The following is a 218,017-nucleotide window of genomic DNA, read 5'->3' on the forward strand; positions in this document are numbered from 1 at the left end:
CTCGCCGAGCGGCGTGCCAGTCGTCTGCTGGTGCTCGACGGCCCAACGGGCGCGCTCGCTCACCGGCAATTCGCCGACCTGCTGGAATACCTGCGCCCCGGCGACCTGATGGTGTTCAACGATACCCGGGTGATTCCGGCGCGCCTGTTCGGCCAGAAGGCCTCTGGCGGCAAGCTGGAAGTGCTGGTCGAGCGAGTGCTCGACGAGTACCGGGTATTGGCGCATGTGCGTTCGAGCAAGTCGCCCAAGCCGGGTTCGCTGATTCTTATAGAAGGTGGCGGCGAGGCCGAGATGCTGTCTCGTCAGGAGGCGCTGTTCGAACTGCGCTTCAGTGAGCCGGTGCTACCGTTGCTGGACCGCGTCGGCCACATGCCGTTGCCGCCCTACATCGATCGCCCCGACGAAGCCGCCGACCGCGAGCGCTACCAGACCGTTTATTCGGACAAGTCCAAGGCGGGTGCCGTGGCTGCGCCGACGGCCGGCCTGCATTTTGACGAGGCGCTGCTGGCGGCCATTCGCGAAAAGGGTATCGACACCGTCTTCGTCACCCTGCACGTTGGTGCCGGTACCTTCCAGCCGGTGCGCGTGGAGCGTATCGAGGACCATCACATGCACCGCGAGTGGCTGCAGGTCGGTCAGGATGTGGTCGATGCCGTGGCCGCCTGCCGTGCCCGCGGCGGTCGGGTGATCGCCGTCGGCACCACCAGCGTGCGCTCGCTGGAGAGCGCGGCCCGCGATGGTGAGCTGAAGGCCTTCAGTGGCGACACCGATATCTTTCTCTACCCGGGCAAGCGCTTCCATGTGGTCGATGCCCTGGTCACCAACTTCCACCTGCCGGAGTCGACCCTGCTGATGCTGGTCTCGGCCTTTGCCGGGTATCCCGAGACCATGGCCGCCTATGCAGCGGCCGTGGAGCAGCAGTACCGCTTCTTCAGCTACGGTGATGCCATGTTCATCACCCGCAATCCCGCCCCGCGCGGTCCCGAGGAGACCCCATGAGCCATATGTCCTTCGAGCTGCTGGCCACCGATGGCCGTGCCCGCCGTGGCCGCCTGACGTTTCCGCGTGGCGTGGTGGAGACTCCGGCCTTCATGCCGGTCGGCACCTATGGCACGGTCAAGGGCATGTTGCCGCGCGACATCGAGGGCATCGGTGCGCAGATCATCCTGGGGAACACGTTCCACCTCTGGCTGCGCCCGGGTACCGAAGTGATCAAGCGCCATGGCGACCTGCACGACTTCATGCAGTGGCAGGGGCCGATCCTCACCGACTCCGGCGGTTTCCAGGTGTTCAGCCTGGGCGCCATGCGCAAGATCAAGGAGGAGGGCGTGTATTTCTCCTCGCCGGTGGACGGCGCCAAGGTGTTCATGGGGCCCGAGGAGTCGATGCAGGTGCAGCGTGACCTCGGTTCGGACATCGTGATGATCTTCGACGAGTGCACCCCCTATCCGGCTGACTTCGATACCGCCAAGCGTTCCATGGAGCTGTCGCTGCGCTGGGCCAAGCGTTCGAAGAATGCCCACGAGGGTAATCCGTCGGCACTGTTCGGCATCGTCCAGGGCGGCATGCACGAAGAGCTGCGCCTGCGCTCGCTGGAGGGGCTGATGGAAATCGGCTTCGACGGCCTGGCCATCGGCGGCCTGTCGGTCGGCGAGCCCAAGGAAGAGATGATCCGTGTGCTGGACTTCCTGCCGCCGCACCTGCCGACGGACAAGCCGCGCTACCTGATGGGGGTGGGCAAGCCGGAAGACCTGGTCGAGGGCGTGCGCCGTGGCGTGGACATGTTTGACTGCGTGATGCCGACCCGCAACGCGCGCAATGGCCACCTGTTCATCGACACCGGGGTCATCAAGATTCGCAATGCCGTGCACAAGCATGACGACTCGCCGCTGGATCCGGCCTGCGACTGCTACACCTGCAAGCACTTCTCCCGCGCCTACCTGCATCACCTGGACAAGTGCGGCGAAATGCTGGGCAGCATGCTCAATACCATCCACAACTTGCGCCATTATCAGCGCCTGATGGCTGGTTTGCGCGAGGCAATTCAACAGGGTACATTGGCCGCCTTTGTCGATGCCTTCTACGCCCGGCGCGGCCTGCCGACGCCGCCGCTGGAACCCTGACGGGATTGAAATCGACCGGGAAGCGCCCCACTAAGAGGTGTTCCCGCTCCCGCCGCCGTTCGCGGTCGGCCTCATCCAGCTTCAAGACCTTGCAATAGGAGTTTTCCATGAGCTTTCTGATTCCCGCCGCCTATGCCGACGCCGCTGCACCGGCCGCTGCCGCCGGTCCCGCCGGCAGTGGTTTCGAGTGGGTGTTCCTGATCGGCTTCCTGGTCATCTTCTATCTGATGATCTGGCGCCCCCAGGCCAAGCGCGCCAAAGAGCACAAGAACCTGCTCGGCAGCCTGCAGAAGGGCGACGAGGTGGTGACCAGCGGTGGCATCATCGGCAAGGTCACCAAGGTCACCGATGACTTCGTGGTGGTCGAAATCTCCGACAATGTCGAGCTGAAGTTCCAGAAGCAGGCCATTGCGGCGACTCTGCCGAAAGGCACGCTCAAATCCATCTAACGATTCTTCGTTCACCACTACGGGGCGCCTAAGGCGCCCCGTGTCATAACGGGCGGCGTCATGCTCAATAAATACCCCCTGTGGAAGTACCTGCTGATCCTGGCTGTGCTGGCGGTTGGCTTCATCTATTCCGCACCCAACCTGTACCCGGACGATCCGGCCATCCAGATCACCGGTGCCAGTTCCGCACTGGAGATCGGCCAGGCCGATCTGGATCGTGTCAGCCAGGCGCTGAAGGACGGCGGCATTGCCGTGAAGTCCGCCAACCTGGGGCAGAAGCAGGGCCAGGGCGCGCTGCTGCGCCTGACCAAGCAGGAAGACCAACTGCCGGCCAAGGAGCTGGTGCGCAAACTGCTGGGCGACGATTATGTGGTGGCCCTCAACCTGGCGCCGACCACGCCGCAGTGGCTGCGCAACCTGGGTGCCGGCCCGATGAAACTGGGTCTGGACCTTTCCGGTGGTGTGCACTTCCTGCTGGAAGTGGACATGGACAAGGCCATGGATGCCCGCCTCAAGGTCTACGAGAGCGAGGTCAAGAGCTTGCTGCGCAAGGAGCGTCTGCGCTACCGCAGCCTGCCGCAGCAGGATGGCGCCATTCAGCTGGGCTTCGCCGATGCCCAGGCCCTGGAGCAAGCCCAGGCGATCATTCGCAAGAATTTCAACGATTTCGAGCTGACCTCCTCTTCGCGTAACGAGCTGCAGGTGCTGCGTGTCGCGCTGACCGAGGCCAAGCGCGCGGAGATCCGCGAGTACTCGATCAAGCAGAACCTGACCACCGTGCGTAACCGGGTCAACGAGCTGGGCGTGGCCGAGCCGCTGGTGCAGCGTCAGGGCGCCAACCGCATCGTGGTCGAGCTGCCGGGCGTGCAGGACACTGCCGAGGCCAAGCGTATCCTCGGCAAGACCGCCAACCTGGAGTTCCGCCTGCAGGCCGAGCCGGATGCGGCGCGTGCCTCCACCGAGTCCTTCGAGTTCCGTGAGGCCGGTCGTCCGGCCGTGGCGCTGGAGCGCAGTCTGATCATTACCGGTGACCAAGTCACCGATGCCCAGGCCAGCTACGACGAGAACGGTCGTCCGCAGGTGAATATCCGCCTCGACGGCCACGGTGGCGAGCTTATGAACCGCGCCACCCGCAACAACGTCGGGCGCAGCATGGCGGTGATCTTCATCGAGCAGAAGCCGCTGACCCGCTACGTCAAGCAGGTGGTCGACGGCGTCGAGAAGGAAGTGGCAGTGCCCTCCTTCAAGGAAGAGAAGAAGATCATCAGCCTGGCCACCATCCAGTCCGCACTGGGCAGCCAGTTCCGCATCACTGGCCTCGACGGCCAGGGCGAGTCCTCCGAACTGGCGCTGTTGCTGCGTGCTGGTGGCCTGGCCGCGCCGATGTACTTCGCTGAGGAGCGCACCATCGGCCCGAGCCTGGGGGCCGACAACATCGCCAAGGGTGTCGACGCCTCCATCTGGGGCATGATCTTCGTATCGATCTTCATCATCGCCATCTACCGCTTCTTCGGTGTGCTGGCGACCGTGGCCCTGGGCTTCAACATGGTCCTGCTGCTGGCGCTGATGTCGGCGTTGAGCGCGACCCTGACCCTGCCGGGTATCGCCGGTATCGTCCTGACCATGGGTATGGCGGTGGACGCCAACGTGCTGATCTTCTCGCGGATACGCGAGGAGATCGCCAACGGCATGTCAGTGCAGCGCGCGATTCACGAAGGCTTCGATCGTGCCTATTCGGCGATCCTCGACGCCAACCTGACCACCCTGTTGGTCGGTGGCATTCTCTTCGCCATGGGTAGCGGCCCGGTCAAGGGCTTCGCCGTGACCATGTCGCTGGGTATCGTCACGTCGATGTTCACTGCCATCATGGTGACCCGTGCAATGGTCAACCTGATCTTCGGCGGTCGTGACTTCAAGAAGCTGTGGATCTAAGGGGCAGCCATGAAACTCGGAACTATCAATTTCATGGGTGTACGCAACTTCGCGTTCGCCCTGACCATGATCCTGACTCTGGTTGCCCTGGGTAGCTGGTTCTTCAAGGGCCTGAATTTTGGCCTCGATTTTACTGGCGGCAGCCAGATCGAGCTGAGTTACGAGCGTCCGGCCGACCTCGGCGAGGTGCGTGAGCAATTGGCTGCAGCTGGCTACGGCGATGCCGTGGTGCAGAACTTCGGCGCTACCACCGATGTGGTGGTGCGTCTGCAGGGCGATGATCCGCAGCTGGGCAGCAAGGTGGCTGCAGTGCTGCAGGCGGCCAACGGCGGCAACCCGCTGCAGGTGAAGAAGGTCGAGTACGTCGGTCCTGCGGTGGGCGAGGAATTGCGTGACCAGGGTGGCCTGGGCATGCTGCTGGCTCTCGGTGGCATCCTGATCTACGTGGCTTTCCGTTTCCAATGGAAGTTCGCGGTCGGTGCCATCGCATCGCTGGTGCATGATGTGGTGGTGACGCTGGGTATCCTCTCGTTCTTTCAGGTCACCTTCGATCTGACGGTGCTGGCGGCAGTCCTGGCGATCATCGGTTACTCGCTAAATGACACCATCGTGGTGTTCGACCGGGTGCGCGAGAACTTCCGCGTACTGCGCAAAGCCAGCCTGATTGAGAACATCAACATCTCGACCACGCAGACGCTGTTGCGCACCATGGCTACCTCGATCTCCACGCTGCTGGCGATCATCGCTTTGCTGGTGTTCGCAGGTGACAACCTGTGGGGCTTCTCCATCGCCCTGTTCGTCGGGGTGTTGGCGGGTACCTATTCGTCGATCTACATCGCCAATGTGGTGTTGATCTGGCTGAACCTGACAACCGAGGACCTTATTCCGCCGGTGGTCAGTGAAGAGGTGGATGAGCGTCCCTGATTGCTCTGGTGACGAACAAGGCCCGGCTTGCGCCGGGCCTTGTCGTTTCCGGGCTGTGACCTTGCTCCCATTTGTCGTGCTTGTTCGGGCGGGCCAGGAACTCGGCTGTTGTCGCTTTATCCAACGCTGGGTGAAGGGGCGAAAATACGCCTGCAGAGATGCCTTGAGGAGGGCCAGATGAACAAGTCAATGTTGGTGGGTGCGGTGCTGGGCGCTGTCGGCGTGACGGCCGGTGGTGCTGTGGCCACCTACAGCCTGGTCAGTGGTCCGCAGTATGCCGAAGTGCTGGCCGTGCAGCCGATCAAGGAGACCATCAAGACGCCGCGTGAGGTCTGCAAGGACGTGGCGGTAACCCGTCAGGCGCCGGTCAAGGACCAGCACCAGATCGCCGGGACCGCCATCGGTGCGGTGGTGGGTGGTCTGCTGGGTAACCAGGTCGGTGGTGGCAACGGCAAGAAGATCGCCACCGTGGCCGGTGCGGTGGGTGGTGGTTATGCGGGCAACAAGGTGCAGGAGGGCATGCAGGAGCGTGACACTTACACCACGACCGAAACCCGTTGCCACACCGTGACCGATACCAGTGAGAAGCTGGTCGGGTATGACGTGAAGTATCAGTTGGACGGCAAGATTGGTCAGGTGCGCATGGATCGCGATCCCGGCATGCAGATCCCGGTCAACGACCAGGGGCAGCTGGTGCTGGTGCAGCAGCCGGTTGCCCAGTAAGTTCGGCGCAATAAAAAACCGCCCCTCGGGGCGGTTTTTTACTGGAGCCGACTATCAGCGTTTCATCGACGGTGCGAGGTGCGGCTGGATGGCGGTCAGCACGGCTTTGAAGCACTTGGTGTTGCCGGCGACGATCTGGCCCTTTTCGAGGAAGTCATGGCCGCCGCTGAAGTCGCTGACCAGGCCGCCTGCTTCCTGGATCAGCAGGGCGCCTGCGGCCATGTCCCACTCGGACAGGCCGAACTCCCAGAAGGCGTCGTAGCGGCCGGAGGCAACATAGGCCAGGTCCAGGCTGGCGGCGCCGGCGCGGCGGATGCCGGCGGTCTGGCCGACCAGGCTGCGGAACATGCCCAGGTAGTTGTCCAGGTTGTCCACCTGCTCGGCGCGGAACGGAAAGCCGGTGCCCAGCAGGGCGCCGTCCAGGCTCTTGCGGTTGCTCACGCGGATGCGGCGGCCGTTGACGGCGGCACCGCGGCCACGGCTGGCGGTGAACTCTTCCTGGCGCACCGGGTCGAGCACCACGGCGTGCTCAAGGCGGCCGCGGTATTTGCAGGCGATGCTGACGGCGAAGTGCGGTACGCCGCGCAGGAAGTTGGTGGTGCCGTCCAGCGGGTCGATGATCCACTGGTAATCAGCGCCTTCGCCGCTGCCGGCGATGCTGCCACCTTCCTCGCCGAGGAAGCCATGGGTCGGATAGGCCTTCTGCAGCGCCTGGATGATGGTCTGCTCGGCGGCGCGATCGACTTCGCTCACGTAGTCGTGGGCATCTTTCTCGTTGACCGAGATGACGTCCAGGCGTTCGATGGAGCGGATGATCAGTTCGCCGGCACTGCGCGCAGCGCGCAGCGCGATATTCAGCATGGGCTGCATGGAAGGTTCACCTGGATCGTTAAAGAAGAAAGCCGGCCATTGTAGCAGACTAGCTTTTTATGTGCAGCCGGCTCGTCGCTGTGCATGGTATTGAGCTGGGGGCTTCTGTAACATTCATGGCCCTTTCGCATTTTTGAGCGGAGCTGGCGTTGCTGCAGAACATTCGCGTGGTGCTGGTCAATACCAGCCATCCCGGCAATATCGGTGGTGCCGCACGGGCCATGAAGAACATGGGCCTGTCGCGTCTGGTGCTGGTCGATCCGGAAGACTTTCCCAGTAGTGAGGCGGTGGCGCGTGCCTCCGGTGCTACCGACATCCTCGACAATGCCGTGGTCGTGGCCACCCTCGAAGAGGCGCTGGTCGGTTGCAGCGTGGCGCTGGGTACCAGTGCGCGCGACAGACGCATCCCCTGGCCGTTGCTCGATCCGCGCGAGTGTGCAACCACCGCGCTGCAGCACGTCGAGCAAGGTGGCGAGGTGGCGCTGGTGTTTGGTCGCGAGTACGCCGGCCTGACCAATGACGAGCTGCAGCGCTGCCAGTTCCACGTGCACATCCCGTCCAATCCCGAATTCAGCTCGTTGAATCTGGCTGCGGCAGTTCAGGTGCTGGCCTACGAGGTGCGCATGACCTGGCTGGCCGCCCAGGGGCAGCCGACCAAGATGAGCAAGCTGGAAACCACGGCGATGCTCAATACCCAGCCTGTGACCACGGATGAGCTGGAGCTGTTCTACGGTCATCTGGAGAGTACGCTGGTGGAAATCGGTTTCCTCGATCCGGCCAAGCCGCGCCACCTGATGTCCCGTCTGCGTCGTCTATATGGGCGTTCGGCCATCAGCAAGCTGGAAATGAATATCCTGCGCGGCATCCTGACCGAGACTCAGAAGGCGGTGCGCGGTGAGTCCCACAAGCGGAGCAAAGACGATGTTTGAGCGTGTGCGCGAGGATATTCAGAGCGTGTTTCATCGCGACCCGGCGGCGCGCAATGCCTTTGAGGTGGTGACCTGCTACCCCGGGCTGCACGCCGTGTGGCTGCATCGGGTGGCGCATGCGCTGTGGGTGCGTGGCTGGAAGTGGCTGGCGCGCCTGGTGTCCAACTTCGGGCGCTGGATGACCGGTATCGAGATCCATCCGGGGGCTAAGATCGGGCGGCGCTTCTTCATTGATCATGGCATGGGCATTGTCATTGGCGAGACCGCCGAGATCGGTGACGACGTCACTCTCTACCAGGGTGTGACGCTGGGTGGCACCAGCTGGAACAAGGGCAAGCGCCATCCGACGCTGGAAGATGGTGTGGTGGTCGGCGCCGGTGCCAAGGTGCTCGGTCCCTTCACGGTGGGGGCGGGTGCCAAGGTCGGCTCCAATGCTGTGGTCACCAAGGCGGTGCCGGCTGGCGCTACCGTGGTCGGTATTCCGGGGCGAATCATCGTCAAGAGTGACGATGAACAGGAGGCCAAGCGCCAGGCCATGGCCGAGAAGCTGGGGTTCGATGCCTACGGCGTCGGTCAGGACATGCCGGACCCGGTGGCGCGCGCCATCGGTCAATTGCTCGACCACCTGCATGCGGTGGATGGTCGTCTGGAGGGTATGTGCTCGGCGCTCAAGGCGCTGGGCAGCGACTACTGTGCCAAGGATCTGCCGGTCCTGCGCGACGAAGACTTCGCTGACGTCTGCAAGGAGTCGGGCGACAAGCCGGCTGCCTGAAGACGCATAGTCTGCTATCATTCGCACCCCGAGTTGCCGCTATACCTGACTAATTTTATCGGTCTTATAGTTGACCTAAATAGTCGGAAAAGGGGATACTAGTGGCAACTCAAGTTCATTCGCGGTGCAAACGCCATGCGTCTGACCACCAAAGGTCGCTACGCCGTCACAGCCATGCTCGATCTGGCGCTGCATGCCCAGAACGGCCCTGTGTCGCTGGCTGATATCTCCGAGCGGCAGGGTATTTCCCTGTCCTATCTGGAGCAGCTGTTCGCCAAGTTGCGCCGTGGCAACCTGGTCAGCAGTGTGCGCGGCCCCGGTGGCGGCTATCAGTTGTCGCGCGACATGCGGGTTATTCAAGTCGCTCAGGTGATCGACGCGGTCAACGAGTCGGTCGATGCTACTCGCTGCCAGGGTATGGGCGATTGTCACTCCGGCGATACCTGTCTGACCCACCACCTGTGGTGCGACCTCAGTCAGCAGATTCACGAATTCCTCAGCGGCATCAGCCTGGCTGATCTGGTGACCCGGCGCGAGGTGCAGGAAGTCGCCCTGCGTCAGGATCAGCGCCGTTGCAACGGCAGGATGCCGCAGCTGGACAAGATCGAAGCGTCCGCCATCGAGTGAGCAGGGCGCCTGCCTGAATAGGAGATACCTGATGAGATTGCCGATTTACCTCGACTATTCCGCCACCACCCCGGTTGACCCGCGCGTGGCGCAAAAGATGAGCGAGTGCCTGCTGGTGGATGGCAACTTTGGCAACCCGGCTTCGCGCTCCCATGTCTTCGGCTGGAAGGCCGAGGAAGCGGTCGAGAACGCCCGTCGCCAGGTCGCTGAGCTGGTCAATGCCGATCCGCGCGAGATTGTCTGGACCTCCGGTGCCACCGAGTCCAACAACTTGGCGATCAAGGGTGTTGCGCACTTCTACAGCACCAAGGGCAAGCACATCATCACCTCGAAGATCGAGCACAAGGCGGTGCTGGATACCTGTCGCCAGCTCGAGCGCGAAGGCTTCGAAGTGACCTACATCGAGCCGGGCGAAGACGGCCTGATCACGCCGGCCATGGTCGAGGCGGCGTTGCGCGAGGACACCGTGCTGGTGTCGGTCATGCACGTCAACAACGAGATTGGCACCATCAATGATATCGCCGCCATCGGTGAGCTGACCCGCTCCCGCGGTGTGCTGTTGCATGTCGATGCGGCGCAGTCCACCGGCAAGGTCGAGATCGATCTGGAGAAGCTCAAGGTCGATCTGATGTCCTTCTCCGCGCACAAGACTTACGGGCCGAAAGGCGTTGGTGCCCTTTACGTACGTCGCAAGCCGCGCGTGCGCCTGGAAGCGCAGACCCATGGTGGCGGCCACGAGCGTGGCATGCGCTCCGGTACCCTGGCCACGCACCAGTGCGTCGGCATGGGCGAAGCCTTCCGCATCGCCAAAGAGGAGATGGCGCAGGAGAACCAGCGCGTGCTGGCGCTGCGTGATCGCTTCTACAAGCAACTCGAGGGCATGGAGGAGCTGTACGTCAACGGCAGCCTGACCCAGCGCGTACCGCACAACCTCAACCTGAGCTTCAACTACGTCGAAGGCGAGTCGCTGATCATGGCGCTCAAGGACCTGGCGGTTTCCTCCGGTTCGGCCTGTACCTCTGCCTCGCTGGAGCCTTCCTATGTGCTGCGTGCTCTGGGTCGCAACGACGAACTGGCGCACAGCTCGATCCGTTTCACCTTCGGTCGCTTCACTACCGAGGAAGAAGTGGATTACGCGGCCGCCAAGGTGCAGGAGGCGGTGAGCAAGCTGCGTGAGCTGTCGCCGCTGTGGGACATGTTCAAAGAAGGCGTCGACATCTCCAAGGTCGAGTGGCAGGCACACTGATTTTCGAGTCGCCTGTAGAGCGGCACCTGATGAGAGAGGATTGGCAACATGGCATACAGTGAGAAGGTCATCGACCACTACGAAAATCCGCGTAACGTCGGCAAGCTCGACGCCGAGGATCCCAATGTCGGTACCGGCATGGTCGGTGCGCCGGCCTGCGGCGACGTCATGCGCCTGCAGATCAAGGTCAATGAGCAGGGCGTGATCGAAGATGCCAAGTTCAAGACCTATGGTTGCGGTTCGGCCATCGCCTCCAGCTCCCTCGCCACCGAGTGGATGAAGGGCAAGACCCTGGATGAGGCCGAGACCATCAAGAACACCCAGCTGGCCGAGGAGCTGGCCCTGCCGCCGGTGAAGATCCACTGCTCGGTGCTCGCCGAGGACGCCATCAAGGCGGCCGTGCGCGACTACAAGCAGAAGAAAGGTCTGCTCTGATCTCGAGGAGTCGCTATGGCCATCACCATGACTGAAGCCGCCGCCCGCCACGTGCAGCGTTCCCTGGATGGGCGCGGCAAGGGCGAGGGTATCCGCCTCGGCGTGCGTACCACCGGTTGCTCGGGCCTGGCCTACGTGCTGGAGTTCGTCGACGAAGTGGCGGGTGAGGATCAGGTGTTCGAGAGCTTTGGGGTCAAGGTGATCATCGACCCGAAGAGCCTGACCTACCTCGACGGCACCGAGCTGGACTTCGTGCGCGAAGGTCTCAACGAGGGCTTCAAGTTCAACAACCCCAACGTGCGCGGCGAGTGCGGTTGCGGCGAGAGCTTCAACGTCTAAGGCGGTTGTTGTGGGTAGTCCCTGTCATTTTGCGCTGTTCGAGCTGCAGCCCGCTTTTCTGGTGGATCAGGCGCAGCTGTCGGCGCGCTATCGAGAGCTGGCCAAGGCCGTGCACCCCGACCGGTTTGCCGACGCCAGCGATCGCGAGCAGCGCCTGGCGCTGGAGCAGTCGGCGCGCCTCAATGAGGCCTATCAGACCCTCAAGAGCGCACCGCGCCGTGCCCTCTATCTGCTGGCTCTTCGTGGTCGCGAGTTGCCGCTCGAGGTGACGGTGCAGGATCCCGAGTTCCTGCTGCAGCAGATGCGCTGGCGCGAGGAGCTGGAGGACCTGCAGGACAGTGCCGATCTGGCCGGCGTGGCGACCTTCAAGAAGCGCCTGAAAGTAGCTCAGGAGGAGCTGGATCAAGATTTTGCCGGCTGCTGGGATGACGCCGCGCGACGCGAAGAGGCCGAACGCCTGGTGCGTCGCATGCAGTTCCTCGACAAGCTGGCTCACGAAGTGCGCGACCTCGAAGAGCGCCTCGACGACTAACCGCGGCGCAGCTAACGCTGCGCGCCTGATGATCGGAATACCATGGCCCTACTGCAGATCGCCGAGCCCGGGCAAAGCCCGCAACCCCATCAGCGCCGCCTGGCCGTGGGCATCGACCTGGGTACCACCAATTCGCTGGTTGCTGCCGTGCGCAGCGGCCTGTCCGCGCCGCTGGCCGATGCGGCCGGGCGGGTGATCCTGCCGTCCGCCGTCCGCTACCACGCCGATCATGTCGAGGTGGGGCATGAGGCCAAGGCGGCCGCCGCGGTCGACCCGCTGAATACCGTGCTGTCGGTCAAGCGTCTGATGGGGCGCGGCGTCGAGGACATCAAGCAGCTTGGCGATCAGCTGCCCTATCGCTTCGCCGAGGGCGAGTCGCACATGCCGTTCATCGAGACGGTGCAGGGTGCCAAGAGCCCGGTCGAGGTTTCGGCCGAGATTCTCAAGACGCTGCGTCAGCGTGCCGAGGCCAGCCTGGGTGGCGAGTTGGTCGGTGCGGTGATCACCGTGCCCGCCTATTTCGACGATGCTCAGCGCCAGGCCACCAAGGATGCCGCGCGTCTCGCCGGGCTTAATGTTCTGCGGCTGCTCAACGAGCCTACCGCCGCTGCCGTGGCCTATGGCCTGGATAAAGGCACCGAGGGCGTGGTTGCCATCTATGACCTGGGCGGCGGAACCTTCGATATTTCCGTATTACGCCTGACCCGCGGTGTGTTCGAGGTGCTGGCCACCGGTGGTGACAGCGCCCTGGGTGGTGACGACTTCGATCACGCCATCGCCGGCTGGATCATCAAGCAGGCCGGGCTGTCCCAGGACCTCGATCCGGCGGCCCAGCGCCGCCTGCTGCAGGCTGCCTGCGCGGCCAAGGAAGCACTGACCGTCAGCGCGAGTGTCGTGGTCGAGTACGGCGCCTGGTCGGGCTCGCTCAGCCGTGAGCAGTTCGAGGCGCTGATCGAGCCGATGATTGCGCGCAGTCTCAAGGCTTGCCGCCGCGCCGTGCGCGATGCCGGCATCGAGGTCGAGGAAGTCGAGGCGGTAGTCATGGTGGGGGGATCGACCCGTGTGCCGCGCGTGCGCGAGGCAGTGGGTGAGCTGTTCGGTCGCGCGCCGCTGACCGATATCGATCCGGATCAGGTGGTGGCCATCGGTGCAGCGATCCAGGCCGACACGCTGGCCGGCAACCAGCGCGGCAATGGAGAAGAACTGCTGCTGCTCGATGTGATTCCGCTGTCCCTCGGGCTGGAAACCATGGGTGGCCTGATGGAGAAGGTGATTCCGCGCAACACCACGATTCCGGTGGCGCGGGCCCAGGACTTCACCACCTACAAGGACGGCCAGACGGCCATGGCCATCCAGGTGCTGCAGGGCGAGCGCGAGCTGGTCAAGGACTGTCGCTCGTTGGCGCGCTTTGAGCTGCGCGGCATTCCGCCGATGGTGGCTGGCGCGGCCAAGATCCGCGTGACTTTCCAGGTTGATGCCGATGGCCTGCTCAGTGTCGCTGCCCGCGAGTTGGGTTCCGGCGTGGAGGCGAGCATCCAGGTCAAGCCATCTTATGGCCTGACCGATGGCGAGATCGCGCGCATGCTGCAGGATTCTTTCAAAAATGCCGGCGACGACAAGGCTGCCCGAGTGCTGCGCGAGCAGCAGGTCGAGGCCGAGCGCCTGCTCGAGGCTGTGCAGGCGGCGCTGGATGTCGATGGTCAGCGCCTGCTCGACGAGGACGAGCGCCTGGCCATTGTTTCGACCATGGACGAACTGCGTGCCCTGGCTGCCGGCAATGACGCGTATGCCATCGAGCAGCAGATCAAGCGTCTGTCGCAGATCACCGATGCCTTCGCCGCGCGCCGAATGGACGCTACCGTCAAGGCGGCCCTGTCCGGGCGCCGACTCAACGAAATCGAGGACAACTGATGCCACAGGTCATTTTTCTGCCGCACGAGAAGTTCTGCCCTGAAGGCATGGTCGTAGAGGCCGAGCCCGGCACCTCCATCCTCGAGCTGGCGCATGCGCACCATATCGAGATGGAAAGTGCCTGTGGCGGGGTCTGTGCCTGCACCACCTGCCATTGCATCATTCGTGAAGGCTTCGATTCGCTGGAAGAGGCGGACGAACTGGAGGAAGACTTCCTCGATCGCGCCTGGGGGCTGGAGGCGCAGTCGCGCCTGGCCTGCCAGGCCAAGGTCGGTAACGAAGACCTGACGGTCGAGATTCCCAAGTACTCGCTCAACCACGCCGCCGAAGCGCCGCACTGATTCAAGGAGCCGTCATGAGCCTGAAATGGACCGATGTGCTGGATATCGCCATCGAACTGGCCGAGAGCAAGCCTGAAGTCGATCCGCGTTACGTCAACTTCGTCGATCTGCACCGCTGGGTGCTGGAATTGCCGGATTTTGCCGATGATCCGCAGCGTGGTGGCGAGAAGGTGCTGGAGGCCATTCAGGCCGCCTGGATCGAAGAGCTCGACTGATCGGTCCCGCCTCCTGGCGCTGCCCTACGCATTTCCCCCTAACCCGCGTATAATTCGCGGGTTTAATTTTTCGCTTTAACCCTCTGGAGCTTCACATGTCTGTTCAACGTACTTTCTCCATCATCAAGCCGGATGCCGTTGCCAAGAACGTCATCGGTGAAATCACCAGCCGTTTCGAGAAGGCCGGCCTGCGCGTCGTTGCCTCCAAGATGGTTCAGCTGTCCGAGCGCGAAGCCGCCGGTTTCTACGCCGAGCACAGCGAGCGCGGTTTCTTCAAGGATCTGGTGGCCTTCATGACTTCCGGTCCGGTCATCGTTCAGGTTCTGGAAGGCGAGAACGCCGTTCTGAAGAACCGTGAACTGATGGGCGCCACCAACCCTAAAGAAGCTGCTGCCGGCACCATCCGCGCTGACTTCGCCGTTTCCATCGACGAGAACGCCGTACACGGTTCCGACTCCGAGGCTTCTGCCGCTCGCGAGATCGCGTACTTCTTCTCCGCCACCGAGGTGTGCGCTCGCATTCGCTGATAGCGAACCGGCGAGGGTGAATCCATGACAGATGTAGCCAAGACCAACCTGCTGGGGCTGACCCAGCCCGAAATGGAAAGCTTCTTCGAGAGCATCGGGGAAAAGCGCTTCCGTGCCGGTCAGGTCATGAAGTGGATTCACCATTTTGGCGTCGAGGACTTCGACGCCATGAGCAATCTCGGCAAGGCCCTGCGCGAAAAGCTCAGTGCCTGCGCCGAGATTCGCGGCCCCGAAGTGGTCAGCCAGGACATCTCCGCCGACGGTACCCGCAAATGGGTGGTGCGCGTGGCGTCCGGCAGCTGCGTCGAGACCGTGTATATCCCGCAAGGCGGCCGTGGCACCCTCTGTGTGTCCTCGCAGGCCGGCTGTGCGCTGGATTGCAGTTTCTGTTCCACTGGCAAGCAGGGCTTCAACAGCGACCTGACTGCCGCGGAAATCATCGGCCAGGTGTGGATCGCCAATAAATCCTTCGGCACCGTACCGGCCAAGATCGACCGTGCCATCACCAACGTGGTGATGATGGGCATGGGCGAGCCCCTGCTGAATTTCGATAATGTCGTGCCGGCCATGCAGATCATGATGGACGATCTCGGCTACGGCATTTCCAAGCGCAAGGTGACCCTGTCTACCTCCGGCGTGGTGCCGATGATCGACAAGCTGGCGACTGTTACCGACGTGTCCCTGGCCCTGTCGTTGCACGCACCGAACGATGAGCTGCGCAACCAGCTGGTGCCGCTCAACAAGAAGTACCCGCTGGACGTGCTGCTGGCTTCCTGCCGCCGCTACATCGAGGGGCTGGGCGAGAAGCGCTTCCTGACCGTCGAGTACACGCTGCTCAAGGACGTCAACGACCAGCCCGAACACGCTGCGCAGATGATCGCACTTCTCAAGGATTTTCCTTGCAAGATCAATCTGATTCCGTTTAATCCCTTCCCCTTCTCCGGTTACGAACGGCCGAGCAACAACGCTATCCGTCGCTTCCAGGACCTGTTGCACAAGGCCGGCTTCAACGTCACCGTGCGTACCACGCGCGGTGATGACATCGACGCCGCTTGTGGGCAGTTGGTCGGTCAGGTACAGGACCGCACCCGTCGCAGCGAACGCTATATCGCCGTACGTCAGCTGGGTAGCGAGGCCGAAGAGCCGCGCACCGCCAACCGAAATTGAAGGGGAGGAACTCCATGATCTTGCGCCCTGCGCTCTATCTGTCTTTTGCCATTTTGCTGGTGGGGTGCGTCAGGACCGGCGGCTCGGTGGACCCTCTGAGCACCGAGGAAGGGCGTAACCAGGCGCGCGATGCCTATATCCAGCTCGGTATCGGTCATCTGCAGCAGGGTTCGACCGAGAAGGCCAAGGAGCCTCTGCGCAAGGCGCTGGAGCTCGATTCATCGAGTGCGGAGGCTTACTCCGCGCTGGCCGTTGTCTACCAGTACGAACTGGAGCCCAAGCTTGCTGATGAAAGCTATCGCAAGGCCATTTCGCTGAGCGATGGTGAGACACGCATACTGAACAACTATGGTGGCTTCCTCTTCGAGCAAAAACGCTACAAGGAAGCCTACGCCCAGTATCTGAAGGCATCCGAGGACACACTCTACTCCGAGCGCTCCCGGGTCTTCGAGAACCTTGGCCTGACGGCGCTGCAATTGGGCAAGCGCGAAGAAGCCAAGCAGCATTTCGAAAAGGCGCTGCGCCTCAATAGCCAGCGGCCCACCTCGCTGCTGCAGATGGCGCAACTCTCCTTCGAAGACAAGAATTATGTGGCTGCACGCAGCTACTATGCCGGCTTCAGCCAGCAGGCGCGGCAGACGCCGCAGAGCCTGCTGCTTGGCATCCGCCTGGCGCGTGTCTTCGAGGACAGAGACCAGGCAGCTAGCCTGGGTCTGCAGCTCAAGCGTCTCTACCCGGGTACGCCCGAATATCAGCAATACCTGTCGGAGCAGTGATGAAAGCCTCGCATCCTGAAGTTGCCGCCGCGCACCGGGTCAATCCCGGGGAGACGCTGCGCAAGGTACGCGAAAGCAAGAACCTGGCCCTGAACGATGTCGCCGTGCAGCTCAATCTGACGGCCATGGCGCTGCGTAATCTGGAGGCAGGGGCCTTCGAGCAACTGCCGGGGCATACCTTTGCCCGCGGTTACGTGCGTGCCTATGCCAAGTTGATGGGCATGGACGGCGATCGGCTGGTCCTGGAGTTCGACCAGTTCACCGGGACCGATGCCAGCGGCAGCAGCGTGGCGAGCCTGGCGCGCATCGAAGAGCCGGCCCGGGTATCGCAGAGCCTGCTCAAGGTGTTCAGCGTCGTGGCGCTGGTCGCCCTGGGCGGCGCCGGCTTCTTCTGGTGGCAGGATCAGAGCCAGCGCCTGACCGACTCGGGAGCTGACGCCGGGATGGAGCACATTGAAGTGGAGACCGCCGACGGCACCACCGAGATTCATCCCTTGGACGAGCCGGAAGACCAGGCCGTCGTCGAGGCGCAGGTCGAAGCTCCGCTGGAGCCGGCGCCCGTTACCGCTGATCCGGCGCCGACCGAAGTGGCGCCATCCACTGCAATTACGCAGAGCGCACCGTCTGACCCGCAAGTTCCTGCGGCTCCGGGTGCTGTCGTGCCAGCTGAAGCCGGTGCGGTAGCGCCTGCCGCGCAAACCGCTGCACCTGTGGTCAACCCGCCGGCTCAGTCTCCGGCTCCGGTCGTCGCTGAAACCCCGGCCCCCGCGGCTCCGGTCGCTCCGGCTGCCGGTGAGGCGCTGGTCAATCTGCAATTTACCGCCGACTGCTGGACCCAGCTCACCGATGCCGATGGCAAGGTGCTGCTCAGTGCCCTGAAGCGCCGTGGCGACAGTGTCGAACTGGTCGGCAAGGCTCCGCTGGAGCTGCGCCTCGGTTACGCCCGCGGCGCCGTGGTACTGGTCAACGGCCAGTCGGTCGATGTCGCTTCCTCCACCCACGGTGAGACCGCCCGCCTCAAACTGGGGCAGTGAGCCAGAACATGCATTGCGAATCCCCCATCAAGCGTCGCCCGTCCCGCAAGATCTGGGTCGGCTCGGTACCGGTCGGCGGTGATGCGCCGATCGCCGTGCAGAGCATGACCAATACCGAAACCTGCGACGTCGAGGCCACCGTTGGCCAGATTCGTCGTCTGGAAGACGCCGGCGCCGATATCGTGCGCGTCTCGGTACCGTCCATGGAGGCGGCCGAGGCCTTTGGCCGGATCAAGCAGCAGGTGCGCGTACCGCTGGTTGCCGACATCCATTTCGACTACCAGATCGCCCTGCGTGTGGCCGAGCTGGGTGTCGACTGCCTGCGTATCAATCCGGGCAATATCGGCCGGGAAGACCGCGTCAAGGCGGTGGTCGAGGCTGCGCGTGACAAGGGCATTCCGATCCGCATCGGCGTCAATGCCGGTTCGCTGGAGAAGGACCTGCAGAAGAAATACGGCGAGCCGACGCCTGAGGCGTTGGTCGAGTCGGCGCTGCGCCATGTCGAGCACCTCGATCGCCTGAACTTCCCCGACTTCAAGGTCAGTGTGAAGGCATCCGACGTGTTCATGGCTGTCGCCGCGTACCGCCTGCTGGCCAAGCAGATCGAGCAGCCGCTGCACCTGGGCATTACCGAGGCTGGTGGCCTGCGCTCCGGTACCGTGAAGTCGGCAGTGGGCTTGGGCATGCTGTTGGCCGAGGGTATCGGCGACACCATCCGCATTTCCCTGGCCGCCGATCCGGTGGAGGAGATCAAGGTCGGTTACGACATCCTCAAGTCCCTGCGCTTGCGCTCGCGTGGCATCAACTTCATCGCCTGTCCGAGCTGCTCGCGGCAGAACTTCGATGTGGTCAAGACCATGAACGAACTGGAGCAGCGGGTCGAGGATCTGCTGGTGCCGCTCGACGTTGCCGTGATCGGCTGCGTGGTCAATGGCCCCGGCGAGGCCAAGGAGGCGCACATCGGCCTTACCGGTGGCACGCCGAACAACCTGGTCTATATCGACGGCGCTCCGGCTTCGAAGCTGACCAACGACAACCTGGTGGATGAGCTGGAAAAGCTGATCCGCCGCAAGGCGGCCGAGAAGGCCGAGGCCGACGCGGCTGTGATCGCCCGCGGCTGATAAGGAAGATTCGTGAGCAAGTCCCTACAAGCCATCCGTGGCATGAACGACATCCTGCCGGAGCAGACGCCTGCCTGGCGCTACCTGGAGCGCACGGTCGCCGAGCTGCTGGACGGCTATGGCTACAGTGAAATCCGCCTGCCCATCCTCGAGTTCACCGAGTTGTTCGCCCGCGGCATCGGTGAAGGCACCGATGTGGTCGACAAGGAGATGTACACCTTCCTCGACCGCAACGAGGAGTCGCTGACCCTGCGTCCGGAAGGTACTGCCGGTTGCGTGCGCGCCGTGCTCGAGCACGGCCTGTCCGGTGGCGGCCAGGTGCAGAAGCTCTGGTACACCGGGCCGATGTTCCGCTACGAGAAGCCGCAGAAGGGCCGCTATCGCCAGTTCCACCAGATCGGTGTGGAAGCCTTCAACCTGGCGGGGCCGGATGTCGACGCCGAACTCATCGTGCTCACCTGGCGCCTGTGGCAGAAGCTCGGTCTGGCCGATGCGGTGACCCTGCAGCTCAACAGCCTGGGTTCCAGCGAGGCGCGCGCCGCTTATCGCGACGCCCTGGTGGCCTATCTCAACGAGCGCTTCGAGCAGCTCGACGAGGACAGCCAGCGCCGCCTGACCACCAATCCGCTGCGCATCCTCGACAGCAAGAATGCCCAGACCCAGGCTCTGCTGGTCGGTGCGCCGACCCTGGCCGACTACCTCGATGAGGAGTCGCGTCTGCACTTCGAGGGCGTCAAGGCGCGCCTGGACGCGGTGGGTATCCGCTACGAGATCAACCACAAGCTGGTGCGTGGCCTCGATTACTACAACCGCAGCGTGTTCGAGTGGGTCACCGACAAGCTCGGCGCCCAGGGCACCGTGTGCGCCGGTGGCCGCTACGACGGCCTGGTGACCCAGCTCGGCGGCAAGCCGACGCCGGGTGTGGGCTTTGCCATGGGTGTCGAGCGCCTGATCCTGCTGCTGGAAACCCTGCAGCTGCTGCCGGAAGAGCTGAATGCCCCTGCGGACCTCTATCTCTGCGCCTTCGGCGAGGCAGCCGAGCTCGCTGGCCTGGCCCTGGCCGAACGTCTGCGCGACGCCATCCCGGGCCTGCGCCTGTTGGTCAACAGCGGCGGCGGCAGCTTCAAGAGCCAGTTCAAGAAGGCCGACAAGAGCGGCGCGCGCTTTGCCCTGATCCTGGGTGAGGACGAACTGGCTGCCCGCGTGGTAGGTTGCAAGCCCCTGCGCGACGACGCACAGCAACAGAACATTGGCTGGGATGCGCTGCCGGCGCACCTGGCCGCCTGCCTGCAGGCCTGAGAACGAGACGAATAAGGAGTTATTGGGGTGAGCATGACCGAAGAAGAACAGATTGCGCAGATGAAGGACTGGTGGCAGCGCAACGGCAAACCCCTGCTGACCGGCGGCGCCCTGGCCCTGGCCCTGGTGTTCGGCTGGCAGGCCTGGCAGCAGTATCAGACCAATCAGTCGCAGGGCGCTGGCGCCCTGTATCAGCAGCTGCTGGAAACCACCCTGACGCCCAGTGGTCAGCCGGATATCGGCAAGGTCACCGAGCTGGCGGGCAAGCTCAAGAGCGACTTCGCCGGCACCCACTATGCCCAGTACGCGAGTCTGTTCGTCGCCAAGGTAGCTGTGGAGAACGGCAAGCTGGATGATGCCGCGGCCGAGCTCAAGCCGCTGCTGGACAAGCCCCGCGATGCCACTATCGGTGAGCTGGCGCGCCAGCGCCTGGCGCGTGTGCTCGCCGCCCAGGGCAAGGCCGAAGAAGGTCTCAAACTGCTCGACGGCGAGGCCGAGAAGGCCTGGCTGGCCGCGCGCGAAGAACTGCGTGGCGACCTGCTGGTGCAGCTGGGTCGTGGCGACGAAGCACACAAGGCCTATCAGAAGGCCAAGGAAGCTCTGCACGAAGATGCTGCCGTCGGTGGCCTGCAGATGAAACTCGATGACCTGGCGAAAGGGGATGCCTGACGTGATGCGTTGGAAGAATGCCGCCGTGCTGGCCCTGGCCGTGATGGCCGTGGGGTGCAGCAGCAACAGCAAGAAGGAACTGCCGCCGAACGAGTTGCCCGATATCCAGGAGGAAGTGCGCCTGGATGCCCAGTGGAGCCGTTCCATCGGCGATGGTCAGGGCGAGCTGTACAACCTGCTGACCCCGGCCGTGGATGGCGAGCGGCTGTATGCCGCAGCCGTCAGCGGTGAAGTGGTCGCCCTCGATCGCCTGACCGGTGACAAGTTCTGGGAAGTCGAGCTGGACCTGCCGGTTTCCGGTGGCGTCGGCGCCGGCTACGGCCTGGTGCTGGTCGGCACGCTCAAGGGCGAAGTGATCGCCCTGGATGCCAGCAACGGTGAAGAGAAGTGGCGCGCCCGTGTCACCAGCGAAGTACTCTCCGCGCCGGCCACCAACGGCGATGTCGTCGTGGTGCAGACCCAGGATGACCGTCTGATCGCTTTCGATGCCAGCACTGGCGAACAGCGCTGGATCTACGAGAACAGCCCGGCCGTACTGACCCTGCGCGGCACCAGCAGCCCGGTAATGACCAACCGCATGGTGATCGCCGGCCTGTCTACCGGCAAGCTGCTGGCGCTGGACGCCAGCCGTGGCATCCCGGTCTGGGAGCAGCGCGTAGCCATCCCGCAGGGCCGCTCCGAACTGGAGCGTGTGGTCGACATCGACGGCAATCTGCTGCTCTCCGGCGGCAACCTGTATGTCGTGACCTACCAGGGCAAAGTCGCTGCCTTTGATGCTGAGAGCGGTCGCCAGCTGTGGAATCGCGATGCTTCCAGCTACGTCGGCCTGGCCCAGGGCTTCGGCAACGTCTACGTCAGCCTGGCCAACGGTGCCATCGAGAGCGTCGATGAGCGTTCCACCACCTCGCTGTGGAGCAACGATGCGCTGCTGCGTCGCCAGCTGTCCGCGCCGGAAGTGTTCTCCAGCTACGTGGCCGTGGGCGATTTCGAAGGTTACCTGCACCTGCTGAGCCAGGTGGATGGCCACTTCGTCGGCCGCGAGAAGATCGATGGCGACGGCCTGCGTGCCCGCCCGCTGGTGGTTGGTGACTGGATCTACGCCTACGGCAACAGCGGCAAGCTGGTTGGCCTGACCATCCGCTAAGCTGTTCTGCAATGTCCGGCCGCTGCCGTTTTCCGGCAGCGGCCTTTGTGTTTTTGAGGAGGAGCCAATGGTTCCGGTAATCGCCCTGGTGGGCCGCCCCAACGTCGGCAAGTCGACGCTGTTCAACCGCTTGACCAAGACCCGCGACGCTATCGTCGCCGAATACGCGGGCCTGACCCGTGATCGCCAGTACGGCGAGGCCAAGTGGCAGGGGCGCACCTACATCGTCATCGATACCGGCGGCATCTCCGGCGACGAGGAAGGCATCGATGCGAAGATGGCCGAGCAGTCGTTGCAGGCCATCGAAGAAGCCGATGCCGTGCTGTTCATGGTCGACTCGCGGGCGGGCATGACCGCCGCCGACCAGATGATTGCCGAGCACCTGCGCAAGCGGAACAAGCGCAGCTTCCTGATCGCCAACAAGGTCGACACCGTCGATCCGGACATTGCTCGTGCCGAGTTCAGCCCGCTGGGTCTGGGCGATGCGCTGCCGATCGCCGCCGCTCACGGCCGCGGCATCAGCCAGATGCTGGAGGCCGCGCTGGGCATCTTCCCTAGGGACAACGCTGGTGATGAGTTGCTCGAGGGCGTGGAAGGCGATGCCGAGGAAGTGGTTGCCGAAGGCCAGGAGGCCAAGCGCATTCCGGGGCCAAGCGAGAAGGATGGCATCAAGATCGCCATCATCGGTCGTCCCAACGTCGGCAAGTCGACCCTGGTCAACCGCATGCTTGGAGAAGAGCGGGTGATCGTCTATGACCAGGCCGGCACCACCCGCGACAGCATCTACATCCCCTTCGAGCGCGATGAAGAGAAGTACACCCTGATCGACACGGCCGGCGTGCGCCGCCGCGGCAAGATTTTCGAGGCCGTCGAGAAGTTCTCGGTGGTCAAGACCCTGCAGGCCATCCAGGACGCCAACGTGGTGATCTTCGTGATGGATGCCCGCGAGGGCGTGGTCGAGCACGACCTCAACCTGCTCGGCTTCGTGCTGGAAACCGGCCGCGCGCTGGTCATCGCCCTGAACAAATGGGACGGCATGGAGCAGGGCGAGAAGGACTACGTGAAGACCGAGCTGGAGCGCCGGCTGATGTTCGTCGACTGGGCGGACATCCACTTCATCTCCGCCAAGCACGGCACCGGTGTGGGTCACCTGTACAAGTCGGTACAGACCGCCTTCAAGGCCGCTGTCACCCGCTGGCCGACCAACCGCCTGACGCAGATCCTCGAAGACTGCGTGCAGGAGCACCAGCCGCCGACCGTAAACGGCCGCCGCATCAAGCTGCGTTACGCCCACCTGGGTGGTGCCAACCCGCCGCTGATCGTGATCCACGGCAACCAGGTGGACGCGGTCCCCAAGACCTACACCCGTTACCTGGAGAACACCTACCGCCGTGTGCTCAAGCTGGTCGGCACGCCGATCCGCATCGAATACAAGGGCGGTGACAACCCCTACGAGGGCAAGAAGAACAAGCTCACCGAGCGCCAGGTCAACCGCAAGAAGCGCCTGATGAGCCACCACAAGAAGGCCGAGAAGAAGCGCAAGGACAAGAAGCGCTGATTCCCCTGGCAGGCCATCCGAAAGGCGCAGGAGCATAAGCTTCTGCGCCTTTTTCATTTCTGCCGCTGTCGGCCATCGGCTATCCTCGCTGCTCGCCTCACGCCAGCAGGAAGTCCCGATGCTCGCCAGCAAGCTGCCCAATGTCGGCACCACCATCTTCACCCGCATGTCCCAGCTCGCCGCTGAAGTCGGCGCCATCAACCTGTCCCAGGGCTTTCCCGATTTCGACGGCCCGCAGGCGCTGCGCGAGGCCGTGGCCCGCCATGTGCTGGAGGGGCGCAACCAGTACTGCCCGATGACCGGCCTGCCGGCCCTGCGCCAGCAGGTGGCGGCCAAGATCGCGCGTAGCTACGGTGTGCAGCGCGATGCCGACAGCGAGATCACCATCACCCCTGGCGCCACCGAGGCGATCTTCTGTGCCGTGCAGGCGCTGATCCATCCGGGCGACGAGGCCATCGTCCTCGACCCCTGCTACGACAGCTACGAGCCCTCGGTGGAACTGGCCGGCGGCCGCTGCGTGCACGTACCGCTGGCGTTACCGGACTTCGCCGTGGACTGGCAGCGCCTGAGTGACGCCATCACTCCGCGTACCCGGCTGATCTTCCTCAACTCGCCGCACAACCCCAGTGGCGCGCTGCTCAGCGGTGCCGACCTGGACCGGCTGGCGGCGCTGATTCGCGGTCGCGACATCCATGTGATCAGCGACGAGGTTTACGAGCACCTGATCTTCGACGGCGCCCGCCATGCCAGCGTGCTGGCCCACGAGGAGCTGTACGCCCGTGCCTTCGTGGTCAGCTCGTTCGGCAAGACCTACCACGTCACCGGCTGGAAGACCGGCTACGTGGTGGCACCGCCTCAACTGACCGCCGAGCTGCGCAAGATCCACCAGTACGTGAACTTCTGCGGCGTGACGCCGCTGCAGCACGGCCTGGCCGACTTCATGGCTGTCCACCCCGAGCATGTGGAAGAGCTGCCAGCCTTCTACCAGGCCAAGCGCGATCTGTTCTGCGACCTGCTGGCCGGCTCGCGTTTCCGCTTCACCTGTGCGCCGGGTACCTATTTCCAGCTGGCCGACTACTCGGCGATCCGCCCGGACCTGGACGATGTGGCCATGGCCGAATGGCTGGCTCGCGAGCACGGCGTGGCGGCCATCCCCGTATCGGTGTTCTACCAGCAGGCCCCGGCCGACATGCGCCTGGTGCGCTTCTGTTTCGCCAAACGCGAGGAAACCTTGCGCCAGGCCGCCGCCAAGCTCTGCGCGGTGTAGGGTGGATAACCGCGAAGCGTTATCCACCAAGGCGTGGTGGATGTGAAAAGCGACATCCACCCTACGACGAGAGATGAGATGAGCGATAAACCCGACCTCGAACTGGCGCTGATCCAGAGCGAACTGGACTGGCACGACCCCGTCGCCAACCGCGCGCGCTTCGCGCCGTTGCTGGAACAGGCGCGCGGTGCCGACCTGGTGATACTGCCGGAGATGTTCAGCACCGGCTTTTCCATGCACTCGGCCGAACTGGCCGAGCCAGAAGAGGGCCCGACTACGGCCTGGCTACGCGAGCAGGCCATGGCCCTCGGCGCGGTGGTGACCGGCAGCCTGATCATCCAGGCCGCCGACGGCAGCTATCGCAACCGCCTGCTGTGGGCGCGCCCGGACGGCACCCTGGCGCACTACGACAAGCGCCACCTGTTCCGCATGGCCGGCGAGCACAAGCATTACGCCGCCGGTGACGAGCAGGTGCTGCTGGACGTGAAGGGTTGGCAGGTACGCCCGCTGATCTGCTACGACCTGCGTTTCCCGGTATGGAGCCGCGACCCGCACAACACCGACCTGCTGCTGTACACCGCCAACTGGCCGGGCGCGCGCCGCCACCACTGGAACCGCCTGCTGCCGGCGCGGGCCATCGAGAACCTGTGCTACGTGGCGGCGGTCAATCGCATCGGTACGGATGGCAAGGGTCATGCCTACACGGGTGACTCCCAGGTGCTGGATTTCCAGGGCGAGCTCCTGCTGGCTCCGGGCGCTGCATCCGGGGTGTTCCGTGTGCGTCTGTCGGCCCGGGAGTTGGCGGCTTACCGCGAGCGCTTCCCGGCTCACCTGGATGCGGATGCCTTTGCGCTGGCCTGATTCAGGGCTACTGCAGGTAGCTGTCGTAGATGGCCTGGTAGCGCCCGCTGGCCTTGAGGTGGCGCAGGCCGGCGTTGAAATCGTCGCGGATCTGCTGCGAGCGAAACAGCGGCCGGTAGTTCTGCGGGTCTTCCTCGACGAAGGAGTGGAACACCACTGCCTTGGCCTTGAACAGGCTGGTGCGCTCGAGCAGTTGCTCGAAGTACTGGTAGATGCGCTGGTCGCTCAGCACCAGGTCGTAGCGGCCCTTGTTCAGGCCCAGCACCTGCAGTTCCTGGTTGTTCTGCTCGAAGTACAGTCCGGCGGCCTCGCTGGCGGCCAGCCATTCCGGGTAGCGCTTGGCGGCGCCCTGGAAGGCGACGATGCTCAGCCCCTGCAGGTCCTCGGGCTTCTCGATCTGCAGGCGACGCCCCTGCAGGCTGATCAGCACGTTGCGATAGAGCACGGCCGGCTCGCCATAGTGGGCACCCTGGGTGCTGAGATCCTGGCCGAGGTCGGTCATCGCCGCCTGTACTTCGCCCTGGCGAAAGGCCAGGGGCACGCGGGCCAGAGGGAAGTAGCGCGGAACCAGGCGGTGGCCGCGATAGGCCAGGGCCTCACCGATCACGTCCAGCTCGATGCCGCTGTCGCTTTCCGGAAAGCAGTAGGGGGGAATCTTTTCGCCGAAGGCCATGACCACGTCGTCGGCCTGCGCAGCGCCCGTCCAGGCCAGGGTCAGGATCAGCAGCAGGCTGCGCAGTGGCGAGGTCATGGCATCGCTCCTTGACGGGTTATTTTCCAGTCTAGAGCGTCTCGCCGCGGCCGCACGACCGCCCGGCAGGGCGGTCGTGCGTTCACTCAGAGCGATGCCATATCGATGACGAAGCGGTACTTCACATCGCTTTTCAGCATGCGCTCGTAGGCGTCGTTGATCGCCTGCATGGGGATCATCTCGATGTCCGAGACGATGCCGTGTTCGGCGCAGAAGTCGAGCATCTCCTGGGTCTCGGCGATGCCGCCGATCAGCGAGCCGGCGATGCGGCGGCGCTTGAAGATCAGGCCGAACACGTCCGCCGGCGGGTGCGGCGAATCCGGCGCGCCGACCAGGCACAGGGTGGCGTCGCGCTTGAGCAGGTTGAGGAAAGGGTTGAGGTCGTGCGGCGCGGCCACGGTGTTGAGGATGAAATCGAAGCTGCCGGCATGCGCGGCCATCTCCTCGGCGTTCTTCGACACCACCACGTCGCTGGCGCCCAGGCGCAGGGCGTCTTCACGCTTGTTCGGCGAGGTGGTGAACAGCACGACATGGGCGCCCATGGCCGCGGCGATCTTCACGCCCATATGGCCAAGCCCACCGAGGCCGACGATGCCGACCTTCTGTCCCGGGCCGACCTTCCACTGGCGCAGCGGCGAGTAAGTGGTGATACCGGCGCACAGCAGCGGGGCAACGGCGGCCAGGTTGCCGGTATGGCTGATGCGCAGGACGAAGCGCTGGTCGACCACGATGTGCTGGGAGTAGCCGCCGAAGGTGTTCTCGCCGCCGAACACCGGGCCGTTGTAGGTGCCGGTGAAGCCGCTCTCGCAATACTGCTCCAGGCTCTCGTTGCAGGAGGCGCAGTGACGGCAGCTGTCGACCATGCAGCCGACGCCGGCGACGTCGCCGACCTTGAACGTCGACACGTTGCTGCCGACGGCCGTGACCCTGCCGACGATCTCGTGGCCTGGCACTGATGGGTACAGGGTGTTGTGCCATTCGTTGCGCGCGGTGTGCAGGTCCGAGTGGCAGACGCCGCAGTAGAGGATGTCGATGGCGACGTCATCCGGGCCTACGGCGCGGCGCTCGATCTCGACGGGCGCCAGCGGGGTGTGCGGAGCCTGGGCGGCATAGGCGAGGGTCTTGCTCATGGAAATCTCCTGGGGCGATCGTGGACCTGGGAGAGGCTAGTGCAAGGGCGCCATGCGGGCTTGCCTGATCCTGCCGAATCCATGCCCAGAGATGCGCGCATGAAAAAGGGGGCCGCAGCCCCCTCGATCACTCGCTGTACACTCAGGCGGCCTGCGCTTCGGCCTGCTCCAGGGCGCGGTTGAGGGCGCTGAACAGGGCGCGGAAGGTCGCGGTGGTGAGGTTCTCGTCGATGCCGATGCCGTGCAGCGGGCGGCCACCGTTCAGGCGTACCTCGATATAGGCCACGGCTTGGGCGTTGGTGCCGGCGCTGATGGCGTGCTCGTGGTAGTCCATGATCTCGATGTTCTGCGGCAGCGCGGCGACCAGCGCCTCCAGCGGGCCTTTGCCGGTGCCGTGCTTGCGGCGGGTTTCGCCGTCGTAGGCGACTTCCACGTCGACGGTGCAGATGCCGTTCTCTTCCTGCAGGCGGTGGCCCTTGAGCACGTAGGGGCTGTCGGCTTGCAGGTACTCGCTTTCCAGCAGGCCGTAGATCTGCGCGGCAGTCATCTCCAGGCCGAGGCGGTCGGTCTCGCGCTGGACCACCTGGCTGAACTCGATCTGCATGCGGCGCGGCAGGCTGATGCCGTACTCCTGCTCGAGCAGGAAGGTGATGCCACCTTTGCCGGACTGGCTGTTGACGCGGATCACGGCTTCATAGTCGCGGCCGATGTCAGCCGGGTCGATCGGCAGGTACGGCACTTCCCAGATGCCTTCCGGGTCCTGCTGGGCAAAGCCCTTGCGGATGGCATCCTGGTGCGAGCCGGAGAACGCGGTATGGACCAGGTCGCCAACGTACGGATGGCGTGGGTGCACCGGCAGCTGGTTACACTCTTCCACCACCTTGCGCACGGCATCGATGTCGGAGAAGTCCAGCTCGGGGTCGACGCCCTGGGTGTAGAGGTTCAGCGCCAGGGTCACCAGGCAGACGTTGCCGGTGCGCTCGCCGTTGCCGAACAGGCAGCCTTCCACGCGGTCGGCGCCCGCCATCACGGCCAGCTCCGAGGCCGCTACGCCGGTGCCACGGTCATTGTGGGTGTGCACGCTGATCAGCACGCTGTCGCGGCGGTCGATGCGGCGGCCGAACCACTCGATCTGGTCGGCGTAGTTGTTCGGCGTGGCGCACTCGATGGTCGCCGGCAGGTTGAGGATCAGCTTCTGCGCCGGTGTGGGCTCGAACACGCCGATCACCGCGTTGCACACTTCGACGGCGAAGTCGGTCTCGGTGGAGCTGAATACTTCCGGCGAGTACTCGAAGCCCCACTGGGTTTCCGGCTGCGCGGCGGCCAGGCGCTTGATGATGCGCGCGGCATTGGTGGCGATCTCGATCACGCCAGCCTTGTCCTGGTTGAAGACGATGCGGCGGAAGCTCGGCGCGGTGGCGTTGTAGTAATGGACGATGGCCTTCTTGGCGCCCTTGAGCGACTCGAAGGTGCGCGTGATCAGGTCTTCGCGGGCCTGGGTCAGCACCTGGATGGTCACGTCGTCAGGGATGTGGCCGCCGTCGATCAGCTCGCGGACGAAGTCGAAGTCGGTCTGCGAGGCGGACGGAAAGCCCACTTCGATTTCCTTCAGGCCCACGGCGACCAGGCACTTGAAGAAGCGCATCTTCTTCTCGGCGTCCATCGGCTCGATCAGCGACTGGTTGCCGTCGCGCAGGTCGGTGGACAGCCAGATCGGCGCCTTGTCGATGATCTGGTCCGGCCAGGTGCGATCCGGCAGCTGGATCGGGGTAAAGGGACGGTATTTCTTCGACGGGTCTTTGAGCATGGTCATGGCGAAAATCCTTGGGCGGCAGCAGGCCGGGGCAATCGAAAGAGGCGAATGGCGGGGAGGCGGTTCAGCCACGCAGTCGCGGACTGACCAGGCGCTGGCAGGCGTGTTGACGCAGAAGAATGAGGGTATGGGCCGTTTTCATGCTGACAACCCTACTTTTAGTAGGTAAAGATGGCAATACCTGTCGTAAAGACGCTCTAAAATTGCGGCCTTGATGATTTTTTAGCTATCAATTGCGGGGGGGTGGCGCTTTCTTTGGCTTTATTGCGCTGATTCAGTTCAGTAGGCTGAGTACTGCCTGAGGCTGCTGGTTGGCCTGGGCCAGCACGCTCTGGGCGGCTTGCTGGATGATCTGTCTGGACACCAGCTCCGCGGTTTCCTTGGCATAGTCGGTGTCGAGAATGCGCGAGCGGCTGGCGGCCGCGTTTTCGGCAATGCTCTGCAGGTTCTCGAGGGTGGATTGCAGACGATTCTGCACCGCACCCATGTAGGCGCGTTGGCGGTCTATGTAGCCGAGCGCGTCGTCCACATCCATCACGGCCAGCCCGGGCAGGTCGACCAGATCCAGGCGCGTGAGGGCAAGCGTATCTGCGTTGAACGAGCTGATGCCGATCTGGATGGTTTCGTAAGCTTCGGCGCCTACCTGGAATTGGGTAAGAGCATTGCCTCCCACGCCATTGATGCTGAATAGCTCTGGCTCATCCAGGCTGAAGCCCTGTGCTCCCGGCACGCCGGTACCCTGGTTGGGGAGCACGCTCTCTGCGGTCAGCTCGCGGCCATTGTCGGCATCCAGTCCGCCGATGGCACCGGTATCGGCGTTGCTCAGGTTCATTCCGGCGACATAGCTGGCTGCGTCGGCATTGAACTGGGTATTGAAGTCGGCCAGGCTGGCAAAGGCACCTTTGCTGGCATTGGTCAGTGCCTGGGTGAGCGTGGAGCCGGCATTGGTATTCAGATACCCCATGATGTCCTTGATGCCTTTGCCACCCGCTGCCTTGATGCTGTCGTGCATATAGCGGATAGCGGCATAGCCGGCGGAGTAGCCCGCGCTGCCGCTGACATCGTCCGCGTTGAAGGCTGTCAGGATGCCTGCCACGCTGGTGCCGCCGGCTGTGTCTGCGGCCAGGCGTTCATCTGCGCCATGAACGGCCTCGGCGGTTCCCTCGATGAACCAGTTGGTCAGGCCCGAAGCGAAGTTCATGGTACGTCCCATCACAGCGTGGGCCATTTCGTGGGCAATGACCCTGTCGGTGTACTGCGCTGGATTGGTGCCCCCATTGGGCAGCGTACTGGCGTCGAAGTAGGCCAGATTGACATCCAGTACCTGGTTCAAAACCCGGCCGCTGGCATCGGCCCCGGAATAGGACACCGAGGCCAGCGCTGTGCTGCTGGCATTGTCGCTGAAGGTGATGTCCAGTTCGGTGCCGCCGGCCCGCAGGCCGTAAGCATCGAAGACGCGCTGTTCGCCCTCGTTGATCCAGAAACCCTTGAGTGAGTTGAGCACTGCGCGCTGGTCCAGGTCGCCCAGCACCGAGAAGCTGCCCTGGTCAAAGACCTTGCGGCCGGCGAAGGTTGTGGTCTCGTTGACTCGGTTGATTTCCTGCAGCAGCTGCTGTGCTTCCTGATTCAGGGCCTCGCGCTCGCTGATGCCGTTGGAGCCATTCATTGCCTGGAGGCCGAGCGCGCGTATGCGCTGCAGGGCATCGGTCACGCTTTGTAGCGCACCCTCTGCCACCTGCAGCAGCGATATGCCGTCGTTGGCATTTCGCGTCGCCACATTCAGGCCTCGCACTTGCGAGGTCAGGCGGTTGGAAATCTGCAGTCCGGCGGCATCATCTTTGGCGCTGTTGATCCGCTGTCCGGTGGACAGGCGTTGCAGCGCGGTGTTGAGTCCGGTGCTGTTGCTTTCCAGTTGGCGACGCGTGAATGACGAGGCGATGTTGGTATTGACCGTCAGCATCCAGTCGGCTCACACGCGAATCTGCCGAACGGCGGTTCGGCTTCACTGGATACATCGGCTTAGCGACACGGGGCTTGAGTCACGCTTTGCAGCGGACGACGGACGGTACCTGCTTACGGCTTGAATGCGCCGATAAAGATCGCCGGATCGACCCGCGCATCGTTAAGGCTGACGTTCCAGTGCATGTGCGGCCCGGTTGCGCGGCCGGTAGCGCCGACGCGGCCGAGCACGCCGCCGCGCGGCAGTTCCTGGCCTAGCTGCACATCGACCTTGGACAGGTGGCAGAACATGCTGATCAGGCCCTGGCCGTGGTCGACGAACACCGTCTTGCCATTGAAGAAATAGTCGCCGATCAGGATCACCTTGCCGGCCGCCGGTGCCTTGATCGGCGTGCCGGCGCCCACGGCGAAGTCCAGGCCGGAATGCGGGTTGCGTTCCTCGCCATTGAAGAAGCGGCGCAGGCCAAAGGGGGAGGACAGCGGTCCGTTGACCGGCTTGTCGAACAGCAGGTTACTCGGCTGGCGGGCGCTGAAATGCTGGTAGGCGCGCGTCTGCTCGGCCAGCTCGCGCTCGATGCGCTTGAGGTTGGCCGGGCTCGGGTTGACCTGCTCCTGGTTCTTCAGGGTGATGCGCTGCTCGCGGTAGTACTTGGTGCCGACTGTGAAACTCAGCGCCTGGCCGTTCGCCTCGATCTGCTGCGTGCCCGGCTTGACCGTCAACGGGATGCCGACGATGGCGATCCAGCGCCTGCCTTCTTCCTTGACCACTAAAACCGGCTTGCCCTGGTAGCGCGCCTGGGGTGCGCTTGAGCCTTCGCCCAGGTCGACCACTGCCACGCCGCCGGGCACCGGCTTGTTCAGCAGGCGGGTGATAAAGCCTTCCGCATGTGCAGGCAGGGCAAGGCAGAGCAGCAGGGCGATAAGCGGGCGCACGTATCAATCCAGAAGTGAGAGGGTGACCGGAGTCAGGTGGTTGTCTTCGACGCGCACGTCCAGCTCGCCCTCGCCCAGGCGCGCCTTGAGGCGCTGGCCGGGGCGTGTCTGGGCGGCGCTGCGCACGGCCTGGCCACGTTCGTCGAGGAGGATGCTGTAACCGCGGCCAAGGGTGGCCAGCGGGCTGACGATATGCAGTGTTTGCGCGAGATTTTCCAGCTGCCGGCGCTGTTGGCGCAGCTGCAGTTCGATGGCGCGTGGCAGGCGTTCGCCCAGGCTGTCCAGGCGCTGGCGCAGCAGGGCCAGGGCGCGCCCTGGGTGCTGGGCGTGCAGGCGGCCGTCCAGGCGCGCCAGACGCTCTTGGCGACTGGTGGACTGCTGGGCGAAGGCGCGGCGCAGGCGCATGTCCAGGTCGTCCAGGCGCTGGGCCTGCTGGCGCAGGCGCTCGCCGGGGTGGCGCAGGCGTCGGGCCAGGCCGTCCAGGCGCAGTTGCTCACGGCTCAGGCGGGTGCGTAGGCTCAGCGCCAGACGACGGTTGAGGCTGTCCAGGCGGCGCTGCAGGTCGGAGCTGTCCGGGGCCAGCAGCTCGGCGGCGGCCGATGGCGTCGGCGCGCGCACATCGGCGACGAAGTCGCTGATCGACACATCGGTCTCATGGCCGACGGCGCTGACGATGGGCGTGATGCAGTCCGCCACGGCGCGGGCCACGGCTTCTTCGTTGAAGCACCAGAGGTCCTCCAGCGAGCCACCGCCGCGCGCCAGGATGATCGCGTCGAAGCCGGCGCGGTCGGCCAGTTGCAGGGCACGGACAATCTGCGCGGTGGCCTCGCGGCCTTGCACGGCAGTGGGGATCAGGGTCAGCGCCACCTGCGGCGCGCGGCGGCGGAACACGCTGATGATGTCGCGGATCACCGCGCCGGTGGGCGAGCTGACGATGCCGATGCGCTGCGGGTGGGCGGGCAGGGCGCGCTTGCGTTCGCTGGCAAACAGCCCCTCGGCGGAGAGCTTTTCCTTGAGCGCCTCGAAGGCCAGGCGCAGGGCGCCGTCGCCGGCCGGCTCGACTGTGTCGAGGATCAGCTGGTAGTCGCCGCGCCCCTCGAACAGCGAGACCTTGCCGCGTACCCTGACCGCCAGACCGTCGCGCAGGGCCTGGCGCACGCGAGCGGCGTTCTGCCGGAACAGCGCGCAGCGCACCTGGGCCTGGCTGTCCTTGAGGGTGAAGTACAGGTGGCCTGAAGCCGGCTTGGCCAGGTTGGAGATTTCACCTTCGACCCAGACCTGGGCGAACACGTCCTCCAGCAGCAGGCGGGCGCGGTTGTTCAGTTGGCTGACGCTGAGCGCTTCGCGGTCGAGACCGAGGCGCTGGAAGGGATCATTGAGCATGGCGGCATGATAAAGGCTTTGTCCGGTCGGCCATAGGCGCACTTGACCGTTGCGTCGGTGCGATTAAGCTGCGCGGCCTTTCCATGTCAGGCTTGGCTCATGAGCGAGCAGATCATTCTCGTCCCCCGTATCTCCAGCCTGCCCGAGCACGAGGCGCGGGCGCGTCTGCTGCTGCGCTGGCTGGTCAAGCGCGAGATCGTGGCGGAACTGCCGAGCACCTGCGGCGCCCTCGGTAACGGCATGGCCCATGCCATCGGCGCGGGCGCGCGGCGGATAGTCGAGCGGCCGGACCTGCTGCCGTTCGGCCAGCCGCTCAACGGCCTGCAGATCGTCAGCAAGCGCTGCATCTATACGCCGACCGAGGGCTTCCTCGAAGAGGCCGGCTGCCCCGAATGCCGCCAGGAGATCGGCGAGGCGCTGTTCGACAGCCTGGATGAGTGGATGCCCGGCGACACCGATAACTTCAGCTGTCCGCAGTGCGGCCATGAAGATGACATCAACGGCTTCCTGTTCCTGCAGCCCTGCGCCTTTTCCAACCTGGGATTCGTCTTCAACGGCTGGGGACAGGCCGGCTTTCGTCAGGCTTTCCTCGATGAGTTTGCCGAGCGCCTGGGCTACCCATTGGCACAAGTGCAGGTAAAGCGCTGAGCGCGCATTGAGCGAAGGCACTCGCCTGGGTATAATGCCGCGCTTCTTATTTTTCCCTCCCGGGAGCCCTGCCATGCTGCGCATCAGCCAAGAAGCACTGACCTTCGACGACGTTCTGCTCATCCCCGGTTATTCCGAAGTCCTGCCCAAGGACGTCAGCCTGAAGACCCGCCTGACCCGTGGCATCGAGCTGAATATCCCGCTGCTGTCCGCAGCCATGGATACCGTCACCGAAGCGCGCCTGGCCATCGCCATGGCCCAGGAAGGCGGCATCGGCATCATCCACAAAAACATGACCATCGAGCAGCAGGCTGCCGAGGTACGCAAGGTCAAGAAATTCGAGGCCGGCGTGGTCAAGGACCCGATTACCATCGAGGCCGACGCCACCGTGCGTGACCTGTTCGAGCTGACCCGCCAGCACAACATCTCCGGCGTGCCGGTGCTGAGCAATGGCGACCTGGTCGGCATCGTCACCTCCCGCGACGTGCGCTTCGAAAACCGCCTGGACGCCCTGGTGCGTGACGTGATGACGCCGAAAGAGCGCCTGGTCACCGTCAAGGAAGGCGCGACCAAGGAAGCCGTGCGCGAGCTGCTGCACAAGAACCGCATCGAGAAAGTCCTGATCGTCGACGACGCCTTCACCCTCAAGGGCATGATGACCGTCACCGACATCGAGAAGGCCAAGGCCTACCCGCTGGCCAGCAAGGACGACCAGGGTCGCCTGCGCGTTGGCGCCGCGGTCGGCACCGGCGCCGATACCGGTGACCGCGTCGCCGCGCTGGTGGCTGCCGGCGTTGACGTGATCATCGTCGACACCGCCCACGGTCACTCCAAGGGTGTGATCGACCGCGTGCGCTGGGTCAAGGAGAACTTCCCGGAAGTCCAGGTAATCGGCGGCAACATCGCCACCGGCGAAGCCGCCAAGGCCCTCGCCGAGGCCGGCGCTGACGGCGTCAAGGTCGGCATCGGCCCGGGTTCCATCTGCACCACCCGTATCGTCGCCGGCGTCGGCGTACCGCAGATCAGTGCCGTGGCCAACGTCGCCGCCGCCCTGGCCGGTACCGGCGTACCGCTGATCGCCGATGGTGGTATCCGCTTCTCCGGCGACCTGGCCAAGGCCATCGCCGCCGGGGCCTCCGCCGTGATGATCGGTTCCATGCTGGCCGGTACCGAAGAGGCGCCGGGCGAAGTCGAGCTGTTCCAGGGCCGCTCCTACAAAGCCTACCGTGGCATGGGCTCGCTCGGCGCCATGGCCCAGGCCCAGGGCTCCTCGGATCGCTACTTCCAGGACTCCGCGGCCGGTGCCGAGAAGCTGGTGCCGGAAGGTATCGAAGGCCGCGTGCCGTACAAGGGCGCGATGGGCGCCATCGTGCATCAGCTGATGGGCGGCCTGCGTGCCTCCATGGGCTACACCGGCAGCGCCTCCATCGAGGAGATGCGCACCAAGCCGCAGTTCGTGCGTATCACCGGCGCCGGCATGGCCGAGTCGCACGTGCACGATGTGCAGATCACCAAAGAAGCCCCGAACTACCGCGTGGGCTAAGGTCCATTGCATTGACTCGACACGGGGCTGACTGATCAGCCCCGTGTCATTTGTGAATTCCGCTACGAGAGACGGCCATGGCCCACGACATTCACGCCCACCGCATCCTCATTCTGGACTTCGGTTCCCAGTACACCCAGCTGATCGCCCGCCGTGTGCGCGAAATCGGCGTGTACTGCGAGATCCACCCGTTCGACATGGAAGACGCGGCCATTCGCGCCTTCGCCCCGCGCGGCATCATCCTCGCCGGTGGTCCGGAGTCGGTGCACGAGGCGGGCAGCCCGCGCGCGCCGCAGGCGGTGTTCGATCTGGGTGTGCCGCTGTTCGGCATCTGCTACGGCATGCAGACCATGGCCGAGCAGCTGGGCGGCAAGGTGGAAGGTTCCGACCTGCGCGAGTTCGGCTATGCCCGCGTCGATATCGTCGGCAAGGCGCGCCTGCTCGACGGCATTGAAGACCATGTGGATACCGACGGCGTGCTCGGTCTGGACGTGTGGATGAGCCACGGCGATAAGGTCACCGCCATGCCCGCCGGCTTCCATATCCTGGCCAGCACTCCGAGCTGCCCGATCGCCGCCATGGCCGACGACAGCCGCGCCTACTATGGCGTGCAGTTCCACCCGGAAGTGACACACACCAAGCAGGGCGGGCGCATCCTTTCGCGCTTCATCCTCGACATCTGCGGCTGCGCGGCCCTGTGGACTCCGGCCAATATTGTCGAGGACGCCATTGCCACCGTGCGTGCCCAGGTGGGCTCCTCCAAGGTGCTGCTCGGCCTGTCCGGCGGCGTCGACTCCTCGGTGGTTGCAGCCCTGCTGCACAAGGCCATCGGCGACCAGCTGACCTGCGTGTTCGTCGACAACGGTCTGCTGCGCCACAAGGAAGGCGACCAGGTGATGGCCATGTTCGCCGAGAACATGGGCGTCAAGGTGATCCGCGCCAACGCCGAGGACCTGTTCCTCGGCCGCCTGGCCGGCGTGTCCGACCCGGAAGAGAAGCGCAAGATCATCGGTCGCACCTTTATCGAGGTGTTCGACCAGGAAGCCACCAAGCTCCAAGACGTGAAGTTCCTCGCCCAGGGCACCATCTACCCGGACGTGATCGAGTCGGCCGGCGCCAAGACCGGCAAGGCCCACGTGATCAAGTCCCACCACAACGTCGGCGGCCTGCCGGAGGACATGCAGTTCTCCCTGGTCGAGCCGCTGCGCGAGCTGTTCAAGGACGAGGTGCGCAAGATCGGCCTGGAACTGGGCCTGCCCTACGACATGGTCTATCGCCACCCGTTCCCGGGCCCGGGCCTGGGTGTGCGCATCCTCGGCGAGGTGAAGAAGGAGTACGCCGACCTGCTGCGTCTGGCCGACCACATCTTCATCGAAGAGCTGCGCAACTTCGACTGGTACCACAAGACCAGCCAGGCCTTCGTGGTGTTCCAGCCGGTGAAGTCGGTCGGTGTGGTCGGCGACGGCCGTCGCTACGCCTGGGTCGTCGCCCTGCGTGCCGTGGAAACCATCGACTTCATGACTGCACGCTGGGCGCACCTGCCCTACGAGCTGCTGGAGAAGGTCTCCAACCGCATCATCAACGAGATCTCCGGCATCTCCCGCGTCACCTACGACGTGTCGAGCAAGCCGCCGGCGACCATCGAGTGGGAATAAGCACCTGAGGGTGTGAGCAGGGGCAGCGTGAGCTGCCCTTGTCGTTTCTGCCTGCGGCAATCTGCGACTCGCTGCATTGCGCTGGTGATGAGAAAATGTCGCAAATACCTGGTCGATGGGGATGACGATGGCCTTTACCCGCAGACAGATACTCGCCGGCATGGCCGGGCTGGGTGTGGCCGGCCTCGGTGCCGGTGGCGTGCGCTACTGGTTGGGTCGTCCCGAGAACGTGGCAACCCACGACTACGAACTGATCGCCGCGCCGCTGGACCTGGAACTGGTGCCGGGTCGGGTCACCCCGGCCTGGGCCTACGGTGGCCAGGCGCCGGGCCTGGAGCTGCGCTGCCGGCAGGGCGAGCGCCTGCGCGTGCGTTTCATCAATCGGCTCGAGGTGGAGACCACCATCCACTGGCACGGCATCCGCCTGCCGCTGGAGATGGACGGCGTGCCCTATGTGTCGCAGCTGCCGGTCAAGCCTGGCGAGTTCTTCGATTACGACTTCGTCTGCCCGGACGCCGGCAGCTACTGGTATCACCCGCACACCGCCAGCCATGAGCAACTGGGGCGTGGTCTGGTCGGTCCGCTGATCGTCGAGGAGCGTGAGCCGAGCGGCTTCGTCCATGAGCGCACGTTGTGCCTGAAGACCTGGCATGTGGACGAGCAGGGCGCCTTCACCGAGTTTCTGGTGCCGCGCCAGGCTGCTCGCGAAGGCACGCGCGGACGTCTGTCGAGCATCAACGGCGTGCCCAACCCGACCCTGGAGCTGCCAGCCGGCCAGGTGGTGCGTCTGCGCCTGATCAACGTCGATAACACCATTACCTATCGCCTCAACCTGCCGGGTGGCGAGGCGCGCATCTACGCGCTGGACGGCAACCCCGTGGCGCCGCGGTCGTTGGGCAAGGAATACTGGCTGGGCCCGGGCATGCGCCTGGATTTGGCGCTGAAGGTGCCGGCTGCCGGTGCCGAGCTGCCGCTGCGCAACGGCCCGCTGCGCCTCGCCACGATCCGGAGCGTGGCCAGTGCCGAGGGCGCTGGCGACTGGCCGCCGGCGCTGCCGGCCAACCCGCTGGCCGAGCCGGATCTGGCGCGCGCCGAGACCTTGCGTTTCAACTTCGAGTGGGCCGCCGCGCTGTCCGGCGACGTGAGTCAGGGCGGCAGCTACAAGTACTGGCAGATCAACGGCCAGGCCTGGGACATCAACGACAAACGCTGTGCCGAGCGGCCCATTGCCAGCCTCAGGCAGGGTGGGCATTACATCTTCGTGCTGCGCAACATGGCGCAGTACCAGCACCCGATTCATTTGCACGGCATGAGCTTCAAGGTGCTGGATTCGGACCGCAAGGACATCGTGCCGTACTTCACCGACACCTACCTGGTGGGCAAGAACGAGACGGCGCGCATCGCCTTTGTCGCCGATAATCCGGGGGTGTGGATGTTCCACTGCCACGTGATCGACCATATGGAAACCGGCCTGATGGCCGCCATCGAGGTGGTCTGATGCGCCAACCGAAGATCATCGACCGCAGCCAGGACGAGCGTTTCATGCGCGAGGCACTGGCGCTGGCCGCCGAGGGAGCGCAAAGAGGCGAAGTGCCGGTGGGCGCCGTGCTGGTGCAGGACGGCGAGGTGATCGGGCGCGGCTTCAATTGCCCGATTTCCACCAGTGACCCCAGTGCCCATGCCGAGATGGTGGCGATCCGCGCCGCCGCTGCCGCCGTGCACAACTACCGACTACCCGGCAGCACCCTGTACGTGACCCTCGAGCCTTGCAGTATGTGCGCCGGGCTGATCGTGCATTCCCGAGTCAGTCGGGTGGTCTACGGCACCACCGAGCCTAAGGCCGGGGTAGCGGTCAGTCGTGGGCAGTTCTTCAGTCAGCACTTCCTCAATCACCGGGTGTTGATCGAGGGCGGGGTGCTGGCGCAGGAGTGCAGCGAAATGCTCAGCGCCTTCTTCAAGGCCCGGCGTAGCTAGCCTGCTGGGCATCCTAGAGCGCCGCTGCTAGTCTGCGCGCTCTTTGCAAATCGGAGCTGTACGTTTGAAAGAAGTATTGGGTTTGCTGCTGATGCTGGCCGGTCTGTCCGCGCAGGCCGCCGAGGAGAAGGTATATCTACTCGCTTCGGCGGGCGTGAACGACACCACCCTGGCGCACAGCATCTTCCTGCATGAGCCGGATATCACCGATCTGGAGAGCTGCCGTGAGGCGGTCCGGCAGGCGCAGCGCGACGGCGACTGGATGAAGTACCACCACATTCTGCGCAAGGACAAGGTGAGGGGCTTCAGCGTGCAGATGCAGTACCTCTGCGTCACCAGTGCGCAGGATATCGAGCCCTGGTTTGATCGTGCGCACTACAACCACGCCTACCTGATCCGGGTTGATGAGCAGGCCCGTTTGAGTGTGCAGGCCATGGAGAGCATGGCGGTTTGCATGGGCCGCTACCGAGCGCTGCCCGCCGACGTGCAGGCGCGTAGTCATTGTGCAAAGGGGAGTCAGCAGGTTCGCTGATTACAGCTGGGTGGGCTCATCCTTGGGGATGGTCTTGTTCACCCCTGGCACATGCAGGCCGCTCTCGGCGACGCGGCTGCCTTCCAGTTGTGGCTGGGTCACCCAGTTGAGGATGTCGTAGTAGCGCCGCACGTTGCGCACGAAGTGCACGGTTTCGCCGCCGCGCGCATAACCATAGCGCGTCTTGCTGTACCAGCGCTTCTGCGAAAGCCGTGGCAGCATCTTCTGCACGTCCAGCCATTTGTTCGGGTTCAGGCCTTCGGCCTGGGCCAGCTTGCGCGCGTCGGCCAGGTGGGCGATGCCGATGTTGTAGGCGGCCAGGGCGAACCAGGTGCGGTCCGGTTCGCTCATGTCCTCGGTCAGGCCGCTGTGCACCAGGGCAAAATACTTGGCGCCGCCGGCAATGCTCTGGCGTGGGTCCAGGCGGTTGACCACGCCCATGGCCTGGGCCGTGTCCTGGGTCAGCATCATCAGGCCGCGCACGCCGGTCTTGGAGGTGGCGTCCGCAGTCCACAGCGATTCCTGGTAGCCGATGGCGGCGAGCAGGCGCCAGTCGACCCGGTGCTTCTCGGCAGCCTGGCGGAAACTCTGCTCGTAGCGCGGCAGGCGCTGCTGCAGGTGCTTGGCAAAGGTGTAGGCGCCGACGTAGCCGAGTACGTCGACATGCCCGTAGTAGCGCTCCTTGAGGCGCTGCAGGGTGCCGTTCTCCTCGACCTCGGCGAGAAAATGATCGACCTCCTGCAGCAGGCTCTGATCGCTGCCGGCGGCCACGGCCCAGCCCAGGCTGCGCGCGCCGCCCAGATCGAAGGCCACGCGCACATTGGGGAAGTACACCTGGTTCATGGCCAGCTCGTTGGAGTCGACCAGGGTCAGGTCGACCTGGCCCTCGTCGACCATGCGCAGCAGGTCGACCACCTCGACATCGGTGGATTCCTCGTACTGCAGCTCCGGCAGGGTCTGCTTCAGCTCGGCCAGCTGCTCGGCATGGCTGCTGCCCTTGAGCACCAGAATGCGCCGGCCGATGAGGTCCTCGGGGCGGCTGGGGCGGCGCTGGCCATCGCGGTAGACCACCTGGGGGGTGACCTCCAGGTAGGCGTGGGAAAAGTTGGCCTGGCCCTTGCGCCCTTCACTGGCGACCAGGCCGGCCGCAGCCAGCACCGGGCCGCCCGGCTGGTTGAGGCGGGTGAACAGGTCGTCGAGGTTGTCCGCGGTTTCCACTTTCAGCTCGACGCCGAGCTGCTCGGCGAAGCGCTTGGTCAGTTCGTACTCGAACCCGGTCTCGCCGGCGCGGTCCTGAAAGTAGGTGGTGGGGCTGTTGCGGGTGACCACGCGCAGCACGCCTTCCTCCTGCACGCGCTCGGGAGTGCTGGGCTGGCGTGCCTCCGGGGAGTCATCGCAGCCCGCGAGCAGCAGGAAGAAAGCAGTCGCCAGCAGGCCGGCGGCCGAACGGATGCGCAACGCGGTGTGTGCAAACATCGGCGCAGTATACGCAAAGCCCGATAGGCGCCATATCTCGACAGTATTACGGCGCTCTGCTAGCACTGCCGAGGGTGCCGCGGCGCGGTGCTTTAGGCTAGAATGCACGGCCTCTAAGCACCCCCTGAGGCTGTTCACGATGTTGATCCTGCGCGGCACGCCCGCTCTTTCCGCCTTCCGCCACGGCAAACTGCTTTCGCAACTGACCGCCAAGGTCCCTGCCGTGACCGGGCTGTATGCCGAGTTTGCGCACTTCGCCGAAGTGACCGGCGTGCTTGACGCCCCCGAAGAGCAGGTACTGGCCCGGTTGCTGAAGTACGGCCCGAGCGTGCCGGTGCAGGAGCCCAGTGGTCAGCTGTTCCTGGTGATTCCCCGTTTCGGCACCATCTCGCCGTGGTCGAGCAAGGCCAGTGACATCGCCCGCAACTGCGGTCTGGCCAAGATCGAGCGCCTGGAGCGCGGTATCGCCTACTACGTCTCCGGTGAACTCAGCGCCGCTGACCAGCAGGCCGTCGCCGCCGTACTGCACGACCGCATGACCCAGCTGGTGCTGGGCGCGCTGGAAGAGGCCGCCGGCCTGTTCAGCCATGCCGAGCCCAAGCCGCTGACCGCCGTGGATGTGCTCGGTGGCGGTCGCGCCGCACTGGAGAAGGCCAACGCCGAGCTGGGCCTGGCCCTGGCCGAGGACGAGATCGATTACCTGGTGAAAAGCTTCGTCGAGCTGGGCCGCAACCCGCATGACGTCGAGCTGATGATGTTCGCCCAGGCCAACTCCGAGCACTGCCGCCACAAGATCTTCAATGCCAGCTGGGACATCGACGGCGAGAGCCAGGACAAGTCGCTGTTCGGCATGATCAAGAACACCTACGAGATGCACCGCGACGGCGTACTGTCCGCCTACAAGGACAACGCTTCGGTGATCGTCGGCCACCAGGCCGGGCGTTTCTTCCCCAACCCGGCCACCCGCGAGTACGGCGCGACCCAGGAGCCGGTGCACATCCTGATGAAGGTGGAAACCCACAATCACCCGACCGCCATCGCCCCGTTCCCCGGCGCCTCCACCGGCTCCGGCGGCGAGATTCGCGACGAAGGCGCCACCGGCCGCGGCGCCAAGCCGAAGGCTGGCCTGACCGGCTTCACCGTGTCCAACCTGAACATCCCCGGTTTCGAGCAGCCCTGGGAGAAACCCTACGGCAAGCCCGAGCGCATCGTTACCGCGCTGGACATCATGATCGAAGGCCCGCTGGGCGGCGCCGCGTTCAACAATGAATTCGGCCGCCCGGCGCTGAACGGCTACTTCCGCACCTTCGAGCAGGCCGTGCAGAGCCCGCGCGGTGAGGAAGTACGCGGCTACCACAAGCCGATCATGCTGGCCGGCGGCCTCGGCAACATTCGTGAAGAGCATGTGCAGAAGGGCGAGATCTCGGTCGGCGCCAAGCTGATCGTACTCGGCGGCCCGGCCATGCTGATCGGCCTGGGCGGCGGTGCTGCCTCCTCCATGGCCACCGGCGCCAGCTCCGCCGACCTGGACTTCGCCTCGGTGCAGCGCGACAACCCGGAAATGGAGCGTCGTTGCCAGGAAGTGATCGACCGCTGCTGGCAGCTGGGCGCTGACAACCCGATCAAGTTCATCCACGACGTCGGTGCCGGCGGTATCTCCAACGCCCTGCCGGAACTGATCAACGACGGTGGCCGTGGCGGTCGCTTCGAGCTGCGCGCTGTGCCGAACGACGAGCCGGGCATGGCCCCGCTGGAGATCTGGTGCAACGAGTCGCAGGAGCGCTACGTGATGAGCGTGGACGCCGCCGACTTCGAGCGCTTCAAGGCCATCTGCGAGCGCGAGCGCTGCCCGTTCGCCGTGGTCGGCGAGGCCATTGCCGAGCCGCACCTGACCGTCTCCGACAGCCACTTCGGCAACAAGCCGGTGGACATGCCGCTCAATGTGCTGCTGGGCAAGCCGCCGCGCATGCACCGCAGCGTGACCCGCGAAGCGGAGCAGGGCGATGACTTCGATGCCGCCCAAGTCGATATCGGAGAAGCCGTCGAGCGCGTGCTGCGCCACCCGGCCGTGGCCAGCAAGAGTTTCCTGATCACCATCGGCGACCGCACCATCACCGGCCTGGTGGCTCGTGACCAGATGGTTGGCCCGTGGCAGGTGCCGGTGGCCGACTGTGCCGTCACCGCCACCAGCTTCGACGTCTACACCGGCGAAGCCATGGCCATGGGCGAGCGTACGCCGCTGGCCCTGCTGGATGCGCCGGCTTCCGGCCGGATGGCCGTGGGCGAGACCATCACCAACCTGGCGGCGGCGCGCATCGAGAAGTTGTCCGACATCAAGCTGTCCGCCAACTGGATGGCCGCTGCCGGCCACCCGGGTGAGGACGCGCGCCTGTACGACACCGTCAAGGCGGTGGGCATGGAGCTGTGCCCGGCGCTGGGTATCACCATTCCGGTGGGCAAGGACTCCATGTCCATGAAGACCCGCTGGCAGGATAACGGCGCGGAGAAGAGCGTGACTTCGCCGCTGTCGCTGGTGATCTCGGGCTTCGCCCCGGTGCAGGACGTGCGTCAGACCCTGACCCCGCAGCTGCGTCTGGACAAGGGCGAGACCGACCTGATCCTGATCGACCTGGGCCGCGGGCAGAACCGCATGGGCGGCTCGATCCTGGCGCAGACCCACGCCCAGCTCGGCCAGGCCGTGCCGGACGTGGACGACGCCGAAGACCTCAAGGCGTTCTTCGCCGTGATCCAGGGGCTGAATGCCGACGGCCATATCCTGGCCTACCACGACCGCTCTGACGGCGGCCTGCTGACCACCGTGCTGGAAATGGCCTTCGCCGGCCACTGCGGCCTCAACCTGTTCCTCGACGGCCTGGCCGACGAGGCCTCCGAACTGGCTGCCGTGCTGTTCAACGAGGAGCTGGGTGCGGTGATTCAGGTGCGTCAGGACGCCACCCCGGAAGTCCTCGCCCAGTTCAGCGCCGCCGGCCTCGACGACTGCGTGGCGGTGATCGGCCAGCCGGTCAACGGCAGCGACGTGGCTATCAGCTTCAATGGCGAGCCGGTGTTCGGCGGCCAGCGCCGTCTGCTGCAGCGCCAGTGGGCCGAGACCAGCTACCAGATCCAGCGCCTGCGCGACAACGCCGACTGCGCCGACCAGGAATTCGACCTGATCCTCGACGAGGACAATCCGGGTCTGTCCACCAAGCTGAGCTTCGACGTCAACCAGGACATCGCTGCACCCTACATCAAGAAGGGCGTGCGTCCGCAGGTGGCGATCCTCCGCGAGCAGGGCGTCAACGGCCAGGTGGAGATGGCTGCGGCCTTCGACCGCGCTGGCTTCAGCGCCATCGACGTGCACATGAGCGATATTCTCGCCGGTCGCGTCAGCCTGGACGAGTTCAAGGGCCTGGTGGCCTGCGGTGGCTTCTCCTACGGTGACGTGCTCGGCGCCGGCGAGGGCTGGGCCAAGTCGATCCTGTTCAACGCCCGTGCCCGTGATGGCTTCCAGGCGTTCTTCGAGCGCAAGGACAGCTTCGCCCTCGGCGTGTGCAACGGCTGCCAGATGATGAGCAACCTGCACGAGTTGATCCCCGGTACCGAGTTCTGGCCGCACTTCGTGCGCAACCGCTCGGAGCAGTTCGAGGCCCGTGTGGCCATGGTCCAGGTGCAGGAGTCGGCGTCGATCTTCCTGCGCGGCATGGCCGGTTCGCGCATGCCGATCGCCATCGCCCACGGCGAAGGCCATGCCGAGTTCGAGAGCGAGGAGGCGCTGCTGGAAGCCGATCTGTCCGGCACCGTGGCGATGCGCTTTATCGACAACCACGGCAAGGTCACCGAGAGCTACCCGGCCAACCCGAACGGCTCGCCGCGCGGCATCACCGGTCTGTGCAGCCGCGATGGCCGCGTGACCATCATGATGCCGCACCCGGAGCGGGTGTTCCGCGCCGTGCAGAACTCCTGGCGCCCGGACGAGTGGCAGGAAGACGCCGGCTGGATGCGCATGTTCCGCAATGCGCGCGTCTGGGTCGACTAACACCGGCCGTTGCCCCTCTCCCAGCGATGGGAGAGGGTGCCCGAAGGGCGGGAGAGGGCTGTCGTGTCAGACCCGCAAGATCCCAAGCTTCCCGAAGTCCGCCAGGTCAACCCCGGCGAGACCCATCTGCTGTGCCGCTGCGGGCGCTCGCCCGTGCTTCCCGACTGTTCTCCCGGCTGCGCCGAAGGGCTGCCTCTCGAACCCGTGCGCCAGCAGTTCGTGCTGCTCTGTCGTTGTGGCCTGTCGCAGCGCCTGCCCTATTGCGACGGCAGCCACAGTCCGCCTGCCGAGGGTCTGAGAGCACGCTGGCGCCGTTTCGCAAAGGGTGATTAAGGCCCTCTGTCTTATGGCCAAAGGCTCTATCCGGTAAATGGACGATTAGCCCTCCTGGGGCTCCAATGCAGAGTTGCGAACTAGGCCGCGCCAGGTTGATAAGGCAGAATGCCATTATCGCACTTGGCAGTGCGGCTCAGGCCGCTGTATTCGTCGGAGCTCGGAGGGGCTGGATGTACAAATTCTGTTTCTATGTGCCGGAGAGCCACCTGGACGAAGTGAAGGCCGCCATCTTCGCGGCGGGGGCTGGGCGCGTCGGGCATTACGACAGCTGTTGCTGGCAGACCCTGGGCCAGGGCCAGTTCCGCCCACTGGCCGGCAGTGAGCCGTTCATCGGCCAGCCAGGCCAGGTCGAGGAAGTCGCCGAGTGGAAGGTGGAACTGGTGGTGGCCGACGAACTGATTCACGACACCGTCAAGGCCATGAAGAAGGCTCATCCGTACGAGACGCCGGCGTTCGATGTGTGGCGGCTGTCCGACCTGCAATTCTGATCGTTCCCGATAAAAGAAGCCCCGGCATGCCGGGGCTTTTTCGTTTCCGCCTGCCGCTTTACTGCAGGTGCTGCTTCAGCTCGGCGCCGGCCTGGCGCAGGGAGGCCTGCACGGCCGGGATATGCGCCAGCGGGTTGAGCAGGCCGTAGTCGTGGATCATGCCGTTGTAGCGCACGGCGGTGACGGTGACGCCGGCGGCATCCAGCTTGCGTGCATAGGCCTCGCCCTCGTCACGCAGTACGTCGAACTCGGCGGTCTGCACCAGGGCCGGTGGTAGGCCCTTGAGCTGCTCGGTGGTGGCCTGCAGTGGCGAGGCGAAGCGCTCGGCGCGCTGCTTCGGGTCGGTGGTGTAGTTGTCCCAGAACCATTTCATCAGCGGCTTGGTCAGGAAGTGGCCCTGGGCGAACTGGTTGTAGGAAGCGGTTTCCAGGTTGGCATCGGTCACCGGCCACAGCAGCAGCTGGAAACTCAGCTTGGGTGTACCTGCTTCCTTGGCTTTCAGTGCCACGACGGCGGCCATATTGCCGCCGACGCTGTTGCCGGCCACGGCCAGGCGCGAGCTGTCGACCTGGATTTCCTTGCCGTGTTCGCCGACCCAGCGGGTAGCCGCATAAGCCTGGTCGATGGCAGTCGGATATTGTGCTTCCGGCGACGGCGTGTAGCCGACATAGACGGCCACGGCGCCGGAGTGCACCACCAGGTCGCGTATCAGGCGCGCGTGGGTCGGGTAGTCGCCGAGCACCCAGCCACCGCCGTGGAAGAACATGAATACCGGCAGGTCGCCCTGTACGCCCTCGGGGCGGACGATGGTCAGCGGAATCGACTGGCCAGAGGCTTCGATGGTCTTCTCCGATACCGTCACACCGGACAGATCGACCTTGACCGAGGCCTGCGCGCCGACCAGCACGGCGCGGGCGTCCTGCGGGCTGAGGGTTTCCAGCGGCTTACCGCCGCCGGCTTCCAGGGCCTGGAGGAAGGCCTGGGTATGGTGTTCCACGCCGGGGCTGCCGGCGGCGAAGGCGTTACCGATGGCGACTGCGAGAACAGCGCCGGAAAGCAGCGTGCTGACGTTCTTCATGATTCGGGTCCTCATGGCTCGGGCGGTGGCGGCGGGCGCTGCGGGGCAGGCCCGCCCGGTGGGGGTCAGACGTTGACGTTCAGGCGCACGTCGATGTTGCCGCGGGTGGCGTTGGAGTAGGGGCAGACCTGGTGGGCGGCGTCGACCAGTGCTTGTGCGCTGTTCTGGTCCAGACCCGGCAGGCTGATGTTCAGCTCCACTTCCAGGCCGAAGCCCCCGGGAATCTGACCGATGCCGACCTTGCCGGTGATCGAGGTATTGGCCGGGAGGGCCTGCTTCTTCTGGCTGGCAACGAACTTCAGAGCGCCGATGAAGCAGGCCGAGTAACCGGCGGCGAACAGTTGCTCGGGGTTGGTGGCTTCGCCGCCGGCACCGCCCAGTTCGCGCGGGGTGGTGAGCTTGACGTCGAGTAAGCCGTCGGAGGAAACGGCACGGCCGTCGCGGCCTCCGGTGGCAGTGGCGGTAGCGGTGTAGAGGGCTTTGATGCTGTGCATGGCGGTGTCTCCGATTTATTTTGCTGTCTAAAGGTTTGCGCGCTAAGTAAGCGCTTGGTGTGAAATCTAGTGCGATTTAATTTTGCGCGCAAACTAATTATTAGATGAATCGAAGCGAAGGATTCGATGCGTCGGCAAGATGGGCGGCGGTCGAGTGCGCCGATGCCGCCCTGGAGCGGGCGGCGGCCAGGTCAGAGAGACCTCTGCAGCTGGTCGCGCAGGGCGATGATCTGGTCACGCAGAGCGTTGATTTGCTCCAGCGGTTGGCCGCTGGCTTCGAGGATGCAGGCGGGAAAGCGCTCGGCTTGCTGTTGCAGGCTGCGGCCTTTCTCGGTCAGGCGCAGTTCCACCACGCGCTCGTCGGCGCTGCTGCGGGTGCGGGTGAGCAGGGCCTCGGCTTCCAGGCGCTTGAGTAGCGGGGTGAGCGAGCCGGGATCGGTGAGCAGGCGGGTGCTGATCTCGCCGACCGTGATGCCATCGCCTTCCCACAGCACCAGCATGGCCAGGTATTGCGGGTAGGTCAGGCCGATGCTCTGCAGCAGGGGCTTGTAGGCCTTGGTCATCAGCAGGGAGGTGGAGTGCAGCGCGAAGCACAGCTGGTTGTCCAGCTGCAGGGCGGCACAGGATTGCGCTTGTTTCATGGTGGAATGCCTGCTCGATACCTGCGCAACAATTTATCGCGCCAATTAAAGCGGGGCAAATGGTGTTCGGGCGCATGCACAAGGCGCCCGACTGTGCCGGGTTCGGAGCAGGGGCAGGTGGAGATTCAGGAGCCTGCGAGCTGGGGCCTGGCTTTCTTCCTGCGACGCAAGGTCGGCGCGCAGCAAATCCTCAGGGGCGGATTTCGATCAGCGTACCGTCCTGCACCAGGTTCCATACTTCGCGCATGTCGGCGTTGCGCATGGCAATGCAGCCTTCGGTCCAGTCCAGGGTGCTGAAGAACCACTCGGGATATTCGTCATCCAGCGGGGTGCCGTGGATCATGATCATGCCGCCGGCGGAAACGCCTTTCTTGCGCGCATTGGCGGCATCACGGGCGTTGGGGTAGGAGATGTGCATGGACAGGTTGTACTTGTCGCTGGTCTTGCGCCAGTCGATCCAGTAGAAGCCTTCCGGGGTGCGCAGGTCGCCCTCGCGCACCTTGGCGCCGGTGGGCTCCTTGCCCAGCGAAATGCGATAGGACTTGAGCACTTCGCCGCGCCCCATCAGGTGCAGCTTGCGCTCCGATTTGACCACCAGCACCTTGTCCACCGGCTTGCCGCGCAGGGTGGGGGCCGTGGAAGCGTGGCTCAGGCTGACGACAGAAAGACAGAGTAGGGCGATCAACCAGCGCATTGCGATGTTCCGGGCAGAGTATCGAGTTTGTTATAGCGCGAGAGTCTGCCTATGCCGAGAACGATGTTCAATGCTCGCCAGTCGGACGGAGGCCTGGTTAGCATCGGGCGCCGACCCAGGAGATGACGATGTCTCAGCCCGAACTGTTACGTGAGCTGCAATTGCCGCAGGCGCACCTGAGTGCGGCCAGCGCCCTGGTGCGGGTGGCCGAGCGCCTGTTCGTGGTGGCTGACGACGAGCTGCATCTTGGCGTGTTCGACCTTGGCGACCCCGCGCCGGGACGCCTGGTGCGGTTGTTCGAGGGCAGCCTGCCGGCCGAGAAGAAGGCCCGCAAGGCGGCCAAACCCGATCTGGAGGCGCTGGCGCTGTTGCCGGCCATGGCCGATTTTGCCCAGGGTGCGCTGCTGGCGCTGGGTTCTGGTTCGACCCCAGACCGTCAGCGCGGGGTGCTGCTGGGCTTGGTTGAGCAGGCCGCGCCGAGGCTGATCGACCTGGCTCCGCTGTACCGGCCGCTGCACGCGCAGTTTGCCGACCTGAATATCGAGGGCGGCTTCCTGCTCGGCGATGAGTTTCTCCTGCTGCAGCGCGGCAACCAGGGACAGGCGGGGAATGCCGCCGTGCGTTATGCCTGGCACGCGCTACGTGATTGGCTGCTTGGCCTGAGCGAGGCGCCGGCACCGCGTGCCATCCAGCGGCTGGAGCTGGGCGAGCTGCAGGGCGTGGCCCTGGGCTTTACCGATGGTGCCGCACTGGCCGATGGCGGCTGGTTGTTCAGCGCGGTGGCCGAGAACACCGCGGATAGCTACAACGACGGGGCCTGCCTGGGGGCGGTGATCGGTTTGGTGGAGGCCGACGGGCAGGTGCGTCGTCTGGCGCAGCTGGCGGGGCGCTGGAAGGTCGAAGGTATTGCCCTGGCCGCAGACGGCAGCCTGCTGCTGGTGACCGACGCCGACGACCCGCTGGTGGCGGCCAGCCTGTTGCGGCTGCCGCTGGTGCTCTGATTCAGGGCGACAACAGCACGGCCAGTTCGTCGGCCAGCTCGGCCCAGTCCGAGTCGTCGGCCAGCGCCTCGCTGAGGAACTGCGCCTGGGCCTTGTTCCAGAATGGCGCCTTGGGCAGGGCCTGGCCCTCGGCCAGGCGGTGCTCGCGCAGGAAGGCTTCGATCTCGGTCTTGCCGTTGGCCAGGCCGAGCTGCTTGAACAGGCCGCTCAGGTTGTGTTCGCTGGTGTCCATGGTGCCTCCTTGTGCGGCCGGTCACGGGGCCAGCAAGGACTATAGACGGCCTCAGTCGCGCGGGCGCAGCGGCGCCATGCCCTCGTTGCGGATCGGGTAGTGCTGCTCGCGGCGGTCGGCGAAGAAGCACTTGAGGGTGCGACCAACGGTAGGGAAGGCCAGTTCCTGCCACGGCACCTCGTGCTCGTGGAACAGCTGCACCTCCAGGCTCTCCTCGCCGGCGCGGAATTCCAGGTCGATCAGTTCTGCGCGGAAGAACACGTACAGCTGGCTGATATGCGGCAGGTCGAACAGGGTGTAGAGGTGCAGGTCGCGTACCCGTGCGCAGGCTTCTTCGTCGGTCTCGCGCATGGCCGCTTCGGCCATGGTCTCGCCGTTCTCCATGAAGCCGGCCGGCAGGGTCCAGAAGCCGCGGCGCGGTTCGATGGCGCGACGGCACAGCAGCACCTGCTCGCCCCATACCGGAAGGCATCCGGCGACGATGCGCGGGTTCTGGTAATGGATGGTCTGGCACTGCGGGCAGACGTAGCGCAGGCGATTGTCGCCCTGGGGAATGCGCTGCTCCACCGGACCACCGCACTGGCTGCAGAATTTCATGCCGCGTTCTCCTGATTCGTTGCCCATGTTGGCGCCGCCGGGCGCGCTCGGCAAGCCGCTCCGCGCGTCTGGGGTCTTGGGCGGGCCGCGCCTTCGTGCCATGATGCCGGACAGAAGATAAGAACCCAGAAGAACCGAGAATCATCATGCTCGACGAGCTCCTGCAGCGCGTGCGCGGCCACAGTCCGCGCATCCTGGAGACCGACCGGCAGCACCCGCAGGCGGCCGTGCTGGTGCCGCTGACCCGCAGTGACGACCCGGAGCTGGTGCTGACCCTGCGTGCCAGCGGCCTGTCCACCCACGGTGGCGAAGTGGCCTTCCCTGGCGGCCGCCGCGATGCCACCGACCCCGACCTGGCCTTTACCGCCCTGCGCGAGGCGGAGGAGGAGGTGGGCCTGCCGCCCGGCCTGGTGGAGATCGTCGGCCCGCTCAGCCCGCTGGTGTCGCGTTTCGGCATCCATGTCACGCCCTATGTCGGCGTGGTGCCGGACTACGTCGAGTACCGCGCCAACGACGACGAGATCGCCTCGGTGTTCTCGGTGCCGCTGCGCTTTTTCCTGGAGACCCCGCGCGAGGTCACCCACCGCATCGACTACGAGGGGCGCAGCTGGTACGTGCCCTGTTATCACTACGACAACTACAAGATCTGGGGCCTGACGGCGGTGATGATCGTCGAACTGGTCAATGTCGCCTTCGGCGCCGGCATCGACCTGGCGCAGCCGCCGCAACCGTCGGTCCGGGTCATCAAGGTCTGAGAGGATTCGCCATGAAGTACCGTTTGGGTGACGCGCGCGTCGAGGCCCATCCCGAGAGCTGGATTGCCCCGACTGCGGCGGTGATCGGCAAGGTGCGCCTGGACAAGGGCGCCAGCGTCTGGTTCGGCGCCGTACTGCGCGGCGACAACGAGCTGATCCATATCGGCGAGAACAGCAACGTGCAGGACGGTACGGTGATGCACACCGACATGGGCTTCCCGCTGACCCTCGGCAAGGGCGTCACCGTCGGCCACAACGTGATGATGCACGGCTGCACGGTGGACGATTACAGCCTGATCGGCATCAACGCGGTGATCCTCAACGGCGCCAAGATCGGCAAGTACTGCATCATCGGCGCCAACAGCCTGATCCCCGAGGGCAAGGTGATTCCCGATGGCAGCCTGGTGATGGGCAGCCCGGGCAAGGTGGTGCGCGAGCTCACCGAGCAGCAGCGCAAGATGCTCGAAGGCAGCGCCGCCCACTACGTGCACAACGCCCAGCGCTATGCGCGCGACCTGGCCGAGGACGAAGCATGAGCGACGAACGCCCGGTCAAGTCGCCCTGCGTCAGCGTCTGCGCGCTGGACGAGCAGGATATCTGCATCGGCTGCCAGCGCACGGCGGCCGAGATCACCCTGTGGGGGCGCATGAGCAACGACGAGCGCCGTGACGTGCTGCAACGCTGCGCCGAGCGTACCCGCGCCGCCGGGCAGTTCCTGCAGCAGCCTGCACGCCCCTGAATTCCCTTTCTCCCTTTTCCGAGGACATCCGCATGCCCCGTATCGGCACCCCCTTGTCGCCCACCGCGACCCGCGTCCTGCTCTGTGGCTCCGGCGAGCTGGGCAAGGAAGTGGTGATCGAGCTGCAGCGCCTGGGCTGCGAAGTGATCGCCGTCGACCGCTACGCCAATGCTCCGGCCATGCAGGTGGCGCACCGCAGCCATGTGCTCAGCATGCTCGACGGTGCGGCCCTGCGCGCGGTGATCGAGATGGAGCAGCCGCACTACATCGTCCCGGAAATCGAGGCGATTGCCACCGATACCCTGGTCGAGCTGGAGGCCGAGGGCTTCACCGTGGTGCCCACCGCCCGCGCCGCCAAGCTGACCATGAACCGCGAGGGCATCCGCCGCCTGGCCGCCGAGGAGCTGGGCCTGCCGACTTCGCCCTATCACTTCGCCGACACCTTCGAGGCCTATGCCGAGGCGGTGAAAGCGGTCGGCTACCCTTGCGTGGTCAAGCCGATCATGAGCTCCTCCGGCAAGGGCCAGAGCGTACTGAAGAGCGACGCCGACCTGCAGGCTTCCTGGGATTACGCCCAGGAGGGTGGCCGCGCCGGCAAGGGTAGAGTGATAGTGGAAGGCTTTATCGACTTCGACTACGAGATCACCCTGCTCACCGTGCGTCACGTTGGCGGTACCTCGTTCTGCGCGCCGGTCGGCCATCGCCAGGTCAAGGGCGACTACCACGAGTCCTGGCAGCCGCAGGCGATGAGCGCCAAGGCTCTGGCCGAATCCGAGCGGGTGGCCTTGGCCGTCACCGAGGCGCTCGGTGGCCGTGGCCTGTTCGGCGTGGAGCTGTTCATCAAGGGCGACCAGGTATGGTTCAGCGAAGTCTCGCCGCGCCCGCACGACACCGGGCTGGTGACGCTGATTTCCCAGGATCTGTCCGAGTTCGCCCTGCACGCGCGGGCCATTCTCGGTCTGCCGATTCCGGCCATCCGCCAATTCGGTCCCTCGGCTTCCTCGGTGATCCTGGTCGAAGGCTCCTCGCAGCAGGTGGCCTTCGCCAACCTCGGCGCCGCCCTGGCCGAGGCGGATACCGCGCTGCGCCTGTTCGGCAAGCCGGAGGTGGACGGCCAGCGGCGCATGGGCGTGGCCCTGGCTCGCGACGAAAGCATCGAGGCGGCACGGGCCAAGGCCGTACGGGCGTCCGAGGCGGTCAAGGTCGAGCTGTGAGTCGCCTGCGCGCCGGGCTGTGGTGGGGCCTGGCACTCGCCGCATTGCCGCTGGCCTTGCCGCTGGCGCTGCATACCCGCCGCACCGCGCTGCGCCTGCCACCCGCCGCCGGGGCGCAAAGCGGCCTGGCGGGCGCGGGGCTGGGCGGCGCGCCGCTGCGCCTGGTGCTGATCGGCGAGTCCACGGTCGCCGGCGTCGGCGTCGAGGCTCAGGAAGCGGCGCTGGCCGGCCAGCTGGCCCAGGCTCTGGCGGCGCGCCTGCAGCGCCCGGTGGCCTGGCGCGCCTGCGGCGAGAACGGCATCACGGCGGGCGAGGCCTGCGAGCGCCTGCTGCCCCTGGCGCTCAGCGAGCCGGCGGACCTGGTGCTGCTGGTGTTCGGCGTCAATGACACCACGCACCTGAGTTCGCTGGCGCGCTGGGAGGACTCGCTGCGTGCGCTCAGTCGGGCGTTGAGCGCACGGGGGGAGCGGGTTGTGTTCACCGGCGTGCCGCCGATCCAGCACTTCAGCGCCTTACCCTGGCTGCTGCGGCGTCTGCTGGGGCTGCGTGCGGCCCTGCTGGATGCCGAGTTGCGTCGCCTCAGTGCGCAGGAGTGCGCGCAGTATGCGCGGCTAGAGCTGGAGTTCGCCGAGGAGTATCTGGCGCGCGATGGCTATCACCCGTCGGCGCTGGGTTACCGGGTATGGGGTGAGGGGCTGGCCGAGCAGCTTATTCCGCTGAGCGATTGACCCGGCCCTGCCTGATGCGCACGCTCTTTACCCGGTTGTCGCCGGAGTCGAGGATTTCCAGGCGGTAGGGGCCGATCTTCAGGCACACCGGGCTGTCCGGAATGGTCTCCAGGGCTTCGGTGACCAGGCCGTTTAGCGTCTTCGGGCCTTCGCTGGGCAGGTGCCAGCCGAGGGTCTTGTTGATCTCGCGGATGCTGGCCGAGCCATCGATGATCCGTGTGCCGTCGGCCTGGGGGTGGATGTCCGGGTTTTCCTCGCCTTCGGCGTGGCTGAAGTCACCGATGATCTCGTCCAGCAGGTCTTCCAGGGTGACGATGCCCTGTACGTCGCCATACTCGTCAACCACCAGCCCCAGGCGGCGCTTCTCGGCCTGAAAGTTCACCAGTTGCGTCGCCAGTGGTGTGCCCTCGGGCACGAAGTAGGCGGGCACGCAGCTTTCCAGCAGGGTTGCATGGCTCAGGCGGTTCTGCGTCAGCAGGGCCGCCAGGCGGCGCATGTGCACGATGCCCTCGATCTGGTTGATATCGCCGCGATATACCGGCAGGCGGGTATGGCCGACGCTACGCAGTTGCTCGACCAGTTGCGGCAGCTCGTCGTTCAGGTCGATGCCGACGATCTCGCTGCGCGGGATCATGATGTCGTCGACCGTGACCTTCTCCAGCTGCAGCAGTTGCAGCAGGGCGTGCTGGCGCTGCTGGCGTTCCTCCTGCAGCGTGCCGCTGCGTGGAGTGCGGCGCCGTTCATGGCGCGGCGCGCCATGGGTGCGGTCCTGGCGGCTGGGGCGGCGCAGGGAGAAGGGCAGCAGGTTGCGCTCGCGCAGTAGGAGCAGTCCGCCGAACAGCAGGATTGCCGCGCCGAGCCACCACTCATAGGGGGCGAGGTTCATGGCGCGTCAGATATGCAGGATGAATTCGCGGACCAGCTTGCTGCCGAAGTAGGCCAGCATCAGCAGGCAGAAGCCGGCCAGGGTCCAGCGAATCGCCTTGTGCCCACGCCAGCCCAGCTGGTGGCGGCCCCACAGCAGCACGGCGAACACGACCCAGGCGATGCACGACAGTACGGTCTTGTGCACCAGGTGCTGGGCGAACAGGTCCTCGAAGAACAGCCAGCCGGACAGCAGCGACAGCGACAGTGCCACCCAGCCGGCCCAGAGGAAGCCGAACAGCAGGCTCTCCATGGTCTGCAGTGGCGGGAAGTTGCGGATCAGCCCGGATGGGTGCTTGTGCTTGAGCTGGTGATCCTGCAGCGACAGCAGCAGGGCCTGGAACATGGCTATGGTCAGCAGGCCGTAGGCCAGGATCGACAGCAGGATGTGCGCGAGGATGCCCGGCGCTTCGTTGATCGGCTGGCTGGTGCCGGCCGGGGCAAACTGGGCCAGCAGCACGGTCAGCGCACCGAGCGGGAACAGCGGCAGCAGCAGGTTCTCCACCGGGATGCGGGTCGTGCCGATCAGGATCAGGGCGATGACGGCGCAGGCGATCAGGCTGGAGGCGTTGAAGAAATCCAGATTGAGGCCGCTGCCCGGCAGCAGCTGCAGGCTCAGGCTGAGTGCATGGGCGAGCAGGGCGAGCGCGCCGAGCAGGCCGAGCAGGCGCTTGTCCGACGCCTGGCGGCGGGCGAAACGCGATCCCTGGTAGAGGGTGGCGCCGGCATACAGGCCGGCGGCGGCGAGACTGGGCAGCAGAGGGTGCATAAATCCGTGTATGGCTAGGCCCGAAAGGCCGTGAGTGTGGCATACAAGGCGCATTTCACGAAAGACCATCGGCGGTGTCGGCAGCCCGGCCAGTTCGATATACTCCGCGGCCTGCTGCAAGCACCCGCTCAAAGGATCGCGCATGTTCGAGAACCTAACCGACCGCCTGTCACAGACGCTGCGCCATGTCACCGGCAAGGCCAAGCTGACCGAGGACAATATCAAGGACACCCTGCGCGAGGTGCGCATGGCCCTGCTCGAGGCCGACGTCGCCCTGCCGGTGGTCAAGGACTTCGTGGGCAAGGTCAAGGAGCGGGCGGTCGGCACCGAGGTGTCGAAGAGCCTGACGCCGGGTCAGGCTTTCGTGAAGATCGTCCGCGCCGAGCTGGAAGAACTGATGGGCGCGGCCAATGAAGACCTCGCCCTGAACGTCGCGCCGCCTGCCGTGGTGCTGATGGCCGGCCTGCAGGGTGCCGGTAAGACCACCACTGCTGGCAAGCTGGCGCGCTTCCTCAAGGAGCGCAAGAAGAAGTCGGTGATGGTGGTGTCCGCCGACGTCTACCGCCCGGCGGCGATCAAGCAGCTGGAGACCCTGGCCAGCGACATCGGCGTGACTTTCTTCCCTTCCGACATCAGCCAGAAGCCGGTGGCCATCGCCCAGGCGGCGATCGCCGAAGCCAAGCTGAAGTTCATCGACGTGGTAATCGTCGACACCGCCGGTCGCCTGGCCATCGACGAAGAGATGATGGCCGAGATCCAGGCCGTGCACGCGGCGATCAAGCCGGCCGAGACCCTGTTCGTGGTCGATGCCATGACCGGTCAGGATGCTGCCAACACCGCCAAGGCCTTCGGCGAGGCGCTGCCGTTGACCGGCGTGGTGCTGACCAAGGTCGACGGTGACGCCCGTGGTGGTGCCGCGCTGTCGGTGCGTCAGATCACCGGCAAGCCGATCAAGTTCATCGGTATGGGCGAGAAGAGCGAGGCGCTGGAGCCTTTCCACCCGGACCGCATCGCCTCGCGCATCCTCGGCATGGGCGACGTGCTCAGCCTGATCGAGCAGGCCGAGCAGACCCTCGACCGCGAGAAGGCCGAGAAGCTCACCAAGAAGCTGAAGAAGGGCAAGGGCTTCGACCTCGAAGACTTCCGTGACCAGCTGCAGCAGATGAAGAACATGGGCGGCCTCGGCGGCCTGATGGACAAGCTGCCGTCCATCGGTGGCGTCAACCTGTCCCAGGTGGCGGGTGCGCAGAGCACGGCGGAGAAGCAGTTCAAGCAGATGGAGGCGATCATCAACTCCATGACACCGGCCGAACGTCGCGATCCGGAACTGATTAGCGGCTCGCGCAAGCGCCGTATTGCGCTGGGTTCCGGCACCCAGGTGCAGGACGTCGGTCGGCTGATCAAGCAGCACAAGCAGATGCAGAAGATGATGAAGAAGTTCACCAGCAAGGGCGGCATGATGAAGATGATGCGCGGCCTGGGCGGCATGATGCCGGGTGGCCTGCCGAAGCTGTGATCCGGCGCTGCCGATGGGTGGCGGAAAAAGAGATTTGCAAACGGCCGGATAATCCTTAGAATATGCGGCCTTTCGGGCCTAGGCCCATTAAAAGTGTGTGCCTTTAAGTTAGCACCGATTACAGGAACGAAGTTCAATGGTAACCATCCGTCTTGCTCGTGGCGGCTCCAAGAAGCGCCCCTTCTACCACCTGACCGTGACCAACAGCCGCAATGCGCGCGATGGTCGCTTCGTTGAGCGCATCGGTTTCTTCAACCCGGTCGCCACTGGTGCCGAAGTGAAGCTGTCCGTGAATCAAGAGCGCGCTACCTACTGGCTGAGCCAGGGCGCCCAGCCGTCTGAGCGCGTTGCTCAGCTGCTGAAGGAAGCGGCCAAGGCTGCAGCCTAAGCACTATGAGCGCGACGCCGTCCGTCGAGGACCTGATCGTCCTCGGCAAGATCACTTCGGTGCACGGCGTGCGTGGGGAAGTGAAGATCTATTCCTTCACCGACCCGATTGACAACCTGCTCGACTACACCGCCTGGACGCTCAAGCGTGACGGCGAGGTCAAGCAGGTGGAGCTGGTCAGTGGCCGCCTCCAGGGCAAAGTCCTGGTGGCCAAGCTCAAGGGGCTCGATGACCGCGAAGTGGCACGCACTTTCGCGGGTTTCGACATTTGTGTGCCCCGTGCGCTGCTACCTGATCTGGATGACGGCGAGTACTACTGGCATCAGCTGGAAGGACTGAAGGTGATCGACCTGCAAGGGCAGTTGCTCGGGCGCATCGACCACCTGCTGGAAACCGGCTCCAACGATGTGATGGTGGTCAAGCCCTGTCCGGGCAGCCTGGATGACCGTGAGCGCCTGCTGCCCTACACCGAGCAGTGCGTGCAACAGGTTGACCTGGCCGCCGGCGAGATGCGGGTGGACTGGGACGCGGACTTCTGAAGCCCGCCCCATGCGTGTCGAAGTCATCAGCATCTTTCCGGAGATGTTCGCCGCCATCAGTCAGTACGGCATTACCAGTCGTGCGGTGAAGCAGGGCTTGCTGCAGTTGAACTGCCGGCAGCTGCGTGATTACACCCACGACCGTCACCAGACGGTGGACGATCGCCCCTTCGGCGGCGGACCCGGCATGGTGATGAAGATTCAACCCCTGGAAGATGCTCTGGCTGCGGCCAAGGCGGATGTCGGGGGCGCGGCGAAGGTCATTTACCTGTCGCCGCAGGGCCGCCAGCTGACTCAGCAGGGGGTTCGTGAACTGGCTAGCGAGCAGGCGCTGATTCTTATCGCCGGCCGCTACGAAGGCATCGACGAGCGCTTCATCGAGGCGCATGTCGATGAGGAATGGTCGATTGGCGATTACGTCCTCTCCGGCGGTGAGCTTCCGGCGATGGTGCTGATCGATGCTGTTACGCGGCTGCTCCCGGGTGCGCTTGGGCATGCAGATTCCGCCGAGGAGGACTCGTTCAGCGATGGCCTCCTCGATTGCCCGCACTACACCCGTCCTGAGGTGTACGAAGGCAAACGTGTTCCTGATGTGTTGCTCAGTGGCAACCACGAACACATCCGGCGTTGGCGCCTCCAGCAAGCCCTTGGGCGAACCTGGGAACGTCGTGCCGATCTTCTGGATAGCCGCTCGCTTTCTGGAGAAGAGAAGAAGCTGCTGGAGGAATACATCCGCCAGCGGGACGATAGTTAAGGTATCGATGGCAGACCGCGTCTGTCTTAGGAGCACAGCATGACCAACAAGATTATCCAGATGCTCGAAGCCGAGCAGATGAACAAAGAAATCCCGGCTTTCGCCCCGGGCGACACCATCATCGTTCAGGTGAAGGTGAAGGAAGGCGACCGTTCCCGTCTGCAGGCCTTCGAAGGCGTGGTGATCGGCAAGCGTAACCGCGGCCTGAACAGCGCCTTCACCGTGCGCAAGATCTCCAACGGCGTGGGCGTGGAGCGTACCTTCCAGACCTACTCCCCGCTGATCGACAGCGTCACCCTGAAGCGTCGCGGCGACGTGCGCAAGGCCAAGCTGTACTACCTCCGCGACCTGTCCGGCAAGGCAGCTCGCATCAAGGAAAAACTGTCCTGATCGGACGGTCTTCCGACCTGAAAGAAGCAGCCCTCGGGCTGCTTTTTTCGTTTATGGGGCCTGCTGGCCGTCGGGCCGCAGGCGAACAGGCCATTTTCCATCGAGAGCAGTAGTGGCATGACTCCCAGAGAGCAAGAGATCCAGCGGCGTATCGAGTTGTCGGAGACCCGCGTCGTCAAGGCGGTGTTCCCGCCCACCACCAATCACCACAACACCCTGTTCGGCGGCACTGCGCTGGCCTGGATGGACGAGGTGTCGTTCATCGCCGCCACGCGCTTCTGCCGCCTGCCGCTGGTGACGGTGTCCAGCGACCGTATCGACTTCAAACACGCGATTCCCGCCGGCTCGCTGGTCGAGCTGATCGGCCGGGTGATCAAGGTCGGCAACACCAGCCTCAAGGTCGAGGTGGAGGTGTATGTCGAGGGCATGTACTGCGGTGGTCGCGAGAAGGCCATCACCGGGGTGTTCAGCTTCGTCGCCATCGGCGAGGACCAGAAACCGGTGCCGGTGCTGCCGGATCTGACCTGAATTCAAGGCGCCCGCGGGCGCCTTGTTCATTGGGCTGCCGGTTCGATCAGGGCCAGCAGCGTCCAGCCGGCAGCCGGGCTGAACGACAGCGGTTCACTGGCCACGTGCACCCAGCCGCGTGGCTCGATTGCCAGCAGCAGCACCGCGCGCTCGCCGTGCAGGGCCTGGTAGTCCGCCCAGCCAAAGGCCTCCGTCAGGGTGGTGCTGCGTACCTCGGCGCCACGGGCAAGCATCCCCGCCAGTTGCCCATAGCTCTGCGCCGGCAGGCCGAGGCTGCGGCCGCGGTGCTCTGCGCTGCCGCGGTGCTTTTCGCTCAGGCGCAGCTCGCGGGCGTTGGCCAGGCTGTACAGGTTGGCCTTGCCGAAATCCGGTCGGAAGCGGGCGCAGGCCAGGCTGTTCTGCTCGCCAGAGGGTGACAGGGCCAGCAACTGGCCGATGCCGGTCAGGTCCAGATGGGCATCGGCGTGCTGCGAGGCGGGATTGCCGAAGTAGGTGGGCAGGCCGTCCATGCGTGCAGCGGCAATGTTGTCCCAGTGGGAGTCGGTCAGCAGCACGCGGCTGCCCTGGAGGTGCAGCGCCTTGCCGATAGCGCGGGCGACCGGGTTGGCACCGATGATCAGGAAACCGCGTGCGGCGGGCTCGGCGATACCGAGCAGGCGTGCCAGCGGCCTGGCGGTAGCGCTTTGCAGCACCACGGTGCCGATAATTACCAGGAAGGTCAGTGGCACCAGGAGCTGGGCCTGGGCATAGCCCTGTTGCTGCAGGCGCTCCGCGAAGATCGCCGAGACGGCGGCAGCGACGATGCCACGCGGGGCGATCCAGGCCAGCAGGCCGCGCTCGCGCCAGTTCAGGCTGGAGCCGAAGGTGCTGAGCGCGACGTTGAGCGGACGTGCCACCAACTGGATCACCGCCAGCAGCACCAGGGTGGCCGGTCCCAGGGCCAGCAGCGCCTGCAGATCCAGGCGCGCAGCGAGCAGGATGAACAGGCCTGAGATCAGCAATACGCTGAGGTTCTCCTTGAAGTGCAGGATGTGCTTCACCTCCACCCCGCGCATGTTTGCCAGCCACATGCCCATCACGGTGACCGCCAGCAGGCCGGATTCGTGTACCAGCTGGTTGCTGCCGATGAAGATCCCCAGCACGCAGGCCAGGGCGCCGAGGTTGTGCAGGTATTCCGGCAGCCAGTGGCGGCGCAGTGCCAGGCCGAAGAGGAAGCCGCCTGCGGCGCCGAACGAGGCGCCGCAAGCGATGACGGCGGCGAAGGTGCCCAGTGGCGCACTGCCGCTGCGGCTGACGATGAAGCTGAACACCACCACGGCGAGCAGGGCACCGATGGGGTCGATGACGATGCCCTCCCAGCGCAGGATGTTGCCTACCGAGGCGCGTGGCCGCATCACCCGCAGCATGGGCGCTATCACCGTGGGGCCGGTGACCAGGGTCAGGGTGCCGAAAAGCAGTGCCAGGTCCCAGGGGAAATCCAGCAGGTAGTGGGTGGCCACTGTGATCACCGCCCAGGTCGCCAGTGCGCCGATGGTCACCATGCGCCGCACCACCTGGCCGATCTCGCGCCATTCCGAGAGATGCAGGGTCAGGCTGCCCTCGAACAGGATCAGGGCGACGGCCAGTGACACCAGCGGGAACAGCAAGGGGCCGAACAGCGCGTCGGGGTGCAGCCAGCCGAGCAGGGGCCCGGCCAGAATGCCGCAGAGCAGCAGGAGGAGAATCGCCGGCAGGCGCAGGCGCCAGGCCAGCCATTGGCTGGCCAGTGCGGCGGCGCCGATGCCACCGAGGCTGAGCAGGATATGCGACTCGCTCATCAGGACTCCTTGTCGCTGGTGGGGCGGGAGGGGCTGTGGAAGACTAACGCGCCTGAGCCCAGGAAAAACAGCCGCACGATGCCCGTTCTCGACCATCCCCTAATCGACCGCTTTCTCGATGCCCTGTGGCTGGAAAAAGGTCTCTCGCCGCACACGCGGGCGGCCTATCGCAGCGATCTCGGGCATTTCCATGCCTGGTTGCAGGCGCGCGGCGTCGCCCTGGAGCAGGCTGGACGCGACAGCATTCTCGATCACCTCGGCTGGCGCCTGGAGCAGGGCTACAAGGCCCGCTCGACGGCGCGCCTGCTCTCCGGGTTGCGCGGCTTCTACCGCTACCTGCTGCGCGACGGCCTGATCAGTGAGGACCCGACCCTGCAGGTCGAGCTGCCGCAGCTTGGCCGGCCGCTGCCCAAGTCGCTGTCCGAGGCGGATGTCGAGGCACTGCTGGCGGCGCCGGAGCTGGACGATCCGATCGGCCTGCGCGACCGTGCCATGCTCGAAGTGCTGTATGCCTGCGGCCTGCGCGTCACCGAACTGGTGTCGCTGACCCTGGAGCAGGTCAACCTGCGCCAGGGCGTGCTGCGGGTGTTCGGCAAGGGCAGCAAGGAGCGCCTGGTGCCGCTGGGTGAGGAGGCCATCGCCTGGGTCGAGCGCTATACCCGCGAGGCGCGGCCTTTTCTGCTCGACGGCAAGCCCAGCGACGTGCTGTTTCCCAGCCTGCGCGGCGAGCAGATGACCCGGCAGACGTTCTGGCACCGGATCAAGCACCAGGCGAAGGTGGCGGGCATTCTCAAGCCGCTGTCGCCGCACACCCTGCGCCACGCCTTCGCCACCCACCTGCTCAATCATGGCGCCGACCTGCGCGTGGTGCAGATGCTGCTGGGCCACAGCGATCTGTCGACCACGCAGATCTATACCCATATCGCCCGCGCGCGGCTGCAGGAGCTGCACGCCCAGCACCATCCCCGGGGGTGAGCCCGCTGGCGACCCATTGCGTTGCAAAGGGCGAGCGACCGATCCATCTCATCACCCACGCCGCAGCACATCGCAATTCATCCGCCCGACGCGCCCGCCTGGCGTCTGCGGTCGGCGCTGCAGCCTGGCTGTGGTAGTCTGGCGCCACTGTCACAGGAGTCTTCCATGCCCGTAATTCGCGTTCTCGGTGGCGTCGTTCTCGGCCTCGCCGCTTCCGTTGCCCTGGCCGCTGATCCCGACCAGGCCATTCGTGCCACGCTGACCAAGCTGCAACCCGACATGCCCATCGAGGCCATCGCCGAGAGCCCGATGACCGGCCTGTACCAGGTGCACCTGAAGGGTGGTCGCCTGCTCTACGCCAGTGCCGACGGCCAGTTCCTGATGCAGGGCAACCTGTACCAGATGAAGGGCAATGACGCGGTCAATCTGACCCGCCAGGCCGAGAGCAAGGGCGTGGCCAAGGAAATCAACGCCATTCCGTTGAATGAGATGGTGGTGTTCTCGCCCAAGGAACCGGCCAAGGCGCATATCACCGTGTTCACCGATACCGACTGCGGCTACTGCCAGAAGCTGCACAGCGAGGTGCCGGAGCTCAACCGCCGTGGTATCGAGGTGCGCTATGTCGCCTTCCCGCGCCAGGGTGTCGGCAGCCACGGCTACAACACCCTGGTCAGCGTCTGGTGCGCCAAAGATCGTCAGGCCGCGATGAACAAGGCCAAAGCCCGCGATGACGTGCCGGCAGCCACCTGCGACAACCCGGTGACCAAGCAGTACGAGCTGGGTCAGATGATCGGCGTCAATGGCACTCCGGCCATCGTGCTCGGCAACGGCGAGCTGATTCCGGGCTACCAGCCGGCGCCGCAGCTGGCCGAGATTGCCCTGCAGGCCAAGTGATCCGGCCGTCGCGCCGATTGACCTGGGGGGCTGGCGCTTCGTAAAGTGCGGCTCTTTTGTGCGGCCGGGGTTCGCCCCGGCCGTTTCGTGTAGCAGATGGGGAAAACAACGTGAAACCGGTGAAAGTGGGCATCTGTGGGCTGGGCACCGTCGGTGGCGGTACCTTCAACGTACTCAAACGCAACGCCGAGGAGATTGCCCGCCGTGCCGGGCGTGGAATCGAAGTCGCGCAGATTGCCGCCCGTCGCCCCAACCCGAAGTGTGAAACCGGCGCTACCCCCATCACCGCCGATATCTTCGACGTGGCGAACAACCCGGAAATCGACGTGGTCATCGAGCTGATCGGCGGCTACACCCTGGCTCACGAGCTGGTGCTCAAGGCCATCGAGAACGGCAAGCATGTGGTCACCGCCAACAAGGCGCTGATCGCCGTGCATGGCAACGAGATCTTCGCCAAGGCGCGCGAAAAGGGCGTCATCGTCGCCTTCGAAGCCGCCGTGGCCGGCGGCATCCCGGTGATCAAGGCGATCCGCGAGGGCCTGGCCGGTAACCGCATCAACTGGCTGGCCGGTATCATCAACGGCACCGGCAACTTCATCCTCACCGAGATGCGCGAGAAAGGCCGTGCCTTTGCCGACGTACTCAAGGAAGCCCAGGCCCTGGGCTATGCCGAGGCCGACCCGACCTTCGACGTCGAGGGCATCGACGCCGCGCACAAGCTGACCATCCTCGCCTCCATCGCCTTCGGCATCCCGCTGCAGTTCGACAAGGCTTACACCGAGGGCATCAGCCAGCTGACCAGCGCCGACGTCAACTACGCCGAGGCCCTGGGCTACCGCATCAAGCACCTCGGCGTGGCCCGCCGCACCGAGGCCGGCATCGAGCTGCGCGTGCACCCGACGCTGATCCCGGCCGACCGCCTGATCGCCAACGTCAACGGCGTGATGAACGCGGTGATGGTCAATGGCGACGCTGCCGGCAGCACCCTGTTCTACGGCGCTGGCGCCGGCATGGAGCCGACCGCTTCCTCCGTGGTGGCCGACCTGGTCGACGTGGTCCGCGCCATGACTGCCGACCCGACCAACCGCGTACCGCACCTGGCCTTCCAGCCGGATTCGCTGTCCGACCACCCGATCCTGCCGATCGGCGAGTGCGAGAGCGCCTATTACCTGCGCATCCAGGCCAAGGATCACCCGGGCGTGCTGGCCCAGGTGGCGAGCATCCTGTCCGAGCGCGGCATCAACATCGAATCGATCATGCAGAAAGAGGCCGAAGAACACGACGGCCTGGTGCCGATGATCCTGGTCACCCACCGGGTCGTCGAAGCCCGCATCGACGACGCCATCGCTGCCCTCGAAGGGCTGGCCGATGTGGTCGGCAAAGTGGTGCGCATCCGCGTCGAGCAATTGGTCTGAGGTAGAAGAGTCATGCGTTATATCAGTACCCGCGGCCAGGCCCCGGCCCTCAACTTCGAAGACGTCCTGCTCGCCGGCCTGGCCAGCGACGGCGGCCTCTACGTGCCGGAAAACCTGCCGCGCTTCACCCAGGAGGAGATCGCCTCCTGGGCCGGCCTGCCTTACCACGAGCTGGCTTTCCGCGTGATGCGCCCATTCGTCGCCGGCAGCATCGCCGACGCCGACTTCAAGAAGATCCTTGAGGAAACCTACGGCGTGTTCGCCCACAACGCCGTGGCGCCGCTGCGCCAGCTGAACGGCAACGAGTGGGTGCTGGAACTGTTCCACGGCCCGACCCTGGCTTTCAAGGACTTCGCCCTGCAGCTGCTCGGTCGCCTGCTCGACCACGTGCTGGCCAAGCGCAACGAGCGCGTGGTGATCATGGGCGCCACCAGTGGCGACACCGGCTCGGCCGCCATCGAAGGCTGCAAGGCCTGCGACAACGTCGACATCTTCATCATGCACCCGCACAACCGCGTGTCCGAGGTGCAGCGCCGGCAGATGACCACCATCCTCGGCGACAACATCCACAACATCGCCATCGAAGGCAACTTCGACGACTGCCAGGAGATGGTCAAGGCCAGCTTCGCCGACCAGGGCTTCCTCAAGGGCACCCGTCTGGTGGCGGTCAACTCGATCAACTGGGCGCGGATCATGGCCCAGATCGTCTACTACTTCCACGCGGCCCTGCAGCTCGGCGGCCCGGCGCGCTCGGTGGCGTTCTCGGTACCGACCGGCAACTTCGGCGACATCTTCGCCGGTTACCTGGCGCGCAACATGGGCCTGCCGATCAGTCAGCTGATCGTCGCCACCAACCGTAACGATATCCTGCACCGCTTCATGAGCGGCAATCAGTACGTCAAGGAAACCCTGCATCCCACCCTGTCGCCGTCCATGGACATCATGGTGTCCTCGAACTTCGAGCGTCTGCTGTTCGACCTGCACGGCCGCAATGGCGCTGCCATCGCCAGCCTGATGGATACCTTCAAGCAGGGCGGCGGCTTCAGCGTCGAGGAAGACCGCTGGACCGAGGCGCGCAAGCTGTTCGACTCGCTGGCCGTCAATGACGAGCAGACCTGCGAGACCATCGCCGAGGTGTATGCCGAGTGCGGCGAGCTGCTCGACCCGCACACCGCCATCGGCGTGCGCGCCGCGCGCGAATGCCGCCGCAGCCTGGCCATCCCCATGGTCACCCTGGGCACGGCGCATCCGGTCAAGTTCCCGGAAGCGGTGGAGAAGGCCGGTATCGACGCGGTGCCGGCGCTGCCGCCACACCTGGCCGACCTGTTCCAGCGCGACGAGCGCTGCACCGTGCTGGCCAACGACCTGCAGACCGTGCAGCAGTTCGTCGCCGCCCACGGCAATCGCGGCAAGCCGCTGTAAAGCGGCCCTGCGACGAAAAGCCCCGCCCGCTGCGGGGCTTTTTTATGGGCGGTGCCTGGCCCTGTAGTAGCCAGCTGTTACCCTGAAGCAGGTGCAGTGGAGCAGACTGGTCCCACATTCACTCCGAGGAGGCCACCGCCATGACGGCGAAGAAGATCCTGATGCTGGTCGGCGACTACGCCGAAGACTACGAGACCATGGTGCCGTTCCAGGCCCTGCAGATGGTCGGCCACAGCGTGCATGCGGTGTGCCCCGGCAAGAGCGCCGGGCAGACCGTGCGCACCGCGATCCACGATTTCGAGGGTGACCAGACCTACAGCGAGAAGCCGGGGCACAACTTCGCGCTGAACTTCGACTTCGCCAAGGTACGCGCCGAGGCCTACGATGGCCTGCTGATCCCCGGCGGCCGCGCGCCCGAGTACCTGCGTCTGAACGCCGAGGTGATTGCCCTGGTGCAAGCCTTCGCCAAGGCCGCCAAGCCGATCGCTGCGGTGTGCCACGGTGCCCAGCTGCTGGCTGCCGCCGACGTGCTCAAGGGCCGTGGCTGCAGCGCCTACCCGGCCTGCGCGCCGGAAGTGCGCCTGGCCGGTGGCGAGTACGTGGAAGTACCGATGGATGGCGTGCATGTCGACGGCAACCTGGTCACTGCCCCGGCCTGGCCGGCGCATCCGGCCTGGCTGGCGGCGTTCCTGAAAGTGCTGGGCTGAGAGAGGAGAGCAGGGACATGTGCGAGCTGTATGTAAAGGCTGATCCAATCCTCTACGAGTCACGCTCGCGCTCCCTGCGCATCCGCGGGGTGGTTACCACCCTGCGCCTGGAGAACCAGTTCTGGGACATCCTGCGCGAGATCGCCGAGGTCGACGGCATGACCACCAATCAGCTGATCACCAAGCTGTATGAGGAAGTCATGGATTACCGTGGCGAAGTGGTCAATTTCGCCTCCTTCCTGCGTGTCAGCTGTACCCGTTATCTCAGTCAGCGAGCGACCAGGCCCGCCAGCCTGAGCCTGATGCGTGGCGCGCGCGGAGGCTGACGATTCAAGGCGTCGGTTGACTACTCGGAGCCTGTCTATACTCCTCTTATCCAGAGGGGCCAGAGCAACCATGAACTTCTTTTCGGACCGCAGTAGTGCTGTACCGCAGTCTTCCCTGACATCCGATAGCAAACCTCGCTGGTGCGTACTGCTGGTCGACGATGATGTCGAGATTCACGGCATCACCCGCTTGGCCCTGCGTGGCTTCGAGTTCCACGGGCGCAGCCTGGAGTTGCTCTCGGCGCATTCCGCCGCCGAAGCACGCGAACTGTTCGCCCAGCGCGATGACATCGCCCTGGCGCTGGTCGATGTGGTGATGGAGACCGAACACGCCGGCCTGGACCTGGTTCGCTACCTGCGTGAGGAGTGCGGTAATCGTCTTACCCGCCTGGTGCTGCGTACCGGTCAGGCTGGCCAGGCACCCGAGGACCGGGTGATCCGTGAGTACGACATAGACGACTACAAGGAGAAAACCGAACTCACGACCCAGAAACTGCGCACCCTGCTGTATTCCATGCTGCGCTCCTATCGCGACCTGTGCGTCATAGAAGAACAGCGCCGTGGCCTGAGCAAAGTGCTGGATGCCTCGGCCAAGGTGCAGAACGCCGCCACGCTCAAGCTGTTTTCCTCCACGGTGCTGGAGCAGCTGACGTCCTTGTTGCACCTGAACCGCTCGGCGCTGTATTGCATGGTGCTGCCTGGCGCCGGCAACGGCGAGCGCGAGACCCGGACTCTGGCGGCCACTGGCGAGTTCGTCCGCTATCAGCCGGGTGGTTCTTTCGAGGAGCTGCCGGATGAGGTGGCGCAGCGCTTTCGTCAGGCGCTCACGCAGCAGGAGTCCCTTCACTTCGACGACGCCTACGTGATGTACATGCCCGGCGAGCGCGGTGGTGCCAACCTGCTTTACGTGACCCATGTCGAGCCACTCAGTGATCTGGATCGCCAGCTGCTGGAAATCTATATCCACAACGTGGCACTGACCTTCGAGAACATCAACCTGATGGAGGACCTGCAGGAAACCTCGAAGGAGTTGGTGTGCATCCTGGCTGACGCAGTGGAGGCGCGCAGCAAGGAGACGGGGGCCCATGTGCAGCGGGTAGCGCTGATCTGCGAGCGCCTGGCGCAGCTCATGGAGCTTGAGGAACGCGAGGTCCTGATGATCAAGCACGCTTCGCCCCTGCACGACATCGGCAAGGTGGCTATTCCCGACGCCATCCTGCACAAGCCGGGCAAGCTCGATGCTCAGGAGTGGGCGATCATGCAGAAGCATGTCGACTACGGCGTCAGCATCCTGCAACGCTCACGCCGTGACCTCATGCGTATGGGCGCGCTGATTGCGGGCCATCACCATGAACGTTGGGACGGTACCGGGTACCCGCAGAAACTGGCGGGTGAGGCCATTCCGTTGGCCGGGCGCATCGTTGCGCTGGCGGATGTGTTCGATGCGCTCGGCTCGAAGCGCAGCTACAAGGAGCCCTGGGATGACGAGGCCATCCGCGAAACGCTGTTGCGCGAGCGTGGCAAGCATTTCGACCCGAGCCTGGTGGACCTGCTGATGGATCACTACGAGGAGTTCAGTAGCATCCGAAGGCGTCTGCCGGATCTGCCGATGGAGCACTGAGGGGTGTCCGTGCACTCGCCTCAGGCGTTGCGCAGCCTGTCCGGCAGATTGATTCGCAGCACCCTGTTGCTGGTTGGCATCCTGGGGCTGTTGCTGAGTGCGCTGCAGATCGGCTTCGACTTGCGGCGCACCGCCAAATTGCCTGACGAAGATATGGAGGCCCTGATCGGTCTGACGCGCGAGCCCGCCACGGCCATCCTTTTTTCCCTCGACCGCGATCTGGCCGCCGAACTGCTCAGCGGAACCCTTAAACAGCCCGCCATCAGTCGCAGTCGTCTGATGATCAGTGACAGTGAACCGCTGGCCGTGCGTGAGCGCGCGCTGAGCACGGGCGCGCTGCGTGGCTTCAGCGACTGGTTGTTCGGTGCGGTACGTCACTACAGCTGGCCGCTGCGCTCGGAGACGGCAACCGGAGTCGAGGCGCTGGGAACTCTGGAAGTGGACGTGGACACCTACTACTACGGGCGAGTCTTCCTTGAGCGCGCCCTGATTACCCTGCTGCTGACGCTGCTTTACGCCCTGCTGCTATCGGCCTGTCTGCTGGCGGTGTTCCACCTGCAGGTCAGTCGTCCACTGATCAGTGTGATTCGCTCCATCGCCGGGGTTGATGTCGAGCAGGCGGAGAAGGCCCGCCTGCACGAGCCTCGTGGTCATGCCGACAGTGAGATCGGCCTGCTGGTGAGACTGACCAACGAACACCTGCAGACCATTGGTAATACGCTAGAACAGCTGCGTTTGGCGGAGGTCGGCCTGAAGCGCTATTCGGATGAGCTGGAGTCGCGCGTCGCCGAGCGCACTCGCGAGTTGTCCGAGAGTGTTGCCCAGTTGCAGGCGGCGCAGAGCCAACTGATCGAGTCGGAGAAGCTGGCTGCTCTGGGCGGGTTGGTGGCCGGCGTGGCGCATGAGGTCAATACGCCCTTGGGGATCGCCGTTACCGCTTCCTCGGTACTGAGCGAGGCGCTGGATGAGCTGGGGCGTCAGTTTGCCGAGCAAACGCTCTCCAGCGAAAGCTTTCAGCAGCTGCTGGGGCAGGCCGTCGATGGCAATGTCATGCTGTTCAACAACATCAAGCGCGCCGCCAAGCTGATCAGTGATTTCAAGCAGACTGCGGTGGATCAGGTCTCCGAGGCGCGCAGCGACTTCCTGGTTCAGCAGGTCCTTGCCGCGCTGATCGCCAGCCTCCATCCGGAGACCCGCAGGGTTCCCGTCGAACCTCTGCTCGCGTGCCCGCCCGATCTGCAGATGAATAGCCTGCCGGGCGTCCTGACGCAGGTCGTTGCCAACCTGATCATCAACAGTGTGCGTCATGCGTTCAGCCCGGAGATTTCCGCGCAAATCCGGATCGAGGTGCGCGAGCAGGCTGATCAGGTGGTACTCGAGTACCGCGACAATGGTGTCGGGGTGCCCGCCAATCTGCAGGAGCGGATTTTCGAGCCGTTCTTCACCACCAAGCGCGGCAGCGGTGGCTCGGGGCTGGGGCTCAACATCGTCTACAACCTGGTCACGCGCAAACTCGGCGGGCGTCTGGAATTCAGGTCCGCGCCGGGCGAGGGGGTGCACTTCGTGTTGTACCTGCCGCGAGACCTGCCCGTGCTGGCGGAGCGCAAGGACTGAGAGGGGCGGCAAGGCAAGCCTGCGGGCCTGCCTCGTTTTGTGTCAGATGCTCAGTGCTTGCGCGGCACTGGCCTGAGCAGCTCTTCCGGCGGCATTTCGCAGTTGATCTTGCGCCCGAGCAGCGCTTCGATCGGCGGCAGGGCGAAGGCGTCATCTTCGCCGGCGAAGCTGATTGAGGTGCCGCTGCTGCCGGCACGGCCGGTACGGCCGATGCGGTGGACGTAGTCGTCCGGCACTTCCGGCAGGGTGAAGTTGATCACGTGGCTGATGCCGTCGACGTGGATGCCGCGGCCGGCGACGTCGGTGGCAACCAGGACGCGGATCTTGCCTTCGCGGAAGCCTTCCAGGGTCTTGATCCGCTTGTGCTGCGGCACGTCACCAGACATCTGCGCGGCGCTGACGCCGTCACGCACCAGCTTCTCCTCGATGCGGCGAACCTCGTCGCGGCGGTTGGCGAATACCATGACCCGCTGCCAGTCGTTCTGCGTCACCAGGTTGTACAGCAGCTTGTACTTGTCCTGGCTGGACACGGCATAGACGTGCTGCTCGACGGTGTCGCTGGCGACGTTCTCCGGCTCGATCTCGACGATGGCCGGGTTGACCGTCCACTGCCGTGCCAGGTGCATCACGTCCTCGGTGAAGGTGGCGGAGAACAGCAGGGTCTGGCGGTCGCCCTTCATCGGCGTCTGGCGGATGATCTGGCGGACCTGCGGGATAAAGCCCATGTCGAGCATGCGGTCGGCTTCGTCCAGCACCATCACCTCGACCATGTCCAGGTGCACTTCGCCGCGCTGGTTGAAGTCCAGCAGGCGACCGGGCGTGGCCACCAGGATGTCGCAGTAGCGCGATTCCAGCTGCTTGAGCTGCTTGTCGAAGTCCATGCCGCCGACGAACTGCATGACATTCAGGCCGGTGTACTTGGTCAGGGCCTCGGCATCCTTGGCGATCTGTACCACCAGCTCGCGGGTCGGGGCGATGATCAGGGCGCGCGGTTCCCCCATGTAGCGCTCTTTCGGCGGCTGGGTCTGCAGCAGTTGGGTGATGGTCGAGATCAGGAAGGCGGCAGTCTTGCCGGTACCGGTCTGGGCGCGGCCGATGGCGTCCTTGCCCTTGAGGGTGTGGCCGAGAACCTGGGCCTGAATCGGCGTGCAATAGGGGAAGCCGAGGTCATGAATGGCGTGCATCAGTTCCGGGGCCAGTCGGAAGTCATGGAAGCGGGTCTTGCCTTCCTGCGGTTCGACCACGAAGTCTTCCAGCTTCCAGGTATCCACCGGCTTGGCCGGGCGTTCGCGGCGCGGCTTGTCGGTGCGCGGTTTCTTGGTTTCGCGCGGCGTTTCCGCCTGCGGCTGCGACTGACGCGGGGCGCTCGACTGGCTGGGAGCGCTGGAGGTGCTGGCGGGAGTGATGCTGGCGGGCTGTTCGGCTTCGCCCTTGCTGAAAATTTTCTTGAGTGCTTTGAGCACGGCCGTCTCGTATTGGTCAAGGAATGAACGGAGGCCAGTGTAAAGCAAGATGCCCGCGCGGCGAAGTGCCGCGCGGGTTGCACCCGCTCAGTCGGGGAGGCTGGCGAGGAGCAGGTCGCGCACGTTGCCGCCCATGATCGCGGCGATGTCGGCGTCACTGAAGCCGGCGCCCTGCAGGCCTTCGGTGATCTGCGCCAGGCCGGTGGTATCGAAGGGCGTCTGCACGGTGCCGTTGAAGTCCGAGCCCAGGGCTACGTGCGGCACTCCGACCTTGTCCGCGGCATAGCGGATGGCGCGGACGATGGCGCCGACCGAGGTTTCGCAGACGGCCGCGTCCCAGTAGCCGATGCCGATCACTCCGCCGGTGGCGGCGATGCGCTTCAGGTGATCGTCGGTGAGGTTGCGCGGTCCCGGGCAGGTGCCGGCGACGCCGGTGTGAGAGACCAGGACGGGGCGTTTGGCGATGGCCAGCACGTCATCGATCAGCGGCTTGGAGGCATGGGCCAGGTCGACCAGCATGCGCTTCTCTTCCAAACGGGCGATTACCTGGCGGCCCAGTGGTGTCAGCCCGCCCTTGACCAGGCCATGGGCCGAGCCACCGACCTCGTTATCGAAGAAATGGGTCAGGCCGGCGATGCGAAAACCGGCGTCATACAGGCGGTCGAGGTTCTCCAGCTTACCCTCGATGGGCTGCAGCCCTTCGGTGGCCAGCACGGTGGCCAGGCGCTGCGGGTCGCGCTGCCAGTCTTCCAGGTAGCGGGCCAGCTCGGCACGGTTGTGGATCAGCACCAGTTTGCCGTCGCTGGCGGCTGCGGCCTGCTTCAGCTTGTCGGCCTGGTACAGGGCGCGGGCCAGCAGGCTGCTCCAGGTTTCCCGCGGCCAGCGCTGGGCCATGGCCAGCAGGGTGATGTTGTCGCTGTCGGCGCCGTTGCTCTCGTAGTTGATGCCGCGCGGGGTCTTGGTGACGGTGGAAAATACCTGCAGGCCGACACGGCCCTCGAGCAGGCGCGGCAGATCGGAGTGACCGTAGTCGTGGCGCTCGAGCAGGTCGCGCTGCCAGAGCAGAGCATCGTCGTGCAGGTCGGCGACGAACAGGCGCTGGTGCAGCTGCTTGGCCTGGTCGCTGGCCGGGTAGGGCGGCGGAGCCGCCACGCTGTTCATCTGACGGTCGAGCAGGTTGGGCAGAGTGAAGAAGGTGCCCGCGCCCACGGGCACGAGGATCAGCAGGGCGAGCAGCAGCTTGGGCATGGTGCATGTCCGATCATTGTTGTTGTGCGCCGGACTCTAGCAAGGCGCGTCAGCGGCTGGCGATGATGTGGCGGATTCGCCGGGGAGTTTGGCGAGGCGGCCTCAGCCGTACAGGCAGTTACGGCCCTGTTGCTTGGCCTTGTAAAGGGCGCAGTCGGCACGTGCGATCAGGCTTTCCAGGCCGTCCTTGTCCTGCAGCTGCGCCATACCGATGGACACGGTGACGCCCGGCAGTATGCCCACCGGCGAATAGAACGATTCGATCTGCGCCAGGCTCTGGCGCAGGCGCTCGCCGATGGTGCGGGCTTCCGCCGCGTCCAGCTCCGGAAGGAGGATGACGAACTCCTCGCCGCCATAGCGCACCATGCTGTCCTTGGGCCGCAGCTGGTTGCGCAGGGTGTGCGCCACCAGGCACAGGGCATAGTCACCGGCCAGGTGGCCGTGCTGGTCGTTGTAGGCCTTGAAGTGGTCGACATCGAGCATCAGCATGCTCAGCGGCTGGCCATTGAAGGCGCAGCGGGTGCTCTCGCGCTCGTAGACGTGCTCCAGCCAGCGCCGGTTGAAGCAACCGGTGAGGATGTCGACATTGGCGTTCTGTTCGCTGTCGAGGATGATCCGGTTGCCCTGGCGAACGCGCTCGCACAGCAACTCCAGCAGGTTCTGCATCAGCTCCGGCGACTGGTTGAACAGCTTGACCAGCGATTCGCGGTGCAGGCGCAGCACCAGCGAGGGCTGCGTGGCCACGACATAGGCAGAGGGGCGGTCATTGTCGATGAAGCTGATTTCCCCGGCGCAGTCGCCCGGGCGCAGGGTGCTGACCGGCTGATTGTCGAGCGAGCCGAGGTAGACCTTCAGCTCGCCCTCCAGCAGGAGGTACAGATGCTGGTTGCGGTTGAAGGGCGAGAGCAGAATCTCGCTGGCCTCCAGCTCGCAGGCACGGAACTCGCGCAGTAGCTGTTGCAGGCTGTTGGCCGTGACATTCTGGAATAGTCGCAGTTGGCGGATCTGCTGGAGATCCTCCTGCCAGTGGGCATTTTTCATCGCAAGAATGAATAACCTGTCTGGCTGCATAGAGCGGCGGGCATCGCGAAACACTCCCTGTTTAGGGCGAAAACCTGACTACCCCGGACCTTATTCCCTGCAATATTACCTAGGCAATCCCCGCGCTAGAGCCGCCCGACCAGCGGTCGAGCGGGCTGGACGGGGGCCTGGAAGGTGACATTCACTTGACTGGATTTCGTTCAGTTAGCGAGCCCTGGCGGGGTATCGACGTAAGCTTGACGTGCTTAGCGTGACAGGCGTTGCTGCAGCCAGGCGGCGATGTCCTGGATCTCCTCCAGCACCACCTCGTGGCCCATTGGGTACTCACGCCATTGCGCCGCGATGCCCTGAGCGATGAGTGCGTCGTAGGCGGCGCGGCCCATGAAGGGCGGTACCACTTCGTCCTGGCTGCCGTGCAGGCAGAGCACCGGCAGGTTGCGCCGCGGCGCATCCAGTTGCAGGTCTTCGCTGAAGGTCGGGGCATAGGTGGACAGCGCCAGCAGTCCGCCCAGCGGCCCCTGCCAGCGCAGGAAGGCGCTGTGATAGACAACTGCACCGCCCTGGGAGAAGCCGGCGAGGATGATGCGTGCCGGATCGATGCCGCCGTCGCGCTGTCCTTCGATCAGGCCGATCACTGTCTGGGTCGAGGCTTCCATCTGTTCCTTGTCGATGGCCCGTGCCGGGCTCATGGCCAGGATGTCGTACCAGCTGGGCATGGACCAGCCACCATTGATGGTCACCGGCCGCGTGGGTGCCTGGGGCAACACGAAGCGCGTGTTCGGCAGTTGCTGCTGCAGCATCTTGGCCACCGGCTCGAAGTCGTAACGGTCGGCGCCCAGGCCGTGTAACCAGATGACGCAGGAATCAGCCTCGTGGGAGGGCTCCAGTATCAGGGCTTCTTGCATGTTTGCTCCACTTTGGTGCGCATGATTGGTTTTGGTACGGGGGCGTGCGCAGCGCGTTGTCGATTTCGTTAAGAAGATGTCGCACCGCTAGAACTTTACCTATTGACCTTCCTTCAATACCGCTCGGTCACGAAGCTGGTACGCGCCTTGCTGTAGCGAACGGGTCCGGTGGGGGCCGCATGCTGCGGAGTAGCCGGACACTCTGCTGCGTCTCTTTCCCGTAAGACCTACGGGGAGTGAGCGGGTCATTCGCCGGTCTGCGGATCGGCATCTAGACTCCCTTCAGGTTCGCACCCCGGTTGATCCTGCCATGGTGGCGGGATCGAACGTGCCTCACAAGGGTACGGCGGCAGGACCGAGACTCGACCAAACAAGAACACTTGGAGGTTTTGATGAAGATGGTGAAATCCACCCTGGCAGTACTGACCACGGCTGCGGTGCTCGGTGTGAGCGGTTTTGCTCATGCGGGAGCCACCCTGGATGCGGTGAAGAAGAAAGGCTTCGTGCAGTGCGGTATCAGCGACGGCTTGCCCGGTTTCTCCTACGCCGACGCCAAGGGCAACTACCTGGGCATCGACGTGGATGTCTGCCGTGCCGTGGCCGCTGCCGTATTCGGCGACGCCTCCAAGGTCAAGTACAGCCCGCTGACCGCCAAGGAGCGCTTCACCGCGCTGCAATCCGGCGAGGTCGACATGCTGTCGCGCAACACCACCTGGACCAGCTCGCGTGATGCGGCCATGGGCCTGAACTTCACCGGCGTGACCTACTACGACGGTCAGGGCTTCCTGGTGAACAAGAAGCTTGGCGTATCCAGCGCCAAGGAACTGGATGGCGCCACTGTGTGCATCCAGGCCGGTACCACCACCGAGCTGAACCTCGCCGACTACTTCCGCGCCAACGGCCTGAAGTACACCCCCATCACCTACGACACCTCCGACGAGAGCGCCAAGTCGCTGGAGTCCGGCCGTTGCGACGTGCTGACCTCCGACCAGTCGCAGCTGTACGCCCAGCGCATCAAACTGGCCGCGCCGGATGACTACGTGGTGCTGCCGGAAGTGATCTCCAAGGAACCGCTCGGCCCGTCCGTGCGTCAGGGTGACGAGGAGTGGTTCGATATCGTGCGCTGGACCCTCTATGCGCAGCTCAATGCCGAAGAGCTGGGCGTGACTTCCGCTAACGTGGAAGAACTGTCCAAGTCCACCAAGAACCCGGATATCGCCCGTCTGCTGGGTGCCGAGGGTGACTTCGGCAAGGATCTGAAGCTGCCGAAGGACTGGGCTGTGCAGATCGTCAAGCAAGTCGGTAACTACGGTGAAATCTTCGATCGCAACGTCGGTGCCGGCAGCGAGCTGAAGATCGAACGTGGCCTCAATGCCCTGTGGAACAAGGGTGGTCTGCAGTACGCACCGCCGGTGCGCTGACCGCCATGCCAACGCCCCTCGTGCGAGGGGCGTTGGTGTTCCTGATTTCGTGAACTCCGCGCCGCAAGCCACGGGCGCGGAGTTTCCATGAGGGCCGTTATGCAGAATCCCCCCATTTCCCCGCGCCCACGCACGTCGGTCTGGACCGATCCGCAGGTGCGTGGCTGGCTATTCCAGATCATCGCCGTCATTGCCGTCGTGGCGATCGGTTGGTACCTGTTCCACAACACCCAGCACAACCTGGCCCAGCGCGGCATCCTCTCCGGGTTCGGTTTCCTGGAGCAAAGCGCCGGCTTCGGCATTCCGCAGCATCTGATCGATTACACCGAGAGCGACACCTACGGCCGCGTCTTCGTCATCGGTCTGCTCAATACCCTGCTGGTCGCGGGTATCGGCATCGTGCTGGCCACCGTGCTCGGTTTCATCCTCGGCGTGGCGCGACTGTCGCCCAACTGGCTGATCAGCAAGCTGGCCACCGTCTACATCGAGATCTTCCGCAACATCCCGCCGTTGCTGCAGATCTTCTTCTGGTACTTCGCGGTGTTCCTGCCGTTGCCCGGCCCGCGGCAGAGCCTGAACATCAGCGACACCTTCTTCCTCAGCAACCGCGGCCTGAACATGCCGGCGCCGACGGCGGCCGAGGGTTTCTGGGCCTGCTTCATCGCGCTGCTGCTGGCGCTGGTGGCGGTGTGGTTTCTGGCGCGCTGGGCGCGGCAGCGCTTCGAGGCGACTGGCCGCGGTTTCCCGACCCTGATTGTCAGCCTGGTGCTGATCGTCGGCCTGCCGAGCCTGGCCGCGCTGGTGTTCGGCGACCCCTTCCACTGGACGGTGCCGGAGCTCAAGGGCTTCAACTTCCGTGGTGGCTGGGTGCTGATTCCCGAACTGATGGCGCTGACCCTGGCGCTGACCGTGTACACCGCGGCGTTCATTGCCGAGATCGTGCGTTCCGGGATCAAGGCGGTCAGCCACGGCCAGACCGAGGCGGCCCGCTCCCTCGGCCTGCCGGCCGGCAAGACCCTGCGCCTGGTCATCGTGCCGCAGGCCCTGCGGGTGATCATTCCGCCGCTGACCAGCCAGTACCTGAACATCGTGAAGAACTCGTCGCTGGCGGCCGGTATCGGCTACCCCGACATGGTCTCGCTGTTCGCCGGTACCACCCTGAACCAGACCGGCCAGGCCATCGAGGTCATCGCCATCACCATGAGCGTGTACCTGGCCATCAGCATCAGCATCTCGATCCTGATGAACTGGTACAACAAGCGCATCGCGCTGATCGAGCGGTAAGGAGAAGCGCATGGAAGTCCATCAATTCCGTCCCAGTCTGCCGCCGCCGCGCCTGAGTGTCGGCGTCATCGGCTGGCTGCGGTCCAACCTGTTCTCCAACTGGTTCAACACCCTGTTGACCCTGCTGGCCATCTACCTGGTCTGGCTGATCGTGCCGCCGCTGCTGCAGTGGGCGGTGTTCCAGGCCGACTGGACCGGCACCACCCGCGCCGACTGCACCAGCGAGGGCGCCTGCTGGGTGTTCATCAAGGAACGCATTGACCAGTTCATGTACGGCTTCTACCCGGAGGAGCTGCGCTGGCGCGTGGACCTGACCGTGTGGCTGGCGGTGATCGGTGCGGCGCCGCTGTTCGTGCCGATGATGCCGCGCAAGGCTCTATACGGCCTGGTGTTTTTGCTGACCTACCCGCTGCTGGCCTTCTGGCTGCTGCACGGTGGTTTCCTCGGCCTGTCCGAGGTGGAAACCAGTCAGTGGGGCGGCCTGATGCTGACCCTGGTGATCGCCGCGGTCGGTATCGCCGGTGCGCTGCCGCTGGGCATCCTGTTGGCTCTCGGCCGGCGCTCGAAGATGCCGGCGATCCGCGTGATCTGCGTGACCTTCATCGAGTTCTGGCGCGGCGTACCGCTGATCACCGTGCTGTTCATGTCCTCGGTGATGTTGCCGCTATTCCTGCCCGAGGGCCTGAGCTTCGACAAGCTGCTGCGCGCGCTGATCGGGGTGATCCTGTTCCAGTCCGCCTACATCGCCGAGGTGGTGCGCGGCGGCCTGCAGGCCATTCCCAAGGGGCAGTACGAAGCAGCCGCGGCCATGGGCCTGGGCTACTGGCGGATGATGGGCCTGGTGATCCTGCCGCAGGCGCTCAAGCTGGTGATCCCGGGCATCGTCAACACCTTCATCGCCCTGTTCAAGGACACCAGCCTGGTCATCATCATCGGTCTGTTCGACCTGCTCAACAGCATCAAGCAGGCCACGACCGACCCGGCCTGGCTGGGCATGGCCACCGAGGGCTACGTGTTCGCCGCCCTGGTGTTCTGGATTTTCTGTTTCGGCATGTCCCGCTATTCCATGCGCCTGGAGCGCAAGCTGGACACCGGCCATAAGCGTTAGGAGCCATTCATGACTGAAGCAAACAAGCAGACCAGCGCCGAGCCGATCATTCAGCTGCAGGGCGTGAACAAGTGGTACGGCCAGTTCCACGTGCTCAAGGACATCAACCTCGATGTGCAGCAGGGCGAGCGCATCGTCCTCTGCGGCCCGTCGGGCTCGGGCAAGTCCACCACCATCCGCTGCATCAACCGCCTGGAGGAGCACCAACAGGGGCGCATCGTGGTCGATGGCACCGAGCTGACCAGCGACCTCAAGCACATCGAGGCGATCCGCAGCGAAGTCGGCATGGTGTTCCAGCACTTCAACCTGTTCCCGCACCTCACCGTGCTGCAGAACTGCACCCTGGCGCCGATGTGGGTGCGCAAGCTGCCCAAGCGCAAGGCTGAGGAGATCGCCATGCATTTTCTCGAGCGCGTGCGCATCCCCGAGCAGGCGCACAAGTACCCGGGCCAGCTCTCCGGTGGTCAGCAGCAGCGCGTGGCCATCGCCCGTGCGCTGTGCATGAAGCCGAAGATCATGCTGTTCGACGAGCCGACCTCGGCCCTCGACCCGGAAATGGTCAAGGAGGTGCTGGACACCATGATCGGCCTGGCCGAGGACGGCATGACCATGCTCTGCGTGACCCACGAGATGGGCTTCGCCCGTACCGTGGCGAACCGGGTGATCTTCATGGACCGCGGCGAGATCGTCGAACAGAACGAACCCAATACCTTCTTCGACAACCCGCAGAACGAGCGGACCAAGCTGTTCCTCGGGCAGATCCTCCATTGAGGTTGGACGTGGCATGAGAAAGGAGCCCTCGGGCTCCTTTTTCTTTGTCCGTTATTCGCTGAGCGGCTGGCGCAGGCGCTTGCGGAAGGCGCCCGGTGTCTCGCCGCAGAGCTGCTTGAACAGCTTGGCGAAAGTGGCGCGGTCGGCATAGCCAACCTGGGCGGCGATCTGTTCCAGCGAGCGCGCCGGGTTGCGCAGGGCGCTCTGCGCGGCGCTGATGCGCAGGCGCTGCAGGTAGTCGTTGGGGGTCAACCCGGTGGCCGCCTTGAACCGGCGCAGCAGGGTGCGGGTGGAGCAGTGGGCGCGCTCGGCCAGCAGCGTCAGATCGATGGCCTGGGCATGGTTGAGCTGCAGCCAGCGCAGCAGCGGGCCGATCAGCGGGTCGTCGTGGCCGGCCAGTGGCAGCAGCGGGGCGAAGCGACTCTGGCCGCCGCGCTCGCGTTCCACCACCAGGGCGCCGGCCACGCGCTGCGCCAGCCAGTCACCGGCGTGCCGGGCAATCAGCTGCAGGCACAGGTCCAGGCCGGCCTGGGCGCCGCCCGAGCAGAAGCGATTGGCGTCTTCGGTGAACAGTTCATCGATCTGCAGGCTCACCCCAGGGAAGCGCTGGCGGAACTGCTCCGCCAGGGCCCAGTGGGTGGTCGCGCGGCGCCCCTCCAGTTGGCCGGCGGCGGCCAGCAGGCAGGCGCTGCTGCACAGGCTGGCCAGTTGCTGCTGCAGGGGCCGCTGTGCCAGCCAGGCGAGCAGGGCGGCGTTGTGCTGCAAGGTGCGGTCGAGTGCGCTGCCGGTGGCGGGAATCAGCAGCAGATCGGTGCTCTCCGCCAGCTGCAGGTCGCCGTCCACCTGCAACCGTGCATAGCCGAGTTGCACTGGCTGGCCGTCGACGCTGACCCGCTGCAGCGCGAACAGTGTTTCGCCGGCCAGCTGGTTGGCCAGGCGGAAGGCGTCGTCGGCCATGCTCAGGCTGGACAGCACGGTCTGCGGGCAGACGTAGAGGGCGATACGGATCATTGGCGATTATTGCCACAAAGTTGTCTTTATCGCCAATCGCCGCCCATCGGCTGCGCAGCCATACTCTGCCCATCCTCACCCGGAGCAGCATCCATGGCCCATCCCAATGCCGAACTGATCGACCGTTTCTACCAGGCCTTCCAGAAGCTCGATGCCGAGGCCATGGCGGCCTGCTACGCCGAGCAGGTGCAGTTTTCCGATCCGGCCTTCCGCGATCTGCGCGGCCGTGATGCCGGCGACATGTGGCGCATGCTCTGCGCGCGGGCCAAGGATTTCTCGCTGACCTACCAAGTGCTGGAAGCGGACGACCAGCAGGGCCGCGCGCGCTGGGTGGCGACCTACCTGTTCAGCGCCACCGGGCGCATGGTGGAGAACCATATCGAGGCGCACTTCCGCTTCGCCGACGGCAAGATCGTCGAGCACCGCGACCATTTCGACCTGTGGCGCTGGATGCGTCAGGCGCTGGGGGCCAAGGGCCTGCTGCTGGGCTGGCTGGCGCCGGTGCAGGCGGCGGTGGGCAAGCAGGCCATGGCCGGGCTGCGTGCCTGGCAGGCCGGGCGCTGACTGGCGTAAGCTCGGCAGCCTTTCGCTGCGCTGCCGAGCCATGACCGACACCCCACCCGCCAAACCCTGGTTCGTCTACCTGGTCCGTGCCGAGAGCGGCGCGCTTTACTGCGGCATCAGCGACGACCCGCAGCGACGCTTCGAACAGCACCGCAGCGGCAAGGGCGCACGCTTCTTTCATGCCAGCCCGGCGCGGGCGCTGGTGTATGTCGAGGCCTGCGCCGACAAGGGCGCCGCGCTGCGCCGCGAGATCGCCATCAAGCGCCTGAAGAAGGCGGCCAAGGAGGCCTTGATAGGCGCGCTGGATGGGCCGTCATCAGGTTGAAGGGGTAGGCCGTGGCGCCGCCTGCGGCTAAGCTGCGGCCTCACCTTTGCAACTGCCGCGGAGCCCCGCCATGTCCGAATTGATCCTGCACCACTACGACGCCTCGCCCTTCGCCGAGAAGGCCCGCCTGATGCTGGGCTTCAAGCAGCTGTCGTGGCGCTCGGTGGAAATCCCGCGGATCATGCCCAAGCCGGATCTGACCGCGCTCACCGGCGGCTACCGCAAGACCCCGGTGCTGCAGGTCGGCGCCGACATCTACTGCGACACCGCACTGATCGCCCGCCGCCTGGAGGCCGAGAAGGCCACGCCGAGCCTGTTCCCCGAGGGCCAGGAGTTCGTCGCCGCCAGCTTCGCCCAGTGGGCCGATGCCGTGGTGTTCCAGCACGCGGTGACCCTGGTGTTCCAGCCGGAATCCATTGCCGTGCGCATGGGCAAGCTGCCGCCGGCGGCGCAGCAGGCCTTCGTTGCCGACCGCGCGGCACTGTTCGCCGGTGGCAGCGCCAGCCGCCTGCCGGCCGCGCAGGCCAAGCTGCAGTGGCCGGTGCTGATGGCGCGCCTGCAACAGCAGCTGGCGCGCGAGGAGGGTGACTTCCTGTGCGGCGAGCCGTCGATCGCCGACTTCGCCATGGCCCATCCGCTGTGGTTCCTCAAGGGCACCCACGTCACTGCGCCGCTGGTCGACGACTACCCGGAAGTGGCGGCCTGGCTCGGTCGCGTGCTCGGTTTCGGGCATGGCGCGCACAGCCCGCTGAGCAGCGATGAGGCCATCGCCATTGCCCGTGAGGCGCAACCGGCGCCGCTGCCGGACGAGGACTTTAGCCAGGCGCTGGGCTTCCAGGTTGGCCAGCAGGTCAGCGTGGCGGCCACCGACTATGGTGTCGATCCGGTGCAGGGCGAGCTGCTCCGCGTCTCCGCCGAGGCCATCATTCTGCGGCGTCAGGATGAGCGCGCCGGTACCCTGCATGTGCACTTCCCGCGCCTGGGCTTCGCCCTCAGCGCGGTGTGACGGCGCGGCGGCGCTGCAGATCGGGCAGGCTTCTGGCCAGTTCGTGGAAGTGCCCCAGCAGCTCGTAGCACAGCGTCAGCTCACCGCTGACGCTGTTGAACCAGGCGTCCGGCGTGCCGCAGGCGCTGACCCGCAGGGTCAGGTTGCGCGGTAGCTCGAAGCTGCTGCTGGCCCTGGAGGCGACCCGCTCCAGCTCGCCCGAGGCGCGGATGGCTGCCTGCATCGCGCGACCGTTGGCCAGGTTGGCCGGCGGCTCGTCATACACCACCTCGATATGCCCGCGCGCCGGGCGATCGGCCGGGCGGTGGAAACGCTCCAGCAGCCAGTTCACCGCATGGTGGACCTGGGCATACTCCTGATCGCAGTACAGCGCGCGCTCCTCTGGCAGCCCGGTGCTGGCGACTATCCATTCCAGTCGCTGCGGATCGCTGCCATAGGCCAGGCAGGCGATGTTGAAGAAGCGCTGCTCGTCCAGCGAATGGCTGTCCCACAGTGGAATCTGCTCGGCCGAGCCGCGGGTGCGCTCCGCTTCCAGGCGCCAGTAGTCGGCCACGTCCAGCAGCCTGGCGTAGAAGTCGGCATCGGCCTGCTGGCCATACAGCAGGAACAGGCCCATGAAGCCGAGCTGGTCGGCGGCGTCTTCCTCGCGGCCGAGTACCGGCAGCTGCAGCTCGCTGATCAGCAGGTGTCCCATTTCGTGCAGCAGGGTGAATTCGGCGTTGGCGGTGATGAAACGCAGTTCGTTGGGCGAGGGCTCGGGCGTCGCGGCCCAGGCCGGCGCGACCAGCAGCAGGAGCAGCGCCAGGCAGCGCCTCATGGCTGCTCCAGATCGGCGGCGCAGAAGGGCGCCGGGGTGTCCGGCCAGTCCAGGTCGAGGCGTTCCAGTTCACGGGCCAGCAGGCTGGCCACCAGCCAGTCGCGCAGCCAGCGCTGATCGGACGGGATCACGTACCAGGGTGCATCCTGCATATGGCTGGCCGCCAGCAGAGCGCTCCAGCGCGCCTGGCGCAGATCGAACTCGCGGTAGGCCTGCAGATCGCTGGCGTGCAGTTTCCAGCGCTTCTCCGGGCGCTGCAGGCGGCTCAGCAGACGTTCCTTCTGCTCCGCGCGGGAGATGTGCAGGTAGCACTTGAGTGCGTGCAGATGGCGCGGCGGCCACTGTACCTCGAAGGCCTGCACCTCGGCCAGGCGCCGGGGGAAGTCCGCTTCGGCGCACAGCCCGTCCAGCGGATCGCTGATCAGCGCCTCGTAGTGGCTGCGGTTGAACACGCCGATCAGGCCGGGTGCCGGCAGGCGCCGGCGGTAGCGTTGCAGGAAGTGCTCGCCGCGCTCCTCGGCGTTGGGCATCTGGAAGCTGTGGATGCTCAGGCCCTGTGGGTCGAAGGCATTGATCACCTTGCGGATCACGCCGTCCTTGCCGGAGCAGTCCGGCCCCTGCAGCATCAGCAGCAGGGCGTCGCGGCGCTGCGCCCAGAGCATGCGCTGGCGCTCGTTGAGCCAGGGCCGCAGCGCCGCCATGGCCTGCCTGGCCTGCTCTTTGCTCAGACCGAAGTCGTGCGCGGGGTCGCCGGCCAGCGGCGCGCGCACGTCGCAGCGGCAGGCGTCGAGCACGGCGTCGGCCAGGCGCATGGCTCAGTCCTTGCGGCGCTTGAGCTGGTCCTTCAGCTGGGTCGGCAGCTGACGGATGATCAGCATGTCGCGCGCCTCGTCATACTCGATGGCCGAGCCCAGCAGGTGCGACTCGAAGCTGATCGACAGGCCCTCGGCACGGCCGGTGAAGCGGCGGAACTGGTTGAGGGTGCGCTTGTCCGCCGGAAATTCCGGGGCCATGCCGTAGTCCTTGTTGCGGATGTGCTCGAAGAAGGCGCGCGGCCGCTCCTCGTCGATCAGCCCGGACAGCTCTTCCAGGGTGATCGGCTCGCCCAGCTTGGCCTGGCTGGTGGCGTAGTCGACCAGCGCCTCGGTCTTCTCGCGGGCCTTTTCCTCGGCCAGGTCCTCGCTCTCGACGAAGTCGCTGAAGGCCTTGAGCAGGGTGCGCGTCTCGCTCGGCGCATCGACACCCTCCTGGCAACCAATGAAGTCGCGGAAGTAGTCCGAGACCTTCTTGCCGTTCTTGCCCCTGATGAACGAGATGTACTGCTTGGAGTGGGCGTTGTTGCGCCACTCGGAGATGTTGATGCGCGCCGCCAGGTGCAACTGGCCGAGGTCCAGATGCTTGGCCGGGGCCACGTCCAGCGCGTCGGTCACCGCCACGCCTTCGCTGTGGTGCAGCAGGGCGATGGCCAGGTAGTCGGTCATGCCTTGCTGGTAGTGGGCGAACAGCACGTGGCCGCCGGTGGACAGGTTGGACTCCTCCATCAGCTTCTGCAGCTGCGCCACGGCCTGGCGGCTGAAGGCAGTGAAATCCTGCTCGCCGTCCAGGTAGGCCTTCAGCCAGCCGCTGAAGGGGTAGGCGCCGGACTCCTCGTGGAACAGGCCCCAGGCCTTGCCCTGCTTGGCGTTGTAGCTCTCGTTGAGGTCGGCCAGCAGGTTCTCCATGGCTTGCGAGGCGGCCAGCTCCGAGTCACGGGCGTGCAGCACGGCGGGCGAACCGTCGGGCTTCTTGTCGATCAGGTGGACGATGCAGTGGCGGATCGGCATGGGTGTCGGTCTTCGGTCATTCGCGGGAAACAGGCTGAGAAGTCTACCCGACAACGGCGTCGGGCGTGGCGGCCGCCCAGTTAGGTGATGGCTTAAGGCCGCTATCTTCGGTGAACTGCTGCAATTAATCAGACAAAAAAGCACCTTCGTTTCGCTTGCTGGGAAATCTGCGTCTAGTGTTTTTGGCGTCCACACGACGCAGTAAAGGGACGGCCCGCGGCGGTGCCACAAGTGCTGCCGCATCCATTTGCTCCAAATACGGATTGGAGAAGACCCATGCATGACAAGAAGAAGCTGTTGTTCGCCGCGCTCCTGGCCAGCGCTGCCGCGCCGGCACTGGCCAGCGCAAGCCAAGACCTCTCGCAACTGTTCGACAAGCTCTGGAGTCCGACCCGCCTGGGTCCGCTGGAGTGTCGCGCCGGCCTGCTGAACAGCTCGCCGCTGCTGTTGCCACGCTGCATGCAGGCACAGAACACCCAGCAGCACCTGCAGATGCTCCACGACATCGCCCTGGCCAACGACGGCAACCGTGCCGCCGGACTGCCCGGATATGACGGTTCGCTGAACTACGTGAAGGAGACCCTGGAGCGTGCCGGTTACCGGGTTACGCTGCAGGCCTTCCCGTTCAGCGCCTTCTACCCGCAGGGGCCTGGTGTGCTGCAGGCCGTGGCGCCGACGCCGGCCGACTACCAGTGGGAGGTCGACTTCACCTACCTGTCGCAGACCGACGCTGGCGACGTGACGGCTGCCGTGGCCCCGGTGGACATCGCGCTGGGCCTGGGCAATACCTCCAGCAGCGGCTGTGAGGAGGCCGACTTTGCCGGATTCCCGGCGGGCTCCATTGCCCTGCTGCAACGCGGTGCCTGCAGTTTCCAGATCAAGGCAGAGCATGCCGCCGCCGCCGGTGCCGCCGGGGTGGTGATCTTCAACCAGGGCGATACCGAGGAGCGCAAGGGCCTGCTCAACGCGACCCTGGGCGATGCCTATGCTGGCGGCATTCCGGTGCTGTTCGCCACCTACGACCTTGGTGTGGGCCTGGCGCAGACCGCCGAGCTGCAGCTGCGCATGTTCACCGACGTGGTGCGCGAGCGCACCCAGACCCACAACCTGGTGGCCGAGTCGAAGTACGGCAACCCGAACAACGTGGTGATGGCCGGTGCGCACCTGGACTCGGTGTTCGAGGGCGCGGGCATCAACGACAACGGTTCGGGCAGCGCCGCGTTGCTGGAACTGGCCGTGCAGCTGCGCAAGGTCAGGCCCAACAACAAGCTGCGCTTTGCCTGGTGGGGCGCCGAGGAGTCGGGGCTGGTGGGTTCGACCTACTACGTCGAGCAGCTGCCGCCGGAAGAGAAGGCGAAGATCAAGGCGTACCTGAACTTCGACATGATCGCCTCGCCGAACTTCGCCTACTTCGTGTATGACGGCGACGGCTCGGACTTCGGCCTGGAAGGCCCGCCCGGCTCGGCGGCGATCGAGAAGCTGTTCGAGGAGTACTTCGCGCTGCGCGGCCTGCCGTCCGAAGGTGACGAGATCACCTTCCGCTCTGACTACGCGCAGTTCTTCACCGACGGCATTGCCTTCGGCGGGCTGTTCACCGGCGCCGAGGAGCTGAAGACCGAGGAGCAGGCGGCGCGCTACGGCGGCACTGCCGGCATCGCCCTCGATCCCTGCTACCACGCCGCCTGTGACAACCTGGGCAACATCGATGCGCGCGCGCTGGAGATCAATGGCGATGCCATGGCCTTCGTCACCAGCTGGCTGTCGCACTCGACCAAGGTGATCGACGACCAGATCGAAGCCGGCAAGGCGGCAGGCCCGAGCCTGCAGCGCGCCGCCAAGGCCTACGACATCACCCACTGGGGCAAGCACTGGATCAAGTGATCCCGGCCTGACCGCGAGCCCCGCCAGGGTTGCCCTGGCGGGGCTTTTTCATGCCGCCGTTTGGCGCCGCTGCACAGCGTGTAGCCGCTCGATCATGTAGCGCAGGTGCATGTGCAACTCGTACAGCTCGCTGGAATAGGACAGCGGCACCTCGACCCGCGCCAGCTCGTCCTCGAGCTTCTCCAGGCGCTCGATCTCGGCACCGATATCGCCGCCGAGCTTGCCCTTGTACAGCTGCTGGTCGATCTCGCGCAGGTGCTTGTACCAGCGGTAGATGCGTGCGCGGATGCGCCACTGGTAGATCGGCCCGATGGCCTTGAACAGCGGGAACAGCAGTATCACCAGCGGGATGGCGAGGATGATGTAGCGGTCGGCCAGCGAGGCGATGCGGAACGGCAGGTATCGCTGCAGGATCGGCAGGCCCTTGTCGTAGTAGTACTCGGCCTCGCTCAGGGTGGCGAGCGAGCGTGGCGGGCGCTGCGGATAGCTGCCGGCGGCATCGAGCAGGCTGCCGTCCTTGAGCACCTCGCGCGCGGCTTCCAGGATCAGCGGGGTCAGCGAGGGGTGGAAGTTCTCGCCGGCCACCAGGGTCGCCACCGGACCGAGGGTGACGATGTCGCGGTCGGGCGTGTTGCGCGCCATGTCGAGCATGCCTTCGCCCACTTCCAGGCGGCTCAGGTGCGGCAGGCGGGCCAGGTAGGCCTGGGTGCGGCGCAGGCCGACCAGGCGCAGTTTCGGTTCGGCGGCCAGGCGCTGGATCAGCGGATTCTCCGCCGGGCCGACGAAGAACGCGGCGTCCAGCTCGCCGGCCACCAGCGCGTCGGCGGCGCGGCTGCCACCCAGCGGTTGCCACTGCTTGGGATAGTCGGCCGGGCTGATGCGGTTGGCCGTGAACAGCGCGGCGGTCACCGCCTGGGTGCCGCTGTCTGCCGAGCCGATGGCCAGGCGCAGTTGCTTCAGGTCGGCCAGGCGCTCGAATTTCACCTTGGGTCCGGTGAACAGCCACAGCGGCTCGCGGTACATCACGCCGAGGCCGGTCAGCTTATCGCGTGCCTCCGGCGCCAGATTCAGCTCCTGGCCGCTCTGCACCAGGGCCAGCTCGACGGAGCCGTCCAGCAGCTTGGCCAGGTTGGCCTGCGAGCCCAGGCTCGGCACCAGTTCCAGCTCGAAGCCCTGCTTGGCCAGTTCGGCGCGCAGGCGCTCGGCGAAGGCATGGTAGCCGCCGCCCTCGGCACCGGTGGCCAGGCGTGCATGCATCGGCGGCGGCGGGGCGACGAAGTAGAACAGCGCGCCCACCAGGCCGGCCAGTACCGGCACCAGCCACAGGTTGGCGAGAATGAGGATTTTCAGGTCACGCAGAATGCGGCGCATGGTCGGTCCTTGAGGCTATCCCTGCCTGAGGATAGCCGGAACCGCTTCAGCTCTGCAGGCTTGCCGGTGTGCGCTGGCGCTCGCGCCAGCGATCGAGCAGGGCGAAGCCGCCGAGCAGGGCCAGGGCATACAGCGCATCCACGCCCAGGGCCAGCAGCACCAGGGCGCAGAGCGCGCAGCTGAGGCCGGCGACCCAGCGCCAGACGCCGCGCAGCAGCACCACACCGGCGGCCATGCTGAGCAGGTAGACGACGATGAAGTTGCCGTTGGCGTAGCGGATCAGGTCGTCCACCGACAGCTGCAGCACGGCGGCCAGGGCCGCGCACAGGGCGCAGATCAGCACCACCAGCAGCAGGGCGCGGGCCGGTACGCCGTGGCGGTTGCGCACGGCCAGGGCGGAAGGCAGCTTGCCCTCGTCGGCCAGGCTCCAGATCAGCCGGGCAAAGCCCTGCACATAGACGTTCATCGAGGCGAAGCAGGCCAGGTAGCCGACGGCCGCGACCAGCCAGCGCGCCTCATCGCCGAGCAGCCTGTGCATCAGGTGCGGCAGCGACGCCGCGTCGCTGTGCTCGTTGCCGTACACGCCGAAGCTCAGTACCGCGACGGAGAATGCCCAGTACACCAGGCCGGCCAGCAGTACGCCGAGCAGCAGGGCGAGGGGGAAGTCGCGCCGCGGGTGCTTGAACTCCTCGCCCAGGTGGGTGAAGGCCTCGATACCGACGAAGCACCAGAACATCACCCCCAGCGCGGCGGGAATCAGGTGCCAGGAGCCGTCGATCTGCGGCAGCAGTGGCTGGCTGGCCAGCGGCAGGTCGCCGACCCACCAGGCCAGGCCGACGGTGCCGAGGATGGCCAGGGCGATCAGCCCCTGCACCAGGCCGCTGGCCCGCGCCGGGCGCTGGCCGAGCAGGAGCATCAGGCCTAGGGTGGCAAACTGGATCAGCAGCGCTTCGCCACGGCCGATCGGCAGTACGGCCTGCCAGAAGCCAGTGGCGATGTTCAGTGCCGCCGGCAGGCCCACCGGCAGCACGGCGAGGAACAGCAGGGCGATGAGTCGCTCGCTGCGCGCGCCGAAGGCACGGCCGATCAGGTGCGGCGCGCCGCCGGCATGGGGGAAGTGGCGGCCCAGCTGGGCGAAGGTGAAGGCCACCGGCAGCACCAGGGCGATCAGGATCAGCCAGGCCCATAGCGAGGCCGAACCGGCGGCGGTGGCGGCCAGGGCCGGCACCACGAAGATACCGGTGCCCAGCAGCGAGGTGCTGAGCAGGGCGATGCCCTGCAGCAGGCCCAGTTCCTTGTTCAGCCGGCTCATGATGTATGCTCGCTCCTTCCTTTCGATCCCGCCATGTTACGGGCGCCGCCGCGCGCAGGTCGCCGCCGATGGCCGGCAATGTGGCGGAATCCCCCGTCAAACTGCCGGCCGCCGAGAACCACCGTGGACAAGTTCGATCGCCAGATCATCACCCTGCTGCGCCAGGATGCGCGCACCTCCGTCAGCCAGATCGCCCGCGAGGTCAACCTGTCGCGCTCCGCGGTGGGCGAGCGCATCCGCCAGCTGGAGCAATCCGGGGTGATTCGCGGCTACCATGCGCAGGTGGCCGACCCGGCCGGCAGCGGGGTCAAGGCGTTCCTCGAACTGTTCTACAAGGACGGTCGTTGTCAGGACTATGTCGAGCGCATGCGCGCCTATCCGGAAATCCGCCAGTGCTGCGGCATCAGCGGCGAGACCGACATGCTGGTGCAGGTGGAGGCGGCGAGCATGGCGCGCCTGGCGGAGATTCGCGGGGTGATCGAGGGTTTTCCGGGCATGCAGCGGGTGAAGACACACATGGTCGTCACCGAGTGGACGATGTGAGGCCTGGCGGCCTCAGATATCCCGCTTAGGCGCCAGACTCGCCGTCGCTCTGCTTCGACACCCTGGCTCTCGCACTTGAATGCCCGAGTTAACCGCACAGGCCATTAGCGGCTCAGAGTCGAGGCCTGGGTCGCTTCCTCGTCGGTGAGCATGTACTTGCCGGCCTGCAGGTCCTGGAAGTAGCGGTCGTAGCGGCCGCTGTCGCGGAACGCCTGCAGGCGCTGGTTGAAGCGCTGCATCAGGGCCTCGCTGTCGGCCAGACGCTTGGGCAGCATCAGGAAGCTCTGGTTGACCAGCAGCGGTTTGGGGTGGTGGGTAATGCGCGCCCGCTCGGCCGGGGTGAACTGGCTGCGTAGCGCCGCATAACCGACGTTGACTTCCTGTGGGTAGAGCACGACGCGCTCCTTGAGCAGCTTCTCGAAGTTCTGCTGGTCGCTGGAGACCCGTTCCATGCGCACCTTGCCCTGGGCGAGGAACGCGTCGAACCCGGGGCCGTAGCTGTATTCCAGACCGCCGCCGAGGGTCATGCCGGTCAGGTCGTCGAACTGCTGCCAGTCGAAGGGCACGGACTTGAGGTGGAAGAACACGAACTGTTCGTCCAGCAACGGCTCGCTGAACAGGAAGTCGGCCTCGCGCTCGCGCTTGTGCATCCACACGCCGGTGGCGTCGAACTTGCCGGCGGCGGCATCGGAATAGGCGCGTGGCCAGGGCAGGAAGCGGAAGTTGACCTTGTAGCCCTCCTCGGCGAAGAGGTCGCTGATGATGTGGGCGATCACGCCATTGTGGCGCTGGTCGGTGGAGAGGTAGGGCGGCCAGTCGCCGACGCTGATCTGCAGTTCGCGCGGCTGCGCCTGGGTACTGATGCACCAGGACAGACAGCAGATGGTCAACAGGCTTTTCCAGCGCATGGGGACTCCCGAGCTCCCTGAGGCCGCTACCTCGTCAGCATAGTCAGTTCGGGGGGCTGTCGGCGATACCTTTCAGCCAGGCGCGACGTGCGGCCACCTCGTGGAAGGTCCAGGCGAGGAAGCGACTCTGCTTGTTGCCCTGGGCCATGTCCACCTGGCGTATCTCCAGGGCACCGGCCTGCTGCAGGGCGGCGTTGAACGCCGCCAGGTTGCCGGCCTTGGACACCAGGCTGCTGAACCACAGCACCTGCCCGGCCACCGCCGCGCTCTCGCGGGCCATGCGCCGCAGGAAGGCCACTTCGCCGCCCGCGCACCACAGCTCGTTACTCTGCCCGCCGAAGTTCAGCACCGGCAGCTTGCGCTTGGGGTCGAGCTTGCCGAGGTTCTTCCATTTGCGCGTGCTGCCGCTGGCCGCCTCGGCGGCGGAGGCATGGAAGGGCGGGTTGCACAGGGTCAGGGTGAAACGCTCGTCGCTGGCCAGCAGGCCCTGGAAAATGTGCTGCGGTGTGTGCTGCTGACGCAGTTCGATGGCATCGTCCAGGCCGTTGGCCTGGACGATGCTGCGTGCCGCCGCCAGGGCGACCGGGTCGATGTCCGAGCCGAGGAAGCGCCAGCCGTAGTCGCTGTGGCCGAGCAGCGGGTAGATGCAGTTGGCCCCGGTGCCGATGTCCAGCACGCGCACCCCTTTACCGCGTGCGATGGCGCCATCGCTGCTTTCGGCCAGCAGATCGGCCAGGCCATGCAGGTAGTCGGCCCGGCCGGGGATCGGCGGGCACAGGTAGCCCGGCGGAATGTCCCAGTGGGCGATGCCGTACAGCTGGCGCATCAACGCGCGGTTGAACACGCGCACCGCCTCGGGGTCGGCGAAGTCGATGCTCTGCTTGCCATAGGGGTTGAGGATGACGAAGCGGCCCAGCTCCGGGCTGGCCTCGATCAGCCTGGGGAAGTCGTAGCGGCCCTGGTGGCGGTTGCGCGGGTGCAGTTGCCCCTTGGCAACGGCCTTGGGCTGGCGGGGCGGATGGCTTTTCTGACGCATGGCGGGCGGTTCGGCGGGCGGGGGTGGCATTGTCCCACAGACGCTACTTCCAGCCCATCTGCCAGCGCTCGGTGTCTTCCAGCTGGTGCCAGTCCAGGCGCTCGCTGCGCCCGGTGAGCACGGCCTGCAGGTCGATCGCCAGCACCTCGCCGGCGTCGTCGCGATGCAGCTCGGTGACCAGGAAGTGGCGCTCGCGATTGCGCGGCACGCGTGCCGTCCATTTCGACAGCAGCAGCTTGCGCGGGTTGATCCGGCCGGGCCTCACTGGCGGTGCTCCAGCAGGCGCCGCGCGACTTCCTGGCCACTTAGCCAGGCGCCCTCGACGCGGCCGGACAGGCACCAGTCGCCGCAGGCATACAGGCCCAGGTCGGCGTCGGCCAGGGCGCCCCACTCGTGAGCGCTGGCCGGGCGTGCGTAGAGCCAGCGATGCGCCAGGCTGAAGGCCGGTGCCGGCACGGCGCAGCCAATCAGCTCGGCGAAGGCGCCGTGCAGCTGTTCGATCACCGCCTCCTTGGGCAGGTCCAGGTGCTGCCGGCTCCAGCTGCTGCTGGCGTGCAGTACCCAGGTGTCCAGTGCGCCATCGCGGCCCGGCTTGCTGCGGTTGCGCGCCAGCCAGTCGATCGCGCTGTCCTGCACGAAGCAGCCCTGTACCGGGGTCTGCAATGCAGTCTCGAAGCCCAGGGCCACGGCCCAGGTCGGCTCCATGATCACGCTGGCGGCGGCGCTGGCCAGCTTGGGCGCTGCGGCCAGCAGGGCGGTGGCCTGCGGCGCCGGCGTGGCGACGATCACGCTGCTGTAGGGACCGTGGCTGTTGCCCTCGGCGTCCTGCAGGCCCCAGTGCTGTTCGCCACGGAACACCTCGGTGATGCGGCAGCCGAAGTGCACCGGCAGGGCGCCGAGCAGCGCGCGGCTGATGGAGCTCATGCGCGGTGCGCCGACCCAGCGCACCTGTTCGTCCGGTGAGGGTTGCAGGCCGTTCTGGTGGTACTGGTAGAGCTGCGGGTTCCATTCGGCGACCCAGCCGCGCGCCTGCCACTGCTGCACCACTTCGACGAAGCGGCGATCACGCGCGGTGAAGTACTGCGCGCCCAGGTCCACGGAGCCGGCATCGCTGCGCTTGCTGGCCATGCGTCCGCCACTGCCGCGGCTCTTGTCGAACAGCTCGACTTGCAGGCCGGCAGCATGCAGGGCCTGGGCGGCGGATAATCCGGCCAGGCCGGTACCGATGATGGCAATGGGGGCGTTCATGTTTGACCTCGTTGTCTTTATCTCAGGCTACGCGTTCGGGAAAATCTGTACAATCGCAAAATCTGTACAGAATTTTCTTTCGTGGCCGCGTGATCCTCGTCGATAATCAAGACACATGACCTGGGCTCAATGTTCAGACTAGGGCGCAACCACGGGGTCGCGCCATATGAGGAGGACGCCATGCACATATTGCTGACCGGCGGCACGGGGCTGATCGGGCGTGCCCTGTGCCAGTTCTGGTTGCGCCAGGGGCACCAGCTGACGGTCTGGAGCCGGCGTCCCGAGCGAGTCGCGGCGCTCTGCGGCGACGGGGTGCGCGGCATCGCGCGGCTCGAGGAACTGGCCGACACACCGCTCGATGCGGTGATCAACCTGGCCGGCGCCCCGATTGCCGACCGGCCCTGGACGCACAAGCGCAAGGCGCTGCTGTGGGACAGCCGGGTCGCGCTGACCGAGCGGCTGCTGGCCTGGCTGGAATCCCGTGCTCAGCGCCCGCGGGTGCTGATCTCCGGGTCCGCGGTGGGTTGGTATGGCGACGGCGGGGAGCGCGAACTGCACGAAAGCGATGCGCCGGTGGTCGAGGACTTCGCCGCCCAGCTGTGCGGTGCCTGGGAAGAGACGGCGCAGCGCGCCGAGACGCTCGGCATGCGCGTGGTGTTGCTGCGCACCGGGCTGGTGCTGGCGCCAGCCGGCGGCTTCCTCAAGCGTCTGTTGCTGCCGTTTCGCCTGGGCCTGGGTGGGCCGATCGGCAACGGCCGGCAGTGGATGCCGTGGATTCACCTGCAGGATGAAATCGGCCTGATCGATTTTCTCTTGCAGCGGGACGACGCGCGCGGTCCCTATAATGCTTGCGCGCCGCAGCCGGCCAGGAACAGGGATTTCACCCGTGCCCTGGGCCGGGCACTGCACCGTCCGGCATTGCTGCCGGTGCCCGGGCCACTGCTCAAGCTGGGCCTGGGCGAACTGTCCGGCCTGCTGCTCGGCGGGCAGAAGGCGCTGCCTCAGCGCGCGCTGGCCGATGGCTACGTATTTCGCTTCACCGACCTCGACTCGGCACTGGCCGACCTGCTCAAGGACTCCGCATGACCGATCACGCCCTGCTGTTGCTCAATCTGGGTTCGCCGGCTTCCACGGAGGTGGCCGACGTGCGTCGCTACCTCAACCAGTTCCTCATGGACCCCTATGTGATCGACCTGCCCTGGCCGGTGCGGCGCCTGCTGGTGTCGCTGATCCTGCTCAAGCGCCCGGCGCAGTCGGCGCATGCCTATGCCTCGATCTGGTGGGAGGAGGGCTCGCCGCTGGTGGTGCTCAGCCGCCGCCTGCAGCAGGCCATGGTGCCGCACTGGCCGCATGGCCCGGTGGAGCTGGCCATGCGTTACGGCGAGCCGTCGATCGATAGCGTGCTGCAGCGCCTGGCCGCGCAGGGCGTGCGCAAGGTGACCCTGGCGCCGCTGTACCCGCAGTTTGCCGACAGCACCACCACCACCGCGCTGCAGGAAGTGCGGCGGGTGGTGCGCGAACGCGGCCTGGCCCTGCAATTCGCCGAGCTGGCGCCGTTCTACGCCCAGCCTGAGTACGTCGACGCACTGGCGGAGAGCGCCAAGCCCTATCTCGAGCAGGACTTCGACCACCTGCTGTTGAGCTTCCACGGCCTGCCGGAGCGCCATCTGCACAAGCTGGACCCCACCGGCCACTGCCTGAAAGGCGCCGACTGCTGCAAGAACGCCTCGCCGCAGGTGCTCGCCAACTGCTACCGGGCCCAGTGCCTGCGCAGTGCCGAGCTGTTCGCCGAGCGCGCCGGGCTGCCGGCCGGCAAGTGGTCGGTGGCCTTCCAGTCGCGCCTGGGCCGCGCCAAGTGGATCGAGCCCTATACCGAGGCGCGCCTCGACGAACTGGCCAAGGCCGGCGTGAAGAAGCTGCTGGTGATGTGCCCGGCCTTTGTCGCCGACTGCATCGAGACCCTGGAGGAGATTGGCGATCGTGGCCGCGAGCAGTTCCGCGAAGCGGGCGGTGAGGACCTGGTGCTGGTGCCCTGCCTGAACGACCACCCGCAATGGGTGCAGGCGCTCAAGGTGTTGTGCGAGCGCGCGCCGCAGCAGCTGTGACGGCGAGGGCGCGGGCCGGGCTGGAGGCAGGTCGCATCCGCCCGGCCCGTAGAGGCTTGCCCAGGCTGAGGGGATGGCCGTGTTGCCATTGAGGCACGGCTGTCACCGCCCTGGCCGCGTGTCAGTCCTGTCCTTTCCTTCAGGTCGCCGCATGCCGGGGCAGGGCGATAGAGATGAGTGCCGCAGCCAGTACGAAGGCGCTGGAGATCCACAGGCAGGCCGCCAGTCCGTAGGCCTGGAAAATCCAGCCCGAAAGCAGGGTGCCGACCAGTCGGCCCAGTGCGTTGGACATGTAGTAGAAGCCCACGTCCAGAGACACGCCATCCTCTTTGGCATAGCTGACGATCAGGTAGCTGTGCAGGGACGAGTTCACCGCGAACAGCACCCCGAACAGCATCAGCCCGCCGAGCAACACCGCTTGTGCTGACACGTCCGTTCCCAGGCCCAGGGCGATCAGGGCCGGCAGGCCGGCCAGTGCCAGCGCCCAGGCGCACGCAGCGCGGCCATCCGGCACATGGCCGCGGCGCTTGCCGGTGATGTTGGGGGCAAGAGACTGCACCAGGCCATAGCCGATGATCCAGGCGGCGAGGAAGCCCCCCACCAGCCAGAAGTCCCAGCCGAACGTCGTGCTCAGATAGACCGGCAGCGCCACCACGAACCACACGTCGCGCGCGCCGAATAAAAACAGGCGGGCGGCCGACAGGATGTTGATCGCCCGGCTCTTGGACAGCAGGTCGCGGAACTTAGGCTTGGCCTTGGCCTTGCCCAGGTCCTTCTTCAGCAGTACCAGGCTGCCTAGCCAGATCAGCGCCAGCACGGCGGCCATCGCCAGCACTGCGCCGGTGAAGCCGAGCAGAGCCAGCAGGGCGCCGCCGAGGAAGAAACCAACGCCCTTGAGCGCGTTCTTCGAGCCGGTGAGGATGGCCACCCACTGGTATAGGGTGCCCTGCTGGTTGTCCGGCACCAGGAGCTTGATCGAGCTCTTGGCGCTCATCTTGTTGAGGTCCTTGGCGATACCCGACAGCGCCTGCGCGCCCATCACCCAGGGCACGGTCAGCCAGGCGGTGGGCACCGTGAGCATCAGCAGGGCCAGTACCTGCAGGCCCAGGCCGAGGTTCATGGTGCGGTTCAGGCCCAGGCGCGCGCCGAGGTAGCCACCGACCAGGTTGGTGACCACGCCGAATATCTCGTAGAACAGGAACAGCGCGGCGATCTGCAGCGGCGTGTAGCCCAGGCTGTGGAAGTGCAGCACCACCAGCATGCGCAGGGCACCGTCGGTGAGGGTGAAGGCCCAGTAGTTGCCGGTGACCAGCAGGTACTGGCGGACTTCCGCAGACAGGGCTGACAACGCCTTCATGATCGCCGATTACCCCGCCGCGCCGACCAGCCGCGCCAGCTCTGCTGCGCGGTTGGCATAGCCCCACTCGTTGTCGTACCAGGCATAGACCTTCACCTGGGTGCCATTGACCACCAGGGTCGACAGCGCATCGATGATCGAGGAGCGCGGGTCGGTGCGGTAGTCGATGGACACCAGCGGGCGCTCCTCGTAGCCCAGGATGTTCTTCAGCGGGCCCTCGGCGGCCGCCTTGAGCAGTGCATTGACCACCTCGGCGGTGGTCGCGCGCTCCACCTCGAACACGCAGTCGGTCAGCGAGGCGTTGGCCAGCGGCACGCGCACGGCATGGCCATTCAGCTTGCCGCGCAGCTCGGGGAAAATCTCGGCAATCGCGGTGGCCGACCCGGTGGTGGTCGGGATCAGGCTCATGCCAGAGGCACGGGCGCGGCGCAGGTCCTTGTGCGGCGTGTCGAGAATGCTCTGGGTGTTGGTCAGGTCGTGGATGGTGGTGATCGAGCCGTGGCGGATGCCCAGCGCTTCATGGATCACCTTGACCACCGGTGCCAGGCAGTTGGTGGTGCAGGAGGCGGCCGTGACGATACGGTGCTGCGCCGGGTCGAACAGCTGCTGGTTGACGCCCATCACCACGTTCAGCGCGCCCGGCTCCTTGACCGGCGCGCAGACCACCACGCGCTTCACGCCCTGCTCCAGATACCCCTGCAGCACAGCGACCGTCTTCATCTTGCCGCTGGCTTCGAGCACCAGGTCGCAGCCGCTCCAGTCGGTGTCGGCGATGGCCTTGTTGGCGGTCACGCGGATGCGCTTGCCATCAATGACCACGGCGTCGCCGTCACTGCCCGCTTCATGTTGCCAGCGGCCGTGCACCGAGTCGAAATTCAGCAGGTGGGCGTGGGTGGCGGCGTCGCCGGCCGGGTCGTTGATCTGCACGAACTGCAGTTCGGGCCAGTTCCAGGCAGCGCGCAGGGCCAGGCGGCCAATACGGCCGAAGCCGTTGATGCCTACTTTGATGGTCATGCTGAGTCCTCGTGGGTGCTTGAGATGAATGAGCGAACAGCCACTGTTGTCGTGGTTGCCCTGGGCTTGCGTTCAGTCGCACAGTGGCTTGCGGCCTGGCCTGTTGCGCATCTGCCAGAGACGCTGCACGTCCTGGCGCAACCATTCGGCCTGGCTGTCCAGGGTGGTCTTGAGCAGTTCGGTGACCCAGGTGGGCAGTTGCGGGTGCAGGCGGTAGTAGACCCACTGGCCGTTGCGCCGATCCTCCAGCAGTCCGCAGCTGCGCAGCAGCGCCAGGTGGCGCGAGATCTTTGGCTGGCTCTCGTCGAGCGCGGCGGTCAGTTCGCAGACGCACAGCTCCTGTTCAAGGGTGACGAGCAGCGCGATGCGCGTGCGGGTTTCGTCTGCCAGGCACTTGAAAACCTCGACGGGCGAGAGCTGCTCGCTCGTCGGCTGTGGCGCAGGTTTGCCCTTGATCAGTACGAACATCTTCAGGCGTTCAAGGATTTCATGCAGCGTCCGGCGATGAGCATCGCTGCGGGGGCTGCTGACCGGGTCCTCGAAACTCCAGGTGATGTATTCGCCCGCACCGGGCAGGGCCAGGCATTCGAGGGCGGATTTGTCACACAGGGTGATGACGTAGTCGAAGGGCTGGTCGGCGACCTGTTCGATGGACTTGCTGAACAGGCCTTCGGTGGAAATGCCGCTGTGCTGCAGTGCGGCAAGCGTGCGTGGGTCTACCTGGGTCGGAGCCGTGCCCGCGCTGAAGGCCTCGAAGTGCTCCGCGTCGAGGTGGCGCAGCAGGGCTTCGGCCATCTGCGAGCGTGACGAGTTGGCCACGCAGAGAAACAGGACGCGCTTTTTCTGGCTCATCTTGATATCTGTCAAAGCGAGGAAGAACTGAATATATTATTTATCATATATTCGGTAAAGCATATGTGAGTGCGGAGGTCAGCCATGCAACCTGCTGTAGAGAGGACCCGTGCACCGCTCGGGGTGTTCGAGCGTTACCTGAGTCTCTGGGTTCTGCTGTGTATCGGGGCCGGCACCCTGCTTGGCCTGGCCGCGCCAGAGGCAGCCCACCTCGTGGGCGCGCTGGAGGTTGCCCAGGTCAACATTCCCGTCGGTCTGCTCATCTGGGTCATGATCATTCCCATGCTGATGAAGATCGACTTCACCGCGCTGCATGAGGTGCGCCAGCAAAAGGCCGGCATGGCGGTCACCCTGCTGGTCAACTGGGCGATCAAGCCTTTCTCCATGGCCCTGATCGGCTGGCTGTTCATCAAGGTGCTGTTTGCCGACTGGCTGCCGTCCGCTGAGTTGGACAGCTACATGGCGGGGCTGATCCTGCTGGGCGCGGCGCCCTGTACGGCGATGGTGTTCGTGTGGAGCAACCTGTGCAGTGGCAACGCCAACTTCACGCTCACGCAGGTGGCGCTCAACGACCTGGTGATGGTATTCGCCTTTGCCCCCATCGTGGCGTTGCTGCTTGGCGTCTCGTCGATTCCCGTACCCTGGGACACATTGCTGCTGTCGGTGGTCATGTACATCGTCATTCCGCTGGCCATCGCCCAGTTCCTGCGCAAGCAGCTGCTGAGCAGAGGGGCGGCAGTTTTTCAGGCGGCCCTGGACAGGGTCTCGCCCTTTTCCATCCTCGCCCTGCTGGCCACGCTGGTGCTGCTGTTTTCCTTCCAGGGCGAGGCGATTGTCGAGCAGCCGCTGGTGATTGGTTTGTTGGCCGTGCCCATTCTGCTGCAGACCCTGTTCATCGCAGCCCTTGGCTACTGGCTGTGCCGCCGCTTGCGGGTGCGGCATGACGTGGCTGGCCCGGCCACCATGATCGGCGCTTCCAACTTCTTCGAACTGGCGGTGGCGGTGGCGATTGTCCTGTATGGCTTCGACTCCGGCGCCGCGTTGGCCACGGTCGTCGGCGTGCTCATCGAGGTGCCGGTGATGCTGGCCCTGGTGCGCATGGTCAACCGCAGCCGGGTTTGGTATGAGCGCGGGCTGGCAGGTGGTGCGTCAGTGGTCTGAAGTCGTCGTGGCCGGAATGGCCCGCCGTCATGGATAATCGGGGCTGTTACCCGCTATCGTCGCTGGCGTTTGCCCGGACTTCTTGCAGAACCCGATATGCCTTACATCAGTCACAGTGTCCATGAATGTGCCGCTCGCCTGCGTTCCGGCGCCCTGGTAGCCATGCCAACCGAGACCGTTTACGGCCTGGCTGCCGATGCTTGCCAGCCAGCGGCGGTCGAGCAGGTCTTTGCCCTCAAGGGGCGGCCGAGCAGCAATCCGCTGATCGTGCACCTGGCGAGCGCCGAGCAGGTCGGGCAATGGGCTGCCGACGTGCCGCCGGCTGCGCAGCGGCTGATGGATGTCTGCTGGCCGGGGCCACTCACCCTGGTACTGCCGGCCCGCGACGAGGTTTCGCGCGCCGTTACCGCCGGGCAGGACAGCGTGGCCCTGCGTGTGCCGGCGCACCCGACCGCGCAGGCGCTGCTGGCGGCTTTCGGTGGTGGCCTGGTGGCACCCTCGGCCAACCGCTACATGTCGATCAGCCCGACCAGCGCCGAGCACGTGGCGCAGCAGTTCGCCGAGAGCGACCTGTGGATTCTCGATGGCGGCCCCTGCCAGGTAGGCCTGGAGTCGAGCATCGTCAGCCTGTTGCCGGGCGACAGCCCACGCCTGCTGCGCCGTGGCATGCTCGGCCAGGCCCGACTGGAGGCGCTGCTGGGCGTGCCGCTGGAAGGCAAGGCCGGCGCCGTGCGCGCGCCCGGCCAGCACCACCGTCACTACGCTCCCGGCACCACCACCCTGGCCTTCGTGCAGGCGCCCGCCGAGGCCTTGGCCTCGCCACGCTGCGGCTGGCTCTGGTGTGGTGCGGCCCAGCCCAGCCAGGGGCCGGCCCTGGACCTCGGTGCCGATCCGCAGGCCTATGCCGCGCGCCTCTACGCCGCCCTCTACCAGCTCGATGCGATGGGCCTGGAGCGCCTGTACATCCAGCTGCCGCCGCTGCAGGACGCCTGGGCTGCGGTGCATGACCGCCTGAGCCGTGCCAGCCAGCGGCTGGACTGAGGGCCTGTTCAACTGGCCAGGCAGAGTGGGCGAGGGTATGACGCTGTGCTTTTGGAGGCTCCTGGCCGAAGCGCCGCGTGGGCGCTTCAGTCCGGCAGCGTCGGGGTATCCAGCGGCATCTCGGCGAAACGGCTGAAGGCCTGCGCGGCCGGCGATGGGTTCTTGGTGCGCCAGCGCACCAGGTACCAGCGGTTGGGAATGGGGAAACCTTCCACGTCCAGTTCCACCAGGTTGCCCGGCGCGGTGTGGATCAGCGTGTGCCGCGACAGGATGGCGATGCCGAGCCCGGCGGCGACCGACTCCTTGATCGCCTCGTTGCTCTCGATGGTCATCTGTGGCCTGAGCGTCCAGCCGTGCTGCGCGAAGTGCTCCTCGATGGCCTGCCGTGTTCCGGAGCCGGGTTCGCGGCTGAGAAAGGCTTCGCCCGCCAGTTGTTCCCAACCGATACGCTGGCCAGCGAAGCGGTGCCCGGCCGGGGCGATCACCACCAGCGGGTTGTCCGCCAGCGGCACGGCCTCCAGGTCAAGGTGCCGTGGCGGCTGGCTGAAGACATACAGATCGTCGCGGTTGTCCTCCAGACGACGGATCACCTCCGAGCGGTTGGCGATGTTGAGCTGAACCTCGACCTGCGGGTATTGCCGGCAGAAGGGGCCGAGCAGGCGCGGTACCAGATACTTGGCGGTGGTCACCGCGCCGAGGCGCAACTGCCCGGCGGTCAGGCCGTTGAGCTGGGCCAGGCGCATCTCCAGGTGGTCGAGCGCATCGAAGATTTCCCGGGCGCCCGCCTGGACCTCGCGCCCGGCATCGGTCAGGTGCAGGCGCTTGCCCAGCTGTTCGAACAGGCGCATGCCCAGGGCCTGCTCCAGTTTGGTGATCTGCGTCGAGACCGACGGTTGTGCCAGGTGCAGGGCACGGGCGGCCTCGGTGACGCTCAGGCGTTCGGCCACGGCCAGGAAGGTTTCCAATTGGCGAAAGGTTGTCTGGCGGGTATGGAAACGGGATCTTTGCATTGCTTAACGTCGATGATCTTGTTGTTGATAATCTATTTTTGACTATATCAACTGCTGGCGAGAATGAGGTGTCGCGCCACGCAGAGATCATCATCATGTCGGCAGCCCTCGCCTCAATCGCTTCTCCCAGTGCCCAGTCCCAGGCGCAACGCATCGCCTTCCTGACCTGTCATGACAAGGCCCGTCTGGTTGACGAGGCCCTGGCATCACAGGGGTTCCGCGTCGAGCCCATCAGCAGCTATGACACCGACCACTTCGGCACCTTCAGCCGCGAGGTGCCGCGCAGTGCCAGCGCCCATGACACGGCGCTGGCCAAGGCCAAGCTGGCCTGCTCGCTGGGTGGGGTGCGTTTTGGTCTCGGCAGCGAGGGCAGCTTCGGGCGTGACCCGCACCTGGGCTGGACGCCCTGGGACTACGAAATCCTCTGCCTGTGGGATGCGCAGTTGCAGTACCCGGTGTTTGCCCTGGCCGGTTCCGGTGCCACCAATTACGCCCAGACCGAGGTCGATAGCCTGGAGGCCGCCGTGGCCTTCATGCAGCGTGCGCGTTTTCCCGAGCACGCGCTGATCCTCGGGCGTCCCGGCGAGTCCTGGTTCCGCAAGGGCATTCGCGAGCGCGACTGGCTGCTTGGCCAGTTGGAATGGTTGCTGGCGCGCGAGCCAGGCATCTGGCTGGAGACGGATATGCGAGCGCACGTCAATCCCCTGCGCCAGGCCGTGATTCGCGATGCCGCCGTGCAGCTGGCGCAACGCCTCTCCAGTCGCTGCCCGGCCTGTGACGCGCGCGGTTACGCGGTGGCGCGCAGCGAGCCCGGCCTGCTGTGTGCCGACTGTGGCCTGGGCACGCCGCTGGCTGCGGCGCACATCTGGGCCTGCCCGGCCTGCCAGCACGAAGAACGTCGTCCCGTCACCCAACTGGCCAGTGCCGGCCACTGCGAGCAATGCAACCCATGAATGCCTTCGCCCCCAGCGTTCCCCGCCTGACCCACCTGCGCGCCCTCGAGGCCGAGGCCATCCATATCCTGCGCGAGGTGGTGGCGGTGATGCGCAATCCCTGCCTGTTCTACTCGATCGGCAAGGACTCCACCGTGTTGCTGCATCTGGCGCGCAAGGCGTTCTTTCCCGGGCCGCTGCCGTTTCCGCTGCTGCATGTCGACACTGGCTGGGAATTCCATGAGATGGGCCAGTTTCGCGACCGCCTGGCCGCGCGCCTGGGCCTGGACATGCGCGTACACATCAACCCCGACGGCGAGCGGCTGAATATCACGCCGTTCTCCGTGGGCTCGGCCAAGTACACCGACATCATGAAAACCGAGGCGCTCAAGCAGGCGCTGGCGCAGTACGGTTTCGACGCCTGCTTCGGTGGCGCCCGGCGCGACGAGGAAAAGTCGCGGGCCAAGGAGCGCGTGTGTTCCTTCCGCGACCCGCACCAGCGCTGGGACCCCAAGCAGCAGCGCCCCGAGCTGTGGCAGCTGTACAACACCCGGATCAATGCCGGCGAAAGCCTGCGGGTGTTTCCGCTGTCGAACTGGACCGAGCTGGATATCTGGCAGTACATCCACCTGGAGAACATCGAGATCGTCGACCTCTACCGCGCCGCGCCTCGTCCGGTGGTGGAGCTGCACGGCACCTTGATCTGCGTGGACGACGAGCGTCTGCTGGAGCACCTCACGCCTGAGCAGCGCGCCGGCATCCAGACCCGCTGGGTACGTTTCCGCACCCTCGGCTGCTACCCGCTGACCGGTGCGGTGGAATCGCAGGCGCAATCGCTGCCGCAGATCATCCAGGAGATGCTGCTGACCCGCACGTCCGAACGCCAGGGGCGGGTCATCGACCATGACCAGGAAGGCTCGATGGAGAAGAAGAAAATCGAGGGCTACTTCTAAACCGCTCAACGCCGCTGCCAGAAGCGCCGAGGCCGCGTCATCCGGACGCGGCCTCGGCGTTTTCAGGCCTCCGGCAAGGCTTGCCAGCCGCTGGCGGTGCGCCGTTCCAGGCGCGCCGGCTGGCCGTCCAGGCGCAGCAGGTGCAGCCAGCCGTGCTGCACCAGATCGCGGACCACGGCGTGAGCCTCGATCACCCGGTCGATCATCGCCTGCGGCGCTTCGATGACCACGTGCAGGCGCAGCGGGCGGTGCATCCACTGCTGGCCGTCGTGCAGCGACTGGCGGGCCAGGCCGATGCGCAAATCGCCGCCGTTGCCCTCGAAGACGCCGATATGGCCGCCCACCACGTTGTGCAGCAGCTTGTTGCCGCTGCCGAAACGCAGGTTGTCGGTGGTGGAGGTGAAGTACTGCAGGTTGATCCAGTGCGCCACCACCATGGGCGCGGTCATGATCAGCTCCAGCACGCTGCCCTCGCTGTCCTGGCGCCAGTCGTAGTCGTGCAGGAAGGCGCGGCCCTGCAGGTCGACGTCACGGGTGCGCGCACGCGGCGCGGCGATGAACGCGGCGTTGCCAGCCAGGCCCCATTCGGGGCGGGTCTGCGCCCAGTCGCGGGCCCGCCGGCGCAGCAGATCGAGCAGCTTGCCCGGCTGCTCGCGCGCCGCCGCCAGGCCCAGCGCATCGGCACGCTCCTGGCGCACCCGCACGGCGGCCTGGTCGAGGGCCTGGCGCAGGCGCTGCCAGGCGGGCTGCAGGGCGGCCGGCAGATGCTGCTGGCCGAAGATCCGCACCTCGTCGGTGCTGGTGTTGTGCAGGCCGGCCAGCACCTGGCAGTGTGCCGGCAGCTCATGCCCGCGGCTGCGCAGCTCGGCTCGCACCTCGGTGTCGTTGAGCAGGCTGGCCAGCAGGCGTGCATTGACCTCGCCGCTCTGCCCGCAGCAGGCGCCACAATCCAGGCCGGCCGCCTGGGGATTGTTGGCACTCTGGCTGCCATGGCCGAGCAGTACCAGCAGTTCGGGCACCGGGCCGTTGAGGCCCATGGCCTGGAGGATGCGCGCGGCCAGTTCGGTCTTCTGCGCCAGGCTCATGGCCGGCAATTGCGGGCTCAGGCGTTGCCACTCACCGTCGCGCCAGGCACTGCGGTGGGCCTCCGGCGTGCCGCCGAGCAAACCGCTGGTGCGCCCGAGCAGGGAGCCGGCATAGCCCAGGCCGATGCTTTCGACCAGGCTGAAGGTGGAGGCCGGCAGACGCTCGAACAGGCGCCAGCGGCCCTGGCGCGTCAGACGCTGCTGGCGTACCTGTGCCAGGCGCCGGTCCTGCGCCGCGTCGCCGCTGCTGTCGCTGACCTGCAGCTGCGGCGCCAGCAGGCCCGGCAGCTGCGGGCGGGTCGCCGTGGTGCCCAGCGGCGTGTAGGCGATGGGTAGGCCGAAGAAGCCGGCAAAACCGCCGGTCTCGAGTTCCGGACAGACCTGTTCCAGGGCTCGGCGTAGCGGCTCGGAACGCACATCGATGCAGAAGAACAGCTTGGCCAGCGGCACCTGCGCCGGGGTGGCCGCAGGCGCCTGGCCGAGCCGGCGCTGCAGCTGTTCCTGCCAGGCCAACTCATCGGCCCGCTGCCACAGCTGCAGGGCCTGCCAGGCGGCCGAGGGGGATTGTTGCAGGCCGGCCTGCCAGGCCTTGCGCCAACGCTGCCAGCGGCCCTGCGCGTCGCGCTGGCGGTCATCCACCAGCCATTCCCAGGCCGCGCGAATGGACAGCAGCTCCAGCAGGGTGTGGTCTTCGCTACCCTGCAGGCGTGCCTGCCAGCGCCGGTAGGCGCACCAGGAGGCCCAGCCCAGGCTGCGCAGCAGCAGGCAGTCGAACCAGGGTTCCCAGTCCTTGCTGGTCAGTCCCAGGTCGCGCACGGCGGCTTCCAGTGCCGCCTCGGGTTGCTCCGGCAGCTCGGCGATACGCGCGCGCAGGTCGCGCCGTGGGCTGAGTACGCTGAGCCCACGATCCGCCAGCATGCTGGTACGCCAGGCCTGGTACAGCCCGACGCCGGCATCCGGGCGCCAGTCGGCCTGCTCGTGGTCGAACCAGGCGGCGCAGCACTGGCCGATCTGCTGGGTGATCAGTGTCGGCCAGCCGGGCAGGGCGATGCCCGGTTCGGCCAGGTCTTCCAGCAGCGGCAGACCGCTGGTGTGTTCCGGGGCGGCATCCAGGGCGCTGAGCAACTGCTCGACTGTCCAGGCCTGATCCTGCTCGGACACTGCCCGTTGCAGGTGGCGTGCACCAATCCGACCGGCCTGCCAGGCTTGCCGGTAGTCTTCGGCGGCCAGGCTCAGGCGGCTGCCGGCACGCTGCCAGAGTTGCGCGGCGACGGTCTGCCAGGGCTGGTCGCGACGCTCCCACAGGGGGCTGACGGCGATCATGCGGTCCAGCGGCCAGGTCGGCGCGATACGTTCGCAGGCCTGCCGGGCGGCGCCGTGCAGGGCGTCCCGGTCGAGGCCGGGAAAGTGTTCGAGCGCAGTCATGGACGATCTCCTGTGGCAAGGGGCGAGGCCTGTGGCGCGCGGACCGGCCACAGGCGGAAGGTGAGGCGGGTGAAGTGCTCATCCAGGTAGAACCCGGCGAACGCCAGCGGATACAGACGTCGGGCGAGGGCGCCCTGGGGGCGGGCGAGGATCAGCGCCTGCAGCAGGTAGAGGCCGAGGAACAGCAGCAGCGCCAGGACGCTCAGCGGCCAGGGCGCGGCGCTGCCAGGCTGCTGCAGGATCCAGGCCGCTGCCTGGTGCCACAGCAGGTAGGCACCGAGCAGCAGGGCGAACATCGCCAGCCCGTAGAGCACCTGGCCGCGGCGCAGGCACCAGGGCGCCAGGCCGACGGCGAGGATCGCCAGGGCCGCCAGCGGCAACGCCTGGGTCGGCAGCAGCCAGGCCCACAGACCCTGCAGCAGAGCGAGGCTCAGGCTGGCCAGCAACAGGGCCAGGAGCAGAGCGGTGAGACCGGGTACGGCCGCCTGGGGCTGTAGCGCGTGCTGCCGCGCCTGGGCCACGGTCTCGCCGGCGGCGAGGAAGGCGTGGGCCTTGTACAGCGAGTGGGCGAGCAGGTGTACCAGCGCCAGTTCATACAGTCCCAGGCCGCATTCCAGCAGCATCAGGCCCATCTGCGCGCAGGTAGACCAGGCCAGGCGCACCTTGATACTGATGCGCGTCATCATCACCAGCGCGGCGATCACCGCGGTCAGCCCGCCGACCACTACCAGCAGGCTTTGTGCCGGCACGGCGGCGGAGAACAGTGGGGCGAAGCGCAGTACCAGGAAGCCGCCGAGGTTGACCAGCCCGGCATGCAGCAGCGCCGACACGGGCGTCGGCGCCTCCATCACCTGGATCAGCCAACCGTGCACCGGCAGCTGCGCCGACTTGAGGATCACCGCCAGAGCCAGCAGCAGGGCGGCCAGTTGCAGGTCCCAGCCCAGCTGGCCGCTGGCCTGCAGGCGGGCATTAACTGCCTCGACGATCAGCGTCATGTTGCTGTCGCCGCTGGCACGGATCAGCAGCAGCGCGGCGACGATCAGGCAGGCGTCGGCCAGGCGGCTGGCGAGGAATTTCTTGTGCGCCACCACCAGCGCCTGGGGGCGGTCGCGGTAGAAGGTCAGCAACTGGTGCAGGCTCAGGCTGGAGAGAATCCAGGCGCCCACCAGCAGGACCAGGTCGTTGCTGGTCACCACGGTGGCCACGGCGGCCAGGGTGACGAGCAGGGCCAGTACATAGCGGCGCTGGCCGGGCTCGCCTTCCAGGTAGCGCCGCGAGTACTCGATGATCACCCAGGCCAGCAGGCCGACCAGGCCGAGCATGGCCAGCCCCAGGCGGTCGTTGTCCTGGCCGTCCAGCGCCGCCTGCAGCCAGGCGCCCAGTACCAGGACCAGACCCAGGCCGCCGGCGATGCGCGCCGGCCACCAGAACCCGCGCAGCAGCGCCGCCGGCAACAGCGCCAGGGCGAAGAGCCAGGGCATCCCCTGAACCAGTGGGAAGGACAGGCTGAACATGCGGCGATCTCCATGGGGGCGCGATGGCACTAGTCTCATGGAGTGCTTGAACTATTAAAAATAGATAGATAAGAATTGTTCGTTCACTTTAGAAGAACGAAATATGCGCCGGCTGAATTTCCATCACCTGCATTACTTCTGGGCCGTGGCCAAGGAAGGCAACCTGACCCGTGCTGCCGAGGCGCTGCATGTGTCGCAATCGGCCCTGTCCACGCAGATCCGCGTGCTCGAAGAACAGCTCGGGCACCCACTGTTCATTCGCGCTGGCCGCAGCCTGCAGCTCACCGAGGCAGGGCGCCTGGTGCTGGACTACGCCGAGACCATCTTCGCCCTCGGCAGCGAACTGCAGACCACCCTGCAGAGCGCCCGCCAGGCCAGCCAGACGCTGCGCATCGGCGCCGTGGCCACGCTGTCGCGTAACTTCCAGGAGAACCTGCTGCGGCCCTTCCTCGGCCGTGATGACCTGCGCATCACCCTGGAATCCGGCAGCCTGGACGAACTGCTGGAACGCCTGGCCCTGCACAAGCTGGACGTGGTGCTGACCAACCGTGCGGTCAGCGCCGACAGCCAGCATCCCTGGCAATGCCGCCTGCTGGATCGCCAGGCGGTGTGCCTGATCGGCCCGCCGCGTGCGGACGCACGGCCCTTCGACCTGCGCCGCGACCTGCAGCAGGTACGCCTGATCGTGCCCGGGCGCAGCAGCGATGTGCGCAGTCAGTTCGAGGTCTACTGCCACAGCCATGGCCTGAGCCCGATCATCTGTGCCGAGGTGGACGACATGGCCATGCTGCGTCTGCTGGCGCGCGACTCTGGCGACCTGGCCCTGTTGCCGGCCGTGGTGGTGCAGGATGAGCTGCGCAGCGGCGCCCTGCAGCTGTATGCCGAGGTACCGGATATCGCCGAGCAGTTCTACGCCATCACGCTGCAGCGCCAGTTCAGGCTGGGCATCCTGGATGAGCTGCTGGACCCTCCGTTAGCGGCGCAGACGTTCGGTCAGGGGGCGTGAGCGACGCGGTGTGGTCGGTTCGACACCGGGCGTCATGGCAAGCGGGGGAGAAAGGGCTTCCGCCCCCGCGTTCAGCGCCATCTAGAGCACTTCGAACAGCCCCGCCGCACCCATGCCGCCGCCGACGCACATGGTGATCACCACGTACTTCACGCCACGGCGCTTACCTTCCAGCAGGGCATGACCGACCATGCGCGCGCCGCTCATGCCGTAGGGGTGGCCGATGGCGATGGCGCCGCCGTTGACGTTGAGCTTGGCCGGGTCGATGCCGAGCTTCTGCGCGCTGTACAGCACCTGGCAGGCGAAGGCCTCGTTGAGCTCCCACAGGCCGATGTCGTCGACGGTGAGGCCGTGCTGCTTGAGCAGCTTGGGTACGGCGAACACCGGGCCGATGCCCATCTCTTCCGGGGCCAGGCCGGCCACGGCGATGCCGCGATACAGGCCCAGCGGCTGGATACCGCGCTGGGCGGCCAGGGCGCCGCTCATCAGTACGCAGGCGCTGGCGCCGTCGGACAGCTGGCTGGCGTTGCCGGCGGTGATGCAGCCGCCCTCGATCACCGGCTTGAGCTTGGTCAGGTCGTCCAGCACGGTTTGCGGGCGGTTGCCTTCGTCCAGGCTCAAGGTGACTTCCTCGAAGCTGACCGCGCCGGTCTCTTTATCCACCAGTTTCTTGCGCGCGGTGACCGGGACGATTTCATTGGCGAATAGGCCGGCGGCCTGGGCGGCGGCGGTGCGCTGCTGCGACTGCAGGGAGTAGGCGTCCTGCGCTTCGCGGCTGATGTTGTAGCGCTTGGCCACCAGCTCGGCGGTCTGCAGCATCGGCATATAGGCGTGCTCGGCCATCTTGATGACGTTGGCGTCGGCTTCGGCAGCGGTCCACTTCATATGGGTGTTCTGCACCAGGCTGATCTGCTCCTGGCCGGCGCCGACCGTGACGGCCATGCCGTCGACCATGATCTGCTTGGCGGCGATGGAGATGGCCATCAGGCCGGAGGCGCACTGGCGGTCGATGGTCTGGCCGCTGACCGACAGCGGCAGGCCGGCGGCCAGCAGCGCCAGGCGACCGAGGTTGGTGGAGGCGGTGCCGCCCTGCATGGCAGTGCCCATCACCACGTCCTCGATCTCGCCCGGCTCGATGCCGGCACGCTCGACGGCGGCGCGCAGGGCGATGGCCGACATCGATGGCGACTTGAGGTCGTTGAAGGCACCACGGAAGGCCTTGGCTATCGGCGTGCGGGCAGTGGAAACGATGACGGCGTCTTGCATGGCGGGTTCCTCTTCAGGGTTAGTGGCGCAGCAGGCGGCTGAGCGCCGCACGCAGTTGATCGGGGATGGTCGCCGGTTGATTACCGGCGCGCTGGAGGAAGATCTGCACCAGGCGTCCTGCGGCGCAGGCTTCGTCCTCACCCGCTTTGAACAGGGCTAGCTCGAATTGCACCGAGTGGGTGCCCAGCTTGCCGACCTTCAGCCCGACCTCGAGGCGTTCGGGAAAGGTGATGGCGGCGAAGTAGTCGCAGGATGCGCTGACCACGAAGCCGATCAGGTCGCCCGCGTGGATATCCAGGCCACCCTCTTCGATCAGGTAGGTGTTCACTGCCGTGTCGAAATGGCTCTGGCAGGCAACGTGGTGGATGTGCCCGTACAGATCGTTGTCCTGCCAGCGCGGCGTGATCGCCTGGAAATGGGCGTAGTCGCTGCGCCGGTGCTGCGGCTTACTCATGCGTGGTCCTCGTGCTCGTGCGGTTCACCCTAAAAGGTAGCGCGGGTGGCGGATACCTTGATTAGCCGCCTGTATTGCAGGTTATTGGCCTGCGCACGGGGTCGCTGTCCGAGGTGGATGAACGTGCGGCGCGCCGGTCACCCGGCGCTCGGGCACGGGCCTAGGCGTGTCCCTCGGGCCTTGTCTCGGGTGAGGAAAACTCCAGGCAGCCATCCTCGAGGCGGCCGTGGCGCAGCAGGATCAGGTCCAGCAGGTAGTTCTGGTAGACCTTCCACGGCATGCGGTCGCCCTGGCTGGGCAGCAGGTGGGCGGCGCGCTGGATATAGCCGGACTTGAGGTCGAGGAACGGCGCCTTACCCACCGTACCGTGCTGGCGCGGCGTTACCTGGCGCTGACCGTGGGCATCCATGTGGCGGATCAGGCGGCACAGGTACTGGCTGGAGAGGTCGGCTTTGAGCGTCCAGCTGGCGTTGGTGTAGCCGAGGATCATCACCGCGTTGGGCAGGTCGCGCAGCATCAGGCCGCGATAGCCCATGCTCTCGGCGGCGACGAAGGGGCGGCCGTCGACCACCAGTTGCAGGCCGCCGAACAGCTGCAGCTCCAGCCCGGTGGCGCTGACGATGGTGTCGGCCGCCAGTTCGCGTCCCGAGCGCAGCCGTACGCCGCTCTCGGTAAAGGTCTCGATCTCGTCGGTGACCACCTCGGCGTGTCCCTGGCGCAGGGCGGCGAACAGGTCGCCATCGGGAACCGCGCAGACGCGCTGGTCCCAGGGGTTGTAGCGCGGGCTGAAGTGGCGCATGTCGTAGCCCTCGCCAAGCTGGCGGCGCATCAGGCCGAGCAGCAGGCGCCGCACCAGGCCCGGGTAGGCCCGCGCCAGGTTGTAGAAGAACATCTGCAGCGCCACGTTGCGCGTGCGCGCCAGACGGTACACCCAGGTCGCCGGCAGCAACCGACGCAGCGCTGCCAGCAGGCGGTCGTGCTGTGGCAGGTTGATCACGTAGCTCGGCGAGCGTTGCAGCAGTGTCACCTGGGCCCCCTGGTCGACCAGCGCCGGCACCAGGGTCACGGCGGTGGCGCCACTGCCGATCACCAGGATGCGCCGGCCGTCGGGGGCGAAGTCCTGCGGCCAGTGCTGCGGGTGAATGAAGGTGCCGGTAAAGCGTTCGCGGCCTGGGAAGTCCGGCGTGTAACCGGCCTCGTAGCGGTAGTAGCCGGTGCACAGCACCAGCATGCGGCAGCGCAGCTGCACCGTTTCGGCCTCATCGCCGCGTTGCACCTGCAGGGTCCACAGGGCCTGGGCGCTGTCCCATTCGGCGCGCAGCGCCCGGTGGCGGTAGCGGATCAGGCTGTCGACGCCATGCTCGCGGGCGGTGTCCTCGATGTAGCGGCGGATCGACGGGCCGTCGGCGATGGCCTGCGGATCGGTCCAGGGGCGGAAGCTGTAGCCGAGGGTGTACATGTCCGAGTCGGAGCGGATGCCGGGGTAGCGGAACAGGTCCCAGGTGCCACCCAAGGCGGCACGGCTTTCGAGAATGGCCAGGCGCTTGTTCGGGCACTCGCGCCTGAGGTGGCAGGCGGCGCCGATGCCGGACAGGCCGGCGCCAACGATCAGGACATCCAGGTCTTCGATGGACATGCGGGCTCCTCGGGGCATGGCGGCAGCAGGTCTGCCAGCATGGCACCGGATGCCTTACCTGTGGGAGCCATGGCGAGGGCGAATGCGCCAAACTGGCGACCACCGTGCCATGAAAAAGGCCCCGCGAGCGGGGCCTTGGGCGATCAGATCTCGGGATCGATCGGTGGGTGTCTGCGCCACGCGTTGCCGCCCGGCAACAGCAGGTTCAGCGCCAGGGCGCTGATGGCGCACAGGGAGATGCCGGAGAGGGCAAAGGCCTTGCCGCCAATCACCATGCCGCCGATGCCGAACACCAGGGTTACCGAGACGATCACCAGGTTGCGCGCCTCGGACAAGTCCACCTGGTGGCGGATCAGGGTATTCAGGCCGACCACCGCAATGGAGCCGAACAGCAGGCAGAGGATGCCGCCCATCACCGGCACCGGAATGGCCTGCAGCGCCGCGCCGAACTTGCCGATGAAGGCCAGGGCAATAGCGAAGATTGCCGCCCAGGTCATCACCTTGGGGTTGAAGCTCTTGGTCAGCATCACCGCGCCGGTCACTTCGGCGTAGGTGGTGTTGGGCGGGCCGCCGAACAGGCCGGCGGCCGAGGTGGCCAGGCCGTCGCCCAGCAGGGTGCGATGCAGACCGGGCTTGCGCACGAAGTCCTTGCCGGTGACGGTGCCGACGGCTATTACCCCGCCGATGTGCTCGATGGCCGGTGCCAGCGCTACCGGCAGCATGTACAGGATGGCGCCGAGGTGGAACTCGGGGGCCATGAAGTTCGGCACCGCCAGCCAGGGCGCGGCGGCAATGGCGCTGGTATCGATCACCCCGAAGGCCACCGAGAGGAGGCAGCCCACGGCGATACCGGCGAGGATCGGCACCAGGCGGAACAGGCCGCGGCCCAGCACGGCCACCAGCACGGTGGTTACCAGGGCAGACATGGAGATGATCATGGCGGTCTGGTAGGGCACCAGCTCGGCGGCGCCGTCACCGGTCTTGCCCATGGCCATGTTCACCGCCACCGGCGACAGCGCCAGGCCGATGGAGATCACCACCGGGCCGATCACCACTGGCGGCAGCACGCGGTCGATGAAACCTGGGCCTTTCAGCTTTACGGCCAGGCCGAGGAAGGTGTAGACGAAGCCGGCGGCAACCACGCCGCCGAGCACCGCCGGCATGCCGAACTCACCTTTGGCGGCGATGATCGGCGCGATAAAGGCGAAGGAGGACGCGAGGAACACCGGGACCTGGCGGCCCGTAGCCAGCTGGAACAGCAGGGTACCGATGCCGGCGGTGAACAGCGCCACGTTGGGGTCCATGCCGGTGATCAGCGGCATCAGCACCAGGGCGCCGAAGGCGACGAACAGCATCTGCGCGCCGGAGAGGATCTGCCGCGGCAGCGGGTCGTTGTACTCGCTCATGCTCAGGCGTCCTTCTGCTTGGTGCCGAAAATCTTGTCGCCGGCATCACCGAGGCCGGGAATGATGTAGCCGTGCTCGTTCAGGCACTGGTCGATGGAGGCGGTGTAGATGATCACGTCCGGGTGCGCGTCCTCGACCTTCTGGATGCCCTCTGGCGCGGCGACCAGCACCATGGCGCGGATTTCCTTGCAGCCAGCCTTTTTCAGCAGGTCGATGGTCGCGACCAGCGAGCCGCCGGTGGCCAGCATCGGGTCGACGATCAGCGCCAGGCGCTCGTCGATTTCCGGCGCCAGTTTTTCCAGGTAGGTGTGCGCCTGCAGGGTCTCTTCGTTGCGCGCGATGCCCACCGCGCTGACCTTGGCGCCCGGCACCAGGCTGAGCACGCCGTCGAGCATGCCGATGCCGGCACGCAGGATGGGCACCACGGTGATCTTTTTGCCGGCGATCTTCTCCACCTGCACCGGTCCGGCCCAGCCCTGGATCTCGTAGCTCTCCAGCGGCAGGTCGTTGGTGGCCTCGTAGGTCAGCAGGGCGCCCACCTCCTGGGCCAGTTCGCGAAAGTTCTTGGTGCTGATGTCGGCGCGACGCATCAGACCGATCTTGTGGCGGATCAGCGGGTGGCGGATCTCACGGATGGGCATGCGGGGGTCTCCGGAGGGGGAAGAAAATTCTGGCTAGAGTAAAGCACTGGTAATGCCGGCCATAAACCGCGCAGTTTAACGGTTTAGCTGTTTGATTGGTCAGAAAATCTGCCGCCGGACTTGCCCTGACGCGTCCATCTGAGTACCTTTGCCGGCCATTTTTTGACCAGACCATCGATCCCCTTTTCCGGAGCACGCCATGTCCGCCGATCTCGCCCACATCCGCCAAGTCATGGCCGAAGCCGATTGCCTGTTCACCGAGGCCCAGGTCGAGGCCGCCATCGAGCAGGTCGGCGCCGCCATCTGCGCCGAGATGGCCGAACGCAACCCGGTGGTGTTCTGCGTGATGAACGGCGGCCTGATCTTCGCCGGCAAACTGCTGCCCAAGCTGAATTTCCCGCTGGAGCTTTCTTACCTGCACGCCACCCGCTACCGCAGCGAAACCACCGGCGGTGAACTGTTCTGGAAGGCCAAGCCGGAAATTTCCTTCATCGACCGCGAAGTGCTGATCATCGATGACATCCTCGACGAGGGTCACACCCTGTCGGCCATCATCGAGTTCTGCAAGCACGCCGGCGCCAGCGCCGTGCACACCGCCGTGCTGATCGACAAGGACCACGACCGCAAAGCCCGTCCGGACCTCAAGGCCGATTACGTCGGCCTGTCCTGCGAAGATCGCTTCATCTTCGGTTACGGCATGGACTACAAGGGCTACTGGCGCAACGCCGCCGGTATCTACGCGGTAAAAGGCCTGTAAGTGCGCGCGCCGGCCTTTCTCGACCGCGCTTTGTTCGCCGAGCTGGCGGGCAAGGCGGGGCAGAGCCCGCGCCGGCGTGCCCACCACAACCTGCACGAGATGAGCGAGCCCTGCCACCGCCTGGCGGTGGGGCTGCAGCCCGATACCTACATTCCTCCCCATCGCCACCTGTGCGCCGGCAAGGCCGAAACCCTGCTGGTGCTGCAGGGCCGCATTGGCCTGTTGCTGTTCGGCGAGGACGGCGCCCTTGAGCAGGTCCGCCTGCTCGAGGCCGGCGGCGACTGCCTCGGTGTCGATCTGTCGCCCGGCCAGTTCCATGCCCTGGTGGTACTGCAGCCGGACAGCATCCTCTTCGAATGCAAGGCCGGGCCCTACCGGCCGCTGGTCGAGGCCGAACAGGCCGCCTGGGCGCCGCGCGAGGGCGAAGCCGGCGCGGCTGACTACCTGGTCTGGATGAAGTCGCACTTCGCCGCCTGAACAGGCACCTTTAGTCGCGTTGAGCGTCGCACTGGGCGCAGGTAAACTGCCGGCCCCGTGTAAGTCCGCTACGAGCTGGAGTGCGTGATGCGTAAAGACAAGAAACAGGTGATTGGCGAAGAGATCAGCGACGATTCGATCCGTCTCTTCCTGGGCGTTGAGCCCGCCGACGATACGCCGCCGTCTCTGCACAAGCTGGTCAAGGCCTACCGCAGCCTGCGCATCGACGATTTCGAGAAGTTCCTGACCTTCTTCAAGGACGCCGGCTACGACCTGGACGCCAAGGACGCCAAGGGCAACGATTTCATCGCTCTGATTCAGGACCAGCGCCTGGCCGAACCCTATATTGAAGCGGTAAAAGCGGCGAAAGCCTGACACGTCGTAGAAAAAGTGACCGTCCGACGGGGTTGGTGCATTTTTTGCGACTGAATCAGCGGCATTAGTGGTATTGTGCGCGCCGAAAACTTCCCGCCCGAGTGCCCTGCAGGCCTCGGCGCGCAGGGCTTGAGGCCTGTGCAGGGTGGCTTCGCCGCCGCGACGAATTGAAGAATTGAACGCACGGATTGCCCACAGGCGAAACGTGCCGGACGAGGTAGCTCGGTGTCTGTCAGGCCAAATCATCGGCCACGGCGCCAGCCCTCCGAAGCTCCAGACACCCGTCTGGCTGTCAGTGATTAGACGCCGATGCGCGGCTCAAAAGGCCGATGTCAGCGGTTTGGTACTGCAGATCTTGGAGAAGCGTTAATGACGCAAGTCAATCACGAAACTGTGGATGTGCTGCTGGTCGGCGCCGGCATCATGAGCGCCACCCTGGCGGTGCTGCTCAAGGAACTGGACCCGAGCCTCAAGCTGGAGATCGCCGAGCTGCGTTCTTCGGGCGCCATCGAGAGCTCCAACCCGTGGAACAACGCGGGTACCGGCCACGCCGGCCTCTGCGAGTTGAACTACACGCCGCAGGCGGCGGACGGCTCGATCGACATCAAGAAGGCCGTGCAGATCAACGCCCAGTTCGAGGTCTCCAAGCAGTTCTGGTCGCACCTGGCCGGCAAGGAAGGCTTTGGCTCGCCGCGCAACTTCATCAATCCGGTGCCGCACCTGAGCTTTGTCCGTGGTGAGAAGGATGTCGGCTTCCTCAAGAAGCGTCATGAGCTGCTCAAGCAGCACCATGCCTTCGAAGGCATGGAGTACACCGAAGACAGGGCTGTGATGGCCGAGTGGATTCCGCTGATGATGGCTGGCCGCGATGCCAGCGAGCGCATCGCCGCCACCCGTTCCCGCAACGGTACCGACGTCAACTTCGGCGCCCTGACCAACCAGTTGCTGCAGTTCCTGTCCACCCAGGGCGGCATCACCATCAGTTACAGCCAGAAGGTCACCGACCTGTCGCGCAGCGCCCAGGGCTGGACCGCGCAGGTGAAGAACACCAAGAGCGGCGAGCAGCGCGAGATCCACGCGCGCTTCGTCTTCCTCGGCGCCGGTGGCGGTGCGCTGCCGCTGCTGCAGATGTCCGGCATTCCGGAAGGCAAGGGTTTCGGCGGCTTCCCGGTCAGCGGCCAGTGGCTGCGTTGCGACAACCCGGAAGTGGTCAAGCAGCACCAGGCCAAGGTCTACAGCCAGGCCGAAGTGGGCGCGCCGCCCATGTCCGTGCCGCACCTGGACACCCGTGTGGTGGATGGCAAGACCTCGCTGCTGTTCGGCCCCTACGCCGGCTTCACCACCAAGTTCCTCAAGTACGGCTCGTTCCTCGACCTGCCGCTGTCGGTACGTCCGAGCAACATCGGCCCGATGCTGGCCGTGGCGCGCGACAACTTTGACCTGACCCGCTACCTGATCAAGGAAGTGCTGCAGTCGCCGGAACAGCGCCTGGACGCCCTGCGCAAGTTCTACCCGAACCTGAACCCGGCCGACTGGCGCCTGGAGATTGCCGGTCAGCGCGTGCAGATCATCAAGAAGGACGCCAAGAAGGGCGGCATCCTGCAGTTCGGTACCGAACTGGTGGCGGCCGAGGACGGCTCCATCGCCGCGCTGCTGGGCGCTTCGCCGGGTGCTTCGGTGACTGTTTCGATCATGCTCAACCTGATTGAGCGCTGCTTCGCCGACAAGGCCAAGGGCGAGTGGGCGGCCAAGCTCAAGGAGATCTTCCCGGCCCGCGAAAAGGTGCTGGAAGAGGATGCCGCGCTGTATCGCGAAGTCGCCGAGCAGACCAGCAAGGCGCTGCAGCTGGCCTGACAGGTCCGCAGACAGCAAAGCCGCCCTCGGGCGGCTTTTTCATGCCTGGCGTTCAGGCCGCCAGGGCGGGGCGCGGTCGCTTGCCGATGTGCCGCGGCGCCACCATGGCCTCCAGCGGCAAGGTCTGGCCCAGCCACTGGTTGCGCAGTTCGTGCACTTCCACCCAGCCTACTTCGCCGGGCAGCTCGCGGGCCTCGCGCAAGGCGCGGCAGGTGCCCATGGCATCCAGCAGGGCGTAGCGACGCATCCGTGCGCGCGGGGTCAGCAGGGACCAGAGACTCATCATCGATACATTCCTCCACAGGTGCGCCAGTGTTATCGCACGGGGCGGTGACAGCGCGATGACAGGAACCTGCCTGGCGCCACAGCGGTCGGAAAGACAGTCGGCAGGCCGCTGGGTATACTGCCGGCCATTTTCCGTTGCCTTCTTTTCTGGAGATCGCTCATGAAGAAACACCTGCTGTTCGGTCTGCTAGCCGTACTCGGCGCCAGCCTCGTTGGTTGCGCCCACAGCCCGCAGCAACTGCGTCCGCAGCCGAAGCTCAACGCGCCGCTGGTGGCCGTTGGCCAGGGCCAGCCGGTGGTGGTGCGGGTGGTGGACGGTCGCCAGTCGCCGGTACTCGGTACCCGTGGTGGCCTATATCCGGAGACCAGCAACATCAGCGTACAGGGCCAGGACATTCTGCCGCGCCTGCAGGCCGAGGCCGAGGCGGCGGTGCGCCTGCTCGGCTTCACCCCAAGCCCGAACGCCTACAACGCGCCGCAGCTGACCCTGACCCTGGCGGACCTCAAGTACCAATCGCCTAAGGAAGGCATGTATGTCACCGAGGCCGACATCAGTGCCACCTTCCGTGCCGATGTGCAGAACAGCAACCGTCGCTACAGCGGCCGCTATGGTGCCTCGCTGAATCAGCGCTTCGGCATGGCGCCGAATCAGGAGACCAATACCAAGCTGGTCAGCGATGTGCTCAGTGATGCCCTGACCCGTGCCTTCAAGGACCCGACCATTGGCCAGCTGCTCGGCCAGCAGTAACTCCACTCGCCATGAAAAAGCCCGGCCAGTGCCGGGCTTTTTTATGCGTGGCGCGCGCTGGATTCAGGCCGCTTCGGCATAGAGTTCGGGCAGGCTGAAACCGGTGCGTTCGTCGATGTCCGGCAGGTCATAGTGTTCATGGCCGCCCAGTGCGCAGTACACCAGCCAGTGGTGGTCTTGTACGTTGAAGGAGAGTTCGTCTACCAGAGCTTCCACCTCCTCCAGCGAGTCGATCAGATAGTCGCGGTCTACAGGTTGCGGGTTGAGCATGGCGGTTCCTCCGCTGTTGTGAATGTCGCTCCGTCACGGCAGTGACTTTTGAGTCACTAAAAGGAGAATCAAACCCTAGGCCAGGAAAATGACCGTTTTTAGATGTATTGGTGATAACTCGGCTCGTTCGTCGGAAACGGAATTTATAACCGAGCGCTTTTCAGTAGACTGCCGCCCCGCAACGAAGGGCCTTGGGCTCAACTGAAGCGTTGCGTTGCCTGCTTTTGGTGCGCCGACGAATGGCGTTAACCGCAGGGTAAGGCGTCGCAGTGACTGCTGCCTGTTTTCGGTGCTGGTCTTTTCCTGTTGGTGGTGCACAACCCTGGCTGTCGAGGTGATTCGCGTGTCCCTGCAGTACTTCTGGTCCCTGTTCTCGAGCTATCCCGGGCAAGTGGTCAACGGTCTGGCTCTGTTCTTTGCCGTGGCTGGCAGCTGGCTGCTACTGGCGACCCGTCTGCGCGAGCTGCGTGCCTACGCTCGTCTGGCCGGTGAAAGTGAACTGGAAGAGATCGGCGAGGAGGCCTCGCTGCTGGACGAGCCGACCCTGCGTATCAACCGGTTCTTCTACCTCTTCGGCGGCGCTACCCTGAGTGCCGCGCTGCTGCTGTCCTGGTTCAGCACCCGCCTGTAAGTCCTTGCAGGCCTCGGTAGTCACCGAGGTCTGCGCAGATCGCGACAGAAAACTGCCCGGTCATCCTCTTTTCTCGACTTTTCGTCGCAGCTCGCTGCCCGACATTCCTCCGCTCGGCGCAGGCCTGCCACTTGGCTGCCATTTCGAGTGGTGCGACATAGGGTGCACTAAATTACCTCCTGGCCGTATCGCTGATGGCGCCCCGCTTTCAGCGATGACCGCCGTGCCTGAGGCGCGCATAGGCTTTTGCCGTGACTGCCTGGTCGTATTACAGGGTGGCCTAATAGGCAAATTAGAACTCTTGTTCTAATTAGACGTGGCGTCGATATAAGTTGATATTTCATTCGTCGAATATGGCTTTTTGCTATTCATTACAGAAATAGTTCACGGAATGCCGTGTTGACATTAATGGTTGGCTAAAAATAGGATTCGGCCAGCTTTGAGGCTGAACCATAAGCGGTCGTCAGGAAGTCGCCGCCAAAACAATAATAAGTTCTGCAGTGTCCGGGCTTTGGTCTATTGGCGTTGCGGGGGATGAATGGATGCGGCACGGCATTATTTCCTTGTTTGCGATTATAGGTTGGTACTTATCGGTGCCGCCAATGCTGGCGGCTGCTCAGCAGTCCACGCAAACTTCAAATGCCTCTCCGGAAATTGTCGAAGATGCACAGGCCGTGGATATCATTCGGCGCGCCGATCGTATTCGTGCGCCGGCTGAACCTTTTCGTTATGCGCTGACGCTGGTGGAAATGAAGGGCGATGATGAAGTTGCCCGGCAAAGTTTCGATGTGGCCATGCGTTTCTACAAGGCGGAGGCCGGACAGGAGGGCGATGCGCGCGCATTGGTGCGCTTCGTTGATCCGCCCAGTGAAAAGGGCAAATCGCTGTTGTCGATATTCGACAAGCTCTGGTATTACGAGCCTAAGTTGCGCCGGCCAATTCCCATTTCGCGCCAGCAGCGCCTGGTGGGGCAAGTTTCCAATGGCGATGTCGTCGCCACGGATTTCGATCTTTCCTATATCTCCAAGTTGGCGGCCACCGAAGAATGTGACGGGCGCAAGTGCTATCGTCTGGAATTACAGCGGCGTTGGCCTTACGTCACCTACCCGAAAATAATTTATTGGGTAGATGCGGAAAATTATCGCCCCTTCAAGGCCGAGTTTCTCGCCACCAATGACAAGTTGATCAAGCGTGCCTGGTACCGAGATTACAAACCGGCCCTGGGGGTTGAGCGGCCGCATGAGATCTATATCGAAGATAGCCTGAAGAAAGAACAGTACACCCGCATGTTGTACTCCGACGTGCGCCTGGAGGCCGTGCCGGAGGCCTACTTCCAGAAAGAATACTTGCTGCGTCTGCGTTGACTCTCTGGCAGGGAAGGGTGGTTGTTGCGATGAGACGCAGGGGCGTTCTATTGGCCTGGATTTGTCTGGCTCTGCTGGTCAGGCCGGCCGGCGCGGAGCCGTCATGCAGCCTTGCAGGCTTTGCTGGGAGCGAAGCGGGACGCTCTGTGACGCGGGAAGCACAGCTGAACCCGGAGGGTGAATTCACCCGTGCCATGAGTTCGGCAGCGGCCTACGGCGAGGTGAATGGTGACTGCGCCGGCGAGGCGGCCAAGCTGCATTTCAACCTGTTTGGCGAGCATCTGCGGACGTTCGGTGAGAGCGGCAGTGCCCAGCAGTCTGAAGGTCACGACATGCGTGGCTTTGTGCGCGAGGCCTATGTATCGCTGACGCCGCATGAGTCTGTTTTTATCGATATTGGCAAGAAGGATATACGCAACGGTCAGTTCTTTTTTGTCAGTCCGTTGGACTTTCTACAGGCACCAAGTAATTACTCCGAGCGCGGTGTAATCAATGCATTGGGGGTGTCCTGGCGCGACACCTATCGCGAAGGCGCCCTGCTCGCGCAGATGTCCTGGTTCAATCAGGCCGGCACACTGGAATTGGCGGTATTACCGCAACTGGCCAATCCGTCGCATAAGCCACGGGTGGCGGAGTGGAACACTTCGCAGCGCACCAATTCGGCAGAGCGCTATTACCTGTCGTATACCACGGCGGTGTTCGAGGACTTCAATCCGCGGCTGGTAATGGTTGGTGGTGAAAGTTATGCCTTCGGTCTGGGTGCCAGCGGTTTCATCAATGACGACTGGATTCTCAGTGTCGAATGGTCGGTGAATGAAAAGAGTCAGGTCCGCAAGTTTGATGAAGCAGCACTGAATAAATTGCAGGCCTGGCAGTTGCCGACCGAGGATGATTTTTTCAAGGAACAGGATCGGCAGCGTTTCTATCAGTTCGGTGCCGGTCTGCGCTACACCACGGATAACAATACGGCAATCTCCGTGGAGTACCTGTTTCAGGATCAGGGTTGGCATCAGCGCGATTGGGATAACTACTTCGATACGCTGGAGTTGCTGGAGGGGGCTTATCAGGCAACCTCGGTGGATCTGTTCAGGGATTATCAACTGTTGTTTGCTCAGGAAGCCGACAACATGGCGCGGCGCGATCTGCTGCCGGGCCGTAATTACCTGATGTTGCATCTGGATGATAACGAGGCGGAGTTGCGTAGGTGGTCTTGGGAAAGTTCGACGATCTACAACATCGAAGATCGCAGCTTTGCCCTCAACCTGCACCTGTCCTCGCAGTTGACGCGCAACTTTGAAGTCTATTTAGGCGGCGGTTATCTGGACGGTCCGGATAACAGTGAATTCGGTCGGTTGGGAAACAGCGGGGTGGGTTATGCAGGCTTTCGAGCAATCTGGTGACAAGGCGGGTGTGGCCCTGCTGTTTCCGGGGCAGGGTACCCAGCATATCGGCATGGGCGAGGCGGTCTGCGACCAATCGCCCGCCACCGCGCGGGTCTGGGACTGTGCCAGCGACATCGCCGGTTTCGACCTGCGCCGCCTGTGCAGCAAAGGGCCGATGCCCAAATTGGACAAGACCCAGTATCAGCAGGTGGCGGTCACCTGCGTGAACATCGCCAGCCTGGTCGCCCTGCGCGAGCGCGGCGAGCCGGATGTGGTGGCGCTGGCCGGGCACAGTGTCGGTGAGTTCTCCGCGCTGTTCGCGGCCGGTGTGCTGGGCATGGAGGATGTGTTCCGCGCCGTGGCTGCTCGCGGGCGCATCATGCAGGCACTGGCCGAGCAGACAGACGGGGCCATGTACGCCATCAAGGGCGTCGGCCGCGATGTCATCGCCGAGCTGATCGCCGCCCATGAACTGGGCGATGCCATCACCGTGGCCAATGACAACTCGCCGCGCCAGCAGGTGATCTCCGGCAGCAAGGCGGCGCTCAAGGAGCTGCTGCCGGCGCTGTTGCGGGCCGGCTTCGAGCAGGTCAAGTTGCCGGTCAACGGCGCCTGGCACAGCGCACTGATGCTGCCCGGGCGCGAGGATTTCCAGGCGGTCATCGACGGCTTGCAGTTCGCCGCACCCCAGCTGCCACTGTTCACCAACCAGGCGGCAGCCGCCGTCAGCGATATCGAGCAGATTCGCCAGGATCTGGTGGTCAACCTATATTCCACCGTGTGTTGGCGCGAAACCATGCAGGCCCTAGTTGCCAGTGGCGTGGGTGGTTTCCTTGAGGTCGGTCCGAAAAAAGTGCTGGGGCGCCTGTTGCAGGATTTCACCGAGCTGCAGCCGCTGCCGCCGGTAGGCCATGTCTCCGACCACCTGGCGCCGCAAGCGGCGCTGGCCGACTGAGGCGCCGGGTATGTTGCCGACATTCCGCCAGCACGCCGGCCGCTACGGTTTCGGCCTATGTCTGGGCGTCAGTTTCCTGTGCCTGCTGATGGCCTTTGCCCTGCTGCGTAACAGCCAGGCGCTGGGTTTGCTGGAGGTGCTGCCGGCCGGCTTTGCCATCGCCTTCGGCGTCACCCTCGGCGCCTCCCGTGATGCGCCGGGTTACTGGATCTACGCGGCACGTTCGCTCAAGTTCATGGTCCTGCCGAGCGAGTTGCAGCAACTGCAGCAGCTGCGCATCAGCCCGCTGATCGGGCTGCTCAATCCGTTGCGGCGACCGCTGAGCCTGCCGTTGCTGCTGGGCGGGCTGATCACGGTGTTGCTGTGGGCGGGGCTGACGCTGCTGCCGGCCTACCCGGCGCTGGTCACACTGGTGGTACTCGGCCTGCTCTTTCCACTGTTGCTGGCGCTGCTGCTGACCGGCAGCGCGCCCTACTTCATGGTCCTGGCCAGCGACCAGGGCGAGAACGCCATGCTGCCGCAGATGAAGCGCCTGCGTGATGCCGGTCGCTACCGTGCCGAGGACCTGGCCATCAGCCTGCTGATCAGCCTGGCGCTGATCTGGCCGCTGCACGGCCGCCCTGACTTCGACCTGCAGAGCGGTTACGGCAAGCCCGAGTTCGCCGTCGCGGCGATGATCCTGGGCTGGATCGTTACCTTCTTCCTGCTGCTCGGCGCGCGGCGCTCGCGCCTGTACTCGGCAGTGGGTGAGCGCCTCTCGGCACTGCTGCGCACTCCCTCGGCGCCCCCCGCAGGCAGTGCCCGGGTGCTGCCGCGCATGGCCCTGTACTACGTCGCCGTGGGGCTCTGGGCCCTGGTGCTGTGCGGCCTGCTGGCGCAGCTGCCGCAACCCCTGCCGTTTCCGCTGTTCTGCGCACTGCTGCTGGTCGCCCCCGGCTGGGCCTTCTGGCGCGAGCGCGGGCTGACCCAGCAGCACGACGCCGAGCAGGCCGGCCTGTTCATCCGCGAGCTGGGCGTGCAGCCGGTGGCCGCCGGCATGCCGCAGAGGCCATGAGCATGCACATCGGTATCGACATCGTGGAAATCGAGCGTATCCGCACCGCCAGCCGGCGCAGTGGCGAGGGTTTCCTCAACCGGGTCTACACGGCCCCGGAACGTGACTACATCGGCGACGCCGAGGCCAACGCGGAGCGCGCGGCAGGCATCTGGGCGGCCAAGGAGGCAGCAGTCAAGGCGCTGGGCACGGGTTTTCGCGACGGCATCCAGTTCCACGACCTGCGTATCGAGCATGAAGAAGCGGGGCGGCCGTACCTGGTGTTCGGCGGGCGCTTCCTCGAGGAAATGCAGCGGTCGGGTCTGACCGCGGCGAGTTTGAGCATATCCCACTGCGGCACCCACGCAGTGGCGGCGGTTGTGCTCGGGTGACAACCAGAAGATAGGGCTAGGGCAATGGCAAGGTTTATGGATTTGCAGGGGAAGGTCGCTTTGGTGACCGGCGCCAGTGGCGATATCGGCCTGGCGGTGTGCGAGAAGCTGCTGGAGGACGGCAGCAAGGTGTACGCCACCTACAACAACAACCCGGCGCGCCTGGGTGAGCTGTCCGACCGCCAGGAGTTCGCCGGGCGCCTGGTGGCGCTCAAGTGCGACATCACCAACAAGGCCGAACTGGACGCCGCCATGGCGCGGATCGAGGAGGCCGAGGGCAAGCTCGACGTGCTGGTGAACAACGCCGGCAAGTACCGCGACAACCTGTTCTCGATGATGGACTTCGACGAGTTCGACGACGTGGTCAAGACCAACCTGTACGGCACCTTCATGGCCACCAAGGCGGCCCTGCGCCTGCTGCGCAAGGCCAAGCAGGCGACGGTGGTCAACGTCTCGTCGATCGCCGGCCTGACCAACAGCTTCGGCCAGACCAACTACAGCGCGGCCAAGGCCGGGATGATCGGCTTCACCCGCACCCTGGCCGGTGAACTGGGCGCCAAGGGCGTGCGCGTCAATGCCGTGGCCCCGGGCCTGATCGAGTCGGTGATGACCAAGCGCGTGCCGCGCAACGTGATCCGCCAGACCCTCTCGGTAATCCCCCTGCAACGCATGGGCGAAACCCGCGAAGTGGCCGAGGCCATCGCCTTCCTCTGCTCCAGTTCCTCGAGCTACGTCGTCGGCCAGACTCTGGTGGTCGATGGCGGCCTGATCATGCGTTAAGGAGGCCCCATGGCCGATACCGAAGAAAGTCTCGTCGCACCCTCGCTGCTCATGAAGATGGGCCCCTGGCGCTATCCGTTCTTCCTGGTCGACAAGATCTGCGAATTCAAGCGCGGCTCGCGTGGCTATATCACCGCAGTGAAGAACATCTCGTTCAACGAGCCGCAGTTCACCGGGCACTTCCCCGACAGCCCGATCATGCCCGGCGTACTGATCGCCGAGGCGATGGGCCAGACCAGCGACTACCTGACCCTGCTCACCGCCTTCTGCGAGGAGTACGAGCAGCGTTTCGACTGCGACCTGTCGGTCCGCCGCGACCTGCAGAAGGCCCTGCACAGCGAGGAGGGCATGGAGATCATCGCCGCCATTCGCAAGAAGTGGGGCGGTGTGCTGGCCTCCCAGGACCTCAAGTACAAGAGCGTGGTCCTGCCCGGCGACACCCTGTTCATGCGCAGCGAGCTGGTGATGAAGGACCCGGCCGGCTTCAGCCACTTCAAGGTCGAGGCACGCATCGGCCGGCGCGTCACCACCGTCGGCAAGCTGGCCAATTTCTGGTTCGACATGAGCAAGCCATTCAACTACCCGGGCTAAGCCCGACCGCGAGGACCCCACCATGGACAAGCAACTGCAAGACGCCATCGCCCAGCGCCGGGCCGTACTGGACAAGCTCAAGGACAGCCTGATCGACCGTCTCAACCTGTACCAGAACCGCGCCCAGATCGACGACGACACCCCGCTGTTCGGCAGCGGCCTGAAGCTCGACTCGGTGGATGCCACCGAGCTGGTGGTGATGCTCGACGAGGAGTTCGGCGTGCGCGTTTCCGAGGGCGACGACCCGTCCTACATGCGCAACGTCAACTCGCTGGCCAACTTCATTCTGCAGCGCCAGGCCGCAGCCGCCTGACTTCTGCCGCACACAATTCGAGGGACACAACGATGAATCCGATGGAAGCCGTTCACCAAGCCGCCGGCGCCACCCTGGGCGAACGCAATGGCGTGCGCATCCCGCTGCACTACGGCGAGCCCGCTGCCGAGCACCAGGCCTCGCGCAAGAACATCCTGATGGTCGATTACTCGCACTTCGGCATCGTCGAGGTGCAGGGTGACGAGGCCTACGATTTCCTCAACCGCGTGGTCGGCGGTGACCTCTCGGTGATCCGCGACGAGCAGGCGCTGTATACCGTGCTGCTGGACGACAAGGGCCAGATCGTCACCGACCTCTACGTGCTGTGTGACGACGAGCGCTTCCTGCTGCTCACCGAATGGGTCAAGGGCGACACCCTGGCCGCCAGCCTGCAGGCCCTGGTCGGTGAGGAAGAAGTCGAGATCGCCGCGCAGAACCAGCTCGGCACCCTGCTGTTCGAAGGCCCCTACAGCTGGGAGCTGATGGCTGAGCTGTTCGGCTTCGACGTGCTCGGTCTGCCGTTCCTCGAGTTCATGCACGTGGACGACGTGACCCTGCTGCGTGCCGGCAAGCACGGCGAGTTCTCCTACAAGGTGCTGGGCCCGCGTGAGTCCCTGGCCGAGCTCTGGCAGCGTGCCCTGGAGGCCGGCGCCAAGTTCGACCTGAAGACCGGCGGCATCGAGTTCCAGGGTCGTTCGCGCCTGGAAAACCCGTGCTGGGACCCGGCCCTGGCCGGTGAGTTCACCCGCTGCCCGATCGAGCTGCAGCTGCAGTGGGCGGTGCGTTACGACAAGGACGAGTTCGTCGGCAAGGACGCCCTGCTGGCCAAGCTGGAAGAGGGCGCCGCGCAGCGCGTGGTCGGCTTCCTGGTCAAGGGCGACGGTGCCGCAGCCAACATCGGCGATGCCGTGTACAGCGGCGACAGCGTGATCGGCAAGGTGATCACCCTGGGCTGGTCCGAGGGTGTGCAGGCGCATATCGGCCAGGCGCTGCTCGACAGCGACTATGCATACGCCGGTCTGGACGGCTATGCCATCGACGCCAGCGGCGCGCGCGTTGCCATCAGCACTGCGGCGATCCCCTTCCTGCAGAACTTCAGCTTCCTGGTCAACCCGGCCGAGCACAGCTACGTCGACCCGTCGCGGCCGAAGAGCCTGCTGGAGCAGCAGGCCCAGTAATCCACGTCATCAGCCACAGCGAGCGGGCCGCCGGGGCGGGCGGTCCGTTCTCAGGTCGCCGCCTCGGAGGAGTCACACATGGTTCAGCGCAAGCGGGTAGTAGTCACAGGGATGGGCGTGCTCACGGCGCTCGGCAATACGCTGGAAGCGTTCCGCGAGGGCCTGTTCGCCGAAAAGGCGGCCATCGGTCCCAGCCAGCATTTTCGCCACTATTTCGACGATGCCCTGGCATCCGAAGTGCTGCAGCCGGTCGAGTACCCCGGCATCGATCCGCAGCGCCTGCCCGAACTCGACCGTACCGCGCTGTGGGGGTACAAGGTCGGTCGTGATGCCCTGGAGCATGCCGGCCTGCTCGGTGATCCGCTGCTGGAACGCACCAGCCTGGTGGTCGGTGTGTCCTCGGCCAGCGCCGAGGCCATCATGCCGCTGATCGAGCACCAGCCCGAGCAGTTCAGCCCGCGCAAGATGGAAGTGTGCGGCAACTTCTCGGCGATCTGCCCGGTGGTGACTTCGCTGCTCGGCCTCAAGGGCGGCTTCGAGCTGGTGGCCACGGCCTGTACGGCCAGCACCAACGCCATCGGCATCGGTTTCGACCAGATCCAGAATTCCAAGAACCCGGTGGCGCTGATTGTCGGCTCCGACCCGGTCTACTTGCCCACCTTCGCCGGTTTCTACGCGCTCAAGGCGATGCGCGAAGAACCCTGCTGCCCGTTCTCCGGCACCCCCGGCATGTCCGTCGGCGAGGGCGCCGGCGCGCTGGTGCTGGAGGAGTACGAGCACGCCAAGGCGCGTGGCGCCACCATCTACGGCGAGATCATCGGCTACGCCACCAGTTCCGATGCGCACCATGAAACAGCGCCGGACCCGCGTGCCGAAGGCGCTACCCTGGTGATGCGCGCGGCGCTGCGCAACGCCGGCGTCGGCCCGGAGGCCATCGGCTACATCAATGCCCACGGCACCGGCACCGAGGCCAACGACCGCGCCGAGACCCTGGCGATGAAGAAGGTCTTCCCCAACATCGCCGATATCCCGGTGAGTTCGACCAAGTCCTACTTCGGCCACAACATCGGCTCGGCCGGCATCATCGAGATGATCGCCTGCCTGACCACCCTGCCGTCCGGCAAGGTGCTGCCGACCCTGAACTTCTCCACGCCGCGCACCGGCTGCGACCTCAACTACGTGCCCAACCATTTTCAGGAGCACCAGGTCGGGCTGTTCATGAAGAACAACTACGCCTTCGGCGGCAACAACTGCAGCATCGTCGCTTCGGTGACCCCGGAGACCGCCGCGGCCACCGAGTACCAGCCGCGCCGCGTGGCCATCACCGGCTTCGGTGCGCTCAGCTCGCTGGGCTATGGCGCCGAGCAGATCGCCGAGAACATCCGCAATGGCGTCGATGGCTCGCTGTCGGTGTCGGCCGATGACTGGCTGGGCAGCGGCGAGCAGGCCCACGACCTCAATCAGCTGATGCAGGCCAATCCGGCGCTGGCCGAGCGCCTGGCCGGCATGACCGAGGCCGACCTGCGCGCCATGCAGTTCCGTGCCCACGAGGTACGTGGCATCGAGGCACGCAAGCACCTGAAGAACTACGACCCGCGCAAGGCCAGCCGCATCGGCACCCACGGCCTGCTGGCCGTCGAGCAGGCGTTGCAGAGCGGCGGGCGCAAGGTGCGTCATGGTGATACCGACGTCGCGCTGATCATGGGCATGTCCAAGGGCCCGCAAGCCACCATTGCGCGTTATGCGCAGAGCCTGCACCCGGACCCCAAGCGTGCGCGTACCTTCGAGTTCCCCTCGGCGCTGATGAACTCCACCGCCACCTTCTGCGCCATCAGCAAGGGCCTCAAGGGCTACAACACCACCCTGTCCACCGGCTACAACGCCGGCCTCGGCGCACTGCTCTACGGCTACGAGCTGGTACGCCAGGGCCTGCAGCCGCAGGCGCTGGTCGGTGCCGCCGAGGAGAATGCCTATTCCTCGGTGCTGATGTCGCCGGCGACGGCCGATCGCCTGTGCTGGAGCGATGCCGCGGATGCCTTCCAGGTCTATGGCGCCAACCCCAGTGGCTTCACCCTGGGCGAGGGCGCCGCGGTGGCCCTGCTCGAAGACCTCGACGCCGCCCATGCGCGCGGTGCACAGGTGCTTGGCGTGGTGCTCGGTTATGGCCGCTCCTGCGATGCCGCCTACCCGGGTGAATCCGGGCTGGCCGCTGGCAACGCGATGATCGCGGCGATCCAGCAGGCGCTGGCCGAGGCTGGCCTGCAGGCCAGCGAGGTCGATCTGATCTGCGGCACCAGCTGGGGCACCGGTGACAGCGCGCAGAAGGAACTGGACGCGGTGCGCGCCGTGTTCGGCGCGCTGGCGGCCGAGGTGCCGCTGGTCAACTACAACGGTCACTTCGGCTTCGTCGAATCGGCCGCCGGCCTGCTCAACCTGGCGCAGGTGCTGCAGATCATGCGCAGCGGCGAGATCGCGCCGATTCCCTACACCCGCGATTTCTGCGCCGACGACATCGCCTTCGTGCGTCAGCCGCTGCGCCGCGAGGTGCGCCACGCGCTGGTGCTGGGCGCTTCGGACGGGGGCAACAACTACGCCCTGCTGGTGCGCAAGGATGGCTGACGCCGGGCGTGCGGTGATCTCCGGCCTGGGTGTGTTCAACGCCCTTGGCCAGAATGCGGCCTCGCTCTGCGCGGCGCTGGCCGAGCAGCGCCTCGGCCCGCGCACGGGCTTTTTCGCCAGCGAGCGGGCGGCCCAGGGCAATGGCCTGCTGTTCAATCCGCAGCAGGTGGCGATGCCGGCGTTGCCGGCGACCCGGCGCAACCCCGCCGGCTGCGATGCCGAGACCGCCTGCGCGCTGATCGAGAAGGTGCTCGACGAAGCGCTGGCCCAGGCCGGCCTGAGCCGTGCCGAGTTGGCCGGTTCGCGCGTGCAGTGCTACATCGGCGGCCAGGGCGTGCAGCCGGACATCATGAAGTTCACCGCCTACCTGCAGCGCAACGATGCCGAGGACCTGCTGTTCAATACCGGCATCCGCCAGATGCACAGCGACAGCTATGCCGAGGAGCGCCTCGGTCGCCTGCTGATGCGCCGCATCGGCCTGGCGCTGCCGCCGCTGGCATTGTCCACGGCCAGCTGCTCCAGCCTGTCGGCGCTGTTCCTCGCCCGCCAGGCGATCGAGAGCGGCGCCGCCGACCTGGTGCTGGTGGCCTCCTGGCAGCAGGTGTCGCAGTACAACCTGATGTTCATGGGCGGGGTCAACGCCCTGGCCCGCGAGGTGGCGCAGCCGTTCTCGGCCGCCACCGAGGGCGTGCTGCTGGGCGGTGGGGCGGCGCTGGCGATCCTCGAGAGCGAGGCCCACCTGCAGGCTCGCGGCGGCCGCGGCCAACTGCGCATCGATGGCTTCGCCGTCTGCCAGGGCGGTGGCTCCGGGCGCGGCGGGCAGTCCTTCGCGCCGGATTTCCGCACCCTGGCGCGCACCGTCGAGGCCTCGCTGGAGCAAGCCGCCGCCACGCCGGCCGATATCGGCTGCCTGTTCATGCACGGCAACGGCATTCGCGGCAGCGACCAGGCCGAGCTGATGGCGGTGCGCAAGCTGTGGGGCGACCACGCCGTGCCGGCCGTTTCCTACAAGGCGCAGCTTGGCTACCAGGTGGCGGCCAGCGGCCTGACCGACCTGGCCATCGCCGCCGATGCCCTGCGCGAGCGTCGCCTGCTGGCCTTCAAGGCCCTGGCGCCGCTGGACGCCGCCGGGGTGCACCTGCACGCCGATGCCGCCCCGCTGACGCTGCACAGCGACAAGCTGGTCAAGCTGGGTCTGGGTATCGAAGGTTCCATGGCTGCCTGCACGCTGACGCGGCTGGCCGGATAAGCGAGAGCATCATGTCTGTCGAAGAAATGCAGTTGACTCCGCTGCGCCCGGCCAGCGCCGACGAGCTGCAGGCGCAGCCCGAGCAGCGCAGCAATACCCTGGCCCTGGTCGGTCTCTCGGTACTGCAGGCAGAGCGCGCCCCGCAGCGTTTCGAGCCGCGCTGGTTCCGCGCCTGGGAGGCGCAGCTATACCGCAAGGCCGCGCGTCAGACCGGCCGGCGCCAGTGGGATTTCAGTCGTTTCAGCCAGGACGGCGGCCTGGATGCGGCCAAGTCCGGCTATCGCGACACGCTCACTGCCGTCGCCCAGGCGGCCAGGCAGGCAGTGGCCGCCGCCGAGGCCAGCTGCGGCCGGCGCAGCGCGCGTGAGCGCATGGCCCTGCTGTATTTCGACTTCTGGGGGCAGAGTTCGCACCTGGAGCAGGCGTTCAACTGGCGCGACAGTTTCGATCTCGACGTAATCCCCAAATTCATCCTGCGCGACCAGGCCACCGAGGCCTTCTCCTGCAAGGTGCAGGCGGGGCGCGGAGCCTTCATCCAGGCACTGCGCATGGCGCAGTCGCTGCTGCACAGTGGTGCCGCCGACAGCGTGCTGCTGGGCGGGCTGTTCCGCAGTTTTCCCGTGCTGTGTTTCGCCGAGGCGCTCAGCAGCAACGCCGCCGAGCGCGACTGGCTTGGGCGTGGTGGCCAGCACAACGCGCCGCTGGTGGAGCGCGCCGGTTTCATGGTGCTGCGGCGCGCAGAGGCGCTGGCCAGCGCGCGTCAGCCCGGCCTGCTGCTGGGTGCGCCGCATTACCTGCAGGCCCCCGCCGGCCGCGAGGCGGCGGGCCAGTGGCTGGGCGAGCGCTGGGCCGAGCAGCTGCCGGAGCGGCGCGCGCTGGTCTACGGCGGCCACTATCCGTCCAGCCTGCTCGATCAGGTCGAGGCGGGCGCGGTGGCCGCTGCTGGCGAGCACTGGGTGTACGAAAACATCTGCCGGCGCTTCGGTGACAGTGGCGGGCTCAATCCGCTGCTGGCGCTGCAACGGCATGCCGAACGCAAGGCGGCGACGGCGGATACCCCGCCGGCGCTGCTGAGCTTGAGTGACAGCCAGGGCGGCACCTGGCTGCTGCGGGGGGAATGATGAGCATGGACAAGGATGCCCTGCTGGCGCAGGCGCAGGCGCCGGCTCCCGGCGAGACCCGCCGGCTGCAGCTGGTCAAGGCGACCCAGTTGCCCATCGTGCGCCTGAGCGCAGTGGAGAAGTGCTACGGCAAGGGCGAGGGCCGCGTGCAGGCGCTGCGCCGCATCGACCTGCAGATCGAGCGTGGCGAGTTCGTCGCGCTGGTGGGGCAGTCGGGCAGCGGCAAGAGCACGCTGCTCAACCTGATCGGTGGGATCGACCGTCCCAGTGCCGGCGCCGTGCATTTCCTCGGCCAGGACCTGGCCGACCTCGACGACCGCGAGCTGGCCGCACTGCGTGCCCGCGAGATCGGCTTCATCTTCCAGTTCTTCAACCTGCTGCCGGTGCTCAGCGTGTTCGACAACGTCTACTACCCGCTGATGCTCAACGGCTACCGCAAGGATCAGGCGCGCCACCTGGTGATGCAGGCGCTGGAACGGGTCGGCCTGCAGCAGCATGCGCTGCGCCGGCCGGTGGAACTGTCCGGCGGCCAGCAGCAGCGGGTGGCCATCGCCCGTGCGCTGGTGAAGAAGCCGGCGCTGGTGATCGCCGACGAACCCACCGGCAACCTGGATTCGGAAACCGGCCGCTCGGTGCTGGAGCTGATGCAGGAAATCAACCGCGAGAACGGCACCACCTTCATCATTTCCACCCACTCCGATGCCGTGCGCGATGTGGCCGGGCGGGTGGTGAGCATCGCCGACGGGAGGATCGCGCCATGAGCCGCTGGCTACTGCTGCTGAGCCTGCTGGTCGCGGGAGGCGCCCAGGCCTCCATCGACGCCGATCAGTTGCGTGAGCAGGGGCGCGCCGCCCTGGATGCGCTGGTGTCGCGCCATGCCTCTGCGCCCGTGCGTGAGCAGGGCATCCTGGCGGTGGTGCGGGCGCCCAGCGAGGGTCTCGACGAGCGCACCCTGGAAGCGCTGGCGACCTGGCGCGAACAGCACCCCGACGACCTGCCGGCCAAGCTTTACGAGGGCTACGGCTGGTTGTTCATGGCCGGCGAGTACGTCAAGCGGCAGAACTACTTCCGCGCCGCCGAGCTGGCCAAGCGCGGCTTCTTCCTGATGGACGAGGCGGTCGACCAGAACCCCGAGGACTGGCGCCTGCGCCTGCTGCGCGCGCGCCTGGACTGCTACGTGCCGGCCGAGTTCGGCCGCCATGTGGTGGCGCTCAAGGACCTGCGCTACCTGCGCGAACACACCGAGCAGGTGCCGGCCGAGCTGCTGCCGCTGGTGGACTTCCTGCAGGCGCGCGCCGAACGCGCGGCGGGCGATGAGGCCGCGGCCAAGGCCCTGGTCTCGCCCTGGCGCGAACTGCTGCAGGCCGAGGAGCGTCTGCCCATCACCCGCGCCGAGGTGGAGCGGGTCCTGACCCCGATCGTGGAGGCGGCGCCATGAGCGAGCTGCTGTACTACCTGGCCAACGCCATCATCGTCTACGCCCTGCTGCTGGTGCTGTGGACCGCTCTGCGCCGGCCCACCTCGATCCGCTACGCCTTCGCCAACCTGTTCCGCCAGCGCCGCCGCTCGGGCATCACCCTGCTGGCGATCATCATGGGTGGGGTGGCGGTGTTCACCTTCGGTGGTTTCGTCCAGCACTCCTTCTCGGCCCTGCGTGAGCAGACCATTCGCACCAACCTCGGTCACCTGCAGCTGTACCGCGAAGGCTACCTCGCCAGCGGCGCCACCAACCCGCTGCGCCACGGCATCCCCGGCTACCAGGAGATCAAGCGCATCCTCGCCGCCGACCCCGAACTGGGGCCGCTGCTGAAGACGGTGACCGGGCAGATCGAGTTCTCCGGCATCGCCTCGCACTACGAGTCGGAGACGTCCACCTTCATCTCCGGCGTCGGCATCGAGCCGGCCAGCTCGCTGACCCTGGGCGCCCTGGACCGCATCGTGCTGGGCAGCGACCTGTCGCGCATCGACGGCCTCGGCGTCACCATCGGCACCGGCGTGGCCAAGGGCCTGGGCGCCGGCTACGACAGCGAGCTGGACCTGCTGGTGGTCAATCCCAAGGGCGGGCAGAACGCCATGTCGGTGACGGTGCGCGGGGTCATGGAGTCGGGCATCAAGGAGTACGACGACCGCTCGCTGAAGATGCCGCTGGAAACCGCCCAGGCGCTGCTGGAAACCGACGAGGTCAGCCGCATCATCATCCTGCTCAACGATACCGCGCAGACCGACGCCGCGCTCAAGCGGGTGCAGGCGATCATCGCCGAGCATGGCCTGGCGCTGGAGGTGCGGCCCTGGTCCGAGCTGGCGGTGTACTACCACCAGGTGGTCAGCCTGTTCGACGGCATCTTCTTCTTCATCAAGTCCATCGTCAGCGTCATCGTGGTCTTCATGATCGGCAACACGCTGATGATGAACGTGGTCGAGCGCACCCGCGAGATCGCCACCCTGCGTGCCCTGGGCCTGACCCAGCGCGAGGTGGGGCGGCTGTTCATCCTCGAGGGCATCTTCATCGGCCTGCTCGGCGCCGCGCTCAGCGTGGCGGTGGGCATCGGCCTGGCCGAGCTGATCAACATCCACGGCCTGCCCATGCCGCCGTCACCGGGTTACACCAAGGGCTACCTGGCCTTCATCCTGTGGGACGAGGACGTCGACCTGTTCTGGTTCACCTGTGCGCTGGCCATCGTCACCGCCGTACTGGCCTCGATCATTCCGGCGAAGCGGGCTTCGAAGTTGCTGATCGCCGAGGCGTTCAGGTTTACCTGAGCAATTGAAAAGTTGCCGGTCGGAGGGCTTTCAAGTTGCCCGGCTGGAATTAACAAACGATGCGCCAAAGTGCAGGAAAAGTTGTGCCTGCAAGTAGGCGTTTAATATTGCGCTGCTGTTATTGAAGTTGTTGTTGGCGAGCGCACTTCATATACAGAGTGAGAGAGAGTTATGACAACGGAACGGCAAGTCGTCCTCATTACCGGCGCCGCCCGCGGCATAGGCGCAGCCATCGCCGAGCGCTTCATCGACGACGGCTTCGATGTGGTGCTCAACTACCGGCGCAGCCAGGGCAAGGGTGCCGCCAACCTGGACAACCTGGTGGCCCGCGCCGAGGCGCGGGGCGTGCGTGCCTACAAGGCGCTGGCGGACATCTCCGAGAGCCGCGACGTGGAGCAGATGATCAAGAGCCTGCGCCTCGACGGCCTGGAGCGCATCGACCACCTGGTGCTCAACGCCGCCAGCTCGCCGTTCAAGCCGGTGCTCGAACTGACCAAGCACGACTGGAAGCAGCTGTTCGGCACCAGCCTGGTCGGCAACGTGGCGGTGATCAATGCCGTGGCGCCGCTGATGCCGGCCGGTGGCACCATCTGCGCCATCTCCGGGGTGGGCTCGCACCTGGTGTTGCCCAACTATCCGCTGGGCCTGATGAAGGCGGCCCTGGAGAACCTGGTGCGCTACCTGGAAGTGGAACTGTACGACCGTGGCATCCGCGTCAATGGCGTGTGCGGCGGGCTGGTGCGCAGCGAGATGCTGCCGTACCTGTCGGAGATGTGGCCGCGCATGATCGCCAACATGGAGTCCTGCGGCCGGCGCTGGGCGCTGGAGCCCGAGGAAATCGCCAATGTGGTCGCCTTCCTCGCCTCGGAGCGCTCCAGTGCCATTCGCGGGCAGATCCTGGTCGCCACCGGCGGGGTAGGTCTGGCGGCCTGATCCTCCAGCGCTGCAACAAGCCGGCGCTAAGCCGGCTTTTTCATGCCAGCCAGTACGGTAGCCCGGGTGCAATCCGGGGGACGGAGCTGCCTGCTTCCCGGATTACATCCGGGCTACGAGTGCTCCTCCCTCTCCCGCTGGCGGGAGAGGGGGCGGGCGGCCCGCGTAGGGAGAGGGGGCTTCAGCCTTCCCAGCGCTTCAGCACCAGGGTGGCGTTGGTGCCGCCGAAGCCGAAGCTGTTGCTCATCACCGTGTTCAGGTTCACTCCGCTGCGCGCCTCGCGCAGCACCGGCATGTCGGTCAGCTCGGGGTCGAGGTTGTCGATGTTGGCCGAGCCGGCGATGAAGTTCTCGCGCATCATCAGCATGCAGTAGATCGCCTCGTGCACGCCGGCGGCGCCCAGCGCGTGGCCGGACAGGCTCTTGGTCGAGCTGATCGGTGGCATCTCGCGGCCGAACACCTTGCGAATCGCGCGCATCTCGGCCAGGTCGCCCACCGGGGTGGAGGTGCCGTGGGCGTTGATGTAGTCGATCGGCTCCTCGACCCTGGCCAGCGCCTGCTGCATGCAGCGCATGCCACCTTCGCCGCTGGGCGCGACCATGTCGTAGCCGTCGGAGGTGGCGCCATAGCCGATGATCTCGGCGTGAATGCGCGCGCCCCGCGCCAGCGCATGGTCCAGCGCCTCGACCACCACCATGCCGCCACCGGCGGAGATGACGAAGCCGTCGCGGCGCGTGTCGTAAGGCCGCGAGGCCTTTTCCGGGTTGTCGTTGTGCTGGCTGGAGAGGGCGCCCATGGCGTCGAACAGGTAGCTCTGGCTCCAGTGCTCTTCTTCGCCGCCACCGGCGAAGACGATGTCCTGGTTGCCCATGCGGATCTGCTCCATGGCGTGGCCGATGCAGTGCGCGCTGCTGGCGCAGGCGGAGGCGATGGAATAGCTGAGGCCCTTGATACGGAACGGTGTGGCCAGGCAGGCGGAGACCGTGTTGCTCATGGTGCGCGGCACGCGGAACGGGCCGACGCGGGCGATGCCCTTCTCGCGCAGGATGTCCATGGCCTCCATCTGGTTGAACGCCGAGGCGCCGCCGGAGCCGGCGATCAGGCCGGTGCGCGGGTGGGAAACCTGCGCGTTGTTCAGCCCGGCGTCCTTGATCGCCTGCTGCAGGGCCAGGTAGGCATAGGCCGCGGCGTCGCCCATGAAGCGCTTGACCTTGCGGTCGATGTTCAGCGCATCCATGTCCAGCGGCACCGCGCCGCACACCTGGCTGCGCATGCCGACTTCGGCGTAGGTAGGGTTGAAGCGGATGCCCGAACGCCCCTCGCGCAGATGGCGGGTGACGCTTTCCAGGTCATTGCCGAGGCTGGAAACCAGCCCCATTCCGGTGATCACGACGCGGCGCATGTGCAAATTCCTTTTCAGACCGTGGGCCGGGCCGGTTCGAGCTGCGGAAGGCGGCGAAGAATGCACTCGGGCAGAAGTTTGCGCACACCGTCCGGTCAATAAAAGTTGCCGGTTTTCCCTGGGCGATAACTAATCAAAGTTCGTGGCTAATTGCCAGCGTTAGTTGCTGAATATGTGGGCTTTGGCGAGAAAAAACAGCAGCGTGTGAAGCAACTTGAAGCGCGGGCGGATATATATCGGAATAGCGCTGAAAGTTTGGCCGGATGATCAGATTAAAATGGCCCGCCGCATGGCTCGGCGGGCCTTGCACTTACAGCGGCAGGCCGGCCTTGATGCGGTACTGGTTGCGTACCGGCGTGGCGTACTGGCGAATCAGCCAGGGACGCTGCTCCGCAGGGCAGGCCGCCAGGCGGCGTTGCCACTCGCTGCGGGCAGTGGTGACTTCCGCTGCGGGGAACAGCTGCTCGACCGATGGCACGGCGAGGGCACTATCGCGCTCCTCCCACTCGGCATAGGCCAGCAGGTGCACCGGGAACAGCCGGTAGCCACTCAGGATGTGCTGGTCCATCAGCGTGGCCAGCTGCTTGGCATCCTCGAAACCTTCGCGCACCGGCGCGCCGAAATGCACATGGACGCGGCCCTTGTAGCCGGTGATGCCCAGGGCGATGCTGGCGTCGTCCTCGCCCGGCGCCTTCTCGTAACCGCCGGTGCTGGCGCGAATCTGCAGCTCGCGGGCCTTGGCCTGGTCGCAGGGGTCGTACTCGTAGCTGATCGACACCGGCACCAGGTTCAGCGCCGCCAGCGCCTCGGCGAACGGCTCATCCTTGCGCGCCATGTGGAACATCTTGAGGATCGCCGAATCGGTACGGTCATCGCCGTCCTTGGCCCGGCCTTCGGCCTGGGCGATCCAGATCGACTGGCCTTCCTCGCGGATCGAGTGGTTGATGTAGGCCGACAGCAGCTGGAAGGCCGCCAGCTTCTCGCGCCGCCCGGTGATGCTGCGGTGCACGATGAAGCTCTTGTTCAGGCGCATCAGGTCGCTGACGAAGGGGCGCTGCAGCAGGTTGTCGCCGATGGCGATGCGCGGGGTCGGCAGCCCGGCGTGGAACACCGCGTAGTTGACGAAGGCCGGATCCATCACGATGTCGCGGTGGTTGGCCAGGAACAGGTAGGGCGTGCCCGCCTTCAGGTGCTCGATGCCGGAGAAGCTGATGCCGTCCGTGGCGCGTTCCACGGTGCGGTCGATATAGGGCTCGATGCGCGCCTGCAGGGCATCCACCGAGGCGATATCGGCCGTCTCGCGCCGCAGCAGATGGGCGATAAGCGGTTTGAGCAGCCAGCCGAATGGTCCGGCTAGGCGCGGGAAACGGAAGCGGGTCAGGGTGCCGAGGAAGGTGTCGTCGCTCAACAGACGCGCCAGTACGGCGGGGACTTCGTGGTCGGCGTAAGGTCGGATGGAATCGAATTCGCCCATCATGTTCTCGTTGTTCGGCTACTCGGATTGCCCCACCGGGGCCGCTGGCCCTGCAGGGACGCGGGGCCAGCAATAGACCGGCGATTATAGCGGCAAGTCACATGGCCATAGTGAGGGCGCCATAGCTTGCGGCGTTGAGGCAGAGCTGTGGAGGAAATTGACTACGGATTGCCTACGTCATGACCACAGAGGAGTCCTGAGAAAGCTGAGGCTAAGCGTTTACAGCCGCCACGACTCCGAAACAGGTACCTAGCCAATAGAGAAACCAGAACAGAAATACATCCAATCTCTCAAAGATGGTGGTTCCTTTATAGGACTGATCAGACCATCCCAGGCGACCAAGTGTTGCCCATGAAAAGGCGATCAGCGATGCGACAGCGAAGCCATGCTGACGAGTTAGTGAAGAGATTTCGAAGTGCTGGAAAAGCATCAAGTACGCAAGAGCGATGGCAGATAGAACCCACGCTAGAGAGAGAAGGGTTTTGTTGCGTAGCGAGACACAGCGACGCGTGGTTGAGCCTTTGCATTCATTCTCTTTGATGGTGCGCTGTTCGGGGGGGGAGTTTGGATAGGTCAGATTGATGTCGAAGAAGCCAACGAAAATCAGAGCGCTGAGCAACACCTAAAAAAACGGCGTTATGCCAATGAGCGAAAAAAAGGCACAGAGGTAAGAGGCTGGGTTGTGCTGCATGGATAGATCAACGCTCCGTGTATGACTTGTGATCGCTAAATCGAATCTGTGCAGCAGACTGTGTGATTTTCAATGGTTCAGCGCAAGTGACGAGAGGGATAGAGGGTTAAGGGTCAAAGCCTTGTCCAGATGCTCCGGTGCAAGGTGTGCGTAGATCATCGTGGTGGTGATGTCGGAGTGGCCGAGAATATCTTTCAAGGTGCGAAAGTCACCGCCAGCCATGACGAAGTGAGACGCGAAGGTATGGCGCAGGATATGGGTGAGCTGGCCTGGAGTCTTGAAGCCGCAGCGGGCATAGGCGTTCTCGAAAGCACCACGGGCAGGGCCGAAAAGGCGATGAGTGGGAAGTGCCACGGACAAGCTACTGTTCCATAGGACAGAAGAGACTTTGTCAGCTCGCGATGACCATAACAGCAACTCACACGGAGGCCGCGATGCTGGAATCACAGATGTACCAGTGCCCCTATTGCTGGGAAGAGGTCGAGGCGTTGCTCGATCTGTCGGCCGGTGATCAGGAGTATGTCGAGGACTGTCCGGTGTGCTGTCGGCCGATCATTTTTTCCCTGCAGACCGATGGCGAAAACTGGTCGTTGGATGTGCGCGGGGAGAACGACTGATGCAACGCATCTACGAGCCGCAGGACCTGCTGGAGGCGGAGCTGTTGCTGGGCATGCTGGCCAGCGAGGGGGTGGAGGCGCATCTGGCCGGGCGTCACCTGCTCGGGGCGGTGGGCGAGTTGCCGGCGCTGGGGCTGCTCGGCCTGCTGGTGGAGGATGAGGAGGCCGAGCGGGCGCGGCGGCTGATCGCCGCGTACAATGCCGCCGCGCCGCTGCCGGGCGAGGAGCCAGACGGTTTCCCCGGTGTGCTGCTGTGTTGAGTTCTTCTGCCGCCTTCTGCTGGAAACCCCGCCGCCCATGAGTGGACGCTACGCCCTGTTCCGTTGGCCCCAGGCCCTGTCGAGCCTGCCGGGTTTCCCCGAGTCGTTGCCGCAACGCTGGAACCTGGCGCCGGGCGCCCAGGTGCTGTTCGTGCACCAGCCCGAGGGCGAGCTGCAGGCGGCGGCCGGGCGCTGGGGGCTGACGCCGGCCTGGCTCGATGACTTCAGCAAGGCGCCGGCCCACGCGCGCGCCGAGACGCTGGCCGAGCAGCCGATGTTTCGCGAGGCCTTTCGTCAGCGTCGCTGCCTGCTGCCGGCCAATGGTTTCTATGAGTGGCGTGGCCAGGCCAACCGCAAACGGCCGTACTGGATGAGCAGCGAGGGGCTGCTGTACCTGGCCGGGATCTGGGAGGCCTACCCGACCGCCGGGCAGACCTACCTGAGCGTGGCGATGATCACCGCGCCGGCCAGTTACCTGCGCCGGCCGATCGTCCTCGACCAGGCGGCGACGCGCGCCTGGCTCGCCCCGCAGACCCCGGTCGAGGCACTGCAGGCCCTGCTGGAGGCGCCGCAACCAGCGCTGCGCGAGCGGGCCCTGAGCACGCTGATCAACGATCCCGCCTTCGAGGGGCCGGACTGCCTCACGCCGGCCTAGGCCGGAACCTCCTGGTACTCCGGCCGCTGCGCCAGTTCTTCCTTCAATAGCGCCACCAGCAGGCGCACCTTGGGCGACAGGTGCCGCTGTTGCGGGTACAGCGCCCACACGGCGGTGTGCGGTGGGCGCTGCTGCGGCAGCAGGTCGATCAGCGCGCCGCTGCGCAGGTGCGGCTGCACGTAGTAGTCCGGCAGCTGGCACAGGCCGAAGCCGCGCAGGGCGGCGTCGAGCACCGCTTCGCCGCTGTTGCAGCGCCAGTTGCCCTGCGCGCGCAGGCTGGTTTCCCGGCCGTCCTGCTGGAAGCTCCATTGATCGCTGCTGCCAATCAGGCAGTTGTGCCGGGCCAGCTCGGACAGCGAGTGCGGCCGGCCGTAGCGCGCCAGGTAGGCGGGGGCTGCGCACAGGTGCATCACCCTGGGTGCCAGGCGGGTGGCGACCAGCCGCGAGTCCTGCAGGCGACCGAGACGGATGGCCAGGTCGAAGCCGCCCTGCAGCAGGTCGAGGGGCTGGTTGTTCAGTTCGATCTCCACCCGCAGTTGCGGGTGACGCTCCATGAAGCTGTTCACCAGCGGCACCACGAAGCGCTCGCCGTAGGCCACGGCGCAGGTCATGCGCAGCAGGCCCTTGGGCTCGCCGGCCAGGTCGCCGATGGCGCGCAGGGCTTCCTCGCGGGCGTCCTGCAGGCGCTGGCAGTGCTGCAGAAAGGTCTGCCCGGCCTCGGTCAGCGCCACCTTGCGCGTGCTGCGGTAGAACAGGCGGGTCTGCAGGCGTTCCTCCAGGCGCGCGACCTGACGGCTGACCTGCGATGATGACAGCCCCAGGCGCTCGGCCGCGGCGGTGAACTGGCCGCACTCGGCCACCGCGACGAACTCGTCGAGACCTTCCCATCCGCTCATAGATTATCCCTGTGTGGCAATAATGTTTTGCTGTGGCTTGGATTATCCAGAAAAACGCGGGTGGCTACACTCTCCGGCACTTTTCATTCACCGGAGAATGTCCATGATCAAGTCCCGCGCCGCCGTCGCCTTTGGCCCCAACCAGCCGCTCAAGATCGTTGAAGTGGACGTGGCGCCGCCCAAGGCCGGTGAGGTGCTGGTGCGTATCGTCGCCACCGGCGTGTGCCACACCGATGCCTACACCCTGTCCGGCGCCGACTCCGAGGGCGTGTTCCCGGCCATTCTCGGCCATGAGGGCGGGGGCATCGTCGAGGCGGTGGGCGAGGGCGTGACCTCGGTGCAGGTGGGCGATCACGTGATCCCGCTGTACACGGCCGAATGCCGCGAGTGCAAGTTCTGCAAATCCGGCAAGACCAACCTGTGCCAGAAGGTGCGCGCCACCCAGGGCAAGGGCCTGATGCCGGACGGCACCACCCGCTTCAGCTACAACGGCGAGCCGATCTACCACTACATGGGTTGCTCGACCTTCTCCGAGTACACCGTGCTGCCGGAAATCTCCCTGGCGGTGATTCCCAAGGACGCTCCGCTGGAGAAGGTCTGCCTGCTCGGCTGCGGCGTGACCACCGGCATCGGCGCCGTGCTCAACACCGCCAAGGTGGAAGAGGGCGCCACGGTGGCGATCTTCGGCCTGGGCGGCATCGGCCTGGCGGCGATCATCGGCGCCAAGATGGCCAAGGCTTCGCGCATCATCGCCATCGACATCAACCCGGCCAAGTTCGACGTGGCCCGTGAGCTGGGTGCCACCGACTTCGTCAATCCGAAGGACCACGCCAAGCCGATCCAGGACGTCATTGTCGAGATGACCGATGGCGGCGTGGACTACAGCTTCGAGTGCGTCGGCAACGTGCAGCTGATGCGCGCGGCGCTGGAGTGCTGTCACAAGGGTTGGGGCGAGAGCGTGATCATCGGCGTGGCCGGTGCCGGCGAGGAGATCAGCACCCGTCCGTTCCAGCTGGTGACCGGGCGCGTCTGGCGTGGTTCGGCCTTCGGCGGCGTCAAGGGCCGCACCGAGCTGCCGAGCTATGTGGCGAAGTCGCAGAAGGGCGAGATTCCGCTGGATACCTTCATCACCCACACCATGGGCCTGGACGAGATCAACACCGCCTTCGACCTGATGCACGAAGGCAAGAGCATCCGTACCGTTATCCATTATTGATCCGTAGGGTGGATAACGCCGCCGCAAGGCGGCTTATCCACTTTCAGTGGTGGAAACGCTATGCGGTTTCCACGGGGCGGCCTCCCGCACTACGAGAGAGGAGTTTCACGTGACTCTGGAAATCGTTTCCAGCAACAAGAGTTTCGGCGGCTGGCACAAGCGCTACCGCCACCGCTCGACGGTGCTCAACTGCGACATGGTGTTCGCCGTGTACCTGCCGCCGCAGGTGGAGCAGGGCGCCAGGCTGCCGGTGCTGTACTGGCTGAGCGGCCTGACCTGCACCGACGAGAACTTCATGCAGAAGGCCGGCGCGCAGAAGCTGGCGGCCGAGCTGGGCCTGATCATCGTCGCGCCCGACACCAGCCCGCGTGGCGAGGGCGTGCCGGATGACCCGGACAAGGCCTGGGACTTCGGCCTGGGTGCCGGTTTCTACCTCAATGCCACCCAGGAGCCCTGGGCACGCCACTACCGCATGTATGACTACGTGGTGCAGGAGCTGCCGGCGCTGATCGAGGCGAACTTCCCGGTCAGCGACCAGCGCGGCATCGCCGGCCACTCCATGGGCGGTCACGGTGCGCTGATCTGTGCGCTGAAGAACCCCGGTCGCTACCAGTCGGTCTCGGCCTTCGCGCCGATCAGCAATCCGCTGCAGTGCCCCTGGGGCGAGAAGGCTTTCTCCCGTTACCTGGGCGAGGACCGTTCGCGCTGGCGCGAGTGGGATGCCTGCGCGCTGCTGGCCGAGGCAACGGAGCGGCTGCCGATCCTGGTCGACCAGGGCGACCGCGACGACTTCCTCGACGTCCAGCTCAGGCCGCAGGCGCTGCAGGCGGCGGCCAGCGCCGCCGGCCATCCGCTGACCCTGCGCCTGCAGCCGGGTTACGACCACAGCTACTACTTCATCGCCAGCTTCATCGACGACCACCTGCGCCATCATGCGGCAGCGCTGCTCGCCAGCGGCGGGTAGTCGGCATTTGCAGTCGGGGCGCCGGTCTGACTAACCTGAGTGCCCTCAGCCAGAGGAGCCTGTCATGCATCCCTTTGAAGCCAAGCAGCCTGAGCGATTGGCCATGCACCTGGGCTATGCCGGCCTGATTCCCTTCGTCAGCGGCGCGCTGGGCGTCTGGGGCGCGCCGAGCAGCTGGCGGCCTTTCGTGATGACCGCGCTGCTGGATTATGCGGCCGTGATCCTGGCCTTCATGGGGGCCATCCACTGGGGCCTGGCGATGCGTGCCCAGGCCAGCGACGAACGTGCCAGGCTGCAGTTGGGCCTGTCGGTAATCCCGGCGTTGCTGGGCTGGGTTGCCATCGCCAGCGGTATGTCCTTCGGACTGGCTCTACCGATCCTCCTTTTCGCCTTCGTGCTGCTCTACGTCGCCGACCTGCGTGCGACCAAGCTGGGCCTGGCGCCGCAATGGTATCCGGCGCTGCGCCGGCCCCTGACCCTGGTCGTCAGCATCAGCCTGCTGCTGGCCTGGGCCAGCCTGCTGCGTGCATGACAGTTGTCGTCTTGGGTGATCGATTGCGCAAGCCCATCGCCCGCCTGGGGTAGAATCGCCGCCTGATTTTCTTCGGGGCGTTTCTTTTATGCGTATCGGTCATGGCTACGACGTTCATCGCTTCGGCGAGGGCGATTTCATCACTCTCGGCGGCGTGCGCATTCCCCACAAGTTCGGCCTGGTGGCCCACTCCGATGGCGACGTGCTGCTGCATGCGCTCAGTGACGCCCTGCTCGGCGCCTGTGCCCTCGGCGACATCGGCAAGCACTTTCCCGACACCGACCCGACCTTCAAGGGCGCCGACAGCCGCGCGCTGCTCCGCCATGTGGTTGGCCTGGTGCAGGCCAAGGGCTATGTGGTCGGCAATGTCGACGCCACTATCGTCGCCCAGGCGCCGAAGATGGCGCCGCATATCGAGATCATGCGTGCACGCATCGCCGAGGACCTGCAGGTGGAGCTGGACGCCGTCAACGTCAAGGCCACCACCACCGAGAAACTGGGTTTCACAGGGCGCGAGGAAGGCATCGCGGTGCACGCCGTGGCGTTGCTGGTGAAGGCATGAACGAGCTTGAGCTGCTTGGGCCGCGCGCCCACGGCGAGGCCTGTGGTCAGGCCGTGCTCAAGGCCACTGCCGAGGATTTCCAGGTCGACGAGGTGCTCGACATTCCGCTGTCCGGCACGGGTGAGCACCTGTGGTTGTGGGTGGAGAAGCGCGGTCTCAACACCGAGGAAGTGGCGCGCCGCCTGGCCCGTGCGGCCGGGGTGGCGCAGCGCAACATCAGCTATGCCGGGCTGAAGGATCGTCAGGCGCTGACCCGCCAGTGGTTCAGCCTGCACCTGCCGGGCAAGGCCGATCCGGACCTGTCCGCCGCCGAGGGCGAGACCCTGGCCATCCTCAAGGCCGTGCGCCACTCGCGCAAACTGCAGCGCGGCGCCCATTCGGCCAACGGCTTCACCCTGCGCCTGACCGGCCTCAAGGCCGACCGCGCGGCGCTGGAGCAGCGCCTGCAGTGCCTCCGCGACCAGGGGGTGCCCAACTACTATGGCCTGCAGCGCTTCGGTTGGCAGGGCGGCAACGTGGCCGATGCCCGCGCTTTTGCCGAGCGCGGCGAGCTGCCGGAGCAGCGCAACACCCGCTCGCGTCTGCTCTCGGCGGCGCGCAGCTATCTGTTCAACCGTGCCCTGGCGGCGCGCGTGGCGGAGGGTAGCTGGAACCGCGCGCAGGTCGGCGACCTGCTGGCGTTCACCGACAGCCGCAGTTTCTTCATGGCCGGCGAAAGCGAGTGCAGCGATTCACGCCTGGCCATTCTCGACCTGCATCCGACCGGGCCGCTGTGGGGCGAGGGGGCTTCGCCTGCGGCGGGTGCGGCTCATGCCCAGGAGCAGGGCATCGCAGAGGCGGAGCCGGCGCTGGCGGCCTGGCTGGCGAAGGCGGGCATGGCGCACGAACGGCGTATCCTGCGCCTCCCCATCGCCGGTCTGACGTGGCATTATCCCGAGCCTGAGATAGTGCAACTGCAATTCGTCCTGCCGGCCGGATGCTTCGCCACCGCCGTGGTGCGCGAATTGGTCGATCTGCTGCCGGCAGGGCAGACGGACTCTCCATGCGAATTCTGATCTCCAACGACGACGGGGTAATGGCGCCCGGTATCGCCGCGCTGCACGACGCACTGGCCGACTACGCCGAGTGCCTGGTCATCGCGCCGAGCGAAGACAAGAGCGGTGCCAGCAGCTCGCTGACCCTGGACCGGCCGCTGCATCCGGCGACCCTGCCCAACGGTTTCGTCGCGCTCAACGGCACGCCGACCGACTGTGTGCACCTGGGCCTCAATGCGCTGCTCGACCCGCTGCCGGACATGGTGGTGTCGGGCATCAACCTGGGCGCCAACCTGGGTGACGACGTGCTCTATTCCGGTACCGTGGCCGCCGCCCTGGAAGGGCGCTTCCTGAGCAAGCCGGCGTTCGCCTTTTCGCTGGTGTCGCGGCAGACGACCAACTTGCCGACGGCGGCCTACTTCGCCCGCAAGCTGGTCGAGGCGCATGACAAGCTCGACCTGCCGCCGCGCACCGTGCTCAACGTCAACGTGCCCAACCTGCCGCTGGAACACATCCGCGGCGTGCAACTAACCCGCCTGGGGCATCGCGCGCGCGCTGCCGCACCGGTCAAGCAGGTCAACCCGCGCGGCAAGGAGGGCTACTGGATCTCCGTTTCCGGCGATGCCGAAGATGGCGGCCCGGGTACCGATTTCCACGCGGTGATGCAGGGCTACGTCTCCATTACCCCGTTGCAGCTGGACCGCACCTTCCACGAGGCCTTCGCCGGTCTCGATGGCTGGTTGGAGGGGCTGCTCTGATGCGCGGTCAGGATCATCTGCAGCGCCAGGGGGTCGGCATGACCTCGCAGCGCACCCGCGAGCGTCTGATCGAGCGGCTGTACGAGGAGGGGCTGTCCAATCCCCATGTGCTGGAGGTGATCCGCCGCACGCCGCGTCATCTGTTCGTGGACGAAGCGCTGGCCCACCGTGCCTACGAAGATACGGCGCTGCCGATCGGCCACAACCAGACGATTTCGCAGCCTTACATCGTTGGCCGCATGACCGAACTGCTGTTGGCCGGCGGCCCGCTGGACAAGGTGCTGGAGATCGGCACTGGTTCCGGCTACCAGACCGCCGTGCTGGCGCAGCTGGTGGAGCGGGTGTTCTCGGTGGAGCGCATCCAGTCGCTGCAGGACCGCGCCAAGGAACGCCTGGCCGAACTCAAGCTGCGCAATGTGGTGTTCCGCTGGGGCGATGGCTGGGAAGGCTGGAATGCGTTGGGGCCCTACAACGGCATCATCGTGACCGCGGCGGCCAGCGAAGTGCCGCAGGCCCTGCTGGACCAGCTGGCCATCGGTGGTCGTCTGGTGATTCCGGTGGGCGCCGGCGAAACCCAGGAGCTGCTGCTGATCGTTCGCGAAGAAGACGGCTACTCCCGCCACGTGCTCGACCTGGTGCGCTTCGTGCCGCTGCTCAATGGGCCGCTGGCCTGACCTGAACCGCTACGGAAAGCTGTATGAGAAATCCCCTCCTGTTGTTCGCCAAGGGCATGGCCATGGGCGCCGCCGATGTTGTGCCGGGCGTGTCCGGCGGCACGGTTGCCTTTATCAGCGGCATCTATGACGAGTTGCTGCGCTCCATCGCCAGCGTGCCCGAAGCGGCACTGCAATTGCTGCGGGGGCGCGTGGTCAAGGCCTGGCAAATGGCCAACGCGACTTTCCTGCTGGTGCTGCTGGCCGGCATTCTGACCAGCGTGTTCAGTCTGGCGCGGTTGATCACCTGGCTGCTGGATACGCATCCAATCCCCGTCTGGTCGTTCTTCTTCGGCCTTATTCTGGTTTCCAGCTATCTGGTGGCGCGTGAGATCGGGCGCTGGAACTGGACTCGCGCGCTCAGCTTCGTACTGGGTGTGGCATTCGCCTGGTGGATTACCGTTGCCTCTCCGGTCGAGTGGGGGCATGACCCGCTCAGTCTGTTTCTGGCTGGCGCCATCGCTATCTGCGCAATGATTCTGCCGGGTATCTCCGGCAGTTTCCTGCTGGTGCTGATGGGCTTGTATGGCGTGGTGCTGGGGGCGGTAAAGAACTTCGATGTCGCCGTGCTGGCGGTATTCGCGGCGGGATGTCTCGTCGGTTTGCTCAGCTTTGCCCGTCTGCTCAGTTGGCTCCTGGCGCATTTTCGTGACCTCACCCTGGCCTTCCTCACGGGCCTGATGCTGGGCTCCTTGAACAAGGTCTGGCCCTGGAAGCAGACCCTGACCTGGCGTACCGACAGTCATGGCCTGCAGGTGCCGGTGTTGCAGGAAAATCTTCTGCCCCTGCAGTTCGCCCAACAGAGTGGCCAGGATGCCCAGCTGCTGCTTGCAATCCTGCTCGCGATGGCGGGCGTGGTACTTGTGCTGGGGCTGGAGTGGCTGGCCGGGCGCAAGCAACTCACGGCTGGTGCCGGCGAATAAATCCGGCACAATGCGCGCACCAACTCAAGCAGCAGCGATACGGGAGCACGGGGTGATTCTCACACAGCAGCGCAAGCACCAGGCTTTGGCCGTGATGGTATCTGTCGCATTGCTGGCGGGCTGCAGCAGCAAGTCGTCGAATACCGTGCAGGTGGTCGACCGTACCCATGGCGGCACCCAGGCGGCCCGTCCACCTCAAGCCACCAGCGGGCAATACAAGGTGCAGCGTGGTGACACCCTGTATTCGATTGCCTTCCGCTTTGGCTGGGACTGGAAGGCCCTGGCGGCACGCAACAATATTCCCGCGCCCTACACCATCCGCCCGGGGCAGCTGATCCGCTTTGATCTGTCGCCCTCCGGCGCTGCGCCGGTGGTGGTGCAGCAGAGCAAACCGCCGGTTTCTGCGCCGCCTGCCACAAGGCCGCCCCTGCAAAACCAGCCGCCGGCCAAGACGCCTACGCCGCCGACCACACAGTCTCAGCCTCCCGTAGTGGCCGCGGGTGGTAGCGCAACTGCCGGCAAGGTGCAGCCCGTGCAGCGTTCGGCGCAGGGCTGGGCCTGGCCCGCCAATGGCATGCTGATCGGCAAATTCTCGTCAAACGGGAGTTTGAATAAAGGAATTGATATCGCCGGAGAATTGGGCCAGCCTGTTTTGGCTGCGGCTGATGGTGCCGTCGTGTACGCCGGAAGTGGTTTAAGGGGCTACGGCGAACTGGTAATCATCAAACACAGCGATGCCTACGTAAGCGCCTACGGACATAACCGCAGGCTGCTGGTGCGGGAGGGACAGCAGGTCAAAGTCGGACAGCATATCGCCGAAATGGGATCCACGGGTGCCGATCGGGTGAAGCTCCATTTTGAGATTCGCCGCCAAGGTAAACCGGTAGACCCCCTGCAATATCTGCCTCGCCGCTGACTCTGCCGCCAACCTGTTCCACGCGTGGGAGGAGCGGGCTTTGGTGTGCCAAGGAGTCATCCAGCAATTCATCAGGTGCGCAATGATCGGCAGCAGGCCAGACTTCAACTGGCTTGGGGGGCCGGTTCTCCCTGATGCAAAACTGGATTGGGTGCCGCCAAGGCTTGTTGTCGAACTCAGCACAGGACAACAACAATGGCACTCAGCAAAGAAGCGCCGGAGTTTGACGTAGACGATGAGGTTCTCCTGATGGAGCCCGGCATCGTCCTGGATGAACTGACAGAGGAAGCCGAGCTGTCCCTCTCCAGCGCCAAATCCAAGAACTCGACCACTACTCTCAAACAGCACAAGTACATCGACTACACCCGGGCGCTCGATGCGACCCAGCTGTATCTCAACGAGATTGGTTTTTCCCCACTGCTCACCCCACAGGAAGAAGTCCATTTCGCGCGCCTGGCGCAGAAGGGCGACCCTGCCGGGCGCAAGCGCATGATTGAAAGCAACCTGCGCCTGGTGGTGAAGATCGCCCGCCGCTACGTCAATCGCGGCCTATCGCTGCTCGACCTGATCGAGGAAGGCAACCTCGGGTTGATCCGCGCCGTGGAGAAGTTCGACCCGGAGCGCGGCTTCCGTTTCTCCACCTACGCCACCTGGTGGATTCGTCAGACCATCGAACGGGCCATCATGAACCAGACCCGTACGATCCGTCTGCCGATCCATGTCGTGAAGGAGCTGAACGTCTACCTGCGAGCGGCCCGCGAGCTGACCCAGAAGCTGGATCACGAGCCCTCTGCCGAGGAGATCGCCAACCTGCTGGAGAAGCCAGTCGACGAGGTCAAGCGCATGCTGGGTCTCAACGAGCGTGTTACTTCGGTGGATGTGTCGCTTGGTCCGGATTCGGACAAGACGCTGCTCGACACCCTGACCGATGATCGTCCCACCGACCCATGCGATTTGCTGCAGGATGACGATCTTTCGCAGAGCATCGATCAGTGGCTGTCCGAGCTGACCGATAAGCAGCGCGAAGTGGTGGTGCGGCGTTTCGGCCTGCGCGGCCACGAGAGCTGCACCCTGGAGGAGGTCGGCCAGGAAATCGGTCTTACCCGCGAGCGGGTGCGGCAGATCCAGGTCGAGGCCCTCAAGCGACTGCGTGAAATCCTGGAGAAGAACGGTCTGTCCAGCGATGCGCTGTTCCAGTAGCAGCTGCGGCAGACGCGGAGCCCGGCACTAGCCGGGCTTTTTATTGGCAGTTCGTGTAAGCCATTGCCTACATGGTCGTAGGAGATTTCACGAGAATGGCATCGGTAGCGAGCTGTTATTCGGCGGAGAGTTTTTTAACTTATTGATTAGTAAGGATATTAAATTTAAAGGTAGACGCTTTGGGTAAGGCTTGCAGGCAGAGGACGGCCTTGTTCGGCGGCGGTGAAACGCTACTATGAAGCCGTGCCTAGGGAGAAGGCACGGTCGCCAGGACGGTGACCAGGGAGCCACTGCAGGATGCAGTTCATCAGGATGATGAAAGGATTCTCAGGGAGTAGGGAAGAAAGAGCGGGCGGTTAATCACCGCCCCTTTTTTTGCCCGCAGGAAAGCCAGAAACGAAAAGGCCCGCAGATGCGGGCCTTTTGCGTGGTGGGCGCTTAGCGCTCCAGATGCTGCAGCTTGTCCTTCACGCCATCCCATTCCTCGGCGTCCGCCAGGGCATCCTTACGCTCGGTGATGTTCGGCCAGACTTCCGCCAGTTCGGCGTTCAGTTCGATGAACTCCTGCATGTTCTCCGGCACCTCGTCCTCGGAGAAGATCGCCTGGGCCGGGCATTCCGGCTCGCACAGGGCGCAGTCGATGCACTCGTCCGGGTGGATCACCAGGAAGTTCGGGCCTTCGTAGAAGCAGTCCACCGGGCAGACTTCCACGCAGTCGGTGTATTTGCACTTGATGCAGTTGTCGGTGACGACGAAGGTCATGCTGATTGTCTCCTCGGGCGGCGGCCTGATTCCCGTCTGTGCGGGGCTTGCAGGCGCTCGATAGTGGCCGCGGCTCAGGCTGTAAACCGGGCAGTCGTAAAATTGCGCGCGATTCTATCAGCTTGAGCGCGTCGGCGTTAGATGCGCGTCTTCCATGTATATAACAGCTCCAGAGCACGGCGCGGGGTCAGATCATCGGGATTGATCTTGCCCAATTCCTCCAGCACCGGATGCGGCAGGGCGGCGAACATATCGCTCTGCAGGGGCGCGGCTACTTGTCCCGGCTCGCTGCGGGGCGCCTCGTGCGGCAGGCTGGTGGTCTCCAGGCGGGCCAGATGTTCGCGGGCGCGCTGGATCACCGGGCCAGGTACGCCGGCCAGCTGCGCCACGGCCAGGCCGTAGCTCTGGCTAGCCGGGCCGGGCAGTACGTGATGCAGGAACACGATGCGTTCGTTGTGCTCGGTGGCGTTCAGATGCACGTTGGCCACCACCGGCTCGCTCTCCGGCAGCACGGTCAGCTCGAAATAGTGGGTGGCGAACAGGGTCCAGGCACGCAGCTTGGCCAGATGCTCGGCGGCCGACCAGGCCAGCGACAGGCCGTCGAAGGTGCTGGTGCCGCGGCCTACCTCGTCCATCAGTACCAGGCTGCGGTCGGTGGCGTTGTGCAGGATATTGGCGGTCTCGCTCATCTCCACCATGAAGGTCGAGCGGCCGCCGGCCAGGTCGTCGGAAGAGCCTATACGGGTGAAGATGCGGTCCACCAGCGACAGTTCGCAGGCGGCGGCTGGCACGAAACTGCCGATATGGGCGAGCAGCACGATCAGCGCGGTCTGGCGCATGTAGGTGGATTTACCGCCCATGTTCGGGCCGGTAATGATCAGCATGCGGGTGTTGTCGTCCAGTCCCAGGTCGTTGGCGACAAAGGGTGTTTCCAGCACCTGCTCGACCACCGGGTGGCGACCCTGGTCGATGCGCAGGCAGGGCTCCTCGACGAAGCGCGGGCGGTTCAGGTCGAGGTTCAGCGCGCGTTCCGCCAGGTTGGCCAGCACGTCCAGTTCGGCCAGGGCGCTGGCGGTGTCCTGTAACGGGGCGAGTTGGGCGATGAGCAGTTCCAGCAGCTCCTCGTACAGCTGTTTCTCACGGGCCAGGGCGCGGCTTTTGGCCGACAGCGCCTTGTCCTCGAAGGTCTTCAGTTCCGGCGTGATGAAGCGCTCGGCGCCCTTGAGGGTCTGCCGGCGGATGTAGTCGGCTGGGGCCGACTCGGCCTGCTTGCTGGGCAGCTCGATGAAGTAGCCGTGCACCCGGTTGTAGCCGACCTTGAGGTTGGCCAGGCCGGTACGCTCCTTCTCGCGTGCCTCCAGGTCCATCAGGTACTGGCCGGCGTTCTCGCTGATCGATTGCAGCTCATCCAGCTCGGCGTCGTAGCCGGTCTTGAGTACGCCGCCGTCGCGGATCACCGCTGGCGGGTTGTCGATGATGGCGCGGGCCAGCAGATCGGCCAGCTCCGGGTAGGTGCGGATATTCACCGCCAGCTCGGCCAGGTGCGGGGCATCCAGCTGGGTCATCGCGCTCTGCAACTGCGGCAGTGCGGCGAGGGCGTCGCGCAGGCGTGCCAGGTCGCGCGGGCGGGCGTTGCGCAGGCCGATGCGGGCGAGGATGCGCTCGACGTCGCCGATGTCCTTGAGCTGTGGCTGCAGCAGTTCGAAGCGGTAGCGGTCGAGCAGGCAGGCGATGGCCTCCTGGCGCGCCTCCAGCACCTTGCGATCACGCAGCGGACGGTTCAGCCAGCGAGTCAGCAGGCGCGAGCCCATGGCGGTCTGGCAGCGGTCCACCACCGACTGCAGGGTGTTGTCGCGGCCGCCGGCGAGGTTGATGTCCAGCTCCAGGTTGCGGCGGCTGGCGCCGTCGAGGATGACGGTGTCGTCCAGGCGTTCGTGGTGCAGGCTACGCAGGTGCGGCAGGGCAGTGCGCTGGGTCTCCTTGGCGTACACCAGCAGACAGCCGGCGGCGCCGATGGCCAGGGTCAGGCCCTCGCAGCCGAAGCCCTTGAGATCCTGCACGCCGAATTGCTGGCACAGGCTCTTGCGCGCGCTGTCACGTTCGAAGTCCCAGGGTGCGCGACGACGCACGCCACGACGCTTCTCGATCGGCAGACCCTGCGGCCAGTCGTCGGGGATCAGCAGCTCGGCAGGGCTCAGGCGCTCCAGCTCGGCCAGAAGGTTTTCCCAGCCTTTCAGCTCCTGCACGCTGAAGCGGCCGCTGGTGATGTCCAACATGGCCAGGCCGAACAGCTTCTCGTCGCCAAGGATGGCGCCGATCAGGTTGTCGCGGCGCTCGTCGAGGAAGGCCTCGTCGCTGATGGTGCCGGGGGTGATGATACGCACCACCTGGCGCTCCACCGGCCCCTTGCTGGTGGCCGGATCGCCAATCTGCTCGCAGATCGCCACCGCCTCGCCGAACTTCACCAGGCGCGCTAGATAGCCCTCGGCCGAGTGGAATGGAATGCCGGCCATGGGAATTGCCTGGCCGGCCGATTGGCCGCGGGCGGTGAGGGTGATGTCGAGCAGTGCTGCGGCTTTCTTGGCGTCCTCGTAGAACAGCTCGTAGAAGTCGCCCATGCGGTAGAACATCAGCATGTCCGGATGCTGGTTCTTCAGCTTCCAGTACTGCTGCATCATTGGTGTGTGGGCTGACAAATCGCTCATGCTGTTCGGTCCGGCTGAAATCGCAAAAGCGCCTAGTTTAGGGTCTGTTGAGGTCTCGGCGCGACCGCGACGAAGCCAGTTTTTGCGCGGGGCTAGGTGCGAGACGCGAAATCTTGTCGTCCAAATGAGTCGTCGAGCAACGAAGGGCCGCGCAAAACTGGCCCGTCCCTTCGGGTTGCGCGCAAAATCGTGCCGTGCGTTGTTGCGGCCCTTGGCAAGGGATCACCCGAGCCAGCACGCCGCGCCTAGCCCGGCGCGATTTTGTGCAGCAACGTGGCAGACCCTAGGTATCCCTCCTTCTCGTTTCACCCTGGAGTGCACATGGATTCCATCACGCAGCTGGCTGAACAACTGGGCGCGCGGCTCAAGGCGCTTGGCGCCCGGGTCTGCACCGCCGAGTCCTGTACCGGCGGAGGCATTGCCGAGGCGATTACCCGTATCGCTGGCAGCTCGGCCTGGTTCGAGGCCGGCTATGTCACCTATTCCAATGCCCAGAAGACAGCCCAACTCGACGTGCCGGCGGAGCTGTTCCCGCGCGTTGGCGCGGTCAGTCGCGAAGTGGTGGAGGCCATGGTTGGTGGTGCCCGGCGTCACAGTGGAGCTCGCTTTGCCGTGGCGGTCAGCGGCATCGCCGGGCCCGATGGCGGTTCGCCGGAGAAACCGGTCGGCACCGTCTGGCTGGCCTGGGCCGATGGCGAGCGCTGTTTCGCCGAGCGTTGCCTGTTCGCTGGTGATCGCGAGGCGGTGCGGCGGCAGACGGTCGAACGGGCGCTGGCAGGATTGCTCCGACTGACGGCGGGAGAAAATCCGTCTCGGGGGTAGGCGCGCGATTTGCCTTATGGAATACTACTGTCTACTTATACAGTTGTTGGTGAGCGACCGGCTCCCTTTGATCACGTGAGGATGGAAATGGACGAGAACAAGAAGCGCGCGTTGGCGGCAGCCCTGGGTCAGATCGAGAAGCAGTTCGGCAAGGGTGCCGTGATGCGTATGGGCGACCACGACCGCCAGGCCATTCCGGCCATTTCCACCGGCTCCCTCGGTCTCGATATCGCACTCGGCATCGGCGGCCTGCCGAAGGGCCGTATCGTCGAGATCTACGGGCCGGAGTCCTCGGGTAAGACCACCCTGACCCTGTCGGTCATCGCCGAGGCCCAGAAGGCCGGTGCCACCTGTGCCTTCGTCGATGCCGAGCACGCGCTGGACCCCGACTACGCCGGCAAGCTGGGCGTGAATGTCGACGACCTGCTGGTTTCGCAGCCGGACACCGGCGAACAGGCCCTGGAAATCACCGACATGCTGGTGCGTTCCAATGCGGTGGACGTGATCATCGTCGACTCTGTGGCCGCACTGGTGCCCAAGGCCGAAATCGAGGGTGAGATGGGCGACTCCCACGTCGGCCTGCAGGCCCGCCTGATGAGCCAGGCGCTGCGCAAGATCACCGGCAACATCAAGAACGCCAACTGCCTGGTCATCTTCATCAACCAGATCCGTATGAAGATCGGCGTGATGTTCGGCAACCCGGAAACCACCACCGGTGGTAACGCCCTGAAGTTCTATGCCTCCGTGCGTCTGGACATTCGCCGCACCGGCGCGGTGAAGGAAGGCGACGAGGTGGTCGGCAGCGAGACCCGCGTCAAGGTGGTGAAGAACAAGGTGGCTCCGCCGTTCCGCCAGGCCGAGTTCCAGATCATGTATGGCAAGGGCATCTACCGCACCGGAGAGATCATCGACCTCGGCGTGCAGCTCGGTCTGGTGGAGAAGTCTGGTGCCTGGTACAGCTACCAGGGCAACAAGATCGGCCAGGGCAAGGCCAACGCCGCCAAGTATCTGGAAGACAATCCGGAAACCGGCAGCGCCATCGAGAAGATCATCCGCGACAAGCTGCTAGTGGCTGGTGCAGCCGCTCGTGGTGCCGCCGAGGCCGAAGAGGATGATCTGGCCGATCTGGACGCCTGATTACCGAGGCTGAATGGTCGTGACCGCCATGCTCGATACTGCCGTTGCCGTGCGCCGCGCGGCGATGGATCTGCTGGCCCGGCGCGAGCATGGCCGTGTCGAGCTGACGCGCAAGCTGCGCCAGCGCGGTGCCCCGCAGGAGTTGATCGACGGCGCCCTCGACCGCCTGGCTGAAGAGGGGCTGTTGTCGGAGAGTCGTTATCTGGAGACCTTCGTCGCCAGTCGCGCGCGAGCCGGCTACGGGCCGGTACGCATCCGCGAGGAGCTGGCCCAGCGCGGCCTGCCACGCCCATCCATCGAGCAGGCTCTGAGCGAGGCGGAGGTGGACTGGGGTGAGCAACTGCGCGAGTTGTGGCAACGCAAGTTCGCCGGTCACTTTCCCGAGGACATGCGCGAAAAAGCCAAGCAGGCGCGCTTTCTGGCCTATCGCGGTTTTTCCCAGGAGCAGATAGGGCGCCTGCTGCGCGGTGCCAGTCTGGACTGATTTCCCCTTGAGCCCGGAGCTTGTCCCCTCTCCGGGCTCTGTTTTTTCTGTGCTGCCAGGTGCGCCATTCCTCTCTTGCGCCTGGCGCCTTTCTCAGCCGTTCTGTGCCCAGTTCTGTGGCAGGTTGATGAAGTCCACCAGCTGACGCAGGCGCCCATGGTCGCGGGCGTTGAAGCGGAACGCCAGGCGGGTCAGCTCGCACAGCTCGGGCTCGTCGCTTTCGATTTCGCAGTAGGGCTGCTGCAGAAAGCCCTCGCCGCGGCAGAGATCGGCGAACTCCCTGTCCAGCGTGTGCATGGCCTCTGCGCTGAGCGGATGCGTCATGCGAATCACGAACTGATCTTTTAGCCAGCGCGAGGAGTGGAAGTTGCGGTAGAAACGGGCAATTTCCTGGCCGGCTTCCTCGGCACTGTGAACCAGATGCAGCAAGTGCATGTCGCTGGGCAGGATGTACTGGCGCGCCTCCAGTTGCTGGCGCAGGAAGTCCTGGAAGTGCTCCCAGTAGTTGCTGTTCGGTTCATCGAGCAGGACGATGGGGACCAGCGGGCTCTTGCCTGTCTGCACCAGGGTCATCACCTCCAGTGCCTCGTCCAGGGTGCCGAAGCCGCCTGGGCAGAGCACCAGGGCATCGGCTTCCTTGACGAAGAACAGCTTGCGCAGGAAGAAAAAATGGAACGACAGCAGGTTGCTGGTGCCACGTACCGTGGCATTGGCACTCTGCTCGAAGGGCAGGGTGATATTGAAGCCCAGGCTGTTCTGCAGCCCCGCGCCCTCGTGGGCGGCGGCCATGACGCCGCCGCCGGCACCGGTGATCACCATCAGGTCGAGGCGTGAGAGGGTCTGGCCGAGTTCCCGGGCCAGCTGGTAGACGGGGTGGTCGGTCGGCGTGCGTGCGGAGCCGAAGACCGTGACCTTGCGCCGGCGCTTGAACTGCTCAAGGGCGCTGAAAGCCTTCTCCATTTCGCGCAGGGTCTGCAGCATGATCTTGGCGTCCCAGCGGTTGCGGTCGGCCTGGGCCATGCGGATCACGGTGGTGATCATTTCCTGGTACAGCGGCAGGTTGGGACTGTTGGCGGGGACCACCAGCGCGGCCAGTTCCTCCACCTTGCTGGTCAGATCGATGCCGCTGGTCTGGAAGTGTCGGGACAGATAGTCATCCGGTTCGTAAGGCATGGACATCTCCTTCTACTGATGTGGGCTTCGGCCCGTTGCCTGCGGCCGCTGCCCATAGCGAAATTATGGCTTGCCGGCGCCATGCCGTTCGTCCGTCATGCGCGAAGGTCTGCGGCGCTCTGTTTTACTTGCAGTGTCGACCGCTCGGTCGACGCAGGAAGGGAGGGGCAGGTATGCCCAAGCTGACACTGGAGCTGGATCTGCAGTTGTATCGTCTGCTGGTACAGGCCGCACGTATCAACAATCTGACCCTGGAAGAAGAATGCCTGCGCAGGCTCGAAGGGGGCGTGCGCCGGTCAAGCTACATGCAGGCGCTGCTGGCCGAGCTCCGGGCCGATGGCGAGCAGCAGCGTGGCAAGGGCTGATTACTGCACGCCGCAGTCAGTCTTGACGAAGCGCGCTACCGCCACGGGGCGATTGCTCTTGTACTCGCTGAATTGGTAGCGCAGTACCGCACCCTGGGCCAGCAGGTTGCGATAGCCCGGGTTGGTGCAGACGCTGGCGGCCAGCTGGTTGCGCACGGTGGTCGGGTTGGCGCGCATCTGCTCGGCGTGCGCGGCGCGTACGCTGAGGTGGTTGACCAGCTCGTTGCCCTCCACGGTGTAACCCTGGTCGAGAATGTCCTCGTTGATTGCCCGCGGCGTGCCGACGCTGCTCTCCTTGGCGACCCGCTCCAGCAGGCGCGTCAGTTCATGCTCCTGCAGCGAGGCTGCGTGAGCGGCAGGCAGCAGGGTGGCGAGGGCGAACAGGGTGATGAAGCGGGGCATGAGGCTCTCCATGGAATGCAGTGCTGCCTTCGACCGGTGCTCCTGGCCCGGGTTCAGCAGGTGCCCATCTTACTCCCTGCCGGCGGCGAAGGTAGACTGCGCGCCTTTTCCGTGGAGTCGCTCATGAGCAGCCATGCCGTTTCCCGTCTGCGCAGCGAGCGCCTGGCGCGCAGCCTCAAGCCCTTTGTCTCGCGTGGCTCGCGCTCCGAGCGCTGCCCCGGCTGCCGGGTGATTCCCAGTTACTGCCTGTGTGCCTGGCGGCCGCGCGTCGAGGTGCAGGCGGGCGTGTGCCTGCTGATGTACGACGTGGAGGCGTTGAAGCCGAGCAATACCGGCTGGCTGATCGCCGATCTGGTGGCCGATACCCATGCCTTCGGCTGGCAGCGTACCGAGGTTGATCCGCGTCTGCTGGCGCTGCTGGACGATCCGCAGTACGCCCCCTGCGTGGTGTTCCCCGGCGAGTACGCCGAGCCCGAGCGGGTGATCGAGGTGCTGCCGCCGCCGACCGACGGCAAGCGGCCGCTGTTCATCCTGCTCGACGCCACCTGGACCGAGGCACGCAAGATGTTCCGCAAGAGTCCCTACCTGAACCGCTTTCCGGTACTCAGCCTGCGCCCTGAGCAGTTGTCACGCTACCGCCTGCGCCGCTCCAAGCGCGACGAGCACCTGTGCACGGCCGAGGTGGCGGCGCTGTGCCTGGAGCTGGCCGGGGAGCCGCGTGCGGCACAGGCGCTGGACGCCTGGCTGGACCTGTTCACCGAGCATTACCTGGGCGCCAAGCACCGCCGTGTGCTGGACGAGCAGAGCCCGGCGCATCAGGCCATCCGGCCTTTTCTGTAGCGCGACGGCGCCAGGCTAGGCGGCACTCAGGCGCGCTTGGGCCACAGCTGCGCCAGCAGCATACCGGCGAACATCAGCGCGCAGCCGAAGTAGCCTTTCAGTGCCAGCGCCTCGCCGAGCAGCAAGGCGCCGGCGATGGCGGCGAATACCGCCTCCAGCGAGAGGATGATCGCCGCGTGGGAGGCGATGGCATGCTTCTGCGCCACCACCTGCAGGGTGAAGCCGACCGCCACCCCGAGCAGGCCGCCATAGAGAATGGCCGGACCGGCGGCGAGGATGGCCTCGAGCCTGATCTCCTCGAACAGCACCGCGAGTACGAGGCTCAGCACGGCGCAGACGGCGAACTGCAGCAGGGCCAGGCGCAGCGGGTCGTGACGGCTGGCGAAGAAGCTCACTAGCAACACGTGGACACCCCAGACAAAGGCACCGGCCAGCTGCAGCCAGTCCCCGGAGGCGACCTGGAAGCCTTCGCCGACGCTGAGCAGGAACATGCCGACCACCGCCAGCCCCGCGCCCAGCCAGGTGCCCATGCCGGTGCGCTGGCCGATCAGCAGGCCGAGCAGCGGCACCACGATGACATACAGGCCGGTGATGAATCCCGAGTTTGTCACGCTGGTGAACAACAGGCCGACCTGTTGCAGGTTGATGCCCAACGAAAGCGCCAGGCCCATGGCCAGGCCGCCGAGCAGCAGGCCGCGGTTGACTGGCTCGGGCTTGTGCTCGCCCTCGCGCTTGCCCAGCCAGAGCACCAGCGGCAGCAGCGCCAGGGTGGCGAGGGTGAAGCGCAGGCCGGTATAGAGGAAGGGGCCGATCGCATCCATGCCCAGGCGCTGGGCGACGAAGGCAGAGCCCCAGATCATCGCGGTCAGCAGCATCAACAGGTCGGCGCGCAGGGCTTGGCTTCGCATGGCGGTTCTCGGCAGGAAAAGCTGGCGACTTTGCCGCAAAGCGCGGAACTTGACCACCCCGTCACGGCTCGGCATGCTGAGCGCCGCCTCGCCAGCCAGCTCGACAACAAGAACAGGAAAGCCATGGCCGCATACGAGATTCTCATTGCCGATGATCACCCGCTATTTCGCAGCGCTCTGCACCAGGCGCTGACCCTCGGGCTCGGCCCGGAAGTGCGCCTGGTGGAAGCGGCCAGCATCGCTGAACTGGAAGCGCGCCTGAGCGAGAAGAGCGACTGGGACATGGTCCTGCTCGATCTGAACATGCCCGGTGCCTACGGCTTCTCCGGCCTGGTGCTGTTGCGCGGTCAGTATCCGCAGATTCCGGTGGTGATGATCTCGGCGCAGGAAGAGGCGGCCGTGGTCGCGCGCTCCCGCGAGTTCGGCGCCAGTGGCTTCATTCCCAAGTCCAGCCCGCTGGAGACCATTCAGCAGGCCGTGCGCCAGGTCCTCGAGGGCGAGGTCTGGTGGCCGCCGCAGGCGTTCGAGGCGGTCAGTGTCTCGGCTGAAGCCAAGGCTGCCAGCGCCGGACTGGCGAGCCTGACGCCCCAGCAGTTCCGCGTGCTGACCATGGTCTGCGAAGGCCTGTTGAACAAGCAGATCGCCTTCGAACTGAGCGTCTCCGAGGCCACCATCAAGGCCCACGTCACCGCCATCTTCCGCAAGCTGGGCGTGCGCACCCGCACTCAGGCCGCGCTGCTGCTGCAGCAGATGGAATCGATCCCCGGGCAGTGAGCCCTTCACGCATTTTTGACGGCCAGGCGCTTAAGGTGCCGACCTCCATCGCACAGGACTGTTGTTCTTCATGTCGCCATTCAAGGGCCAGACCGGCCTGAAACGTATCTTTAACGCCGCCGGCTATTCCCTCGACGGTCTGCGCGCGGCCTTCACCGGCGAAGCCGCCTTCCGCCAGCTGGTACTGCTCAACGTGGTGCTGATTCCGCTGGCTTTCTGGCTCGACGTGAGCCCGGTGGAGCGGGCACTGATGGTGGCGGTGAGCATGCTCTCGCTGATCGTCGAGCTGCTCAATTCGGCGGTGGAGGCGGCCATCGACCGCATCTCGCTGGAGCGCCACCCGCTGTCGAAGAATGCCAAGGATATGGGCAGCGCCGCGCAGCTCACCTCGCTGGCGGTGATCGGTCTGGTCTGGGCGATCATCCTGCTCGGCTGATCGTCGGCTCCGCCGCTGGGCGGAGCTTAGAGCACCCCGGCCTTCTTCCAGGCCAGATAGCGTCCGACCAGCTCCGGCCCCAGCTCCTTCGGCCGTGCATCCAGCACCGGTACGCCGTGCGCCAGCAGGCGCTCGTGCAGGCCGGCGCGGGCATTCAGGTAGTCGACCGTGCCGCAGTAGGCCAGGGCCTGCTCGTAGTCCTGTACCTGGGTGTAGCGCAGGCGATCCAGTACTTCCTCGCGCAGGCTGGCAATCAGTACCCGATGCTGGCGGCCCAGGCGCTTGACCGCACCGAGCAGCTCCTCGTCGTCCTCGTCGCGCAGGTTGGTCACCAGCACCACCAGCGCACGGCGGCGCTGGCGCGCCAGCAGGGCATTGATCGCGGCCGCGTAGTCGGCCGGGCGACGGGTGCTGTCGAGCGCGTACACGGCGTTGAGCAGGCTGCCGATGTGGGCCTGGCCCTTGACCGGGGCCACGTACCGGTCCTGCTTGCCGGCGAAGGTCGCCAGGCCCACGGCGTCGCCCTGGCGTAGCGCCACGTAGCTGAGCAGCAGGCAGGCATTGAGCGCATGGTCGAAGTGCGACAGCTCGTCGTCCTGGCTGCGCATGCGCCGGCCGCAGTCGATGAGGAAGACGATCTGCTGGTCGCGTTCGTCCTGGTATTCGCGGGCGATGGGCGTGCGCTTGCGCGCGGTGGCTTTCCAGTCGATCTGGCGCAAGGTGTCGCCGTCGCGGAAGTCGCGCAGCTGGTGGAATTCCAGACCCAGGCCGCGGCGCTGACGCTGGCGCACGCCCATCTGGCTGAGCCAGTCGTCCACCGCCATCAACTGGGCGCCGTAGAGGCGGGCGAAGTCCGGGTAGACGCGGGTTTCGCTGGCCTGGTCGATGAAGTGGCGGGCCTGCCACAGGCGCAGTGGGCTGGGCAGCAGCAGCTCGCAGCGCGGAATGCGGAAGTGTCCGCGCTTGAGTGGGCGTACCCGGTAGCCGAACTCGGTCTGCTCGCCCGGATGCAGCTCCACCTGTTGCGGCATGAATTCGAAATCCATGTGCTCGGGTAGATGGTCGAAAACCTGCACCGCCAACGGCTGGCGATAGTCGTGGTGCAGGGTCAGGCGCACCTCGCTCCAGCGTCCCAGCGGCAGGTTGCCGGGCAGTTGGCGCTGCAGGCGTGGTGTCGGCAGGCGCCGCAGCCAGAGGGCATCAGCAGCGGCGATCAGCAGCAGTGCCAGCAGCAGGCCCCACCACAGCGGCTGCAGGGTCTGCGGCAGCTTGATGCCGAGCAGCGGCAGGCTGCCGAGAACGATCGCCAGGGCCAGCAGGCCACCGATCAGGGCGAGTAACAGGCGCGAGGGTTTCACAGGCGCGGTGCCGGAACCTGGTCGAGCAGCTGCTGCAGCACCTGATCCACCGACAAGCCTTCGATATCCAGTTCCGGCGCCAGGCGCACGCGGTGGCGCAGCACGGCCAGGGCGCAGGCCTTGACGTCATCTGGCACCACGAAGTCGCCGCCGCGCAGCAGGGCACGCGCGCGACCGCCACGGACCAGGGCGATCGAGGCGCGCGGGCCGGCGCCCATGGCCAGGCCCGGCCAGCTACGTGTGGCGCGCGCCAGACGCACGGCGTAGTCGAGCACCTGGTCGTCGATCGCCAGTTCGCTGGCGATCTTCTGCAGGGCCAGCACGTCCTTGGCTGACAGCAGGGTGCGCAGCGGCGCCACTTCGAGCATGTCGGCCTTGGCCGAGCGGGTGACCTGGCGGACCAGGGTCAGCTCTTCATCGGCCTGCGGGTAGTCCATGCGCAGTTTGAGCATGAAGCGGTCCAGCTCGGCTTCCGGCAGCGGGTAGGTGCCTTCCTGCTCGATCGGGTTCTGCGTGGCCATCACCAGGAACGGCTGCGGCACCGGCATGGCGCGGCCTTCCAGGGTGATCTGACGTTCCTGCATCACTTCCAGCAGGGCCGCCTGGGTCTTGGCCGGGGCGCGGTTGATCTCGTCGGCCAGCAGCAGGTTGGTGAAGGCCGGGCCCTTGCGCAGCTTGAACTGTTCGCTGGCGAGGTCATACACGGCATGGCCTGTGACGTCGCTGGGCATCAGGTCTGGGGTGAACTGGATGCGCGCAAACTCGCCGCCGAAGCACTTGGCCAGGGCGCGGACCAGCAGGGTCTTGCCCAGGCCGGGCACGCCCTCGACCAGCACGTGACCGCCAGCGATCAGCGCGGTGAGTACGTCGTCCACCACCTGGCGCTGACCGACCACGGCCTTCTGCAGCTCCAGGCGCAGGGCCTGCAGCATCTGGCTGGCGCGCTGGCGCTGCTGGGCGGCCGGGTTGGCCGGCGCTGCAGTCGGCGTGGCGGCCGCGGCTGGCGCAGGAGCTGGCATGGCGGCAGGGGTGTCGGAGCTGGTGCTGGGTTGCTGCGGAATTTCGCTCATAGGGCATTCCTGAGAGTTTGCAGGTTGGCGACCTGGCGGGTGAAGTCGGCGGCGGACAGACGCTGTGCCGGCAGCGGGCGCATGGCGGCGCTGACGGCACCGCTGGGCAGGCGGGTGAGACGACCGAGGACCTGCCACTGTTCGGCCACCGGCAGGCGTTCGAAGCCGGGATGACGATGGCGGGCACGGCGCAGGATGTCGCGCTGCAGAGTGCTCAGCAGCTGTTGCTGGCCGACGCGGCGCAGCAGGAAGTCGGCGCCAGCGCGCAGGTGCTCCTCCAGCTGGCGGCGTGATGGCACCTGCGGCGTCTGCAGCGGGCCGTGACGCAGGCCGACGTGCCACAGCAGCAGGGCCAGCAGCAGGGCGAGGGCCACCAGCGCGGCGGGGTAGTGCTTGAGCAACTGGCTGAGCAGGTCATCGCGCTCGGTGCTGTAGACCAGGGTCACGGCGCTGTCCTGGCCGAGGTACCAGAGCAGCCAGGCGTTGTCGTAGTCGCCGATGCGGTCGTTCTGCCACAGCCAGGCATCGGTCAGCACGGTGATCAGGCCCTGCTCATGCTGCAGTTGCAGCATGTGGGTGGATTCACCGCTGTTGGCCCAGGCGTAGGCGCGGTTCTCGCTGTCGAGCAGGTGGAAGCTGGTGTTGAACTCGACGTAGGCCGGGGCGTCCTCGTTCTCCAGGTAGATCTTGGTCAGCTCCGGATAGCGATCTTCTTCCTCGGCAGCTTGCGCCTCCTCGTCGGCGCCCGCAGTCTCGGCTTCGGCTTCGGCTTCGGCTTCGGCTTCGGCTTCGGCTTCGGCTTCGCTATCCAGCGCTTCGTCTTCGATGGCCTCTTCGCTACCTTCGTCCTCTTCGAGGCTGGTGTCGTACTGCTGCACGCCGATGCTGTCCAGCAGCAGGTCGCCGCTGCGACCTTCCTCCTCGTCCCACATCTCTTCGGCGACGAACACCAGGTGCCCGCCTTTGGCGGCCCAGTCCAGCACCTGTTGGCTCTGGCGCGGCGTCATGTTGTGGCGTGGCCCCAGCAGCATCAGGGTCTGGCCGGCGGCGGGCAGGTCCTTGAGCACCTCCAGGCCATCGGCGCGCCTGACGCTGATCTTCTGTTGGCGCAGGAACAGTTCGGCCGCCAGGTACTCGTTGGCCCTCGCCTCGGGAGAGGGCCCGTGGTCGATCTGTTCTTCGTAGGGTTGCAGCCGCTGCACCAGCAGCAGACCGCCCCAACCGAGGAGGATCAGCAGTAGGCCGCCAAGGGCAAGCTTCATCGGCCGAGTCATGCGCGGCGCTCCTGGGCGAACAGGCGGCGCCAGGCCTCGCAGATGCCACGCTTGAGGTTTTCCGGCGGCAGGCGGTGGCCGTAGGCGAGGTTCTGCCAGTGGCGGGTCAGAACCTGGCTGAAACGGCTCAGTTCATCGTTGTGCAGGCCCTCGACCAGGCGCAGCACCTCGCCCTCGGTGTGCGAACCCTTGAGGGGCAGGCGGAAATCGTGCAGCAGGCGGCTGAGCAGGGCCCGATAGAGCAGGCCGAGGGCTTCGCGCGGGTGCTCGGCCCAGAGCCTTTCGGCTTCCCCGGCGATATCGTCGGGCAGGCTCTCCGGCGCGATTTCGAGGCCGAACAGCTGTTGCGGCATGGCGCGGGCGCGGCGCTGCGGCAGCCCGATGCGGCCGGCGAAGGTGCTCAGCCACTCGCGGTAGCGCCACAGCAGCAGACCGATCAGCAGGATCAGCGCGGCCCACAGCAGGGTTTCGACGGTCAGGGCGATCAGGTCCAGCTTGCCCCACCACTCGCCGATCTTGAGCAGTTTCTCGATCGTTTCGGCGAAGCCCTTGATGTCTTCCTCACTCGGTTCCTCGGCTTTTTCTTCCTCGCCGAAGCGCCAGCGGGTGACGGTTTCGCGATTCTCGAAAGGCGCCGCCTCGAGCAGCCGGGTAATACCGTCCTGGGCGGCCTTGCTGGTCAGTGGCTGGCTCAGCAGGCGCTCGGCATCCGGGCCCATGGGGTCGTCGAAGGGCACCGGGCAGGTGGCGGCCGGCTCGTCGGCCAGTGCTTCGCCGGCCGGCAATACCAGCACCAGGGCGATGCCGGCCAGCAGCAGGGCATAGGCGCTGCCGAGCAGGCGCTGGCGCAGGCGGCGGAAGGTCAGCTCGATGTCCCAGGCTTCCAGCTCGGTGCGGCGGTTGAGATAGAGGGTGAAGCCGCAGGCGACGTAGATCGGCTCCCAGAACACCAGCACCAGCACGTAGAGCAGGTTGGACAAGTGTTCCAGCCACAGCCACTCGCCGCTACTGGCTGCGATCAGGGCGTTCCAGTCCCACTCGATCTCCACCTGCTGCGGCACCAGTAGCCAGAGCAGGGTGGCCAGGCCCATCCACAGGAGCATTTCCAGGTGCACGCCGAAGATGGTCAGCCACGCGGCGCTGCCAGCGTGGCGCTGGCCGAGCACGGTCAGGCGCTTGCTGCGGGCTTCGCCGCCCAGGCCTTCGAGTTGTAGCACCGGCAGGTCGAAACTGCGTGTCGGGCTCAGGCGGCGCCAGGTCAGGCTGGCCAGCAGCTGCGGCTTGAGCAGGCCGGGTAGGGCGCGCAGCGCTTCCTTGAGCGTGGGCACTTCGCCGAACAACGAGCGCGACAGGATGTGCAGTGGCAGGCGCTCCCAGGCCGGCTTCAGCCACCAGAACAGCAGGGCGGCGAGGCCTGGATAGCGCCACAACAGCACGCTGAGCAGGACGAACAGCGGCAGCGTCACGGCAGCCCAGCTGAGCATCAGCAGGCCGGCATGGCGCCGGGCCAGGAGCACGCCAAGGTCGATGGCTTCCCAGGCGCTGCGCGGACGGATGGCAACGCTGGCGTCAGTCAGGCGCATGGCGAGTCCGTCCGGCGAACAGGAAATAGGCGATCACCAGCAGCCACAGGCCGGCGCCGACCCCGTACTTGGTCAAGGGGCTGGCGTAGGTCATCGAGGACCAGTAGGCCTCGACGAAAGCGGCGATCAGCAGAAACAGAATGACCCCGGCAACCAGCTGGATGGCCTGGCGGGCCGCGCGGCGCAGCGCTTCGCCGCGGGGCAGGCGGCCGGGGGCGAGCAGCGCCCAGCCGAGCTTGAAACCGGCGGCACCGGCGAAGGCGATGGCGGTGAGTTCGAAGGCGCCGTGGCCGATGACGAAGGACCAGAAGGTCTCGCTGTAGCCGATGCGCGTCAGATGGCCGGCGATGGCGCCGATCACCAGGCCGTTGTAGAGCAGGAAGAACAGGCTGCCGAGACCGAAGATCAGGCCGCTGGCGAAGGTCTGAAAGGCGATGCCGATGTTGTTCATGATGTAGAAGCCGAACATCATCCAGTCGTCGCCGGAGTCGCGCTCGGCGAAGCGGCCGATACGTCTGGCGCCCGGGTCATACATTTCTTCCATCTCGCGCACCTGTTCCGGTGCAATCAGGCTGTAGATCAGTTCGGGGAACAGGTAGGTCAGCAGGCCCATGCCGATCAGGGCGCCGAAGAACAGCAGGCAGCCGGCCAGCACGGCGCGCCATTCGTGGCGCACCAGTTGCGGGAAGCCGGCAATCACGAAGCGGATGATCTGCGCACCCAGATGACTGCGGTGGCGATAGAACTGCTGGTGGCCACGCATGGCCAGCTGCTGCAGCTGGTCGATCAGGTGGCTGCTATAGCCGCGCTCCTCGGCCAGGGCCAGGTGCTGGCACAGGTGGCGATAGTCGTTGGCGAAGCGCTCGCAGGCCTGGCGCTCGGCCTTGCCCTTCTCCAGTGCGCTCAGGCACTCGTCGAAGCGTTGCCAGTCGGCAGCGTGGCGCTGTTCGAACAGATGCTGCTTCATGTTGACCCCAACAGGCCGCGAGCAATGCCGTGCAGGCGCTTCTCGGTCTGCTCCGGCAGGCTCTCCAGGGGCTCGGCGAGAATGCCGGCCAGCTCGGCGCGGCGAGCGGCCGAAAGGTCGGCGCTGCGCTCGGCGAAGTCCAGCAGGGCACGCTGCTCGACCAGGCTCAGGCTGAAGGGCGCGCGCTCGGCGTCTGCTTCCGGCAGCTGTGGGCGCTTGGGTGGTTCGTCGCGGTAGACCACCAGGGTGCCGGCGGCGAGGTCGCCGAGGCGTTTGAAACTCGGGTGACTGAGGCTGCTGACTGCGCCGACGCAGTAAGCGAAGGGCAGCATGTCCACGGCGCGCAGCAGGTTGCGGGTCAGCGAAGCTGCCCAGCCCACCGGCGTGCCGTCATCGTGTATCACGCGCAGGCCCATGGCCTTCTTGCCAGGGGTGCGGCCCTGGTAGAGCACTTCGAACAGCACCGGGTACCACCAGTTGATCAGGAAATACAGGATGGTGCCGAGGCCCATGCCGAACTGGCCGAGGATAGCCAGGATGAAAAAGGCGCCCAGCAGAATGGCGCCGCGGATCAGCAGGTCGATGCCGAAGGCGAGGGCGCGCGGCAACAGGCCGGCGGGCCGGAGGATCAGGTCGATGCCCTCTGGCGTTTCCACCTGGTGGCGTGTGTCCAGCAATGCGGCTGGGGGCGTGGCTGAAATGGCGGGCATCGGTCTACTGCATCGAAGAATGCCTGATGCTAGCGAGCAGCAGGGCGCTAAAGCAATCGGGCCGCGCAAGGCGGCCCGAACTTTCACCGCGCTCAGTGGGCCGGCGGGGGCAGCACGCCGAAGATGCGGTTGTACAGAACACCGATCATCACGATGAACATCGGGATGGTCCAGATCAGGCCGATGCCCAGCGGCAGCATGCTGATCCAGACGACGATGTTCATCGTCAGGAACAGGAAGAAGACCTTGAACCAGTGCTGGGTGATCGCCTTGCAGGACACCATCATGGCCTGCCAGGGCGACAGCTTGCGCTCGACCACCAGCGGGATGGTCAGCAGTGTGGCAATCGACAGGTAGATACCAGGCAGTACCAGCAAGGCGAAGCCGATGATGATGGCGATGCTCATCAGAATGGCAGCGCCCAGCAGCGCCAGGGTGCGATTGAAGTGGCTGAAGAACTCGCTGAAACGCAGCGGTTGGCCGGCTGCCTGGCGAATGCCGATCATGTTGAAACCGGCCATGAACGGATAGGTGATGGCCAGGCTGACCACGGTACTGATTACGGTGAGCAGCAGCATGCCGACAACGCCGGCCATTGCGGCTCCCTCGCCGCCGCCGATAGCGGCCAGACCGAAGGCGCCCAGCCCCAGGACCATGGCGACCAGGTAGAGCGCGAGTTGGGCGCCGATCAGAACGCCGGCGCAGGCGAACAGACCGCCCCAGATCAGCCCTTTGGTGCCTTTGGTTTTGCGCCAGGCTTCGCCGAGCAGATCGAAGATGGCGAAGTCATAACGGCGGGTGAGGGCTTCCTCGATCGACAGGGCCTGGCCGGGCGCCGCCTTGTCCATGAGGTCGCTGCTGGGAATGGTATAGGGGTTTTGGAGCGTTACTTCATTCATGCGAGACATCCCTGGTCGTGGTAGGTATTCCGAGCGGCGCATGCTAGCGACAGTGGCATGACGCCAGCAAGTACGCGCCGCGCGGCGCGTGAGCGCGATCATGCTTTGTTAGACTGGCCCTCTCACGTTGAAGGATCGCCCATGAGCTCCAGCATCTTCTGGTACGACTACGAAACCACCGGCATCAACCCGCGCTGCGATCGTCCGCTGCAGGTCGCCGGTCTGCGCACCGATGAACAGCTCAACGAGATCGGCGAGCCGCTCAACCTCTATTGCAGGCCCTCGGACGATATCCTGCCGCATCCGGCGGCCTGCAGGATTACCGGTATCACGCCGCAGATTCTGGCGGAGAGGGGGCTGACCGAGGCCGAGTTCATGGCGCGAGTGCATGCTCAGCTGGCGCAGCCCGGCACCTGTGGCGCCGGCTACAACAGCCTACGTTTCGATGACGAGGTGACGCGCTACAGCCTCTACCGCAATTTCTATGATCCCTATGCCCGCGAGTGGCAGGGTGGCAACAGTCGCTGGGATCTGATCGATCTGGTGCGCGCCACCTACGCGCTGCGCCCCGACGGCATCGAGTGGCCGCAGGACGAGGAGGGGCGGGTGTCGCTCAAGCTGGAGCGTCTGACCCAGGCCAACGGCATCGAGCATGGCCAGGCGCACGATGCGCTGTCCGATGTGCGAGCCACCATCGATCTGGCGCGGCTGATCAGGGCACGCCAGCCACGTCTCTACGATTTTCTCTACAAGCTGCGTGGCAAACATCAGGTGATGGAGCAAATTCGCCTGCTGCAACCAATCCTGCATGTGTCCGGTCGTTTTGCCGGCAGCCGGCATTACCTGGCGCCGGTACTACCCCTGGGCTGGCACCCGCGCAATCGCAATGCGCTGATTGTCTGCGACCTGCAGGCCGATGTGCAGCCTTTGCTGGAACTGGATGCCGAGACATTGCGCCGGCGTTTGTACACCCGGCGCGACGAGTTGGGCGAGGGCGAATTGCCGGTGCCGCTCAAGCTGCTGCATATCAACAAGTGCCCGGTTGTGGCGCCGATGAAGGTATTGCGTGAGCAGGATATGGTTCGCCTGCAACTCGACCTGGCCGAGTGCGAGCGGCAGGCCGAGGTACTGCGACAGGCGCAGGCGGTCTGGCAAGCCAAGTTGGCGGAGATTTATGCGAGCGATGACTTTGCACCGCTGGACGATCCCGAGCAGCAGCTTTATTCAGCGTTCCTCGGCGATCGCGATAAGCGTTTGTGCGAGCAGGTGCGGGCAGCATCGGCCGAGCAACTCGCACGCGATCAGTGGGCGTTCGCCGATGTGCGCCTCGATGAGTTGCTGTTTCGTTACCGTGCGCGCAACTTTCCGAGTTCACTGTCGGGGGCGGAGTTGGCGCGCTGGCGGGAGTTCTGCCAGCAGCGTCTTAGCGATAGTTCCCTGGGGGCGCCCAATACGCTGGATAACTTCGCGCAGGCATTGCAGGAGGAGTGGCTGCTGGCATCACCGACGCAGCAGCAGGTATTGCAGGCCTGGCGTGAGCATGCGCAGTTACTGCGCAGTCGATACTGCTCCTGAGGTATTGGCGGACAAATAAAAATGCCGGCAGGCGCCGGCATTTTTCATCGCGAAGGGATTAACCCAGCAGGGTGGCCCAACCTTCCACGGTGGCTGCGCCCCACTTGGCCTTCCACTCTTTCAGGGTCTTGTGGTTGCCGCCTTTGGTTTCGATCACTTCACCGGTGTTCGGGTTCTTGTATTGCTTGACCTTGCGCGCGCGCTTGCCGCTGGCCGGCTTGGCGGCGCCGCGGGCGGCCTTGCCGGCCTTTGCGCTTTCAGGGTCGAGCAGGGCGGTGATATCGCGCAGCGACTTCTGGTATTCGGCCATCAGGCTGCGCAGTTTGCCTTCGAATTCCAGCTCTTTCTTCAGTTTGTCATCTTGCGACAGATTCTTCAGGCGCTCTTGCAGCTCTTTGATGGCTTCTTCGGTGGCGCGGTATTCGTTGATCAGCGACATGTTTTTTACCCAGGTGGCCAGTTGCAGTTAGTAAGTGGGTTGATAATAGACAGACATAATCGCCAAGTAAACCAGTCGGAAAAGTTTTGCCGGAATTAATCAATCGCCATGTCGCTTTCACCGATATCAGTGGCGCTATTGTTACCGTGCATTGCCCAATGCCGATCGCCGTAATCGGCCAGCTGAGCAAGTTATGGCGCAGTCTGCCGCTGCGGAACATTACTGAAGTTTTCTTCGGCTACCGCTAGAATGGCAGCTTTGCGAAGTATCTGGAGTTTCTGTTATGCGCACTTTCCGTCTGGTGATCGCCTGCCCGGACCGCGTGGGTATTGTGGCCAAGGTCAGTAGCTTTCTGGCGACCTACAATGGCTGGATAACCGAGGCCAGCCATCATTCGGACAATCAGAGCGGCTGGTTCTTCATGCGCCACGAAATTCGCGCGGATTCCCTGCCATTCGATCTCGACGGCTTTCGCCAGGCTTTTGCGCCCATTGCTCGCGAGTTCTCCATGGAATGGCGCATCACCGATTCCGAGCAGAAGAAGCGGGTGGTGCTGATGGCCAGTCGTGAGTCGCATTGTCTGGCGGACCTGCTGCACCGCTGGCACAGCGACGAACTGGACTGCGATATTCCTTGCGTGGTGTCCAACCACAATGACCTGCGCAGCATGGTCGAGTGGCATGGCATCCCCTTCCATCACGTGCCCGTCGATCCGAAGGACAAGGCGCCGGCTTTCGCCGAAGTGGCTCGGCTGGTCGGCGACTACCATGCCGATGTGGTGGTGCTGGCGCGTTACATGCAGATACTGCCGCCGCAGCTGTGCCAGGAGTATGCCGGGCGGGTGATCAACATCCACCACAGCTTCCTGCCGTCCTTCGTTGGGGCCAAGCCCTATCACCAAGCCTCTCTGCGCGGGGTGAAACTGATCGGCGCCACCTGCCACTATGTCACCGAAGAACTGGATGCCGGCCCGATCATCGAGCAGGACGTGGTGCGCGTGAGTCATCGCGACAGCGTCGAAGACATGGTGCGCCTGGGCAAGGACGTGGAGAAGATGGCGCTGGCCCGCGGTCTGCGCTATCACTTGGAAGACCGCGTGCTGGTGCACGACAACAAGACGGTGGTGTTCGACTGACCGCTCTGCGCGGGAGGAGGACGACATGCTCAGATCGATTAAGGTGCGCGACTACATGACCACGCACCTGCTGACCTTCAGGTCCGATACCGACCTTTACCGGGCGATCGGGTTGCTGCTCGAGCACCGTTTGTCCGCTGCGCCTGTGGTGGACGAGGCAGGGCGATTGCTCGGGCTGCTGGCCGAGACTGATTGCCTGCGCGGCATTCTCTCTGGCGCTTATTTCGAGCAGACCGGTGGGCTGGTGGGTTCTTGCATGAATCCGCAGGTCGATACCGTATCGCCTGATGCCAGCGTTATCGAGGTGGCCGAACGCTTTCTGCAGGGCGGGCACCGACACCTGCCGGTGGTTGAGGAGGGGCGCTTGCTCGGTGAGCTCGGTTGTCACGAGGTGCTGCTGGCCGTGAAGGAATTCGCCCAGCACGACCGAGGTCATGTCGACCATGGCTGACAAGGCTCCCGGTACCGCTACACCGCCACCCACCCTCGGCGAGGGTTGTGTGCGCCGCTACGATCCCGAGGCGTTGAGCGAGCACGACGGCACCGAGTTTCCCGGTGCCGCCGAACTCTGGCAGAAGCTGCGACAAGCGCAGCCAGCTGCCGTCGAGGTGACGCAGGACGAGCCTGCGTCCGACTGAGGTCAGATGCGGAAGCTGTCGACCAGTTGCTTCAGGCGCGAGGCCTGTTGTTCCAGGTCGCCGCAAGCGCGCAGGGTCGCCTGCAGGTTCTCCACGCCCTCCTGGTTGAGGGTGTTGATCTCGGTAATGTCCATATTGAGCGAGTCGACCACGGCGGTCTGCTCCTCGGTGGCGGTGGCAACCGACTGGTTCATGCCGTCGATCTCGCCGATGCGCTGGGTCACGCTGCCCAGCCGTTCCCCGGCCTGGTTGGCGATCTCTACGCTTTCCTCGCTGTAGCGCTGGCTCTCGGTCATGGTGGTGACCGACTCGCGAGCGCCGACCTGCAGCTCCTCGATCATCTTCTGGATTTCCTGCGCCGACTCTTGCGTGCGGTGCGCCAGGTTGCGCACCTCGTCGGCTACCACGGCGAAGCCGCGACCCGCCTCGCCAGCCCGGGCAGCCTCGATGGCGGCATTGAGCGCCAGCAGGTTGGTCTGCTCGGAGATGCTCTTGATCACTTCGAGGATCTGGCCGATGTTCACCGTCTTGCTGTTCAGCGCCTCGATGTTGCGGCAGGAGGTGCTGATCTTTTCCGACAGCTCGTTCATTGCGGCGATGGTCTTCTGCAGTACCTGGCTGCCGTCCTCGGCCAGATGACGCGCATCCGAGGCCTGGTGTGACGCGTCCGCTGCGTTGCGCGCGATCTCCTGGGCTGCTGCGCCCAGCTCGTTGATCGCCGCGGCAACGCTGTTGGTGCGGCTGGCCTGTTCGTCGGAGTTGGCCATCGACGAGTTGGAGGCGTTGACCACCAGCTTGGCCACTTCGTTGAGCTGCTGGGTGGCCGAGGACACCTCGCGGATCGATCCGTGGATACGCTCGACGAACTGGTTGAAGGAGGTCGCCAGCTCGCCGAATTCATCGCGGCTCTGCACGCTCAGGCGCTTGGTCAGGTCGCCCTCGCCCTGGGCGATGTCGCGCATGGCCTTGCCCATCACCAGCAGCGGCTGCATCAGCACGCGGATCAGCATGCCCAGCAGGATCATGATGATGACCACGGCAATGACGGTGGCGATGATGGCCGAGGCGCGGAACTCGCTGAGCGTGCTGTAGGCCTTGTCCTTGTCGATGGACAGACCGACGTACCAGTTGACCGAGGGCAGGCCCTTGACCGGGGTGAAGGTCAGGATGCGTTCGACACCATCGAGCTCCGCTTCGGTCACGCCGGCGCTGACGGTCGGCGTGTTCTGCGGATAGACCTCCTTGAGGGTTTTCATCACCAGGTCCTTGTTCGGATGGACCAGGATCTTGCCGTCGGCGCTGAGCAGGAAGGCATAGCCGATGCCGTCGAAATCCAGCGAGTTGATGATCTGCACCAGGGTATCCAGACTCAGGTCACCACCCGCCACGCCATTGGCCCCGGCCGGGGTGGCGATGGTGATGATCAGCTTGCTGGTGGCGGCATCCACGTAGGGTTCGGTCAGGGTGGAGCCACCGGCGGCCACGGCATCCTTGTACCAGGGGCGTGTGCGCGGATCATAGCCTTCCGGCATTTCGCTATCCGGACGCATGGTAAAGGTGCCATCGGCCGAGCCCAGGTAGGTGAAGTCGAAGGTGGAGGTGAGCACCCTGCTCTCCAGCGTTTTGATCAGCGACTCCGGGGTTGTGGTCTCGTCGATCGACTGGGCTACGTTCTCCACCAGCAGGATGCGACCGGAGAGCCAGTTCTGGATATTGCTGGCCGTGACCTGGCCCAGGCTTTCCAGCTCATGTTCCAGGTCATCGCGGATGGCATTGCGCTGCAGGTAGTCGTTGTACAGGGTGAAGATTGAGAAGGCTGCTATGACCACCAGGGAGGCGGCGAGCAGGATCTTGTGGCTGAACTTCAGGTTCTGGGTCATGGTTGCTTGCTTCCGGTAAGGTCTGGCAGCAGTCTTGTAGGTGGCCGTTCGACGATGCGCCGGCCTTTTAGGTGACACCTTCTATAGCGACATAACTGAAGTAAAGCTTTAGCCCGGGGGATGGCAAATGCCTGTGACCGATACTTTTGTGCTGGGGGCCGACCCGCAGGGCCAGGCCGTGAGCCAGGCTCTGCGCCTGACCAACCGTCACGGCCTGGTGGCCGGAGCCACGGGAACCGGAAAAACGGTGACGTTGCAGCGTCTCGCTGAGCTGTTCAGCGATGCCGGTGTGGCGGTGTTCGCCGCGGACATCAAGGGTGATCTGTGCGGCCTGGGTGCAGCGGGCAGTCCGCAGGGCAAGGTGGCTGAGCGCATCGCCGGCATGCCCTGGCTGCATCACAGGCCCCAGGCTTATCCAGTGACCCTGTGGGACGTGGCCGGCAAGACCGGGCACCCGTTGCGCACCACCCTGAGCGAGATGGGGCCGTTGCTGCTGGGTAACTTGCTGGAGTTGACCGAAAGCCAGCAGGCCGCGCTCTACGCCGCTTTTCAGGTGGCCGATCGCGAGGGGCTGCTGTTGCTCGATCTCAAGGATCTCAAGGCATTGCTCAATCACCTGAAGGATCATCCTGAGCTGCTCGGCGAAGATCGTGCATTGTTTGCCGGCGCCTCGGCCCAGGCCCTCCTGCGACGTCTGGCCACGCTGGAGCAGCAGGGGGCCGAGGCTCTGTTCGGTGAGCCGGCGTTGCAACTGGAAGATGTTCTGCAGCCGGAGGCGGATGGTCGGGGGCGCATCCACCTGCTGGATGCCAGTCGTCTGGTGCACGAGGCGCCCAAGGTTTATGCGACTTTCCTGCTCTGGCTGCTGGCCGAGCTGTTCGAGCAATTGCCGGAACGCGGCGATGCCGAGAAGCCCGTACTGGCGCTGTTCTTCGACGAGGCACACCTGCTCTTTGCCGACACCCCCAGGGCCCTGCAGGAGCGCTTGGAACAAGTCGTACGTCTGATCCGCTCCAAGGGTGTGGGGGTCTATTTCGTCACCCAGTCGCCCAGCGACTTGCCGGATGCAGTGCTGGCCCAGCTTGGCCTGCGCATCCAGCATGGCCTGCGCGCCTTCACCGCCAAGGAGCAGAAGTCCCTGCGCGCGGTCGCCGATGGCTTCCGCCCCAACCCGGCGTTCGACAGCCTCAGCGTGCTCACCGAACTGGGCATAGGTGAGGCGCTGGTGGGTACCCTGGAGGAAAAGGGTACGCCGGCCATGGTTCAGCGCGTGGTCATCGCCCCGCCGCAGTCGCGCATCGGCCCGCTGAACGAAACGGAGCGCGCGGCACTGCTGCGTAGCTCGCCTCAGGCCGGTCGTTACGACAAAGCGGTCGACCGCGAGTCGGCCTACGAGATGCTCATGGCGCGCGCGGCCGAGGCGCCGGCGCCGGGAGCGTCAGGCAAGACTGCTGCCGCCCCGGCAGAGCAGGGTGGGCTCGGCGGTATGGCGGGCGAGCTGCTGGGTACCCTGGCCAGCCAGGTGATGAAGACAGCGGTGCGCCAAGCCGCCAACCAGATTGGTCGGCAGCTGGTACGTGGGCTGATGGGGTCGCTGCTGGGAGGTGGCCGGCGCCGGTAAGGCGCCGATTCACTCGGTTTCGCGGGCCTGTTCGATCTTCTGCAGTTCCTGTTGGAACGCCTGGTCGAGCAGGCTGGGTTTCTTGCGCCAGGGTTTGCGTTCGGGGTCTGGCTGAGCCGCGTAGGTCACGACCTCGCCGCCGTATACATCCTTGTAACGTTGCGCCTGACGCTCCAGTTCGGCGCGCAGTTCGTCTTTCGTCACATGTTCACCCGTTGAGAGAGGGGCCAGAAGTGGCGCCAGTCATCTGCATCAATACAGAATGTCTATAAGTAAGACGGTCGTGATTATAGCGATTGGCTCTTTAGTTTTCATCGCTAATCAGTTTGAGCTTCCATTATTGGAGACCTTGTCGCACCAGGAGTTCAGTGAATCTGACTGCTTGGGCAAGTTGTTTCTGGCTAATCGTGCAGGCACAACTTTGCTTGCCGACTGGGAAATAACATTCCCGCAGCGGTAATGATCTTGCTTCGATAACGAGCGTGCAGTCGCGCCGCAAAGCCGGTGTGATAATGCGGATTCATGTTGGAGTGGGTCGAGCGGGGGCCTGACCCGCTCGGTTGCTCAGGCCAGGAAACCCCGCTCGCGCAGTTGCTGGACGATCAGGTCAGCTGCTTCGTCGGCACTGTGCCTGAGCGTCTCGATGCGGATTTCCGGCTGCTCCGGTGCCTCATAGGGCGAGTCGATGCCGGTGAAGTTCTTCAGTTCGCCACGTCGGGCCTTCTTGTACAGTCCCTTGGGATCGCGCTTCTCCACTTCTGCCAGCGGAGTGTCGACGAACACCTCGATGAACTCGCCTTCGGCGACCAGATCCCTGGCCAGCTGACGCTCCGAGCGGAATGGCGAGATGAAGGCAGTGACCACCATCAGCCCCGCATCCACCATCAGCTTGGCCACTTCGCCGATACGGCGAATGTTCTCCACACGATCGGCGGCGGTGAAGCCCAGGTCCTTGTTCAGGCCGTGGCGCACGTTGTCGCCGTCGAGCAGGTAGGTGTGCACGCCCTGGGCGTGGAGGCGGCGCTCCAGCAGGTTGGCGATGGTCGACTTGCCGGCGCCGGACAGGCCGGTCAACCAGATCACGCAGGGTTTGTGACCGTTGAGGCGGGTGCGTGCCGTTTTGTCGACTTCCACGGCCTGCCAGTGGATGTTCTGCGATCGGCGCAGGGCGAAGTGCAGCATGCCGGCACCCACCGTCTGATGGGTGTAGCGGTCGATGACGATGAAGCTGCCCATGTCGCGGTTTTCCGCATAAGGATCGAAGGGCGTGGCACGGTCCAGGCTCAGGGTGCAGACTCCGATCTCGTTGAGCCCGAGGGTCTTGGCCGGCAGATTGTCGAGGCTGTTGACGTCGACTTGGTGCTTCGGGCGACCCAGTGCGCCGCCGATGCTGCTGGCGCCCAGTTTGATCAGGTAGGGGCGCCCCGGCAGCATGCGCTCCTCGCTCATCCAGACCACCGTCGCCTCGAACTGGTCGGCTACCGCCGGCGGCGCATCGGCCGCGGCAATCACGTCTCCGCGGCTGATGTCGATCTCGTCGCTCAGGGTCAGGGTTACCGATTGACCGCTAATGGCCTGCGGCAGATCGCCATTCAGGGTGACGATGCGTTCGACCCGGCTGGTCTTGCCCGAGGGCAGCACGCGTACAGCATCGCCGGGTCGCACACTGCCGCCGAGTATGCGCCCGGAAAAACCGCGGAAATCTGGGGTAGGGCGGTTCACCCACTGAACCGGCATACGCAACGGCGCATCCTCGCGGGCCTGCGCCAGCTCCACCGTCTCAAGGAACTGCATCAGGCTCGGCCCCTGATACCAGGGTGTGTTCGTGCTGGGTTCGGTGATGTTGTCGCCACGCAGGGCCGACAGCGGGATGCTCTGGATATGTTCTATGCCGAGGCGGCTGGCGAAGGCGCGGTAGTCGGCGTCGATCTGCTCGAACACTTCCTGCGAGTAACCGACCATGTCCAGCTTGTTGATCGCCACTACCACCCGGCGGATGCCGATCAGCGATACCAGATAGCTGTGCCGGCGGGTCTGGATCAGCACGCCCTTGCGCGCGTCGATCAGGATCACGGCGACGTCGGCGGTGGAGGCGCCGGTGATCATGTTGCGGGTGTACTGCTCGTGACCGGGGGTGTCGGCGACGATGAACTTGCGCTTCTCGGTGGCGAAGAAACGATAGGCCACGTCGATTGTGATGCCCTGTTCACGCTCGGCGGACAGGCCATCCACCAGCAGGGCGAAGTCCAGTTCACCACCCTGGGTGCCGTGCTTTCTCGAGTCGCTTTCCAGGGCGCTAAGCTGGTCTTCCAGCAAGGCCTTGGACTCGTAGAGCAGGCGTCCGATCAGCGTACTTTTGCCATCGTCGACGCTGCCGCAGGTGATGAAGCGCAGCAGGGTCTTGTGCTGGTGTACCGCGATGTCCTCATCGATGAGCTGGCGGTGAGCGTTCATCAGAAGTATCCCTCGACTTTTTTCTTCTCCATGGAACCGGCGCTGTCGTGATCGATGACCCGCCCCTGGCGCTCGCTAGTGGTGGCCAGCAGCATTTCGCGGATGATCGCCGGCAGGCTGTCGGCTGCAGACTCCACCGCACTGGTCAGCGGGTAGCAGCCCAGGTTGCGGAAGCGCACGCTTTTCAGTTCCGGCTGTTCACCGGGTCGCAGCGGCATGCGCTCGTCGTCGACCATGATCAGAACGCCGTCGCGCTCCACCACCGGTCGCTTGTCGGCAAAGTACAGGGGCACTATCGGGATGTTCTCCAGATGGATGTACTGCCAGATGTCCAGCTCGGTCCAGTTCGACAGGGGGAACGCACGGATGCTCTCGCCGGGCAGTTTGCGAGCGTTGTACAGGCGCCACAGCTCGGGGCGCTGAGCCTTGGGTTCCCAGCGGTGCTGGGCGCTGCGGAAGGAGAACACGCGCTCCTTGGCGCGCGACTTTTCCTCGTCGCGGCGGGCTCCGCCGAAGGCCAGGTCGAAGCCGTACTTGTCCAGTGCCTGTTTCAGGCCCTCGGTCTTCCACAGATCGATATGCAGGGCCGAACCGTGGGTGAAGGGATTGATGCCGCGGACCCGGGCGTCCTCGTTGTGGTGTACCAGCAACTCCATACCCGACTCGCGGGCCATGCGCTCGCGCATCTCGTACATGGCGCGGAACTTCCAGGTGGTATCCACGTGCAGCAGCGGGAAGGGCGGGCGCGAGGGAAAGAAGGCCTTGCGCGCCAGGTGCAGCATCACCCCGCTGTCCTTGCCGATGGAATAGAGCATCACCGGATTTTCCGCCTCGGAGATCGCTTCGCGGAAGATGTCGATGCTCTCCGCTTCCAGGCGTTCAAGATGGGTAAGGGGCATGTTCGGTGCCTCATGTGGCCAATGGGGTGCAGCTTACCGGTCGCCCGGGTTGGTCAACAGGGCCGGGGGCTGTGAGGCAGCGTGTCAGTGAGGGCGACCCTGGTCGCCCCGGGCGTGCTCAATTGCTGCTCTTGAACTGGCTGGCGAAGTCCCAGGCCGCCTGGCTGGCGGAGAAATGGCCGCCGAACAGCTTGCGGTTGCGCCGGCTGTCGCCGCCGGGCCAGACATGTTCGCCTCCGGGAATCAGTCGAAGTTGCAAAGGCGCCTTGCCCTGGCAGTTCCAGCTGGTCAGCTCGGAACCATCCGGCAGTGCCTGCCCGCTCGGTGGGGTGTTGCAGCCTTGGGCGTTGGCGATCATCTGCAGGGTCTCGGGCACGGAGCGGTGCTGCACACCGGCGATGGCGTTCTCCCCCATGCCCCCCTGGTACGGCACATTGCTGTCCTTGCTGCCATGGATATGCAGCACCGCAACCCTGCTGGCTCCGGGGCAGCTGTTCAGCGCCAGCGTACCCGAGACGGGGACAATGGCGGCGATATCCTGCGGCAGTTCGCAGGCCAGCCGGTAAGCCATCATCGCGCCATTGGAGATGCCGGTGGCGTAGATGCGTGAGTGATCGAGGGCGTGGCGCTTGGCTACATCGGCAAGCATGGCCTGGATGAAACCGACGTCGTCGACATTGCCTTCGACTGCCGGACCGCAGCATTTCCCGGCATTCCAGGTGCGGCGGTTGGGCATCAGGCGCATGCCGGTACCATTGGGGTAGGCGACCAGAAAACCGTTGCTCTGAGCCACACGGTTCATGCCGGTGGTGCGCTCGGTTTCATCGGCATTGCCCAGCCCGCCGTGCATCACGATCATCAGTGGCAGGGGCGCTTTGGGGGCGCCATCTGGTACGAACAGCTTATAGCTGCGTTCGGCACCGGCGAAGTTCAGTTGATGGGTTTCTCCCTCGCGGGCCTGTGCGGTAAAGATGAGAAAACCAAGGATTAGCGGTAATCCCTTCTTAGTGAACATGGGGCGCCCCCAGTCGATCGCTGCTGCTTTTGGTCATTGGACGTTGGCCTGATAAACGACTACGCCGCGGGTCACCGGGCCCGATATCCGCTGCTGTACCTCCAGCGTATGGCCTGATGAATCATCGTGGCCATGTGTGATCAAAGGGGGGCGCAGTCGCCGGCTCAGGCCGCCGGCGCGGGCAGCAACTCCTTCAGCGGCCGGCTGTCGTCGGCCAGCTGCGCGGCGGTCACGGCGATCCCCTCGGCCACCAGGCGCTTGGCGGCGATGAAGTCCTGCGGGCGGTTCACCGTGTCGGCGGCCAGTACCTTGTCGCCCTTGAGGTAGAAGGCGCTGAAGCTGTCGGTTGCCGGGTCGCCGCGCAGCACCAGGCGTTCGAAGCCTTCAGAGAGGCCGACCATCTTCAGTTTCAGCTCGTACTGGTCGGACCAGAACCAGGGCACCGAGGCGTAGGTCTTGGCCTTGCCCGCCATGTTGGCGGCGGCCACCCGCGACTGTTCCAGGGCATTGGGCACCGACTCCAGGCGCAGGCGGCGACCGAGCAGGGCGTTGGGATGGTTGGTGCAATCGCCGGCAGCATAGATATGCGGGTCGCTGGTCTGCGCGTGTTCGTCGACCAGGATACCGTTGTCGATCTGCAAGCCGGCCTCGGCGGCCAGCTCGGTGTTGGCGAGCAGGCCGATGCCGACCACCACCAGGTCGGCCGCCAGGCGGCTGCCGTCGGCGCAGAGCACGGCCGTCACCGTATCGTCCGTTACTTCCAGGTCGGCCACCTGCACGCCGGTACGGATATCCACCCCGGCCTCGCGGTGCTTGCGCTCGTAGTAGGCCGACAGCTCGGCGGCGGTGACCCGCTGCAGCACCCGCGGCAGGGCTTCCAGCACGGTGACCTGGAGGCCCTGGGCGATGGCCGAAGCCGCCACCTCCAGGCCGATGTAGCCGCCACCGACGATGACCAGGCGTTTGCCCGCTGCCAGCTGTGCACGGATCTGCTCCACATCATCCAGGGTGCGCAGGTAGTGGAAGTTGGCGCAGCGCTCGGCGACTGCGGCATTCGGCGCGCTCAGCGGGCGCGGGCGGCCGCCGGTGGCGATGGCCAGTCTGTCGTAGCTCAGCTGTGCGCCATCGGCCAGCTCCAGGCGCTGGTTGGCGCGGTCGATGCGCACTACCCGCACGCCCGGCATGAACTCGACGTTGGCCCGCTCATAGGCGGCCAGCGGGCGTATTGCCAGGCTGCTCTTCTCCACGCTGCCGGCCAGGTAGGCCTTGGACAGCGGCGGGCGGTGGTAGGGCAGGTGGGCTTCCTCGCCGAGCAGCAGGATACGGCCCTCCCAGCCCTCGTTGCGCAGGGCAACGGCCAGCTCGCCGCCGGCATGGCCGGCACCGATGATGATGGCGGTGGAGGAAGCTGCGTCTGTCATGATGGCCTCGGGCAGAAGAAAAATCGGTCAATAGTGTATGCATCCGCGCCGGGCAAGTCCCGGCCGAAGATGCCAAACGTCATGCCGCAGGCGTTCAGCGCAGCAGGTGCACGGCCAGACCGACCAGCGCGCAGCCGAGCAGCACCTGAATCACCCCGCGCTTGAACTGGAACAGGGCCACGGCCGCCCCCAGTGCGATCAGGGCCGAAGGCCAGTCGAAACTGCCGGAGAAGCCCTGTGGCCAGAGCACGTGATAACCGAAGAACAACGCCAGATTGAGGATGACCCCGACCACGGCGGCGGTGATGGCGGTCAGCGGCGCGGTGAACTTCAGCTCGTTGTGGGTCGACTCCACCAGCGGCCCGCCGGCGAGGATGAACAGGAACGACGGCAGGAAGGTGAACCAGGTGACCAGGCAGGCGGCCAGGGCGCCGCTGGCGAAGGCCGAGTCACCGCCGAACACCGGCTGCACATAGGCGCCGACGAAGGCGACGAAGGCCACCACCATGATCAGCGGTCCCGGCGTGGTCTCGCCCAGGGCCAGGCCATCAATCATCTGTGTCGGCGTCAGCCAGCCATAGTGGCCGACCGCGCCCTGGTAGACATAGGGCAGCACCGCGTAGGCGCCGCCGAACGTCAGCAGGGCGGCCTTGGTGAAGAACCAGCCCATCTGGGTCAGCGTGCCATGCCAGCCGAACAACGCCGTCAGCAGGCCCATCGGCAACAGCCACAGGATGGCGCCAGCCAGCGCCAGCAGGAGCAGGCGTGGCCAACGGAAGCGCGCGTGCTCGGGAGGCGGGGTGTGGTCGTCGATCAGTGCCGGGCCGTAGGCGCGGTTGCTGGTGGCATGGCCGCCACCCAGGCTGAAGTGCTGCGGGGCCAGACGTCCACCGAAGTAGCCGATCACCGCAGCGCCCAGCACGATCAGCGGAAAGGGCAGGTTGAGGGCGAAGATGGCCACGAACGATGCGCCGGCGATTGCCCACAGCCAGTTGTTTTTCAACGCCCGTGAGCCAATGCGATGGGCCGCCTGCAGGACAATCGCCGTCACCGCCGGCTTGATGCCATAGAAGATGCCGGCCACCAGGGGGACGTCGCCGAAAGCGATGTAAACCCAGGACAGGACGATCAGGATCAGCAGCGAAGGCAGCACGAACAGTGCGCCGGCGATGATGCCACCCCAGCTACGGTGCAGCAGCCAGCCGATATAGGTGGCCAGTTGCTGGGCCTCAGGGCCGGGCAGCAGCATGCAGTAGTTGAGGGCGTGCAGGAAACGCCGCTCGGAAATCCAGCGGCGCCGCTCCACCAGCTCCTGGTGCATGATCGCGATCTGCCCCGCCGGGCCACCGAAGCTGATGAAGCCCAGCTTGAGCCAGAAGCGAAAGGCCTCCTTCAGGCTGACACTGGCAGGCGGCACGTGGTCTGCTGGCATGGGGTTGAGTTCCTTGCTGGTACGGGACGGTTTTTGCGCAGGTGGCGGCATCATGGCGGCCAGATATTGCATCAAATTGGCGGCGGGTGGGGGCTCTGGATTGACCCTGGCGATGCTTTTCTATATCTGGGACATGGTCGACAGCGTGGGTAGCGGCGTTTGATGAGCAATGGCAGCAATACCGGTGGCAGTCGGGGGCGTTGGTGGCAGAAACCGGGCGTAGTGCCGCTGGCGCGGACCTTCGTGGTGCTGGTCTGCGTGTCGCTGCTGGTCATCGACGGCTGGTTGATGTGGACGGCGCGCCAGGTCCAGCTGCGAGATGCGGAAATCGAGACGTCCAACCTGGCTTCCGCGCTGGCGCGCCAGGCCAGCGACTCGCTGAGAAAAGCCGATACCGTCCTGCTCGATCTGGTCGAGCGCTTGCAGACCGATGGTCGTCAGCCCGCTCAGCTGCAGCGCCTGGCGCAGCTGATGCGCCTGCATGTCTACGAGTTGGGCGAGCTGCATGGTTTGTTTGCCTATGACCGCGAGGGTCGCTGGCTGGTCAATTCCTTTGGCGAGCTGCCGCCAGGGGCCAACAACGCCGATCGCGAGTATTTCATCTATCACCGCGATCACCCCGATGACCACGGTTCCCGTGTCGGTCGGCCGATCCGCAGTCGCCTCACGGGTGACTGGATCATCCCGCTGTCGCGACGCCTGGAGGATGCACAAGGCCAGTTCGCCGGGGTGGCCCTGGCGACGCTGTCCATCGACTATTTCCGCCAGTTCTATGCCACCTTCGACATCCGCCAGCAGGGCACCATCAACCTGGTGCTGAACGATGGCACCCTGGTCCTGCACAGCCCGTTTCGTGAGTCGATGATCGGCATGGACGTGGCGCACGGCCCCATCTTCAGCAGCCTGCTGCCGCAGAGCCCAACCGGGACCGTCATGCTGCCGTCGATTTACGATGGTGTGGTGCGGCTCTACAGCTACCGGCAGATCCAGGATTACCCGCTGGTCGTGATTGCCTCGCTGGCCAAGGACGACATCTTCGCTGATTGGCGCGAAGACGCCCTGCGCCAGGCCCTGATCGTGGGTTCGCTGATGGCCCTGCTCGGGCTGTTCGGTTTTTACCTGCTGCGCCTCATTCGGCAGGCACAGCACACCCAGGTGGAGCTCATCGCCACGCGTGATGCCCTGCGGGCCTTCAATCAGCGCCTGGAGCAACAGGCGCTGGAAGACGAACTCACACGGTTGGCCAACCGCCGTCGCTTCATTCGTGCGTTGAGCGACGAGTTCGCGCGCGCCAATCGCTCGCAGCGGCCACTGGCACTGGTCCTGCTCGATGTCGACTACTTCAAGCAGTACAACGACATTTATGGCCATTCGGCCGGCGACGAATGCCTGCGTCTGGTCGCCGATGTGATTCGCAGTGCCCAGAAGCGGCCGGCCGATCTGGCGGTACGCTACGGCGGCGAGGAGTTTTGTCTGTTGTTACCCGAGACCGACGGCGAGGGTGCATTGCAGGTGGCCGAGCAGGTGCGCCAGGCGCTGGAGGCGCGCGCCGTGGCCCACGCCGGATCGCCCCGGCTGCGCCTGAGCCTGAGCGCCGGGGTCCATGTCTATTCGCCGGCAGAGGGCGCCGCACAGGGGCCTGAGACCCTGATTCAGGGGGCCGACAAGGCGCTTTACGCGGCCAAGGCCGCCGGTCGCGACCGCGTGATGCTGTACGACGAGAGCATCGTGCAACTGATCGGCTAGCTCAGTGCCAGGTCGGCCGCCGCGTGGGCATGCAGGCGGCAGGTGTCGAGCAGCGGTACCCCGGCATCGCCGGACTGCACCAGCAGGCCAATCTCGGTGCAGCCGAGAATCACCGCCTGGGCGCCGTTCGCCACCAGGCGTCCGATCACCTGGCGATAGGCCTGCCGCGAGGCTTCGCTGACCACGCCCCGGCACAGCTCCTCGTAGATCACCCGATGTACTTCGGTGCGGTCGGGCTCGTCCGGTACCAGCACCTGAATGCCATGACGCTGCTCCAGGCGCTCGCGGTAGAAGGGCTGCTCCATGGTGAAACGGGTGCCGAGCAGGCCGACCTGCTGCAGGCCGGCGGCCCGGATGGCCGTGGCGGTCGGGTCGGCGATATGCAGCAGCGGCAGGTCGCTGGCCGCCTCGATGGCGTCCGCCACCTTGTGCATGGTGTTGGTGCAGAGCAGCAGGAAGTCCGCTCCCGCGCTTTCCAGACGCCTGGCCGCATCGGCCAGCAGCGTGCCGGCGGCGGCCCAGTCGCCCTGGCGCTGCAGCGCTTCGATCTCGTGGAAGTCCAGGCTGTAGAGCACCAGCCGTGCCGAATGCAGGCCGCCCAGGCGCTCGCGTACCGCTTCGTTGATATGGCGGTAGTAGGGCAGGGTGGACTCCCAGCTCATGCCACCGAGCAGGCCTATGGTCTTCATCGCGAGTTCCTTGTGGTGTCGGTCGTCGATCATGCGCCGCTGGTGGGGTGGCCCGACAGTCACAGCCAGGCGTGGATCGACCCCAACAGATGACCGGAGCGGCGTTTTTGCGCCGACTGCGGAATAATGCGCAGCCCTTTTGTCGAGCCCCGCCATGTCGTCGCGCCCCCTGCACGTTCGCCCCAGTTTCCTGCACCTGCCGCCCGGTGACTGGGCAACCGTGCTCGACTGCCTGTGCGCGCGCTTCCCGCAGATCTCCCGGCAAACCTGGCTGCAGCGCATGGCCCGTGGCCTGGTGCTGGACGACCGCGACCAGCCGCTGGGCCCGGATGCCCCTTATCGCGAGGCACTGCGCGTGCAGTACTTCCGCGAGATCGAGAACGAACGACCGATCCCGTTCCAGGCGCAGATCCTCTATCAGGACGCGCACCTGCTGGTAGCCGACAAGCCGCACTTCCTGCCGGTCATGCCGGCTGGCGACTACGCCGAGGAGACCCTGCTCACCCGCCTGGTGCGCGAGACCGGCAATCCGCAGCTGGCACCGCTGCACCGCATCGACCGGCACACTGCCGGGCTGGTGCTGTTTTCCACCACGCCGGCCAGCCGTGGCGCCTACCAGGCGCTGTTCCGCGAACGGCGCATCGACAAGCGCTACCAGGCCATCGCCCCGGCGCTGCCGCAGTACGACTTCCCGCTGCGCCGGCACAGCCGCCTGGAGAAGGGCGAGCCGTTCTTCCGTATGCGTGAGGTGGCGGGCGAGCCAAACAGCGAGACCCTGCTGGAAGTGCTGGAGCGCCACGGCGAACAGTGGCGCTATCGGCTGTTCCCGGTCACCGGTAAACAGCACCAGCTGCGCGTGCACATGGCCGCTCTTGGCGCGCCGATCGCCAATGACACCTTCTACCCCGAGCTGGTCGATGAGAAGGGCGTGGACGATTTCAGTCGGCCGCTCAAGCTGCTGGCCCACAGCCTGGCCTTCAGCGACCCGCTGAGTGGCGAGACGCGCCGTTTCGAGAGCTGCATCGAACTCGACTGGTAGCGCTTCAGACGGCGCCGCGCAGACGCGCCAGGTCGCGCACCGGTGGCTCGCCGAACAGGCGGCTGTATTCGCGGCTGAACTGCGATGGGCTTTCGTAGCCGACCCGGTAGCCGGCGCTCGATACATCCAGGTTCTCGCACAGCATTAGCCGCCGCGCTTCCTGCAGGCGCAGCTGCTTTTGGTACTGCAGCGGGCTCATGGCGGTTACAGCTTTGAAGCGGTGGTGCAGGGTGGACGTGCTCAGGTTGGCTACGCGTGCCAGCTCGTCGATACGCAGCGGCTCGTCGTAGTGGCGGTTCAGCCACTCGATGGCGCGGTTGACTCGGTGTGCCTGGCTGTCTGCCGTGGCGATGTCGCGCAGCAGCTGGCCCTGCGGGCTGCACAGCAGGCGGTAGAGGATCTCGCGGCGCACCAGTGGAGCGAGCATGGCGATGTCGCGTGGTGTGGTGAGCAGCCGAAGCAGGCGTAGCACCGCATCCAGCAGCGACGTGTCCAGCGGATCGACATGCAGGCCGCGACCACTGCTGCGACTGGGCATGCCGATGGGACCTGCGCTGGCGATCAACTCGCCCAGCTCGGCAGGGTCGATGTCCAGGCGCATGCCCAGGTAGGGCTCGTCGACCGTGGCTTCGGTCACTTCGCCAGTGACCGGCAAGGTCACTGCGGCCACCAGGTAATGCAGTGGGTCGTAGCAATAGCGCTCGTCTTCCAGGCACACCACCTTCTGCCCCTGGGCGGTCACGCACAGGGCGGGTCGATACAGGGTGTGGGTGATGGGTGAGGGCTTGCTGGCACGGAAGAGCACCAGGTTGGCAATGGCGGTGTCGTGCGTGCCGTCCGCTCCGGCGAAACGGGCGATCAGCTCGGCCAGCTGCAGGCGCTGGCTATGCATGGCGTTGGCGTCTGGCATGGGGAATTCCTTGGCGAGTGTGGCAGCTTACCTGGCCGGCTCTCACGGCTGCCCGCGGCTGGATTGATCTTGGCAGGAATAGGCAAGTGCGCGGCAGTATCGTGCAGATCACCCGGCCGGCTCAGTGGGCGTAGCGGTCGTACAGTTGCTGGTAACGGCCATCGCGATTCAGCTGCGCCAGGGCTGCCCGCCAGCGAGCCACCTCGGCAGCCGGCGTATCCAGGGACAGTGCGATGTAGCCGTGGTCCTGCCCCAGCGATACGGCGCTGGGCGCCACCTCGTCGATGCCCACGTCGGCCTCTGCCAGTATGTTCGGCAGGTCGCGGTCGGCCGAGGCCACCAGCAGCACGCGGCCGGCGGCGAGCATGCGGAAGCAGCCCGCATAGGAGTTGGCGCGGCGCAGCTGGGTGAACTGGTGTTCGACAAACAGGCTGTCATGGGAGCTGCCGTTGAGCACGCAGACCGGCATATCGGTGGCTTCGGCCAGGCTGCGGACACCGGTGGGGCGCACACTCAATTCATACAGGTAGTCATTTTCCTGCAGGGTCGGGCCGACCCAGTGCACCAGATGCTCGCGTTCTTCGGTGCGGCTGAGGTTGAAGAGCACCACATGGGCGCGCGACTGGACCAGTTTGAGGCCTCGTGCCAGTGGTACTTCGACGATGTTCTGTGGCTGTCCGAGTTCGCCGAGCACGGTGCGCACCAATTCGAGGTAAAAGGCGCGCTTGCCGCCGTGTGCAAGCCCGCGCAAATCGCCGTCGACGCTGCTGGCCTGGTTGCCGAGGCTGTGGGTGTAGACCTGCCAGTCCGCAGCGGTAGCTGGCAGCGTGGCAAGCAGCAAGGCGAGCAGCAAGGGTCTCAAAGGTGGTCTCGGCAGATTTGGACGAGGTGGCAGATTGCAATGTTCGGGCCGACTGCGCAACGTGGTCGGCAGAATCAGGCAAATGCTTGGCAGTATTCGCCTAACCCTCGGGCTTCGCGCGGCTGCAGTCTGGGTGCGTAGGGCAGACGGGAGCGAAGCGATGCCACAAGCGATAGTCGGCCTGGTGAGCTGCCAGGTGATGCGAAACCAGGCAGCGACGCTGGAGCAGCGCCTGGTTGAACTGCAGCAATGGATGCTCACCGATGCCGCCTGCCAGGGCTGTGAGCTGCTGCGCCAGGGCGAGGTGTGGCAGTTGCGTGGCCTCTGGGTGTCCCGGCAGGCATTGGAGGCCAACCTGCGGTTGCCGCATCTGCATGAAATGCTTGGTCGCCTGCTGGGTGAGGGACTGGCGCAGCGTCTCGAGATGGGTGAGGAGGCGTCCGGCCTCAGCCACAGCTCAGGCGGATGATGATGTCGTCTTCGTCGATATCGATGTTCAAGCGCTGCGGGTTGTAGTCCATGGTCACCGGCTGGTTGGGGTGGGTGACCCGTAGCTGAGCAGCGCCGGACTCGGCGCGCGCGCGCTCGGCCAGGTCGGTGGTGATGCGTTCTTCCAGCAGATACTGCACCGGCTCGGCGTTGCAGCGGCCGTCGCCCTTGTTCGCTTTGGCGCCGTCCTGCTGCGGGCTGGCGGCGCAGCCGGCGAGCAGGGCGCCGGCCAGTAGGGCGGGAAGGGGCAGGATTCGGCTCATGGTGGGCGTCCTTGTCTGAAAACAGGGTTCCACCGTGCCACCGTCTGCCCCGTCAGGCAACCGTGGCGATCAGAGTACGCGGTAGACCTGGCCGGTCTGCAGGCCCTCGGCGCTCTTGGCGTACGCCAGTGCCACCGTGGCCGCCGGCACCGCCTTGAAGCCGCGGAAGTAGGGGCCGTAGGCCGGCAGCGATTCCTCCAGTACGGTCGGGCTCACGCCGTTGATGCGCAGGCCGCGTGGCAGTTCGAGGGCGGCGGCGCGGACGAAACCGTCCAGCGCGGCATTCACCGTGCTGACCGCCGCGCCATAGCGGATCGGGTCTTCGCTGAGCACGCCGGAGGTAAGGGTGAAGGAGGCACCGTCATTGGCAAACTCGCGGCCGATCAGCACCAGGTTGATCTGGCCCATCAACTTATCGTCCAGGCCTACGGCAAACTCCTTGGCGGTGAGCTCCTCCAGTGCGCCGAAGTGAGCGTTGCCGGCGGCGCTGATCAGTGCGTCGAACGGGCCGGTCTGCTCGAACAGGCGGCGGATCGAGGCCGGGTCGGTGATGTTCACCTGCAGTTCGCCGCTGTGGCGGCCGACGCGGATGATGTCGTGGCGCTCGCGCAGTTCACGGTCGATGGCCTGGCCGATGGTGCCGCTGGCACCGACGAGGATGATTTTCATGCTGAGACTCCTGAGTGAGGGGGTGTGGAGCCAGCTTAGGCGGTATTGAGTTGCCAATAATCCATGTAATGTGAAACCTTTGGTTCTCATATGGAAACAGTGAGTGCCGCGCCATGAGCGAACTGGAAGACCTGGTCGCCTTCGCCCTGCTGGTCGAGGCCGGCAGTTTCACTGCCGCCGCCGAACGCATGGGCTGCAGCAAGGGCCAGTTGTCCAAGCGCATCAGCGGCCTGGAGCGCAGCCTCGGCAGCCAGCTGCTGCACCGCACCACGCGGCGCCTGCACCTGACCGCCGCCGGCGCCGCCCTGTTGCCCGAGGCACAGGCGCTGCAGGCCCAGGCCCAGCGCGCGCGGCAGGCGGTGCGCAGCCTGCAGGACCAGGTGGCCGGCACGGTGCGCCTGACCGTACCGGTGTCGCTCGGTGAAACCTTCTTCGATGCCCTGCTGCTGGATTTCGCCAGCCGCTACCCGCAGGTACGGGTCGAACTGGATCTGGCCAATACCTACCGCGACCTGGTTGCCGATGGCTTCGACCTGGCCATCCGCTCCGGCGTCGAGCAGGACGAGCGCCTGGTGGCGCGGCCGCTGTTCGCCCTGCAGGAAATCACCTGCGCCGCGCCGGCCTACCTGGCGCGCCACCCGGCGCCGCAGACGCCGGCCGAGCTGAGTCGGCACCAGTGCCTGCTCAATACCCACTACAGCGGTTTCGAGCAGTGGCTGTACCACCGCCAGCACCGCCTGGAGCGGGTGCCGGTGTCCGGGCAGCTGGCCAGCAACCACTACAGCCTGCTGAAGAAGGCGGCGCTGAGCGGCGCCGGCATCGCCCGCCTGCCGTCCTACATGGTCCAGGACGAGCTGGCCGATGGTCGCCTGCAATGGCTGCTGCGCGACTACCAGACGCGCAGCACCCCGGTGTTCCTCGTGCACCCCTGGCAGGGCAGCTTGCCGCGCCGTACTCAGGCGCTGGTGGATTATCTGCTGGGTTGGTTCGAGCGCAGCCGCCTGGCGCTGGACGGCCTCAGCGCCTGAGCTCGCCGGCCACCTGTTGGATCTGCTGGCGCAGCCAGCGGCGCAGGCGGTCGGCGTCGGTGCGCTCGTGCCAGATCTGCATCACTTCCACCTGTGGCAACTCCAGGCCGGCCGGCAGGGGATGCAACACCAGCGAGGCATCGCGCGCCACCGCCTCCTCGGCCACCGAGCGCAGGCACGTGAGCAGCAGTTCGCTGCCACGCACCAGGCGGCTCGGCGCGATGAAGCTGGACAGCCCGGCCGCCACCCGGCGTGTTTGCCCCTGAGCCTGCAGGGCGCGGTCGACCAGGCCGTTGAGGTCGCCGGTGAGGGTGGTCAGCAGGTGTTCGCAGGCCAGGTAGGCCGCCAGGTCGAGCCCCCCGGCGAGGCGCGGATGGTCGCGCGCGGCCAGCACCACGAAATCCTCGGAGAGCAGGCGCTGCTGGCGGAAGGTGTCCGGCAGGTTGGCGTAGAAGCCGGCGATGGCCAGGTCGCAGGTACCTTTCTCCAGCTCCTCGCGCGGCAGCAGGCCACGGGTGTTGTGGGTGATCAGCAGCAGGTTGGGCGCCTGCTCGCGCAGGCGCGGCAGCAGGGCGGGCAGCAGGGTCTGCTCGATGTAGTCGGTGGTGTAGAGGTGGATGCGCTCGGCGCGCTGCAGGAAGTCGCGGCCCTCGCACTGGTCGTAGAGGGCCTCCAGCTCGGCCACCAGGCCCTGCACCAGCGGCGCCAGTTCATGGGCCCGTGGCGTTGGCGTGAGGCCGCGTGGGGCGCGCACGAACAGCGCATCGCCCAGCTCGTGGCGCAGCTTGTTCAGCTTGTGGCTCAGCGCCGGCTGGCTCAGCGCCATGCGCGCGGCGGCCAGCGAGGCGTTGCGCTCCTGGTAGAGCACGTGGAAGACCAGCAGCAGGTTGAGGTCCTTGTTGGCGATATTCACTTTTTGGATACCAGAAATAAAAGCTTTCGAATTATCGAATCATAACCGCCCGCCTAAGATTCGCCTCATCCGAACGGACCCCCGTTCGCCTCATTCAACGGAGACCGCCCATGAAGACCTTCCACCCGCTGGCCCTGGCCGTGCTCGCTAGTCTCGCCGCCACTGCCGCCGTCGCCGCCGAGCCCAAGGGCCAGGTGCTGGTGCTGCTGTCCAGCGAGAACCGGCTTGCGCTCAAGGATGGCCAGCACTACGCCACCGGCTACTACCTCAACGAGTTCGGCGTGCCGGCCGACCGCCTGCTCAAGGCCGGCTACGAGCTGGTGCTGGTGACGCCCAGGGGCAATGCGCCGAGCGTGGATCAGAAGTCCGTCGACCCGCAGTACTTCGGCGGCGACGCCGCCGAGATGCAGCGTATCCAGCAGGTAGTGGCCGGGCTGCCGGGCATCGACGACAGCCTGTCGCTCGACGAGGTGCTGGCCGGCGATCTGGAGCAGTACGAGGGGTTGTTCATCCCCGGTGGCCACGCGCCGCTGATCGACCTGGCCAACAACCCGCAGGTCGGCACCCTGCTGCGCCATTTCCACCAGGCCGGCAAGCCCACTGCCGCCATCTGCCACGGCCCCATTGCGCTGCTGGCGGCGCAGGCTGATCCACAGGGCTATGAGGCGGCGCTGGTGCGCGGCGAGCGACCGGCGGCCGCGGACTGGACCTACCAGGGCTACCGCATGACCATCTTCTCCGACCCGGAGGAGGCGGTGTTCGAGAGCTCCCTGGATGGCGCACGCATCCGCTACTACCCGGCTCCGGCAATGGCCGCCGCCGGTGGCGACATGCAATACGCCAAGGCCTGGCAGCCGCACGTGGTGGTCGACCGCGAGCTGATCACCGGGCAGAACCCCTTCTCCGACAAGGCCCTGGCCGAGGCCCTGATCAATCAGCTGGAGGCGCGCTGAGTCCGCCTGGCATAAGCGCTGCCGGTGGGCAGGTATGACCGCCGCGCGCTTGTTTCAGCTATCCATTTTTTGAATGTCTGAAATCAAGGATTTTGAGTTAACGAATCACCTCGAGCGACCTACCCTCTAGGGCATCGAAATCACAGCGGGCACTATCCCGAGGAGCTGTTCATGAAGATTCTGCTGGTACTCACCTCCCACGACCAACTCGGCAACACCGGGCACAAGACCGGCTTCTGGCTGGAGGAATTCGCCTCGCCCTATTACGTGTTCAAGGACGCCGGGGCGCAGATCACCCTGGCCTCGCCCAAGGGCGGCCAGCCGCCGATCGACCCGAAGAGCGATGCCCCGGACGCGCAGACCGCCGCCACCCGGCGCTTTGCCGAGGACGCCGAGGCGCAGCAACTGCTGGCCACCAGCGTGCCGCTGACGCAGGTGCGCGCCGAAGACTTCGATGCGCTGTTCTACCCTGGCGGCCATGGCCCGCTCTGGGATCTGGCCGAGGACGCCACTTCCGTCGCCCTGATCGAGCGCTTCATCGCCCTCGGCAAGCCGGTAGGCGCGGTCTGTCACGCGCCGGGCGTGCTGCGCCATGTCAAGGCCGCGGACGGCACGCCGCTGGTGCGCGGCAAGCGCGTCACCGGCTTCAGCAACAGCGAGGAAGAGGCGGTTGCTTTGACCGACGTGGTGCCCTTCCTGGTCGAGGACATGCTCAAGGCCCACGGCGGCGTCTATGGCCGGGCGGCCGACTGGCACAGCCATGTCGAGGTCGACGGTCTGCTGGTCACCGGGCAGAATCCCGCTTCCTCGGACGCCAGTGCCGAGGCCCTGCTGACCCTTGTGGAACGGAACTGAGCGATGAAATACCTGCACACCATGGTGCGCGTCCGTGATCTGGACGCCTCCCTGCGCTTCTACCGCGATGCCCTCGGCCTGGAAGTACTCAAGCAGCGCGACTACCCCCAGGGCCGCTTCACCCTGGTCTACCTGGCTGCCCCGGGCGATGCGGATGCCCAGGTCGAGCTGACCTACAACTGGGACCCCGAGGACTACGGCAGCGCGCGCAACTTCGGCCACCTGGCCTATGCGGTGGACGACATCTACGCCGCCTGCCTGCGCCTGCAGGAACACGGCGTGACCATCAACCGCCCGCCGCGTGACGGCCACATGGCCTTCGTGCGCTCGCCGGACCAGATCTCCATCGAGCTGCTGCAGAAGGGCGAGCCGCTGGCGCCGGCCGAACCCTGGGTGTCCATGCCCAACGTCGGCAGCTGGTGAGCGCGCGGTGCGCCTGAACGCCGACTTCGCCCTGCCCGTGGTGATCCGCCCGGGCGATACGCCCTGGGTGGCCTCGCCGCTGGCCGGGGTGGAGCGGCGGATGCTCGACCGCATCGGCGAGGAGCTGGCGCGGGCCACCTCCATCGTGCGCTACGCGCCGGGCTCGCACTTCAGCGCGCACGGGCATCCGGGCGGTGAGGAATTCCTGGTGCTGGAGGGGGTGTTCTCCGACGAACGCGGCGACTATCCGGCCGGCACCTACGTGCGCAATCCCATCGGCAGCCGCCACGCGCCGTTCAGCCGCGAGGGCTGCACGATTTTCGTCAAGCTGATGCAGTTCGATGCGGCCGACCGCGCCGAGGTGGTGATCGACAGCCGCCGTGCCGAGTGGACGCCGGGTGCGCTACCCGGCCAGCGCGAGCTGGCCCTGCACGCGTTCGCCGCCGAGCAGGTGCGCCTGCTGCGCTGGGCGCCCGGCACCGCGCAAGCGCTACAGGGCTATCCCGGCGGCGCCGAGTTGCTCGTGCTCGAAGGCAGCCTGCAGGACGAGCGTGGGACTTATCCTGCGGGCAGCTGGCTGCGCTACCCGGCGCAGTTCAGCCACCGCCCGGGCAGCGCCGAGGGCTGCCTGCTCTGGTGCAAGAGCGGGCATCTCGCGCCCTAGGCGCTGGCCATCAGGCGCCGGTACTGACGGGCACGGCGGGCGGTCTTCAGCTGCTCGGCGAGCAGCGCGCGCAGCGGTGACACGCCGGGGTTGGGGCGCCGGCCCTGGCTGAGGCGGCGCAGCTGGTACTTCACCGTCGCCATATAGGCCAGCGAGGCCAGCGCCTTGCGCTTCCAGCGGATCGGCGGCAGTTCGGCCGTGCTGTTCTGCCCGGCCTGCCACTGGCGCGGCAGGTCCGGTTCGATGGCCAGCGCGGTGGCGATGCCGGCCATGGCCAGGCCGCTATCGAGCACCTGCTGCACCACCGGCAGGCGACGGATACCGCCAGTGACCATCACCGGCATGCGTGCCACCTGGGCGATCTCACGGGCGAATTCGAGGAAGTAGGCCTCGCGCGCCAGGGTGCGGCCGTCGCGGGCATCGCCCTGCATGGCCGGGGCCTCGTAGCTGCCGCCGGACAGCTCGACCAGATCGACGTCCAGTTCATTGAGCATCTGCACCACGCGCTTGGCATCGCTGGCGTCGAAGCCGCCGCGCTGGAAGTCCGCCGAGTTCAGCTTGACCGCGACGCAGAAGCCCGGCGCCACCTGCGCGCGCACCGCCTTGACCACCTCCAGCAGCAGGCGCGCGCGGTTCTCGATGGGGCCGCCCCAGCTGTCCGTGCGCTGGTTGCTCAGCGGCGAGAGGAACTGGCTGAGCAGGTAACCATGTGCGGCGTGGATCTGCACGCCGGTGAAGCCGGCCTGTTCGGCCAGCGCGGCGCTGCGGGCGAAGCGCTGGATCAGCTCGCCGATTTCCTCGTCGCTCAGCGGCCGCGGCAGCGGGAACATCTTGGAGAAGCTGCCCAGTTCCAGGGCCACGGCCGAGGGCGCAACGGTTGGCTGGCCGAGGTTGGCCTGCATCTGCCGGCCGGGGTGGTTGAGCTGCATCCAGAACTGCGCGCCCTGGGCGCGGCCGATGCGCGCCCAGTCGCGGAAGCGTTGCAACAGGCGGTCGTCCTCCAGCACCACGCCGCCGGGGCCGGTCATGGCGCGGCGGTCGATCATCACGTTGCCGGTCAGCAGCAGGCCGGCGCCGCCCTCGGCCCAGGCCTGGTACAGGCGCAGCAGCTCGGCCGAGGGGCCCTGGTCGAGGGCGGCCAGGTTTTCCTCCATCGCCGCCTTGGCGATGCGGTTGGGGATCTGGGTGCCGTTAGGCAGTAGCAGGGGCTGGAAGGCGTTCATGGAGGGCTCCGCGGTGGCGTGTGCGGCAAGACTAAGGTTAAAGTCAACTTCAAGGTCAATAGCCCGGAGGCATCGGCATGAAAATCGGCGAACTGGCCAGGCGCACCGGCCTGGCGCCCTCGCGCATCCGCTTCTACGAGGCCAGCGGGCTGATCGCCGCGCAGCGCCAGAGCAACGGCTATCGCGACTACCCAGCGGAGGCCGAGCAAACCCTGGCGGTGATCGCCTGTGCCCAGCAGTCGGGCTTCAGCCTGGAGGAAATCCGCCGCCTGCTGCCCGACCCGGTGGCCAAGAGTTGGCCGCACGACGAGCTGCTGGCCGCGCTCAGGGCCAAGGTCGGCGAGATCGAGGCGATGCAGGCGCGCCTGGCACAGAACCGCGCCCAGCTGCTGGCCACCATCGCCGACATCGAGAACAAGCCGGCGGGCATGCAGTGCGCGGAGAACGCTCAGCGCATGCTGGCGAAAATGCATGAGCGCCGGTAGGTATCCATGACCTGCGCCCGGTAAGCAGGCCCCTCGCTCCGTGTTAATGATTGTTTAGCCAAAGCACAACTGAAAGTGCAAAGAATCGGATTTAAAGCCCGTTCTTTGCCGTGCGAGGCTGCATCCTCATGAATGCACCCTTTCCCGAAAGCCGCTTGCCAGCTCGCATCCACCAAGGTGCCGGTCTCTTCGGCGGTTATCCCATTCTGGCCTTTTGGGCCCTCTGGCATTGCCGCCATGCGCGCCCTCCGGATGCCGCTCTCATCGCCTGAGTCTGGTGCTCCCAGGAGCGCCGTTTGCCAGCGTCCCGCCGTCGCGCGGTGCGCGATTCGAACAGAACAATAAGTGCCGGTCATGCAGGACCAGCCCCGAGGAAAACCCGATGAACGCCGCCACCAAGCCCGTAATCCCCGCCGCCGAACGCGCTCCGTCCTACTATAGCGCGACGCTCAACGAGGAGACTCACTACCCGAGCCTGCAGGGCCAGGTCAGCGTCGACGTCGCCATCATCGGTGGCGGTTTCACCGGCGTCGCCACCGCCGTGGAGCTGGCCGAACGCGGCCTGAAAGTCGCCATTGTCGAGACCCACAAGATCGGCTGGGGCGCCACCGGGCGCAACGGCGGTCAGGTCACCGGCAGCCTGTCGGGCGACGCGGCTATGCGCAAACAGATGCGCAATACGCTGGGCGAGGAGGTTGACGACTTCATCTGGCATCTGCGCTGGCGCGGTCACGAGATCATCAAGAACCGCGTGCAGAAGTACGGCATCCAGTGCGACCTGAAACACGGCCACCTGCACGCGGCAATGAAGCCTTCGCACATGGATGAGCTGCAGGCCTCCTACGCCGAAGCCGTGGAACGCGGCATGGGCGACGAGGTGACCCTGCTCGACGCCGCCGGCGTGCGCGAGCACCTGGCCAGCGACCTGTACCTGGGCGCGATCAAGAACACCCGCAACATGCACCTGCACCCGCTCAACCTGTGCATTGGCGAGGCCAAGGCCGCCGAGAGCCTGGGCGCGCTGATCTTCGAGCATTCCGAGGTGCTGGACATCATTCACGGCCCGCGCCCGACTGTGGTCACCTCCGGCGGGCGCATCGACGCCGCCCAGGTACTGCTGGCCGGCGACGTCTACCACAAGCTTGAGCGCAAGCAGCTCAAGGGCATGATCTTCCCGGCCATGGGCGGCATCGTCACCACCGCGCCGCTGGGCGACCTGGCCAAGGAGCTGAATCCGCAGAGCCTGGCCGTGTACGACTGCCGCTTCGTGCTCGATTACTACCGCATGACCGCCGACGGCCGCCTGCTGTTCGGCGGCGGTGCCAACTACTCGGGCCGCGACTCGCGCGACATTGCTGGCGAGCTGCGCCCGTGCATCGAGCGCACCTTCCCGCAGCTCAAGGGCGTGCAGATCGACTTCCAGTGGAGCTGCGCCATGGGCATCGTGATGAACCGCATCCCGCAGCTGGGCAAGCTGTCGCAGAACGTCTGGTACTGCCAGGGCTACTCCGGCCACGGCATCGCCACTACCCACATCATGGGCGAGATCATGGCCAACGCCCTGACCGGCACCCTCGGCCACTACGACACCTTCGCCGCCTGCAAGCACATCAAGGTGCCGCTGGGCGATGTGTTCGGCAACCCGATGCTGGCTGCCGGCATGTGGTACTACCAGATGATGGAGAAGCTGCGCTGAGGCGCAGCGGTCGGGCAGGGTGATCGGCGAGTTCAACAGTGACGACTAGCGCTGTTGAATTCGGCTTTGGCTGTTGCTGTGGATGAGCTTAGGGTGGTTGGTCTGGTTGGAGATTGTTTGTATTTGGTGGGGGGGCTGCTTTCGGCCCAGTGGACTACCCCCGCTCCGGTAGACATTTTCCGGCCTCATAACGAGGCGCTTTCAAAGGCCTCGGGACTGACGCCACCCAAGTGACTGTGGCGTCGGGTTCGGTTGTAGAAAACCTCGATGTAGTCGAACACATCAGCCCTAGCCAGGTCGCGGGTTTTATAGATGCGTTTACGGATGCGCTCTTTCTTCAGGCTGCTGAAAAAGGACTCGGCCACCGCATTATCCCAGCAGTTACCGCGGCGACTCATGCTGGGCTCCAGGTTGTTGGCAGCGCAGAAACGTTTCCAGTCATCACTGCCGTACTGGCTACCCTGATCGGAGTGAACAATGACCCGACTCTTAGGCTTGCGCCGCCAGAGCGCCATGAGTAGCGCGTCCAGGGCCAGCTCGCGGGTCAGTGTCGGCTTCATCGACCAACCGACCACCTTGCGTGCATAGAGATCCACCACCACAGCCAAGTACAGCCAGCCCTGCCAGGTACGGATGTAGGTGATGTCGGTCACCCAAGCCTTGTTGGGAGCATCGACAGTGAATTCACGGTTGAGATGGTTGGGTGCGATTATCGAGGGCCGCCCAGCGATTGGGCGTGGCGCCTTGTAGCCCCGCAGGGCCTTGATCTTGTGGGCACGCATCAGACGAGCGACGCGGTGTTTGCCGCAAGTTTCACCGGCTTCCCGCAGGTCGCCAAAGACCCGGCGTGCGCCGTAAACACCACGACTGGCCGCGTAGGAGTCGCGGATCAGTTGCAGCAACCGGTGGTTTTCCTGCTCACGATCAGAAACGGGCTTGTGCAGCCATTGATAGAACCCGGCACGAGCAATCCGCAATACCCGGCACATCGTGGTGATGGCGTGCTGGTGGCGATGCTCGTTCATGAAGCGGTACTTCACTCGGGCTCCCTGGCAAAGTACCGCGCGGCTTTTTTTAAGATATCCCGCTCTTCTTCAAGGCGGCGCATCTGGGCTCGCAACCGTAGGATTTCACTCTTGGCTTCGAGCAGTTCGCTGGCCTGCTTCTCCGACTTATCGGGGGTGACGACCTTCACCCATTTGTAGAGGCTGTGAGTAGAGACTCCGAGGCGCGCGGCGATCTCCGCTACTGAATATCCGCGCTCAACGACCTGTCTGACGGCTTCTGCCTTGAATTCCGGGGTGAATCGCTGGGTGCTCATAGACTTCCTCCTATGCTCAAAGCATAGGCCGGGGATGTCTACCGGAGCGGGGGTAGTCCACCTGCATGTGCTCGCCTACAACTTCAAACGGGTGCTGAGCCTGCTGGGCAATAGTACGCTGATGGCCGCAATGAGGGCCTGAAACCCCACTGGCAGCTCGTTGAACTCGTCACCAAGCATCGCGGAGCCACACTTGCCCGAATCGGTTGAATGACTCGGATCGACACACCAGGAGCCCGTAGGGCCTCTGGGTGCCGCTAAAACAATCCAATATCCAGCTATCCATCACCCCGCTGCGTTTTTACACGGTCTGGGCCGTTAGCCGCCGTGCAAAGGCGGCGATTTGGTGAAGCTTGTCCTAGGTTTTGGGATAAGACATCGCCCTTGCGCCATGCCGGCCACTACCTGGTCATGTGAAACCTCGATACTGGTCGTGCTGTCTGCACAGAGCCTGTATAGATGGCGCGACGAGTCATCCGGGAGAAAGCCAATGCAACGATCAAGACTCTGCTTGGGTGGCGTTCTGCTGGTACTGGCCGGTTGCAGCCATGACGAGCGGGGTGACTATCAGTCGCCCGTCGGCCATTACGACCTGACGCACTGGAAGCTGACCCTGCCGGACGACGATGCCAGTGAGGTCTCCAGCGCCAGGCTGCGTGCCGGCTACGCTTCGCGCTATTTCCACCTGGCGGACAACGGCGCCATGGTTTTTCTGGCGCCGGCCGGTGGCGGCAGTACCGAGAACTCCGACTACCCGCGCGCCGAGCTGCGCGAGCTGCTCGACCCGGAGGATGACAACCGCAACTGGTCGGGTAGCGGCTTCCACCAGCTGCAGGCCAGCGCCCGGGTGCTGCGCGCGCCGAGCACGCAGAAGATCATTGTCGGGCAGGTGCATGGCTTCGACGCTCGCCCGCTGATCAAGCTGCAGTGGCAGAAGGGCCGGATCAAGGCGCTGATCAAGCGCCACCCGCAGGGCAGTAACGAGGACATCACTCATGTCTTCGCCACGCTGGTGGGCAACGATCTGTTCTCTTACCGCATCGAGGTGCGCGACGGTGTGCTGGCGGTGGAAGTGAACGGTGAGCGCATCGAACACGACTTCTTCCGCGAAGACCCGGCCTGGCGCGATGTCGGCTTCTACTTCAAGGCCGGCGCCTATGTGCAGGACGACGAGGAGGATGGGGCCGAAGATGCCGGCGAGGTGCAATTCACCCAGCTGAAGGTGCACCACGAGTGAAACGACGAGGTGCAGTCGGATCCGCCGAGCGTGCGCCGCGAGGGGGCGGCGGCTATCCTATGCGCCCGTTTCACCCGCCCAGGATCACCTCATGAAAGCCCAGCTCCTTGAACTCATCACCTTGATCAGCTCCGGCTGCATGACCGACGAGGAGATCGCCCGCATCGCCGACGAGGCCGCCCAGGCCTATGCCGACCCGGCAGCCTTTCTCGCCGCTAATCCGGACATCAACTACGACGATGATTTCCCCATTCCGCTGGGGGAGTGGGTGGTGATCGGCAGCCTGCCGGATACCGTGCTGTTTCAGGCCGACGACTACGAGGCCCTGCTGGCGCAGATCATCGACTCCTTCGGCCCAAGCGTGACCTTCAACATCAAGCCCAAGCAGCTGGCCAAGGTCGAGCCGCTCAAGGCGCTCAACCGCATCCAGGTGCAGCTCTCCGCGCTGTACAAGGAGAAGGGCGGCTACGTGCTGGTGGATCTCAGCGAGCCGCTGGACGATGAGCTGCAGTGCGTGCTCGTCTACACCAGCGACCTGCCGCGTGTGCTCGAACTGGCCGTGGAAGTCGGCATCTATGCGGCGCCGGCCTACGAGGCGCTGAAAGCCGAGCTGGAGCAGTCGAACTAGCCTCCGGCCCTCACCGCGCCAGCCGCACGGTGACAGGTGTCCGGAAGCTGACTTCACTGCTCGACGCCACGTATCCGGGGTGCCGGGCGGTGCGCGCCAAGTCTGCCCGTGTTTACAGGCTGAAGCCGCCATCAATGGGGATGATGGTGCCGGTCATGTAGGCCCCCGCCGCGCTGCACAGACTGATGGCCAGGGCGGCCATCTCTTCCTCGCGTCCCCAGCGTTGCATGGGGATATGCGCCACGTCCTCGGCCATGGCCGCCTCGTCGCCGGCGATATGCCGGGTCATCTTGCTCGGGAAGCGGCCGGGGGCGATCACGTTGACGTTGATGTGCTCACTCACCAGTTCCCTGGCCAGTATGCGCGACAGCTGGTGCAGCGCTGCTTTGCTCGGGCCATAGGCGTAGGCCTGTTCGCCGAACGCACTGATGCCGGCCACCGAACCGATGTTGATCACCCGCGCCGGGCTTTGCGCGCTGCCGGCCTTGCGCAGCAGCGGCAGCAGTTGCTGGATGCAGCTGAACACGGCGGTGACATTGAGCTGCATGACCTTCTCCCAGCCTTTCACGGGATAGCTTTCCAGCGGCGCGCCCCAGGTGGTGCCGGCGTTGTTGACCAGGATATCGAGCTGCCCGATGCGGCCGCTCAGCTCCTCGGCCAGGGCGCGTGCGCCGTCTTCGCTGGCAAGGTCGGCGGCCAGGCCGATGCATTCGCCATATATCGCGAGTTCCTCGGCGGCCTCGAGGCAGGCGGCGCCATCACGGGCGCAGATGAATACGCGGGCGCCGGCTTCGAGCAGGCCCTGGGCAATCATCCGACCGATGCCGCGGCTGCCGCCGGTCACCAGAGCGGTGCGGCCTTGCAGGCTGAAGTAGGGATGCATGACGGTTCCTCGCGAGTCAGGGACAAGCCCTTACCCTAAACGAGGCGGCGGCAGGCGAGAGTGTTTATAGCCGGCGCAAATGCCTGGGCATCAGCGGTGACGCTGGCGCAGCGGCTCCAGCAGGGCATTCAGGCCGTTGTGGTCGATCTCGTGCATCAGCGCCAGCAGGCGGCCCAGTTCGCCCTTGGGAAAGCCCTGGCGGGCGAACCAGGCGAGGTAGTGGCCGGGCAGGTCGGCGAGCAGGCGGCCCTGGTACTTGCCGAAGGGCATGCTGCGGGTCACCAGCAGCAAGAGGTCATCGGGGTTCATGGTGGCGTCAGGCGGTGAACGGCCGCACAGCATAACCTGCCGCGCGGCTAGCCGGGGCCGCGGCTGGCGCGTTAGGCTGCCGGCTGATCGGCAAGGAGCGAGTGCCTTGGATTTCAAGCAGAAGATTTCCCTGCGCCGTGCCCGTGACAGCGGCGCGGTGCCCGAGCCCGGCGCTGACGCCTGGCTGTTCGAGCTGGGCGAGCGACTGGAGAGTGACCGAGGGCGCATCCTCAACTCGGCGGCGGTGCGCCGCCTGCAGCAGAAGACCCAGGTGTTCCCGCTGGAGCGCAATGCGGCGGTGCGCAGCCGCCTGACCCATTCACTGGAGGTGCAGCAGGTCGGCCGGCATATCGTCCGTACCCTGTTCCAGCGCCTGGGTCCGCGCTCCAGCGAGTACGGGCTGGACGGCCTGGAGCGGGTGCTGGAAACGCTGGTGGAGATGGCCTGCCTGAGCCATGACATCGGCAATCCGCCGTTCGGCCACTTCGGTGAGTTCGCCATCGGCGACTGGTGCGCGCGACACCTGCAGCGGCTGTTCGACCACGCCGTGCCGCAGGCCGATGCCGAGCTGCGCGAGCGCATGCTGCGTGACCTCAACAGCTTCGAAGGCAACGCCCAGGCCATTCGCCTGGTACATCGCCTGCACGACATGAACCTGACCTACAGCCAGGCCGCCTGCATGCTCAAGTACGTGCGCGCGGCGCACCAGGTGAAGCCGCCGAAAGGCAGCGCCGGTGCCTACCTGCGCAAGAAGCCCGGCTTCTACCTGAGCGAGGAGGGCTTCGTCACCCGGCTGTGGCAGACGCTGGGCATGGCGCCACAGACGCGCTACCCGCTGGTCTACGTGATGGAGGCGGCGGACGACATTTCCTACTGCCTGGCCGACCTGGAGGACGCCGTGGTCAAGGGCATCCTCGACTTGCCGCGCCTGTGCTCCCTGCTGCGCGAGACCTTCGCCCGCTTCAAGCCGCTGGATACGGCCATCGATGCGCGCGGGCGCAGCTTCACCGAACTGCTGGACGACGCCTGGCAACGCGCCGAGGCTGAGCCGGTGGACAAGGTCGGGCAGTTCTTTATCCGCTTGCGCGTCAACCTGATCCACCCGCTGGTGCAGCACGCCGCCGGGCAGTTCATCGAACAGCTCGACGCGGTGTATGCCGGCACGCTCGACCGCGCCCTGCTGGAGGACGACAGCCCGGCCTGCGCGGTGGTGCAGACCTTCAAGACGGTGGGCGCCGAGCAGGTGTTCTGCCACCGCGAAGTGGAAACCCTGCAGCTGCGCGGCCTGCGCATCCTGCAAGGGCTGCTGGAGGGCTATGGCGCATTGCTGGGCCTGACCGGCGCCGACTTCCAGGCGCTGCTCGAAGGCCAGGGCCGCGCCGACCAGCGCATGCTGCTGCGCCGCCTGCCCACCCATCTGCTCAGCGCCTATCGCCAGGCACTGAGCGAGCACGCCGGTACCGATGCACCGGCCTGGGAGTTCTACTACCGCACGCGCCTGTTGCTGGACTTCGTCAGCGGCCTGACCGACCAGTTGGCCGAGGACGAGTTCGCGGTACTCAGCGCTCAGTAAGCGCGGGCATGAAAAAGCCGGGCTCCCTCGCGGAGGCCCGGCTTTTTCGTTAGCGCTTACCGATCAGCTGTGGCGGATCAGGTGGTCGAAGGCACTCAGCGAGGCCTTGGAACCTTCGCCCACGGCGATGACGATCTGCTTGTACGGCACGGTGGTCACGTCACCGGCGGCGAACACGCCGGGGATGTTGGTGGCGCCCTTGGCGTCGACGATGATCTCGCCGAAGCGGTTGAGCTCCACGGTGCCTTTCAGCCAGTCGCTGTTGGGCAGCAGGCCGATCTGTACGAAGATGCCTTCCAGCTCGACGGTGTGCAGCGCGTCGGTGGTGCGGTCCTTGTAGGTCAGGCCGGTGACTTTCTGGCCGTCGCCGATCACTTCGGTGGTCAGCGCGCTCTTGATCACGGTGACGTTCGGCAGGCTGTTCAGCTTGTTCTGCAGCACGGCATCGGCACGCAGGGTGTCGGCGAACTCCAGCAGGGTGACGTGGGCAACGATGCCGGCCAGGTCAATCGCCGCCTCGACACCGGAGTTGCCGCCGCCGATCACTGCCACGCGCTTGCCCTTGAACAGCGGGCCGTCGCAGTGCGGGCAGAAGCACACGCCCTTGGCCTTGTATTCCTGCTCGCCGGGTACGCCCATTTCACGCCAGCGGGCACCGGTGGAGAGGATGACGGTCTTGGCCTTGAGGCTGGAGCCGTTATCGAACTTCACTTCGTGCAGACCGCCTTCGGCGCTGGCCGGGATCAGGGCGGAGGCGCGCTGCAGGTTCATGATGTCGACGTCGTACTGACGCACGTGCTCTTCCAGGGCGCGGGCCAGTTTCGGGCCTTCGGTCTCCTGCACCGAGATGAAGTTCTCGATGGCCATGGTGTCCAGCACCTGGCCGCCGAAGCGCTCGGCTGCCACACCGGTGCGGATACCTTTACGCGCGGCGTAGATGGCCGCTGCGGCGCCAGCCGGGCCACCGCCCACGACCAGCACATCAAAGGCGTCCTTGGCATTCATCTTCTCGGCGTCTCGGCTGCCGGCCTGGGTGTCGATCTTGGCGAGGATTTCCTTCACCTCCATGCGACCCGAGGCGAACACTTCACCGTTCAGGTAGATGCTCGGCACAGCCATGATCTGGCGGCGCTCGACTTCTTCCTGGAACAGCGCGCCGTCGATGGACACGTTGCGGATGTTGGGGTTGAGCACGGCCATCAGGTTCAGCGCCTGGACCACGTCCGGGCAGTTCTGGCAGCTCAGCGAGAAGTAGGTTTCGAATTCGAAACGGCCTTCGATGCTCTTGATCTGCTCGATGGTTTCCGCGTCCAGCTTGGACGGGTGGCCGCCGACCTGCAGCAGGGCCAGTACCAGCGAGGTGAATTCGTGGCCCATGGGGATACCGGCGAAGGTAATGCCGATATCCGCACCCGGGCGGTTGAGCGAGAACGACGGACGACGTGCGTCGTTGCCATCGGTCTTGAGGGTGATCTTGTCGGTCAGGCCGACGATGTCGTTGAGCAGTCCGAGCAGCTCCTGAGACTTCTCGCCGTCATCGAGGGAAGCGACGATCTCGAACGGCTGGGTGACCTTCTCGAGGTAGGCCTTCAACTGGGTTTGCAGATTGGCGTCCAACATGACGGGATTCCTCTGGCGAATAGCAAATTTCGGACAAACAAACGCCCGGACGGATCGCGCCCGGGCGTTCGGGCACTTGCGGCTGGGTTACAGCCGGCGAAGCGCAAGGCGGAGTGGGGCCTATGTGGCCCCGGGCAGATCTTAGATCTTGCCGACCAGGTCCAGGGACGGAGCCAGGGTCTTCTCGCCTTCTTTCCACTTGGCCGGGCAAACCTGACCCGGGTTGGCGGCGGTGTACTGGGCAGCTTTCAGCTTGCGCAGGGTCTCGGAGACGTCGCGAGCGATTTCGTTGGAGTGGATTTCCAGGGTCTTGATCACGCCTTCCGGGTTGATCACGAAGGTGCCACGCAGGGCCAGGCCTTCTTCCTCGATGTGCACGCCGAAAGCGCGGGTCAGCTGGTGGGTCGGGTCACCGATCAGCGGGAACTGGGCCTTGCCTACGGCCGGGGAGGTTTCGTGCCATACCTTGTGGGAGAAGTGGGTGTCGGTGGTGACGATGTACACCTCGGCACCGGCCTTCTGGAACTCGGCGTAGTTGTTGGCGGCGTCTTCGATTTCGGTCGGGCAGTTGAAGGTGAAGGCAGCCGGCATGAAGATCAGCACGGACCACTTGCCTTTCAGGCTCTGCTCGGTGACCTGGATGAACTCGCCATTGTGGAAGGCGTTGGCGCTGAAGGGTTGAACCTGGGTGTTGATCAGGGACATGAGAGAACTCCTGTTGGGGGTTGGAAACTTGATGCTGCGCATACTAACCGCAGCGCCTGTAATCGCTAAATTGAATGAAGGCATGAAGACGATTGCTTTGGTCTATCTGCATCCATTCAAAAATAGACAGACATCTATGGCCGGTCAGCCGGCGATCTGCAGCTGCGGGTGGCGCTGACGATACTGCTCGAAGATGAACTGGCGAATACGCTCGCCGTGTTCCTGGTGCTGCAGTTTCAGCTGGTAGGCCGCGCGCGTGCCGCTCACCCGACGAATCAGACGGCCGTGCAGCGGCATGCTATCGGCTCCCGGCAGCGACAGCCAGAGGTCGAAGTATTCCGGCGGCGAGCGCCCGTCGGTGCTGCCCAAAACCACGCTGGCGGGCGCCAGCTCCAGGACGCGCAAGGCATTGACGCGGCCCTGGCGGTTGCGCAGCGCCAGCGGCTCGTCCAGCTCCAGACGCCACGGGCGACGCACCGCGCCTTCCTCGAAGATGTTCGGCGCGCCCATCTCCAGCTGCAGGCCGTGCAGTTCATCTTCCACCAGTTGCAGGGGGAAGCTGACGTGGCAGCGATCCAGCTTTGCCTCGAGGCTGAGGTTGGCGTGCAGGCCGAGGCGCGTGAGCAACGCGTTGGCCAGCGGGCCGCCGTCCACCTTGAAGGCCGGGATCGACAGAGGTTTGCCGATCAGCTGGCTGCTGAACACTTCGCGGATGAAGTCCAGCTCTTCGCTGGACAGTGCGGGATCTGACATGGCGCCCTCCATTGGGGCAGTTGGCACATGATCGACTGCAAGAAATGCGCCTTTCCCTGGCGTGGGCGATCACTTGCCTGGGACGACTATACCGGCCTCGAGTTCCCCTGCCTGCGACATGCGGCATAATGCGCAGCATTTTCAACGTGCTGTGGAGTCGTTCATGAAAGTCGCCATTCTCTCCGGTTCGGTCTACGGGGCCGCCGAAGACGTCGCTCGGGTCGCCCAGCAGGTGCTGCAGGACGGCGGATTCGAGGCCTGGCACAAGCCGGGTGTGGCGCTCGACGAGCTGCTGGCCTTCGCGCCCGAGGCACTTCTGGTGGTGACCTCCACCACCGGCATGGGCGAGCTGCCCGGCAATATCCAGAATCTCTATTACGCCCTGCGTGACCGCTTCCCGGCCTGGAGCGGCGTGCCTGGCGCGGTGATCGCCCTGGGCGACTCCAGTTACGACGTGTTCTGTGGTGGTGGCGAGCAGATGCGCGAGCTGTTGCTGGAGCTGGGCGTGCGCGAGGTGCTGCCGATGCTGCGTCTGGACGCCAGCGAGAGCGTGACGCCGGACGAGGACGCCAAACCCTGGCTGGCCGAGCTGGCCAGCGCGCTGCGCGCCTGATGCACCCGCGCGCCGCCGAGCTGGTCCGCGAGCTGCAGCTGGTCGCCCATCCCGAGGGCGGCTACTACCGCCGACTGTTCACCTCGGCGCAGCAGGCTGCGGGCGGCCGCGCCGCCTGCAGCAGCATCCTGTTCCTCCTGCCTGCTGGCGCGGCGAGCCGCTGGCACCGGGTCGACGCCGACGAGCTGTGGTTCTTCCATGAAGGGGCGCCGCTGGAGTTGCTGGTGAGCGATGCGCCTCAGGTGCTGCGTGCGGAGCGCCTGGGGCCGGTCGCCCCCGCGCAACTGCCGCAGCGCGTGGTCCCTGCGGCGGCCTGGCAGGCGGCGCGTAGCCTGGGCGACTTCACCCTGGTCAGCTGCAGCGTGGCGCCGGAGTTCCGTTTCGAGGGCTTTCGCCTGCTCGCCGATGACCCGCTGGCCCAGACCGAGTGGCCATGGCTGATCGAGCAACATCCCGAGCTGTTGTGACCCGCAAGGCCAGTACGCTGGCCGGCAAGGCAACTGGAGCGGCCCGCCGCCCTGGCTAGACTCCTCGGCACAACAACAGTGCCGAGGTGATCGCCGTGAACGCTCCGCTCAACCTGCCCGATCTGAAGAACCAGGTTTCCGCCGCCGAATGGCAGACCCGCGTCGACCTGGCCGCCTGCTACCGGCTGATCGCCCTGTACGGCTGGGACGACCTGATCTTCACCCATATCTCGGCCAAGGTACCCGGCACCGAGGATTTCCTGATCAACCCCTACGGGCTGATGTTCCACGAGATCACCGCGTCCAGCCTGGTGAAGGTCGACCTGGCCGGCAAGAAGCTGATGGACAGCCCGTTCGACATCAACCCGGCCGGCTACACCATCCACAGCGCCGTGCACGAGGTGCGCCACGACGTCGGTTGCGTGCTGCACATCCACACCCCGGCCGGCATCGCCGTGTCGGCGCAGAAGCAGGGCCTGCTGCCGCTGTCACAGCAGTCGCTGTTCGTCCTCGCCAGCCTGGCCTACCACGGCTATGAGGGCGTGGCCCTGAACCACGACGAGAAGGCCCGCCTGCAGGCCGACCTGGGTGACAAGAACTTCATGATCCTGCCCAACCACGGCCTGCTCACCGCCTTCGGCAGCATCGCCGACGCCTTCCTCGGCATGTTCACCCTGCAGCGCGCCTGCGAGGTCCAGGTCATGGCGCAGAGCGGCGGCGCGGAGCTGATCCATATCCCGCAGCAGATCCTCGATGGCGCCCGGGCGATGATCGCCGGGGTGATGAAGAGCCCGCAGGGCATGGGCGGCGCGCTGCCGTGGCCGGCGCTGCTGCGCAAGCTCGATGCGCAGATGCCGGGCTACGACCAGTGACGGCCCTGCCGGGCATTGCCCTGGCCGAGTGGCGGGCGCAGGGGCGCGGTTTCAGCTTCAATGGCCAGGCGATCCGCTACTGGACGGCGGGGCAGGGCGAGCCGCTGTTGCTGATCCACGGCTTCCCTACCGCCAGCTGGGACTGGCACTACCTGTGGCAGCCGCTGGCGCAGCGCTACCGGGTAATCGCCTGCGACATGCTCGGCTTCGGCTACTCGGCCAAGCCGCGTGGCCATGCCTACAGCCTGCTGGAACAGGCCGATCTGCAGCAGGCGCTGCTGAGCCACCTGGGCATCGACGAACCGGTGCATGTGCTGGCCCACGACTACGGCGACAGCGTGGCCCAGGAACTGCTGGCGCGGCACCAGGAAGGGCGCATCCAGCTGGCCAGCTGTGTGTTCCTCAATGGCGGCCTGTTTCCCGAGACCCATCGCCCGGTGCTGACCCAGAAACTGCTGCTCAGTCCGCTCGGGCCGCTGCTCGGCAGGCTGTTCTCGCGCAGCAAGCTGAAGTCCAACCTGACCAGAGTGTTCGGTCCGCAGACGCCGCCCAGTGACAGCGAGCTGGACGGGTTCTGGGAGCTGATCGCGCACAACGACGGGCCCGCGGTGATGCATCGGCTGATCCGCTACATGCCCGAGCGTCGGGTCAATCGTGAGCGCTGGGTGGCGGCCATGCAGGAGACGCGCGTGCCGCTGCGGGTCATTGATGGCGCCGTCGATCCCATCTCCGGCGCGCACATGGTCGAACGCTATCGTGAGTTGATCGAGAGCGCCGACACGGTTTTACTGCCGGCCATAGGCCACTATCCGCAGACCGAGGCACCCGCAGAGGTGCTGGGTCACTATCTGCAATTCCGTGAGCGCTGGGAGGCGAAGGTATGCAAAGACGCACGCTGTTGAAGGGAGCTGCCGTAGGGGGCGTTGCAGTTCTGGGAGCCGGCTTCTGGGCGCTGCCCACCGGCACAGCGCCGGCCGCGCGCACCCTGGACGGTGCGCTCAGCGTGCTGGCGGGCTTCCAGGGCAAGGCCCTGGTGAGTATCCAGGGCTGGACCCCGACTGAAGTGTTCAACCATTGCGCGCAGAGCATCGAGTACTCCATGGAGGGTTACCCGCAGCTGAAGCCGGCCTGGTTCCGCCACAGCGTCGGGCCGGTCGCCTTTGCCGTATTCAGCGCTCGTGGCGCCATGCGCCACCCGCTGACCGAGGCCATTCCCGGCGCTGCGCCGCTGGCCGAACCGGCCAGCCAGGAGGCCGCTCTGCAGCGCCTGCAGGCCGCCTTCGAGCGTTTTGCCGCGCATACCGGCGAGCTCAAGCCGCACTTCGCCTATGGCGCCCTCAGCCATGAGGAATACGCCGCGGCCCATGTTCTGCACCTGTACAACCACCTGAGTCTGATCCGCCCCGCCTGATCGGCTGCCGCCCGCGTGGCGGTTATCCCCCGGCCTTATCGGGCGATATTCAGTCTGCTCGCGGTTCGTTGCCCGGGCCGCATCGCTGCGGGACACTCCGGGCTTTCGCCGACTGCCCAGAGGAGCCTTTTATGAGCGACGCCATCCGTTTCGAAAACCAGGTCGTGATTGTTACCGGCGCCGGCGGTGGCCTCGGTCGCGCCCACGCGCTGCTGTTCGCCAAGCATGGCGCCAAGGTGGTGGTCAACGACCTGGGTGGCAGCACCCACGGCGAGGGTGCCAACGCCTCGGCGGCGGACAAGGTGGTGGCCGAGATCAAGGCCCTGGGTGGCGAGGCGGTGGCCAACCATGATTCGGTGACCGACGGCGGCCAGATTGTGCAGTGCGCGCTGGACAGCTTCGGCCGCGTCGATGTGGTGGTGAACAACGCCGGCATCCTGCGCGACAAGTCCTTCCACAAGATGGAAGACACCGACTGGGACCTGGTCTACAAGGTCCACGTCGAGGGCGCCTACAAGGTCACTCGCGCCGCCTGGGAGCACCTGCGCGAGCAGCAATACGGCCGCGTCATCTTCACCGCCTCCACCTCCGGCATCTACGGCAACTTCGGCCAGTCCAACTACGGCATGGCCAAGCTCGGCCTGTACGGCCTGACCCGCACGCTGGCCATCGAGGGGCGCAAGAACAACGTGCTGGTCAACGCCATCGCGCCCACCGGTGGTACCCGCATGACCGAGGGCCTGATTCCGCCGCAGGTGTTCGAGCAGCTCAAGCCGGAACTGGTCAGCCCGTTGGTGGTGTACCTGGGCAGCGACCAGTGCAAGGACACCGGCGGCCTCTACGAAGTGGGTGGCGGCTGGGTCGGCAAGGTGCGCTGGGAGCGCAGCCTGGGCGCCGGCTTCGACCCCAAGGCTGGCTTCAGCCCGGAAGACGTGGCCGCCAGCTGGCAGCAGATCGGTGATTTCGCCGGCGCCGTGCATCCGGACGACAACGTCACCGCGCTGCGCGAGATGATGGCCAACCTGCAGAAGCACGCGGGATGATTCGCGCGTTCAGGCATCTGCAAAAAAGGCCGGCATCACTGCCGGCCTTTTCATTTTCACAACGCGCATGGCGCCGCTGCGCAGGCCGGATTGCCCCGGGGTGGCCTGCGCCAGCGCATCAGCGCGCTTGCAGCTTGAAGTTATCGTCCGAAGGTTCCTTGGTGTAGGCGCCCTGGTCGTGCACCAGCTTCTGGGTTCCGTTCATCAGTGTGCTGATGCGGCTGTCCGCGGTTCTGGCGGAGGCAGCCTGGTTGCTGGTGCCGGTGATCAGCGGCGGGTTGAAGCTGAACGACCACAGGTAATGCCAGACGGCCGAGTTGTGCTTCTCGGTGATCTGCGTGCTGTTGAAGTACCAGGGCTTGAGCTCGGTGAACGCGGTCATCTTCATCAGGCCGGTGTTGGCATCGCCGACAAAAACGGTGCTGGTCACGGCCGAGCTGCGGTAGGCCTCGAAGATCACGCCCTTGCCCTTCAGTTCGCTGACATAGTTGCGGCACACGGCGCCGGTCCACTGGTTACCCAGCCAACTCTTGGCGTTGTTGGAATAGAAGGGGTCGAGCAGCGCCACGCGCTTGGGCAGCAGCTTGCTGCTCAGGGTGCCGGCGGTGACGGCGTCGCTGATCTTCTTGGTCAGCACGATGGCCATCTGGTTGCCCAGCGAATGACCGAGGATGCGGATGTTGCTGCCGCTGTAGCCGGCCATGTTGTCCTTGTAGCTGTTGAACAGCAGGTCGCCGGCGGATTGCGCCGGGCCGCTGCTGTAGGCACCGCTGGCGTTGCGCCAGCGCATGGCGCGCGGGCCGCTGGCGCTCCAGATCTTGGCCTCGGCGTCGGTCACTTCGCCCTCGTCGGCGAACTGGTTCCAGTACAGCACGCCGACGTTGTAGCCAGCGCTGAGCCAGGCCGAGGCCAGGTCCAGGCTCGGGCCGCCGGCGCCTTCGCGGTTGAAGGTCTCGCGGTCCTTGCGTGCGGTGGAGCCGTTCTGCCAGCCATGGATGTAGATCACCGTGGGTTTGCTGGCGCCGTAGTAGGCGTTGCTCTGGCCGGGCACGGCTTTCTGCCAGGTATCACCCTGGCCGAACCAGTACAGGCCGTAGTCGAGGTTGTTGAAGGTGGAGTCGGGGAAAACGCCGGGAGCGGCGTGGACGAGCGAGGAAAGGCACAGCAGGCAAAGCAGGAAAAGCTTGCGCATGGTGAGCGACCCTTGAGTTTTTATTGTGTTGGGGCGCGCTCAGTTATGGCGGGAGTCAGTGGCGCTGTCAATGCAGCGCCGGGGTGCGTCCATGCCGACCCAGCTGGTCGAGGCGCTGGGTCAGTTGCACGCGCTCGCGCTCGTCCTCGCACAGCAGCAGTGCCCGCTCCAGATCGAAGCGCTCGGCCTGGGGGCAGTCCAGCTCGCGGTAGATGGCGGCGCGCAGCTGGTGATCGGCGCTGCTCGGCGGAGCCAGCAGGAGGATGCGCTCGGCATCCTTGAGCGCGGCGACCGGATCGCCGGCGGCGCCGTGCAGGTGGCACAGGTTGCGCGACAGGCGCAGCAGCAGGGCGCGACTGTCACAGGTCTGCATATGCCGGGCGCTGAGTTCCGCGCCTGGGCCGGCGACGCGGGCGAGCAGTTCGCGGCAGTCTCGGGTGTACAGGCGTCGGCCGGTGCAGGGATCGAGCAGGTGGTCGGCACCGGGCACGCGCAGCAGCAGGTGCCCGGGGAAGTTGACGGCCTGCAGCGGGATATCCAGGCGCTGGGCCAGCTCCAGGGCGATCAACGCCAGTGACAGCGGTTGCCCGCGGCGGCGCTGCAACACCTGGTGCAGCAACGCCGCCCTTGGACGCAGGGGTAGGTCGTCGTCTTCATGGAAGTCCAGCTCACCCAGGCGCCGCAGCAGCGGCTGTGCCAGCTCTGGTGCGGCCAGGTTGGGCAGACCGGCGGAGGCCTGCTGGCGCAGGTTGGCGAACTCGCGCATGACCTGCGCCGGCTGCAGGGTCGGTTCATGCTCGGCAGCAATCCACAAGGCCGCTTCAAGCAGCGCGGGCGGGTCTGCTTCCAGGCAGTTCAGCCAGGCGGGGCGAGCGGTCATGCGGTTCTCCCGTGACGAGACGCGTCAGCAGACTATTAACCGCCGGGTGCCGACTCGTCCAGTCGTTCCGCTGCTGGCCTCAGGCGTAGACGCGCTGGCCGCGGTACATGCGTACCGAGTGGCCACGCGCGGCGTCCTCCTGCGCCGGGGCGGTTGCCGGGGCAGCGTGCTCCGGCAGCTCGTGGCCACGGTACTGGCGGCTCGCCTGGGCTGCGGCAGGTTGCGCGGCGGCCTGCTGGAAGTCGCTCAGCTCGGCCAGGCGGATACCCAGGTTGCGGGTGTCCTGGTCGCTGGAGCGCAGGCAGGCCAGCAGCATGGCCTCCACGGCGTCAGGCTGGCTCAGGCGGATGTCTACGGACAATTCCTCACGCAGACGGCGGCGCAGCGACTGCATGCAATCCAGAACGGCTTTGTTCAGTTCCATGTCGGCTCCCTCGTGTCGGTTGCTCGGCCCGGCGGCTCCACGCTCAGGCATTAGCAAGGTGCGTACCAGCACGCGCAGGTCGCGAACTGTGCGGCGCTTCACAGGTCCATGGGGTTTCGGTTGCCCATGCCTGGTGCAGGGTTGCACCGGTCTGGCGCCGCTGAAGCCGGGGCGGTTAACCGGGTATACTCGCCGCCATCCGTAACACCTTTCCGCATTTTTGAAGGTTTCTATGCGCAACGACGCCCATGACGAGCTGGAGCATGTACCCAGCCTGACCACAGACCCGCGCGACCGCGACGATTTCCAGGCCGGACACGCCCCCAGTCACAGCCACGCGCCGCAACGCAGCGCGCCGACCTATCCGCAGGTGGAGCGCCGCCGCGGCTATGGCACCGGCCCGCTGTGGGCGCTGATCGGCGCCCTGGTCATCGCCCTGGGCGGCCTGAGCTGGTGGAGCTACCAGCAGGTTCTGCACATGCAGGAGTCGATCGTGGCGACCCAGGATGCCTTCGCCCGCATCAGCGAGGAGGCCGCCGGGCGAATCCAGGACATCTCCGGCAAGGTGGTGGCCACCGAGTCGAGCGTGACCAGTGACAGCGAGGCGCTCAAGCTGCGCATCAAGCAGCTGGAAACCAGGCTGGCCGAGGTGACCAAGCAGCAGCAGAACCTCAACGGCCAGCAGAGTGGCCAGGGCAAGCGCCTCGACCAGCTGGCCGCCGACCTCAAGGCCCAGCAGGGCGTGACGGCGCAGTTCGATGGCAAGCTGGACAAGCTGGCGGCCGAGCAGAAGACCGGCCTGGCCGGTGTCGGCAAGCTGCAGGAGCAGCTCAAGGGCCAGGCCGGCGATATCGAGGCGCTGAAGAAGAAGGGCGACCCGAGCCAGGCCGTGCGTAACCTGGAGCAGGACCTGCTGGTGCTGCGCAGCGAGCTGGAGAACCGCCCGGCGGCGCAGAACAACACCGCCGAGTTCGATGCCTTCCGCGCCCAGGTCACCCGCAACATCAATGCGCTGACCGCGCAGGTGCAGAATCTGCAGCAGCAGCTCAACACCCGCTGATTGCCCGGCTGAACGGAAAGGCCCCGCTTTGGCGTAGTGCTGTTCACTCAGTGAGTGCTCGATTGGCCCCCTCTCCCATTTATGGGCGAGGGGTGGGGGAGAGGGCCGGAGGCGCACTGTTGCTTCCCCCCTCTCCCTAACCCTCTCCCCGCTGGGGAGAGGGGACTGGATCGCGCAGGTCACGGCTTGTGTAGGCAGCATTGGCGCTTTGGCGGGGCTTTCTTATGCGTCGCATTGGCCTGCGCGCATGCGCCGGGCCAGCGGCTGCTCAGGCGCAGCCGGCCTGGCGCAGCAGCTGCCGGCTGGTGCGGATGAACTGGCCGATGGCCTGTACCAGCAGGCCGTCGCCATCCAGGGTCAGCTCGCACGGCTCGTGACCTTCCGCATCGCACTGGTAGAGGGTATGGCTGGCGTGTCGTTGCAGGCACTGGTAGCGCTGAGTGCGTGGCTCGACGCGCAGGCCCAGCAGGTCGATGTGCGCCACGCGGAAGCGCTCGCCATCGCCGACGGCCAGGCTGCCGGACTGCAGCAGTGCGGTGTGGGTAAAGGGTGTGGCGGACAATATCACCTGCTGGCAGTCAGCGAGGTCCTCGCGCGGGCGACCGTTGAGATGCCAGTGACCGCGGATATCGCGGCGTAGCTCCAGGCTGCGCTGGCCCTGGTTGTCGACCTTCAGCCAGAGGCGACGGAAGCGCCAGCGTTCGTCATAGTTGAGCAGGTAGGTGGCGGCGATGCTGTTGCCGCGAATGCTCTGGATCAGCTGGCCGCTGGCGCTGATGCCATCGCTGGCGACCGCCAGGCTGAGGTGTTCGACCCCGGGGTTGGTCCAGGGCTTCCAGACCAGGTTCTGCTGCATCCTTGCACTCCTCCGCTCAAGGGGAACCGGCATCCTGCCGG

General features: G+C 65.5%; 224 protein-coding genes and 2 pseudogenes (1 of these 226 only partly in view). 140 read left to right on the forward strand and 86 right to left on the reverse strand.

All coding sequences use genetic code 11. The features are described from left to right. The 6 genes from queA to ACOAPY_RS05325 form a co-directional block, all read left to right on the forward strand. On the forward strand, window positions 1-999 hold the 3' portion of the coding sequence (queA, locus tag ACOAPY_RS05300) for a tRNA preQ1(34) S-adenosylmethionine ribosyltransferase-isomerase QueA (RefSeq protein ID WP_465155427.1). It extends 57 nt beyond the left edge of the window; only the last 999 of its 1,056 coding nucleotides appear in the window; the start codon falls outside the window, past its left edge; the stop codon is at window positions 997-999. A 5-nt stretch (window positions 1,000-1,004) separates the two neighbouring features. Beyond that, window positions 1,005-2,123 carry a tRNA guanosine(34) transglycosylase Tgt gene (gene tgt, locus ACOAPY_RS05305; RefSeq protein ID WP_203792348.1) on the forward strand — a complete coding sequence of 373 codons (1,119 nt, stop codon included), beginning with the start codon at window positions 1,005-1,007 and terminating at the stop codon, window positions 2,121-2,123. A gap of 107 nt (window positions 2,124-2,230) precedes the next feature. After that, a complete protein-coding gene (gene yajC / locus ACOAPY_RS05310) occupies window positions 2,231-2,572 on the forward strand; it encodes a preprotein translocase subunit YajC (protein WP_076425896.1) in 342 nt (113 codons plus the stop codon). A 60-nt stretch (window positions 2,573-2,632) separates the two neighbouring features. Then, complete coding sequence (gene secD, locus ACOAPY_RS05315; protein ID WP_465155429.1) at window positions 2,633-4,504, forward strand: protein translocase subunit SecD; 1,872 nt, start codon at window positions 2,633-2,635, stop codon at window positions 4,502-4,504. Between the two features lie 9 nt (window positions 4,505-4,513). After that, a complete protein-coding gene (gene secF, locus ACOAPY_RS05320) occupies window positions 4,514-5,428 on the forward strand; it encodes a protein translocase subunit SecF (protein WP_465155431.1) in 915 nt (304 codons plus the stop codon). A 177-nt stretch (window positions 5,429-5,605) separates the two neighbouring features. Beyond that, window positions 5,606-6,151 carry a glycine zipper 2TM domain-containing protein gene (locus ACOAPY_RS05325; RefSeq protein WP_076580577.1) on the forward strand — a complete coding sequence of 182 codons (546 nt, stop codon included), beginning with the start codon at window positions 5,606-5,608 and terminating at the stop codon, window positions 6,149-6,151. Window positions 6,152-6,205: 54 nt separating this feature from the next. Here the strand turns inward: ACOAPY_RS05325 and suhB are convergent, their stop codons facing one another. Beyond that, window positions 6,206-7,021: a type III secretion system regulator SuhB gene (gene suhB, locus ACOAPY_RS05330; RefSeq protein ID WP_465155433.1), complete on the reverse strand. Its 816-nt coding sequence runs from the start codon at window positions 7,019-7,021 to the stop codon at window positions 6,206-6,208. Between the two features lie 149 nt (window positions 7,022-7,170). Between suhB and trmJ the strand changes: the two genes are divergently transcribed. From trmJ to ACOAPY_RS05435, 21 genes are all read left to right on the forward strand, one after another. Beyond that, entirely contained in the window at window positions 7,171-7,950 is a 780-nt protein-coding gene (gene trmJ, locus ACOAPY_RS05335; protein ID WP_465155435.1) for a tRNA (cytosine(32)/uridine(32)-2'-O)-methyltransferase TrmJ, read from the forward strand. Further along, on the forward strand, window positions 7,943-8,722 hold the full coding sequence (cysE, locus tag ACOAPY_RS05340) for a serine O-acetyltransferase (RefSeq protein ID WP_465155437.1): 780 nt from the start codon (window positions 7,943-7,945) through the stop codon (window positions 8,720-8,722). The genes trmJ and cysE overlap by 8 nt, the downstream gene beginning before the upstream one ends. Before the next feature lie 135 nt (window positions 8,723-8,857). Beyond that, window positions 8,858-9,349, forward strand: coding sequence for a Fe-S cluster assembly transcriptional regulator IscR (gene iscR / locus ACOAPY_RS05345; protein WP_465155439.1), 492 nt, complete (start codon window positions 8,858-8,860; stop codon window positions 9,347-9,349). A 31-nt stretch (window positions 9,350-9,380) separates the two neighbouring features. Beyond that, window positions 9,381-10,595 (forward strand): IscS subfamily cysteine desulfurase, encoded by a 1,215-nt coding sequence (locus ACOAPY_RS05350; RefSeq protein ID WP_076580582.1) that lies wholly within the window; start codon window positions 9,381-9,383, stop codon window positions 10,593-10,595. A gap of 48 nt (window positions 10,596-10,643) precedes the next feature. Continuing rightward, window positions 10,644-11,030 (forward strand): Fe-S cluster assembly scaffold IscU, encoded by a 387-nt coding sequence (iscU, locus tag ACOAPY_RS05355; protein WP_021700354.1) that lies wholly within the window; start codon window positions 10,644-10,646, stop codon window positions 11,028-11,030. Between the two features lie 15 nt (window positions 11,031-11,045). Further along, window positions 11,046-11,369 carry an iron-sulfur cluster assembly protein IscA gene (iscA, locus tag ACOAPY_RS05360; protein WP_465155441.1) on the forward strand — a complete coding sequence of 108 codons (324 nt, stop codon included), beginning with the start codon at window positions 11,046-11,048 and terminating at the stop codon, window positions 11,367-11,369. 10 nt (window positions 11,370-11,379) lie between these two features. Further along, complete coding sequence (gene hscB / locus ACOAPY_RS05365; protein ID WP_465155443.1) at window positions 11,380-11,901, forward strand: co-chaperone HscB; 522 nt, start codon at window positions 11,380-11,382, stop codon at window positions 11,899-11,901. A 42-nt stretch (window positions 11,902-11,943) separates the two neighbouring features. Continuing rightward, window positions 11,944-13,812, forward strand: coding sequence for a Fe-S protein assembly chaperone HscA (gene hscA / locus ACOAPY_RS05370; protein WP_465155445.1), 1,869 nt, complete (start codon window positions 11,944-11,946; stop codon window positions 13,810-13,812). Then, window positions 13,812-14,153: an ISC system 2Fe-2S type ferredoxin gene (gene fdx, locus ACOAPY_RS05375; protein WP_330099080.1), complete on the forward strand. Its 342-nt coding sequence runs from the start codon at window positions 13,812-13,814 to the stop codon at window positions 14,151-14,153. The genes hscA and fdx overlap by 1 nt, the downstream gene beginning before the upstream one ends. Window positions 14,154-14,167: 14 nt before the next feature. Further along, window positions 14,168-14,368: a Fe-S cluster assembly protein IscX gene (iscX, locus tag ACOAPY_RS05380; protein ID WP_142136667.1), complete on the forward strand. Its 201-nt coding sequence runs from the start codon at window positions 14,168-14,170 to the stop codon at window positions 14,366-14,368. A 95-nt stretch (window positions 14,369-14,463) separates the two neighbouring features. Further along, the gene (gene ndk / locus ACOAPY_RS05385; protein ID WP_021700348.1) at window positions 14,464-14,895 is read left to right on the forward strand and encodes a nucleoside-diphosphate kinase; all 432 of its coding nucleotides are present in this window, start codon (window positions 14,464-14,466) and stop codon (window positions 14,893-14,895) included. 24 nt (window positions 14,896-14,919) lie between these two features. Next, a complete protein-coding gene (gene rlmN / locus ACOAPY_RS05390; RefSeq protein ID WP_021700347.1) occupies window positions 14,920-16,062 on the forward strand; it encodes a dual-specificity RNA methyltransferase RlmN in 1,143 nt (380 codons plus the stop codon). Between the two features lie 14 nt (window positions 16,063-16,076). Beyond that, window positions 16,077-16,838: a type IV pilus biogenesis/stability protein PilW gene (gene pilW, locus ACOAPY_RS05395; RefSeq protein WP_465155447.1), complete on the forward strand. Its 762-nt coding sequence runs from the start codon at window positions 16,077-16,079 to the stop codon at window positions 16,836-16,838. Next, on the forward strand, window positions 16,838-17,872 hold the full coding sequence (locus ACOAPY_RS05400; RefSeq protein WP_465155449.1) for a RodZ domain-containing protein: 1,035 nt from the start codon (window positions 16,838-16,840) through the stop codon (window positions 17,870-17,872). The genes pilW and ACOAPY_RS05400 overlap by 1 nt, the downstream gene beginning before the upstream one ends. An 8-nt stretch (window positions 17,873-17,880) precedes the next feature. After that, window positions 17,881-18,993, forward strand: coding sequence for a flavodoxin-dependent (E)-4-hydroxy-3-methylbut-2-enyl-diphosphate synthase (gene ispG / locus ACOAPY_RS05405; protein ID WP_465155451.1), 1,113 nt, complete (start codon window positions 17,881-17,883; stop codon window positions 18,991-18,993). Between the two features lie 12 nt (window positions 18,994-19,005). Further along, window positions 19,006-20,292 carry a histidine--tRNA ligase gene (hisS, locus tag ACOAPY_RS05410; RefSeq protein ID WP_465155453.1) on the forward strand — a complete coding sequence of 429 codons (1,287 nt, stop codon included), beginning with the start codon at window positions 19,006-19,008 and terminating at the stop codon, window positions 20,290-20,292. Window positions 20,293-20,325: 33 nt separating this feature from the next. Next, window positions 20,326-20,961: a YfgM family protein gene (locus ACOAPY_RS05415; protein ID WP_465155455.1), complete on the forward strand. Its 636-nt coding sequence runs from the start codon at window positions 20,326-20,328 to the stop codon at window positions 20,959-20,961. Continuing rightward, on the forward strand, window positions 20,954-22,105 hold the full coding sequence (gene bamB, locus ACOAPY_RS05420) for an outer membrane protein assembly factor BamB (RefSeq protein ID WP_076425880.1): 1,152 nt from the start codon (window positions 20,954-20,956) through the stop codon (window positions 22,103-22,105). Before ACOAPY_RS05415 ends, bamB begins: the two co-directional genes overlap by 8 nt. Before the next feature lie 67 nt (window positions 22,106-22,172). Then, window positions 22,173-23,663 carry a ribosome biogenesis GTPase Der gene (gene der, locus ACOAPY_RS05425; protein WP_465155456.1) on the forward strand — a complete coding sequence of 497 codons (1,491 nt, stop codon included), beginning with the start codon at window positions 22,173-22,175 and terminating at the stop codon, window positions 23,661-23,663. A gap of 118 nt (window positions 23,664-23,781) precedes the next feature. Next, a complete protein-coding gene (locus ACOAPY_RS05430) occupies window positions 23,782-24,930 on the forward strand; it encodes a pyridoxal phosphate-dependent aminotransferase (protein ID WP_465155458.1) in 1,149 nt (382 codons plus the stop codon). A 78-nt stretch (window positions 24,931-25,008) separates the two neighbouring features. Continuing rightward, window positions 25,009-25,791: an amidohydrolase gene (locus ACOAPY_RS05435; RefSeq protein ID WP_465155460.1), complete on the forward strand. Its 783-nt coding sequence runs from the start codon at window positions 25,009-25,011 to the stop codon at window positions 25,789-25,791. A 7-nt stretch (window positions 25,792-25,798) separates the two neighbouring features. On the opposite strand, the gene ACOAPY_RS05440 is transcribed toward ACOAPY_RS05435, so the two are convergent. From ACOAPY_RS05440 to xseA, 6 genes are all read right to left on the reverse strand, one after another. Continuing rightward, complete coding sequence (locus tag ACOAPY_RS05440; RefSeq protein ID WP_465155461.1) at window positions 25,799-26,542, reverse strand: substrate-binding periplasmic protein; 744 nt, start codon at window positions 26,540-26,542, stop codon at window positions 25,799-25,801. Window positions 26,543-26,628: 86 nt separating this feature from the next. After that, window positions 26,629-27,672 carry an NAD(P)-dependent alcohol dehydrogenase gene (locus ACOAPY_RS05445; protein WP_465155463.1) on the reverse strand — a complete coding sequence of 348 codons (1,044 nt, stop codon included), beginning with the start codon at window positions 27,670-27,672 and terminating at the stop codon, window positions 26,629-26,631. Between the two features lie 142 nt (window positions 27,673-27,814). Next, the gene (leuA, locus tag ACOAPY_RS05450; RefSeq protein WP_465155464.1) at window positions 27,815-29,485 is read right to left on the reverse strand and encodes a 2-isopropylmalate synthase; all 1,671 of its coding nucleotides are present in this window, start codon (window positions 29,483-29,485) and stop codon (window positions 27,815-27,817) included. 274 nt (window positions 29,486-29,759) lie between these two features. After that, window positions 29,760-31,445: a flagellinolysin gene (locus ACOAPY_RS05455; RefSeq protein WP_465155466.1), complete on the reverse strand. Its 1,686-nt coding sequence runs from the start codon at window positions 31,443-31,445 to the stop codon at window positions 29,760-29,762. Between the two features lie 113 nt (window positions 31,446-31,558). Beyond that, window positions 31,559-32,377, reverse strand: coding sequence for a peptidoglycan DD-metalloendopeptidase family protein (locus ACOAPY_RS05460; RefSeq protein ID WP_465155468.1), 819 nt, complete (start codon window positions 32,375-32,377; stop codon window positions 31,559-31,561). Between the two features lie 3 nt (window positions 32,378-32,380). After that, on the reverse strand, window positions 32,381-33,760 hold the full coding sequence (gene xseA / locus ACOAPY_RS05465) for an exodeoxyribonuclease VII large subunit (protein ID WP_465155470.1): 1,380 nt from the start codon (window positions 33,758-33,760) through the stop codon (window positions 32,381-32,383). A 99-nt stretch (window positions 33,761-33,859) separates the two neighbouring features. On the opposite strand from xseA, the gene ACOAPY_RS05470 reads away from it, so the two are divergent. From ACOAPY_RS05470 to ACOAPY_RS05495, 6 genes are all read left to right on the forward strand, one after another. Next, window positions 33,860-34,408 (forward strand): sugar ABC transporter ATPase, encoded by a 549-nt coding sequence (locus tag ACOAPY_RS05470; protein WP_465155472.1) that lies wholly within the window; start codon window positions 33,860-33,862, stop codon window positions 34,406-34,408. Between the two features lie 73 nt (window positions 34,409-34,481). Beyond that, the gene (gene guaB, locus ACOAPY_RS05475; protein ID WP_076428047.1) at window positions 34,482-35,951 is read left to right on the forward strand and encodes an IMP dehydrogenase; all 1,470 of its coding nucleotides are present in this window, start codon (window positions 34,482-34,484) and stop codon (window positions 35,949-35,951) included. A 77-nt stretch (window positions 35,952-36,028) separates the two neighbouring features. Next, on the forward strand, window positions 36,029-37,606 hold the full coding sequence (guaA, locus tag ACOAPY_RS05480) for a glutamine-hydrolyzing GMP synthase (protein WP_465155474.1): 1,578 nt from the start codon (window positions 36,029-36,031) through the stop codon (window positions 37,604-37,606). A gap of 127 nt (window positions 37,607-37,733) precedes the next feature. Beyond that, window positions 37,734-39,104 carry a multicopper oxidase family protein gene (locus tag ACOAPY_RS05485; protein ID WP_465155476.1) on the forward strand — a complete coding sequence of 457 codons (1,371 nt, stop codon included), beginning with the start codon at window positions 37,734-37,736 and terminating at the stop codon, window positions 39,102-39,104. After that, window positions 39,104-39,580, forward strand: coding sequence for a tRNA adenosine(34) deaminase TadA (gene tadA / locus ACOAPY_RS05490; RefSeq protein ID WP_465155477.1), 477 nt, complete (start codon window positions 39,104-39,106; stop codon window positions 39,578-39,580). Before ACOAPY_RS05485 ends, tadA begins: the two co-directional genes overlap by 1 nt. Before the next feature lie 91 nt (window positions 39,581-39,671). Beyond that, a complete protein-coding gene (locus ACOAPY_RS05495; RefSeq protein WP_465156722.1) occupies window positions 39,672-40,112 on the forward strand; it encodes a hypothetical protein in 441 nt (146 codons plus the stop codon). Here the strand turns inward: ACOAPY_RS05495 and mltF are convergent, their stop codons facing one another. Then, window positions 40,113-41,588 carry a membrane-bound lytic murein transglycosylase MltF gene (gene mltF / locus ACOAPY_RS05500; protein ID WP_465155479.1) on the reverse strand — a complete coding sequence of 492 codons (1,476 nt, stop codon included), beginning with the start codon at window positions 41,586-41,588 and terminating at the stop codon, window positions 40,113-40,115. It lies immediately after the preceding gene. Window positions 41,589-41,727: 139 nt separating this feature from the next. Here mltF and purL point away from each other — a divergent pair, with 139 nt between their 5' ends. The 3 genes from purL (at window position 41,728) to ACOAPY_RS05515 (ending at window position 46,448) form a co-directional block, all read left to right on the forward strand. After that, window positions 41,728-45,624 carry a phosphoribosylformylglycinamidine synthase gene (purL, locus tag ACOAPY_RS05505; protein WP_465155480.1) on the forward strand — a complete coding sequence of 1,299 codons (3,897 nt, stop codon included), beginning with the start codon at window positions 41,728-41,730 and terminating at the stop codon, window positions 45,622-45,624. A 63-nt stretch (window positions 45,625-45,687) separates the two neighbouring features. Beyond that, window positions 45,688-45,957, forward strand: coding sequence for a CDGSH iron-sulfur domain-containing protein (locus ACOAPY_RS05510; protein ID WP_465155482.1), 270 nt, complete (start codon window positions 45,688-45,690; stop codon window positions 45,955-45,957). A gap of 173 nt (window positions 45,958-46,130) precedes the next feature. Then, window positions 46,131-46,448 (forward strand): YqfO family protein, encoded by a 318-nt coding sequence (locus ACOAPY_RS05515; RefSeq protein ID WP_021700322.1) that lies wholly within the window; start codon window positions 46,131-46,133, stop codon window positions 46,446-46,448. Between the two features lie 58 nt (window positions 46,449-46,506). Here ACOAPY_RS05515 and ACOAPY_RS05520 read toward each other — a convergent pair whose 3' ends face one another. The 4 genes from ACOAPY_RS05520 to ACOAPY_RS05535 all read right to left on the reverse strand — a co-directional run bounded on the left by ACOAPY_RS05520 (window position 46,507) and on the right by ACOAPY_RS05535 (window position 49,355). Further along, on the reverse strand, window positions 46,507-47,526 hold the full coding sequence (locus tag ACOAPY_RS05520) for an alpha/beta hydrolase (protein WP_465155483.1): 1,020 nt from the start codon (window positions 47,524-47,526) through the stop codon (window positions 46,507-46,509). 65 nt (window positions 47,527-47,591) lie between these two features. Then, window positions 47,592-48,020 carry an organic hydroperoxide resistance protein gene (locus tag ACOAPY_RS05525; protein ID WP_465155485.1) on the reverse strand — a complete coding sequence of 143 codons (429 nt, stop codon included), beginning with the start codon at window positions 48,018-48,020 and terminating at the stop codon, window positions 47,592-47,594. Between the two features lie 191 nt (window positions 48,021-48,211). Continuing rightward, window positions 48,212-48,661 (reverse strand): MarR family winged helix-turn-helix transcriptional regulator, encoded by a 450-nt coding sequence (locus ACOAPY_RS05530; RefSeq protein ID WP_465155486.1) that lies wholly within the window; start codon window positions 48,659-48,661, stop codon window positions 48,212-48,214. A 190-nt stretch (window positions 48,662-48,851) separates the two neighbouring features. Next, window positions 48,852-49,355 (reverse strand): L,D-transpeptidase family protein, encoded by a 504-nt coding sequence (locus ACOAPY_RS05535; protein ID WP_076428027.1) that lies wholly within the window; start codon window positions 49,353-49,355, stop codon window positions 48,852-48,854. Window positions 49,356-49,483: 128 nt separating this feature from the next. On the opposite strand from ACOAPY_RS05535, the gene ACOAPY_RS05540 reads away from it, so the two are divergent. Beyond that, window positions 49,484-50,356: a DUF6910 family protein gene (locus tag ACOAPY_RS05540; RefSeq protein WP_465155488.1), complete on the forward strand. Its 873-nt coding sequence runs from the start codon at window positions 49,484-49,486 to the stop codon at window positions 50,354-50,356. A gap of 1 nt (window position 50,357) precedes the next feature. Here the strand turns inward: ACOAPY_RS05540 and ACOAPY_RS05545 are convergent, their stop codons facing one another. Further along, window positions 50,358-50,588, reverse strand: a complete 231-nt coding sequence (locus ACOAPY_RS05545; protein ID WP_237044012.1) for a DUF2789 domain-containing protein — start codon at window positions 50,586-50,588, stop codon at window positions 50,358-50,360. 51 nt (window positions 50,589-50,639) lie between these two features. Continuing rightward, the gene (locus tag ACOAPY_RS05550; protein WP_021700315.1) at window positions 50,640-51,185 is read right to left on the reverse strand and encodes an NUDIX hydrolase; all 546 of its coding nucleotides are present in this window, start codon (window positions 51,183-51,185) and stop codon (window positions 50,640-50,642) included. Between the two features lie 146 nt (window positions 51,186-51,331). Between ACOAPY_RS05550 and ACOAPY_RS05555 the strand changes: the two genes are divergently transcribed. The 5 genes from ACOAPY_RS05555 to ACOAPY_RS05575 are packed head-to-tail and all read left to right on the forward strand — an operon-like array spanning window position 51,332 to window position 54,621. Further along, window positions 51,332-51,940 carry a CoA pyrophosphatase gene (locus ACOAPY_RS05555; protein WP_021700314.1) on the forward strand — a complete coding sequence of 203 codons (609 nt, stop codon included), beginning with the start codon at window positions 51,332-51,334 and terminating at the stop codon, window positions 51,938-51,940. Between the two features lie 11 nt (window positions 51,941-51,951). Continuing rightward, window positions 51,952-52,476 carry a gamma carbonic anhydrase family protein gene (locus ACOAPY_RS05560; protein ID WP_061905206.1) on the forward strand — a complete coding sequence of 175 codons (525 nt, stop codon included), beginning with the start codon at window positions 51,952-51,954 and terminating at the stop codon, window positions 52,474-52,476. After that, a complete protein-coding gene (locus tag ACOAPY_RS05565) occupies window positions 52,473-52,679 on the forward strand; it encodes a DUF1289 domain-containing protein (protein ID WP_465155490.1) in 207 nt (68 codons plus the stop codon). The genes ACOAPY_RS05560 and ACOAPY_RS05565 overlap by 4 nt, the downstream gene beginning before the upstream one ends. 32 nt (window positions 52,680-52,711) lie before the next feature. Continuing rightward, window positions 52,712-53,893 carry a formate-dependent phosphoribosylglycinamide formyltransferase gene (gene purT / locus ACOAPY_RS05570; protein ID WP_465155492.1) on the forward strand — a complete coding sequence of 394 codons (1,182 nt, stop codon included), beginning with the start codon at window positions 52,712-52,714 and terminating at the stop codon, window positions 53,891-53,893. Beyond that, window positions 53,890-54,621, forward strand: a complete 732-nt coding sequence (locus ACOAPY_RS05575; protein ID WP_465155494.1) for an SGNH/GDSL hydrolase family protein — start codon at window positions 53,890-53,892, stop codon at window positions 54,619-54,621. Before purT ends, ACOAPY_RS05575 begins: the two co-directional genes overlap by 4 nt. On the opposite strand, the pseudogene ACOAPY_RS05580 reads toward ACOAPY_RS05575, so the two are convergent. Together ACOAPY_RS05580 and ACOAPY_RS05585 are read right to left on the reverse strand one after the other, a co-directional pair. Continuing rightward, window positions 54,602-55,312, reverse strand: a pseudogene (locus tag ACOAPY_RS05580) (transporter associated domain-containing protein); the annotation flags it as partial. The gene ACOAPY_RS05575 and the pseudogene ACOAPY_RS05580 sit on opposite strands and share 20 nt — an antisense overlap. Before the next feature lie 201 nt (window positions 55,313-55,513). Beyond that, on the reverse strand, window positions 55,514-56,314 hold the full coding sequence (locus ACOAPY_RS05585) for a cytochrome C assembly family protein (RefSeq protein ID WP_465155495.1): 801 nt from the start codon (window positions 56,312-56,314) through the stop codon (window positions 55,514-55,516). A gap of 142 nt (window positions 56,315-56,456) precedes the next feature. Between ACOAPY_RS05585 and ffh the strand changes: the two genes are divergently transcribed. From ffh to ACOAPY_RS05615, 6 genes are all read left to right on the forward strand, one after another. Then, the gene (ffh, locus tag ACOAPY_RS05590; RefSeq protein WP_021700307.1) at window positions 56,457-57,830 is read left to right on the forward strand and encodes a signal recognition particle protein; all 1,374 of its coding nucleotides are present in this window, start codon (window positions 56,457-56,459) and stop codon (window positions 57,828-57,830) included. 136 nt (window positions 57,831-57,966) lie between these two features. After that, on the forward strand, window positions 57,967-58,218 hold the full coding sequence (rpsP, locus tag ACOAPY_RS05595) for a 30S ribosomal protein S16 (protein WP_021700306.1): 252 nt from the start codon (window positions 57,967-57,969) through the stop codon (window positions 58,216-58,218). 5 nt (window positions 58,219-58,223) lie between these two features. Next, window positions 58,224-58,757 (forward strand): ribosome maturation factor RimM, encoded by a 534-nt coding sequence (rimM, locus tag ACOAPY_RS05600; protein ID WP_021700305.1) that lies wholly within the window; start codon window positions 58,224-58,226, stop codon window positions 58,755-58,757. Window positions 58,758-58,767: 10 nt separating this feature from the next. Beyond that, on the forward strand, window positions 58,768-59,511 hold the full coding sequence (gene trmD / locus ACOAPY_RS05605) for a tRNA (guanosine(37)-N1)-methyltransferase TrmD (RefSeq protein WP_021700304.1): 744 nt from the start codon (window positions 58,768-58,770) through the stop codon (window positions 59,509-59,511). Between the two features lie 39 nt (window positions 59,512-59,550). After that, window positions 59,551-59,901: a 50S ribosomal protein L19 gene (gene rplS / locus ACOAPY_RS05610; protein ID WP_021700303.1), complete on the forward strand. Its 351-nt coding sequence runs from the start codon at window positions 59,551-59,553 to the stop codon at window positions 59,899-59,901. A gap of 117 nt (window positions 59,902-60,018) precedes the next feature. Then, window positions 60,019-60,429: an acyl-CoA thioesterase gene (locus tag ACOAPY_RS05615; RefSeq protein ID WP_465155497.1), complete on the forward strand. Its 411-nt coding sequence runs from the start codon at window positions 60,019-60,021 to the stop codon at window positions 60,427-60,429. Window positions 60,430-60,455: 26 nt separating this feature from the next. On the opposite strand, the gene ACOAPY_RS05620 is transcribed toward ACOAPY_RS05615, so the two are convergent. Continuing rightward, a complete protein-coding gene (locus ACOAPY_RS05620; RefSeq protein ID WP_465155499.1) occupies window positions 60,456-62,246 on the reverse strand; it encodes a cation:proton antiporter in 1,791 nt (596 codons plus the stop codon). A 78-nt stretch (window positions 62,247-62,324) separates the two neighbouring features. On the opposite strand from ACOAPY_RS05620, the gene xerD reads away from it, so the two are divergent. From xerD to ACOAPY_RS05660, 8 genes are all read left to right on the forward strand, one after another. Continuing rightward, entirely contained in the window at window positions 62,325-63,221 is an 897-nt protein-coding gene (gene xerD, locus ACOAPY_RS05625; RefSeq protein ID WP_377739463.1) for a site-specific tyrosine recombinase XerD, read from the forward strand. A gap of 165 nt (window positions 63,222-63,386) precedes the next feature. Then, entirely contained in the window at window positions 63,387-64,115 is a 729-nt protein-coding gene (locus tag ACOAPY_RS05630; RefSeq protein ID WP_465155500.1) for a disulfide isomerase DsbC N-terminal domain-containing protein, read from the forward strand. Window positions 64,116-64,225: 110 nt separating this feature from the next. After that, entirely contained in the window at window positions 64,226-65,530 is a 1,305-nt protein-coding gene (locus tag ACOAPY_RS05635; protein WP_061905194.1) for a homoserine dehydrogenase, read from the forward strand. A 12-nt stretch (window positions 65,531-65,542) separates the two neighbouring features. Beyond that, window positions 65,543-66,952, forward strand: a complete 1,410-nt coding sequence (thrC, locus tag ACOAPY_RS05640) for a threonine synthase (RefSeq protein ID WP_465155502.1) — start codon at window positions 65,543-65,545, stop codon at window positions 66,950-66,952. 140 nt (window positions 66,953-67,092) lie between these two features. Continuing rightward, a complete protein-coding gene (locus ACOAPY_RS05645; protein ID WP_465155503.1) occupies window positions 67,093-67,659 on the forward strand; it encodes a DJ-1/PfpI family protein in 567 nt (188 codons plus the stop codon). A gap of 17 nt (window positions 67,660-67,676) precedes the next feature. Further along, a complete protein-coding gene (locus tag ACOAPY_RS05650; RefSeq protein WP_465155505.1) occupies window positions 67,677-67,985 on the forward strand; it encodes a ribbon-helix-helix domain-containing protein in 309 nt (102 codons plus the stop codon). Between the two features lie 70 nt (window positions 67,986-68,055). Beyond that, a complete protein-coding gene (locus tag ACOAPY_RS05655) occupies window positions 68,056-69,606 on the forward strand; it encodes a DUF3369 domain-containing protein (RefSeq protein ID WP_465155506.1) in 1,551 nt (516 codons plus the stop codon). 3 nt (window positions 69,607-69,609) lie between these two features. Beyond that, on the forward strand, window positions 69,610-71,220 hold the full coding sequence (locus ACOAPY_RS05660) for a sensor histidine kinase (RefSeq protein WP_465155508.1): 1,611 nt from the start codon (window positions 69,610-69,612) through the stop codon (window positions 71,218-71,220). 50 nt (window positions 71,221-71,270) lie between these two features. Here the strand turns inward: ACOAPY_RS05660 and rhlB are convergent, their stop codons facing one another. The 4 genes from rhlB to ACOAPY_RS05680 all read right to left on the reverse strand — a co-directional run bounded on the left by rhlB (window position 71,271) and on the right by ACOAPY_RS05680 (window position 75,877). Beyond that, a complete protein-coding gene (gene rhlB / locus ACOAPY_RS05665; protein ID WP_465155510.1) occupies window positions 71,271-72,683 on the reverse strand; it encodes an ATP-dependent RNA helicase RhlB in 1,413 nt (470 codons plus the stop codon). 87 nt (window positions 72,684-72,770) lie between these two features. After that, window positions 72,771-73,931, reverse strand: a complete 1,161-nt coding sequence (locus ACOAPY_RS05670; RefSeq protein ID WP_465155511.1) for a dipeptidase — start codon at window positions 73,929-73,931, stop codon at window positions 72,771-72,773. Between the two features lie 102 nt (window positions 73,932-74,033). Continuing rightward, complete coding sequence (locus tag ACOAPY_RS05675) at window positions 74,034-74,972, reverse strand: GGDEF domain-containing protein (protein WP_465155513.1); 939 nt, start codon at window positions 74,970-74,972, stop codon at window positions 74,034-74,036. A gap of 245 nt (window positions 74,973-75,217) precedes the next feature. Then, on the reverse strand, window positions 75,218-75,877 hold the full coding sequence (locus tag ACOAPY_RS05680) for an alpha/beta hydrolase (protein ID WP_465155515.1): 660 nt from the start codon (window positions 75,875-75,877) through the stop codon (window positions 75,218-75,220). 392 nt (window positions 75,878-76,269) lie between these two features. Between ACOAPY_RS05680 and ACOAPY_RS05685 the strand changes: the two genes are divergently transcribed. From ACOAPY_RS05685 to ACOAPY_RS05700, 4 genes are all read left to right on the forward strand, one after another. Further along, window positions 76,270-77,298, forward strand: coding sequence for an amino acid ABC transporter substrate-binding protein (locus ACOAPY_RS05685; RefSeq protein ID WP_076427983.1), 1,029 nt, complete (start codon window positions 76,270-76,272; stop codon window positions 77,296-77,298). A gap of 99 nt (window positions 77,299-77,397) precedes the next feature. Then, window positions 77,398-78,582: an amino acid ABC transporter permease gene (locus ACOAPY_RS05690; protein ID WP_465155517.1), complete on the forward strand. Its 1,185-nt coding sequence runs from the start codon at window positions 77,398-77,400 to the stop codon at window positions 78,580-78,582. Window positions 78,583-78,592: 10 nt separating this feature from the next. Further along, window positions 78,593-79,690, forward strand: a complete 1,098-nt coding sequence (locus tag ACOAPY_RS05695) for an amino acid ABC transporter permease (protein ID WP_465155519.1) — start codon at window positions 78,593-78,595, stop codon at window positions 79,688-79,690. A gap of 9 nt (window positions 79,691-79,699) precedes the next feature. Next, window positions 79,700-80,461: an amino acid ABC transporter ATP-binding protein gene (locus ACOAPY_RS05700; RefSeq protein WP_021700287.1), complete on the forward strand. Its 762-nt coding sequence runs from the start codon at window positions 79,700-79,702 to the stop codon at window positions 80,459-80,461. 51 nt (window positions 80,462-80,512) lie between these two features. Here ACOAPY_RS05700 and ACOAPY_RS05705 read toward each other — a convergent pair whose 3' ends face one another. Then, window positions 80,513-81,472 carry a GlxA family transcriptional regulator gene (locus ACOAPY_RS05705; RefSeq protein ID WP_465155520.1) on the reverse strand — a complete coding sequence of 320 codons (960 nt, stop codon included), beginning with the start codon at window positions 81,470-81,472 and terminating at the stop codon, window positions 80,513-80,515. A 93-nt stretch (window positions 81,473-81,565) separates the two neighbouring features. On the opposite strand from ACOAPY_RS05705, the gene ACOAPY_RS05710 reads away from it, so the two are divergent. The 3 genes from ACOAPY_RS05710 to ACOAPY_RS05720 all read left to right on the forward strand — a co-directional run bounded on the left by ACOAPY_RS05710 (window position 81,566) and on the right by ACOAPY_RS05720 (window position 83,367). Then, a complete protein-coding gene (locus ACOAPY_RS05710) occupies window positions 81,566-82,036 on the forward strand; it encodes a nuclear transport factor 2 family protein (protein ID WP_280052881.1) in 471 nt (156 codons plus the stop codon). A 40-nt stretch (window positions 82,037-82,076) separates the two neighbouring features. Next, window positions 82,077-82,361 carry a GIY-YIG nuclease family protein gene (locus tag ACOAPY_RS05715; RefSeq protein WP_465155522.1) on the forward strand — a complete coding sequence of 95 codons (285 nt, stop codon included), beginning with the start codon at window positions 82,077-82,079 and terminating at the stop codon, window positions 82,359-82,361. A gap of 70 nt (window positions 82,362-82,431) precedes the next feature. Further along, window positions 82,432-83,367 carry a glutathione S-transferase family protein gene (locus ACOAPY_RS05720; protein ID WP_465155524.1) on the forward strand — a complete coding sequence of 312 codons (936 nt, stop codon included), beginning with the start codon at window positions 82,432-82,434 and terminating at the stop codon, window positions 83,365-83,367. On the opposite strand, the gene ACOAPY_RS05725 is transcribed toward ACOAPY_RS05720, so the two are convergent. The 3 genes from ACOAPY_RS05725 to yejK are packed head-to-tail and all read right to left on the reverse strand — an operon-like array spanning window position 83,354 to window position 86,007. Next, complete coding sequence (locus ACOAPY_RS05725; RefSeq protein WP_272792806.1) at window positions 83,354-84,184, reverse strand: DUF4344 domain-containing metallopeptidase; 831 nt, start codon at window positions 84,182-84,184, stop codon at window positions 83,354-83,356. The two genes, ACOAPY_RS05720 and ACOAPY_RS05725, sit on opposite strands and share 14 nt — an antisense overlap. After that, on the reverse strand, window positions 84,181-84,996 hold the full coding sequence (locus ACOAPY_RS05730) for a polyphosphate kinase 2 family protein (RefSeq protein WP_465155525.1): 816 nt from the start codon (window positions 84,994-84,996) through the stop codon (window positions 84,181-84,183). The genes ACOAPY_RS05725 and ACOAPY_RS05730 overlap by 4 nt, the downstream gene beginning before the upstream one ends. Window positions 84,997-84,999: 3 nt before the next feature. Then, the gene (yejK, locus tag ACOAPY_RS05735) at window positions 85,000-86,007 is read right to left on the reverse strand and encodes a nucleoid-associated protein YejK (protein WP_076580679.1); all 1,008 of its coding nucleotides are present in this window, start codon (window positions 86,005-86,007) and stop codon (window positions 85,000-85,002) included. Between the two features lie 276 nt (window positions 86,008-86,283). Between yejK and ACOAPY_RS05740 the strand changes: the two genes are divergently transcribed. After that, a complete protein-coding gene (locus ACOAPY_RS05740) occupies window positions 86,284-87,888 on the forward strand; it encodes a M28 family metallopeptidase (protein ID WP_465155527.1) in 1,605 nt (534 codons plus the stop codon). 48 nt (window positions 87,889-87,936) lie between these two features. On the opposite strand, the gene ACOAPY_RS05745 is transcribed toward ACOAPY_RS05740, so the two are convergent. Both ACOAPY_RS05745 and yjeH read right to left on the reverse strand, forming a co-directional pair. Continuing rightward, window positions 87,937-89,259, reverse strand: a complete 1,323-nt coding sequence (locus tag ACOAPY_RS05745; protein WP_465155528.1) for a TAXI family TRAP transporter solute-binding subunit — start codon at window positions 89,257-89,259, stop codon at window positions 87,937-87,939. Between the two features lie 46 nt (window positions 89,260-89,305). Continuing rightward, entirely contained in the window at window positions 89,306-90,571 is a 1,266-nt protein-coding gene (gene yjeH / locus ACOAPY_RS05750) for an L-methionine/branched-chain amino acid transporter (RefSeq protein WP_465155530.1), read from the reverse strand. Window positions 90,572-90,694: 123 nt separating this feature from the next. On the opposite strand from yjeH, the gene ACOAPY_RS05755 reads away from it, so the two are divergent. Beyond that, window positions 90,695-91,114, forward strand: coding sequence for an Lrp/AsnC family transcriptional regulator (locus ACOAPY_RS05755; protein WP_330099769.1), 420 nt, complete (start codon window positions 90,695-90,697; stop codon window positions 91,112-91,114). Window positions 91,115-91,218: 104 nt separating this feature from the next. On the opposite strand, the gene ACOAPY_RS05760 is transcribed toward ACOAPY_RS05755, so the two are convergent. The 4 genes from ACOAPY_RS05760 to ACOAPY_RS05775 are packed head-to-tail and all read right to left on the reverse strand — an operon-like array spanning window position 91,219 to window position 94,306. Continuing rightward, complete coding sequence (locus ACOAPY_RS05760) at window positions 91,219-92,022, reverse strand: substrate-binding periplasmic protein (RefSeq protein WP_465155532.1); 804 nt, start codon at window positions 92,020-92,022, stop codon at window positions 91,219-91,221. Window positions 92,023-92,065: 43 nt separating this feature from the next. Further along, window positions 92,066-93,088 carry a 23S rRNA (adenine(1618)-N(6))-methyltransferase RlmF gene (gene rlmF / locus ACOAPY_RS05765; RefSeq protein WP_465155534.1) on the reverse strand — a complete coding sequence of 341 codons (1,023 nt, stop codon included), beginning with the start codon at window positions 93,086-93,088 and terminating at the stop codon, window positions 92,066-92,068. A 13-nt stretch (window positions 93,089-93,101) separates the two neighbouring features. Further along, window positions 93,102-93,323: a TIGR02450 family Trp-rich protein gene (locus ACOAPY_RS05770; protein WP_076427953.1), complete on the reverse strand. Its 222-nt coding sequence runs from the start codon at window positions 93,321-93,323 to the stop codon at window positions 93,102-93,104. Next, the gene (locus tag ACOAPY_RS05775; RefSeq protein ID WP_465155535.1) at window positions 93,320-94,306 is read right to left on the reverse strand and encodes an NAD(P)/FAD-dependent oxidoreductase; all 987 of its coding nucleotides are present in this window, start codon (window positions 94,304-94,306) and stop codon (window positions 93,320-93,322) included. Before ACOAPY_RS05775 ends, ACOAPY_RS05770 begins: the two co-directional genes overlap by 4 nt. Before the next feature lie 180 nt (window positions 94,307-94,486). Here ACOAPY_RS05775 and ACOAPY_RS05780 point away from each other — a divergent pair, with 180 nt between their 5' ends. Together ACOAPY_RS05780 and hemH are read left to right on the forward strand one after the other, a co-directional pair. Further along, on the forward strand, window positions 94,487-95,392 hold the full coding sequence (locus ACOAPY_RS05780; RefSeq protein WP_330099773.1) for a TIGR01777 family oxidoreductase: 906 nt from the start codon (window positions 94,487-94,489) through the stop codon (window positions 95,390-95,392). Next, entirely contained in the window at window positions 95,389-96,411 is a 1,023-nt protein-coding gene (gene hemH, locus ACOAPY_RS05785) for a ferrochelatase (RefSeq protein ID WP_465155537.1), read from the forward strand. Before ACOAPY_RS05780 ends, hemH begins: the two co-directional genes overlap by 4 nt. Before the next feature lie 139 nt (window positions 96,412-96,550). Here hemH and arsJ read toward each other — a convergent pair whose 3' ends face one another. The 3 genes from arsJ to ACOAPY_RS05800 form a co-directional block, all read right to left on the reverse strand. Then, a complete protein-coding gene (gene arsJ / locus ACOAPY_RS05790; RefSeq protein ID WP_465155539.1) occupies window positions 96,551-97,768 on the reverse strand; it encodes an organoarsenical effux MFS transporter ArsJ in 1,218 nt (405 codons plus the stop codon). Window positions 97,769-97,777: 9 nt separating this feature from the next. Next, window positions 97,778-98,782 carry an ArsJ-associated glyceraldehyde-3-phosphate dehydrogenase gene (locus ACOAPY_RS05795; RefSeq protein ID WP_465155540.1) on the reverse strand — a complete coding sequence of 335 codons (1,005 nt, stop codon included), beginning with the start codon at window positions 98,780-98,782 and terminating at the stop codon, window positions 97,778-97,780. Window positions 98,783-98,854: 72 nt separating this feature from the next. Next, window positions 98,855-99,634, reverse strand: coding sequence for a metalloregulator ArsR/SmtB family transcription factor (locus tag ACOAPY_RS05800; protein ID WP_465155542.1), 780 nt, complete (start codon window positions 99,632-99,634; stop codon window positions 98,855-98,857). A gap of 84 nt (window positions 99,635-99,718) precedes the next feature. Between ACOAPY_RS05800 and arsB the strand changes: the two genes are divergently transcribed. Beyond that, window positions 99,719-100,795, forward strand: coding sequence for an ACR3 family arsenite efflux transporter (gene arsB, locus ACOAPY_RS05805; protein ID WP_465155543.1), 1,077 nt, complete (start codon window positions 99,719-99,721; stop codon window positions 100,793-100,795). 96 nt (window positions 100,796-100,891) lie between these two features. Beyond that, a complete protein-coding gene (locus tag ACOAPY_RS05810; protein WP_465155545.1) occupies window positions 100,892-101,836 on the forward strand; it encodes an L-threonylcarbamoyladenylate synthase in 945 nt (314 codons plus the stop codon). An 86-nt stretch (window positions 101,837-101,922) separates the two neighbouring features. Here the strand turns inward: ACOAPY_RS05810 and ACOAPY_RS05815 are convergent, their stop codons facing one another. After that, window positions 101,923-102,846, reverse strand: a complete 924-nt coding sequence (locus ACOAPY_RS05815) for a LysR family transcriptional regulator (RefSeq protein ID WP_076427931.1) — start codon at window positions 102,844-102,846, stop codon at window positions 101,923-101,925. A gap of 68 nt (window positions 102,847-102,914) precedes the next feature. On the opposite strand from ACOAPY_RS05815, the gene ACOAPY_RS05820 reads away from it, so the two are divergent. After that, window positions 102,915-103,799, forward strand: a complete 885-nt coding sequence (locus tag ACOAPY_RS05820; RefSeq protein WP_465155547.1) for a DUF6671 family protein — start codon at window positions 102,915-102,917, stop codon at window positions 103,797-103,799. Further along, complete coding sequence (cysD, locus tag ACOAPY_RS05825) at window positions 103,796-104,731, forward strand: sulfate adenylyltransferase subunit CysD (RefSeq protein WP_330098398.1); 936 nt, start codon at window positions 103,796-103,798, stop codon at window positions 104,729-104,731. Before ACOAPY_RS05820 ends, cysD (ACOAPY_RS05825) begins: the two co-directional genes overlap by 4 nt. Window positions 104,732-104,793: 62 nt before the next feature. Here cysD (ACOAPY_RS05825) and ACOAPY_RS05830 read toward each other — a convergent pair whose 3' ends face one another. After that, the gene (locus ACOAPY_RS05830) at window positions 104,794-107,241 is read right to left on the reverse strand and encodes a YbcC family protein (protein ID WP_465155549.1); all 2,448 of its coding nucleotides are present in this window, start codon (window positions 107,239-107,241) and stop codon (window positions 104,794-104,796) included. After that, entirely contained in the window at window positions 107,238-108,755 is a 1,518-nt protein-coding gene (locus tag ACOAPY_RS05835; protein ID WP_465155551.1) for an NADH-quinone oxidoreductase subunit L, read from the reverse strand. The genes ACOAPY_RS05830 and ACOAPY_RS05835 overlap by 4 nt, the downstream gene beginning before the upstream one ends. 103 nt (window positions 108,756-108,858) lie before the next feature. On the opposite strand from ACOAPY_RS05835, the gene ACOAPY_RS05840 reads away from it, so the two are divergent. Then, entirely contained in the window at window positions 108,859-109,761 is a 903-nt protein-coding gene (locus ACOAPY_RS05840; RefSeq protein WP_465155553.1) for a LysR family transcriptional regulator, read from the forward strand. A gap of 81 nt (window positions 109,762-109,842) precedes the next feature. On the opposite strand, the gene ACOAPY_RS05845 is transcribed toward ACOAPY_RS05840, so the two are convergent. From ACOAPY_RS05845 to upp, 5 genes are all read right to left on the reverse strand, one after another. After that, window positions 109,843-111,027, reverse strand: coding sequence for an acetyl-CoA C-acyltransferase (locus tag ACOAPY_RS05845; RefSeq protein WP_465155555.1), 1,185 nt, complete (start codon window positions 111,025-111,027; stop codon window positions 109,843-109,845). Between the two features lie 19 nt (window positions 111,028-111,046). After that, window positions 111,047-111,481 carry an acyl-CoA thioesterase gene (locus ACOAPY_RS05850; protein ID WP_465155557.1) on the reverse strand — a complete coding sequence of 145 codons (435 nt, stop codon included), beginning with the start codon at window positions 111,479-111,481 and terminating at the stop codon, window positions 111,047-111,049. A 160-nt stretch (window positions 111,482-111,641) separates the two neighbouring features. Further along, window positions 111,642-113,117, reverse strand: coding sequence for a flavin-containing monooxygenase (locus ACOAPY_RS05855; protein WP_465155559.1), 1,476 nt, complete (start codon window positions 113,115-113,117; stop codon window positions 111,642-111,644). Between the two features lie 143 nt (window positions 113,118-113,260). Beyond that, window positions 113,261-114,523 carry a uracil-xanthine permease family protein gene (locus ACOAPY_RS05860; RefSeq protein ID WP_465155561.1) on the reverse strand — a complete coding sequence of 421 codons (1,263 nt, stop codon included), beginning with the start codon at window positions 114,521-114,523 and terminating at the stop codon, window positions 113,261-113,263. A 2-nt stretch (window positions 114,524-114,525) separates the two neighbouring features. After that, on the reverse strand, window positions 114,526-115,164 hold the full coding sequence (gene upp, locus ACOAPY_RS05865; RefSeq protein WP_465155563.1) for a uracil phosphoribosyltransferase: 639 nt from the start codon (window positions 115,162-115,164) through the stop codon (window positions 114,526-114,528). A gap of 199 nt (window positions 115,165-115,363) precedes the next feature. Here upp and ACOAPY_RS05870 point away from each other — a divergent pair, with 199 nt between their 5' ends. The 4 genes from ACOAPY_RS05870 to mqo all read left to right on the forward strand — a co-directional run bounded on the left by ACOAPY_RS05870 (window position 115,364) and on the right by mqo (window position 118,627). Then, window positions 115,364-115,921 carry a hypoxanthine-guanine phosphoribosyltransferase gene (locus ACOAPY_RS05870; RefSeq protein ID WP_076427911.1) on the forward strand — a complete coding sequence of 186 codons (558 nt, stop codon included), beginning with the start codon at window positions 115,364-115,366 and terminating at the stop codon, window positions 115,919-115,921. Further along, complete coding sequence (locus ACOAPY_RS05875; RefSeq protein WP_465155565.1) at window positions 115,922-116,398, forward strand: WbuC family cupin fold metalloprotein; 477 nt, start codon at window positions 115,922-115,924, stop codon at window positions 116,396-116,398. A gap of 87 nt (window positions 116,399-116,485) precedes the next feature. Beyond that, entirely contained in the window at window positions 116,486-116,773 is a 288-nt protein-coding gene (locus tag ACOAPY_RS05880) for a PA4642 family protein (protein ID WP_076580728.1), read from the forward strand. Window positions 116,774-117,142: 369 nt separating this feature from the next. Further along, on the forward strand, window positions 117,143-118,627 hold the full coding sequence (gene mqo, locus ACOAPY_RS05885) for a malate dehydrogenase (quinone) (RefSeq protein WP_465155568.1): 1,485 nt from the start codon (window positions 117,143-117,145) through the stop codon (window positions 118,625-118,627). A gap of 52 nt (window positions 118,628-118,679) precedes the next feature. Here the strand turns inward: mqo and ACOAPY_RS05890 are convergent, their stop codons facing one another. Beyond that, a complete protein-coding gene (locus ACOAPY_RS05890) occupies window positions 118,680-118,913 on the reverse strand; it encodes a hypothetical protein (protein WP_465155570.1) in 234 nt (77 codons plus the stop codon). 159 nt (window positions 118,914-119,072) lie between these two features. On the opposite strand from ACOAPY_RS05890, the gene ACOAPY_RS05895 reads away from it, so the two are divergent. Further along, window positions 119,073-119,660, forward strand: a complete 588-nt coding sequence (locus ACOAPY_RS05895) for a YajG family lipoprotein (protein WP_076580734.1) — start codon at window positions 119,073-119,075, stop codon at window positions 119,658-119,660. Between the two features lie 63 nt (window positions 119,661-119,723). Here the strand turns inward: ACOAPY_RS05895 and ACOAPY_RS05900 are convergent, their stop codons facing one another. Continuing rightward, the gene (locus tag ACOAPY_RS05900) at window positions 119,724-119,930 is read right to left on the reverse strand and encodes a hypothetical protein (protein ID WP_021702294.1); all 207 of its coding nucleotides are present in this window, start codon (window positions 119,928-119,930) and stop codon (window positions 119,724-119,726) included. Between the two features lie 343 nt (window positions 119,931-120,273). On the opposite strand from ACOAPY_RS05900, the gene ACOAPY_RS05905 reads away from it, so the two are divergent. The 17 genes from ACOAPY_RS05905 to ACOAPY_RS05985 all read left to right on the forward strand — a co-directional run bounded on the left by ACOAPY_RS05905 (window position 120,274) and on the right by ACOAPY_RS05985 (window position 137,231). Beyond that, window positions 120,274-120,561: a hypothetical protein gene (locus tag ACOAPY_RS05905; RefSeq protein WP_465155572.1), complete on the forward strand. Its 288-nt coding sequence runs from the start codon at window positions 120,274-120,276 to the stop codon at window positions 120,559-120,561. 542 nt (window positions 120,562-121,103) lie between these two features. Beyond that, window positions 121,104-121,925: an outer membrane lipoprotein-sorting protein gene (locus ACOAPY_RS05910; protein ID WP_465155574.1), complete on the forward strand. Its 822-nt coding sequence runs from the start codon at window positions 121,104-121,106 to the stop codon at window positions 121,923-121,925. Between the two features lie 50 nt (window positions 121,926-121,975). After that, on the forward strand, window positions 121,976-123,325 hold the full coding sequence (locus ACOAPY_RS05915; RefSeq protein WP_465155576.1) for a hypothetical protein: 1,350 nt from the start codon (window positions 121,976-121,978) through the stop codon (window positions 123,323-123,325). Then, window positions 123,300-124,262 carry an ACP S-malonyltransferase gene (locus ACOAPY_RS05920; protein WP_465155578.1) on the forward strand — a complete coding sequence of 321 codons (963 nt, stop codon included), beginning with the start codon at window positions 123,300-123,302 and terminating at the stop codon, window positions 124,260-124,262. Before ACOAPY_RS05915 ends, ACOAPY_RS05920 begins: the two co-directional genes overlap by 26 nt. A 10-nt stretch (window positions 124,263-124,272) precedes the next feature. Continuing rightward, window positions 124,273-125,316 carry a hypothetical protein gene (locus tag ACOAPY_RS05925; protein ID WP_465155580.1) on the forward strand — a complete coding sequence of 348 codons (1,044 nt, stop codon included), beginning with the start codon at window positions 124,273-124,275 and terminating at the stop codon, window positions 125,314-125,316. After that, a complete protein-coding gene (acpS, locus tag ACOAPY_RS05930) occupies window positions 125,313-125,687 on the forward strand; it encodes a holo-ACP synthase (RefSeq protein WP_203791462.1) in 375 nt (124 codons plus the stop codon). Before ACOAPY_RS05925 ends, acpS begins: the two co-directional genes overlap by 4 nt. Window positions 125,688-125,723: 36 nt before the next feature. After that, on the forward strand, window positions 125,724-126,467 hold the full coding sequence (gene fabG / locus ACOAPY_RS05935) for a 3-oxoacyl-ACP reductase FabG (RefSeq protein WP_465155582.1): 744 nt from the start codon (window positions 125,724-125,726) through the stop codon (window positions 126,465-126,467). 9 nt (window positions 126,468-126,476) lie between these two features. Continuing rightward, complete coding sequence (locus ACOAPY_RS05940) at window positions 126,477-127,058, forward strand: 3-hydroxyacyl-ACP dehydratase FabZ family protein (RefSeq protein WP_465155584.1); 582 nt, start codon at window positions 126,477-126,479, stop codon at window positions 127,056-127,058. Window positions 127,059-127,080: 22 nt separating this feature from the next. Continuing rightward, window positions 127,081-127,371 carry an acyl carrier protein gene (locus tag ACOAPY_RS05945; protein ID WP_021702285.1) on the forward strand — a complete coding sequence of 97 codons (291 nt, stop codon included), beginning with the start codon at window positions 127,081-127,083 and terminating at the stop codon, window positions 127,369-127,371. Window positions 127,372-127,412: 41 nt separating this feature from the next. Further along, the gene (locus tag ACOAPY_RS05950) at window positions 127,413-128,549 is read left to right on the forward strand and encodes an aminomethyltransferase family protein (RefSeq protein ID WP_465155586.1); all 1,137 of its coding nucleotides are present in this window, start codon (window positions 127,413-127,415) and stop codon (window positions 128,547-128,549) included. Window positions 128,550-128,627: 78 nt separating this feature from the next. Next, window positions 128,628-131,168, forward strand: a complete 2,541-nt coding sequence (locus tag ACOAPY_RS05955; protein WP_465155588.1) for a beta-ketoacyl synthase N-terminal-like domain-containing protein — start codon at window positions 128,628-128,630, stop codon at window positions 131,166-131,168. Beyond that, entirely contained in the window at window positions 131,161-132,417 is a 1,257-nt protein-coding gene (locus ACOAPY_RS05960) for a beta-ketoacyl synthase N-terminal-like domain-containing protein (RefSeq protein ID WP_465155590.1), read from the forward strand. The genes ACOAPY_RS05955 and ACOAPY_RS05960 overlap by 8 nt, the downstream gene beginning before the upstream one ends. An 11-nt stretch (window positions 132,418-132,428) precedes the next feature. Beyond that, entirely contained in the window at window positions 132,429-133,538 is a 1,110-nt protein-coding gene (locus tag ACOAPY_RS05965; RefSeq protein WP_465155592.1) for a hypothetical protein, read from the forward strand. Window positions 133,539-133,543: 5 nt separating this feature from the next. After that, a complete protein-coding gene (locus ACOAPY_RS05970; RefSeq protein ID WP_465155594.1) occupies window positions 133,544-134,299 on the forward strand; it encodes an ABC transporter ATP-binding protein in 756 nt (251 codons plus the stop codon). Beyond that, window positions 134,296-134,976: a hypothetical protein gene (locus tag ACOAPY_RS05975; RefSeq protein WP_465155596.1), complete on the forward strand. Its 681-nt coding sequence runs from the start codon at window positions 134,296-134,298 to the stop codon at window positions 134,974-134,976. Before ACOAPY_RS05970 ends, ACOAPY_RS05975 begins: the two co-directional genes overlap by 4 nt. Continuing rightward, window positions 134,973-136,298, forward strand: a complete 1,326-nt coding sequence (locus tag ACOAPY_RS05980) for an ABC transporter permease (RefSeq protein WP_021702278.1) — start codon at window positions 134,973-134,975, stop codon at window positions 136,296-136,298. The genes ACOAPY_RS05975 and ACOAPY_RS05980 overlap by 4 nt, the downstream gene beginning before the upstream one ends. A 171-nt stretch (window positions 136,299-136,469) precedes the next feature. Next, window positions 136,470-137,231, forward strand: a complete 762-nt coding sequence (locus tag ACOAPY_RS05985; RefSeq protein WP_021702277.1) for an SDR family oxidoreductase — start codon at window positions 136,470-136,472, stop codon at window positions 137,229-137,231. A gap of 181 nt (window positions 137,232-137,412) precedes the next feature. Here ACOAPY_RS05985 and fabB read toward each other — a convergent pair whose 3' ends face one another. From fabB to ACOAPY_RS06005, 4 genes are all read right to left on the reverse strand, one after another. Then, a complete protein-coding gene (gene fabB / locus ACOAPY_RS05990; RefSeq protein ID WP_286948540.1) occupies window positions 137,413-138,633 on the reverse strand; it encodes a beta-ketoacyl-ACP synthase I in 1,221 nt (406 codons plus the stop codon). Window positions 138,634-138,943: 310 nt separating this feature from the next. Further along, window positions 138,944-140,107 carry a 1-acyl-sn-glycerol-3-phosphate acyltransferase gene (locus ACOAPY_RS05995; RefSeq protein WP_465155598.1) on the reverse strand — a complete coding sequence of 388 codons (1,164 nt, stop codon included), beginning with the start codon at window positions 140,105-140,107 and terminating at the stop codon, window positions 138,944-138,946. Window positions 140,108-140,318: 211 nt separating this feature from the next. Further along, a complete protein-coding gene (locus ACOAPY_RS06000; protein WP_465155600.1) occupies window positions 140,319-140,729 on the reverse strand; it encodes a hypothetical protein in 411 nt (136 codons plus the stop codon). Between the two features lie 138 nt (window positions 140,730-140,867). Beyond that, window positions 140,868-141,152, reverse strand: a complete 285-nt coding sequence (locus tag ACOAPY_RS06005; protein ID WP_465156724.1) for a tyrosine-type recombinase/integrase — start codon at window positions 141,150-141,152, stop codon at window positions 140,868-140,870. A gap of 80 nt (window positions 141,153-141,232) precedes the next feature. Between ACOAPY_RS06005 and ACOAPY_RS06010 the strand changes: the two genes are divergently transcribed. The 3 genes from ACOAPY_RS06010 to ACOAPY_RS06020 are packed head-to-tail and all read left to right on the forward strand — an operon-like array spanning window position 141,233 to window position 142,330. Further along, window positions 141,233-141,415: a CPXCG motif-containing cysteine-rich protein gene (locus ACOAPY_RS06010; protein ID WP_021702274.1), complete on the forward strand. Its 183-nt coding sequence runs from the start codon at window positions 141,233-141,235 to the stop codon at window positions 141,413-141,415. Next, window positions 141,415-141,675 carry a putative signal transducing protein gene (locus tag ACOAPY_RS06015; protein ID WP_061905137.1) on the forward strand — a complete coding sequence of 87 codons (261 nt, stop codon included), beginning with the start codon at window positions 141,415-141,417 and terminating at the stop codon, window positions 141,673-141,675. The genes ACOAPY_RS06010 and ACOAPY_RS06015 overlap by 1 nt, the downstream gene beginning before the upstream one ends. A gap of 37 nt (window positions 141,676-141,712) precedes the next feature. Further along, a complete protein-coding gene (locus ACOAPY_RS06020; RefSeq protein ID WP_465155602.1) occupies window positions 141,713-142,330 on the forward strand; it encodes an SOS response-associated peptidase in 618 nt (205 codons plus the stop codon). On the opposite strand, the gene ACOAPY_RS06025 is transcribed toward ACOAPY_RS06020, so the two are convergent. Further along, the gene (locus tag ACOAPY_RS06025) at window positions 142,327-143,226 is read right to left on the reverse strand and encodes a LysR substrate-binding domain-containing protein (RefSeq protein ID WP_465155604.1); all 900 of its coding nucleotides are present in this window, start codon (window positions 143,224-143,226) and stop codon (window positions 142,327-142,329) included. The two genes, ACOAPY_RS06020 and ACOAPY_RS06025, sit on opposite strands and share 4 nt — an antisense overlap. A gap of 103 nt (window positions 143,227-143,329) precedes the next feature. On the opposite strand from ACOAPY_RS06025, the gene ACOAPY_RS06030 reads away from it, so the two are divergent. From ACOAPY_RS06030 to rpoS, 10 genes are all read left to right on the forward strand, one after another. Then, window positions 143,330-144,442 carry an S-(hydroxymethyl)glutathione dehydrogenase/class III alcohol dehydrogenase gene (locus ACOAPY_RS06030; RefSeq protein WP_330099798.1) on the forward strand — a complete coding sequence of 371 codons (1,113 nt, stop codon included), beginning with the start codon at window positions 143,330-143,332 and terminating at the stop codon, window positions 144,440-144,442. Window positions 144,443-144,551: 109 nt separating this feature from the next. Then, window positions 144,552-145,406: an S-formylglutathione hydrolase gene (gene fghA, locus ACOAPY_RS06035; RefSeq protein WP_465155606.1), complete on the forward strand. Its 855-nt coding sequence runs from the start codon at window positions 144,552-144,554 to the stop codon at window positions 145,404-145,406. A gap of 64 nt (window positions 145,407-145,470) precedes the next feature. Next, window positions 145,471-145,938 (forward strand): DUF3429 domain-containing protein, encoded by a 468-nt coding sequence (locus ACOAPY_RS06040; protein ID WP_465155608.1) that lies wholly within the window; start codon window positions 145,471-145,473, stop codon window positions 145,936-145,938. A gap of 88 nt (window positions 145,939-146,026) precedes the next feature. Then, on the forward strand, window positions 146,027-146,500 hold the full coding sequence (ispF, locus tag ACOAPY_RS06045; protein ID WP_465155610.1) for a 2-C-methyl-D-erythritol 2,4-cyclodiphosphate synthase: 474 nt from the start codon (window positions 146,027-146,029) through the stop codon (window positions 146,498-146,500). Beyond that, complete coding sequence (gene truD / locus ACOAPY_RS06050; RefSeq protein WP_465155613.1) at window positions 146,497-147,555, forward strand: tRNA pseudouridine(13) synthase TruD; 1,059 nt, start codon at window positions 146,497-146,499, stop codon at window positions 147,553-147,555. Before ispF ends, truD begins: the two co-directional genes overlap by 4 nt. Continuing rightward, entirely contained in the window at window positions 147,543-148,292 is a 750-nt protein-coding gene (surE, locus tag ACOAPY_RS06055; RefSeq protein ID WP_021702265.1) for a 5'/3'-nucleotidase SurE, read from the forward strand. The genes truD and surE overlap by 13 nt, the downstream gene beginning before the upstream one ends. Window positions 148,293-148,330: 38 nt before the next feature. Then, on the forward strand, window positions 148,331-148,966 hold the full coding sequence (locus ACOAPY_RS06060) for a protein-L-isoaspartate(D-aspartate) O-methyltransferase (RefSeq protein WP_175613969.1): 636 nt from the start codon (window positions 148,331-148,333) through the stop codon (window positions 148,964-148,966). Between the two features lie 23 nt (window positions 148,967-148,989). Next, entirely contained in the window at window positions 148,990-149,928 is a 939-nt protein-coding gene (locus ACOAPY_RS06065; protein ID WP_374324348.1) for a polyprenyl-phosphate transporter, read from the forward strand. A gap of 94 nt (window positions 149,929-150,022) precedes the next feature. Beyond that, window positions 150,023-150,844 carry a peptidoglycan DD-metalloendopeptidase family protein gene (locus tag ACOAPY_RS06070; protein ID WP_465156726.1) on the forward strand — a complete coding sequence of 274 codons (822 nt, stop codon included), beginning with the start codon at window positions 150,023-150,025 and terminating at the stop codon, window positions 150,842-150,844. Window positions 150,845-151,039: 195 nt separating this feature from the next. After that, window positions 151,040-152,044 carry an RNA polymerase sigma factor RpoS gene (rpoS, locus tag ACOAPY_RS06075; RefSeq protein WP_076427820.1) on the forward strand — a complete coding sequence of 335 codons (1,005 nt, stop codon included), beginning with the start codon at window positions 151,040-151,042 and terminating at the stop codon, window positions 152,042-152,044. Window positions 152,045-152,482: 438 nt separating this feature from the next. On the opposite strand, the gene fdxA is transcribed toward rpoS, so the two are convergent. Continuing rightward, the gene (gene fdxA, locus ACOAPY_RS06080) at window positions 152,483-152,806 is read right to left on the reverse strand and encodes a ferredoxin FdxA (protein WP_021702261.1); all 324 of its coding nucleotides are present in this window, start codon (window positions 152,804-152,806) and stop codon (window positions 152,483-152,485) included. A gap of 137 nt (window positions 152,807-152,943) precedes the next feature. Next, entirely contained in the window at window positions 152,944-155,511 is a 2,568-nt protein-coding gene (mutS, locus tag ACOAPY_RS06085) for a DNA mismatch repair protein MutS (RefSeq protein ID WP_465155615.1), read from the reverse strand. Window positions 155,512-155,832: 321 nt separating this feature from the next. Between mutS and ACOAPY_RS06090 the strand changes: the two genes are divergently transcribed. The 3 genes from ACOAPY_RS06090 (at window position 155,833) to recX (ending at window position 157,954) form a co-directional block, all read left to right on the forward strand. Beyond that, window positions 155,833-156,333, forward strand: a complete 501-nt coding sequence (locus ACOAPY_RS06090) for a CinA family protein (protein WP_465155618.1) — start codon at window positions 155,833-155,835, stop codon at window positions 156,331-156,333. 87 nt (window positions 156,334-156,420) lie between these two features. Next, a complete protein-coding gene (gene recA, locus ACOAPY_RS06095) occupies window positions 156,421-157,470 on the forward strand; it encodes a recombinase RecA (protein WP_076427813.1) in 1,050 nt (349 codons plus the stop codon). A gap of 19 nt (window positions 157,471-157,489) precedes the next feature. Next, the gene (gene recX / locus ACOAPY_RS06100) at window positions 157,490-157,954 is read left to right on the forward strand and encodes a recombination regulator RecX (protein WP_330099857.1); all 465 of its coding nucleotides are present in this window, start codon (window positions 157,490-157,492) and stop codon (window positions 157,952-157,954) included. Window positions 157,955-158,047: 93 nt separating this feature from the next. On the opposite strand, the gene ACOAPY_RS06105 is transcribed toward recX, so the two are convergent. Beyond that, window positions 158,048-159,127, reverse strand: coding sequence for an LOG family protein (locus tag ACOAPY_RS06105; protein ID WP_465155620.1), 1,080 nt, complete (start codon window positions 159,125-159,127; stop codon window positions 158,048-158,050). Window positions 159,128-159,300: 173 nt separating this feature from the next. Between ACOAPY_RS06105 and ACOAPY_RS06110 the strand changes: the two genes are divergently transcribed. Beyond that, window positions 159,301-159,492 (forward strand): hypothetical protein, encoded by a 192-nt coding sequence (locus ACOAPY_RS06110; protein ID WP_076427809.1) that lies wholly within the window; start codon window positions 159,301-159,303, stop codon window positions 159,490-159,492. Here ACOAPY_RS06110 and ACOAPY_RS06115 read toward each other — a convergent pair whose 3' ends face one another. Further along, complete coding sequence (locus ACOAPY_RS06115; protein ID WP_465155622.1) at window positions 159,493-159,894, reverse strand: quorum-sensing-regulated virulence factor family protein; 402 nt, start codon at window positions 159,892-159,894, stop codon at window positions 159,493-159,495. 123 nt (window positions 159,895-160,017) lie between these two features. Between ACOAPY_RS06115 and ACOAPY_RS06120 the strand changes: the two genes are divergently transcribed. Beyond that, window positions 160,018-160,734, forward strand: coding sequence for a tRNA-uridine aminocarboxypropyltransferase (locus ACOAPY_RS06120; RefSeq protein WP_465155624.1), 717 nt, complete (start codon window positions 160,018-160,020; stop codon window positions 160,732-160,734). Between the two features lie 26 nt (window positions 160,735-160,760). Here the strand turns inward: ACOAPY_RS06120 and ACOAPY_RS06125 are convergent, their stop codons facing one another. Then, the gene (locus ACOAPY_RS06125; RefSeq protein ID WP_061905121.1) at window positions 160,761-161,642 is read right to left on the reverse strand and encodes a DMT family transporter; all 882 of its coding nucleotides are present in this window, start codon (window positions 161,640-161,642) and stop codon (window positions 160,761-160,763) included. A 123-nt stretch (window positions 161,643-161,765) separates the two neighbouring features. Here ACOAPY_RS06125 and erdR point away from each other — a divergent pair, with 123 nt between their 5' ends. Both erdR and ACOAPY_RS06135 read left to right on the forward strand, forming a co-directional pair. Further along, the gene (gene erdR / locus ACOAPY_RS06130; protein WP_465155626.1) at window positions 161,766-162,416 is read left to right on the forward strand and encodes a response regulator transcription factor ErdR; all 651 of its coding nucleotides are present in this window, start codon (window positions 161,766-161,768) and stop codon (window positions 162,414-162,416) included. A 70-nt stretch (window positions 162,417-162,486) separates the two neighbouring features. Further along, window positions 162,487-162,852 carry a diacylglycerol kinase gene (locus ACOAPY_RS06135; RefSeq protein ID WP_465155627.1) on the forward strand — a complete coding sequence of 122 codons (366 nt, stop codon included), beginning with the start codon at window positions 162,487-162,489 and terminating at the stop codon, window positions 162,850-162,852. Window positions 162,853-162,878: 26 nt separating this feature from the next. On the opposite strand, the gene ACOAPY_RS06140 is transcribed toward ACOAPY_RS06135, so the two are convergent. The 7 genes from ACOAPY_RS06140 to ACOAPY_RS06170 form a co-directional block, all read right to left on the reverse strand. Further along, complete coding sequence (locus tag ACOAPY_RS06140) at window positions 162,879-164,210, reverse strand: DUF58 domain-containing protein (RefSeq protein WP_465155630.1); 1,332 nt, start codon at window positions 164,208-164,210, stop codon at window positions 162,879-162,881. Next, window positions 164,207-165,229 (reverse strand): AAA family ATPase, encoded by a 1,023-nt coding sequence (locus ACOAPY_RS06145; protein WP_043216917.1) that lies wholly within the window; start codon window positions 165,227-165,229, stop codon window positions 164,207-164,209. Before ACOAPY_RS06145 ends, ACOAPY_RS06140 begins: the two co-directional genes overlap by 4 nt. A gap of 47 nt (window positions 165,230-165,276) precedes the next feature. Then, window positions 165,277-166,554, reverse strand: coding sequence for a DUF4350 domain-containing protein (locus tag ACOAPY_RS06150; protein ID WP_465155632.1), 1,278 nt, complete (start codon window positions 166,552-166,554; stop codon window positions 165,277-165,279). Further along, window positions 166,551-168,137 carry a DUF4129 domain-containing protein gene (locus ACOAPY_RS06155; RefSeq protein WP_465155634.1) on the reverse strand — a complete coding sequence of 529 codons (1,587 nt, stop codon included), beginning with the start codon at window positions 168,135-168,137 and terminating at the stop codon, window positions 166,551-166,553. Before ACOAPY_RS06155 ends, ACOAPY_RS06150 begins: the two co-directional genes overlap by 4 nt. Continuing rightward, a complete protein-coding gene (locus ACOAPY_RS06160) occupies window positions 168,124-169,104 on the reverse strand; it encodes a stage II sporulation protein M (protein ID WP_076580792.1) in 981 nt (326 codons plus the stop codon). Before ACOAPY_RS06160 ends, ACOAPY_RS06155 begins: the two co-directional genes overlap by 14 nt. Beyond that, a complete protein-coding gene (locus ACOAPY_RS06165; RefSeq protein WP_061905116.1) occupies window positions 169,101-169,814 on the reverse strand; it encodes an RDD family protein in 714 nt (237 codons plus the stop codon). Before ACOAPY_RS06165 ends, ACOAPY_RS06160 begins: the two co-directional genes overlap by 4 nt. A 92-nt stretch (window positions 169,815-169,906) precedes the next feature. Next, window positions 169,907-170,713 carry a hypothetical protein gene (locus tag ACOAPY_RS06170; RefSeq protein WP_076580796.1) on the reverse strand — a complete coding sequence of 269 codons (807 nt, stop codon included), beginning with the start codon at window positions 170,711-170,713 and terminating at the stop codon, window positions 169,907-169,909. Window positions 170,714-170,854: 141 nt separating this feature from the next. On the opposite strand from ACOAPY_RS06170, the gene sbcB reads away from it, so the two are divergent. After that, a complete protein-coding gene (gene sbcB / locus ACOAPY_RS06175; RefSeq protein WP_465155636.1) occupies window positions 170,855-172,288 on the forward strand; it encodes an exodeoxyribonuclease I in 1,434 nt (477 codons plus the stop codon). A gap of 58 nt (window positions 172,289-172,346) precedes the next feature. On the opposite strand, the gene mvaT is transcribed toward sbcB, so the two are convergent. After that, the gene (gene mvaT, locus ACOAPY_RS06180; protein ID WP_021702241.1) at window positions 172,347-172,727 is read right to left on the reverse strand and encodes a histone-like nucleoid-structuring protein MvaT; all 381 of its coding nucleotides are present in this window, start codon (window positions 172,725-172,727) and stop codon (window positions 172,347-172,349) included. 283 nt (window positions 172,728-173,010) lie between these two features. Here mvaT and purU point away from each other — a divergent pair, with 283 nt between their 5' ends. From purU to ACOAPY_RS06195, 3 genes are read left to right on the forward strand one after another with little or no spacing between them, the layout of a single operon-like run. Further along, complete coding sequence (gene purU / locus ACOAPY_RS06185) at window positions 173,011-173,862, forward strand: formyltetrahydrofolate deformylase (RefSeq protein WP_465155638.1); 852 nt, start codon at window positions 173,011-173,013, stop codon at window positions 173,860-173,862. A 25-nt stretch (window positions 173,863-173,887) separates the two neighbouring features. Then, complete coding sequence (locus ACOAPY_RS06190; protein WP_465155640.1) at window positions 173,888-174,313, forward strand: CBS domain-containing protein; 426 nt, start codon at window positions 173,888-173,890, stop codon at window positions 174,311-174,313. Beyond that, window positions 174,297-174,500 (forward strand): hypothetical protein, encoded by a 204-nt coding sequence (locus ACOAPY_RS06195; protein ID WP_372237608.1) that lies wholly within the window; start codon window positions 174,297-174,299, stop codon window positions 174,498-174,500. The genes ACOAPY_RS06190 and ACOAPY_RS06195 overlap by 17 nt, the downstream gene beginning before the upstream one ends. A 2-nt stretch (window positions 174,501-174,502) precedes the next feature. Here the strand turns inward: ACOAPY_RS06195 and ACOAPY_RS06200 are convergent, their stop codons facing one another. Further along, a complete protein-coding gene (locus ACOAPY_RS06200) occupies window positions 174,503-176,380 on the reverse strand; it encodes a methyl-accepting chemotaxis protein (RefSeq protein ID WP_465155642.1) in 1,878 nt (625 codons plus the stop codon). A gap of 133 nt (window positions 176,381-176,513) precedes the next feature. On the opposite strand from ACOAPY_RS06200, the gene ACOAPY_RS06205 reads away from it, so the two are divergent. Then, window positions 176,514-178,001 (forward strand): helicase HerA-like domain-containing protein, encoded by a 1,488-nt coding sequence (locus ACOAPY_RS06205; protein ID WP_465155644.1) that lies wholly within the window; start codon window positions 176,514-176,516, stop codon window positions 177,999-178,001. A gap of 9 nt (window positions 178,002-178,010) precedes the next feature. Here ACOAPY_RS06205 and ACOAPY_RS06210 read toward each other — a convergent pair whose 3' ends face one another. The 6 genes from ACOAPY_RS06210 to chrA form a co-directional block, all read right to left on the reverse strand. Then, window positions 178,011-178,205, reverse strand: coding sequence for a hypothetical protein (locus ACOAPY_RS06210; RefSeq protein ID WP_465155646.1), 195 nt, complete (start codon window positions 178,203-178,205; stop codon window positions 178,011-178,013). Between the two features lie 360 nt (window positions 178,206-178,565). Beyond that, window positions 178,566-180,455, reverse strand: a complete 1,890-nt coding sequence (gene cysN, locus ACOAPY_RS06215) for a sulfate adenylyltransferase subunit CysN (RefSeq protein WP_465155648.1) — start codon at window positions 180,453-180,455, stop codon at window positions 178,566-178,568. After that, on the reverse strand, window positions 180,455-181,354 hold the full coding sequence (cysD, locus tag ACOAPY_RS06220; RefSeq protein WP_465155650.1) for a sulfate adenylyltransferase subunit CysD: 900 nt from the start codon (window positions 181,352-181,354) through the stop codon (window positions 180,455-180,457). Before cysD (ACOAPY_RS06220) ends, cysN begins: the two co-directional genes overlap by 1 nt. A gap of 118 nt (window positions 181,355-181,472) precedes the next feature. Further along, complete coding sequence (locus ACOAPY_RS06225) at window positions 181,473-182,369, reverse strand: extracellular catalytic domain type 1 short-chain-length polyhydroxyalkanoate depolymerase (protein ID WP_465155652.1); 897 nt, start codon at window positions 182,367-182,369, stop codon at window positions 181,473-181,475. A 164-nt stretch (window positions 182,370-182,533) separates the two neighbouring features. Beyond that, on the reverse strand, window positions 182,534-183,790 hold the full coding sequence (locus ACOAPY_RS06230) for an NAD(P)/FAD-dependent oxidoreductase (RefSeq protein WP_465155654.1): 1,257 nt from the start codon (window positions 183,788-183,790) through the stop codon (window positions 182,534-182,536). Window positions 183,791-183,884: 94 nt separating this feature from the next. After that, window positions 183,885-185,222 (reverse strand): chromate efflux transporter, encoded by a 1,338-nt coding sequence (gene chrA / locus ACOAPY_RS06235; RefSeq protein WP_465155656.1) that lies wholly within the window; start codon window positions 185,220-185,222, stop codon window positions 183,885-183,887. Between the two features lie 162 nt (window positions 185,223-185,384). On the opposite strand from chrA, the gene ACOAPY_RS06240 reads away from it, so the two are divergent. Continuing rightward, on the forward strand, window positions 185,385-186,968 hold the full coding sequence (locus ACOAPY_RS06240) for a sensor domain-containing diguanylate cyclase (protein ID WP_465155658.1): 1,584 nt from the start codon (window positions 185,385-185,387) through the stop codon (window positions 186,966-186,968). On the opposite strand, the gene ACOAPY_RS06245 is transcribed toward ACOAPY_RS06240, so the two are convergent. Then, entirely contained in the window at window positions 186,965-187,657 is a 693-nt protein-coding gene (locus tag ACOAPY_RS06245) for an aspartate/glutamate racemase family protein (protein ID WP_465155660.1), read from the reverse strand. The two genes, ACOAPY_RS06240 and ACOAPY_RS06245, sit on opposite strands and share 4 nt — an antisense overlap. Window positions 187,658-187,811: 154 nt before the next feature. Between ACOAPY_RS06245 and ACOAPY_RS06250 the strand changes: the two genes are divergently transcribed. Beyond that, entirely contained in the window at window positions 187,812-188,696 is an 885-nt protein-coding gene (locus ACOAPY_RS06250) for a pseudouridine synthase (RefSeq protein WP_465155662.1), read from the forward strand. Window positions 188,697-188,700: 4 nt separating this feature from the next. Here the strand turns inward: ACOAPY_RS06250 and ACOAPY_RS06255 are convergent, their stop codons facing one another. Beyond that, complete coding sequence (locus tag ACOAPY_RS06255) at window positions 188,701-189,606, reverse strand: AraC family transcriptional regulator (RefSeq protein ID WP_465155664.1); 906 nt, start codon at window positions 189,604-189,606, stop codon at window positions 188,701-188,703. Between the two features lie 121 nt (window positions 189,607-189,727). Next, window positions 189,728-190,468, reverse strand: coding sequence for a substrate-binding periplasmic protein (locus ACOAPY_RS06260; protein ID WP_465155666.1), 741 nt, complete (start codon window positions 190,466-190,468; stop codon window positions 189,728-189,730). A 160-nt stretch (window positions 190,469-190,628) separates the two neighbouring features. Here ACOAPY_RS06260 and ACOAPY_RS06265 point away from each other — a divergent pair, with 160 nt between their 5' ends. Continuing rightward, window positions 190,629-190,937 (forward strand): hypothetical protein, encoded by a 309-nt coding sequence (locus ACOAPY_RS06265; RefSeq protein WP_465155668.1) that lies wholly within the window; start codon window positions 190,629-190,631, stop codon window positions 190,935-190,937. Here the strand turns inward: ACOAPY_RS06265 and ACOAPY_RS06270 are convergent. Both ACOAPY_RS06270 and ACOAPY_RS06275 read right to left on the reverse strand, forming a co-directional pair. Beyond that, window positions 190,915-191,220 carry an I78 family peptidase inhibitor gene (locus tag ACOAPY_RS06270; RefSeq protein ID WP_465155670.1) on the reverse strand — a complete coding sequence of 102 codons (306 nt, stop codon included), beginning with the start codon at window positions 191,218-191,220 and terminating at the stop codon, window positions 190,915-190,917. The genes ACOAPY_RS06265 and ACOAPY_RS06270 overlap by 23 nt on opposite strands. 69 nt (window positions 191,221-191,289) lie before the next feature. Beyond that, entirely contained in the window at window positions 191,290-191,889 is a 600-nt protein-coding gene (locus ACOAPY_RS06275) for a short chain dehydrogenase (protein WP_465155672.1), read from the reverse strand. A 113-nt stretch (window positions 191,890-192,002) separates the two neighbouring features. Between ACOAPY_RS06275 and ACOAPY_RS06280 the strand changes: the two genes are divergently transcribed. Beyond that, complete coding sequence (locus ACOAPY_RS06280; RefSeq protein WP_465155674.1) at window positions 192,003-192,917, forward strand: LysR family transcriptional regulator; 915 nt, start codon at window positions 192,003-192,005, stop codon at window positions 192,915-192,917. Here the strand turns inward: ACOAPY_RS06280 and ACOAPY_RS06285 are convergent. Continuing rightward, complete coding sequence (locus ACOAPY_RS06285) at window positions 192,907-193,830, reverse strand: LysR family transcriptional regulator (protein WP_465155676.1); 924 nt, start codon at window positions 193,828-193,830, stop codon at window positions 192,907-192,909. The two genes, ACOAPY_RS06280 and ACOAPY_RS06285, sit on opposite strands and share 11 nt — an antisense overlap. A 110-nt stretch (window positions 193,831-193,940) precedes the next feature. Between ACOAPY_RS06285 and ACOAPY_RS06290 the strand changes: the two genes are divergently transcribed. The 4 genes from ACOAPY_RS06290 to ACOAPY_RS06305 all read left to right on the forward strand — a co-directional run bounded on the left by ACOAPY_RS06290 (window position 193,941) and on the right by ACOAPY_RS06305 (window position 196,725). Beyond that, window positions 193,941-194,783: a type 1 glutamine amidotransferase domain-containing protein gene (locus ACOAPY_RS06290; protein WP_465155678.1), complete on the forward strand. Its 843-nt coding sequence runs from the start codon at window positions 193,941-193,943 to the stop codon at window positions 194,781-194,783. A gap of 171 nt (window positions 194,784-194,954) precedes the next feature. Beyond that, window positions 194,955-195,638, forward strand: coding sequence for a type 1 glutamine amidotransferase domain-containing protein (locus ACOAPY_RS06295; RefSeq protein WP_021702648.1), 684 nt, complete (start codon window positions 194,955-194,957; stop codon window positions 195,636-195,638). Window positions 195,639-195,641: 3 nt separating this feature from the next. Beyond that, entirely contained in the window at window positions 195,642-196,061 is a 420-nt protein-coding gene (locus ACOAPY_RS06300; RefSeq protein WP_021702649.1) for a VOC family protein, read from the forward strand. 7 nt (window positions 196,062-196,068) lie between these two features. Further along, entirely contained in the window at window positions 196,069-196,725 is a 657-nt protein-coding gene (locus tag ACOAPY_RS06305) for a cupin domain-containing protein (RefSeq protein ID WP_465155680.1), read from the forward strand. Here ACOAPY_RS06305 and ACOAPY_RS06310 read toward each other — a convergent pair. Further along, complete coding sequence (locus ACOAPY_RS06310; protein WP_465155682.1) at window positions 196,722-197,948, reverse strand: NADH:flavin oxidoreductase/NADH oxidase family protein; 1,227 nt, start codon at window positions 197,946-197,948, stop codon at window positions 196,722-196,724. The two genes, ACOAPY_RS06305 and ACOAPY_RS06310, sit on opposite strands and share 4 nt — an antisense overlap. Window positions 197,949-198,025: 77 nt before the next feature. Here ACOAPY_RS06310 and ACOAPY_RS06315 point away from each other — a divergent pair, with 77 nt between their 5' ends. Beyond that, window positions 198,026-198,433, forward strand: coding sequence for a MerR family transcriptional regulator (locus ACOAPY_RS06315; protein WP_061905081.1), 408 nt, complete (start codon window positions 198,026-198,028; stop codon window positions 198,431-198,433). A gap of 382 nt (window positions 198,434-198,815) precedes the next feature. Continuing rightward, window positions 198,816-200,129, forward strand: a complete 1,314-nt coding sequence (locus tag ACOAPY_RS06320; RefSeq protein WP_465155684.1) for an NAD(P)/FAD-dependent oxidoreductase — start codon at window positions 198,816-198,818, stop codon at window positions 200,127-200,129. A gap of 185 nt (window positions 200,130-200,314) precedes the next feature. On the opposite strand, the gene ACOAPY_RS06325 is transcribed toward ACOAPY_RS06320, so the two are convergent. Then, window positions 200,315-201,450, reverse strand: a protein-coding gene (locus tag ACOAPY_RS06325) for an IS3 family transposase (protein WP_465155687.1) whose coding sequence is annotated in 2 segments (ribosomal slippage) — window positions 200,315-201,198 and window positions 201,198-201,450 — 1,137 coding nt in all. Because the reading frame shifts where the segments join, the coding sequence is not laid out codon by codon here. A 61-nt stretch (window positions 201,451-201,511) separates the two neighbouring features. On the opposite strand from ACOAPY_RS06325, the pseudogene ACOAPY_RS06330 reads away from it, so the two are divergent. From ACOAPY_RS06330 to ACOAPY_RS06340, 3 genes and pseudogenes are all read left to right on the forward strand, one after another. Then, window positions 201,512-201,592: pseudogene (locus ACOAPY_RS06330) on the forward strand (hypothetical protein); the annotation flags it as partial. A gap of 348 nt (window positions 201,593-201,940) precedes the next feature. Next, window positions 201,941-202,687: a polysaccharide lyase family 7 protein gene (locus ACOAPY_RS06335; RefSeq protein ID WP_465155689.1), complete on the forward strand. Its 747-nt coding sequence runs from the start codon at window positions 201,941-201,943 to the stop codon at window positions 202,685-202,687. A gap of 91 nt (window positions 202,688-202,778) precedes the next feature. Beyond that, window positions 202,779-203,315 (forward strand): hypothetical protein, encoded by a 537-nt coding sequence (locus tag ACOAPY_RS06340; RefSeq protein ID WP_465155691.1) that lies wholly within the window; start codon window positions 202,779-202,781, stop codon window positions 203,313-203,315. A 112-nt stretch (window positions 203,316-203,427) separates the two neighbouring features. Here ACOAPY_RS06340 and ACOAPY_RS06345 read toward each other — a convergent pair whose 3' ends face one another. Then, the gene (locus ACOAPY_RS06345; RefSeq protein WP_465155693.1) at window positions 203,428-204,198 is read right to left on the reverse strand and encodes an SDR family oxidoreductase; all 771 of its coding nucleotides are present in this window, start codon (window positions 204,196-204,198) and stop codon (window positions 203,428-203,430) included. Window positions 204,199-204,288: 90 nt separating this feature from the next. Continuing rightward, window positions 204,289-204,507, reverse strand: a complete 219-nt coding sequence (locus ACOAPY_RS06350) for a DUF3820 family protein (protein ID WP_076427665.1) — start codon at window positions 204,505-204,507, stop codon at window positions 204,289-204,291. 106 nt (window positions 204,508-204,613) lie between these two features. On the opposite strand from ACOAPY_RS06350, the gene dgt reads away from it, so the two are divergent. Next, window positions 204,614-206,080, forward strand: coding sequence for a dGTPase (dgt, locus tag ACOAPY_RS06355; RefSeq protein ID WP_465155695.1), 1,467 nt, complete (start codon window positions 204,614-204,616; stop codon window positions 206,078-206,080). A gap of 63 nt (window positions 206,081-206,143) precedes the next feature. Here the strand turns inward: dgt and ahpF are convergent, their stop codons facing one another. The 3 genes from ahpF to ACOAPY_RS06370 form a co-directional block, all read right to left on the reverse strand. Continuing rightward, on the reverse strand, window positions 206,144-207,700 hold the full coding sequence (ahpF, locus tag ACOAPY_RS06360) for an alkyl hydroperoxide reductase subunit F (protein ID WP_142136801.1): 1,557 nt from the start codon (window positions 207,698-207,700) through the stop codon (window positions 206,144-206,146). A gap of 141 nt (window positions 207,701-207,841) precedes the next feature. After that, window positions 207,842-208,405, reverse strand: a complete 564-nt coding sequence (gene ahpC / locus ACOAPY_RS06365; protein WP_021700808.1) for an alkyl hydroperoxide reductase subunit C — start codon at window positions 208,403-208,405, stop codon at window positions 207,842-207,844. A 144-nt stretch (window positions 208,406-208,549) separates the two neighbouring features. After that, window positions 208,550-209,158: a hypothetical protein gene (locus tag ACOAPY_RS06370; RefSeq protein ID WP_021700807.1), complete on the reverse strand. Its 609-nt coding sequence runs from the start codon at window positions 209,156-209,158 to the stop codon at window positions 208,550-208,552. Between the two features lie 163 nt (window positions 209,159-209,321). On the opposite strand from ACOAPY_RS06370, the gene ACOAPY_RS06375 reads away from it, so the two are divergent. From ACOAPY_RS06375 to ACOAPY_RS06400, 6 genes are all read left to right on the forward strand, one after another. Further along, on the forward strand, window positions 209,322-209,771 hold the full coding sequence (locus ACOAPY_RS06375; RefSeq protein WP_061905060.1) for a flavodoxin: 450 nt from the start codon (window positions 209,322-209,324) through the stop codon (window positions 209,769-209,771). Then, window positions 209,771-210,238 (forward strand): cupin domain-containing protein, encoded by a 468-nt coding sequence (locus ACOAPY_RS06380; protein ID WP_465155697.1) that lies wholly within the window; start codon window positions 209,771-209,773, stop codon window positions 210,236-210,238. Before ACOAPY_RS06375 ends, ACOAPY_RS06380 begins: the two co-directional genes overlap by 1 nt. Before the next feature lie 95 nt (window positions 210,239-210,333). Further along, window positions 210,334-211,110: a class II aldolase/adducin family protein gene (locus ACOAPY_RS06385; RefSeq protein ID WP_465155699.1), complete on the forward strand. Its 777-nt coding sequence runs from the start codon at window positions 210,334-210,336 to the stop codon at window positions 211,108-211,110. After that, window positions 211,107-212,012, forward strand: coding sequence for an alpha/beta fold hydrolase (locus ACOAPY_RS06390; RefSeq protein ID WP_424924211.1), 906 nt, complete (start codon window positions 211,107-211,109; stop codon window positions 212,010-212,012). The genes ACOAPY_RS06385 and ACOAPY_RS06390 overlap by 4 nt, the downstream gene beginning before the upstream one ends. Next, window positions 211,991-212,521, forward strand: coding sequence for a DUF1569 domain-containing protein (locus ACOAPY_RS06395; RefSeq protein WP_465155701.1), 531 nt, complete (start codon window positions 211,991-211,993; stop codon window positions 212,519-212,521). Before ACOAPY_RS06390 ends, ACOAPY_RS06395 begins: the two co-directional genes overlap by 22 nt. Window positions 212,522-212,652: 131 nt before the next feature. Continuing rightward, complete coding sequence (locus ACOAPY_RS06400) at window positions 212,653-213,564, forward strand: SDR family oxidoreductase (RefSeq protein ID WP_465155703.1); 912 nt, start codon at window positions 212,653-212,655, stop codon at window positions 213,562-213,564. A gap of 118 nt (window positions 213,565-213,682) precedes the next feature. Here the strand turns inward: ACOAPY_RS06400 and ACOAPY_RS06405 are convergent, their stop codons facing one another. From ACOAPY_RS06405 to ACOAPY_RS06415, 3 genes are all read right to left on the reverse strand, one after another. Next, on the reverse strand, window positions 213,683-214,756 hold the full coding sequence (locus ACOAPY_RS06405) for a hypothetical protein (protein ID WP_465155705.1): 1,074 nt from the start codon (window positions 214,754-214,756) through the stop codon (window positions 213,683-213,685). A gap of 67 nt (window positions 214,757-214,823) precedes the next feature. Next, a complete protein-coding gene (locus ACOAPY_RS06410; RefSeq protein ID WP_465155707.1) occupies window positions 214,824-215,636 on the reverse strand; it encodes a SirB1 family protein in 813 nt (270 codons plus the stop codon). Between the two features lie 79 nt (window positions 215,637-215,715). Further along, window positions 215,716-216,060, reverse strand: a complete 345-nt coding sequence (locus ACOAPY_RS06415) for a hypothetical protein (protein WP_465155709.1) — start codon at window positions 216,058-216,060, stop codon at window positions 215,716-215,718. A 232-nt stretch (window positions 216,061-216,292) separates the two neighbouring features. Between ACOAPY_RS06415 and ACOAPY_RS06420 the strand changes: the two genes are divergently transcribed. Continuing rightward, window positions 216,293-217,120, forward strand: coding sequence for an ATPase (locus tag ACOAPY_RS06420; RefSeq protein WP_076427640.1), 828 nt, complete (start codon window positions 216,293-216,295; stop codon window positions 217,118-217,120). Between the two features lie 268 nt (window positions 217,121-217,388). On the opposite strand, the gene ACOAPY_RS06425 is transcribed toward ACOAPY_RS06420, so the two are convergent. After that, complete coding sequence (locus ACOAPY_RS06425) at window positions 217,389-217,976, reverse strand: putative glycolipid-binding domain-containing protein (protein WP_465155711.1); 588 nt, start codon at window positions 217,974-217,976, stop codon at window positions 217,389-217,391. Window positions 217,977-218,017 lie beyond the last annotated feature (41 nt).

It is taken from the genome of Pseudomonas stagnisoli, assembly GCF_048595745.1.
Lineage (GTDB): Bacteria > Pseudomonadota > Gammaproteobacteria > Pseudomonadales > Pseudomonadaceae > Aquipseudomonas > Aquipseudomonas alcaligenes_A.

Bases quoted from the DNA above. Each gene is read 5' to 3' on its own strand.
- tgt (WP_203792348.1), top strand. From the start codon at position 1,005: ATGTCCTTCGAGCTGCTGGCCACCGATGGCCGTGCCCGCCGTGGCCGC.
- yajC (WP_076425896.1), top strand. From the start codon at position 2,231: ATGAGCTTTCTGATTCCCGCCGCCTATGCCGACGCCGCTGCACCGGCC.
- secD (WP_465155429.1), top strand. From the start codon at position 2,633: ATGCTCAATAAATACCCCCTGTGGAAGTACCTGCTGATCCTGGCTGTG.
- secF (WP_465155431.1), top strand. From the start codon at position 4,514: ATGAAACTCGGAACTATCAATTTCATGGGTGTACGCAACTTCGCGTTC.
- ACOAPY_RS05325 (WP_076580577.1), top strand. From the start codon at position 5,606: ATGAACAAGTCAATGTTGGTGGGTGCGGTGCTGGGCGCTGTCGGCGTG.
- suhB (WP_465155433.1), bottom strand. From the start codon at position 7,021: ATGCAGCCCATGCTGAATATCGCGCTGCGCGCTGCGCGCAGTGCCGGC.
- cysE (WP_465155437.1), top strand. From the start codon at position 7,943: ATGTTTGAGCGTGTGCGCGAGGATATTCAGAGCGTGTTTCATCGCGAC.
- iscR (WP_465155439.1), top strand. From the start codon at position 8,858: ATGCGTCTGACCACCAAAGGTCGCTACGCCGTCACAGCCATGCTCGAT.
- ACOAPY_RS05350 (WP_076580582.1), top strand. From the start codon at position 9,381: ATGAGATTGCCGATTTACCTCGACTATTCCGCCACCACCCCGGTTGAC.
- iscU (WP_021700354.1), top strand. From the start codon at position 10,644: ATGGCATACAGTGAGAAGGTCATCGACCACTACGAAAATCCGCGTAAC.
- iscA (WP_465155441.1), top strand. From the start codon at position 11,046: ATGGCCATCACCATGACTGAAGCCGCCGCCCGCCACGTGCAGCGTTCC.
- hscA (WP_465155445.1), top strand. From the start codon at position 11,944: ATGGCCCTACTGCAGATCGCCGAGCCCGGGCAAAGCCCGCAACCCCAT.
- fdx (WP_330099080.1), top strand. From the start codon at position 13,812: ATGCCACAGGTCATTTTTCTGCCGCACGAGAAGTTCTGCCCTGAAGGC.
- iscX (WP_142136667.1), top strand. From the start codon at position 14,168: ATGAGCCTGAAATGGACCGATGTGCTGGATATCGCCATCGAACTGGCC.
- ndk (WP_021700348.1), top strand. From the start codon at position 14,464: ATGTCTGTTCAACGTACTTTCTCCATCATCAAGCCGGATGCCGTTGCC.
- rlmN (WP_021700347.1), top strand. From the start codon at position 14,920: ATGACAGATGTAGCCAAGACCAACCTGCTGGGGCTGACCCAGCCCGAA.
- pilW (WP_465155447.1), top strand. From the start codon at position 16,077: ATGATCTTGCGCCCTGCGCTCTATCTGTCTTTTGCCATTTTGCTGGTG.
- ACOAPY_RS05400 (WP_465155449.1), top strand. From the start codon at position 16,838: ATGAAAGCCTCGCATCCTGAAGTTGCCGCCGCGCACCGGGTCAATCCC.
- ispG (WP_465155451.1), top strand. From the start codon at position 17,881: ATGCATTGCGAATCCCCCATCAAGCGTCGCCCGTCCCGCAAGATCTGG.
- ACOAPY_RS05415 (WP_465155455.1), top strand. From the start codon at position 20,326: ATGACCGAAGAAGAACAGATTGCGCAGATGAAGGACTGGTGGCAGCGC.
- bamB (WP_076425880.1), top strand. From the start codon at position 20,954: ATGCCTGACGTGATGCGTTGGAAGAATGCCGCCGTGCTGGCCCTGGCC.
- der (WP_465155456.1), top strand. From the start codon at position 22,173: ATGGTTCCGGTAATCGCCCTGGTGGGCCGCCCCAACGTCGGCAAGTCG.
- ACOAPY_RS05430 (WP_465155458.1), top strand. From the start codon at position 23,782: ATGCTCGCCAGCAAGCTGCCCAATGTCGGCACCACCATCTTCACCCGC.
- ACOAPY_RS05435 (WP_465155460.1), top strand. From the start codon at position 25,009: ATGAGCGATAAACCCGACCTCGAACTGGCGCTGATCCAGAGCGAACTG.
- ACOAPY_RS05440 (WP_465155461.1), bottom strand. From the start codon at position 26,542: ATGACCTCGCCACTGCGCAGCCTGCTGCTGATCCTGACCCTGGCCTGG.
- ACOAPY_RS05445 (WP_465155463.1), bottom strand. From the start codon at position 27,672: ATGAGCAAGACCCTCGCCTATGCCGCCCAGGCTCCGCACACCCCGCTG.
- leuA (WP_465155464.1), bottom strand. From the start codon at position 29,485: ATGACCATGCTCAAAGACCCGTCGAAGAAATACCGTCCCTTTACCCCG.
- ACOAPY_RS05455 (WP_465155466.1), bottom strand. From the start codon at position 31,445: ATGCTGACGGTCAATACCAACATCGCCTCGTCATTCACGCGTCGCCAA.
- xseA (WP_465155470.1), bottom strand. From the start codon at position 33,760: ATGCTCAATGATCCCTTCCAGCGCCTCGGTCTCGACCGCGAAGCGCTC.
- ACOAPY_RS05470 (WP_465155472.1), top strand. From the start codon at position 33,860: ATGAGCGAGCAGATCATTCTCGTCCCCCGTATCTCCAGCCTGCCCGAG.
- guaB (WP_076428047.1), top strand. From the start codon at position 34,482: ATGCTGCGCATCAGCCAAGAAGCACTGACCTTCGACGACGTTCTGCTC.
- guaA (WP_465155474.1), top strand. From the start codon at position 36,029: ATGGCCCACGACATTCACGCCCACCGCATCCTCATTCTGGACTTCGGT.
- ACOAPY_RS05485 (WP_465155476.1), top strand. From the start codon at position 37,734: ATGGCCTTTACCCGCAGACAGATACTCGCCGGCATGGCCGGGCTGGGT.
- tadA (WP_465155477.1), top strand. From the start codon at position 39,104: ATGCGCCAACCGAAGATCATCGACCGCAGCCAGGACGAGCGTTTCATG.
- ACOAPY_RS05495 (WP_465156722.1), top strand. From the start codon at position 39,672: ATGCTGGCCGGTCTGTCCGCGCAGGCCGCCGAGGAGAAGGTATATCTA.
- mltF (WP_465155479.1), bottom strand. From the start codon at position 41,588: ATGTTTGCACACACCGCGTTGCGCATCCGTTCGGCCGCCGGCCTGCTG.
- purL (WP_465155480.1), top strand. From the start codon at position 41,728: ATGTTGATCCTGCGCGGCACGCCCGCTCTTTCCGCCTTCCGCCACGGC.
- ACOAPY_RS05515 (WP_021700322.1), top strand. From the start codon at position 46,131: ATGTACAAATTCTGTTTCTATGTGCCGGAGAGCCACCTGGACGAAGTG.
- ACOAPY_RS05520 (WP_465155483.1), bottom strand. From the start codon at position 47,526: ATGAAGAACGTCAGCACGCTGCTTTCCGGCGCTGTTCTCGCAGTCGCC.
- ACOAPY_RS05525 (WP_465155485.1), bottom strand. From the start codon at position 48,020: ATGCACAGCATCAAAGCCCTCTACACCGCTACCGCCACTGCCACCGGA.
- ACOAPY_RS05530 (WP_465155486.1), bottom strand. From the start codon at position 48,661: ATGAAACAAGCGCAATCCTGTGCCGCCCTGCAGCTGGACAACCAGCTG.
- ACOAPY_RS05535 (WP_076428027.1), bottom strand. From the start codon at position 49,355: ATGCGCTGGTTGATCGCCCTACTCTGTCTTTCTGTCGTCAGCCTGAGC.
- ACOAPY_RS05540 (WP_465155488.1), top strand. From the start codon at position 49,484: ATGTCTCAGCCCGAACTGTTACGTGAGCTGCAATTGCCGCAGGCGCAC.
- ACOAPY_RS05545 (WP_237044012.1), bottom strand. From the start codon at position 50,588: ATGGACACCAGCGAACACAACCTGAGCGGCCTGTTCAAGCAGCTCGGC.
- ACOAPY_RS05550 (WP_021700315.1), bottom strand. From the start codon at position 51,185: ATGAAATTCTGCAGCCAGTGCGGTGGTCCGGTGGAGCAGCGCATTCCC.
- ACOAPY_RS05555 (WP_021700314.1), top strand. From the start codon at position 51,332: ATGCTCGACGAGCTCCTGCAGCGCGTGCGCGGCCACAGTCCGCGCATC.
- ACOAPY_RS05560 (WP_061905206.1), top strand. From the start codon at position 51,952: ATGAAGTACCGTTTGGGTGACGCGCGCGTCGAGGCCCATCCCGAGAGC.
- ACOAPY_RS05565 (WP_465155490.1), top strand. From the start codon at position 52,473: ATGAGCGACGAACGCCCGGTCAAGTCGCCCTGCGTCAGCGTCTGCGCG.
- purT (WP_465155492.1), top strand. From the start codon at position 52,712: ATGCCCCGTATCGGCACCCCCTTGTCGCCCACCGCGACCCGCGTCCTG.
- ACOAPY_RS05585 (WP_465155495.1), bottom strand. From the start codon at position 56,314: ATGCACCCTCTGCTGCCCAGTCTCGCCGCCGCCGGCCTGTATGCCGGC.
- ffh (WP_021700307.1), top strand. From the start codon at position 56,457: ATGTTCGAGAACCTAACCGACCGCCTGTCACAGACGCTGCGCCATGTC.
- rpsP (WP_021700306.1), top strand. From the start codon at position 57,967: ATGGTAACCATCCGTCTTGCTCGTGGCGGCTCCAAGAAGCGCCCCTTC.
- rimM (WP_021700305.1), top strand. From the start codon at position 58,224: ATGAGCGCGACGCCGTCCGTCGAGGACCTGATCGTCCTCGGCAAGATC.
- trmD (WP_021700304.1), top strand. From the start codon at position 58,768: ATGCGTGTCGAAGTCATCAGCATCTTTCCGGAGATGTTCGCCGCCATC.
- rplS (WP_021700303.1), top strand. From the start codon at position 59,551: ATGACCAACAAGATTATCCAGATGCTCGAAGCCGAGCAGATGAACAAA.
- ACOAPY_RS05615 (WP_465155497.1), top strand. From the start codon at position 60,019: ATGACTCCCAGAGAGCAAGAGATCCAGCGGCGTATCGAGTTGTCGGAG.
- ACOAPY_RS05620 (WP_465155499.1), bottom strand. From the start codon at position 62,246: ATGAGCGAGTCGCATATCCTGCTCAGCCTCGGTGGCATCGGCGCCGCC.
- xerD (WP_377739463.1), top strand. From the start codon at position 62,325: ATGCCCGTTCTCGACCATCCCCTAATCGACCGCTTTCTCGATGCCCTG.
- ACOAPY_RS05630 (WP_465155500.1), top strand. From the start codon at position 63,387: ATGCCCGTAATTCGCGTTCTCGGTGGCGTCGTTCTCGGCCTCGCCGCT.
- thrC (WP_465155502.1), top strand. From the start codon at position 65,543: ATGCGTTATATCAGTACCCGCGGCCAGGCCCCGGCCCTCAACTTCGAA.
- ACOAPY_RS05645 (WP_465155503.1), top strand. From the start codon at position 67,093: ATGACGGCGAAGAAGATCCTGATGCTGGTCGGCGACTACGCCGAAGAC.
- ACOAPY_RS05650 (WP_465155505.1), top strand. From the start codon at position 67,677: ATGTGCGAGCTGTATGTAAAGGCTGATCCAATCCTCTACGAGTCACGC.
- ACOAPY_RS05655 (WP_465155506.1), top strand. From the start codon at position 68,056: ATGAACTTCTTTTCGGACCGCAGTAGTGCTGTACCGCAGTCTTCCCTG.
- ACOAPY_RS05670 (WP_465155511.1), bottom strand. From the start codon at position 73,931: ATGCCCAAGCTGCTGCTCGCCCTGCTGATCCTCGTGCCCGTGGGCGCG.
- ACOAPY_RS05675 (WP_465155513.1), bottom strand. From the start codon at position 74,972: ATGAAAAATGCCCACTGGCAGGAGGATCTCCAGCAGATCCGCCAACTG.
- ACOAPY_RS05680 (WP_465155515.1), bottom strand. From the start codon at position 75,877: ATGCAAGAAGCCCTGATACTGGAGCCCTCCCACGAGGCTGATTCCTGC.
- ACOAPY_RS05685 (WP_076427983.1), top strand. From the start codon at position 76,270: ATGAAGATGGTGAAATCCACCCTGGCAGTACTGACCACGGCTGCGGTG.
- ACOAPY_RS05690 (WP_465155517.1), top strand. From the start codon at position 77,398: ATGCAGAATCCCCCCATTTCCCCGCGCCCACGCACGTCGGTCTGGACC.
- ACOAPY_RS05695 (WP_465155519.1), top strand. From the start codon at position 78,593: ATGGAAGTCCATCAATTCCGTCCCAGTCTGCCGCCGCCGCGCCTGAGT.
- ACOAPY_RS05700 (WP_021700287.1), top strand. From the start codon at position 79,700: ATGACTGAAGCAAACAAGCAGACCAGCGCCGAGCCGATCATTCAGCTG.
- ACOAPY_RS05705 (WP_465155520.1), bottom strand. From the start codon at position 81,472: ATGATCCGTATCGCCCTCTACGTCTGCCCGCAGACCGTGCTGTCCAGC.
- ACOAPY_RS05710 (WP_280052881.1), top strand. From the start codon at position 81,566: ATGGCCCATCCCAATGCCGAACTGATCGACCGTTTCTACCAGGCCTTC.
- ACOAPY_RS05715 (WP_465155522.1), top strand. From the start codon at position 82,077: ATGACCGACACCCCACCCGCCAAACCCTGGTTCGTCTACCTGGTCCGT.
- ACOAPY_RS05720 (WP_465155524.1), top strand. From the start codon at position 82,432: ATGTCCGAATTGATCCTGCACCACTACGACGCCTCGCCCTTCGCCGAG.
- ACOAPY_RS05725 (WP_272792806.1), bottom strand. From the start codon at position 84,184: ATGAGGCGCTGCCTGGCGCTGCTCCTGCTGCTGGTCGCGCCGGCCTGG.
- ACOAPY_RS05730 (WP_465155525.1), bottom strand. From the start codon at position 84,996: ATGCGCCTGGCCGACGCCGTGCTCGACGCCTGCCGCTGCGACGTGCGC.
- yejK (WP_076580679.1), bottom strand. From the start codon at position 86,007: ATGCCGATCCGCCACTGCATCGTCCACCTGATCGACAAGAAGCCCGAC.
- ACOAPY_RS05740 (WP_465155527.1), top strand. From the start codon at position 86,284: ATGCATGACAAGAAGAAGCTGTTGTTCGCCGCGCTCCTGGCCAGCGCT.
- ACOAPY_RS05745 (WP_465155528.1), bottom strand. From the start codon at position 89,259: ATGCGCCGCATTCTGCGTGACCTGAAAATCCTCATTCTCGCCAACCTG.
- yjeH (WP_465155530.1), bottom strand. From the start codon at position 90,571: ATGAGCCGGCTGAACAAGGAACTGGGCCTGCTGCAGGGCATCGCCCTG.
- ACOAPY_RS05760 (WP_465155532.1), bottom strand. From the start codon at position 92,022: ATGCGCTGGAAAAGCCTGTTGACCATCTGCTGTCTGTCCTGGTGCATC.
- rlmF (WP_465155534.1), bottom strand. From the start codon at position 93,088: ATGCCACCCCCGCCCGCCGAACCGCCCGCCATGCGTCAGAAAAGCCAT.
- ACOAPY_RS05775 (WP_465155535.1), bottom strand. From the start codon at position 94,306: ATGAACGCCCCCATTGCCATCATCGGTACCGGCCTGGCCGGATTATCC.
- ACOAPY_RS05780 (WP_330099773.1), top strand. From the start codon at position 94,487: ATGCACATATTGCTGACCGGCGGCACGGGGCTGATCGGGCGTGCCCTG.
- hemH (WP_465155537.1), top strand. From the start codon at position 95,389: ATGACCGATCACGCCCTGCTGTTGCTCAATCTGGGTTCGCCGGCTTCC.
- arsJ (WP_465155539.1), bottom strand. From the start codon at position 97,768: ATGAAGGCGTTGTCAGCCCTGTCTGCGGAAGTCCGCCAGTACCTGCTG.
- ACOAPY_RS05795 (WP_465155540.1), bottom strand. From the start codon at position 98,782: ATGACCATCAAAGTAGGCATCAACGGCTTCGGCCGTATTGGCCGCCTG.
- ACOAPY_RS05800 (WP_465155542.1), bottom strand. From the start codon at position 99,634: ATGAGCCAGAAAAAGCGCGTCCTGTTTCTCTGCGTGGCCAACTCGTCA.
- arsB (WP_465155543.1), top strand. From the start codon at position 99,719: ATGCAACCTGCTGTAGAGAGGACCCGTGCACCGCTCGGGGTGTTCGAG.
- ACOAPY_RS05810 (WP_465155545.1), top strand. From the start codon at position 100,892: ATGCCTTACATCAGTCACAGTGTCCATGAATGTGCCGCTCGCCTGCGT.
- ACOAPY_RS05815 (WP_076427931.1), bottom strand. From the start codon at position 102,846: ATGCAAAGATCCCGTTTCCATACCCGCCAGACAACCTTTCGCCAATTG.
- cysD (WP_330098398.1), top strand. From the start codon at position 103,796: ATGAATGCCTTCGCCCCCAGCGTTCCCCGCCTGACCCACCTGCGCGCC.
- ACOAPY_RS05830 (WP_465155549.1), bottom strand. From the start codon at position 107,241: ATGACTGCGCTCGAACACTTTCCCGGCCTCGACCGGGACGCCCTGCAC.
- ACOAPY_RS05835 (WP_465155551.1), bottom strand. From the start codon at position 108,755: ATGTTCAGCCTGTCCTTCCCACTGGTTCAGGGGATGCCCTGGCTCTTC.
- ACOAPY_RS05840 (WP_465155553.1), top strand. From the start codon at position 108,859: ATGCGCCGGCTGAATTTCCATCACCTGCATTACTTCTGGGCCGTGGCC.
- ACOAPY_RS05845 (WP_465155555.1), bottom strand. From the start codon at position 111,027: ATGCAAGACGCCGTCATCGTTTCCACTGCCCGCACGCCGATAGCCAAG.
- ACOAPY_RS05850 (WP_465155557.1), bottom strand. From the start codon at position 111,481: ATGAGTAAGCCGCAGCACCGGCGCAGCGACTACGCCCATTTCCAGGCG.
- ACOAPY_RS05855 (WP_465155559.1), bottom strand. From the start codon at position 113,117: ATGTCCATCGAAGACCTGGATGTCCTGATCGTTGGCGCCGGCCTGTCC.
- ACOAPY_RS05860 (WP_465155561.1), bottom strand. From the start codon at position 114,523: ATGAGCGAGTACAACGACCCGCTGCCGCGGCAGATCCTCTCCGGCGCG.
- upp (WP_465155563.1), bottom strand. From the start codon at position 115,164: ATGCCCATCCGTGAGATCCGCCACCCGCTGATCCGCCACAAGATCGGT.
- ACOAPY_RS05870 (WP_076427911.1), top strand. From the start codon at position 115,364: ATGTCCGCCGATCTCGCCCACATCCGCCAAGTCATGGCCGAAGCCGAT.
- ACOAPY_RS05880 (WP_076580728.1), top strand. From the start codon at position 116,486: ATGCGTAAAGACAAGAAACAGGTGATTGGCGAAGAGATCAGCGACGAT.
- mqo (WP_465155568.1), top strand. From the start codon at position 117,143: ATGACGCAAGTCAATCACGAAACTGTGGATGTGCTGCTGGTCGGCGCC.
- ACOAPY_RS05890 (WP_465155570.1), bottom strand. From the start codon at position 118,913: ATGATGAGTCTCTGGTCCCTGCTGACCCCGCGCGCACGGATGCGTCGC.
- ACOAPY_RS05895 (WP_076580734.1), top strand. From the start codon at position 119,073: ATGAAGAAACACCTGCTGTTCGGTCTGCTAGCCGTACTCGGCGCCAGC.
- ACOAPY_RS05900 (WP_021702294.1), bottom strand. From the start codon at position 119,930: ATGCTCAACCCGCAACCTGTAGACCGCGACTATCTGATCGACTCGCTG.
- ACOAPY_RS05910 (WP_465155574.1), top strand. From the start codon at position 121,104: ATGCGGCACGGCATTATTTCCTTGTTTGCGATTATAGGTTGGTACTTA.
- ACOAPY_RS05920 (WP_465155578.1), top strand. From the start codon at position 123,300: ATGCAGGCTTTCGAGCAATCTGGTGACAAGGCGGGTGTGGCCCTGCTG.
- ACOAPY_RS05925 (WP_465155580.1), top strand. From the start codon at position 124,273: ATGTTGCCGACATTCCGCCAGCACGCCGGCCGCTACGGTTTCGGCCTA.
- acpS (WP_203791462.1), top strand. From the start codon at position 125,313: ATGAGCATGCACATCGGTATCGACATCGTGGAAATCGAGCGTATCCGC.
- fabG (WP_465155582.1), top strand. From the start codon at position 125,724: ATGGATTTGCAGGGGAAGGTCGCTTTGGTGACCGGCGCCAGTGGCGAT.
- ACOAPY_RS05940 (WP_465155584.1), top strand. From the start codon at position 126,477: ATGGCCGATACCGAAGAAAGTCTCGTCGCACCCTCGCTGCTCATGAAG.
- ACOAPY_RS05945 (WP_021702285.1), top strand. From the start codon at position 127,081: ATGGACAAGCAACTGCAAGACGCCATCGCCCAGCGCCGGGCCGTACTG.
- ACOAPY_RS05950 (WP_465155586.1), top strand. From the start codon at position 127,413: ATGGAAGCCGTTCACCAAGCCGCCGGCGCCACCCTGGGCGAACGCAAT.
- ACOAPY_RS05955 (WP_465155588.1), top strand. From the start codon at position 128,628: ATGGTTCAGCGCAAGCGGGTAGTAGTCACAGGGATGGGCGTGCTCACG.
- ACOAPY_RS05960 (WP_465155590.1), top strand. From the start codon at position 131,161: ATGGCTGACGCCGGGCGTGCGGTGATCTCCGGCCTGGGTGTGTTCAAC.
- ACOAPY_RS05965 (WP_465155592.1), top strand. From the start codon at position 132,429: ATGTCTGTCGAAGAAATGCAGTTGACTCCGCTGCGCCCGGCCAGCGCC.
- ACOAPY_RS05970 (WP_465155594.1), top strand. From the start codon at position 133,544: ATGGACAAGGATGCCCTGCTGGCGCAGGCGCAGGCGCCGGCTCCCGGC.
- ACOAPY_RS05975 (WP_465155596.1), top strand. From the start codon at position 134,296: ATGAGCCGCTGGCTACTGCTGCTGAGCCTGCTGGTCGCGGGAGGCGCC.
- ACOAPY_RS05980 (WP_021702278.1), top strand. From the start codon at position 134,973: ATGAGCGAGCTGCTGTACTACCTGGCCAACGCCATCATCGTCTACGCC.
- ACOAPY_RS05985 (WP_021702277.1), top strand. From the start codon at position 136,470: ATGACAACGGAACGGCAAGTCGTCCTCATTACCGGCGCCGCCCGCGGC.
- fabB (WP_286948540.1), bottom strand. From the start codon at position 138,633: ATGCGCCGCGTCGTGATCACCGGAATGGGGCTGGTTTCCAGCCTCGGC.
- ACOAPY_RS05995 (WP_465155598.1), bottom strand. From the start codon at position 140,107: ATGGGCGAATTCGATTCCATCCGACCTTACGCCGACCACGAAGTCCCC.
- ACOAPY_RS06010 (WP_021702274.1), top strand. From the start codon at position 141,233: ATGCTGGAATCACAGATGTACCAGTGCCCCTATTGCTGGGAAGAGGTC.
- ACOAPY_RS06015 (WP_061905137.1), top strand. From the start codon at position 141,415: ATGCAACGCATCTACGAGCCGCAGGACCTGCTGGAGGCGGAGCTGTTG.
- ACOAPY_RS06020 (WP_465155602.1), top strand. From the start codon at position 141,713: ATGAGTGGACGCTACGCCCTGTTCCGTTGGCCCCAGGCCCTGTCGAGC.
- ACOAPY_RS06025 (WP_465155604.1), bottom strand. From the start codon at position 143,226: ATGAGCGGATGGGAAGGTCTCGACGAGTTCGTCGCGGTGGCCGAGTGC.
- ACOAPY_RS06030 (WP_330099798.1), top strand. From the start codon at position 143,330: ATGATCAAGTCCCGCGCCGCCGTCGCCTTTGGCCCCAACCAGCCGCTC.
- ACOAPY_RS06040 (WP_465155608.1), top strand. From the start codon at position 145,471: ATGCATCCCTTTGAAGCCAAGCAGCCTGAGCGATTGGCCATGCACCTG.
- ispF (WP_465155610.1), top strand. From the start codon at position 146,027: ATGCGTATCGGTCATGGCTACGACGTTCATCGCTTCGGCGAGGGCGAT.
- truD (WP_465155613.1), top strand. From the start codon at position 146,497: ATGAACGAGCTTGAGCTGCTTGGGCCGCGCGCCCACGGCGAGGCCTGT.
- surE (WP_021702265.1), top strand. From the start codon at position 147,543: ATGCGAATTCTGATCTCCAACGACGACGGGGTAATGGCGCCCGGTATC.
- ACOAPY_RS06060 (WP_175613969.1), top strand. From the start codon at position 148,331: ATGACCTCGCAGCGCACCCGCGAGCGTCTGATCGAGCGGCTGTACGAG.
- ACOAPY_RS06065 (WP_374324348.1), top strand. From the start codon at position 148,990: ATGAGAAATCCCCTCCTGTTGTTCGCCAAGGGCATGGCCATGGGCGCC.
- ACOAPY_RS06070 (WP_465156726.1), top strand. From the start codon at position 150,023: ATGGTATCTGTCGCATTGCTGGCGGGCTGCAGCAGCAAGTCGTCGAAT.
- rpoS (WP_076427820.1), top strand. From the start codon at position 151,040: ATGGCACTCAGCAAAGAAGCGCCGGAGTTTGACGTAGACGATGAGGTT.
- fdxA (WP_021702261.1), bottom strand. From the start codon at position 152,806: ATGACCTTCGTCGTCACCGACAACTGCATCAAGTGCAAATACACCGAC.
- mutS (WP_465155615.1), bottom strand. From the start codon at position 155,511: ATGAGCGATTTGTCAGCCCACACACCAATGATGCAGCAGTACTGGAAG.
- ACOAPY_RS06090 (WP_465155618.1), top strand. From the start codon at position 155,833: ATGGATTCCATCACGCAGCTGGCTGAACAACTGGGCGCGCGGCTCAAG.
- recA (WP_076427813.1), top strand. From the start codon at position 156,421: ATGGACGAGAACAAGAAGCGCGCGTTGGCGGCAGCCCTGGGTCAGATC.
- ACOAPY_RS06105 (WP_465155620.1), bottom strand. From the start codon at position 159,127: ATGCCTTACGAACCGGATGACTATCTGTCCCGACACTTCCAGACCAGC.
- ACOAPY_RS06110 (WP_076427809.1), top strand. From the start codon at position 159,301: ATGCCCAAGCTGACACTGGAGCTGGATCTGCAGTTGTATCGTCTGCTG.
- ACOAPY_RS06115 (WP_465155622.1), bottom strand. From the start codon at position 159,894: ATGCCCCGCTTCATCACCCTGTTCGCCCTCGCCACCCTGCTGCCTGCC.
- ACOAPY_RS06120 (WP_465155624.1), top strand. From the start codon at position 160,018: ATGAGCAGCCATGCCGTTTCCCGTCTGCGCAGCGAGCGCCTGGCGCGC.
- ACOAPY_RS06125 (WP_061905121.1), bottom strand. From the start codon at position 161,642: ATGCGAAGCCAAGCCCTGCGCGCCGACCTGTTGATGCTGCTGACCGCG.
- erdR (WP_465155626.1), top strand. From the start codon at position 161,766: ATGGCCGCATACGAGATTCTCATTGCCGATGATCACCCGCTATTTCGC.
- ACOAPY_RS06135 (WP_465155627.1), top strand. From the start codon at position 162,487: ATGTCGCCATTCAAGGGCCAGACCGGCCTGAAACGTATCTTTAACGCC.
- ACOAPY_RS06145 (WP_043216917.1), bottom strand. From the start codon at position 165,229: ATGCCAGCTCCTGCGCCAGCCGCGGCCGCCACGCCGACTGCAGCGCCG.
- ACOAPY_RS06150 (WP_465155632.1), bottom strand. From the start codon at position 166,554: ATGACTCGGCCGATGAAGCTTGCCCTTGGCGGCCTACTGCTGATCCTC.
- ACOAPY_RS06155 (WP_465155634.1), bottom strand. From the start codon at position 168,137: ATGCGCCTGACTGACGCCAGCGTTGCCATCCGTCCGCGCAGCGCCTGG.
- ACOAPY_RS06160 (WP_076580792.1), bottom strand. From the start codon at position 169,104: ATGAAGCAGCATCTGTTCGAACAGCGCCACGCTGCCGACTGGCAACGC.
- ACOAPY_RS06165 (WP_061905116.1), bottom strand. From the start codon at position 169,814: ATGCCCGCCATTTCAGCCACGCCCCCAGCCGCATTGCTGGACACACGC.
- ACOAPY_RS06170 (WP_076580796.1), bottom strand. From the start codon at position 170,713: ATGAATGAAGTAACGCTCCAAAACCCCTATACCATTCCCAGCAGCGAC.
- sbcB (WP_465155636.1), top strand. From the start codon at position 170,855: ATGAGCTCCAGCATCTTCTGGTACGACTACGAAACCACCGGCATCAAC.
- mvaT (WP_021702241.1), bottom strand. From the start codon at position 172,727: ATGTCGCTGATCAACGAATACCGCGCCACCGAAGAAGCCATCAAAGAG.
- purU (WP_465155638.1), top strand. From the start codon at position 173,011: ATGCGCACTTTCCGTCTGGTGATCGCCTGCCCGGACCGCGTGGGTATT.
- ACOAPY_RS06190 (WP_465155640.1), top strand. From the start codon at position 173,888: ATGCTCAGATCGATTAAGGTGCGCGACTACATGACCACGCACCTGCTG.
- ACOAPY_RS06195 (WP_372237608.1), top strand. From the start codon at position 174,297: ATGTCGACCATGGCTGACAAGGCTCCCGGTACCGCTACACCGCCACCC.
- ACOAPY_RS06200 (WP_465155642.1), bottom strand. From the start codon at position 176,380: ATGACCCAGAACCTGAAGTTCAGCCACAAGATCCTGCTCGCCGCCTCC.
- cysN (WP_465155648.1), bottom strand. From the start codon at position 180,455: ATGAACGCTCACCGCCAGCTCATCGATGAGGACATCGCGGTACACCAG.
- cysD (WP_465155650.1), bottom strand. From the start codon at position 181,354: ATGCCCCTTACCCATCTTGAACGCCTGGAAGCGGAGAGCATCGACATC.
- ACOAPY_RS06225 (WP_465155652.1), bottom strand. From the start codon at position 182,369: ATGTTCACTAAGAAGGGATTACCGCTAATCCTTGGTTTTCTCATCTTT.
- ACOAPY_RS06230 (WP_465155654.1), bottom strand. From the start codon at position 183,790: ATGACAGACGCAGCTTCCTCCACCGCCATCATCATCGGTGCCGGCCAT.
- chrA (WP_465155656.1), bottom strand. From the start codon at position 185,222: ATGCCAGCAGACCACGTGCCGCCTGCCAGTGTCAGCCTGAAGGAGGCC.
- ACOAPY_RS06240 (WP_465155658.1), top strand. From the start codon at position 185,385: ATGAGCAATGGCAGCAATACCGGTGGCAGTCGGGGGCGTTGGTGGCAG.
- ACOAPY_RS06245 (WP_465155660.1), bottom strand. From the start codon at position 187,657: ATGAAGACCATAGGCCTGCTCGGTGGCATGAGCTGGGAGTCCACCCTG.
- ACOAPY_RS06250 (WP_465155662.1), top strand. From the start codon at position 187,812: ATGTCGTCGCGCCCCCTGCACGTTCGCCCCAGTTTCCTGCACCTGCCG.
- ACOAPY_RS06255 (WP_465155664.1), bottom strand. From the start codon at position 189,606: ATGCCAGACGCCAACGCCATGCATAGCCAGCGCCTGCAGCTGGCCGAG.
- ACOAPY_RS06265 (WP_465155668.1), top strand. From the start codon at position 190,629: ATGCCACAAGCGATAGTCGGCCTGGTGAGCTGCCAGGTGATGCGAAAC.
- ACOAPY_RS06270 (WP_465155670.1), bottom strand. From the start codon at position 191,220: ATGAGCCGAATCCTGCCCCTTCCCGCCCTACTGGCCGGCGCCCTGCTC.
- ACOAPY_RS06275 (WP_465155672.1), bottom strand. From the start codon at position 191,889: ATGAAAATCATCCTCGTCGGTGCCAGCGGCACCATCGGCCAGGCCATC.
- ACOAPY_RS06280 (WP_465155674.1), top strand. From the start codon at position 192,003: ATGAGCGAACTGGAAGACCTGGTCGCCTTCGCCCTGCTGGTCGAGGCC.
- ACOAPY_RS06290 (WP_465155678.1), top strand. From the start codon at position 193,941: ATGAAGACCTTCCACCCGCTGGCCCTGGCCGTGCTCGCTAGTCTCGCC.
- ACOAPY_RS06295 (WP_021702648.1), top strand. From the start codon at position 194,955: ATGAAGATTCTGCTGGTACTCACCTCCCACGACCAACTCGGCAACACC.
- ACOAPY_RS06300 (WP_021702649.1), top strand. From the start codon at position 195,642: ATGAAATACCTGCACACCATGGTGCGCGTCCGTGATCTGGACGCCTCC.
- ACOAPY_RS06310 (WP_465155682.1), bottom strand. From the start codon at position 197,948: ATGAACGCCTTCCAGCCCCTGCTACTGCCTAACGGCACCCAGATCCCC.
- ACOAPY_RS06315 (WP_061905081.1), top strand. From the start codon at position 198,026: ATGAAAATCGGCGAACTGGCCAGGCGCACCGGCCTGGCGCCCTCGCGC.
- ACOAPY_RS06320 (WP_465155684.1), top strand. From the start codon at position 198,816: ATGAACGCCGCCACCAAGCCCGTAATCCCCGCCGCCGAACGCGCTCCG.
- ACOAPY_RS06335 (WP_465155689.1), top strand. From the start codon at position 201,941: ATGCAACGATCAAGACTCTGCTTGGGTGGCGTTCTGCTGGTACTGGCC.
- ACOAPY_RS06340 (WP_465155691.1), top strand. From the start codon at position 202,779: ATGAAAGCCCAGCTCCTTGAACTCATCACCTTGATCAGCTCCGGCTGC.
- ACOAPY_RS06345 (WP_465155693.1), bottom strand. From the start codon at position 204,198: ATGCATCCCTACTTCAGCCTGCAAGGCCGCACCGCTCTGGTGACCGGC.
- ACOAPY_RS06350 (WP_076427665.1), bottom strand. From the start codon at position 204,507: ATGAACCCCGATGACCTCTTGCTGCTGGTGACCCGCAGCATGCCCTTC.
- ahpF (WP_142136801.1), bottom strand. From the start codon at position 207,700: ATGTTGGACGCCAATCTGCAAACCCAGTTGAAGGCCTACCTCGAGAAG.
- ahpC (WP_021700808.1), bottom strand. From the start codon at position 208,405: ATGTCCCTGATCAACACCCAGGTTCAACCCTTCAGCGCCAACGCCTTC.
- ACOAPY_RS06370 (WP_021700807.1), bottom strand. From the start codon at position 209,158: ATGTCAGATCCCGCACTGTCCAGCGAAGAGCTGGACTTCATCCGCGAA.
- ACOAPY_RS06375 (WP_061905060.1), top strand. From the start codon at position 209,322: ATGAAAGTCGCCATTCTCTCCGGTTCGGTCTACGGGGCCGCCGAAGAC.
- ACOAPY_RS06380 (WP_465155697.1), top strand. From the start codon at position 209,771: ATGCACCCGCGCGCCGCCGAGCTGGTCCGCGAGCTGCAGCTGGTCGCC.
- ACOAPY_RS06395 (WP_465155701.1), top strand. From the start codon at position 211,991: ATGCAAAGACGCACGCTGTTGAAGGGAGCTGCCGTAGGGGGCGTTGCA.
- ACOAPY_RS06400 (WP_465155703.1), top strand. From the start codon at position 212,653: ATGAGCGACGCCATCCGTTTCGAAAACCAGGTCGTGATTGTTACCGGC.
- ACOAPY_RS06405 (WP_465155705.1), bottom strand. From the start codon at position 214,756: ATGCGCAAGCTTTTCCTGCTTTGCCTGCTGTGCCTTTCCTCGCTCGTC.
- ACOAPY_RS06410 (WP_465155707.1), bottom strand. From the start codon at position 215,636: ATGACCGCTCGCCCCGCCTGGCTGAACTGCCTGGAAGCAGACCCGCCC.
- ACOAPY_RS06415 (WP_465155709.1), bottom strand. From the start codon at position 216,060: ATGGAACTGAACAAAGCCGTTCTGGATTGCATGCAGTCGCTGCGCCGC.
- ACOAPY_RS06420 (WP_076427640.1), top strand. From the start codon at position 216,293: ATGCGCAACGACGCCCATGACGAGCTGGAGCATGTACCCAGCCTGACC.
- ACOAPY_RS06425 (WP_465155711.1), bottom strand. From the start codon at position 217,976: ATGCAGCAGAACCTGGTCTGGAAGCCCTGGACCAACCCCGGGGTCGAA.